Source organism: Pseudomonas sp. 1912-s (genome assembly GCF_029269205.1).
Classification (GTDB): Bacteria; Pseudomonadota; Gammaproteobacteria; order Pseudomonadales; family Pseudomonadaceae; genus Aquipseudomonas.
Genome location: NZ_JARIXR010000004.1, coordinates 54,899 through 282,951 on the forward strand (window position 1 = coordinate 54,899; position 228,053 = coordinate 282,951).

Annotated in this window: 208 protein-coding genes, 1 tRNA gene and 1 pseudogene (2 of these 210 running past the window's edge); 105 read left to right on the forward strand and 105 right to left on the reverse strand. The window is 61.7% G+C overall.

Annotated elements, in window-relative coordinates; all coding sequences use genetic code 11:
* Positions 1-973 carry the 3' portion of an MFS transporter gene (locus tag P3C29_RS06720; protein ID WP_275964149.1) on the forward strand. The gene continues 197 nt to the left of window position 1, outside the view, so only the last 973 of its 1,170 coding nucleotides appear in the window; its start codon lies off the left edge, out of view; its stop codon occupies positions 971-973.
* A gap of 67 nt (positions 974-1,040) precedes the next feature.
* Here the strand turns inward: P3C29_RS06720 and P3C29_RS06725 are convergent, their stop codons facing one another.
* Positions 1,041-2,375: an alginate export family protein gene (locus tag P3C29_RS06725; protein WP_275964150.1), complete on the reverse strand. Its 1,335-nt coding sequence runs from the start codon at positions 2,373-2,375 to the stop codon at positions 1,041-1,043.
* A 285-nt stretch (positions 2,376-2,660) separates the two neighbouring features.
* Entirely contained in the window at positions 2,661-4,940 is a 2,280-nt protein-coding gene (locus tag P3C29_RS06730) for an acylase (RefSeq protein WP_275964151.1), read from the reverse strand.
* 242 nt (positions 4,941-5,182) lie between these two features.
* Here P3C29_RS06730 and P3C29_RS06735 point away from each other — a divergent pair, with 242 nt between their 5' ends.
* The gene (locus tag P3C29_RS06735; protein ID WP_010171559.1) at positions 5,183-5,560 is read left to right on the forward strand and encodes a hypothetical protein; all 378 of its coding nucleotides are present in this window, start codon (positions 5,183-5,185) and stop codon (positions 5,558-5,560) included.
* Position 5,561: 1 nt separating this feature from the next.
* Here P3C29_RS06735 and P3C29_RS06740 read toward each other — a convergent pair whose 3' ends face one another.
* Entirely contained in the window at positions 5,562-5,756 is a 195-nt protein-coding gene (locus tag P3C29_RS06740; RefSeq protein ID WP_010171562.1) for a hypothetical protein, read from the reverse strand.
* Positions 5,757-5,929: 173 nt separating this feature from the next.
* Here P3C29_RS06740 and P3C29_RS06745 point away from each other — a divergent pair, with 173 nt between their 5' ends.
* Positions 5,930-6,067: a hypothetical protein gene (locus tag P3C29_RS06745; protein ID WP_010171564.1), complete on the forward strand. Its 138-nt coding sequence runs from the start codon at positions 5,930-5,932 to the stop codon at positions 6,065-6,067.
* 58 nt (positions 6,068-6,125) lie between these two features.
* Here P3C29_RS06745 and P3C29_RS06750 read toward each other — a convergent pair whose 3' ends face one another.
* From P3C29_RS06750 to P3C29_RS06770, 5 genes are read right to left on the reverse strand one after another with little or no spacing between them, the layout of a single operon-like run.
* Positions 6,126-6,884: an ABC transporter permease gene (locus P3C29_RS06750; RefSeq protein WP_201126194.1), complete on the reverse strand. Its 759-nt coding sequence runs from the start codon at positions 6,882-6,884 to the stop codon at positions 6,126-6,128.
* 14 nt (positions 6,885-6,898) lie between these two features.
* Positions 6,899-8,098 (reverse strand): ABC transporter substrate-binding protein, encoded by a 1,200-nt coding sequence (locus P3C29_RS06755; RefSeq protein ID WP_275964152.1) that lies wholly within the window; start codon positions 8,096-8,098, stop codon positions 6,899-6,901.
* The gene (locus P3C29_RS06760; RefSeq protein ID WP_201124407.1) at positions 8,085-8,888 is read right to left on the reverse strand and encodes an ABC transporter ATP-binding protein; all 804 of its coding nucleotides are present in this window, start codon (positions 8,886-8,888) and stop codon (positions 8,085-8,087) included. Before P3C29_RS06760 ends, P3C29_RS06755 begins: the two co-directional genes overlap by 14 nt.
* Positions 8,885-9,946, reverse strand: coding sequence for an acyl-CoA dehydrogenase family protein (locus P3C29_RS06765; RefSeq protein ID WP_275964153.1), 1,062 nt, complete (start codon positions 9,944-9,946; stop codon positions 8,885-8,887). The genes P3C29_RS06760 and P3C29_RS06765 overlap by 4 nt, the downstream gene beginning before the upstream one ends.
* A 52-nt stretch (positions 9,947-9,998) precedes the next feature.
* Complete coding sequence (locus P3C29_RS06770; protein ID WP_275964154.1) at positions 9,999-10,559, reverse strand: carboxymuconolactone decarboxylase family protein; 561 nt, start codon at positions 10,557-10,559, stop codon at positions 9,999-10,001.
* Between the two features lie 102 nt (positions 10,560-10,661).
* Between P3C29_RS06770 and P3C29_RS06775 the strand changes: the two genes are divergently transcribed.
* On the forward strand, positions 10,662-11,567 hold the full coding sequence (locus P3C29_RS06775) for an AraC family transcriptional regulator (RefSeq protein ID WP_275964155.1): 906 nt from the start codon (positions 10,662-10,664) through the stop codon (positions 11,565-11,567).
* Here P3C29_RS06775 and P3C29_RS06780 read toward each other — a convergent pair.
* Positions 11,558-12,475, reverse strand: a complete 918-nt coding sequence (locus P3C29_RS06780; RefSeq protein WP_201124409.1) for a LysR family transcriptional regulator — start codon at positions 12,473-12,475, stop codon at positions 11,558-11,560. The genes P3C29_RS06775 and P3C29_RS06780 overlap by 10 nt on opposite strands.
* A 119-nt stretch (positions 12,476-12,594) precedes the next feature.
* Here P3C29_RS06780 and P3C29_RS06785 point away from each other — a divergent pair, with 119 nt between their 5' ends.
* Positions 12,595-13,590, forward strand: a complete 996-nt coding sequence (locus P3C29_RS06785; RefSeq protein WP_201124410.1) for an aldo/keto reductase — start codon at positions 12,595-12,597, stop codon at positions 13,588-13,590.
* 6 nt (positions 13,591-13,596) lie between these two features.
* Here the strand turns inward: P3C29_RS06785 and P3C29_RS06790 are convergent, their stop codons facing one another.
* Positions 13,597-13,995: a hypothetical protein gene (locus P3C29_RS06790; RefSeq protein ID WP_275964156.1), complete on the reverse strand. Its 399-nt coding sequence runs from the start codon at positions 13,993-13,995 to the stop codon at positions 13,597-13,599.
* Positions 13,996-14,195: 200 nt separating this feature from the next.
* Between P3C29_RS06790 and P3C29_RS06795 the strand changes: the two genes are divergently transcribed.
* The 18 genes from P3C29_RS06795 (at position 14,196) to P3C29_RS06880 (ending at position 37,549) form a co-directional block, all read left to right on the forward strand.
* The gene (locus P3C29_RS06795) at positions 14,196-16,190 is read left to right on the forward strand and encodes a methyl-accepting chemotaxis protein (RefSeq protein WP_169388722.1); all 1,995 of its coding nucleotides are present in this window, start codon (positions 14,196-14,198) and stop codon (positions 16,188-16,190) included.
* Between the two features lie 90 nt (positions 16,191-16,280).
* The gene (locus tag P3C29_RS06800) at positions 16,281-16,736 is read left to right on the forward strand and encodes an SRPBCC family protein (protein WP_275964157.1); all 456 of its coding nucleotides are present in this window, start codon (positions 16,281-16,283) and stop codon (positions 16,734-16,736) included.
* 154 nt (positions 16,737-16,890) lie between these two features.
* Positions 16,891-17,337 carry a DUF411 domain-containing protein gene (locus P3C29_RS06805; RefSeq protein ID WP_010171588.1) on the forward strand — a complete coding sequence of 149 codons (447 nt, stop codon included), beginning with the start codon at positions 16,891-16,893 and terminating at the stop codon, positions 17,335-17,337.
* Between the two features lie 3 nt (positions 17,338-17,340).
* Positions 17,341-17,772, forward strand: coding sequence for a YqaA family protein (locus tag P3C29_RS06810; protein WP_275964158.1), 432 nt, complete (start codon positions 17,341-17,343; stop codon positions 17,770-17,772).
* 56 nt (positions 17,773-17,828) lie between these two features.
* Positions 17,829-18,842, forward strand: coding sequence for an alpha/beta hydrolase (locus P3C29_RS06815; RefSeq protein ID WP_275964159.1), 1,014 nt, complete (start codon positions 17,829-17,831; stop codon positions 18,840-18,842).
* 26 nt (positions 18,843-18,868) lie between these two features.
* Entirely contained in the window at positions 18,869-19,822 is a 954-nt protein-coding gene (locus P3C29_RS06820) for a D-2-hydroxyacid dehydrogenase family protein (protein ID WP_201124415.1), read from the forward strand.
* Between the two features lie 387 nt (positions 19,823-20,209).
* On the forward strand, positions 20,210-21,769 hold the full coding sequence (gene glgA, locus P3C29_RS06825; RefSeq protein WP_275964160.1) for a glycogen synthase GlgA: 1,560 nt from the start codon (positions 20,210-20,212) through the stop codon (positions 21,767-21,769).
* 17 nt (positions 21,770-21,786) lie between these two features.
* The gene (treZ, locus tag P3C29_RS06830; protein ID WP_275964161.1) at positions 21,787-23,538 is read left to right on the forward strand and encodes a malto-oligosyltrehalose trehalohydrolase; all 1,752 of its coding nucleotides are present in this window, start codon (positions 21,787-21,789) and stop codon (positions 23,536-23,538) included.
* Positions 23,535-25,619, forward strand: coding sequence for a 4-alpha-glucanotransferase (malQ, locus tag P3C29_RS06835; protein ID WP_275964162.1), 2,085 nt, complete (start codon positions 23,535-23,537; stop codon positions 25,617-25,619). The genes treZ and malQ overlap by 4 nt, the downstream gene beginning before the upstream one ends.
* Positions 25,616-28,372 carry a malto-oligosyltrehalose synthase gene (locus P3C29_RS06840; protein ID WP_275964163.1) on the forward strand — a complete coding sequence of 919 codons (2,757 nt, stop codon included), beginning with the start codon at positions 25,616-25,618 and terminating at the stop codon, positions 28,370-28,372. Before malQ ends, P3C29_RS06840 begins: the two co-directional genes overlap by 4 nt.
* Before the next feature lie 24 nt (positions 28,373-28,396).
* Positions 28,397-28,675: a DUF2934 domain-containing protein gene (locus tag P3C29_RS06845; RefSeq protein ID WP_010171604.1), complete on the forward strand. Its 279-nt coding sequence runs from the start codon at positions 28,397-28,399 to the stop codon at positions 28,673-28,675.
* 122 nt (positions 28,676-28,797) lie between these two features.
* Positions 28,798-30,957 (forward strand): glycogen debranching protein GlgX, encoded by a 2,160-nt coding sequence (gene glgX / locus P3C29_RS06850; RefSeq protein WP_201124421.1) that lies wholly within the window; start codon positions 28,798-28,800, stop codon positions 30,955-30,957.
* 1 nt (position 30,958) lies between these two features.
* Positions 30,959-31,957 carry an acyl-CoA dehydrogenase family protein gene (locus P3C29_RS06855; protein ID WP_010171608.1) on the forward strand — a complete coding sequence of 333 codons (999 nt, stop codon included), beginning with the start codon at positions 30,959-30,961 and terminating at the stop codon, positions 31,955-31,957.
* Positions 31,954-32,712 (forward strand): PIG-L family deacetylase, encoded by a 759-nt coding sequence (locus tag P3C29_RS06860; RefSeq protein WP_010171610.1) that lies wholly within the window; start codon positions 31,954-31,956, stop codon positions 32,710-32,712. Before P3C29_RS06855 ends, P3C29_RS06860 begins: the two co-directional genes overlap by 4 nt.
* Positions 32,709-33,308 carry an SAM-dependent methyltransferase gene (locus P3C29_RS06865; protein ID WP_275964164.1) on the forward strand — a complete coding sequence of 200 codons (600 nt, stop codon included), beginning with the start codon at positions 32,709-32,711 and terminating at the stop codon, positions 33,306-33,308. The genes P3C29_RS06860 and P3C29_RS06865 overlap by 4 nt, the downstream gene beginning before the upstream one ends.
* Positions 33,305-33,964: a glycosyltransferase gene (locus P3C29_RS06870; RefSeq protein ID WP_201124424.1), complete on the forward strand. Its 660-nt coding sequence runs from the start codon at positions 33,305-33,307 to the stop codon at positions 33,962-33,964. Before P3C29_RS06865 ends, P3C29_RS06870 begins: the two co-directional genes overlap by 4 nt.
* Positions 33,965-34,152: 188 nt before the next feature.
* Positions 34,153-34,914, forward strand: coding sequence for a PIG-L family deacetylase (locus tag P3C29_RS06875; protein ID WP_275964165.1), 762 nt, complete (start codon positions 34,153-34,155; stop codon positions 34,912-34,914).
* 109 nt (positions 34,915-35,023) lie between these two features.
* The gene (locus tag P3C29_RS06880) at positions 35,024-37,549 is read left to right on the forward strand and encodes an autotransporter outer membrane beta-barrel domain-containing protein (protein WP_275964166.1); all 2,526 of its coding nucleotides are present in this window, start codon (positions 35,024-35,026) and stop codon (positions 37,547-37,549) included.
* A 68-nt stretch (positions 37,550-37,617) separates the two neighbouring features.
* Here P3C29_RS06880 and glgB read toward each other — a convergent pair whose 3' ends face one another.
* The 3 genes from glgB to P3C29_RS06895 form a co-directional block, all read right to left on the reverse strand.
* Entirely contained in the window at positions 37,618-39,852 is a 2,235-nt protein-coding gene (glgB, locus tag P3C29_RS06885) for a 1,4-alpha-glucan branching protein GlgB (protein ID WP_010171620.1), read from the reverse strand.
* Positions 39,849-43,196 carry a maltose alpha-D-glucosyltransferase gene (treS, locus tag P3C29_RS06890; RefSeq protein WP_275964167.1) on the reverse strand — a complete coding sequence of 1,116 codons (3,348 nt, stop codon included), beginning with the start codon at positions 43,194-43,196 and terminating at the stop codon, positions 39,849-39,851. Before treS ends, glgB begins: the two co-directional genes overlap by 4 nt.
* 148 nt (positions 43,197-43,344) lie before the next feature.
* Entirely contained in the window at positions 43,345-45,342 is a 1,998-nt protein-coding gene (locus P3C29_RS06895) for an alpha-1,4-glucan--maltose-1-phosphate maltosyltransferase (RefSeq protein WP_275964168.1), read from the reverse strand.
* A 205-nt stretch (positions 45,343-45,547) separates the two neighbouring features.
* Between P3C29_RS06895 and P3C29_RS06900 the strand changes: the two genes are divergently transcribed.
* Positions 45,548-45,706, forward strand: coding sequence for a hypothetical protein (locus P3C29_RS06900; RefSeq protein ID WP_167664995.1), 159 nt, complete (start codon positions 45,548-45,550; stop codon positions 45,704-45,706).
* Positions 45,707-45,882: 176 nt separating this feature from the next.
* Entirely contained in the window at positions 45,883-46,440 is a 558-nt protein-coding gene (locus P3C29_RS06905; protein ID WP_201124429.1) for a hypothetical protein, read from the forward strand.
* Here the strand turns inward: P3C29_RS06905 and P3C29_RS06910 are convergent.
* Positions 46,437-46,931 (reverse strand): MgtC/SapB family protein, encoded by a 495-nt coding sequence (locus P3C29_RS06910; RefSeq protein ID WP_010171626.1) that lies wholly within the window; start codon positions 46,929-46,931, stop codon positions 46,437-46,439. The two genes, P3C29_RS06905 and P3C29_RS06910, sit on opposite strands and share 4 nt — an antisense overlap.
* A 119-nt stretch (positions 46,932-47,050) precedes the next feature.
* Here P3C29_RS06910 and P3C29_RS06915 point away from each other — a divergent pair, with 119 nt between their 5' ends.
* The 4 genes from P3C29_RS06915 (at position 47,051) to P3C29_RS06930 (ending at position 50,968) form a co-directional block, all read left to right on the forward strand.
* Positions 47,051-47,290 (forward strand): DUF3203 family protein, encoded by a 240-nt coding sequence (locus tag P3C29_RS06915; protein WP_275964169.1) that lies wholly within the window; start codon positions 47,051-47,053, stop codon positions 47,288-47,290.
* A 184-nt stretch (positions 47,291-47,474) separates the two neighbouring features.
* The gene (ccoG, locus tag P3C29_RS06920) at positions 47,475-48,890 is read left to right on the forward strand and encodes a cytochrome c oxidase accessory protein CcoG (RefSeq protein ID WP_275964170.1); all 1,416 of its coding nucleotides are present in this window, start codon (positions 47,475-47,477) and stop codon (positions 48,888-48,890) included.
* 108 nt (positions 48,891-48,998) lie between these two features.
* Entirely contained in the window at positions 48,999-50,408 is a 1,410-nt protein-coding gene (gene mapR, locus P3C29_RS06925; RefSeq protein ID WP_275964171.1) for a GntR family transcriptional regulator MpaR, read from the forward strand.
* 95 nt (positions 50,409-50,503) lie between these two features.
* On the forward strand, positions 50,504-50,968 hold the full coding sequence (locus tag P3C29_RS06930) for a hypothetical protein (protein WP_275964172.1): 465 nt from the start codon (positions 50,504-50,506) through the stop codon (positions 50,966-50,968).
* 42 nt (positions 50,969-51,010) lie between these two features.
* Here the strand turns inward: P3C29_RS06930 and P3C29_RS06935 are convergent, their stop codons facing one another.
* The 7 genes from P3C29_RS06935 to tpx all read right to left on the reverse strand — a co-directional run bounded on the left by P3C29_RS06935 (position 51,011) and on the right by tpx (position 63,911).
* Positions 51,011-51,757, reverse strand: a complete 747-nt coding sequence (locus tag P3C29_RS06935; RefSeq protein WP_169388737.1) for an SDR family oxidoreductase — start codon at positions 51,755-51,757, stop codon at positions 51,011-51,013.
* A gap of 72 nt (positions 51,758-51,829) precedes the next feature.
* Positions 51,830-53,923: an EAL domain-containing protein gene (locus tag P3C29_RS06940; protein WP_275964173.1), complete on the reverse strand. Its 2,094-nt coding sequence runs from the start codon at positions 53,921-53,923 to the stop codon at positions 51,830-51,832.
* Positions 53,924-54,195: 272 nt separating this feature from the next.
* Positions 54,196-55,674 carry an efflux transporter outer membrane subunit gene (locus P3C29_RS06945; RefSeq protein WP_201124432.1) on the reverse strand — a complete coding sequence of 493 codons (1,479 nt, stop codon included), beginning with the start codon at positions 55,672-55,674 and terminating at the stop codon, positions 54,196-54,198.
* Positions 55,671-58,778, reverse strand: a complete 3,108-nt coding sequence (locus P3C29_RS06950) for an efflux RND transporter permease subunit (RefSeq protein ID WP_275964174.1) — start codon at positions 58,776-58,778, stop codon at positions 55,671-55,673. Before P3C29_RS06950 ends, P3C29_RS06945 begins: the two co-directional genes overlap by 4 nt.
* Positions 58,775-61,876: an MdtB/MuxB family multidrug efflux RND transporter permease subunit gene (locus P3C29_RS06955; RefSeq protein WP_010171642.1), complete on the reverse strand. Its 3,102-nt coding sequence runs from the start codon at positions 61,874-61,876 to the stop codon at positions 58,775-58,777. The genes P3C29_RS06950 and P3C29_RS06955 overlap by 4 nt, the downstream gene beginning before the upstream one ends.
* Complete coding sequence (locus P3C29_RS06960) at positions 61,873-63,180, reverse strand: MdtA/MuxA family multidrug efflux RND transporter periplasmic adaptor subunit (protein WP_201124433.1); 1,308 nt, start codon at positions 63,178-63,180, stop codon at positions 61,873-61,875. Before P3C29_RS06960 ends, P3C29_RS06955 begins: the two co-directional genes overlap by 4 nt.
* Before the next feature lie 230 nt (positions 63,181-63,410).
* Positions 63,411-63,911, reverse strand: coding sequence for a thiol peroxidase (gene tpx, locus P3C29_RS06965; RefSeq protein ID WP_010171646.1), 501 nt, complete (start codon positions 63,909-63,911; stop codon positions 63,411-63,413).
* A gap of 202 nt (positions 63,912-64,113) precedes the next feature.
* Between tpx and P3C29_RS06970 the strand changes: the two genes are divergently transcribed.
* The gene (locus P3C29_RS06970; protein WP_275964175.1) at positions 64,114-68,484 is read left to right on the forward strand and encodes a DUF6543 domain-containing protein; all 4,371 of its coding nucleotides are present in this window, start codon (positions 64,114-64,116) and stop codon (positions 68,482-68,484) included.
* 59 nt (positions 68,485-68,543) lie between these two features.
* Here the strand turns inward: P3C29_RS06970 and metC are convergent, their stop codons facing one another.
* The 10 genes from metC to P3C29_RS07020 are packed head-to-tail and all read right to left on the reverse strand — an operon-like array spanning position 68,544 to position 79,029.
* Positions 68,544-71,255, reverse strand: coding sequence for a cystathionine beta-lyase (gene metC, locus P3C29_RS06975; RefSeq protein WP_275964176.1), 2,712 nt, complete (start codon positions 71,253-71,255; stop codon positions 68,544-68,546).
* A gap of 25 nt (positions 71,256-71,280) precedes the next feature.
* Complete coding sequence (locus P3C29_RS06980) at positions 71,281-71,928, reverse strand: glutathione binding-like protein (RefSeq protein WP_201124435.1); 648 nt, start codon at positions 71,926-71,928, stop codon at positions 71,281-71,283.
* Positions 71,925-72,521 (reverse strand): cysteine dioxygenase, encoded by a 597-nt coding sequence (locus P3C29_RS06985; RefSeq protein WP_010171652.1) that lies wholly within the window; start codon positions 72,519-72,521, stop codon positions 71,925-71,927. The genes P3C29_RS06980 and P3C29_RS06985 overlap by 4 nt, the downstream gene beginning before the upstream one ends.
* Positions 72,522-72,537: 16 nt before the next feature.
* Positions 72,538-73,362 (reverse strand): amino acid ABC transporter ATP-binding protein, encoded by an 825-nt coding sequence (locus P3C29_RS06990; protein WP_275964177.1) that lies wholly within the window; start codon positions 73,360-73,362, stop codon positions 72,538-72,540.
* Entirely contained in the window at positions 73,349-74,041 is a 693-nt protein-coding gene (locus P3C29_RS06995; RefSeq protein ID WP_010171655.1) for an amino acid ABC transporter permease, read from the reverse strand. Before P3C29_RS06995 ends, P3C29_RS06990 begins: the two co-directional genes overlap by 14 nt.
* The gene (locus P3C29_RS07000; protein ID WP_029615941.1) at positions 74,031-74,765 is read right to left on the reverse strand and encodes an amino acid ABC transporter permease; all 735 of its coding nucleotides are present in this window, start codon (positions 74,763-74,765) and stop codon (positions 74,031-74,033) included. The genes P3C29_RS06995 and P3C29_RS07000 overlap by 11 nt, the downstream gene beginning before the upstream one ends.
* Complete coding sequence (locus tag P3C29_RS07005) at positions 74,762-75,973, reverse strand: aminotransferase class I/II-fold pyridoxal phosphate-dependent enzyme (protein ID WP_275964178.1); 1,212 nt, start codon at positions 75,971-75,973, stop codon at positions 74,762-74,764. Before P3C29_RS07005 ends, P3C29_RS07000 begins: the two co-directional genes overlap by 4 nt.
* Positions 75,970-77,391, reverse strand: coding sequence for an FAD-binding oxidoreductase (locus P3C29_RS07010; protein WP_275964179.1), 1,422 nt, complete (start codon positions 77,389-77,391; stop codon positions 75,970-75,972). Before P3C29_RS07010 ends, P3C29_RS07005 begins: the two co-directional genes overlap by 4 nt.
* Positions 77,384-78,190, reverse strand: coding sequence for a transporter substrate-binding domain-containing protein (locus tag P3C29_RS07015; protein WP_201124437.1), 807 nt, complete (start codon positions 78,188-78,190; stop codon positions 77,384-77,386). Before P3C29_RS07015 ends, P3C29_RS07010 begins: the two co-directional genes overlap by 8 nt.
* 2 nt (positions 78,191-78,192) lie before the next feature.
* Positions 78,193-79,029, reverse strand: coding sequence for a transporter substrate-binding domain-containing protein (locus P3C29_RS07020; RefSeq protein ID WP_201124438.1), 837 nt, complete (start codon positions 79,027-79,029; stop codon positions 78,193-78,195).
* A gap of 234 nt (positions 79,030-79,263) precedes the next feature.
* Here P3C29_RS07020 and P3C29_RS07025 point away from each other — a divergent pair, with 234 nt between their 5' ends.
* Positions 79,264-80,130, forward strand: a complete 867-nt coding sequence (locus P3C29_RS07025) for a LysR substrate-binding domain-containing protein (RefSeq protein ID WP_088422378.1) — start codon at positions 79,264-79,266, stop codon at positions 80,128-80,130.
* A 3-nt stretch (positions 80,131-80,133) separates the two neighbouring features.
* Here P3C29_RS07025 and dnaQ read toward each other — a convergent pair whose 3' ends face one another.
* The 3 genes from dnaQ to P3C29_RS07040 all read right to left on the reverse strand — a co-directional run bounded on the left by dnaQ (position 80,134) and on the right by P3C29_RS07040 (position 82,258).
* Positions 80,134-80,874: a DNA polymerase III subunit epsilon gene (dnaQ, locus tag P3C29_RS07030; RefSeq protein WP_169389386.1), complete on the reverse strand. Its 741-nt coding sequence runs from the start codon at positions 80,872-80,874 to the stop codon at positions 80,134-80,136.
* 70 nt (positions 80,875-80,944) lie between these two features.
* Entirely contained in the window at positions 80,945-81,397 is a 453-nt protein-coding gene (gene rnhA / locus P3C29_RS07035) for a ribonuclease HI (protein ID WP_010171667.1), read from the reverse strand.
* Between the two features lie 102 nt (positions 81,398-81,499).
* Entirely contained in the window at positions 81,500-82,258 is a 759-nt protein-coding gene (locus P3C29_RS07040) for a methyltransferase domain-containing protein (protein WP_010171669.1), read from the reverse strand.
* A gap of 65 nt (positions 82,259-82,323) precedes the next feature.
* Between P3C29_RS07040 and gloB the strand changes: the two genes are divergently transcribed.
* The 8 genes from gloB (at position 82,324) to P3C29_RS07080 (ending at position 94,219) form a co-directional block, all read left to right on the forward strand.
* A complete protein-coding gene (gene gloB / locus P3C29_RS07045) occupies positions 82,324-83,091 on the forward strand; it encodes a hydroxyacylglutathione hydrolase (protein WP_169388750.1) in 768 nt (255 codons plus the stop codon).
* Positions 83,092-83,189: 98 nt separating this feature from the next.
* On the forward strand, positions 83,190-84,602 hold the full coding sequence (locus P3C29_RS07050; RefSeq protein ID WP_010171672.1) for a lytic transglycosylase domain-containing protein: 1,413 nt from the start codon (positions 83,190-83,192) through the stop codon (positions 84,600-84,602).
* Positions 84,603-84,770: 168 nt separating this feature from the next.
* On the forward strand, positions 84,771-86,600 hold the full coding sequence (locus tag P3C29_RS07055) for an extracellular solute-binding protein (RefSeq protein WP_275964180.1): 1,830 nt from the start codon (positions 84,771-84,773) through the stop codon (positions 86,598-86,600).
* Positions 86,597-88,435 (forward strand): extracellular solute-binding protein, encoded by a 1,839-nt coding sequence (locus P3C29_RS07060; RefSeq protein WP_275964181.1) that lies wholly within the window; start codon positions 86,597-86,599, stop codon positions 88,433-88,435. The genes P3C29_RS07055 and P3C29_RS07060 overlap by 4 nt, the downstream gene beginning before the upstream one ends.
* Before the next feature lies 1 nt (position 88,436).
* Positions 88,437-89,510: a microcin C ABC transporter permease YejB gene (locus tag P3C29_RS07065; RefSeq protein WP_275964182.1), complete on the forward strand. Its 1,074-nt coding sequence runs from the start codon at positions 88,437-88,439 to the stop codon at positions 89,508-89,510.
* Between the two features lies 1 nt (position 89,511).
* Entirely contained in the window at positions 89,512-90,531 is a 1,020-nt protein-coding gene (locus P3C29_RS07070; RefSeq protein WP_010171680.1) for an ABC transporter permease, read from the forward strand.
* A 1-nt stretch (position 90,532) separates the two neighbouring features.
* Positions 90,533-92,143, forward strand: coding sequence for an ABC transporter ATP-binding protein (locus tag P3C29_RS07075; protein ID WP_275964183.1), 1,611 nt, complete (start codon positions 90,533-90,535; stop codon positions 92,141-92,143).
* A 111-nt stretch (positions 92,144-92,254) separates the two neighbouring features.
* Entirely contained in the window at positions 92,255-94,219 is a 1,965-nt protein-coding gene (locus tag P3C29_RS07080; protein WP_275964184.1) for a DUF4329 domain-containing protein, read from the forward strand.
* An 8-nt stretch (positions 94,220-94,227) separates the two neighbouring features.
* On the opposite strand, the gene P3C29_RS07085 is transcribed toward P3C29_RS07080, so the two are convergent.
* On the reverse strand, positions 94,228-95,073 hold the full coding sequence (locus P3C29_RS07085; RefSeq protein WP_201124444.1) for an oxidoreductase: 846 nt from the start codon (positions 95,071-95,073) through the stop codon (positions 94,228-94,230).
* Between the two features lie 110 nt (positions 95,074-95,183).
* On the opposite strand from P3C29_RS07085, the gene P3C29_RS07090 reads away from it, so the two are divergent.
* The 5 genes from P3C29_RS07090 (at position 95,184) to P3C29_RS07110 (ending at position 101,153) form a co-directional block, all read left to right on the forward strand.
* On the forward strand, positions 95,184-96,095 hold the full coding sequence (locus P3C29_RS07090; protein ID WP_169388757.1) for a LysR family transcriptional regulator: 912 nt from the start codon (positions 95,184-95,186) through the stop codon (positions 96,093-96,095).
* Between the two features lie 95 nt (positions 96,096-96,190).
* Entirely contained in the window at positions 96,191-96,721 is a 531-nt protein-coding gene (locus P3C29_RS07095; protein ID WP_275964185.1) for a sigma-70 family RNA polymerase sigma factor, read from the forward strand.
* Positions 96,718-97,677 (forward strand): FecR domain-containing protein, encoded by a 960-nt coding sequence (locus P3C29_RS07100; protein ID WP_275964186.1) that lies wholly within the window; start codon positions 96,718-96,720, stop codon positions 97,675-97,677. Before P3C29_RS07095 ends, P3C29_RS07100 begins: the two co-directional genes overlap by 4 nt.
* Before the next feature lie 91 nt (positions 97,678-97,768).
* Positions 97,769-100,243, forward strand: a complete 2,475-nt coding sequence (locus P3C29_RS07105) for a TonB-dependent receptor (protein ID WP_275964187.1) — start codon at positions 97,769-97,771, stop codon at positions 100,241-100,243.
* A 76-nt stretch (positions 100,244-100,319) separates the two neighbouring features.
* On the forward strand, positions 100,320-101,153 hold the full coding sequence (locus P3C29_RS07110) for an AraC family transcriptional regulator (RefSeq protein WP_275964188.1): 834 nt from the start codon (positions 100,320-100,322) through the stop codon (positions 101,151-101,153).
* 1 nt (position 101,154) lies between these two features.
* On the opposite strand, the gene P3C29_RS07115 is transcribed toward P3C29_RS07110, so the two are convergent.
* Positions 101,155-101,742: a LysE family translocator gene (locus tag P3C29_RS07115; RefSeq protein WP_201124449.1), complete on the reverse strand. Its 588-nt coding sequence runs from the start codon at positions 101,740-101,742 to the stop codon at positions 101,155-101,157.
* Positions 101,743-101,914: 172 nt separating this feature from the next.
* Between P3C29_RS07115 and P3C29_RS07120 the strand changes: the two genes are divergently transcribed.
* The 3 genes from P3C29_RS07120 to P3C29_RS07130 all read left to right on the forward strand — a co-directional run bounded on the left by P3C29_RS07120 (position 101,915) and on the right by P3C29_RS07130 (position 104,572).
* A complete protein-coding gene (locus P3C29_RS07120; RefSeq protein WP_275964189.1) occupies positions 101,915-102,934 on the forward strand; it encodes an NAD-dependent epimerase/dehydratase family protein in 1,020 nt (339 codons plus the stop codon).
* Positions 102,935-103,077: 143 nt separating this feature from the next.
* Positions 103,078-103,920 (forward strand): alpha/beta hydrolase, encoded by an 843-nt coding sequence (locus P3C29_RS07125; protein ID WP_275964190.1) that lies wholly within the window; start codon positions 103,078-103,080, stop codon positions 103,918-103,920.
* A 46-nt stretch (positions 103,921-103,966) separates the two neighbouring features.
* Positions 103,967-104,572: a TetR/AcrR family transcriptional regulator gene (locus P3C29_RS07130; protein WP_275964191.1), complete on the forward strand. Its 606-nt coding sequence runs from the start codon at positions 103,967-103,969 to the stop codon at positions 104,570-104,572.
* A 3-nt stretch (positions 104,573-104,575) separates the two neighbouring features.
* Here the strand turns inward: P3C29_RS07130 and P3C29_RS07135 are convergent, their stop codons facing one another.
* A complete protein-coding gene (locus P3C29_RS07135; protein ID WP_010171702.1) occupies positions 104,576-105,286 on the reverse strand; it encodes a FadR/GntR family transcriptional regulator in 711 nt (236 codons plus the stop codon).
* Between the two features lie 289 nt (positions 105,287-105,575).
* Between P3C29_RS07135 and P3C29_RS07140 the strand changes: the two genes are divergently transcribed.
* Together P3C29_RS07140 and gudD are read left to right on the forward strand one after the other, a co-directional pair.
* Positions 105,576-106,925: an MFS transporter gene (locus P3C29_RS07140; protein ID WP_275964192.1), complete on the forward strand. Its 1,350-nt coding sequence runs from the start codon at positions 105,576-105,578 to the stop codon at positions 106,923-106,925.
* Positions 106,926-106,935: 10 nt separating this feature from the next.
* Positions 106,936-108,285, forward strand: a complete 1,350-nt coding sequence (gene gudD, locus P3C29_RS07145) for a glucarate dehydratase (RefSeq protein ID WP_010171706.1) — start codon at positions 106,936-106,938, stop codon at positions 108,283-108,285.
* A 2-nt stretch (positions 108,286-108,287) separates the two neighbouring features.
* Here the strand turns inward: gudD and P3C29_RS07150 are convergent, their stop codons facing one another.
* A complete protein-coding gene (locus P3C29_RS07150) occupies positions 108,288-109,175 on the reverse strand; it encodes an NAD(P)/FAD-dependent oxidoreductase (RefSeq protein WP_201124452.1) in 888 nt (295 codons plus the stop codon).
* A 144-nt stretch (positions 109,176-109,319) separates the two neighbouring features.
* Here P3C29_RS07150 and P3C29_RS07155 point away from each other — a divergent pair, with 144 nt between their 5' ends.
* Positions 109,320-109,769, forward strand: coding sequence for an Rrf2 family transcriptional regulator (locus P3C29_RS07155; protein WP_201124453.1), 450 nt, complete (start codon positions 109,320-109,322; stop codon positions 109,767-109,769).
* Positions 109,770-109,775: 6 nt separating this feature from the next.
* Here P3C29_RS07155 and P3C29_RS07160 read toward each other — a convergent pair whose 3' ends face one another.
* Positions 109,776-110,393, reverse strand: coding sequence for a TetR/AcrR family transcriptional regulator (locus P3C29_RS07160; protein ID WP_275964259.1), 618 nt, complete (start codon positions 110,391-110,393; stop codon positions 109,776-109,778).
* 142 nt (positions 110,394-110,535) lie between these two features.
* Between P3C29_RS07160 and P3C29_RS07165 the strand changes: the two genes are divergently transcribed.
* On the forward strand, positions 110,536-110,976 hold the full coding sequence (locus P3C29_RS07165) for a hotdog fold domain-containing protein (protein ID WP_010171714.1): 441 nt from the start codon (positions 110,536-110,538) through the stop codon (positions 110,974-110,976).
* Positions 110,977-111,008: 32 nt separating this feature from the next.
* Here the strand turns inward: P3C29_RS07165 and P3C29_RS07170 are convergent, their stop codons facing one another.
* Both P3C29_RS07170 and nudK read right to left on the reverse strand, forming a co-directional pair.
* Positions 111,009-112,211 carry a lipase family protein gene (locus P3C29_RS07170; RefSeq protein ID WP_275964193.1) on the reverse strand — a complete coding sequence of 401 codons (1,203 nt, stop codon included), beginning with the start codon at positions 112,209-112,211 and terminating at the stop codon, positions 111,009-111,011.
* Entirely contained in the window at positions 112,211-112,798 is a 588-nt protein-coding gene (gene nudK / locus P3C29_RS07175) for a GDP-mannose pyrophosphatase NudK (RefSeq protein ID WP_201124455.1), read from the reverse strand. The genes P3C29_RS07170 and nudK overlap by 1 nt, the downstream gene beginning before the upstream one ends.
* A gap of 321 nt (positions 112,799-113,119) precedes the next feature.
* Between nudK and P3C29_RS07180 the strand changes: the two genes are divergently transcribed.
* The gene (locus P3C29_RS07180) at positions 113,120-114,220 is read left to right on the forward strand and encodes an efflux RND transporter periplasmic adaptor subunit (RefSeq protein ID WP_275964194.1); all 1,101 of its coding nucleotides are present in this window, start codon (positions 113,120-113,122) and stop codon (positions 114,218-114,220) included.
* On the forward strand, positions 114,220-117,279 hold the full coding sequence (locus tag P3C29_RS07185; protein ID WP_275964195.1) for an efflux RND transporter permease subunit: 3,060 nt from the start codon (positions 114,220-114,222) through the stop codon (positions 117,277-117,279). Before P3C29_RS07180 ends, P3C29_RS07185 begins: the two co-directional genes overlap by 1 nt.
* On the opposite strand, the gene P3C29_RS07190 is transcribed toward P3C29_RS07185, so the two are convergent.
* Positions 117,266-118,111 (reverse strand): SDR family oxidoreductase, encoded by an 846-nt coding sequence (locus tag P3C29_RS07190; protein WP_201124457.1) that lies wholly within the window; start codon positions 118,109-118,111, stop codon positions 117,266-117,268. The genes P3C29_RS07185 and P3C29_RS07190 overlap by 14 nt on opposite strands.
* A gap of 121 nt (positions 118,112-118,232) precedes the next feature.
* Between P3C29_RS07190 and P3C29_RS07195 the strand changes: the two genes are divergently transcribed.
* The 4 genes from P3C29_RS07195 (at position 118,233) to P3C29_RS07210 (ending at position 122,392) form a co-directional block, all read left to right on the forward strand.
* Positions 118,233-119,120, forward strand: a complete 888-nt coding sequence (locus tag P3C29_RS07195; protein WP_201124458.1) for a LysR substrate-binding domain-containing protein — start codon at positions 118,233-118,235, stop codon at positions 119,118-119,120.
* Between the two features lie 98 nt (positions 119,121-119,218).
* Complete coding sequence (locus P3C29_RS07200; RefSeq protein ID WP_029615946.1) at positions 119,219-120,160, forward strand: alpha/beta hydrolase; 942 nt, start codon at positions 119,219-119,221, stop codon at positions 120,158-120,160.
* A gap of 348 nt (positions 120,161-120,508) precedes the next feature.
* Positions 120,509-121,297, forward strand: coding sequence for a DeoR/GlpR family DNA-binding transcription regulator (locus P3C29_RS07205; protein WP_010171729.1), 789 nt, complete (start codon positions 120,509-120,511; stop codon positions 121,295-121,297).
* A 39-nt stretch (positions 121,298-121,336) separates the two neighbouring features.
* A complete protein-coding gene (locus P3C29_RS07210; protein WP_201124459.1) occupies positions 121,337-122,392 on the forward strand; it encodes an NAD(P)-dependent oxidoreductase in 1,056 nt (351 codons plus the stop codon).
* Between the two features lie 29 nt (positions 122,393-122,421).
* On the opposite strand, the gene P3C29_RS07215 is transcribed toward P3C29_RS07210, so the two are convergent.
* Positions 122,422-122,646: a hypothetical protein gene (locus tag P3C29_RS07215; RefSeq protein WP_201124460.1), complete on the reverse strand. Its 225-nt coding sequence runs from the start codon at positions 122,644-122,646 to the stop codon at positions 122,422-122,424.
* A 202-nt stretch (positions 122,647-122,848) separates the two neighbouring features.
* Between P3C29_RS07215 and P3C29_RS07220 the strand changes: the two genes are divergently transcribed.
* Positions 122,849-123,409, forward strand: coding sequence for a type 1 glutamine amidotransferase domain-containing protein (locus tag P3C29_RS07220; protein ID WP_201124461.1), 561 nt, complete (start codon positions 122,849-122,851; stop codon positions 123,407-123,409).
* A gap of 55 nt (positions 123,410-123,464) precedes the next feature.
* Here the strand turns inward: P3C29_RS07220 and P3C29_RS07225 are convergent, their stop codons facing one another.
* Positions 123,465-123,686, reverse strand: a complete 222-nt coding sequence (locus P3C29_RS07225) for a PLD nuclease N-terminal domain-containing protein (RefSeq protein ID WP_201124462.1) — start codon at positions 123,684-123,686, stop codon at positions 123,465-123,467.
* 123 nt (positions 123,687-123,809) lie between these two features.
* Here P3C29_RS07225 and P3C29_RS07230 point away from each other — a divergent pair, with 123 nt between their 5' ends.
* The 3 genes from P3C29_RS07230 to P3C29_RS07240 all read left to right on the forward strand — a co-directional run bounded on the left by P3C29_RS07230 (position 123,810) and on the right by P3C29_RS07240 (position 125,194).
* The gene (locus tag P3C29_RS07230) at positions 123,810-123,989 is read left to right on the forward strand and encodes a peptidase (protein WP_275964196.1); all 180 of its coding nucleotides are present in this window, start codon (positions 123,810-123,812) and stop codon (positions 123,987-123,989) included.
* Positions 123,990-124,179: 190 nt separating this feature from the next.
* Positions 124,180-124,656 (forward strand): hemerythrin domain-containing protein, encoded by a 477-nt coding sequence (locus P3C29_RS07235; protein ID WP_010171742.1) that lies wholly within the window; start codon positions 124,180-124,182, stop codon positions 124,654-124,656.
* A 217-nt stretch (positions 124,657-124,873) separates the two neighbouring features.
* Entirely contained in the window at positions 124,874-125,194 is a 321-nt protein-coding gene (locus P3C29_RS07240; RefSeq protein WP_201124463.1) for a hypothetical protein, read from the forward strand.
* A 4-nt stretch (positions 125,195-125,198) separates the two neighbouring features.
* On the opposite strand, the gene P3C29_RS07245 is transcribed toward P3C29_RS07240, so the two are convergent.
* Both P3C29_RS07245 and P3C29_RS07250 read right to left on the reverse strand, forming a co-directional pair.
* Complete coding sequence (locus P3C29_RS07245) at positions 125,199-126,398, reverse strand: lysozyme inhibitor LprI family protein (RefSeq protein ID WP_201124464.1); 1,200 nt, start codon at positions 126,396-126,398, stop codon at positions 125,199-125,201.
* Positions 126,399-126,476: 78 nt separating this feature from the next.
* Positions 126,477-127,514, reverse strand: a complete 1,038-nt coding sequence (locus P3C29_RS07250; protein WP_201124465.1) for a PDDEXK nuclease domain-containing protein — start codon at positions 127,512-127,514, stop codon at positions 126,477-126,479.
* A 190-nt stretch (positions 127,515-127,704) separates the two neighbouring features.
* Here P3C29_RS07250 and P3C29_RS07255 point away from each other — a divergent pair, with 190 nt between their 5' ends.
* Entirely contained in the window at positions 127,705-128,358 is a 654-nt protein-coding gene (locus tag P3C29_RS07255; protein ID WP_169388776.1) for a metalloregulator ArsR/SmtB family transcription factor, read from the forward strand.
* 123 nt (positions 128,359-128,481) lie between these two features.
* Here P3C29_RS07255 and P3C29_RS07260 read toward each other — a convergent pair whose 3' ends face one another.
* The 4 genes from P3C29_RS07260 to P3C29_RS07275 all read right to left on the reverse strand — a co-directional run bounded on the left by P3C29_RS07260 (position 128,482) and on the right by P3C29_RS07275 (position 132,303).
* Complete coding sequence (locus P3C29_RS07260) at positions 128,482-128,982, reverse strand: DUF2165 family protein (protein WP_201124466.1); 501 nt, start codon at positions 128,980-128,982, stop codon at positions 128,482-128,484.
* A gap of 126 nt (positions 128,983-129,108) precedes the next feature.
* Positions 129,109-130,125 carry a hypothetical protein gene (locus tag P3C29_RS07265; protein ID WP_201124467.1) on the reverse strand — a complete coding sequence of 339 codons (1,017 nt, stop codon included), beginning with the start codon at positions 130,123-130,125 and terminating at the stop codon, positions 129,109-129,111.
* Between the two features lie 93 nt (positions 130,126-130,218).
* Positions 130,219-131,124, reverse strand: coding sequence for a LysR family transcriptional regulator (locus P3C29_RS07270; protein ID WP_201124468.1), 906 nt, complete (start codon positions 131,122-131,124; stop codon positions 130,219-130,221).
* A gap of 156 nt (positions 131,125-131,280) precedes the next feature.
* Positions 131,281-132,303 (reverse strand): NAD(P)-dependent alcohol dehydrogenase, encoded by a 1,023-nt coding sequence (locus P3C29_RS07275; protein WP_201124469.1) that lies wholly within the window; start codon positions 132,301-132,303, stop codon positions 131,281-131,283.
* Between the two features lie 149 nt (positions 132,304-132,452).
* On the opposite strand from P3C29_RS07275, the gene P3C29_RS07280 reads away from it, so the two are divergent.
* The gene (locus P3C29_RS07280) at positions 132,453-133,379 is read left to right on the forward strand and encodes a LysR family transcriptional regulator (RefSeq protein WP_201124470.1); all 927 of its coding nucleotides are present in this window, start codon (positions 132,453-132,455) and stop codon (positions 133,377-133,379) included.
* Here P3C29_RS07280 and P3C29_RS07285 read toward each other — a convergent pair whose 3' ends face one another.
* Positions 133,380-133,784, reverse strand: coding sequence for a helix-turn-helix domain-containing protein (locus P3C29_RS07285; RefSeq protein WP_010171762.1), 405 nt, complete (start codon positions 133,782-133,784; stop codon positions 133,380-133,382).
* A 90-nt stretch (positions 133,785-133,874) separates the two neighbouring features.
* Here P3C29_RS07285 and P3C29_RS07290 point away from each other — a divergent pair, with 90 nt between their 5' ends.
* Positions 133,875-134,804: an aromatic alcohol reductase gene (locus P3C29_RS07290; protein WP_201124471.1), complete on the forward strand. Its 930-nt coding sequence runs from the start codon at positions 133,875-133,877 to the stop codon at positions 134,802-134,804.
* On the opposite strand, the gene P3C29_RS07295 is transcribed toward P3C29_RS07290, so the two are convergent.
* Both P3C29_RS07295 and P3C29_RS07300 read right to left on the reverse strand, forming a co-directional pair.
* The gene (locus P3C29_RS07295) at positions 134,779-135,333 is read right to left on the reverse strand and encodes a putative natural product biosynthesis protein (RefSeq protein ID WP_201124472.1); all 555 of its coding nucleotides are present in this window, start codon (positions 135,331-135,333) and stop codon (positions 134,779-134,781) included. The two genes, P3C29_RS07290 and P3C29_RS07295, sit on opposite strands and share 26 nt — an antisense overlap.
* A 62-nt stretch (positions 135,334-135,395) precedes the next feature.
* Positions 135,396-135,779: a DUF2946 domain-containing protein gene (locus P3C29_RS07300; protein ID WP_201124473.1), complete on the reverse strand. Its 384-nt coding sequence runs from the start codon at positions 135,777-135,779 to the stop codon at positions 135,396-135,398.
* A 265-nt stretch (positions 135,780-136,044) separates the two neighbouring features.
* Between P3C29_RS07300 and P3C29_RS07305 the strand changes: the two genes are divergently transcribed.
* From P3C29_RS07305 to P3C29_RS07320, 4 genes are all read left to right on the forward strand, one after another.
* The gene (locus P3C29_RS07305) at positions 136,045-136,650 is read left to right on the forward strand and encodes an SCO family protein (protein WP_010171770.1); all 606 of its coding nucleotides are present in this window, start codon (positions 136,045-136,047) and stop codon (positions 136,648-136,650) included.
* On the forward strand, positions 136,650-137,126 hold the full coding sequence (locus tag P3C29_RS07310) for a copper chaperone PCu(A)C (RefSeq protein WP_201124474.1): 477 nt from the start codon (positions 136,650-136,652) through the stop codon (positions 137,124-137,126). The genes P3C29_RS07305 and P3C29_RS07310 overlap by 1 nt, the downstream gene beginning before the upstream one ends.
* A gap of 285 nt (positions 137,127-137,411) precedes the next feature.
* On the forward strand, positions 137,412-138,659 hold the full coding sequence (locus P3C29_RS07315; RefSeq protein ID WP_010171774.1) for an OprD family porin: 1,248 nt from the start codon (positions 137,412-137,414) through the stop codon (positions 138,657-138,659).
* 20 nt (positions 138,660-138,679) lie between these two features.
* Complete coding sequence (locus P3C29_RS07320) at positions 138,680-140,290, forward strand: argininosuccinate lyase (protein ID WP_201124475.1); 1,611 nt, start codon at positions 138,680-138,682, stop codon at positions 140,288-140,290.
* 92 nt (positions 140,291-140,382) lie between these two features.
* Here P3C29_RS07320 and P3C29_RS07325 read toward each other — a convergent pair whose 3' ends face one another.
* Positions 140,383-141,615, reverse strand: coding sequence for a cation:dicarboxylase symporter family transporter (locus P3C29_RS07325; RefSeq protein ID WP_201124476.1), 1,233 nt, complete (start codon positions 141,613-141,615; stop codon positions 140,383-140,385).
* A 117-nt stretch (positions 141,616-141,732) separates the two neighbouring features.
* Here P3C29_RS07325 and P3C29_RS07330 point away from each other — a divergent pair, with 117 nt between their 5' ends.
* Positions 141,733-142,647, forward strand: a complete 915-nt coding sequence (locus P3C29_RS07330; RefSeq protein WP_275964197.1) for a LysR family transcriptional regulator — start codon at positions 141,733-141,735, stop codon at positions 142,645-142,647.
* Between the two features lie 14 nt (positions 142,648-142,661).
* Here the strand turns inward: P3C29_RS07330 and P3C29_RS07335 are convergent, their stop codons facing one another.
* Positions 142,662-142,991, reverse strand: coding sequence for a DHCW motif cupin fold protein (locus P3C29_RS07335; protein ID WP_169388795.1), 330 nt, complete (start codon positions 142,989-142,991; stop codon positions 142,662-142,664).
* A gap of 125 nt (positions 142,992-143,116) precedes the next feature.
* Between P3C29_RS07335 and P3C29_RS07340 the strand changes: the two genes are divergently transcribed.
* Positions 143,117-143,593, forward strand: a complete 477-nt coding sequence (locus P3C29_RS07340) for an HIT family protein (protein ID WP_201124477.1) — start codon at positions 143,117-143,119, stop codon at positions 143,591-143,593.
* A 168-nt stretch (positions 143,594-143,761) separates the two neighbouring features.
* Here the strand turns inward: P3C29_RS07340 and P3C29_RS07345 are convergent, their stop codons facing one another.
* From P3C29_RS07345 to P3C29_RS07370, 6 genes are all read right to left on the reverse strand, one after another.
* A complete protein-coding gene (locus P3C29_RS07345) occupies positions 143,762-144,238 on the reverse strand; it encodes a GNAT family N-acetyltransferase (protein ID WP_201124478.1) in 477 nt (158 codons plus the stop codon).
* A 17-nt stretch (positions 144,239-144,255) separates the two neighbouring features.
* Positions 144,256-144,732 carry a GNAT family N-acetyltransferase gene (locus tag P3C29_RS07350; protein ID WP_169389391.1) on the reverse strand — a complete coding sequence of 159 codons (477 nt, stop codon included), beginning with the start codon at positions 144,730-144,732 and terminating at the stop codon, positions 144,256-144,258.
* A gap of 48 nt (positions 144,733-144,780) precedes the next feature.
* Positions 144,781-146,271 carry an aldehyde dehydrogenase gene (locus P3C29_RS07355; protein WP_201124479.1) on the reverse strand — a complete coding sequence of 497 codons (1,491 nt, stop codon included), beginning with the start codon at positions 146,269-146,271 and terminating at the stop codon, positions 144,781-144,783.
* Positions 146,272-146,310: 39 nt separating this feature from the next.
* Positions 146,311-147,690, reverse strand: a complete 1,380-nt coding sequence (locus tag P3C29_RS07360; RefSeq protein WP_201124480.1) for an APC family permease — start codon at positions 147,688-147,690, stop codon at positions 146,311-146,313.
* A gap of 121 nt (positions 147,691-147,811) precedes the next feature.
* Positions 147,812-149,194: an aspartate aminotransferase family protein gene (locus P3C29_RS07365; protein WP_275964198.1), complete on the reverse strand. Its 1,383-nt coding sequence runs from the start codon at positions 149,192-149,194 to the stop codon at positions 147,812-147,814.
* 46 nt (positions 149,195-149,240) lie between these two features.
* On the reverse strand, positions 149,241-150,080 hold the full coding sequence (locus P3C29_RS07370; protein ID WP_169388801.1) for a helix-turn-helix transcriptional regulator: 840 nt from the start codon (positions 150,078-150,080) through the stop codon (positions 149,241-149,243).
* A gap of 195 nt (positions 150,081-150,275) precedes the next feature.
* Here P3C29_RS07370 and P3C29_RS07375 point away from each other — a divergent pair, with 195 nt between their 5' ends.
* From P3C29_RS07375 to argE, 4 genes are read left to right on the forward strand one after another with little or no spacing between them, the layout of a single operon-like run.
* Positions 150,276-151,565, forward strand: coding sequence for an NAD(P)/FAD-dependent oxidoreductase (locus P3C29_RS07375; RefSeq protein ID WP_201124481.1), 1,290 nt, complete (start codon positions 150,276-150,278; stop codon positions 151,563-151,565).
* 24 nt (positions 151,566-151,589) lie between these two features.
* On the forward strand, positions 151,590-152,000 hold the full coding sequence (locus tag P3C29_RS07380) for a RidA family protein (protein WP_010171793.1): 411 nt from the start codon (positions 151,590-151,592) through the stop codon (positions 151,998-152,000).
* A 10-nt stretch (positions 152,001-152,010) separates the two neighbouring features.
* Positions 152,011-152,688: a DUF1028 domain-containing protein gene (locus P3C29_RS07385; RefSeq protein ID WP_201124483.1), complete on the forward strand. Its 678-nt coding sequence runs from the start codon at positions 152,011-152,013 to the stop codon at positions 152,686-152,688.
* Positions 152,685-153,830 carry an acetylornithine deacetylase gene (gene argE / locus P3C29_RS07390; protein ID WP_201124484.1) on the forward strand — a complete coding sequence of 382 codons (1,146 nt, stop codon included), beginning with the start codon at positions 152,685-152,687 and terminating at the stop codon, positions 153,828-153,830. The genes P3C29_RS07385 and argE overlap by 4 nt, the downstream gene beginning before the upstream one ends.
* Positions 153,831-153,960: 130 nt before the next feature.
* On the opposite strand, the gene P3C29_RS07395 is transcribed toward argE, so the two are convergent.
* Positions 153,961-154,872 carry a LysR substrate-binding domain-containing protein gene (locus P3C29_RS07395; RefSeq protein ID WP_010171799.1) on the reverse strand — a complete coding sequence of 304 codons (912 nt, stop codon included), beginning with the start codon at positions 154,870-154,872 and terminating at the stop codon, positions 153,961-153,963.
* A 251-nt stretch (positions 154,873-155,123) separates the two neighbouring features.
* Between P3C29_RS07395 and P3C29_RS07400 the strand changes: the two genes are divergently transcribed.
* Positions 155,124-156,539, forward strand: a complete 1,416-nt coding sequence (locus tag P3C29_RS07400; RefSeq protein WP_010171800.1) for a cytosine permease — start codon at positions 155,124-155,126, stop codon at positions 156,537-156,539.
* A gap of 122 nt (positions 156,540-156,661) precedes the next feature.
* Here P3C29_RS07400 and P3C29_RS07405 read toward each other — a convergent pair whose 3' ends face one another.
* Positions 156,662-157,129: a hypothetical protein gene (locus tag P3C29_RS07405; protein ID WP_201124485.1), complete on the reverse strand. Its 468-nt coding sequence runs from the start codon at positions 157,127-157,129 to the stop codon at positions 156,662-156,664.
* 439 nt (positions 157,130-157,568) lie between these two features.
* Between P3C29_RS07405 and P3C29_RS07410 the strand changes: the two genes are divergently transcribed.
* Together P3C29_RS07410 and P3C29_RS07415 are read left to right on the forward strand one after the other, a co-directional pair.
* On the forward strand, positions 157,569-158,060 hold the full coding sequence (locus P3C29_RS07410; protein WP_201124486.1) for a GNAT family N-acetyltransferase: 492 nt from the start codon (positions 157,569-157,571) through the stop codon (positions 158,058-158,060).
* A gap of 116 nt (positions 158,061-158,176) precedes the next feature.
* Positions 158,177-158,893, forward strand: a complete 717-nt coding sequence (locus tag P3C29_RS07415; protein ID WP_201124487.1) for a hypothetical protein — start codon at positions 158,177-158,179, stop codon at positions 158,891-158,893.
* A gap of 23 nt (positions 158,894-158,916) precedes the next feature.
* On the opposite strand, the gene P3C29_RS07420 is transcribed toward P3C29_RS07415, so the two are convergent.
* Positions 158,917-159,444 carry a GNAT family N-acetyltransferase gene (locus P3C29_RS07420; protein WP_201124488.1) on the reverse strand — a complete coding sequence of 176 codons (528 nt, stop codon included), beginning with the start codon at positions 159,442-159,444 and terminating at the stop codon, positions 158,917-158,919.
* 120 nt (positions 159,445-159,564) lie between these two features.
* Here P3C29_RS07420 and P3C29_RS07425 point away from each other — a divergent pair, with 120 nt between their 5' ends.
* On the forward strand, positions 159,565-160,245 hold the full coding sequence (locus P3C29_RS07425) for a class I SAM-dependent methyltransferase (protein WP_201124489.1): 681 nt from the start codon (positions 159,565-159,567) through the stop codon (positions 160,243-160,245).
* A gap of 6 nt (positions 160,246-160,251) precedes the next feature.
* Here the strand turns inward: P3C29_RS07425 and P3C29_RS07430 are convergent, their stop codons facing one another.
* The gene (locus P3C29_RS07430) at positions 160,252-161,121 is read right to left on the reverse strand and encodes a helix-turn-helix domain-containing protein (RefSeq protein WP_201126200.1); all 870 of its coding nucleotides are present in this window, start codon (positions 161,119-161,121) and stop codon (positions 160,252-160,254) included.
* 221 nt (positions 161,122-161,342) lie between these two features.
* Here P3C29_RS07430 and P3C29_RS07435 point away from each other — a divergent pair, with 221 nt between their 5' ends.
* Positions 161,343-162,101, forward strand: a complete 759-nt coding sequence (locus tag P3C29_RS07435) for an SDR family oxidoreductase (RefSeq protein ID WP_201124490.1) — start codon at positions 161,343-161,345, stop codon at positions 162,099-162,101.
* 8 nt (positions 162,102-162,109) lie between these two features.
* Here P3C29_RS07435 and P3C29_RS07440 read toward each other — a convergent pair whose 3' ends face one another.
* Positions 162,110-163,315 (reverse strand): YgcG family protein, encoded by a 1,206-nt coding sequence (locus P3C29_RS07440; protein ID WP_201124491.1) that lies wholly within the window; start codon positions 163,313-163,315, stop codon positions 162,110-162,112.
* Positions 163,316-163,438: 123 nt separating this feature from the next.
* On the opposite strand from P3C29_RS07440, the gene P3C29_RS07445 reads away from it, so the two are divergent.
* Both P3C29_RS07445 and P3C29_RS07450 read left to right on the forward strand, forming a co-directional pair.
* Positions 163,439-164,257: an alpha/beta hydrolase gene (locus tag P3C29_RS07445; protein ID WP_275964199.1), complete on the forward strand. Its 819-nt coding sequence runs from the start codon at positions 163,439-163,441 to the stop codon at positions 164,255-164,257.
* Complete coding sequence (locus tag P3C29_RS07450; RefSeq protein ID WP_275964200.1) at positions 164,244-165,419, forward strand: PAS domain-containing sensor histidine kinase; 1,176 nt, start codon at positions 164,244-164,246, stop codon at positions 165,417-165,419. Before P3C29_RS07445 ends, P3C29_RS07450 begins: the two co-directional genes overlap by 14 nt.
* On the opposite strand, the gene dapF is transcribed toward P3C29_RS07450, so the two are convergent.
* The gene (gene dapF, locus P3C29_RS07455; protein ID WP_201124492.1) at positions 165,388-166,221 is read right to left on the reverse strand and encodes a diaminopimelate epimerase; all 834 of its coding nucleotides are present in this window, start codon (positions 166,219-166,221) and stop codon (positions 165,388-165,390) included. The genes P3C29_RS07450 and dapF overlap by 32 nt on opposite strands.
* A gap of 129 nt (positions 166,222-166,350) precedes the next feature.
* Here dapF and P3C29_RS07460 point away from each other — a divergent pair, with 129 nt between their 5' ends.
* Complete coding sequence (locus tag P3C29_RS07460) at positions 166,351-167,409, forward strand: alginate lyase family protein (RefSeq protein ID WP_275964201.1); 1,059 nt, start codon at positions 166,351-166,353, stop codon at positions 167,407-167,409.
* Between the two features lie 45 nt (positions 167,410-167,454).
* Complete coding sequence (locus tag P3C29_RS07465; RefSeq protein WP_201124493.1) at positions 167,455-167,955, forward strand: AAA family ATPase; 501 nt, start codon at positions 167,455-167,457, stop codon at positions 167,953-167,955.
* On the opposite strand, the gene P3C29_RS07470 is transcribed toward P3C29_RS07465, so the two are convergent.
* Positions 167,952-169,517 (reverse strand): L,D-transpeptidase family protein, encoded by a 1,566-nt coding sequence (locus tag P3C29_RS07470; RefSeq protein ID WP_275964202.1) that lies wholly within the window; start codon positions 169,515-169,517, stop codon positions 167,952-167,954. The two genes, P3C29_RS07465 and P3C29_RS07470, sit on opposite strands and share 4 nt — an antisense overlap.
* Before the next feature lie 37 nt (positions 169,518-169,554).
* Here P3C29_RS07470 and P3C29_RS07475 point away from each other — a divergent pair, with 37 nt between their 5' ends.
* Positions 169,555-170,268 (forward strand): murein L,D-transpeptidase catalytic domain family protein, encoded by a 714-nt coding sequence (locus P3C29_RS07475; RefSeq protein ID WP_010171825.1) that lies wholly within the window; start codon positions 169,555-169,557, stop codon positions 170,266-170,268.
* Positions 170,269-170,353: 85 nt separating this feature from the next.
* Positions 170,354-171,103: a creatininase family protein gene (locus tag P3C29_RS07480; protein WP_201124495.1), complete on the forward strand. Its 750-nt coding sequence runs from the start codon at positions 170,354-170,356 to the stop codon at positions 171,101-171,103.
* 155 nt (positions 171,104-171,258) lie between these two features.
* Here P3C29_RS07480 and P3C29_RS07485 read toward each other — a convergent pair whose 3' ends face one another.
* Positions 171,259-171,600, reverse strand: a complete 342-nt coding sequence (locus P3C29_RS07485; protein WP_169388821.1) for a hypothetical protein — start codon at positions 171,598-171,600, stop codon at positions 171,259-171,261.
* Between the two features lie 29 nt (positions 171,601-171,629).
* A complete protein-coding gene (locus tag P3C29_RS07490) occupies positions 171,630-172,274 on the reverse strand; it encodes an ATPase (RefSeq protein WP_169388822.1) in 645 nt (214 codons plus the stop codon).
* A 143-nt stretch (positions 172,275-172,417) separates the two neighbouring features.
* Between P3C29_RS07490 and P3C29_RS07495 the strand changes: the two genes are divergently transcribed.
* Positions 172,418-172,681, forward strand: a complete 264-nt coding sequence (locus tag P3C29_RS07495; protein WP_010171830.1) for a hypothetical protein — start codon at positions 172,418-172,420, stop codon at positions 172,679-172,681.
* Between the two features lie 15 nt (positions 172,682-172,696).
* On the opposite strand, the gene P3C29_RS07500 is transcribed toward P3C29_RS07495, so the two are convergent.
* Together P3C29_RS07500 and yfcF are read right to left on the reverse strand one after the other, a co-directional pair.
* Complete coding sequence (locus tag P3C29_RS07500) at positions 172,697-173,428, reverse strand: GntR family transcriptional regulator (RefSeq protein WP_010171832.1); 732 nt, start codon at positions 173,426-173,428, stop codon at positions 172,697-172,699.
* 33 nt (positions 173,429-173,461) lie between these two features.
* Positions 173,462-174,094, reverse strand: coding sequence for a glutathione transferase (yfcF, locus tag P3C29_RS07505; RefSeq protein WP_169388824.1), 633 nt, complete (start codon positions 174,092-174,094; stop codon positions 173,462-173,464).
* Between the two features lie 170 nt (positions 174,095-174,264).
* Between yfcF and P3C29_RS07510 the strand changes: the two genes are divergently transcribed.
* Positions 174,265-175,695, forward strand: a complete 1,431-nt coding sequence (locus tag P3C29_RS07510; RefSeq protein ID WP_201124496.1) for a hypothetical protein — start codon at positions 174,265-174,267, stop codon at positions 175,693-175,695.
* Here the strand turns inward: P3C29_RS07510 and P3C29_RS07515 are convergent.
* Positions 175,692-176,231 (reverse strand): DUF924 family protein, encoded by a 540-nt coding sequence (locus P3C29_RS07515; protein ID WP_169389392.1) that lies wholly within the window; start codon positions 176,229-176,231, stop codon positions 175,692-175,694. The genes P3C29_RS07510 and P3C29_RS07515 overlap by 4 nt on opposite strands.
* Positions 176,232-176,343: 112 nt before the next feature.
* Between P3C29_RS07515 and P3C29_RS07520 the strand changes: the two genes are divergently transcribed.
* Entirely contained in the window at positions 176,344-177,402 is a 1,059-nt protein-coding gene (locus tag P3C29_RS07520; RefSeq protein ID WP_201124497.1) for a HoxN/HupN/NixA family nickel/cobalt transporter, read from the forward strand.
* Positions 177,403-177,628: 226 nt separating this feature from the next.
* Here P3C29_RS07520 and P3C29_RS07525 read toward each other — a convergent pair whose 3' ends face one another.
* The 6 genes from P3C29_RS07525 to P3C29_RS07550 form a co-directional block, all read right to left on the reverse strand.
* Positions 177,629-180,070 carry a TonB-dependent receptor gene (locus P3C29_RS07525; RefSeq protein WP_275964203.1) on the reverse strand — a complete coding sequence of 814 codons (2,442 nt, stop codon included), beginning with the start codon at positions 180,068-180,070 and terminating at the stop codon, positions 177,629-177,631.
* Between the two features lie 89 nt (positions 180,071-180,159).
* On the reverse strand, positions 180,160-181,107 hold the full coding sequence (locus P3C29_RS07530) for a FecR domain-containing protein (RefSeq protein ID WP_010171843.1): 948 nt from the start codon (positions 181,105-181,107) through the stop codon (positions 180,160-180,162).
* Positions 181,104-181,601: a sigma-70 family RNA polymerase sigma factor gene (locus tag P3C29_RS07535; protein ID WP_088422446.1), complete on the reverse strand. Its 498-nt coding sequence runs from the start codon at positions 181,599-181,601 to the stop codon at positions 181,104-181,106. The genes P3C29_RS07530 and P3C29_RS07535 overlap by 4 nt, the downstream gene beginning before the upstream one ends.
* 247 nt (positions 181,602-181,848) lie before the next feature.
* Positions 181,849-184,137 carry a 5-methyltetrahydropteroyltriglutamate--homocysteine S-methyltransferase gene (gene metE, locus P3C29_RS07540; protein WP_275964204.1) on the reverse strand — a complete coding sequence of 763 codons (2,289 nt, stop codon included), beginning with the start codon at positions 184,135-184,137 and terminating at the stop codon, positions 181,849-181,851.
* A 334-nt stretch (positions 184,138-184,471) separates the two neighbouring features.
* Positions 184,472-185,317 carry a LysR family transcriptional regulator gene (locus tag P3C29_RS07545; protein WP_275964205.1) on the reverse strand — a complete coding sequence of 282 codons (846 nt, stop codon included), beginning with the start codon at positions 185,315-185,317 and terminating at the stop codon, positions 184,472-184,474.
* A gap of 21 nt (positions 185,318-185,338) precedes the next feature.
* Positions 185,339-186,229, reverse strand: a complete 891-nt coding sequence (locus tag P3C29_RS07550) for a LysR substrate-binding domain-containing protein (RefSeq protein WP_275964206.1) — start codon at positions 186,227-186,229, stop codon at positions 185,339-185,341.
* A gap of 117 nt (positions 186,230-186,346) precedes the next feature.
* Between P3C29_RS07550 and P3C29_RS07555 the strand changes: the two genes are divergently transcribed.
* From P3C29_RS07555 to P3C29_RS07570, 4 genes are all read left to right on the forward strand, one after another.
* The gene (locus P3C29_RS07555) at positions 186,347-187,648 is read left to right on the forward strand and encodes an FAD-dependent oxidoreductase (RefSeq protein ID WP_275964207.1); all 1,302 of its coding nucleotides are present in this window, start codon (positions 186,347-186,349) and stop codon (positions 187,646-187,648) included.
* 29 nt (positions 187,649-187,677) lie between these two features.
* Positions 187,678-188,766, forward strand: coding sequence for a polyamine ABC transporter substrate-binding protein (locus P3C29_RS07560; protein ID WP_275964208.1), 1,089 nt, complete (start codon positions 187,678-187,680; stop codon positions 188,764-188,766).
* Positions 188,767-188,834: 68 nt separating this feature from the next.
* A complete protein-coding gene (locus tag P3C29_RS07565) occupies positions 188,835-189,227 on the forward strand; it encodes a GFA family protein (protein WP_275964209.1) in 393 nt (130 codons plus the stop codon).
* Entirely contained in the window at positions 189,220-189,684 is a 465-nt protein-coding gene (locus tag P3C29_RS07570; protein WP_010171854.1) for a GNAT family N-acetyltransferase, read from the forward strand. Before P3C29_RS07565 ends, P3C29_RS07570 begins: the two co-directional genes overlap by 8 nt.
* A 6-nt stretch (positions 189,685-189,690) precedes the next feature.
* On the opposite strand, the gene P3C29_RS07575 is transcribed toward P3C29_RS07570, so the two are convergent.
* From P3C29_RS07575 to P3C29_RS07605, 7 genes are all read right to left on the reverse strand, one after another.
* The gene (locus P3C29_RS07575; protein WP_275964210.1) at positions 189,691-190,524 is read right to left on the reverse strand and encodes a phosphodiesterase; all 834 of its coding nucleotides are present in this window, start codon (positions 190,522-190,524) and stop codon (positions 189,691-189,693) included.
* A 16-nt stretch (positions 190,525-190,540) separates the two neighbouring features.
* Positions 190,541-191,572 carry an ABC transporter ATP-binding protein gene (locus P3C29_RS07580; RefSeq protein WP_201124506.1) on the reverse strand — a complete coding sequence of 344 codons (1,032 nt, stop codon included), beginning with the start codon at positions 191,570-191,572 and terminating at the stop codon, positions 190,541-190,543.
* On the reverse strand, positions 191,569-192,363 hold the full coding sequence (locus P3C29_RS07585) for an ABC transporter permease subunit (RefSeq protein ID WP_177047623.1): 795 nt from the start codon (positions 192,361-192,363) through the stop codon (positions 191,569-191,571). Before P3C29_RS07585 ends, P3C29_RS07580 begins: the two co-directional genes overlap by 4 nt.
* Positions 192,360-193,181, reverse strand: coding sequence for an ABC transporter permease (locus tag P3C29_RS07590; protein ID WP_275964211.1), 822 nt, complete (start codon positions 193,179-193,181; stop codon positions 192,360-192,362). Before P3C29_RS07590 ends, P3C29_RS07585 begins: the two co-directional genes overlap by 4 nt.
* Positions 193,182-194,186: an ABC transporter substrate-binding protein gene (locus P3C29_RS07595; RefSeq protein WP_275964212.1), complete on the reverse strand. Its 1,005-nt coding sequence runs from the start codon at positions 194,184-194,186 to the stop codon at positions 193,182-193,184.
* Entirely contained in the window at positions 194,186-195,190 is a 1,005-nt protein-coding gene (locus P3C29_RS07600) for a LacI family DNA-binding transcriptional regulator (RefSeq protein ID WP_275964213.1), read from the reverse strand. The genes P3C29_RS07595 and P3C29_RS07600 overlap by 1 nt, the downstream gene beginning before the upstream one ends.
* Before the next feature lie 265 nt (positions 195,191-195,455).
* Positions 195,456-196,124, reverse strand: coding sequence for a DUF2268 domain-containing putative Zn-dependent protease (locus P3C29_RS07605; protein ID WP_275964214.1), 669 nt, complete (start codon positions 196,122-196,124; stop codon positions 195,456-195,458).
* Positions 196,125-196,308: 184 nt separating this feature from the next.
* Between P3C29_RS07605 and P3C29_RS07610 the strand changes: the two genes are divergently transcribed.
* Positions 196,309-197,406: a carboxynorspermidine decarboxylase gene (locus P3C29_RS07610; protein ID WP_010171870.1), complete on the forward strand. Its 1,098-nt coding sequence runs from the start codon at positions 196,309-196,311 to the stop codon at positions 197,404-197,406.
* Positions 197,407-197,435: 29 nt separating this feature from the next.
* Positions 197,436-198,680 (forward strand): saccharopine dehydrogenase family protein, encoded by a 1,245-nt coding sequence (locus P3C29_RS07615; RefSeq protein ID WP_003211412.1) that lies wholly within the window; start codon positions 197,436-197,438, stop codon positions 198,678-198,680.
* A 199-nt stretch (positions 198,681-198,879) separates the two neighbouring features.
* On the opposite strand, the gene P3C29_RS07620 is transcribed toward P3C29_RS07615, so the two are convergent.
* The 3 genes from P3C29_RS07620 to P3C29_RS07630 form a co-directional block, all read right to left on the reverse strand.
* Complete coding sequence (locus P3C29_RS07620) at positions 198,880-201,153, reverse strand: hypothetical protein (RefSeq protein WP_275964215.1); 2,274 nt, start codon at positions 201,151-201,153, stop codon at positions 198,880-198,882.
* 51 nt (positions 201,154-201,204) lie between these two features.
* Positions 201,205-201,279 (reverse strand) — tRNA-Lys (locus P3C29_RS07625).
* 247 nt (positions 201,280-201,526) lie between these two features.
* Positions 201,527-202,306: an IclR family transcriptional regulator gene (locus P3C29_RS07630; protein ID WP_275964216.1), complete on the reverse strand. Its 780-nt coding sequence runs from the start codon at positions 202,304-202,306 to the stop codon at positions 201,527-201,529.
* A 215-nt stretch (positions 202,307-202,521) separates the two neighbouring features.
* On the opposite strand from P3C29_RS07630, the gene P3C29_RS07635 reads away from it, so the two are divergent.
* From P3C29_RS07635 to P3C29_RS07650, 4 genes are read left to right on the forward strand one after another with little or no spacing between them, the layout of a single operon-like run.
* On the forward strand, positions 202,522-203,304 hold the full coding sequence (locus P3C29_RS07635) for an ABC transporter substrate-binding protein (protein WP_275964217.1): 783 nt from the start codon (positions 202,522-202,524) through the stop codon (positions 203,302-203,304).
* The gene (gene ehuD / locus P3C29_RS07640; protein ID WP_003211406.1) at positions 203,301-203,969 is read left to right on the forward strand and encodes an ectoine/hydroxyectoine ABC transporter permease subunit EhuD; all 669 of its coding nucleotides are present in this window, start codon (positions 203,301-203,303) and stop codon (positions 203,967-203,969) included. Before P3C29_RS07635 ends, ehuD begins: the two co-directional genes overlap by 4 nt.
* Positions 203,966-204,718 (forward strand): amino acid ABC transporter ATP-binding protein, encoded by a 753-nt coding sequence (locus P3C29_RS07645; RefSeq protein ID WP_275964218.1) that lies wholly within the window; start codon positions 203,966-203,968, stop codon positions 204,716-204,718. Before ehuD ends, P3C29_RS07645 begins: the two co-directional genes overlap by 4 nt.
* Positions 204,715-205,980: an FAD-binding oxidoreductase gene (locus P3C29_RS07650; protein WP_275964219.1), complete on the forward strand. Its 1,266-nt coding sequence runs from the start codon at positions 204,715-204,717 to the stop codon at positions 205,978-205,980. The genes P3C29_RS07645 and P3C29_RS07650 overlap by 4 nt, the downstream gene beginning before the upstream one ends.
* A 62-nt stretch (positions 205,981-206,042) precedes the next feature.
* On the opposite strand, the gene P3C29_RS07655 is transcribed toward P3C29_RS07650, so the two are convergent.
* Positions 206,043-206,729: a M24 family metallopeptidase gene (locus P3C29_RS07655; protein ID WP_201124514.1), complete on the reverse strand. Its 687-nt coding sequence runs from the start codon at positions 206,727-206,729 to the stop codon at positions 206,043-206,045.
* 368 nt (positions 206,730-207,097) lie between these two features.
* On the opposite strand from P3C29_RS07655, the pseudogene P3C29_RS07660 reads away from it, so the two are divergent.
* A pseudogene (locus tag P3C29_RS07660) lies at positions 207,098-207,444 on the forward strand (DUF6124 family protein).
* A gap of 40 nt (positions 207,445-207,484) precedes the next feature.
* Here the strand turns inward: P3C29_RS07660 and glsB are convergent.
* The 5 genes from glsB to P3C29_RS07685 form a co-directional block, all read right to left on the reverse strand.
* Positions 207,485-208,393, reverse strand: coding sequence for a glutaminase B (glsB, locus tag P3C29_RS07665; RefSeq protein ID WP_010171887.1), 909 nt, complete (start codon positions 208,391-208,393; stop codon positions 207,485-207,487).
* Positions 208,394-208,475: 82 nt separating this feature from the next.
* On the reverse strand, positions 208,476-208,796 hold the full coding sequence (locus P3C29_RS07670) for a hypothetical protein (RefSeq protein ID WP_275964220.1): 321 nt from the start codon (positions 208,794-208,796) through the stop codon (positions 208,476-208,478).
* Positions 208,797-208,875: 79 nt separating this feature from the next.
* Positions 208,876-210,084, reverse strand: coding sequence for a nucleoside permease (locus P3C29_RS07675; protein WP_275964221.1), 1,209 nt, complete (start codon positions 210,082-210,084; stop codon positions 208,876-208,878).
* A gap of 43 nt (positions 210,085-210,127) precedes the next feature.
* Complete coding sequence (locus tag P3C29_RS07680; RefSeq protein ID WP_275964222.1) at positions 210,128-211,180, reverse strand: sugar phosphate isomerase/epimerase; 1,053 nt, start codon at positions 211,178-211,180, stop codon at positions 210,128-210,130.
* Positions 211,181-211,194: 14 nt separating this feature from the next.
* Entirely contained in the window at positions 211,195-212,325 is a 1,131-nt protein-coding gene (locus P3C29_RS07685) for a Gfo/Idh/MocA family oxidoreductase (protein WP_275964260.1), read from the reverse strand.
* Between the two features lie 167 nt (positions 212,326-212,492).
* Here P3C29_RS07685 and P3C29_RS07690 point away from each other — a divergent pair, with 167 nt between their 5' ends.
* Complete coding sequence (locus P3C29_RS07690) at positions 212,493-213,488, forward strand: LacI family DNA-binding transcriptional regulator (RefSeq protein ID WP_275964223.1); 996 nt, start codon at positions 212,493-212,495, stop codon at positions 213,486-213,488.
* On the opposite strand, the gene P3C29_RS07695 is transcribed toward P3C29_RS07690, so the two are convergent.
* On the reverse strand, positions 213,482-213,892 hold the full coding sequence (locus P3C29_RS07695; RefSeq protein ID WP_275964224.1) for a hypothetical protein: 411 nt from the start codon (positions 213,890-213,892) through the stop codon (positions 213,482-213,484). The genes P3C29_RS07690 and P3C29_RS07695 overlap by 7 nt on opposite strands.
* Before the next feature lie 109 nt (positions 213,893-214,001).
* Between P3C29_RS07695 and P3C29_RS07700 the strand changes: the two genes are divergently transcribed.
* The 5 genes from P3C29_RS07700 to P3C29_RS07720 all read left to right on the forward strand — a co-directional run bounded on the left by P3C29_RS07700 (position 214,002) and on the right by P3C29_RS07720 (position 218,958).
* Positions 214,002-214,853 carry a helix-turn-helix transcriptional regulator gene (locus P3C29_RS07700; RefSeq protein WP_169388846.1) on the forward strand — a complete coding sequence of 284 codons (852 nt, stop codon included), beginning with the start codon at positions 214,002-214,004 and terminating at the stop codon, positions 214,851-214,853.
* A 291-nt stretch (positions 214,854-215,144) separates the two neighbouring features.
* Positions 215,145-215,873: a winged helix-turn-helix domain-containing protein gene (locus P3C29_RS07705; protein WP_010171902.1), complete on the forward strand. Its 729-nt coding sequence runs from the start codon at positions 215,145-215,147 to the stop codon at positions 215,871-215,873.
* A complete protein-coding gene (locus P3C29_RS07710; protein ID WP_275964225.1) occupies positions 215,866-216,621 on the forward strand; it encodes a hypothetical protein in 756 nt (251 codons plus the stop codon). The genes P3C29_RS07705 and P3C29_RS07710 overlap by 8 nt, the downstream gene beginning before the upstream one ends.
* Positions 216,622-216,653: 32 nt before the next feature.
* The gene (locus tag P3C29_RS07715; RefSeq protein WP_029615957.1) at positions 216,654-217,343 is read left to right on the forward strand and encodes a winged helix-turn-helix domain-containing protein; all 690 of its coding nucleotides are present in this window, start codon (positions 216,654-216,656) and stop codon (positions 217,341-217,343) included.
* A 220-nt stretch (positions 217,344-217,563) separates the two neighbouring features.
* Positions 217,564-218,958 (forward strand): undecaprenyl-phosphate glucose phosphotransferase, encoded by a 1,395-nt coding sequence (locus tag P3C29_RS07720; RefSeq protein ID WP_242487090.1) that lies wholly within the window; start codon positions 217,564-217,566, stop codon positions 218,956-218,958.
* A 282-nt stretch (positions 218,959-219,240) separates the two neighbouring features.
* Here P3C29_RS07720 and P3C29_RS07725 read toward each other — a convergent pair whose 3' ends face one another.
* The 9 genes from P3C29_RS07725 to P3C29_RS07765 all read right to left on the reverse strand — a co-directional run.
* Positions 219,241-221,331: a YjbH domain-containing protein gene (locus P3C29_RS07725; protein WP_201124523.1), complete on the reverse strand. Its 2,091-nt coding sequence runs from the start codon at positions 221,329-221,331 to the stop codon at positions 219,241-219,243.
* Positions 221,328-222,095, reverse strand: a complete 768-nt coding sequence (locus P3C29_RS07730; protein ID WP_275964226.1) for a capsule biosynthesis GfcC family protein — start codon at positions 222,093-222,095, stop codon at positions 221,328-221,330. Before P3C29_RS07730 ends, P3C29_RS07725 begins: the two co-directional genes overlap by 4 nt.
* Entirely contained in the window at positions 222,092-222,751 is a 660-nt protein-coding gene (locus tag P3C29_RS07735; RefSeq protein ID WP_032881964.1) for a YjbF family lipoprotein, read from the reverse strand. Before P3C29_RS07735 ends, P3C29_RS07730 begins: the two co-directional genes overlap by 4 nt.
* A gap of 14 nt (positions 222,752-222,765) precedes the next feature.
* Entirely contained in the window at positions 222,766-223,878 is a 1,113-nt protein-coding gene (locus P3C29_RS07740; RefSeq protein ID WP_201124525.1) for a polysaccharide export protein, read from the reverse strand.
* An 87-nt stretch (positions 223,879-223,965) separates the two neighbouring features.
* A complete protein-coding gene (locus tag P3C29_RS07745) occupies positions 223,966-224,250 on the reverse strand; it encodes a hypothetical protein (RefSeq protein WP_275964227.1) in 285 nt (94 codons plus the stop codon).
* A gap of 180 nt (positions 224,251-224,430) precedes the next feature.
* The gene (locus tag P3C29_RS07750; protein ID WP_201124526.1) at positions 224,431-225,774 is read right to left on the reverse strand and encodes a UDP-glucose/GDP-mannose dehydrogenase family protein; all 1,344 of its coding nucleotides are present in this window, start codon (positions 225,772-225,774) and stop codon (positions 224,431-224,433) included.
* 12 nt (positions 225,775-225,786) lie between these two features.
* The gene (locus P3C29_RS07755) at positions 225,787-227,214 is read right to left on the reverse strand and encodes a mannose-1-phosphate guanylyltransferase/mannose-6-phosphate isomerase (protein ID WP_275964228.1); all 1,428 of its coding nucleotides are present in this window, start codon (positions 227,212-227,214) and stop codon (positions 225,787-225,789) included.
* A 54-nt stretch (positions 227,215-227,268) separates the two neighbouring features.
* Positions 227,269-227,745: a glycosyltransferase gene (locus P3C29_RS07760; RefSeq protein WP_201124528.1), complete on the reverse strand. Its 477-nt coding sequence runs from the start codon at positions 227,743-227,745 to the stop codon at positions 227,269-227,271.
* Positions 227,746-228,053, reverse strand: the 3' portion of a protein-coding gene (locus P3C29_RS07765) for a polysaccharide biosynthesis protein (protein ID WP_275964229.1). 148 nt of this gene lie beyond the right edge of the window; the window shows 308 of its 456 coding nt (coding positions 149-456); the start codon falls outside the window, past its right edge; its stop codon occupies positions 227,746-227,748.

The window sequence follows — 228,053 nt, forward strand, 5'->3', positions numbered from 1 at the left end:
CGCAACCTTGCCGGCCTACTTCATGATGCGCTGGCTAAGCTGGCGCCGCATTGCCTGCTGCGCAGCGTTGCTGTTCATTGCCGGCAACCTGCTGACCGCCTTGCTGTTGCATGGCGCCCAGCCGTCGTATGGTTTATTGGTGGCGGTGCGTTTTGCCAGTGCCTTTGCCGAGGCGTGCCTGGTGCTGGTGTGCATGGGCACGGCAGCAACCTTGCCGAACGCCGCCCGCGCCTTCGGCCTTTGGGTGTCGGGGCAGTTGGTGCTGGCGGCGGTGAGCCTGCATTTCATGCCCGCGCTGTTTGAGTACAGCGGCGCGGCGACGTTCTTTTTCCTGATGGCACTGGTCACCGCCTGCGTATTCCCGCTGGTGTTCAGCCTGCCACAACGAAGCCCCGCCCCCGTCGCTACGGGTAAAGCGGCGATCAGTGCCAAGGCTGCGCTTGGCATGCTCGCGGTATTCCTGTTCTACCTGAGCCTGAGCGGCATCTGGACCTTTGTCGGCGAACTGGCCAACCATCAGGGCATCAAGCCCGCCGACAGTGCTGGCGCCCTGGCCACGGCAACCTTGATGGGCATCGCCGGTGCATTGTTCGCCACCTGGATCGGCCCTCGGGGCCCGCGTACGCTGCTGGTGGCGGCTGGTTTTGTGTTGATGGCAGGCAGTTTGTTAGGCCTCTTGGGCGACTTGACCCTGGTGCATTATTTTCTCGCCGCCTGCGTGTTCAAGTTCGCCTGGACCTACACCCTGCCCTTTCTCATGACGGCCATCAGTGAGCACGATCGCCAGGGTGGCCGATTGGTAGTGTTGTCCAATCTGGCGATTTGCGGTGGCCTGGCCGTTGGCCCGTCATTGGCAGCGATGTTGCTCGGCGAACAGAGCCACTTCACCCTCCTGCTCTGGACCTCAGTGGTGTTGTGCGCAGCGTCGTTCCTGGCAATTGCGCCGTTGACGGTAAAACCAACCCAACCCTGAACCAGCACCAGATAAAAAACGCGCAACGGCCCAAAAGCCGTTGCGCGTTTTTTTATCGACGCTGGGTTTAGTAGTGGTAGCTCAGGTAAACCTGCCAGGCCGAAAACGTATCGTTGCCCAAGGTTTGCTTCGCCGCTGCACCGGGCTTGACCCAGTTGTAGGAGAGCGTCGCGTACACGCTTGGCACCGGCGTCCAGTCGACATACAGGCTGCTCTCATCGGCGAAATCGCGATCAGTGACCGCCTGGCCCAGGTAGTTTTTCTGGTCCAAGGCGAACTGGTAGTACACCCCGCCAACACCCACCTGCGGCGTCAGTTGAGTGGCCAGTTTCCACATGCCCACCCGTTCATTGCTGTTGTTAAGCAGGTAGTTGCCAGTGATGTCACCGATCACCCAGGCACCACGCTCCATATAGCCCTTGCTGAGCGGTTCCCAGCTTTTGCGGGTGTTGTCAGCCAGGTTGGCATCCCCGGAGAACACACCGTAACGATAGGTCAGAGTCGGGTTTAAGGGCAGACTGCTGAATTGGTAGTCAGCGCGCGCATACCAGGCGCTGGCGTCGTATTGCACGCCTTTGCCGCTGCCCCGCTCGATGGCGTATTCCGCCTCCAGGGTCAGGCCGTTGATGCCGGGAACTTTCATTCCCAGCAATCGAGCGTCATAGAGGTTCATGCCGTCACGGGGTGCAACGGCATTGATCTTCGGGTCGACATCATCGACGTGCAGCATCATCAGCCCCGGCTTGCCGTACGCCAATGCATAGTCGAGGTTGACCCCGGTCATGCGGGTGTCCCCCAAATGGCTGTCGGTGCGCACGGTAAACAGTTGGCTGGATAACGGCCCGGCATCGTAGCGCAAGATCGCTGTGTCCTTGAATGCACGGCGCGGGTCAGCCCAATAGGCACCTTCCGAATACATCCCCAAATGCCCGTCGGCGATGATGAAGCCGTTGCCTACCACAAACCCCTGACGCCCGGCGGTAAAGGTCCAGGCGCCACTGCGAACACCGCCGTAAAGTTCTTCGAGACTGACGTTGCCATCGCCGCCACGGGTCAGGCCCGCCGCATCACCATCGCCATAGGTATGGGTACCAATCACCGAAGCGCCGCCCAGCAATTGCAGGCCACTGTCGAAGGTGTAGTTGAGGGTCGCGCCGGGCTTGAAAAAGGTTTCCACCCAGTCCGCGCGCGGGCCCTTGTTCTGGCCACTGCGGGCATCGATTTGCCCCAGGCCGAAGTTCACGCCGTCGCTGGCAATCACCGCCGTACCGACGCCCAGATTGAGTTCCCCCTTGAACCCTCCGTCTTCAAACACATAGCCAGCCCAAGCTGGCGCGCAGGCACAAATAAGGGCCAGCGGTGAAAGCCGCAAGGCCCGTTGCAAGCGGTCATGACGTTTCATTGAGTGCTCCGTGAATACCAGTAATTGTTGTTGGCAGGCAAAAACACGAACAGCCGGAAACCCGGCGCGACAGCCACCGTTCCCAAGCAGGTTTTTTTGTTGTTTTAAGGCACTCCGGCCCGTATACACGGGCTCTAACCGGAGTTCATTGAGAGTAAGAAGTCGCCCGGATGGCGTATATACAGCTATCGGGGTAGGCGGCGGGGTGCTGCGGGGAGGTCTTGGGGGCGTAGCGAACGAACGTTGATTGCTCCCACGGGCCGGGAGCAATCAACACCTAGCGTTTTACTCTTTGACAACCTGCAATTGGTACTGCGGATCAGCCTTGATCTGCTGCTCGGTAAACGGCAGCGGCCCGAGTTTTTTCTCGGAGAACGCCTGGGTCTGGTCCTTGAAGTATTTCGACGCCGGGTCGCTGGACAAGGAGAACGCCAGTACGCCAACCGCTTGCGGCCCCTTCTCGTCGAACGTGACGATTTGCAAGTAGCTGCTGCCGCTGACCACTTCGAGTTTGCCATCCGCACGGGGCACGCTTTGCATGGCGTTGTACACGCCCAGTTCCTGCGGGCCGCCATGGATCGGTGTTTGTCCCGAGACCTGGATATCACCCCAATGGCTGTCGGCGGTCAGCCCACGCTTGGCCACGTCGGCGGCGGACGCCAGCATCGCCTCGCGCAGTGCCTTGGCCACCCCTGCCCGTTCAATTGCCAGCCCACGTGGTGTGGTCAAGGGGTGTGCCGGGTCGAAGCCGACCTTCCACGCGTCGGGCGCTTGCGCCAGTTGCTCCGCCAGGTTGATGAAGTGCACCAGGCCCAGGCCGCTGTCTAGGTTGGCGCGCTGGTCCCAGTTTTTCAGGCTGTCGCACACCGACTTCACGCTGGCATCGGCACCCGCGCAGAATTTCAGCAAGTCCGGCATGACCTGGCTGGCGAGGTACACCTGGTTGTCCATGACCATGTTCTGCAAGTCGACGACCTTGATCGGCTGCTTGTCGAGTTCCTGCAAGCGTTGCAAGGCGAAACGGGCGCGTGGGCCCAGGCCGATGTTCTCCTGGCTGATCACCGGCGAGAACCCGGTCAGCGGGGCCTTGGGATTGACCATCCACGCCGAGTCGTTGGAGTGCTGCACGTAGTCGGTGCGCTCAAGTTGCGGCTGCTGATCGGCCGGGAAGATCCCGGCCTGGGCGGCACGCGGGTCCACGTCCCAGGCGCAGGCGCTGCGGGAGCCGTCGAGCATGATGAACTGCAGGCCCACGCGCGGGTCGCTGCACTGCGCGAGTTTTTGCGCGCTGACGTTGGGCACCACCGACAGGTTCATGTACAGGCTCTGGCCCTGGTCGTCCGCCGCCAGGGTGTTGACCCACGGGATGCCTTGCAGGGTGTGCACCGAGGTTTGCAGTTCCTTGAGGTTCGCGGCGCGGTTCATCGCGTACCACTGTTGCAGCACCCGATCGTTGCCCAGGTTGGCGTCCCGCAGGCTGAAGGCATATTTTTTATCCCAGTCCAGCTTGCCCGGCCATTGCACCATCGGGCCGAACTGCGAGCTGTAGACGGTGCGCGACTCTTCCCGTGTACTGCCGTCGGCGGCTTTCACCGTCACCTTGAGGTTGGTTTTATCCATGGGCACGGATTTGCCATCCAGCAAATAACGGGTCGGGTCCTTCGGGTCCAGGGTCAGGCGGTACAGGGTGAAGTGTTTGGAGGTATCAACCGTATGGGTCCAGGCCACGTGCTGGTTGAAGCCGATGTTGATCACCGGCAGGCCCGGCAAGGCGGCGCCCATCACATCCAGTTGGCCGGGAATGGTCAGGTGCATCTCGTAGAAACGCATGCCACCAACCCACGGAAAATGCGGATTGGCCAGCAACATGCCACGGCCGTTGAATGATCGGTCGCGGCCCACTGCAACGGCGTTGCTGCCACGGTCGAGGGCGAAACGCTGCTGGTTGGCAGCGGCGACCTCAAATGCCTTGGCATCCCGTTGAGCAACGGCATTCGGCGGCGCTGCGCCCACCAAGGCCTCGGCAAACTGCCCGACGCCGCCTTCCACCAGCAAGCGACGGGTCAACTTCACCAGGTCTTGCGGCGTGATGGGCCGTACCCATGCGGCCTGGCACTGCGCCGGCAAGCCTTGGGCGGTACGCTCCTTGAGGTAACGGTTGTAGCCGGCCACATAGCCTTCAATGCGCTGCTGCATTGCCGGGGTTTGTGCCTTCCAGAACGCCGCAACCGCCTCGGGCGTGTTGAGCCAGGTGAAGAACACGTCGTTGGCGAGGTTGTTGCGCCCCTCCAGGGTCGCCTGCTCGGGGCCGAAGTACCTGGCGCGCTCACCGTTGACCGTCACCACCTCATTGGCCAGCAGGCACAGGTTGTCCTGGGCATAGGCATAGCCGATGCCAAACCCCAGCCCGCGCTCGTCGCTGGCCCGGATATGGGGGACACCAAAACCGGTGCGGCGGATCTCGGCCGTGGCCTGCTGCTCCTGCACCCGCGCCGTGGCCGAAAGACTCAGCCCCAGCAACGCACCCGCCACGCACACCCTGAACAACCCGTTGGTAATAATCACGCAGACTCCACAGCCAAATTAAACACCGTGACGAGGGACAGCTTCGCCAACACCTCAGTTAAGACGTAAAAACCGGGAATAATTTAGCAGCCGCAGGCGTTTATTCAGACATGTCGGTATGTCTCCGGGATGTTACCGACAAAATTTCTACATCCCGCGCTTCATGATTTCGGCTGCTCGTACGTCTTATTAGTTAAGAGCACCATCATTTTCCTGATCAGGCTCTGATAAGGAGTTTCTGCATGTACAACTCGCAACTGCCCACGGAAGGACACTCATCCATGCATGACGGCGCTTTTGGCTCCGGCAACCAGGCGTTCGGCAAGGCGCCGGAACATGGCAACCAGCGCATTCGTCATTTGCTCAAGTGCTTTGGCCTGCGCACCAGCCTGATCCGGCTGAAGGTCATCGACGCCCTGCTGACCGCCGCCGACAACCAGCGCACCCTCGGCGTGCGCGGTGTGCACAGCCATTTGCTGGAGCTGGGCATCCCGTTGTCGTTTCTCAGCGTGCGTGAGGTGCTCAAGCGCCTGTGCACCGAAGGCGTGATCACCCTGAACGCCGACAAGAGCTACAGCCTGCACGAGCAGGCTGCCAAAGTCCTGGAAGGCCGGGCCTGACTCAGAGGTTAGGCTTGACCTTGCGGCGCATCACACCGTTGATCACCACCACGGTCACCGCCACGGCAATGGCGATGTACTGGAACGTTTTTTCGCTGATGACCCCATTGTTCTGCAGGTAGGACAGGCCAAACATCGTCCCCAGCACCACCAGGGAGATCAGAATCGAGTATTTCAAACGTTGCTTTTGGGTCATGACGGGTTCCTGAAGCTGAAAAATTGTATCCACTTTGTATCGACTGCCACACCAAGCGCATACCCTTTGGCGGGGATGGAATGGGGTCGGCGGGGTCTCATGTTACAGGCGATGAAAAACTTTGGCTTGTCCAACGCCTGATTGAACCTGTGAGTACCCTAGAGGATCTGGAAATGCTTCGTCGAATCACACTGCTGATTCCCTTGCTGATCATGCTGAGCATGAGCGGCTGCATTATTTTCCCCCACGGCGGTGGCGGGTGGCATGACCATCGCTACTACGACGGCGGACCGGGGTATTACCATCGCTGATCACGCTGCATAAACAACAAACCCGACATCCAGTCGGGTTTGTTTTGAAGGGCCAGGCCTAGCTGTTGGCGCCATGCACCCAACGCTGGTGCAACCACCGCGCAAACGCATCCAGGGCAAAGCCCAGCAAGCCGATCAGCAACACCATCGCCATCAGCTCCGAGTAAGCCAGCCGGTCACGGGTGTCGAGGATGTAATAACCCAGCCCCGCACTGACCCCGAGCATCTCGCACGGCACCAGCACGATCCACAGAATGCCGATGGCCAGGCGCACACCCGTCAGCACGTGCCCCATCACCCCGGGAATAATCACCCGACGCAAGGTCTCCCAGCGCGTGGCGCTCAGGCTTTTGCTCAGTTGCAGCCAGCGCGGATCAAGCTGACGCACACCCGCCGCCGTATTCAGCAGAATCGGCCACACCGCCGCGAACGCCAGCAGGAAGTAGATCGGCTGGTCGCCCACGCCCATCAACATCACCACGATGGGCATCCACGACAGCGGCGAGATCATCCGCAAAAACTGGAAGGCCGGCGTGGTCGCCGCTTCCAGCTTGCGCGAGCTGCCCACCAGCAAGCCCAACGGCACACCTATCAGCAACGCCAGGAACAGCCCGACAAAGATTCGCTTGAGGCTCACGGCGATGTTCAGGTACAGCTCGCTGCGCCCCAGCAATTCCCACAGGCTGGCGAAGGTCGCCGACAGCGAGAACCGCGCAGACAAACCGTCTGCACTGCCAAATACCTTCACCCCCAGCCACCAGAGCAACAACAACCCTGCCAGCCCGCTCAAGCCGAGCAACCAGCCCGGCAGTCCCAAGGTTTTGCCGTGATTCAAACGCCAATCTCCTCGTTTCGCTCGAAGCCTTCCGGCAGGCCGAAGGTTTTCATGCCGCCGACCGCAGCGATGGCGTTGCGTACGAAGCGGTCGTCCACCAGGTCTTTGGCGACGAAGGCTGGATCCAGGTCGGCGAGGAATTTCTTGTCGCCCTCGATCAGCGTGTCCTTCAAGCGGCGCACCAGTTCTTCGGTGTAGCTCGGGAACGGATACGGCTGGAAGTCGATGCGGTGCTCGTCCCAGCTGGCGTGCTGGATCGCACCGTCGGCCAGGTACGCGGCACGGTCGCTGGCCGCCGGCGCGAGGACTTTACGCAGCACCGGTTCGGCGTGCGGGGTGTAGCGGTTTTCGCCGTCCTTGGACAGTAGCTTCACTGCCTCTTCGCGGTTGTCACGGGTCCAGACCTGGGCCTTGACGATGGCATTCACCACCTTCTGCGACCATTCCGGGCGGTTGGTCAGGTCGTGCTCATGCATGAACACCACGCAGCACGCGTGGTTGCGCCACACGTCGCCGGTAAAGCGCTGCACCCGGCCCACGTTGAGGTTTTCAGCCAGGGCGTTGAACGGCTCGGCGACGATGTAGCCGTCGATGCGCTTGCTGGCCAGGGCCGGCGGCATGTCGGAAGGTGGCAACACGATCAGGTTGACTTCATTGGCGGCAATCGCGCTGCCAGCGGCACGCGCCACCGGGGTCAGGCCGTTGTCGCGGAACAACTGCTGCACCACCACGTTGTGGATCGAGTACCAGAACGGAATCGCCACCGACTTGCCGCCCAGTTGCTTCACATCGGTAATGCCCGGGGACACGGTCAAACCCGAGCCGCCCACGTGGTTCCAGGCCACGACCTTGGCCGGGACCTTGCTGCCATAACGCGCCCAGACCGTCATCGGCGACAGCAGGTGAATCACGTTGACCTGGCCCGAGATAAACGCCTCGATCACCTGCGCCCAACTGCGCAACAGCACCGGGCGCTCGGCCTTGATGCCCTCGGCTTCGAACAGGCCATTGTTGTGGGCTACCAACAACGGCGTGGCGTCGGTGATCGGCAAGTAGCCGATACGTACCGGTGCGTCCGGCTCACTGGCCGCCCGGGCCTGCAAACTGCTGAGCAGTGGCAAGGCACCGGCGGCACTGAGCACGGCCGAGAGTTTGAGAAAGTCACGGCGCGAGTGAGTGAGGTCATCCAGACACATGGCAAGGCTCCAGCAGTTCAGTGGGTTGGGGGTTAGTGCGGCTCGCCTGCCGTAGGGTTTTGAGAATCTCGATGCGCAGGATGCCGATGGCCTCTACCTGTTCTTCCCGCGGTTGCGGCAGGTCGATGCGCCATTCACCGAGGGTCCGCGCCGGGCGGTTACCCAGTAGCAGAATCCGGTCGGACAGCAGCAGCGCTTCGTCGATGTCGTGAGTGATCAGCACCGCCGCCGAGCCTTGCTCGCGGTTGACCTTGAGCAGCAGGTGCTGCATGTCGGCACGGGTCACTTCATCCAGGGCGCCGAAGGGCTCGTCCAGCAGCAACACCTGCGGCTGGCGGGCCAGGCAGCGCGCCAACGCGGTGCGCTGGGCCATGCCGCCGGACAACGCCGCCGGGAATTGCTGCCGGGCGTGTTCCAGGCCTACGGCGTTGATTGCGTGGTCGATACGCTGGCGTCGCTCTTCAGGGCTGAGGTGCGGTTGCCGGGCAAAGTCCAGGCCGAAGGCGACGTTCTTTTCCAGGCTCAGCCACGGCAGCAGGCTGGGGTCCTGGAACGCCACCGCCACCCGTGGATGCGGGCCGTTCAACGGCTCGCCCAGCAGGCTGATGCTGCCGCCCTGGGGCGTCTGCAAACCGGCGAGCACCCGCAGCAGGCTGGACTTGCCAACACCGCTGGGGCCCAGGATCGACACCACTTCACCCGGCTGCAGCTGCAGGTCGAAACCTTCCAGCACCGAATTGCCCGCGTACCCCAGGCAAATCCCCTGGGCGTGCAATACCGCCTGGCTCATAGATTGGCCTGACGGTTCAGCTCGGTGCGCAACTGCACCAGGCTCGGGGTCACGATCGGCACAAATGCCGACTCGCGCCAGCGCCGGGCAAAACCGCTGCCGTGGGCGGTCAGGTAGGCCTTGCCGCCGCTGGCTTGCAACTCAAGCTGAACAGCGCTGGCGGCAATTTCGGCGAGGGCAATGCGCAGGCGGAACAACGGCACCGGCTCGGTACCGAAACGGCCACTCAGCAGGCCTTTCTTGAGGTCGTTGACTGCCTGTTCCAGCGAGGTACGCAGCACTTCCAGTTCTTCGCGCAATACGGTGCGGCTGGAGCCCAAGTGATTGGCCACCTCAGCCAGCGAACGCCGGGCCAGGCCGATGGACATGCCACACTGCAAACCGAGAAACGCCGGGCGCACCGCCGGCAGGAACTTGCGCGCATCGTCATGCAGCAGCCAGTCGCGGCTCAGTTCCACGGCTTCAAAGCCGAGGGCGGCGGTATTGCTTGATTGCAGGCCCAACAGCTCCAGGTCACGGGAGCGTTGCAAGCCGCTCACCGAATCGGGAATCGCCAGGATAAACGGCGCGCCGCCCTGGGCATKCTCGATGGCAGCTGCCACCACAAACCCGTTCTTGCGCAGGTTGGTCACCCAGTGCAGGCGGCCATTGAGGTTCCAGCCGTCATCCGTCGGCTCGGCGCTGATTTGCAGCGTCTCGATGCCAGACAAAAACTTCATCGCGTTGGACAGCCCGGTCGCCCCGGCGAGCTTGCCGCTCAGCAGGTCCGGCAGCAGTTGCTCGCGCAGCCGCTGGTTCGGGCTTTGCAGCAGGTATTCGATAAACGAGCGTTGGCCCCAGCAGACAAACGCCGACGCCAGGGAATGGCTGGCCACGTCGGCAATGGCTTCCACTGCGCCCGTGACATCGCCGCCCAGGCCACCGAGGTCCTTGGGCACACCGATACGTAATACATTGGCCTCTGCCAGCCGTGGCAGCACTTCCTGCGGATCGCAACTGCCCACATCCAGGGCCTGCGCTTGAACATCGAGCCAACGGCTCAAGATTGGGTCAAGCATTCATGTTTCTCCTTGTTACAGCATGTTTACCATCGCGAACGCTTGCGCGCCTTCAGCTTGCCGGTTTTTCCCAACGGTATTGCGCCAGCTCCGGGTTCAGCGGGGTACGGGCAAACACGTTGGCGAAGTTGCACAGGGTCGCCAGGCTGACGCCCAGGATAACCTCCAGCGCATGACCGTCCGTGTAACCGGCCTCACGGAACGCGGCATAACCGGCGTCGCTGACATCACCGCGGGTGGCGATCACTTCGCGGGTGAACTCGGCGAGTGTCTCATAACGCTCGTTGGGCAATTCGCCGCGCTGGCGCAAGGCGTCGATCACGTCTTCCGGCAGCTTGGCCTTGTTGCGCGCTACGGCAGTGTGCCCGGCGACGCAGAAATCGCAACCGTGGGTCGTGGCGGCAATCAATTGCACTACTTCACGGTCGGCCAGGCTCAGGTCCGACTTGGCATTCAGGCCGGACACGGTGATGTAGGTTTCCAGTGCCGCCGGGGCATTGGCCAGCACCGCCAGCAGATTGGGGATGAACCCGGAACCCTTCAGGGCATTTTCCAGAAAGGGCTTGGCCGCTTCAGGGGCGGTTTCCGGGGTTAGCATCGGTACGCGGGACATGGAGTGGTCTCCTCATGGATTCGTGTACCCAGTCTGTTGGTTATAAAAAATCCGCTCAATAGTCTAAAGTAGCGATTACTTGCTCTTGAGTCTTTCCATTAGATGAATTCGTCCAGTTCACTCGTCGATTGGTTATTAGATAGCCTCGAACTCAACACCAGCCTGTTTCACGTCGGGCGTTACTGCGGCGACTGGCGTGCCAGCACCCACGGCCTGGCGAGCGCGAGCTTTCATCTGGTGGTGCAGGGGCACTGCTGGATGCACATCGATGGCGACTCCACCCCTTACCCGCTGAACAACGGCGACGCGGTATTCCTGCTGCGGGACCTGGCGTATCGCTTGTCCAGCGATGGCACCGCCGACGGCGCCCAGGAATGCCCGCGCAAGCCAATGCTGCCGCTGGACAGCCAGGCAAGCGACGGTGTGGGCCTGGTGTGCGGGTTCTTTCATTTTCAATCCGGGCTGTCGGCGATGATTGTCGACTCCCTGCCTGCCTGGATCATTCTGCGGGCGGGCGACCCTTCGCTGACGGCCGCACGCAACCTGTTCGAACTGATCCTGCAGGAATGCGAGCGCACACCCGCGCCCTCACCCGCCTTGCTGGAGCGCCTGTGCCACCTGCTGTTTCTGTATGTGCTGCGCCAACAGGTACTGGACAACACCGAACTCGGCGGCCTCGCGGCGCTGGCCCGGCAACCGGCATTCGCGCGCCTGCTGGAACAACTCATCGCCCGCCCGGCCGATCCCTGGACCCTGGAAAGCATGGCGGCCTGCACCGGCTTGTCGCGCTCGGCGTTCTTCAAGCGCTTCAATGAACTGTGCGGCCAGTCGCCGGGGCAAGTGCTGCTGATGATGCGCGTGCGCCACGCCTGCCAATTGTTCAAGCAGGACCAGACCGTGGCAGACGTATCCCTGGCCGTGGGGTATCAATCGGTGGCCGCCTTCACCCGCGCCTTCCATAAAGTCACCGGCTTTCAGCCCGGCGCCTATCGCAAGGCTCAAGGCTGACGCTGCAACCCGTTGCCCGGCCGCGCACACAACTCCACCAGCCAATCGACAAATACCCGCACCCGTTGCGACAACTGGCGGTGCGGCGGGTACAGCGCGGTCAATGGCAACTTCGGCGGTTGCAGGTCCGCCAGCACCTCCACCAGGGTGCCTGCTTCCAACTGGCGAACCGCGTGATAGTAAGGCGTCTGCACCAAGCCATAACCCGCTTCACAGGCCGCCAGGTAACCGTCGGCGCTGTTCACCGCGACTTGCTTGGGCAGGTCCACCAACCGTATGTCATTGCCCATCTGGAACTCCAGGCCATAGCGCTTGCCGCTGGTGCTGGAGAAGTACTCGACCACCAGATGGCCGGCCAAATCATCCAGTGTCGACGGCAGGCCGAACTGCTGCACGTAGCCGGGACTGGCGCAGGTCACCTGATCCATCATTGCCAGCGGCCGGGCCACCAGTGACTCGTCCAGCGCCAGGCCACCGCGCAACACGCAGTCCACGCCTTCGCGAATCAGGTCCACAGGGCGGTCGTTGAGGCCGATTTCCAGGTCGATCTGCGGGTAGCGGGTGGTGAACTCGGGCAGCGCCGGAATCACCAGGAAACGGCCGATCCCCGACGGCATATCAATGCGCAACGTGCCGCGCGGGTTACGCCGGCTGGTGGAGAATACGGCTTCGGTTTCCTCAAGGTCGGCCAACAGCCGTACACAGCGCTGGTAGTAGGCGGCACCGTCCAGGGTCGGGCTGACCTGGCGCGTGGTGCGCTGCAACAGTTGCACCCCAAGGTGGGCTTCCAGTTGCTTGATCAGGATCGTCACCGAGGCGCGCGGCAGCTGCAGGCTGTCGGCGGCCTTGGCAAAACCGCCCAGTTCGACGATCCGCACAAACACACGCATGGCGTTAAAACGGTCCACTGGCGGGTTTCCTTCGAGGATTGTTTAGAATTTCATAATAGTGATAGTGGTTTTAGCCGGTTTATCCCGCTTTTGTCGAGGGCAACAATGGAGCCCTTCCCCACACAGGAGCTGGACCCATGCACACTCGTCAACTCGGCAAAAACGGTCCCCAGGTTTCCGCCATCGGCCTCGGCTGCATGGGCATGACCGATTTCTACACCACGGGCACCGACACCGCCGAAGCCCTATCCACCCTGCATCGCGCCCTGGAACTGGGGATCAACCTGCTGGACACCGCCGACATGTACGGTCCCCACACCAACGAAGCGCTGATCGGCAAGGCCATCGCCGGCAAGCGCGACCAGGTGTTCCTTGCCAGCAAGTTCGGCATCGTGCGCGACCCGTCGAACCCCACGATACGCGGCGTGAATGGCCGCCCGGAATACATTCGGGATGCCATCGATGGCACCTTGAAACGCCTGGGCGTGGAAACCCTCGACCTGTACTACCAGCACCGCATCGACCCCGACGTGGCGATTGAAGAAACCGTGGGCGCCATGGCCGAGCTGGTCAAGCAAGGCAAGGTGCGTTACCTGGGCTTGAGCGAGGCGTCGGCCGCCACCCTGGAGCGCGCGCACAAGGTTCATCCCATCAGCGCCCTGCAAAGCGAATATTCGTTGTGGAGCCGCGACCAGGAAGACAACGGCTGCCTGGCAGCCTGCCAGCGCCTGGGCATTGCGTTTGTGCCGTACAGCCCGCTGGGCCGGGGCTTCCTCACCGGCGCGCTGAAAAGCCCGGACGATTTTGCAGCGGATGACTACCGCCGCTTCAGCCCGCGTTTTCAGGGCGAGAACTTTGCGAAGAACCTGTTGCTGGTGGAACAGGTGCAGGCACTGGCCGCCGATAAGGGCGTGACCGCCGGGCAGCTGGCGTTGGCCTGGGTATTGGCGCAAGGGGATTACCTGATCCCGATCCCCGGCACCAAGCAACGCAAGTACCTCGAAGAGAACGTCGCCGCACTGGAGGTCAAGCTGAGCCCGGCCGAGCTGGCGGCGCTGGAAGCGATCTTCCCGGCCAATGCAACCGCCGGATTGCGTTACCCGGAAGCCGTCATGCAGATGCTCGACAAATAACCCCCCTCAAGGGTGCTTGCGAAAGTCCGACAGGATGAAGGGCGTGTGGGCTCTCAGCCAGGTATCAACCTCGTCCAGCGACGCCAACTGCTCGCTGTGGGACTCCACACTGTTGCGCGTGATGCTGACGGTATAGCCGTCGGCGTCCTGTCGCAGGGTGCCCGTGCACTTGACCGGTAGGCCGTTCTCCTCGGTAAATGAGGTGGCGGTCAATGGCGCAGTGGTTAACGCCTCAGTGGCGCGTGCCTTGAGGGCCTTGCGCTTGGCGGCAAGCTCCCTGGCGACGACCACGCCGCCAATTGTGACGGCCAGGTATAAAAGCGCCAGGTAGTTGTTGGTGGTGCCTCTGCGCGTGTGGTGCTCAATGCTCAGCCAATTCACCACCTGATAGATGATTTCGTCCATGTTTTACCGGGGGATCCGTCGCAGATTCAAGCCCGCATCAAACACCCCGGCAACCCAAAATAGAAGCCTCCTACAGGTTTTATTTATTCGTACTACTTTCTTGCACCATAGTACCTAAAGCTCCTCCCTCCCAAGCCGATAGCCCTTCGAAGCTCTAACAAAGCCGCGTCGCACAATAAACGCTTCGTAAGGACGACCCCATGCCCTCATTGCGCTCTATCCAAGCCCGTTACACCCTGTTTCTGGTGCTGTTCGTCCTGTTGTTATTCGTATTGACGGTGGTGGGCATCGGACAGTTGGTGGCCCCCAAGCTGCGCCACACCGAAGAACAGGTGGCCCTCAATCGCATTGCCGAAGTGGCCGAGCAGATCCAGGGCGAGCTGAACAAGGTTCAGGCCCAGCAACGCAGCATCACCCAAACCATCCCACTGCTGGACAGCGACGCCATCGACAAGGTGCTGCCAGGCCTGGTGGACCAGTACGGCGAACTGAAAGTGTTCGGCGGCGGCATCTGGCCCCTGCCCAACCAGCGCACGCCGGGGCGTAACAAGCACAGCACCTTCTGGCACCGCGATGCCTCGGGCAAGCTGGCCGTGAATACCTTCTGGAACAGCGACGCGGCCCCCAATTATTACGACCAGAGCTGGTACAAGGGCGGGCTCGCCTCACCCCGCGGCCAGTGCGCCTGGGCGGCAGCCTACAAGGATGACGCCAGCCAGGAGCCTCGCACCAACTGCGCGATGGCGATCCAACGTGACGGCGCGGCGTACGGCGTCGCCACCATCGACGTGACCCTGGGCTTCTTCAACGACCTGGTGGCCAGCAAGGAAAAAGACCTCGGCGGGCAAATGCTGATCGTCGAAGGCGACGGCAAGATCATCAGCAACAGCACGCGCCTCAGCAGCCCGGTGGTGTTGAAAAACATCAGCGAACTGGTCGGCACCTCAGCCTTTGCCGCCCAGGTCAGCGCGGGCCTTGCCCATCGCGATCAGACCCTGCAGCGCAGTGAGTTCGACAACCAGGGCGTGGCCAGCACCTTCTTCATGCGCCCGATCGAAGGCACGCCGTGGTTCCTGGCCACGGCACTCCCGACTTCGCTGATCACCGCCCAGCGGGATGACGTGCTGGGCACCCTGGCGATGCTGCAAATCCCGATGATTCTGCTGCTGGTGCTGTTGCAGGTGTATGCCATCCGCCAATTGATTAAACGGATGACCGCGCTGAAGACCAATATCGACGCGCTGTCCAACGGCGATGCCGACCTGACACGACGCATTACCATTCGCGCCGAGGACGAACTGGGGGCGATCGGGCATTCGGTGAACCGCTTTATCGTCTACCTGCAGAACATGATCGGTGAAGTGACCCAGGCCACCGGCGCCATGTCGTCGAGCCTGGCACAGTTGCAGCAGACGTCGGCCCAGACCAACCAGATCCTGGTGCGCCATGCCTCGGAGACCGATCAGACGGTGACCGCCATCACCGAAATGAGCTCTACCGCCGACACCGTGGCCGAGAACGCCGCCGAAACCGCCGCGTTCACCCAGCGCGCCAACGAGCACGCCGACCGTTCGCGGGTGGTGGTCGGGGAAGCTTCGCGCAGCGTCAGCGCGTTGATCGGTGAGGTTTCCAGCGCCACTCACACCGTGGAAAACATGCGCCAGGACGCCGCCCGCATTACCGAAACCCTCGGTGTGATCGGCGCCATCGCTGGCCAGACCAACCTGCTGGCACTCAATGCGGCCATCGAAGCCGCCCGCGCCGGCGAACAGGGCCGGGGGTTTGCGGTGGTCGCCGACGAAGTCCGTGCCCTCGCCGCCCGTACCCAGGCCAGCACCTCGCAAATCAACGAAATGCTCGCGCGCCTGACAACCGGCGTGAGCTCTTCGGTGACCGCCATGGAAGCCACCCAGGCCAGCTGCCAGTCCGCCGCGGACGCTACCGCACGGGTCAACACAGGTCTGGACGAGATGGCCGGCTCTGTCAGCCATATCAATAACCTCAGCACCCAGATCGCCACGGCTGCCGAACAGCAAAGCGCGGTGACCGAGGAAATCAACCGCAGCATGGTGCACATCCGCCACATGGTCGAAGAACTGGTGCAAAGCGGCCACGCCACGGAACACAACACCCAGAGCCTGCTGGATGCAAATGGCCGGGTAATTGCGTTGATGGGACGCTTCAAGGTTCGTTGAAAAATAGCCTGCCGACTCCCGTGCAATGTGCGGGAGCCGGACTATTCTGACAGCTCAAAGTGCTTAGTCTCGCCACACAGGAGGTGTGTCATGCACGCAGTTGAGCACCCGATCCGCACTGAGCAGATCAGTCAGGAACGCTTTATCCAAGTCCCTATCGAAGCGGTTTACGACTACGTCACCCAACCGGATCGCTGGCATGAATGGCATCCGACATCCCTGGGTGCCGACACCGGCATCACCGGTTCATTACCCAGCGGCCACCGTTTTACCGAAACCATCGACCTGCTGGGTGTGCGGGTGCAGATGAGCTATCGCGTGCAGATTGCGCAGCGACCGCGGGAGTTCAAGACCGCATTCACGTCCCTGGCCGTCGACGGCTGTATCCACTATCTGCTGCAGACACGGGGCAGCGGCACGCTGTTCAAGCGCATCCTGACCTATGAAACCGAACTGCAACTGATCACCCTGCATGAACGTATGGTCGCGCTGTCCAACCAGGCCCTTGATCAACTCAAGCAGCGCCTGGAATCCTCGATTACCTGACAAAACCGTCATCTCCCCCTCAGATTTCAGACAGCACCAGGCCGTTATTCTGGTGCTGTCGGTTTTTCGTAAAACTTCGTAACACTCCCGGAAAACCCTTTGCTGAAAAGCAGGGAGAATGCCCGGCTGTTGCCCTTTACCTGATGAGATGACGATGAAAACCACCCTGCGACTGGCCGCGCTGTCGGCCCTGCTCATGAGCCCCCTGGCCCAGGCCGCCGAGCTGATCCCGATTGATGTGCACCGCGATGCCAACTGCGGTTGCTGCAAAAAGTGGATTGCCCACCTGGAAAGCAACGGGTTCAAGGTCAACGACCATGTGGAAGCCAACATGAGTGAGGTCAAGCAACGCCTGGGCGTGGCGCCGCGCCTGGCGTCGTGCCACACCGGGGTGATCGACGGCAAGTTCGTCGAAGGCCATGTGCCTGCCGATCAGGTGCTGGCCCTGCGCAAGCGCGACGATTTGCTGGGCATTGCGGCGCCGGGCATGCCGTTGGGCTCGCCGGGCATGGAGATGGACGGCAGCAGCGATGCCTACCAGGTGATCGGCCTGACCCGTGAAGGCAAAGACGTCGTCGTGGCTGACTACCCGGCCCGCTGATTGATGCTCGCCGGTTACCTGGGGCTGTTTTTCGCCGCCTTCGGCGCCGCCACGCTGTTGCCGATGCAGTCGGAGGCGGTGCTGGTGGGGCTGTTGCTCAGCGGGCATTACAGCCTGTGGCTGCTGCTTGGGGTTGCAACACTGGGCAACGTATTGGGCTCGCTGGTCAATTGGTTGCTGGGGCGTTCGATTGAACGCTTCAAGGAACGACGCTGGTTTCCGGTGAGCCCGAAACACCTGGAAAAGGCCCGCACCCACTATCAACGCTGGGGCCACTGGTCATTGTTGCTCAGTTGGGTGCCTATCATCGGTGATCCGCTGACGCTGGTGGCCGGGGTGATGCGCGAACCGTTCTGGCGTTTCCTGCTGCTGGTGACCCTGGCCAAAGGTGCGCGCTACGGGGTATTGGCCCTGCTGACCCTGCACTGGATTTAATCTCCCGTTAATCCCTCCGCCACAGCATCCGGGCACTGTTTCCGGAGCCTGTCCCCATGCCCAACATCCGCTCATTCTGCGTCGCCGGCCTGCTGCTCGGCAGCGCCCTTCCCGCCTTCGCCGCCACCGAGGGCCCGACCTACGGCCCCGAACTGCAAGGCTTCCAATACCCTTATCCGGTGGAGCACTTCACCTTCCAGTCCCAGGGAAAATCCCTGCAAATGGGCTACATGGACGTGCCGGCCAAGGGCAAAACCAATGGCCGCAGCATCGTGCTGATGCATGGCAAGAACTTCTGCGGCGCCACCTGGGATGCCTCGATCAAGGCCCTGAGCGACGCCGGCTACCGGGTGATCGCCCCCGACCAGGTCGGTTTCTGCACCTCCAGCAAGCCGGACAATTACCAGTACAGCTTCCAGCAATTGGCGATCAACACCCACCAACTCCTGGAAAAACTCGGCATTCAAAAGGCCACGCTTCTCGGCCATTCCACCGGTGGCATGCTTGCCACGCGCTACGCCTTGCTCTATCCGGAACAAACCGAACAGCTTGCACTGGTGAACCCTATCGGCCTGGAAGACTGGAAAGCCATTGGCGTGCCCTATCGCAGCGTTGACCAATGGTACGAGCGCGAGCTGAAACTGACCGCCGACGGCATCCGCAATTATGAGCGCGACACCTACTACGCCGGCCACTGGAAGCCCGAATACGAGCGCTGGGTGCAGATGCTCGCCGGCATGAACAAGGGCCCCGGCCACACCCAGGTGGCATGGAACTCGGCGCTGATTTACGACATGATCTTCACCCAGCCGGTGTACTACGAGTTCAAGGACCTGCAGATGCCCACCCTGCTGCTGATCGGCACCGCCGACAACACCGCCATTGGCAAAGACATCGCGCCACCGGCGGTCAAGGCGAAGATCGGCAACTACGCCGTGTTGGGCAAGCAAGTGGCCAAGCTGATCCCCCACGCCACCCTGGTGGAATTCCCGGGCCTGGGCCATGCGCCGCAAATGGAAGAGCCGGCACAGTTTCACAAGGCGCTGTTGCAAGGGCTGAATGCCCTCTAATCCAACCTTTTTCGAGGCACGCGTGAATGTCGGTACAGATCGCAGTGATTGATGATTGGCAGAATGTGGCCAGTGGCGTGGTGGACTGGTCAGTCCTGGCGTCGGTGGGCCAGGTGCACTTCCTCCACGACTACCCGGCGGACACCGCCACCTTGATCGAGCGTTTGCAGGGCTTCGAGGTGATTTGCGTGATGCGCGAACGCACCCCCTTCGATCAGGCACTGCTGCAAGGTTTGCCCCGGCTCAAGCTGCTGGTGACCGGCGGCATGCGCAATGCCGCCCTCGACATTCCCGCCGCCAAGGCCCTGGGCATCCAGGTGTGCGGCACCGACAGTTACAAGCACGCCGCCCCGGAACTGACCTGGGCGCTGATCATGGCCTCCACCCGCAACCTGCTGGCCGAAGCCAATTCCCTGCGGGCAGGCGGTTGGCAAGTGGGCCTGGGTGGCGATCTGTACGGCAAGACCCTGGGGATCCTCGGGCTGGGCAGCATCGGCCAGAAGATCGCCAAATACGGCCAGGCATTTGGCATGCGGGTGATTGCCTGGAGCGAAAACCTCACGCCGGAACGCGCCGCCGAAGCCGGCGTAACCTGGGTCAGCAAGCGCGAGCTGTTTGAACAGGCGGATGTACTGTCGATTCACCTGGTACTCAGTGACCGCAGCCGCGGGCTGGTGGACGCCGAGGCGCTGGGCTGGATGAAACCTGCTGCGCGCCTGGTGAACACGTCCCGCGGGCCGATTGTCGATGAGGCGGCCCTGATTGACGCCTTGACCCATGGCCGGCTCGCAGGCGCTGCCCTGGATGTGTACGCCCAGGAGCCGTTGCCGGACGGGCACCCGTTCCGCCAGTTGCCGAATGTCTTGGCCACGCCACACGTCGGTTATGTCAGCGAGCAGAATTACCGCCAGTTCTACGAACAGATGATTGAAGACATTCAAGCGTGGGCCAAAGGGGTGCCCGTTCGCCCGCTGTCCTGATCACTCCACGCACCAATTAAGAGCGCCCGCTTCCTGGTGGCCAGAAGTGGGCGCTTTTGTACATGAAAAAAAATTTGTCCTACAAAATTCCCCACAGACCCCGCAGGCTCCGGGATCTTGTCCTAGACTCATGACCGATGGGTCCGTTCCAAAACAAAAACCCCGCAAAAAATCGAAACTTTCGAACTCTGCCGCAGGTCAGGTTTAAGGTAAGGCGAGCGCTGACGGTTCACACCAAACGCCCGTCCATCCACTCTATTTAAGACTCCAACACAACTGGCATAAGCCTTGCCAGTCTGTGTAGCGCTTGTGCGCCTGGCCGCAGGATGCGGTCAACCTTCGCTGATTGCCATATGCCATCAGCCGACCAATACATGGGAGAGAACTATGATCAGTGCCGCTTTAGATACTCAGGGAGAGCGTTTTAGTCAGCCGGTTGGCGGGCCGACCTCTTTGGCCGACCTGCCCAACACGCTGCGGCCGGTCCCAAGTCAGAATCCCAATCGCAAGAAAGTATTGTTCGTGACATCCGAGCTGGCTGACCTGGTGAAAACCGGCGGCCTGGGTGACGTGTCCGCCGCCCTGCCCCGTGCCATGGCGCACCTGCACGATGTGCGCGTGCTGATCCCTGGTTACCCGCAGGTGCTTGACAGCGACAACCCCATTCATATCATCGGTGAGCTGGGCGGCCACGCTGCGTTGCCACCGTGCAAGATCGGGCGCATGGACCTCAAGGATGGCCTGGTCATCTACGTGCTGATCTGCCCCGAGTTGTATGAGCGCGAAGGCACGCCCTACGGCGCCAACAACGGCCGCGACTGGCCCGACAACCATATTCGCTTCGCCCGCCTGGGCCTGGCCGCTGCCGATATTGCCGCCAACCTGGCGCAGATCCACTGGTGCCCGGACCTGGTGCACGCCCATGACTGGCCTGCTGGCCTGGCGCCGGCCTATATGCACTGGCGCGGGTCACGTACCCCGACCCTGTTCACCATTCATAACCTCGCCTACCAGGGTGTGGTCAGCCTGGCCTCGTGCCCGGAACTGGGAATTCCCGAACACGCCTTGCAACAAGAAGGCATGGAGTTCTACGGCAAGCTGTCATTCCTGAAGGCCGGCATGGCGTATTCCAGCCATATCACCACGGTCAGCGCGACCTACGCCCAGGAAATCACCACCCCCGAATTCGGCTGCGGTCTGGACGGTTTCCTCGCCAGCAAGACCCAGCAAGGCCTGCTCAGCGGTATTCCGAACGGCATCGACGAGAGCTGGGAAGCCTCCACTGACCCGCACCTGACCCACCCCTTCAACATCGGTGACTGGGAAGGCAAGGCGCTGAACGCCGCCCATGTACGCAACCTGTTCGGCCTGGAAGAGTCCACCGGCCCACTGTTTGCCGTGGTGTCGCGCCTGGTCTACCAAAAAGGCCTGGACCTCACCGAAGCGGTCGCCAGCTTTATCGTCGAAAATGGTGGCCAGATCGCAATCATCGGTCGCGGCGAGCCTGAAGAAGAACAAGCCATGCGCGCCCTGGCCCTGCGCTTTCCGGGCCAGATTGGCGTGCGCATCGGCTTCAACGAGACCGATGCCCGGCGCATGTTCGCCGGCAGCGACTTCCTGCTGATGCCGTCCCGTTATGAACCCTGCGGCCTGAGCCAGATGTACGCCCAGCGCTTCGGTTCGCTACCTGTTGCCCGCAACACCGGCGGCCTGGCCGATACCATCGAGGATGGCGTTACCGGTTTCCTGTTCAACGAATCCACCGTCGAGAGCTACGAAGCGGCGTTGAGCCGTGCGTTCAAGGTCTTCGCCTTTCCCGGCCTGCTCAACGCCATGCGTTGCCGGGCCATGGCCGCACCGTTCAACTGGTGCAAGGCGGTGGAACCCTACGCCGAACTTTACGAACAACTGGTGGCGAAATCACTGGGAAGATCGGGGAAAAATTAAAAAAGAGGTCTTCATAGATGCCGTCAAGGACTCTGGAAACATGGCCCCACGGCGCGATCATGCTGGATGCGGAACACACCCGTTTCGCCTTGTGGGCACCCGACGCGTTTTATGTCAGCGTTGAATTTGAAGAAGGTAAATCGGTAGCGATGCTGCCCCAGGCCGATGGCTGGTTTGTGGTGCAGCTGCAATGTCCCGCCGGGACACGCTACCGCTACAGCATCGACGGTGAACAGGACGTTCCCGACCCGGCTTCCCGGGCACAGGCCACGGACGTTCACGGCTTCAGCGTGGTCGTCGACCCTCTGGCCTATCAGTGGCGCCACAGCCACTGGCAAGGCCGGCCCTGGCACGAAGCCGTGATCTACGAACTGCACGTGGGCGTGCTGGGGGGCTACGCCGAGGTCGAGAAACAACTGCCGCGCCTTGCGGAGCTGGGTGTCACCGCCATTGAGCTGATGCCCATCGCCCAGTTCCCCGGCGAACGCAACTGGGGCTACGACGGTGTCCTGCCCTACGCACCACAATCTTCCTACGGTTCGCCCGAACAGTTGAAACAGCTGATCGACAGCGCCCACCACCACGGCCTCGCGGTGATTCTGGATGTGGTCTACAACCACTTCGGCCCCGACGGCAATTACCTCGGCAGCTACGCCAAAGGTTTCTTCCGCGAAGACGTGCACACGCCCTGGGGCGCCGGCATTGACTTTGATCGCCGGGAAGTTCGGGATTTCTTCATCGACAACGCCCTGATGTGGCTGCTGGAGTACCGCTTTGACGGCCTGCGCCTGGACGCGGTACATGCCATCAACGACCCCGAATTCCTGGAGGAACTGGCCGAACGCGTGCGCCAGCAAGTCGACGCGGGGCGCCATGTGTGGCTGGTGCTGGAAAACGAATTCAACCAGGCCAGCCTGCTGGAGCGCGGTTTCGATGCGCAGTGGAACGACGACGGCCACAACGCCCTGCACGTGCTGCTCACCGGCGAAACCGACGCCTACTACACCGACTTCGCCGAAGACCCCACCGGCAAGCTGGCCCGCTGTCTGAGCGAAGGGTTCATCTACCAGGGCCACACCACCCGCCACGGCCACTCACGCGGTGAGCCCAGTGGCCACCTGCCGCCCAGTGCCTTTGTGCTGTTCCTGCAGAACCACGACCAGATCGGCAACCGGGCCCTGGGCGAACGCCTGCATCAACTGTGCTCGCCCCAGGCCTTGAGCGCTGCGACGACCTTGCTGCTGATGTCGCCGATGATCCCGTTGATGTTCATGGGCGACGAAGTCAACGCCGAAGAGCCGTTCCTGTTCTTCACCGACCACCACGGCGAACTGGCCGAGGCGGTACGCGAAGGCCGGCGCAACGAGTTTGCCGACTTTGCTGCGTTCAGCGACCCGGAACGCCGCGAACGAATTCCCGATCCCAATTCCCTGCAAACCTTCCGCCGCTCGGCACCCGCCCTCGCCGACTGCGGCGACTCACAGCTCTATCGCCAACTGCTCAGCCTGCGCCACCAACATATCGTGCCGCACCTGCCGGGCAGCGTGGCCCTGGGTGCGCACGTACTGGCGGTGGGCGCGGTCACGGCGCGCTGGCGCCTGGGCAATGGCAGCCTGCTGCAGATCGACCTCAACCTGAGCGCCGATTCTCTGAACTACCCAGCGGCCGAGCACCTCCTATTTGTGACGCAGGCCAGCGGGGCCCAACAACTGGCCCCCTTCAGTGCCCGCGTCAGCCTCACCCATTCCCCTGTTGGAGAGCACCCTTGAGCGACGCGCAATTGGAAATACTCGCCAGCCGAGCGGGCCTGGCCGTCGATTGGATCGACGCGAATGGCCGCCCGCAACATGTCAAACCCGACGCCCTGCGCGCCGTGCTCAAAGGCCTGGGTCACCCGGCCGACAGCGATGCCGCCATCGAAGCCAGCCTGCTGGACCTGGAACGCGTGCAGCAAGACAAGCACCTGCCACCGCTGATGACCGTCGACAGCGGTGCCGGCCTGGACCTGGCGCGCTACTTCGCCCCCGGCACGCCGTGCCAGATTCACCTCGAAGACGCCAGCGTGCTCGACCTGAAGCTGGACGATGACGCGGTGCTGCCCGGGTCGATTCCGGTCGGCTACCAGCAGGTGCATATCGCCGACCAGCATTTCACCCTGGCCGTGGCACCGACCCACTGCTACACCGTCGCTGAAGCGGTCGACACCCAAACCGCCCGGGCCTGGGGCCTGAGCGCCCAACTGTATTCCCTGCGCCGCAGCGGCGACGGTGGTTTTGGTGACACCCAGGCACTGGAGCAGTTGGCCCGTTCCGCCGCCGAACGTGGCGCCGATGCCCTGGCCATCAGCCCGATGCACGCAATGTTCAGCGCCGACACCGACCGCTTCAGCCCATATTCCCCGTCCAGCCGGCTGTTCCTCAACAGTTTGTACGCCTCCCCCGGCTGCATCCTCGGCGAACGTGCGGTGCAAACCGCCATCGAAACCAGCGGCCTGGCCGACGAACTGCAAGACCTTGAGCAGCAAAGCCTGATCGACTGGCCGGCCGCCGCCAAAGCCAAGCAGCGCCTGTTGCGCACCCTGTATGAAGACTTTCGCCAGGGCGACCACCCGCAGCACGCCGACTTCCTGAGCTTCCGCCAGGCCGGCGGCGAAGCCCTGGAAAACCACTGCCGCTTTGAAGCCGTGCAAGCCGAGCGTGCAGCCAATGGCGAGAGCCTCGACTGGCGTCACTGGCCCGAGGACTGGCACAGCCCGCAAAGCCCGGCACTGGCGCAATTCGCCGAAACCCATCGGGATGAAATCGGCTTCTATGCGTTCAACCAATGGCTGATCGCCCGCTGCCTGGAGCGTGCGCAACAAGCGGCGCGCGGCAGTGGCATGGGCGTCGGCCTGATCGCCGATCTCGCGGTGGGCGCGGACGGCGGCGGCAGCCAGGCCTGGAGTCGCCAGGATGAACTGTTGGCAGACCTCACCGTGGGTGCGCCACCCGACATTCTCAACCGTGCCGGCCAGGGCTGGGGCATCTCCGCGTTTTCCCCGGAAGGCCTCAAGCGCAACGGCTTTCGTGCGTTTATCGAAATGCTGCGGGCCAACTTTGCCCATGCCGGCGGCCTGCGTATCGACCATGTGATGGGCTTACAACGCCTATGGGTGATCCCGATGGATGCCTCGCCGCGGGACGGGGCTTATCTGTATTACCCGGTGGATGACCTGCTGCGGCTCCTGGCGCTGGAGTCGAGCCGCCACCAGGCAATCGTCCTCGGTGAAGACCTCGGCACCGTACCCGACGGCCTGCGGGAAAAACTCATCGCCCGCTCGATCCTCGGCATGCGCGTGCTGCTGTTCGAGCAAGACCATGGCGGGCAGTTCAAGCCGATTCTGGATTGGCCGGACAACGCACTGGCCACCACCAGCACCCACGACTTGCCCACCCTCAACGGCTGGTGGCACAGCCGCGATATCGACTGGAACATCCAGCTGGGGCTGATCGACGCCCCCACCGTCGAACAATGGAGCGAGCACCGCCTGCGGGAACGCCAGGCGCTGCGCCAGGCCCTGAGCCAGGACCCGCAGAACTTCACCGATGAAGTGCGCAACGAAACCGACCACGTTATCGACGCCAGCGTGCGCTACCTGGGCCACACCCGTGCGCCGTTGGTGCTGCTGCCCCTGGAAGATGCCCTGGGCGTGGAGGAGCAAGCCAACCTGCCCGGCACCACCGACACCCACCCGAATTGGCGGCGCCGCCTCGCGGGCGATGCAGCCACCCTGCTCGACGATGAAAACGCCGCCCGCCGCCTTGAGCTGCTGGCCGTGGCGCGCCTCCAGGCCCACGAGCGTGACCGATGAAGCCATTGACCCTGCGGGCTACCCAACGCCTGCAATTTCACAAGGGCTTTACCCTCGACGACGCCGTGCCGCTGGTGCCGTACTTCGCCGAACTGGGCATCAGCCACCTTTACGCCTCGCCGCTGCTGAGCGCCCGCGCCGGCTCGATGCACGGCTATGACGTGGTCGACCCGACCACCGTCAATCCCGAGCTCGGCGGCGAACCGGCGCTGCGCCGTCTGGTAGCCGCACTGCGCGAGCATGAGATGGGGCTGATCCTCGATATCGTCTCCAACCACATGGCCGTCGGCGGTGCCGATAATCCGTGGTGGCTGGACCTGCTGGAATGGGGCCGACTGAGTCCCTACAGCGAATTCTTCGACATTCAATGGCACTCGCCGGACCCGCTGCTCAAAGGCCAACTGCTGATGCCGTTTCTAGGCAGCGACTACGGCGAAGCCCTGCAATCCGGCGCCCTGCCCCTGCGCTTCGACCCACAGCACGGCAGCTTTTTTGTGGAGCATTACGAACACCGTTTTCCGATCTGCCCGCGGGAATACGGCGACCTGGTGCCCATCAAGGCCCTGGCCGACCGTTTCAGCAGCCTGGCCTACCAGCCGGACGCCTACCCTCAGGCGGTCGCGCTGAAACGGGAGCTGGCTGAGGCGGCCCGCAATCCCGAGACCCTGAAGGCTATCGAAGACAACCTCGGGCTCTACGACGCGCGCCAGCCCGACGGTTTTGCCCGCCTGCATACCCTGCTGGAACAACAAAGCTATCGCCTGGCCAGTTGGCGCACGGCGGCAGACGACATCAACTGGCGGCGCTTCTTCGACGTCAACGAGCTGGGCGGCCTGCGGGTTGAACGCAGCGCGGTGTTCGAAGCCACCCACGGCAAGATCTTCCAACTGATCAGCGAAGGCCTGATCGACGGCCTGCGCATCGACCATATCGACGGCCTCGCCGACCCACGTGGTTACTGCCGCAAACTGCGGCGCCGGGTGGATTCCCTGGCGGGTGGGCGGCACCTGCCGATCTTCGTCGAGAAGATCCTCGGCGAAGGCGAAACCCTGCGCGAAGACTGGCGCGTGGATGGCACCACCGGCTACGAATTCATGAACCAGTTGTCGTTGCTGCAACACGACCCCAAAGGCTTCGAGCCTCTGGCTGAGTTATGGACTCGCCACACCGAACGCCCCGCTTCGTTTATCGAAGAAGCCTGGCTCGCCCGTCAGCAGATCCTCAACGGCTCCCTCGCCGGCGACTTTGAAAGCGTGGCCCAGGCCTTGCTGCAAGTGGCCCGGGACGATGTGATGAGCCGCGACCTGACTTTGGGTGCGATTCGCCGCGCGTTGCAGGAACTGATCGTGCACTTCCCGGTGTACCGCACCTACATCAGCGCCCGGGGCCGCAGCGAACTGGATGACGTGTTCTTCCTGCAAGCCCTGGCCGGTGCCCGCAGCACCTTGAGCGAAGCCGACTGGCCAGTGCTCGACTACCTGGAAAAATGGCTCGGTGGCCAACCCTGGCGCGACCGCCCATTGGGCCGTGAACGCAAGATGCTCAAGCACGCCTGCGTACGCTTCCAGCAACTGACCTCGCCGGCTGCGGCCAAGGCCGTGGAAGACACCGCGTTCTATCGCTCGGGCGTGTTGCTGTCGCGCAATGACGTGGGCTTCAGCACCGAGCAGTTCAGCGCACCGCTGGACGACTTTCATGCCGTGAATCAGCAACGCCTGCGCACGTTCCCCGACAACCTGCTGGCCACCGCCACCCACGACCACAAGCGCGGCGAAGACACCCGCGCGCGCCTGGCCGTGCTCAGCGAATGCGCCGAATGGTACGCCGAACAGGTGGAGCAATGGCGCCCCCTCGCCGCCCGCCTGCGCAGCGATGGGCAGACGCCTTCGGCGGGTGACGAACTGATCCTCTATCAGGTGCTGCTGGGCAGTTGGCCCCTGGACCTGCACCGCGACGATGCCGAGGGCCTGGCGGACTATCACCGGCGTCTCTGGCAGTGGCAGCAGAAAGCCTTGCGTGAAGCCAAGTTGAACAGCAGTTGGAGCGCACCCAACGAGCTGTATGAACAAGGTGTCGAAGCGTTCCTGTCACGGCTGCTGCTGGAGGACTCCGGCAAGGCCCTGCGCGACGCCATCGGCGAAGCCGCCCAGGCCATCGCCCCGGCGGGTGCGCTCAACGGGCTGGCGCAATCCTTGCTTCGCCTCACGGTGCCGGGGGTGCCGGATCTGTATCAGGGCGATGAGTTCTGGGACTTCACCCTGGTAGACCCGGATAACCGCCGGCCCGTGGACTTTCACGCACGGCAACAGGGGCTGCACACACCGCCGGACATCGGCGAGTTGCTGTTCAACTGGCATGACGGGCGTATAAAACAGGCGGTGATCAGCCAGGTCCTGACGTTGCGCAAGGCGCATGCGCAACTGTTTCGCCAGGGCAGCTACGAGCCGCTGGAAGTGGTCGGCGAACACGCTGAACGGGTGGTCGCCTTCTACCGCGAATACCAGGGCAAACAGCTGCTGGTGGTGGTGCCACGCTGGCCGCACCGTCTGCTTGAAAACGGTGTGTACCCCCTGATCAACGCGCAGATTTGGGGCGATACCCGGGTCCGATTACCGTTCGCCGCCCCAACCCAAAATTGGAAGGGACTTTTCCGAACAGGCGCAGTCACACCAAACAAGGAGCTCATGATCAGCGCTGCCCTGGGGGATTTCCCGGTCAATGTCTTTATCAATCCTGATGGTCAAGAAAGCTGAAAATTTTCTGCGAGGAGCATTGTGATGAGTACTGAAGACAAACGCATACGCGAATTAGCGCATCAGATCTGGGAGTCTGAAGGTAAACCCCACGGCGAGGACGCGCGACACTGGGAGATGGCGCGCAAACTGGCAGAAGCCGAAGCGCTGACGCCATCCAAGACGCCAAAGGCCGCCGCCAAGGCCAAGCCTAAAGCCAAGCCGGCAGCGGCTGCCGCGGCCAAGCCGGCCGCCGCACCCAAGCCAGGCGCGGCACCGGCGCCGAAGAAGCCCGCTGCGGCGAAGAAGCCCAAGGCACCCTGAGCCAAAGCCCCTCCTGCGGCTGCGCCCGCACCGCAGGAGGCTATCCAGACACCGATATTTAACTGGCTTCGCGCCGGCACGGCCTCGTTCGGCCCGGAAAATCTACTTGCAGGAGCATCTCAATGAGCAAACCCAACAAGCCCAACTCGACGCCGGAAAACGAGCCGTCGCGGATTCGTGAAGGTTTGCCCTTCCCCCTCGGCGCGACCTGGGACGGTCTGGGGGTCAACTTTGCACTGTTCTCGGCCAACGCCATCAAAGTCGAACTGTGCATTTTCGACGACAGCGGCGAAGTCGAGCTGGAACGCATCGAACTGCCGGAATACACCGACGAGACCTTCCACGGCTACCTGCCCGACGCCCACCCAGGGCTGATTTACGGCTATCGCGTGTACGGTCCTTATGACCCGGCCAACGGTCATCGCTTCAACCACAACAAATTGCTGATCGACCCCTACGCCAAACAACTGGTGGGCGAACTCAAATGGTCCGAGGCGCTGTTCGGCTACACCATCGGGCATCCAGACGCCGACCTGAGTTTCGACGAGCGCGACAGCGCGCCCTTCGTGCCCAAGTGCAAAGTCATCGACCCGGCTCACACCTGGGGCAACGACCAGCCGGTGCGCACGCCGTGGGATCGCACGATCATTTATGAAACCCACCTGCGCGGCATCACTATGCGCCACCCTTCGGTGCCTGAAGAAGTGCGCGGTACCTGCGCCGGGCTGATGGTCGATGACGTGCTCAAGCACATTCGCCAGTTGGGCGTGTCGTCGGTAGAACTGCTGCCCGTGCACGCCTTCGTCAACGACCAGCACCTGCTGCAAAAAGGCATGACCAACTATTGGGGCTACAACAGCATTGCCTTCTTCGCGCCAGACCCGCGCTACCTGGCCAGCGGCAAGATTGCCGAGTTCAAGGAGATGGTCGCGCACCTGCATGAAGCCAAGCTGGAAGTGATTCTGGACGTGGTCTACAACCACACCGCCGAAGGCAACGAGCAGGGCCCGACCCTGTCCATGCGCGGCATCGACAACGCGTCGTACTACCGCCTGATGCCGGATGACAAGCGCTTCTACATCAACGATTCAGGTACCGGCAACACCCTCGACCTGAGTCACCCGTGCGTGCTGCAAATGGTCACCGACTCGCTGCGTTACTGGGCCACCGAGATGCACGTCGACGGTTTCCGCTTCGACCTGGCAACCATCCTCGGCCGCTACCGCGACGGTTTCGACGAACGCCACAGCTTCCTCGTGGCCTGCCGCCAGGACCCGGTGCTGCGCCAGGTGAAAATGATCGCCGAGCCCTGGGACTGCGGCCCCGGTGGCTATCAGGTTGGCGGCTTCCCGCCGGGCTGGGTGGAGTGGAACGACCGTTTCCGCGACACCGTGCGCTCGTTCTGGAAAGGCGACGACGGCCAACTGGCCGACTTCGCCGGGCGCATGACCGCCTCGGGCGAGATGTTCAACCAGCGTGGCCGGCGCCCGTACAGCTCGGTGAACTTCATCACCGCCCATGACGGTTTCACCCTGCACGACCTGGTGTCCTACAACGACAAGCACAACGAAGCCAACGACGAGAACAACCAGGACGGCAGCAACAACAACCTGTCGTGGAACCACGGTGTCGAAGGTCCCACCGACGACCCGGAAATCAACGCACTGCGCCTGCGCCAGATGCGTAATTTCTTCGCCACGCTGCTGCTGGCCCAGGGCACGCCGATGCTGGTGGCCGGTGACGAATTTGCCCGTACCCAGCACGGTAATAACAACGCCTACTGCCAGGACAGCGAGATCGGCTGGATCAACTGGGAACTGGATGAAGACGGCAAGGCCCTGCTCAAGTTCGTCAAGCGCCTGATCAAGTTGCGCCTGGCGTACCCGATCCTGCGTCGCGGGCGCTTCCTGGTAGGCGACTACAACGAAGACATCGGCGTCAAGGACGTGACCTGGCTGGCGCCAAGCGGCGATGAAATGACCACCGAACAATGGCAGGACGGCCATGGCCGCTGCCTGGGCATGTTGATGGATGGCCGCGCCCAGGAAACCGGGATTCGTCGCCCGGGGGCCGATGCCACCTTGTTGCTGGTGGTCAACGCCCACCACGACATGGTCAATTTCCGCCTGCCACCGGTACCGGATGGCGGCTTCTGGACCTGCATGCTCGACACCAACCAGCCGTCGGTGCGTGGCCAGGAGCGCTTTGATTTCGACCACGAATACGCGGTCACCGGGCGCTCGCTGTTGCTGTTTGAACTGCAGCATGAGGACGAGGTGTGAAATGGATTTGCACGATTTCCTGCAACATACCCCAGGCTACCCGGACACAGCAGCACTGGGCCGAGCGCTAAGCACGCTGGTGGAGACCGGGCTGGACCAACTGCCCCGGCCCGGCAGCGGCGATACCCTGCAACGGTTCAGTCGCCTGGCCCAGGTGGCTGGCCATGACCTGGGGCTGTGCAAACTGTTCGAGGGGCATACCGATGCCCTCGCTATCATCGCCGAACTGGGCAGCGAGCTCCCGCCCATCGGCAGTACGTGGGGCATGTGGGCCGCCGAGCCGCCCACCGCCCGGGTCCGGGTGCGGCGCGACGGCCATCGGCTGGTACTGGAAGGCCGCAAGGCCTGGTGCTCCGGTGCGGCGGTGGTCAGCCATGGTTTGCTGACAGCCTGGGATGACGAGGATCGTCAACAGTTGGTGGCGGTGCAGATGGACCAGCCCGGGGTGACCGTCACCGATGACGGCTGGCAGGCCGTGGGCATGGCGGCGACGGGCAGTGTCGAGGTGATTTTCGACCGGGCCACCGGGCTGGCGGTGGGCGGCCCCGGGGATTATCTGGCGCGGCCCGGCTTCTGGCAGGGCGGGATCGGTATCGCGGCGTGCTGGTACGGCGCCGCCCAACGCCTGGCAGAAGCCTTGCGCGAACACTGTGCCCGCAGCAAGGAGCCCCACGCGCTGGCCCATTTGGGCGCGGTCGACAGTGCCCTGCACAGCGCCGCCTGCGTGCTGCGCAACAGTGCGGTACAGATCGACCGGCAACCCAAGGCCAATGCGCAACTGCTGGCTCAGCAGGCGCGAGCGTGTATCGAAGATTCGGTCGACCAGGTGGTGCGCCATGTCGGTCGCGCGCTGGGCGCCGGCCCTTACTGCAAGGACCCGCACTTTGCCCAACTGATGGCGGACTTGCCGGTGTACATCCGGCAAAGCCACGCCGAGCGTGACCTGGGCGCCCTCGGCCAACAAATCGCTGAACAAACCACAGGGCAGTGGCAACTATGAAAACCAACCCTATCGTCGGCCAGGGCACACCGTTGCACCTGTGGCAAAGCTCCTCGCGGCTGGCCGAACTGGCCTGTGTCGAGATTGCCGAGCTAGTGCCCGAGGGCAGCCGCGCGGTGATCATTGCGCCTCATCCGGACGATGAAGTGCTGGGTTGCGGCGGCCTGCTGCAAGGCCTTGCCGCCCTGGACCGGCCCATGCTGTTGATCTCCGTCACCGACGGCAGCGCCAGCCATCCGGGCTCGCGTCGCTGGCCGGTGGAACGCCTGAGCGTGGTGCGGCCGCAGGAATCGGCCCAGGCGCTGCATCGCCTGGGCTTGCCGTTGCACAGCCTGAAGTGGCTGCGGGCCGGTTTTTCTGACAGCCAGGTCGCGGCTGGCGAAGAGGACCTTGGGCAATTCATCCAACGCTACCTCAAGCCCGGCGACGTGGTCTTCACCACCTGGCGCGAAGACGGCCATTGCGACCATGAAGCCGTGGGCCGTGCCAGTGCCAAGGCAGCCCGGGCCGTAGGCGCGACCTTGCTGGAACTGCCGGTGTGGACCTGGCACTGGGCGACCCCCGAAGACAGCCAGGTGCCCTGGCACCGCGCGCGCAAAATCCTCCTGACGCCTGAAGCCGTGGCCCGCAAACGCCATGCAATCCACGCGTTTGCCAGCCAGCTGGAAGGTGACCCGCAGATCGGCCTGCCGCCGGTGCTCGCACCCTACGTGCTGGAGCGGCTGCTGCAACCTTTTGAAGTGGTGTTTGTATGAGCGTCGCCACGCCCTACTTCGATGAGCTGTTTGCCGGCAACGACGACCCCTGGGCCTTTCGCCAACGCTGGTACGAACGCCGCAAGCGGGCACTGACCCTTGCCGCGCTGACCCGGCCGCGCTACGCCTCGATCTTTGAGCCCGGCTGCGCCAACGGTGAGCTGAGCTTCGAGCTGGCCACGCGCTGCGACCGCCTGCTGTGCTGTGACACCGCGCAGGCCGCCGTCAGCCTGGCACAGGCGCGGTTGCTCGGTTTCAGCCATGCCACGGTGCAGCAGAGCCGCTTGCCGGACCAGTGGCCCAGCGAGACGTTCGAGCTGATAGTGCTCAGCGAGCTGTGCTACTACCTCGACCCGAAGGACTTCGACGGGCTGATCGATTGCGCCCTCGCCTCGCTGACACCTGACGGACAAATCCTCGCCTGCCACTGGCGACCGCCCATCGAAGGCTGCCCGCAAACGGCGGAACAGGTGCATGCGCGCCTCGGACAACGCCTGGGCATGCCGCCTTTGATACAGCATCACGAAAGCGATTTTCTACTGGACCTGTGGAGCCGTGACGGCACCACGGTTGCAACCTTGGAGGGACTGCGATGATCGGCATCCTGATACCCGTGCACAACGAAGAAACACTACTGCCTGAATGCCTGAAAGCCGCGATGGTCGCGGCCAGTCATCCGGGCCTGCTGGGTGAAGAGGTGCAGATTCTGGCGGTGCTCGACAGCTGCAGCGATCGCAGCGCCCTCATCGCCCGCGAATACCAGGTGCACAGTCTTGAAGTGCAGGCGCGGAACGTGGGACACGTACGCGGCGTGGGCGCGCGGCACTTGCTGAACAACGGCGCGCGCTGGATTTCCTGCACCGACGCCGACAGCCGCGTGGCTCCCGATTGGCTGGTGGCGCAACTGGCCCTGGGGGTGGACGCGGTGTGTGGCACGGTCACGGTGGACGCCTGGAGTGAAGGCTTCGACCCGGCGGCGCAGATCCGCTATCACCAGGCCTATGAGGCGCGGGACGGGCATCGGCATATCCATGGCGCCAACCTCGGCGTCAGCGCCGGGGCGTACGTGCGAGCCGGCGGTTTCGACCCCCTGCCGTGCCATGAAGACGTCGAGCTGGTGCGCCAGCTGGAGCGCTGCGGCGCGTCCATTGCCTGGAGCCACTCGCCCCAGGTGATCACCAGCGCCCGCCTGGATTGCCGCGCCCAGGGCGGCTTTGGGGATTACCTCAAGAGCCTGATGCAGGCCTCCTGAAAAAATAGCGACATCCGGCTATGTAAAAGCGACGATTCGTAACTATCATCAGTACTCCTTGCACGGCAATCCAGGGTTGGAACGCCGTCGCGCCGCGAGCGTCGGTTGCCCGACGCTTGTGTATCAACAAGAGCCGTCCCGACAACGGGGTACGGCCTGCATCACCGATGAACAAGGACGTGACACCCATGAAACCTGCACCGTTAACCGACAGCCGCCGGGGCCCCGCGCAAATCTGGAACAGCGCCCCGCAACTCGCGCAAATCCCTGCTATCAACCCCGCAATCCTGGTGCCCGAAGGCAGCCGCGTAGTCGTCATCGCCCCGCATCCCGGCGACGAAGTGATCGCCTGTGGCGGCCTGCTGCAATTGCTCAGCACCCGCGAATACGCCCTGCAACTGATCTCCATCACTGACGGCAGTGCCAGCCATCCGGGCTCTACCGTGTGGCCGGCCAAGCGCCTGAGCGTGGTCCGCCCCCAGGAAAGTGTCGAGGCGCTGCGACGGCTCGGTGTGCCCCTGCACAGCCTGAAATGGATTCGCGGCGGCTTTGCCGACAACGCCCTGGCCGCGCGGGAACAGCAAATGAGCCAGTTCATTGCGCGCTACCTGCAACCCGGCGACGTGGTGTTCACCACCTGGCGCAATGACGGCAACGACGACCATGACGCCGTCGGCCGCGCCGCCGCCAAAGCCTGCGCGGTCAAGGGCGTGCACCTGCACGAGCTGCCGATCTGGGCGTGGCACTGGCCGGTCCGGGAAACTGCCGCCATCCCCTGGCAACGCGCCCGCAAGGTCAGGCTCGACACCTGGAGCGTCGCCCGCAAGCTGCATGCTGCCCACGCCTATGCCAGCCAATTGGCCGGTGACCCGGAAATCGGCCTGGAGCCGATCCTCGCGCAGGTGCTGCTGGAACGGATGCGCGAACCGTACGAGATCGTGTTCCTGTAGCTCCGGCGTACTCGTCTGTACCTGTTACTTTTCACAGTAGCGGCGCTGCCCGTGCGGCGCTAACGTGAAAGCCCACGCTTGCCCTCGCGGCATCCAGCGAGGGCAAATCATGACCGCACGGCTTGCTACCCTGATGCACCTGGGAATTGTCTCTTCAGCCTTGCTGGCGGGATGGCCGCTGGCTTCGCTCGCCGACTGCACCCTGGTGCCCACCGCCGGTGACGACACCTTCACCTGCAGCAGCGGCACCAGCGCAGGCGTTGTCGACACCGCCGGCAACAACACCCTGCTGTTTCCCGCCGCGGGCACTGGCGTGATCAATGGCGACGTGACATTCGGGCCAGGGCGTGACCTCGTGACCATGAACTCGGGCACAGTTGAGGGTGCGGTGGACATGGGCGACGGTGCGAATATCTTCCAACTGTTCGGCGGCACGGTGACCGGCAGCATCATCCAGGGCAACGGCAACGGGATTGTGCAAATCAGCCAGGGCAGCGCCGGGGCTGTCATCCAGGGACTGGGCATCAATAACTTTGCCATGAGTGGCGGGACCATTGCGTCCGTGACCCAGGGCGACGGCGACAATAAAGCGACCCTGAGCACCGGCCGAATCGACGGCGACATGGCGGCCGGAAATGGCAACAACGAGATCACCGTTGCCAATGGCAGCATTGGCGGCAAGATCCACGTCGGCAACGGCGACAACGACATCATCGTCAAGGGCGGCGATATCACCGGCGGTGTCCAGGCCGGCAATGGCAACAGTATTTTTACCTGGCAAAACGCCGGGCTGATTCACGGCCCCATCGTGACAGGCAGCGGTACCGACCGGGCATTCCTGACCAGCCTGACGGAGCCGACCATTGCCTCCACGCCCCTGCTGGATGGCGGCCTGGGCGATGACTCGTTGACGTTCGACAACACCCGGGCTGCCACACCGTCGCGTTATGCCAACTGGGAAACCGTAACCCTGAACAACACCTCGGTTTTTACCCTGGGCAGCGGCACCTTCACCCTCGGCGACGCCGGCACCCACACCGGCACCCTGAACATCAATGTCGGTACGTTGCTGGTCACCCAGGGCAGCATCAGCCCGTTTACCGCCGGCCAGCTCGTCAACGTCAACAACGCCGGCCTGATCGACCTGACCAGCAACAGCGCCAGCGCCACCGACAGCCTGACCATCAACGGCAACTACACCGGCAACCATGGACAGTTGGCCCTGCAAAGTGTCCTGGCCGGGGACAACGCGCCCAGCGACAAGCTGGTGGTGAACACAGGCGCGATGCAAGGCAGCACCACGATCAACGTGACCAACCTCGCGGGCCCGGGCGCCATGACGGTGCAGAACGGCATCCTGGTGGTCCAGGCGGCCAACGGGGCGACGGCCAGTGACCTGGCGTTCTCCCTGAGAGGCGGTGCAGTGTCTGCCGGGGCTTACGAGTACTACCTGTACAAAGGCGGCGTCACCCCCGGCACGGCGCAAAACTGGTACTTGCGTTCGGCCATCGAAGCACCGCCACTTCCTACCCCGGAAGGGCCTGTGGGTGTGATTCCACCGGCCCCGCCCGACGGCGGCATCATTCCACCAGTCCCACCCGACGTCGGTATCTTTCCACCGGTTCCGGCCGACGGAACACCAGACACGCCGGGGATTTTCCCGGGTGAAGAACCCATTCCCATCTACCGCCCGGAAGTGGCGGACTACTCCGTGCTGTTCCCCGCCGTGCAGCAAATCGTCCAGGGCATGTTGAGTACGTATCACGAGCGCATGGGTGACCAGGGCCCGCCACAACCGACCGGTGCGGCACCTGCCGGCTGGGCCAGGGTATTTGGCAGCAGCACGCGCCAGTCTTTTTCCGGTACCGTGAACCCGACCCTGGACAGTTCGCTGTCGGGCTTCCAGGTGGGCACCGACCTTTACGCCTGGACCTCGGACAATGGCCTGAACCAGCGCATCGGATTCTTTGTCGGCCACAGCCGCCTGACCGGGAATGTGAAGGGCTTTGCCGGTGGTTTCCAGAACACCGACACCGGCGACATTACCCTGCGCGCCGACAGCCTGGGTACCTACTGGACCCTGATGGGTGCCAACCGTGCTTACCTGGACCTGGTGGTAATGGGCACCCGGTTCGACGGCCACGACGAATCCAGTCGGGGCGTGAAATTGCAGACCAAGGGGCATAACGTGGCGGGCTCGGCAGAAGTCGGCATGCCGTTCGCCGTGTCCGCACATTGGGAGGTGGAACCGCAGGCCCAGGTGATCATTGACCGTACCTGGCTGGACAGCCAGAACGATGGCATTTCGGATATTTCGTTCAAGGCCGACACGAACGTCACCACACGCGTCGGCGTTCGCTTGCGGGGCGACTACAGGGTAGGCGGGATGCCGGTGCAACCTTATGTGCGGGCCAATGTGTGGCATGCCGGCACGGGCACCAACACCGTCACATTCAATCGGTCGACAGATATCAATACCGACCAGCAATCCACCACGATGGACCTGAGCGCCGGGGCGACGCTGCAGGTGTCCAGTTCAGTGACAGTGTATGGCGAGGTGGGGTACAACCGGAACCTGGACAGCCATTCGCTCAATGGGCGGGAGGGGACGATTGGCCTGAAAGTCGATTTCTAAGCTGCAACACTTTCCAAAAGTGGGAGCGGGCTTGCTCGCTCCCACATTTGGCCTTCATCGTCTGGGCATCAGCCTTCAGGCCGCAGGATCAACACACCCAACGGCGGCAGGTTCAACGACAGCGACAAGGGCTGCCCATGCTTGGGCTCATCCTCCGTAAACGCCCCGCCTCCGTTGCCGAAGTTGGAACCGGCATAGGTATCGGCGTCGCTGTTGATCACCTCGCTCCAGCGCCCGGCAAACGGCACGCCGACCTTGTAGGCCTCGCGCGGCACCGGTGTGAAGTTGGCCACCACCAGCACCGGCCGGCCGTCCTTGCTCCAGCGCAGCCAGGCGTAGACGCTGTTGATGGCGTCATCCCCGATCAGCCACTGGAAGCCCTGAGGCGCGTCGTCCTGGTCGTGCAACGCGGGCTCTTCGCGGTACAGGCGGTTGAGGTCGCCCACCAGCTTCTGCACGCCCCGGTGTTCCGGGTATTGCAGCAGGTACCAGTCCAGTTGCTGATCGTGGTTCCATTCACGCCACTGGCCAAATTCGCAGCCCATGAACAGCAGCTTCTTGCCCGGGTGCATCCACATGAAGCTCAGGTAGGCCCGCAGGTTGGCAAATTTCTGCCAGCGGTCACCGGGCATCTTGTCGATCAGCGAGTGTTTGCCGTGCACCACTTCGTCGTGGGAAATCGGCAGGATAAAGCGCTCGGACCAGGCATACACCAAACCGAAACTCAGCTCGTTGTGATGATGGGCGCGGTACACCGGGTCTTGCTGGATGTAGTGCAGCGAATCGTGCATCCAGCCCATGTTCCACTTGTAGTTGAAACCCAGGCCGCCCTGTTGGGTTGGCTGGCTCACGCCCGGCCAGGCGGTGGATTCCTCGGCGATCACCAGGGCGCCGGGGGCTTCCAGGGCCACCACGTCGTTGAGGTGACGCAGGAAGTCGATGGCTTCGAGGTTCTCCCGCCCGCCATGGCGGTTCGGCACCCATTCGCCGGCCTTGCGCGAATAGTCGCGATACAGCATCGACGCCACGGCATCCACTCGCAGGCCGTCGATATGGAAATGCTTGAGCCAGTGCAACGCCGACGCCAGCATGAAACCGTGGACTTCGGTGCGGCCGAGGTTGTAGATCAGGGTGTCCCAATCCTGGTGGAAGCCTTCCAGCGGGTTGGCGTATTCGTACAGCGCGGTGCCGTCGAATTGCGCCAGCCCGTGGGTGTCAGTGGGAAAATGCGCCGGTACCCAGTCGAGGATCACGCCAATATCAGCCTGATGGCAGGCGTTGACGAAAAACGCGAAATCATCCGGCGAGCCGAAGCGCGCCGTCGGGGCGAATTGCGACAGGGCCTGGTAACCCCAGGAGCCGCCGAACGGGTGCTCCATGATCGGCATCAGTTCGATATGGGTGAAGCCCAGTTGCTGCACATAGGGAATCAACCTCTCGGCCAGCTCGCGCCACGTGTACTGGCGGGCCACTTCGCCGACTTCATCCAGTTCGCACTGCCAGGAGCCGGGATGCAGCTCGTAGATCGACAACGGCGCGCTGGGCTTTTGCCGCTCGCCACGGGACTGCATCCAGTCGTGGTCCTGCCAGTCGACTTGCAGCGGCGAAGCGACTTTGGAGGCGGTGTCCGGCGGCATCTGCGTGGCGAGGGCCATCGGGTCGGCCTTGAGCGGCAGAATCCCGTGGGCGCCGAGGATTTCGTATTTATAGGCGGCGCCCGGTTGCAGGCGCGGGATAAAGATTTCCCAGACCCCGGACGGGTGGCGCAGGCGCATCGGATGACGGCGCCCGTCCCAGACGTTGAAGTCGCCCACCACCGACACCCGGCGGGCATTCGGCGCCCACACCGCAAAGCGCACACCCTGGACGCCGTCGACACTGGTCACTTGTGCACCGAGGCAACTGCTGAGGTCGCGGTGATTGCCTTCGGCGAACAGGTACAGGTCCATCTCGCCCAGCAACAGCTGGCTGAAGCTGTAAGGGTCTTCGGTGATCTGTTCGCCGCCGGCCCACTGGATCTTCAGCAGGTACGCCTGGCGGCTGCCGAAATGCCCGACAAATAGGCCTGGCACTTGAGTCGCGTCGAGGCTGCCGATGTGCTCGCCGCTGTCCTTGGCCAGTACCTGGACACTCAAGGCTTCAGGCAGGAAGGCGCGAATGAACTGGCCGCCCTGCTCGTCATCATGGGGCCCGAGAATTGAAAACGGGTCATGGTGCTCCGCGCGCACCAGCGCCTCGATGTCCTTGGACGCTGGCATCGCAGTCAGCTTTGGCTGCAGCGGTTCTTTGCTTGTAAAACTCATGACGTCTCCCCACCGCGTGCAGTTTTCGATATTGGTTTCAACCCGCTGAGCAGCCCGTGCAAACCTTGCAACGGCACCGGCAACCAGCTCGGGCGATTCTCTGCTTCGTAGGCCACTTCGTACGCGGCCTTCTCCAGGCTGAACAACGCCAGCGCTGCGTCCTGGCCTTTGGCATCCTGCCAGTCATGGCCCAGTGTAGTCGTGGCCGCGTGGTAGGCCTGGATAAATGCCTGTCTGGCCTCATGCAAATAGCGATCCGCGACCCGCTGCCGGGACGCATTGGCTTCAGGCGACTGGTCGACGCCCTGCACATTCACCGCCATGGCCGCCGCGTAATCAAACGAACGCAGCACCCCGCTCACGTCCTTGTACGGGCTGTGTTTGCCGCGACGTTCATGCAGCGGTCGCGCCGGTTCGCCCTCGAAGTCGATCAGGTAGGCATCGCCTTTGACCACCAGTACCTGGCCCAGGTGCAGGTCGCCATGCACGCGAATGCGCAACCCGCCCACCGTGGCTTTCGCCAGGTCCTGAACATGACTGGCAATCGCCTTTTTCTGCTCCAGTAAAGCACTGACCAATGCCTGGTCAGCAGGGTTCAACTGGGTTTGATGCTGTTTGAGCAACAGCAGCGCACGGTCGATTTGTGCACCCACGTGCCTGGCCCAGCCCTGGCTATCCTTGAGGGAAGTAACCTCGGGCTTGAAGGCCTTGTTGGTGGTCGGCGCTGCCAGCACCTGGTGCATTTCACCCAGGCGCTGGCCGAGCAAGCCGGCGAAGTCCGCCAGTTCGCCAAGGGCGTTGTAGTGCTGCTCCTGCTCGGACATGGCTTCTGCCAGTTCGTCGCGAATCGCCCGTTCCAGGTTGTTCTGGGTCCAGCCCCAGGCATCGCCCTGGTTGCTCAGGTAACCCTGGGCAATCATCAGCAGGTTGTCCTGGCCGTCGGCGTCGTGGCGTATCACCGAGCCCAGCAGCGGCGAGATATGTTCGTAGCCGGCTTCCGTCAGGTAGGCGCCCATTTCCAGCTCCGGGTGCACACCCGCACTGACTTTGCGGATCAGCTTGAGCACCAGGCTGCCGCCCACTACCACCGAACTGTTGGACTGTTCAGCGGCGAGGTAACGCACTTCCGACTCGTCGTTCAATTCCAGTTTGGCCAACTGCGCCGTGGGCTCGAAGCGAATCTCGCCGTCGGTGGAACTGAGCACGGTGTTGGCCTGCAAGCCCTGGATCACCGCGCGGATATAGGTGTCGAGGCTGAACGCGTCCGTCACCAAACCGACCTGACGCACCCGCCGCACACGGGCAAGCGCCAGTTGTTGCGGCAAGGCGCTGGTGAACTGGTCTTCACCCAGGAAGCCGAATGGCAACTGATAACGGCTGACCTGCCCGGCACTGGTGACTTCAATCTCACTGAGCAAGACCGGGTGTTGGGGGTCGCCAAAACGCACGCCGTAGGCGATGTGCACGCTATCAATCGCGGTGTCCTTGCTGGCAAACCAGCGGCGCTTGGGCAGCCACGCCGGCAAGGCATTTTGTTCCAGGGTGGTGCGGCATGGCGCTTCGAGCAGTTCTTCCAGGCGCTTTTTCAGCACCAGGGTGGTGAAGTCCGGGATGCTTTGCGCCGGCTCCACGTGCCAGCTCGGCATCTGGTTTTCTGCCGCGAGCACGAACCAGTAGAAGCCATACGGCGCCAGGGTCAGCAGGAAATTCAGCTGGCCAATGGGTGGGAATGCGTTGCCGCCGAGCATCTCTACCGGGACCATGCCGGCGAACGCCGAGAGGTCCAGCTCCGCCGCCTGGGCGCTGCGGGACACGTTGGCCACGCAGAGGATGATTTCATTCTTGCCATCGGTGCCCGTGTATTCACGGGTATAGGCCAGGATGCGGCGATTGCTCGGCGAGAGCATTTTCAGGCTGCCGCGACCAAAGGCCTTGGACTGTTTGCGCACGGCCAACATGCGTCGGGTCCAGTTCAGCAATGAGTGCGGGTCCTGGGTCTGGGTTTCGACGTTGACCGATTGGTAGCCGTATTGCGGGTCCATGATCGGCGGCAACACCAGGCTCGCCGGGTCGGCGCGGGAGAAGCCGCCGTTGCGGTCGATGGACCACTGCATTGGCGTGCGTACACCGTCGCGGTCGCCGAGGTAGATGTTGTCGCCCATGCCGATTTCATCGCCGTAGTACAGGGTCGGCGTGCCCGGCATCGACAGCAGCAGGCTGTTGAGCAGCTCGATGCGTCGGCGGTCACGTTCCATCAACGGCGCGAGGCGGCGGCGAATCCCCAGGTTGATCCGCGCGCGGCGGTCGGCGGCGTAATAGTTCCAGAGGTAGTCACGTTCTTTGTCGGTGACCATTTCCAGGGTCAGTTCATCGTGGTTGCGCAGGAAGATTGCCCACTGGCAATTGGCCGGAATTTCCGGGGTCTGGCGCAGAATGTCGGTGATCGGGAAACGGTCTTCCTGGGCCAACGCCATGTACATGCGCGGCATCAGCGGGAAGTGGAAGGCCATGTGGCATTCGTCGCCGTCATCTCCCTTCTTGTCACCGAAGTACAGTTGCGTGTCTTCCGGCCACTGGTTGGCTTCGGCCAGCAGCATGCGGTCCGGGTAGTTGGCGTCGATCTCGGCGCGGATCTGCTTGAGGACGTCGTGAGTTTCCGGGAGGTTTTCGTTGTTGGTGCCGTCGCGTTCGATCAAGTACGGGATGGCGTCCAGGCGCAGGCCGTCAATGCCCATGTCGAGCCAGTAGCGCATTACCGACAGCACGGCTTTCATCACCTGCGGGTTGTCGAAGTTGAGGTCCGGCTGGTGGGAATAAAAGCGGTGCCAGAAGTACTGGCCGGCGACCGGGTCCCAGGTCCAGTTGGACTTTTCGGTGTCGAGGAAAATGATGCGGGTGCCGTCGTATTTCTGGTCGTCATCGGACCACACGTAGAAGTCCCGCGCGGCCGAGCCGGGCTTGGCCTTGCGCGCACGCTGGAACCACGGGTGCTGGTCCGAGGTGTGGTTGATGACCAGCTCGGTGATCACCCGCAGCCCGCGTTTGTGGGCTTCGGCGATAAAGCGCTTGGCGTCGGCCATGGTCCCGTAGTCGCTGTGCACGCCACGGTATTCGGCGATGTCGTAGCCGTCGTCGCGGCGTGGCGAGGGATAAAACGGCAGCAGCCAGATGGTGTTCACGCCGAGGTCGGCGATGTAGTCGAGCTTGGCGATCAACCCTGGAAAGTCACCGATACCATCGTTGTTGGAGTCAAAATAGGATTTGACGTGAACCTGATAAATCACCGCGTCCTTGTACCAGAGCGGGTCTTTGATAAAGGTGGCAGCCTTGGGTTTCTTCGCCATTGGAAACTCCTGGAAAATTCGTGGGGTCGCTGATCGTTCCCACGCTCTGCGTGGGAATGCCTGTTGCGACGCTCCGCGTCACGCTTGGGGACGCAGAGCGTCCGGGGCTGCATTCCCACGCGGAGCGTGGGAACGATCTCAATCAGCTTCAGGAAACGGTAATGCGCCAGATACCAAACGGCTGGTGCCACGGTTCGATCCGCATCCACTGGGTCTTGCCGTACCAGGTCCAGCGGTGGCCGGTCATCAAATCCTCGCCCTGGGTCTGGGCGTCGTCCGGCAAGCCCATCTCCCACAGCGGCAACTCGAAATTGGCCTCCTGGGCGTTGAACGGGTCGAGGCTCACGGCAACCAGAATAAAGTTGCTGCCGTCCTCGCTGCGTTTGCCGAAGTACAGGATGTTGTCATTCCACGCGTTGTAGAGCTTCAGCCCGAGGTGCGTCTGCAGCGCCGGGTTTTGTCGACGGATGCGGTTGAGCTGGGCGATCTCGGCAATGATGTTGCCCGGCGCCGTGAAGTCCCGTGGGCGGATCTCGTATTTCTCCGAGTCCAGGTACTCTTCCTTGCCTGGCACCGGGGCCGCTTCGCACAGTTCAAAGCCGGAATACATGCCCCACAGGCCGGAGCCCATGGTGGCCAGCGCGGCACGGATCAAGAAGCCGGCGCGGCCGGACTCATGCAGGAAACCCGGGTTGATGTCCGGCGTATTGACGAAGAAGTTCGGCCGGAAGCACTCGCGCCACGGGGATTCGTTCAGCTCGCTCAGGTACTCGCTCAACTCGGCCTTGGTGTTGCGCCAGGTGAAGTAGGTGTAGCTCTGGGAGTAACCGACCTTGCCCAGGCGCGCCATCATCGCCGGGGTGGTGAAGGCTTCGGCGAGGAAGATCACTTCCGGGTACTTGGAACGCACATCACTGATCAGCCATTGCCAGAACGGCAGCGGCTTGGTGTGGGGGTTGTCGACACGAAAGGTCTTCACGCCCTCTTCCACCCAACCGACCACGATGTCGCGCAACTCGACCCACAGGCTGGGGATAGCGTCCGCGGCGTAGAAGTCGACGTTGACGATGTCCTGGTACTTCTTCGGCGGGTTCTCGGCGTATTTGATCGTGCCGTCGGGCCGCCAGTTGAACCAGCCCGGATGCTGCTTGAGCCACGGGTGGTCCTGAGAGCACTGGATGGCAAAATCCAGGGCGATTTCCAGGCCATGCTCAGCGGCGGCCTTGACCAGGTTACGGAAGTCTTCGCGGGTGCCCAGCTGCGAATGGATGGCCTCATGGCCGCCTTCTTCGCTGCCGATGGCGTACGGGCTGCCCGGATCATCCGGCCCGGCGGTCAGGGAATTGTTCTTGCCCTTGCGATGGCTGCGGCCGATGGGATGAATCGGCGGGAAATACAGCACGTCAAAACCCATGTCATGGATCATCGACAGCCGTGAGTGCACATCGTTAAAGGTGCCATGGCGCGCAGGATCATCGGTGATCGAGCGGGGAAAGAGCTCGTACCAGCTGGCAAACTGCGCCGCCTCGCGCTCTACATCAATCGGGTATACGGCACTGATGCTCAAATAGGCGCGGTGGTCGGCCTGGGTCATCAGGTGTGCACTGTCTTCGTGCAGGAACAGCGCGACTTGCTCGGTTTCCAGCAGGCCGGAGAGTTCGTGGTGCAGCAGCATCAGGCGGTCGCGCAATTCGTTGTCGCTGCGCTCGGCCGCTTGCAGTACCTGGCTGCGGCCTTCCTGCAATTCCAGGCTGACGGGCACACCGGCCTCGTGTTTCTTGCTCAATTCGTAGCGGAAGCTGGCAAACGTGTCGATCCAGGCCTCGATGCAATACTCATGCGGGCCCTGGGTGGTCACGGTGAACGCACCTTCCCAGCCGTTGTTGCCAACATCGGTCATCACCACGCTGTGCCAGCTTTCTTCACTGCGCGGGCGCCAGCGGATCAGCACCGCGAGCTTGTCGTGACCATCGGCAAACACCTTGCTGGCGACCTGGACGCGCTGGCCGACCACAGCCTTGACGGCAAACTCGCCGCCATCGATGACCGGGGTGGTGCTTTCAATCGCAATCCTTGGCAGCAACAGTGCCTGGGACAGCGGTAACGTGGAGGTTGAATCATCGTGCGTCAGTGTTTCAGCAGTCATCGAGCATCTCCCCTTAACGCCCAGTGGACGCTCTTGTGCCTGATCCAAATTCTGAAACGGCACCGCTCTCCCTGAGCAGGGCCGTATAGGTTCCGAGCGTACCGGCGGATGAAAAGTTCAGGTGGATATGCCGCCATCGGGCGGGGAATCAAATCCACCGCCCGATTGTCCACCGATAGAGCAAAGCACAAAGGAGGCCACACCGATGAATATCCCGATCCCGGCTGAAACCCCGGACCCGAACATTGACAAGCCCACCCTGCCACCCACCGAACCGGACCCGATTCCCGAGCAAGAACCGCCTGGCACACAGCCACCACCGGTGGAGGAACCACCGACGACGATGCCGCCAGTGATTGTCTGAAGCGAACGTGACAGTTGAGGTTTTGACGATCCAGGCTGATCGTCAAAACCGAAACTTCCTACCTGCAACAGAGATGACTCTTAGAGTCAGAGCCTATACGCCCCATAAGACTTATCTCGCGAAAACGCACGCCCTCGGGATGTAGCGTTTATTCCATCATCCTGCGAGAAAACATCATGTCGACGATCAATACCCAGCCGAGTGCCTACCACCCCTCTCCGCAAAATGCGCTGCCCCCGAGCGGGCCCCAGACCGGGCAACCCCTTAACGACCTGAAAGCGCTGCTGACCAAGGACAACATTGATCAGCTGTTGCGCAATCCTGACGCTCAAGGAAGCGTCAACACCCTGAACAGGCTCCGTGATCTATTGACCCCGGCGAACATCAGCACCCTGCTGCGTGGTCCCGATGCCCAGGCGAATGCCCAGACGCTGATGGATATCGGCGAGTTGTTGAATAAAGACGCTATCAACCCTGGACTGAGCGCCGCCACGCAAGCCATGGAAAAAGCGATCGATGAGGACACTCAAAGACGAAAAACCGAGATGCTCTTTCAAATGGCAACCGACCCCGATGACGACAGCGCGATACTGAAATCCTTGGCAGACTGGCGCCAATCGGCGGCCCAGGCACGTCAGAGCGCTCGACACTCCGGGACGATGGCTAACACCTTGACAGACCTGGGCTCGCGCCTCAGCAAGCACAACATCAATGCCGGGATGGGCTCCAGCTAATCCTTCTCCAGCAACCTGACAATCCTTGGCATCACACTGAACACCATCAGTGCCAGCACCGTACTCAACACCGCCGTCGACTCACGTCCCATCCCGGCCGCCACGCCAATGGCGGCGGTCATCCAGAGGCCGGCGGCGGTGGTCAGCCCTTTGACGTGCTGGCCCTCCTCGTCTTCCTTGCCCTTGAGGATGGTACCGGCGCCGAGAAAACCAATGCCCGCAATCACACCTTGCAACACGCGGCTCATGGCGTCGGCCTGGGAGCCGGACAAATTCGGCACCAACACAAACAGCGCTGCCCCCATGGCCACCAGCATATGGGTGCGCACCCCGGCGGCCTTGCCCTTCTGTTCACGTTCAAAACCGAGAATGCCGCCCAGAATGGCCGCAATCAGCAACCGCACGGTGATCTGTGTCAGTTGCCGGGCATCGCCAATGTCGGCAAATTCCGCTTGCAGGGTTTGCCAGACTTCATGCCACCAGGCGTCCATGGTCGTGTCCTTTCAAGGGTCGATACGGGATGGACAACGCCGACCGTCAGTCAGTTGCGCAGAACCATTCAACCACGGGCAACGCCTAACCCTCAGTACCCCCGGAAAAGGACAGCACCATGCCCGTACGTATCGAAAACCAGACCTGTTACTTCAAGATCGATGAGCACGGCGACGAACAAAGCCTCCCCGCCACCGATGTCACGGTGATTACCGACAGCGCCAAGTCCATGTCAGCCGTGGAGTTGAATGGCGATCGCGTCTACATCACCGAAGCAGAAGCCGACGCATTGACCGTCGCAGGTGCCACCGACGGCCGTAAGCATCTGAAGGCCACCGACGGTGATTCGGTGATTTGATTGACCTGGATCATCACGCCCGCAAAAGCGCTGCACCCCACGCGCCACAGGGTGCAGCACATTGTCGCAGGCGCGCATCACAGGCCCATCTGATCCGCTTTTAATCGCCATACCTGAGCCTGTTATGCAAACAGAGCGCCGGTCATAGTTCATCTGCCTGATGGAGGCTGATGAGCGAAAGACCATGAGCGATAGAATCCCCGTCCGAACCGTAGAAATGTATGAGCCTGCACATCCAAAGAAGATGAAGGCCACCTCCAACGACAACCTGATTCACACCCGCAGCTTCACGGGCCTGTTCCGAACCTTGCGCGTGGTGGGCGCGGGCTTTCTGTTCCTGGCGTTTTTCGGCACCGTGTGGCTGAACTGGGGCGGACGCCAGGCCGTTCTGTGGGACCTGGCTGAAAGCAAATTCCACATTTTTGGCGCCACGTTCTGGCCCCAGGACTTCATCCTGCTGTCGGCGCTGTTGATCATCTGTGCGTTCGGCCTGTTCGCGATCACGGTGTTCGCAGGCCGCGTGTGGTGCGGCTATACCTGCCCGCAAAGCTCGTTTACCTGGCTGTTCATGTGGTGCGAAAAAGTCACCGAAGGCGAGCGCAACCAGCGCATCAAGCTGCAAGCCGCGCCCTGGAGCTTGAACAAGCTGGCCAGGCGTTCGGCCAAGCACACTCTGTGGCTGGGCATCAGCGTGCTGACCGGGCTGACGTTTGTCGGCTACTTCACGCCGATCCGCCCCCTGGCCGAAGAACTGCTGACCTGGCAGATGAGCGGCGTGAGCCTGTTCTGGGTGCTGTTTTTTACCGGTGCCACCTACCTCAACGCCGGCTGGCTGCGCGAAGCCGTGTGCATGCACATGTGCCCGTATGCGCGGTTCCAGAGTGTGATGTTCGACAAGGACACCCTGACCATTTCCTATGACGTGGCCCGTGGCGAGCACCGCGGCCCGCGCAAACGTGATGTGCAACCGGCGGACGTCGGCCTCGGTGACTGCATCGACTGCCAACTGTGCGTGCAGGTATGCCCCACCGGCATCGACATCCGCGACGGCCTGCAAATGGAATGCATCGGCTGCGCCGCGTGCATCGACGCCTGTGATTCGATCATGGACAAAATGGGCTATGCCCGCGGCCTGGTCAGCTATACCTCGGAGCATCAGCTGCAAGGGGGCAAGACCCATCTGCTCAGGCCGCGGCTGATCGGCTACAGTGCCGTGTTGCTGGTGATGATCGGGGCGTTGGTGGTGGCCCTGGTCGTACGGCCGATGGTGTCGCTGGACGTCACCAAGGACCGTGGGATGTTCCGGGAGAACAGTGAAGGCCTGATCGAGAATATCTACAGCCTCAAGGTCATCAACAAGACCCAGCAGCGCCAGGATTACCGCATGGAGCTGGTAGACGCAGACGGCTTCCAGTTGCAGGGCAAGACCGACATCAGCCTGGCGCCCGGGGAAATCACCGATGTGCCGGTGTCGGTGGCGATGACCGCAGAGAAGCCTGCCAGCAGTTCCCAGACCATTCGTTTCAAGGTAACGGACGTGGATGAGCCATGGGTTTACAGCGCGGCGGATAGCCGGTTTGTAGCGCCGTTGAATCGTTAAAAACCGAGTTTCAGAAACACTGGAGATCAAATGTGGGAGCGGGCTTGCTCGCTCCCACCTTTTGATCTGTGTTCAATCAGCAAAATCTGTTCAAAGCACTAGGCCCCAATGAAACGCTACGAAAAATTCGCCGACGACATCGCAGAACTGATCCGCTCCGGTGTCCTCGGCCCGGGCCAGCGCGTGCCTTCGGTACGCTATGCCAGCCAGACCTATGGCGTCAGCCCGTCCACGGTGTTCCAGGCCTACTACCTGCTGGAGCGTCGCGGGCTGATCCGCGCCCGGCCACGCTCCGGGTACTTCGTCAACACCCATGCGCCCAGCCCGTTTTCCGAGCCGGTGGTGAGTGCCCACGTGCACGAGACCACCGAGGTGGACGTCAGCGAGCTGGTGTTCTCGGTGCTCGACTCCATCAAAGACCCGCAAACCGTGCCTTTCGGCTCGGCGTTCCCCAGCCCGACGCTGTTCCCGCTGCCGCGCCTGGCCCGCTCACTGGCCAGCGCCAGCCGGGAAATGGACCCACGCATGGTGGTTACCGACATGTCGCCGGGCAACCCGCAGCTGCGCCGGCAAATCGCCCTGCGTTACATGGTCGGCGGGCTGATGCTGCCAATGGAAGAACTGTTGATCACCAACGGCGCCCTTGAGGCGCTGAACCTGTGCCTGCAGGCCGTGACCGAACCGGGCGACCTGGTGGCCATCGAAGCGCCGGCGTTCTATGCCAGCCTGCAAATACTGGAACGCCTGAAACTCAAGGCGGTGGAAATTCCCGTGCACCCGCGCGACGGCATTGACCTCAAGGTGCTCGCCCAAAGCCTGGAGCGCTACCCGATCAAGGCCTGCTGGTGCATGACCAGCTTCCAGAACCCCATGGGCGCAACCATGCCCGAGGCAAAAAAACTGGAACTGGTGGAATTGCTGCGCAGCCATCAGGTGCCGCTGATCGAAGACGACGTGTACGCCGAGTTGTACTACGGCCAACAGGCTCCGAAACCGGCCAAGGCGTTCGACACCGAAGGCCTGGTGATGCACTGCGGCTCTTTCGCCAAAAGCCTGGCCCCCGGCTACCGCATTGGCTGGGTCGCCGCCGGGCGTTATGCGCAGAAGATCGAGCGGCTGAAGCTGATGACCTCGCTGTGCGCCTCGATGCCGGCCCAGGCGGCGATTGCCGATTACCTGCAACACGGCGGCTACGACCGGCACCTGCGCAAGTTGCGGTATGCGCTGGAGGAGCAGCAAAGCGCCATGCTCGCCGCCATCGCGCGCTATTTCCCGGCGCAGACACGGGTCAGCCAGCCGGCAGGCGGATATTTCCTGTGGCTGGAGTTGCCGGAGCAGACCGACTCATTGAAGTTGTTCCAGATGGCGTTGGCCCAGGGCATCAGCATCGCGCCGGGGCCGATTTTTTCGCCGACGCAGCGCTTCAGGAACTGCATTCGTTTGAATTACGGCAGCCCGTGGGATGAGTCGTGTGAAAAGGCGATGGAAACGCTGGGGAAGATTGTGCGTTCGTTTTAAAACCTTGGAACCACGCGGAGTGCTGGACCACACAGGAGTGGGACATTTCTCTCCACGAAAAACGTCCTTTCCCTGACCCACATCAAAGGTACTCGATGAATATTTCTCCCCCGGCGGGCCTGACACCGCTACCCGTCCCACCCAACTACATGACGGCAGCAGAACAGAACCAGGTACGTGAAATGACTGGCCCCATAGGTCGCCCGGCTGGCGACCATCGTTCAGCAGAAAGGATCATTGAGCAAAGCAGCGTACTTAGCCATTTCCTTGGGGGGCACGATCATCTTGCAGTGGGCGATGACCTCAAGCGGCAAGTCGGCGACTGGACCGAAGCCAATCCGGATCCAGACTCACGCGCCGATGCCGCCTACAACCTGGACAAAGTGCTGCGGTTCATTGACAACCTCGACGACCGCAAGCTGAACGCCAGCCACACTCGAAATGGAGTGGTAGACGGGTTTTCTGACTCAGGCTACAGCACCCAGGACAACTCCGAGGGCCGGCTACTCAGCGAGTTCTCGAACAAGGGCTATACGGTACTGCGTTGGGCCGGCTATTGAGCGTGTGGCAAGGGCTTGCCCCTTGCCACAACGAGCACAGACCTAGCGACCGCCCGCCAGGTCAATAAAGGTCCCGGTGGCATAGGACGCCTTGTCCGACAGCAGCCAGATAATCCCTTCCGCGACTTCTTCAGCACGCCCGCCACGGGCCATGGGAATCCCGGGCTCCAGCTTGCTGACCCGGTCCGGGTCGCCGCTCAGGGCATGGAAGTCGGTGAAGATGAAGCCGGGACGCACACCATTGACCCGAATCCCCTCACCCGCCACTTCCTTGGAAAGCCCGAGGGTGAAGGTGTCCAGCGCGCCCTTGGATGCGGCGTAGTCGACATATTCCCCCGGCGAGCCCAGACGCGCGGCGGCCGACGACACGTTGACGATGCTGCCGCCCTGCCCGCCATGCTTGGGCGACATGCGCAACAGCGCATGCTTGGCACACAGAATCGGCCCCAACACGTTGGTTCTGAGGGTTTTCAGGATGCGGAACTCGGACATCTCATCGACCCGCGACTTGTGCCCGACGGTACCGGCGTTGTTGACCAGCGCGGTCACCCGGCCCAATTCGGTATCGACCCGGTGGAACAAGCCGATCACTTCGTCTTCGATGCTGACATCGGCCCGTACCGCAATGGCCTGGGCGCCGAGGGCGCGCACTTGCTCAAGTACGCGGTGGGCAGCGTCCTCATCGGCCTGGTAGTTGATGCAGATGCGGTAGCCCTGGGCAGCGGCCAGCAACGCCGTGGCAGCGCCGATCCCACGACTGCCGCCGGTGATGACGACGACTTTATCCATGTGTAAGGTCTCCTGATTCAACGTGAGCTGATGGATCCAATACTACCTGCGCCCCGCAGGTTTTGCATGGGCTCACGTCACCGAATGCGCACGCACCACCTGTTCGGCACTCTGGATGTCGGCCATGAACCCCTCGGCCGGCAACGGATGCCCCAGCAGATACCCCTGCAACGAATCGCAGCCCAGCCGCGTGAGGAAATTCTGCTGTACGTCGGTCTCCACGCCTTCGGCCACAATGCGCAGGCCCAGGGCCTGGCCGAGGGCGACGATGGCCGAGACAATCGCCGCGTCGTCGCTGTCGTGCTCGAGGTCACGGACAAACCCCCGGTCGATTTTCAACTCATTGGCCGGCAGGCGCTTGAGGTACATCAGGCTCGAATAGCCGGTGCCAAAGTCATCGATGGACAGGTCGACGCCCATGTCCGAAAGCTTCTGCAGTACCGTCATGCTCGCATCGGCATCGCTCATGGCGGTGGTTTCGGTGATTTCCAGGGTCAGGCTGTTGGCCGGCAACCGGTGACGCTCCAGGGCATTGGCAACGCTCTTCACCAGCCCGGCATGGCAGAACTGCAACGCCGACAGATTCACTGCAATGCGCCAGTCGTGGTAGCCCTGGGCGTACCACACCTGCATCTGGCGACAGGCTTCGTTGAGCACCCATTCGCCGATGGGGATGATCAGCCCGGTCTTTTCCGCCAGTTCGATAAACTTGTCCGGCAACAACAGACCCTGTTGCGGGTGTTCCCAGCGCAGCAGCGCCTCGGCACCGACCGGGCGGCCACTGATGGCGTCGAACTTGGGCTGGTAGTACAACCGGAACTGCTCGTGCTCCACAGCGTTGCGCAAATCCTGCAGCAGTTGCAGTTGCTTGCGCGCGTTGGTGTTCATCGAGACGTCGAAAAAGCTGTAGCCGTTCTTGCCCATGCCCTTGGCGTGATACATCGCCGCGTCGGCGTTCATCAGCAGTTCCTGAGGCGTGGCGCCGTTGCCGGGGAACAGCGCAATGCCGATGCTCGCGGAAATTTTCAGCTCATGCTCGGCGACGCGGAAGGCCTGGTTGATCAGACCCACCTGGCGCTCGGCCAGGCGCAACGCATCGTCAGGCTGACCCAACTGCACCAGCAACACGAACTCGTCACCGCCGATACGGGCCAGGGTGTCCTGGCTGCGCAAGTCTTCCCGCAGACGCAGGCCCACTTGCTGCAACAACTGGTCGCCCATGTGGTGACCGAAAGCGTCGTTGACCGGTTTGAAGCCGTCCAGATCGATAAACATCAGCGCAAAGCAACCGCCCTCTTCGTTCACCCGCTGTATCGCTTGTTGAATCCGGTCAGCGAGCAAGGTGCGGTTGGGCAAGCCGGTGAGCATGTCGTGCAGGGCCAGGTGGGTCAGTTCCTGGTTGGCCTGGGTCAGCGAGTCCGCCAACACAGCGGTGCGGGCTTCCAGGCGTGCGTCCAGCAGAGACGTCAGCAGCGCAATGATCAATACCGCCAGGGTGGTCACCAACACCAGGTTGTCCAGGCCCTTGCCACTCAAGCCGTTCAGGGCCGCGCCGCAAAAACTGCCATCGGCGAAACGCGCAGCCGCCATGCCGGTGTAGTGCATGCCAACGATCGCCACGCCCATCACCATCGCCGCGCCGCCCCGGGCCAAACGCACGTAAGGCGTGTTGCGCCGCAGGTTGAAGGCAATCCACAAGGCCGCCGCCGACGCCCCCACGGCAATCAGCAACGAGGCGGTGAACAGCGTGGGGTCGTAGTCGATACCGGGCCTCATGCGCATGGCGGCCATCCCGGTGTAGTGCATGGCGCTGATGCCGGCGCCCATGATCAAGGCGCCAAACCCGAGTTGCCATGCCGGCAAACGCGGTTGACTGACCAGCCACAAGGCAAAACCACTGGAAAGGATCGCGATCAGCAATGACAGCGCCGTGATCTCGATGTCATAACCCAGGCTGATCGGCAGGCGAAAGGCGAGCATGCCGATAAAGTGCATCGACCAGATACCCACCCCCATCGCCAGCGCGCCACCGCCCATCCACAGGTAGACGGCACGCCCTTTGGCCGTGGCAATGCGGCCGGTCAGGTCCAGCGCGGTATAAGACGCAAGGATCGCGACAAACAGGGAAATCAGGACGAGGGCGGGGGAATAACTACCGGTGAGCATGGGACTTCTCGTGACCAATGGGCCGAACGGCATCCGTGCCGGGCTGAAAAGTCAGGGATTGTAGCGAGAATAATTCTTGTACACCTGAAATATTGTCGTATAGCCATCATTCAAAATTTGACGCCAATCGGCTGGCTCAAAAACAGCGCAAAACCCTGTGGAAGCGGGCTTTCTCGCGAAGGCGAGTGCCAGTCAACGATGTATCAACTGCCCCACCGCTTTCGCGAGCGAGCCCGCTCCCAAACAAGCCCGAACACCTGCCAGACCGGTGCCTATTTCTTGTCGCTCAACTGCATCTGCCCATCCCAGCCACCGCCCAATGCAGCGATCAGTTGCACACTGGCAACCAGCCGGGTTTGCAGCAGGGTCAGCACCGTGCGCTCGTTGCTCAGGGCCGTGGCTTGCACGGTGACCACATCGAGATACGCGATCAAACCGGCCTTGTATTGGTTCTGGGTCAGGCGCAGGGATTCCCGGGCGGCGTCGAGGGCCTCGTTACTGACCACCGCCTCGTCTTCCAGGACCTTGAGCTGGACCATGTAGTTTTCCACCTCGCGGAAACCGTCGAGTACGGTCTGGCGGTACTTGGCCACGGTTTCGTCATAGGACGCTTCGGCACGGTCGACTTCGGCCGAACGCTGGCCACCGTCAAACAAGGTCATGGCGAGTTTCGGCCCCACGGACCAGAAGCGGTTCGGCAGGCTGATCCAGTCGGCGTAGGTGCTGCTGGAATAACCACCGGCCAGGCTCAGGGTCAGGTCCGGGTAGTAGGCGGTCTTGGCCACGCCGATATTGGCGTTGGCGGCAATCACCGAGCGCTCGGCCTGGGCGATGTCCGGGCGGCGCTCCAAGAGTTGCGACGGCAGGCTCACCGGAATCTGCGGCAGGGCCGGAATGTCCTTGCTCACCGCCAGGTTGAAGTTGGCCGGCGGCACACCGATCAGCACGGCGATCGCGTTTTCCAGCTGTGCGCGCTGCCAGATCAAGTCGATCATGCTGGCCTGGGTGCTTTTCAGCTGGGTCTGGGCCTGGGCGATGGCGTCCTTGCCCGAGACACCGGCGCGGTATTGGTTCTGGGTCATTTGCAGGGAGCGCTGGTAGGTGTCTACCGTGGCTTGCAGCAAACGGGTCTGTTCGTCCATGACCCGCAGTTGCAGGTAATCCTGCACCAGTTCCGACTGCTGGCTCAGGCGCATTGCCGCCAGGTCCGCGGCGCTGGCTTCGGCACTGGCTTCATTGGCTTCCAGGCCCCGGCGCAATTTGCCCCAGATATCGGCTTCCCAGCTCACGCCCAATTGGGTGTTCAGGGTGTCGCGGATACCGCTGCTGGAACTGCTCAGGCTGGCGTTACTGCTGCCAGTGCCCTGGCTGGCCCGGGTTTTGGTGGCACTGAGGTCGACGGTCGGGAAGAACGCCCCACGGGCACTGCGCACCTGCGATGCAGCCTGGCGATAGCGCGCCTCGGCCTGGGCCACGGTCTGGTTGGCACTGTTGAGTTTTTCTACCAGCTCATTCAACTGCCGGTCGCCGTACAATTCCCACCAGGCGCCGCGGGCCAATGAGTCGCTGGGGGCCGCCTGACGCCAGCCTTCGGCTTCCTTGTACTGGGCCGGCTCGGTCAACTCGGGGCGTTTGTAATCCGGGCCGACAGCGCAGGCGCTGAGCATCACGCCGCACAGGGCCAGGCTCAGCAGCTTGGAGCCGCGCGTCAAGGCCAGGCGTTGCACAGCGGGAAACGTTGAATCGGTCATAGCGCAGTGTCCAGGGCAGCATCGGTACGCACTCCGCGCCAACCGTTGAAACGGTGGCGCAGGCGGTCGAGATAAAGGTAAACCACAGGCGTGGTGTAAAGGGTCAGGATCTGGCTCACCACCAGGCCGCCGATAATCGTCAGGCCCAGGGGCTGGCGCATTTCCGCGCCTTCGGCGGTGCTCAGCAGCAATGGCAAGGCACCAAGGATCGCGGCCAGGGTGGTCATCAGGATCGGCCGCAACCGCACGAGGCAGGCCGCGCGAATCGACTCCAGCGGGCTCATGCCGTCGTGGCGCTCCAGTTGCAGCGCGAGGTCGATCATCAGGATCGCGTTTTTCTTCACCACCCCGATCAACAGGAACAACCCCAGCAGCGAGATCAGGCTGAACTCGCCCCCCAGCACGTAGATCGACAGCAGCGCACCCACACCTGCCGAAGGCAAGGTCGAGAGAATGGTCAGCGGGTGGATGTAGCTCTCGTAGAGGATCCCCAGTACCAGATACACGGCCACCAGCGCGCCAAGGATCATGAACGGCTGGCCTTTTTGCGTGGCGGCAAAGGCATCGGCGGTACCGGACATCTTCGCGATCACGTCTTCCGGCAGGCCGACCTTGGCAATCGCCCGCTCGATGGCGGCCGTGCCCTGCTCTACCGTAACGCCGGGGGACATGTCGAAGGCAATGTTTTCCGACGCGAACTGCCCTTCATGGCGCACGGTGTCATCGGCCAGGCTGTTTTCGTAGTGCGCAATGGTCGACAGCGGCACCCGCGCGCCGGTGGAGGTGATGACCTGCACTTGATTGAGGGTGATCGGGTCCTGGGCGTATTTCGGGTTGACCTCCATCACCACCTGATACTGGTTGAGGCTGTCATAGATCGTGGAAATCTGCCGCTGGCTGTAGGCGTTGTTCAGCACCGCCGTGACCATGCTCATGTCGATGCCCAGGCGCTTGGCCTGGTCACGGTCGACAATCAGCGTCACCTGCGCGGCGCCGCGACCCTCGCGGGCATCGATGGCGGTCAACTCCGGCAACTCACGCAACGCGGCGACCACTTTCGGGTACCACAGGCGCAAGGCGGCCAGGTCACCGCTTTGCAGGATGTAGGAATACTGCGCAGTGGTCTGGTCGCGGCTGCCACCAAATTGCAGGTCCTGGTCGGCCATCAGGAACAGCCGCCCGCCCGGCACCAGCGGCACGTCTTTACGCAAACGCTCGATCACTCCCTGGGCAGAAATCTTGCGCTCGCTGATGGGCTTGAGCCGCACCAGCATCACCGCGTTGTTGGTGCCGTTGTTGCCGCCGATAAAGCCGGCCACGCTCAGCACCGCGGGGTCCTTCAGCACGGCCTGGCGGAAGATCTCCATCTTCGGCTGCATCACGCCGAACGACAGCCCGTCATCACCGCGCACAAAACCGATCAACTGGCCGGTGTCCTGCTGGGGCATGAAGGTTTTCGGCACTACGACATACAGGGCCACGTTGACCCCAATGGTCACCAACAGGCTGAGCAGGGTCAGGCGCCGATGGCAAAGCACCCAGTCGAGGCTGCGGGCATAACCGGCGACCATGCGCGCGTGGGCCTTCTCGCTCCAGCGCTGCAAACCGGTTTCCTGCCCCGGGACGTGGGGCTTGAGCCACCGGGCACAGAGCATCGGGGTCAAGGTCAGCGACACCACCAGCGAGACGATAATGGCCGCCGCCAGGGTGATGGAAAACTCGCGGAACAAACTGGTGACGATCCCGCCCATGAACAGGATGGAGAGGAACACGGCCACCAGCGATACGTTCATCGACAGCAAGGTAAAGCCGACTTCCTTGGCCCCCAGGTACGCTGCCTTCATCGGCGGCACACCCTCGTCGATATGCCGGGAAATGTTCTCCAGCACCACGATGGCATCGTCCACCACCAGGCCGGTGGCGAGGATCAACGCCATCAGCGACAGGTTGTTCAGGGAAAAGCCGAACAGGTACATCACGGCAAACGTGCCCACCAGGGACACCGGCACCGCCAGGGTAGGAATCAACGAAGCACGGAAGTTACCGAGGAACAGGTACACCACCAGGATCACCAGCGCCACGGCGATCAACAACGTCATCTCGGCTTCGTGCAGGGTCGCGGTGATCACGGGCGAACGGTCCATGGCCAGGTTCAGCTTGACGCTGGACGGCAGCACCGCCTGCAGCGCCGGCAACTGGGCCTTGATCTGCTTGACCGTCTCGATGATGTTGGCGTCGGACTGGCGGTTGATCACCAGCAGCACCGCCGAATCATTGTTGAAGAAGCCGCTGTTGTAGCGGTCTTCCACGCCGTCGCTGATCTTGGCCACATCCCCCAGGCGCAGGGCCGCGCCGTTCTGGTAGCGAATCAGCAGCGGCTCATAGTCCTTGGCTTTTTCCAGCTGGTCGTTGGCCTGGATCTGCCAGTTGCGCTCGCTGTCTTCCAGGGAGCCCTTGGGCCGGCGCACGTTGGCATTGGCAATGGTGTTGCGCACATCGTCCAGGGCCACGCCGTACTGGTCGAGGGCCTTGGGTTCAAGTTCGATACGCACGGCGGGCAAGGAGCTGCCGCCGATCTGCACTTCACCTACGCCCGGCACCTGGGACAGGCTCTGGGACAGGATGGTCGAGGCCAGGTCGTACAACTGGCCCTTGGGCAATACGTCCGAGGTCAGGGACAGCACCATGATCGGCGCCTGGGACGGGTTGATCTTTTTATAGGTGGGCATGCTGCGCATGCCGCTGGGCAGCAGGTTGCGCGAGGCGTTGATCGCGGCCTGCACTTCCCGGGCGGCGCCGTTGATGTCGCGGTTGGAGTCGAACGCGAGAATCACCCGGGTCGAACCCTGGCTCGACGAACTGCTCATGGTGGTGATGCCGGAAATCGCGCCGAAGGAGCGTTCCAGCGGCGTCGCCACCGTGGAGGCCATGACCTCGGGGCTGGCCCCGGGCAGGCTGGCCGAGACCACGATCACCGGGAAGTTGATCTGCGGCAACGGCGACACCGGCAGCAAGTTGAACGCCACGCCGCCCAGCAACATGATCGCCAGGCTCAGCAGCATCGTCGCTACCGGCCGGCGAATGAAAGGTCCGGACAGGTTCATGACTCAACCGGCTCCAGGCGCACAGGCTCTTTGCGCCAGCGACGCCCCAGGCGGTCGAAGTACAGGTAGATCACCGGCGTGGTGAACAGGGTCAGCACCTGGCTCACCAGCAACCCGCCGACCATCACCAGGCCCAGGGGCTGGCGCAACTCCGCACCGGAACCGGTGGCGAGCATCAACGGCACGGCACCGAACAGCGCGGCCAGGGTGGTCATGAGGATCGGCCGGAAACGCAACAGCGCCGCTTGATAGATCGCGGTTTGCGGGTCCAGGCCCTGGTTGCGCTCGGCGTCGAGGGCGAAGTCGATCATCATGATCGCGTTCTTCTTCACGATGCCGATCAGCAGGATGATGCCGATAATCGCGATCATCCCCAGGTCATTGCCACTGAGCAGCAAGGCCAGCAAGGCCCCTACCGCTGCCGACGGCAAGGTCGAGAGAATGGTGATCGGGTGGATGTAGCTCTCGTAGAGCACCCCCAGCACGATGTACATGGTCACCACCGCCGCCAGGATCAGCAGCAAGGTGCTCGACAGCGACGCCTCGAACGCCTGGGCCGCGCCCTGGAACTGGGTCTGCACGCCCACCGGCATGCCGATGTCTTTCTGGGCCTGGTTGATCAGCTCCACACCCTTGCCCAGCGCCACACCGGGGGCCAGGTTGAACGACATCATCACCGCCGGGAACTGGCCGATATGCGCGATCGCCAACTGTGCCTGGCGCTGTTCCACATGGGCCAGGCTCGACAGCCTTACCTGGCCGCCGTCGGTGGTTTTCACGTGGATCTGGTTCAGGGCGGCCGGGCCGAGGGTTTCGCCCGACTGGGCCTGCAGCACCACGCGGTACTGGCTGGCCTGGGTATAGATAGTGGAAATCTGCCGCTGGCCGAAGGCGTCATACAGCGCATCGGTGATGGTCGATACCGTCACGCCAAGGCGCGAAGCGGCGTCGCGGTCGATCACCAGGTACACCTGCAGGCCTTTGTCCTGCAGGTCGCTGGCAACGTCGGAGAGTTCCGGCAACTGGCTGAGGGCGTGCACCAGCTTGTCGCTCCACAGGGCCAGCAACTCGGCGTCCGGCGAGGACATGCTGAACTGGTATTGGGTGCGGCTCACGCGGTCTTCAATGGTCAGGTCCTGCACCGGCTGCATGAACAGGCGGATACCCACCAGTTTGTCCAGTTGCGGCTGCAGGCGCGTGATGATCTGCGCCGCGCTCAGGTCCCGTTCGCCGTGGGGCTTGAGGTTGATCAGCAGGCGGCCACTGTTGAGGGTGGCGTTATCACCGTCCACCCCGATATAGGAGGACAGGCTCTCCACCGCCGGGTCTTCGAGGATGATCTTCGCCAGCTCCTGTTGGCGCTGGCTCATGGCCGCGAAGGAGATCGACTGCGGCGCTTCGGAAATACCCTGGATCACACCGGTGTCCTGCACCGGGAAGAAACCCTTGGGCACCACCAGGTACAGCACCACGGTCAGGCCCAGGGTGGCGATGGCCACCAGCAAGGTCAGCGGCTGGTGCTTGAGCACCCACTGCAACTTGCGCCCGTAGGCTTCGATCAGCCAGTCGATCCAGGCGCCGCTGGCCTTGTAGAAGCGTCCCTGTTCTTCTTCCTTGGGTTCACGCTTGAGCAACCGCGCGCACATCATCGGCGTCAGGGTCAGGGACACCACCAGGGAAATCAGGATCGCCACCGCCAGGGTGATGGCGAACTCACGGAACAAGCGCCCGACCACATCGGCCATGAACAGCAGCGGGATCAATACGGCGATCAGCGACAGGGTCAGGGAAATCAGGGTGAAGCCGATCTGCTTGGCGCCCTTGAGCGCAGCCGCCATCGGCGTCTCGCCCTCCTCGATATAGCGGGAGATGTTCTCCAGCATCACGATGGCGTCGTCCACCACAAAGCCGGTGGCGATGGTCAGGGCCATCAGCGTCAGGTTATTGATGGAGAAGCCGGCCAGGTACATCACCCCAAAGGTGCCCACCAGGGACAGCGGCACGGCGATGGACGGAATGAGGGTCGCGCTGAAGCGGCGCAGGAACAGGAACGTCACCATCACCACCAGGGCAATGGCGATCAGCAATTCGTGTTGCACGTCCTTGACCGAGGCACGGATGGTCTGGGTACGGTCAGTCAGCACCGTCACGTCCAGGCCCGCCGGCAGGTTGTCGGTGATGCTCGGCAACAGCGCCTTGATCCGGTCCACCACTTCGATAACGTTGGCCCCCGGTTGGCGCTGGATGTTCAGCAAGACCGCCTGGTTCTCATTGGCCCAGGCTGCAAGGCGTTCGTTTTCGGCGCCGTCGACGATCTGCGCCACATCCTTGAGCCGCAACGGCGCACCGTTGTTGTAAGCCAGGATCAGCTCGGCGTATTCCTTGGGCGAGACCAACTGGTCATTGGCGTCGAGCATCGACACCCGCGTGGGGCCGTCGAAGTTACCCTTGGGCTGGTTGACGTTGGAGGCGGCGATCAGGGTACGCACGTCCGACAGGTTCAAGCCGTTGGCCGCGAGGGCCTCGGGGTTGACCTTGATCCGCACGGCCTGGCGCTGGCCGCCGGCAATGCTGACCATGCCGACGCCGCTGATCTGCGCGATTTTTTGCGCCATGCGTGTGTCGACCAGGTCATTGAGCTTGGGCAACAGCATGGTCTTGGAGGTGATGGCCAGGGTCAGCACCGGGGTATCCGCCGGGTTGACTTTGTTGTACACCGGCGGTGCCGGCAGGTCCTTGGGCAGCAGGTTGGTGGCGGCGTTGATCGCGGCCTGTACCTGTTGCTCGGCAACATCCATGTTGATGTCGAGGTTGAACCGCAGGGTCAGTACCGAGGCGCCGCCGGAGCTGGTGGACGCCATCTGGGTCAGGCCGGGCATTTGCCCGAACTGACGCTCCAGGGGCGCCGTCACCGCACTGGTCATCACGTCCGGGCTGGCGCCGGGGTACAGGGTCATCACCCGGATGGTCGGGTAGTCCACCTGGGGCAAGGCCGAGACCGGCAACAGGCGGTAGGCGATCACGCCGGCCAAAACAATGGCCAGCATGCTCAGGGTAGTGGCTACCGGGCGAAGGATGAACAGCCGCGAGAGGTTCATGCGCCGCCCTTTTGCGCCTTGCCGGCATCAGCCGGGCCTTGCTGCGTCTTGGCTGCCGGCTGGCCCTGGAGGTGTTCGGTCGGGGTGGTCGGCACTTCACTGCTGTCGTTGACCACTTCGATTTCACTGCCGTCCTTCAAGCGGTCGGTGCCTTCCAGCACCACGCGGTCGCCGGCGGCCAGGCCTTGCTTGATCACGGTGTTGTCGCCGTCGGAATCACCGATCACCAGCGGACGTACCTTGACCTTCTTGTCGCCATCCAGCACGTAGACAAAGGTGCCGGTGTTGCCGAACTGAATCGCCGCCGACGGCGCCAGCACCACGTTATGCAGGGTGTCGGCCAGCAGGTGCACGTTCACGAACTGGTTGGGGAACAGCGCCTGGTCCTTGTTATCGAACCGCGCCTTGAATTTCAGGGTGCCGGTGGTGACGTCGATCTGGTTGTCCAGGCTCTGCAACACGCCACTGGCCTTGAGGGCCACATCGCCACGGTCCCAGGCTTCCACCGGCAGCTTGTTGCCGGCGTGATAACGCGCCAGTACGGTTTCCAGGGTGTTTTCCGGCAACGTGAAGACCACGCTGATCGGTTGGGTCTGGGTGATCACTGCCAGGAAGGTGGTGTCGTTGGCCGCCACAAGGTTGCCCACGTCCACCTGACGCAGGCCGACACGCCCGGTGATCGGGGCGCGGATCTTGGTGAATTCGAGGTTGAGCTTGGCGTCATCCACCGCGCCCTGGTTGGTCTTGACCGTGCCCTGGTACTGCAGCACCAGCGCTTCGGCGGTGTCGAGGGTTTGTTTGGCGATACTGTCCTGGGCGTACAGGTCGCGATAACGCTGCACGTCGACCTGGGCGTTTTTCAGCTGGGCCTGGTTTTGCAGCAACGTGCCCTGGGCCTGGAGCAAGGCATTCTGGTAACTGCGCGGGTCGATTTCCGCCAGCAGGTCACCGGCCTTGACCATCTGCCCTTCTTCAAAGGCGATCTTGACCAGTTCTCCCCCTACCCGGCTGCGCACATTGATGGTGTTCAATGCGGTGACCGTGCCCAGTGCCTTGTAGTACACCGGGAACTCACCCAGCACCGCAGGCGCCACGCGCACCGGCACCGGGCCGGTAGAACCACCAAAGCCCGGACGCATCATGCCCGACTTGCCGGCATGCCCGGCGGGCTTCTTCTCGGCGCTGTCTTTGTGGCTGCCAGGCCAGAATTTCCAGCACAGGCCGGCAATGACCAGCAGCACGAGGAGGCCGAACAGCCAGCGGCGGGAGTGACGAGGGGTGGATTGCATGGAGTGATCAACCATTGGGCGCGAGAGCTTCTTCTTTGGGAGGCTGAAAGATAAGCACTGGGGCGCGTTAAGAAAAGCGCCTTTACCGGCTATTTACCTTGGATTACAACTTTTAACTTATTTGCTTAGTCCATTCGCTATCTGACTAAGCCTCTGAAGCACAAATAAAAACGGCCTGGACTAGGCCAGGCCGTAATACTGCATCACGCGTGTTACTGCAAAACGACAGTAATGCGTAGTAACAGTTACTTCAAAACAGCCAGGGCTGCTTCGTAGTTCGGCTCTTGGCCGATTTCGCTGACCAGCTCGCTGTGCAGCACGTTGTCATTTTCGTCCAGCACGACGACGGCACGGGCGGTCAGGCCGCGCAGCGGGCCTGCGGCGATCGCAACGCCGTAGTCAACGGCAAAGCCGGCATCGCGGAAGTCCGACAGGTTCTTCACGTTTTCCAGGCCTTCGGCGCCGCAGAAGCGTGCCTGGGCAAATGGCAGGTCCGTGGAAATGCACAGCACCACGGTGTTGTCCACGCTGTTGGCCTGAGCATTGAACTTGCGAACCGAAGTCGCGCAAGTCGGGGTATCGATGCTTGGGAAGATGTTCAGCACTTTGCGCTTGCCGGCAAAGGTAGCCAGGGTCGCGTCCGACAGATCGCCAGCAGTCAGGGTAAAGGCTGGCGCTTTGGCGCCGACTTGTGGCAAGTCGCCGTCGACCTGGATAGGGTTGCCTTTATGGGTAACTTGAGCCATGAACGGAATCCTTCTAGTGGTGGTAGTGAAACGAATTTCAGGTGCCGAAGTTAAACACAAAGTTCGATTGGCACCTATGGCCGGACGCAAATTGTCATGAGCAGACCTCGGAACCGTGGCGTATCAGTGAACGACACAAAGACTGCCGCCGTGAGAAAAACCATCAGCGGCCGCTGTCTCCCAAGCCGCCCAAGGACTCCTCATGAGAATTGCTGACTTTCGCCCCGCAGCCAATATCGCCCGACAATACTCATTCTCTGCACAGCCTCAGCCAGCCCCTTCGGACCATAGCACCTCAAGCGGGTCGAACCCTGCGGTCCGATCACGCCGCGACGTCAATGTCGTCAGCCTGGAAGGCTCGAATAGCGCCAAGGTACTGGTAGAAAAAAGCGACAGCAACATGGCCATCAGTTACGCCTTGGCACTGGCAGACGAGGAGGCATCATCCGGCACTGCCGAACGCGGCAATTGGAACCCCCTCACCGTTTCCAATATTGCGCCCTACTCTACTTTCGGCATGGCCTGGTCGAATTTCGCGCAGGTGCTGAAAGCAGAACCCTTTGCTACGTTTGCCCGCGATAACAATATCGACCCATCAAGCATCCGATGGTATCCCGACTATGGCGGGTCTCTCGATTGTCGAATCAACGGAAAAGTCGTCACCTTTCATGATGATATTCCTGGCTGGGCGCGAGCCAGCGCAGACCTGAAGGCTGCCGCAAATCTTCTTGGGGGCACGTTTACCTACACCGGCGAATATAGCGCCCCCGCCCACCTGATCGGTTCCTTTTATGGCTCATCCCCCTCTCGAGGCAACCGGCTTTCTGTGATCGGCACGCTGTTGAATACCCCATACTTCCCGTCTCTACCCGATTCGAAAGCCCCTTTTATAGAACTCCGACAACAAACCATACAGGCCGTTGCCAGCCTGCACGCCAGCGGGCAACTCTCAACCGCACGGCCTGCTGAAACACTAGTAACACAGGTTATTGAGGCAGACGAGGAAGTGGCGCGACTGGCTGCAATCGCGCTGTTGGCACAGAGAAACGAAATACGACCTGACGGCGTAAGCCTAACGTCAGGCTATGTTTTCACCCCCCCTGAGCGCTCCACTATCGGGCAAACGATCAAAGCCTTTAACAACGCATTTCAAGCAGAGGCGTTCCTAGACTTTGCGCGAACAAAGAACCTCGACACTTCAAACGTGTGCATTGATCCGCGCACGGGCGACCTGATGGTCATTGACCGGCCAAACCGAGTCTTTCGGAAAATCGCTACGCTCAACGATCAATCCGGATGGGCGGAGGTATCGGCTGAGATCAGGACACTGGCCAAGCAACTGGGGGAGGGAACGAATGAGCTCGTGCCCTATAATCTTGATGGCTCCATCTCCATCGCTAAAGCCCTGATTTTTTATGGTGAACCTCCCGCCGGCGGCACACTGAAAGAGACGCTCAACCACAGCACCGCGCTCTATCACAGGGGCTTCACCGCCTTGAACTCGGCTCCCCCTCCTATGGACGAGCGCGCGCGCGCGGTGCAACAAAAACAGCTCACCGCCATACAGCAGCTCGAAAATCCATCTGCGATGCAACCTGATACGTCGGCGCCCGCGGCCAACGCTCACCCGTTGACACAAATTGCACGCACCCAGTTTGCCGCGGAACCCAACCTGCGCACGGTGGTAGCAAATTTCCTCGGTGACGCTGTCCGCAACGGTTCCAACAATCTGGACTTTGACATCAATCAGGTAAGTGTTGCCACGCCGGATCCGGACAACCCCGGTCAGTTCAAGCAGGTACCGCTGATCATGCTTGGCCTCGGCCGAATCCTCGATGACGCCCCTCAAAGCCTGGCGGGCAGCAAGCTGCTGGATAGACGACCTGACCGACTAGCGCGTACAGGAACCCCACAAGACGTTCCCCTTGAGGTCAATATGGGCGCGATTGAGCAAGCCCTGTCAGAGCTGCCACTGATACTGAACGACCTGTACAAAAACGCCGCAAGCGAATACTGGAAAAAGCCGGCCTTCACCGGCCCGGCAAATACCAAGCCGGTTTATGCCGGCAGCCACGCCGACCTGGTCAGCAGTCTTCTGCGCAACAACCTGCGCATGGCCGGGTTGAAGCAACCCGGCCTGGACGAAGAACAACGCCAGACTGTGGACATGGTCATCAACCCCGCTCCCTCATCGACATCCCCATGGCCGACGAATGGGGGAGTTTCCACCTTTACGTTTCCGGCTGCCGAGGGCAATGACGCCACACCGAACATTCTCATTACGCGCCCCCTGCCTGAACCCGCTCGCAGCATTGTTTTACTGGTTGAACCCAGCGGAAAAATCACCCCTTATGACTCCATGGCAGCCCTGTCCGAGGCGGGGTATGGCGCCCCGGCGCAAGTCGTAACCAGTCAGGTGTTTGATAACCAAGCCAACATCCTCATTGCTCGGCACTTAGGCGACACTCTGACATCCAGCACTTCATTTGTTGACCCTGGTAAAGCCACCTCTTCAAAAACCCAGTTGCCCGAGTGGCTGAACAAGGCCAGTGACGCCGAACGGTTTCTCATGAGCGAGCTGAGCCTGGAACTGGCGAGTTTCACTCAACGTAACAAAGGGCAGACCTACAACAGTGATATTCCGGACATTCACACGTATATCCAGAACCGGTTCGACGCGCTGCCGGCAGACCAAAAGCTCACTGCATATCCCGCCAAGGACCTGGAAATGGCGTACGTAAGGCCGGCTACAACATTCACGCTCAATCCAGAGAGTGTCCAGTACGAACGCTCCCGCATGAGCCTGACCGACATGCTCCTGAATAACCTGTCAGGACTGCCCAGAGGGGGGGTCATCGAGGTCTATCACAAACAGGGAAATACGCGAGTACCCGAACTTGAAGGTGACGGGCTCCTTCATGCCCTTTTTTCAACGATAGACGCGGGCAAGAACTATCCGGAGTTACTTAAGCGTGAATTGCTGTACGAGCCCATAAAGAAAACCGAACGCCTGTCATTATTTACTCAGCAAGTACCGACGGAACTGAAACTCAGCGCCCTGGAGCTGGCCATAAAGGGAGAAGCCGGGTTCGACACGACGGGGTTTCGCTACATCCAGGAGATACTCAAACCGGGACCGGGTACCCGAACTGTCGACGGCGAGGAAATTACCATCCGGCCGTTGGCTTTCGAGCGCAAGGCCGACAACAAGACGGATGTGGTGGAAGGTGCCTATCTGATCGAACCCAAAGACGTGAACGCCGGCCCGCATATTCTCTATCGTCCGCTTATCAGCGATGCCCCGTTATTGCAGTTCCCTACTCGCCAGGCCCTTCTGGAGGCGATCCAGAAACCTGGCAAGTTGCAAAACGACACCCTGGCCTGGATGCCGGACGAAACCACCCGCCAAATCTACAGTGATAACGGTTTCACCCACCCCAACGTGGTCCTGTTCGGCCTGAAGATCCCGTTGCTCTCGGATATCGCAGGAACACCGACAAACGGATTGACCACGGACGAGCCTGAAGCGGCCAAGACACTGCAGCAGAAACTGGAGACAGGGCAGTTGCTCGATCATTTGTATGAGGCCAATGCCCAGAACCTGGCAAGCCTGGCTGACCGGGAATCGACATCCAACGCTGAGAGCCGTTGGGCAACCCTGAAAGAAGGAGGCTTGCTGCTGCTCAATGCGGTTTTGCCATTCATTCCCGGCGCTGGCGCCGGTTACGTCAGCTTAGCCTTGCTGCTTGAAGGTGTTCGCGAAGAGCTTGATGTGCTGAGCAGTACTGATAACCCTGATAAAGCAGTAGCTGCGGCGGATCTGTTGCTAAACCTTGCGATGCTGTTGATGCATTTCAAAACTCGGTCCGCGCGTGCGCAAACGGGTGCAAGTCCGAGGATCGAAACGGATACGGCATTGCAGATAGAGCCATACAAGGCCCGCTTTCGATTGGGAGGACCACTGGAAAAGCTCACGCCGCTCGACGGGGAAATCTATACCAACGTTGACGTATACAACGGCAAAAAACGCCTCAACATCATTGGCCATGCGGAAAAGCCCGAGGCCGGACAGCCAGCAAGGATTGTCGGTGAAAATGACAGAGCCCTCTCGGCTCAGGACATACTCGAAGAACTTGCTCGGCGACGAATAAACATCAAGGATTATCCGGAGGTTCGCCTGTTGGTCTGCTACTCAGGCCTGGGCGGGGAAAACTCCCTTGCGACAGAGCTGCACGCCTTGACCAATATTCCCGTCAAGGCGTTTGAGGGGCCAGTAGATGTGGGGTATAGATCTGGTGTTGCAGGGTTGGAGCCTGAGGATATTTACAAAGAAGCCTTGGAAAAATTCCGAAAAAAATATCCGCGATTCAGCGACGCGGACATACGAGAACTGGCCGATATTGACCTCGAAAACAAGCTCAGAGGCTACCAACTTTTTAACTATGTAGAAAAACGAAGTGGGATGGATGTCCCGGTAAACTGGGGGACGCGTGCAAATCCGCTCTGGGAAATCGTGACCGTTGACTACGTGAAGACGCGCGTCGGGCCGCCCAAAGTCAAAGCCAATCCATGATCATCTGCCACATTCAGACAACCGACAGGAGCTGCCTTGAGCAGCTCCTGCTTCCCCCTTCATCGCACCGCTGCAAACCCCCGTTGCAAATCCTCGATCAACGCCTCCACATCCTCCAGCCCCACATGCAGACGCACCACCGGGTTCAATCCACGGTCGGCGACGCTCTGGCGGTCCTGGGTGTCGGCCAGGGTCACCAGGCTCTCAAAACCGCCCCAGGACGCACCCAGGCCAAACAGCTGCAAGCCGTCGATAAACCGTTCGACGTAACCGGCATCCGCGCGGGTGAGTTCAAACGACAGCAAACCGTTACTGCCGCTGAAGTCGCGCTTCCACAGCGCATGGCCAGGGTGCTCGGGCAAGGCCGGATGAAACACCCGCTTGACCTGCGGCTGCGCCTGCAACCATTGGGCAATCTTCAGCGCCTGGCGCTCGTGCACGTCCAGCCGGGAAGCCAGGGTGCGCGCGCCACGCAGGATCAGGTAGGCATCGTCGGCACTCACCGCATTGCCAAAGGTGTCGCTCATTTTCGCCAGGGCCGGCCATGCTGCTTCGCTGGTGCAGACACTGCCCATCATCACGTCACTGTGGCCGCCGAGGTATTTGGTCAGGGCCATGATCGAGATGTCGGCGCCCAAGGCCAGCGGGCGGTACAGGTAAGCCGAGCCCCAAGTATTGTCCACCGCCAGCAGAATCCCGCGCGGCTTGCACAGTGCGGCTATCGCGGGCAGGTCACACAGTTCATACAGCAGCGAACCCGGCACTTCCGCATAGACCATTTTGGTGTTGGCCTGTAACTGCGCTTCCAGACCGCTGCCGTCCGGGGTGAAGTAGCTGACTTCGATGCCGAATGGCTGCAGGAACTCACGAGCCAGCTTGCGCACCGGGGAATACACCGCGTCGGTGATCAGTACATGATCGCCGGGTCGCAGGTAGGCCAGGAACGTCTGCGCCGCAGCGGCGAGGCCGGTGCCATACAGCCGCGTGCGATAGCCGCCTTCGAGTTCGGTGACCAAATCTTCCAGGGCGAACGCGGTGGGGTTGCCACGCGCGCCGTAACTCAGGACACGCTCGCTGTCGCGCCGGGAACGCGCGTCACGCATCTGGGCGAGGTTGTCGAACAGCACGGTGCTCAAACGGGTGATGGGGACGTTCACCGCCCGGCCTCCATTGCCGCCTTCGGTACGTGCCGCATGAATCAGCCGGGTGCGCACGCGCGATACGGGCGCCAACGGTTTGAGGCTGGCGATTTCCGCCTCGCTCATCTGCGCCAACAAGCCGATTTCCCAGGCCAGGTATTGGCGGGCGGCATCCTTGTTGCCGCTGTGGCGGTCGTGGGTGAAGAACAGGAAGTCGATGCACTGATTATCCGCGGGCGTCTGCGCATCCTCGATCACCGGCAAACCGGCTGCGACCCAGGCGGCATAGCCGCCGTCGAGCACGCGCACCTCTTCGCGCAACTCCAGCGCAGCAAACGCGGCCAGCGCCGGGTCATCCGCCAGCAGCACCAACGGTCGCGCACCGGCGCCCAACAACGAGCGAATCGACCAGCGCGAACCGGCAATCCGGCCCTTGCGATGGGTCATGCTCGGGCGCAGGTCCACCAGGTCCACGGCATCGTCTTTCAGGGCATCGGCCAGCGCCTGCACCGAGATCAATGGCAACGCCTTGAACGGCACAGCCTGCCTGACCGGTAACGCCAGGCCACTCTGGACACCGTCCTTGAGCACATACGCCTCATGCCCCAACTGCCGCAGCCAACTGGCGACAATCGGCGCACGCACGCCGTCGCTGTCTACCAGCACCACCCGCGCCTGACGCACGCCGATGTACAGGTCGGTGGACTGGATCAACTGCCCGCCTGGGGTATGTTGCGCCCCCGGCAAACTGCCGGCGGCAAACTCTTCGGCGGTGCGCACATCACACAGGAACAGGCTGCGGGACAGATCTTGCGCCCACTGGCGAACCTGATCCGCCCCAACAGTGACCACCCCTGCCCGCGCGGCCAATTGCCGGGCAGCCTCGCGCTGCTGCACCAGATCAGTGGAGACCTGATCGGCATACCGCCGGGTGCTGCCATGCTCCAGCTTGAAATCCGCCAGGTACCACCCCTGAGTGCCGTTCTCCAGCGCATAGACCGGGTTCTTCACGCCGAGGTTGATCAGCGTCTGGGCGCCGATAATGCTGCGGGTACGACCGGCGCAGTTGACCACGATCGGTGTGGTCTCATCCGGCACCAGGTCGTGCACGCGGTAGCCCAGTTCACCGTTGGGGCAGCAGATGGAACCGGGAATGGTCATCTTGCGGTACTCATCGAACGGCCTGCCGTCCAGCACCACCAGCGACTCGCCCTTGGCCTGCCAGTCCGCCAGTTGCTGCGCGGTGACGTGGGGCGTGTGGCTGGCCTCTTCCACCAACTCGCCAAAGGCTTTTGACGGCACATGCACCCCGGCAAACAGTTGCAGGCCCGCTGCCTGCCAACCGTCCGCGCCGCCTTGCAGCACATGCACATTGCTGTAACCCAACGCCTGCAAGCGCTGCGCTGTCCGGGCAGCCACCTCGCCGCCGTCCTGGTCGTAAATCACCAGGCGCACCTGAGGATTCGGCGCCAGGCGCTGCACCTCCAGCTCCAGGCGGCTATAGGGCAGGTTCACCCCGTGGAACAGGTGGGCCTCGCCGTATTGGCCGTGCTCGCGTACGTCGAACAGGGCGATTTCCTGGCCGTCGAACAGCCATTGTTGCAATTGCCCGGGTGTGATGGTCTGGCTCATGAAAGTCCCGCAAAAAAGAGATGAATTACTGCAAGGCCAACGAGCGCTCGCCAGCGGCCACTTCACGCCCCTTGGCGTAGGCCCGCTGGACCGCCGGGCGCGCCTTGATCCGCAAGCGCCAGGCCTGGATGTTCGGGTAGTCCGCCAGGTCCTGGCCTTGGCGCAGGGGCTGGATCCACGGGAAGATCGCCATGTCGGCCACCGAGTACTCGCCCGCCACGTACGGCACCTCGGCCAAGCGTTGCTCCAGCACCCGATACAGGCGCGCGGCTTCGGCGTTCAGCAGGTCCAGGGCGAAGGGAATCGGTTCCGGCGCCTTCTCCTTGAACAGCTGCAACTGGCTCAGGTACGGGGTGATATGCCCCACCTGCCAGAACAGCCACTCCTGGACTTTCTGGCGCTCGGCGGTGCCGGCGGGCGGCAGGAAACGCCCGGCCTGGTCGGCCAGGTAATTCAGGATCGCCCCGGACTCGAACAGGCTCAGTGGTGCTTCAAGGCTGTGGTCGACAATCGCCGGAATCCGCCCGTTCGCGCTGATGCGCCGGAAGCTTTCCTGCTTCTGCGCGCCTTCACGGATGTTCACCGGAATCAGACGGTATTCCGCCTCCAGCTCTTCCAACAGGATGCCGACTTTCAGGCCATTGCCGGTGGGCCAGTAATACAGGTCGATCATGCGTAGGCCTTGATCGACGGGGCCATCTGCGAGGCGTTGTAGTTGAGAATCCGGCCGTCGGCTTCAACGCCATAACGGCCATTGAGAGACTCCAGCGGCAAGCCATACAGGTGGAAGTGCAAGGTCGGCTGCTCACCCTCGACGCGAATCCCGTGCAGGTCTTCACCAAGGAACGAGATGGAAGTACCCGGCTGCACGATGACTTCTTTCTCAAGGGTCAGGGTGGTGAAGCCTGCGTCACGCCCTTCATCGTTGCGGCCATAGACGTAGTTGATCTCCTGGCCTTCAACGGCACTGATGATCGCCCAGGTTTCATGGTTGTGGGGGATGGTGCTTTTGCCCGGCAGCAGCGAGTTCAGGTACAGGGTCGGTGTGTCGCCATCGTCGTTCAGGCGATAACGGAAGGCAGTACTGCCCTGCCCCGGCACCGGTGCGGGGAATTCGCTGAAGTTGAACAGGTCCCGGCGCTCGGCCAGGGTTTCCAGCAGCCCGACGATTTCCACCAGGGCCGCGCGGTCTACGCCACGCTGGTTGATGACGCGGATCTGCTGCAGGAAGTCTTCAATAACGGCGGCACGGTTTGCGGTACTCATGACGAGGTTCCTCTTATTAGACAGACAGGGTGTAGCGGCTCAGGTTGGTCAACAGGTACGGATCGTTGGCGATCGGCGGACGGCGGCCCGGATCGCCCAAGGCATGGCGCAGGAATTCCTGGGTGCGCTCACTGGTGGGGCGCTGGAAGATTTGCTCGGCGCTGCCGTGCTCGACGATCACGCCGTTTTCAGTGAAGTAGACGATGTCGCTGATCTCTTCGGCGAAGCGCATCTCGTGGGTCACCAGCACGCAGGTCATGCCCTCTTCGGTCAGCTCGCGAATCACCGTCAGCACTTCGCCGACGGTTTCCGGGTCCAGGGCCGAGGTCACTTCATCGAACAGAATCAGTTCCGGGCGCATCGCCAACGCGCGGGCAATCGCCACCCGCTGCTGCTGCCCGCCGGAAAGTTGGCCGGGATAGGCATCGGCCTTGTGCTCCATGCGCACCTTGGCCAACAGCGCCCGCGCGTCTTTCTCGGCGTCGGCGCGGTTGCGGCCGAGCACCTTGCGCGGGGCGATCACCAGGTTTTCCAGCACCGACAAATGCGGGAACAGGTTGTATTGCTGGAACACAAAACCGACGCGCTTGCGCAGCTCGATGCGCTGGGCTTCCTGGGCCAGGGTATCGACCCGGGTTTCGCCGACGCGGATGGTGCCGCGCTGGGGCTGCAACAGGCCGGTGATGCAACGCAGGATGGTCGACTTGCCCGAGCCCGACGGGCCGATGATCGACACCGCCTGACCGCGATGCACATCAAGATCGATGCCCTTGAGCACCCGGTTGTCACCGAACGACAGCTGCAAGTCCCGCAGGCTGACCAGGGGTTCAATAGAAGGCATAACGGCGCTCCAGGCGTTGGGTCAAACGGGAAATCGGGTAGCAATAGGCGAAGAACAACACCAGCAAGCTGAGGTAGATCACCACGGTAAAGCCGGTCATGTTCACGGTGTTGCTGGCGATCTGCGCGGTGTCGATCACGTCGTGCACGCCCACCAGCGAAGCCAGGGCGGTGCCCATGGTGACCACCGCGTAGAGGTTCATCCACGGCGGCAACATGCGCTTGAAGCACTGGGGCAGGATGATCGAGCGGAAGATCTGGCCACGGGTGAACGCCAGTGAACGCGCGGCTTCCCACTGGGTGCTGGGGATCGAGCCGATGGCACCGCGAAAAATCTCCGCCACGTTGGCGCTGGCCGGCAACGCGAGGCCAATGGTCACCTTGACCCAGTCGGGGAACGACACGTAGCTGCTGCCGATATGGATCTCGAACGGGAACACGTAGGTAGTGAAATAGATCAGCACCAGCCACGGCGCGTTGCGGAAAACCTGCACCCAGACCCGCGCCGGCAACCGCAGCAGGCGCAAGGGCGACATGGCCAGCGCGCCCACCATCAGGCCCAGCAGCGAGCCGAGGCCGATCGCCACCAGGCTGATCAGGATGTTCTGGCCGAAACCGCTGACCAGCGCCGGCGACCATTGCAGCAACGCCGACAGCACCGGGAATGAATCAATGGCCATAACCGGGCATCCTCAGGCGCGCTTCCAGCCAGCGCCCCACACAATTGACGGTAAAGCTCAGCAAGCCGAAAAAGCTCAGGATCAAAATCATCAGCTCCAGCACGTTGTCGCTCTGGGTCCAGATCATGATCGAGGCGTAAGTGATATCGCCCACGGCAATGGCCGAGGCCACGGCGGTCATTTTCACCAGGTCGATCAGGTTGTTGATCAGCGACGGCAACGCAAAGCGCAAGGCCAACGGCAACTGCACATTCCACAGCAATTGGCGGCTGCTGAAAGCCAGGGAACTGGCGGCTTCCAGCGTCACCGCAGGCACCGCCTCGATGCCGGCGCGCAGGGCTTCGGCGTGGAACGCGCCTTTATGCAGGGAGATCACGATCACCACCCAGGCAAACGGCGTCAGCGGGTTGGCTGCGCCGACCGCCTGGGTCAGCAGCATGTTCAACACCAGGAACGCGCAGTACAGCTGCACCAGGGTCGGGGTGTTGCGGGTGACTTCGATAAACACCCGCGCCGGCTTGGCCAGCCATGGGTTGCCCGAGGTCAGCAGCGCCGCCAGGCTGATCCCGGCCAGCAGGCTGCCGACGATGGTGAACAGGCACAACAACACGGTGGTCAACGCGCCCTGCGCCAGGGTGCCGCGCTGATAGGCATCCAGCAGGAAGTTGTAGTTCAGGCCAATGCCGGCGGCCCAGTGCACAAACATCTCCAGCCAATGACTCATTCGACGCCCCGCAACTTGCCGCAGGCGACCGCGATACGGCGGCCGGCCTCGGCCACGCTGTCGGTGGCCGTGGCGATGGACAGGCGAAACCACGGCGACAGGCCATAAGCACTGCCCGCCACACCGGCGACGCCCTCCTCCAACAAATACGCGACGACATCGCCGTCATCCTTCAACGGCTGACCGTCCGGGCGGTAGCGGCCGAGCAGACCGGCGCAGCGCACAAACACGAAGAACCCGCCTTGAGGCTCAAGCACTTCCAGGCCGTCGACGGTGCCGAGGGCCATCATCAGCAGGTCCCGGCGCAGTTGATAGGCCGCCACCTGCTCGGCCAAAAAGCCCAGCCCGCCGGTGAAGGCGGCCAACGCGGCGGCCTGCCCGACGGAAGACGCACCGGAGGTGGATTGGGATTGCACCACCGCCATGGCGTTGGTCAGGGTTTGCGGCCCGGCGCCGAAGCCGATGCGCCAGCCTGTCATGGCGTAGGTCTTGGACACGCCGCCCACCAACAGGCAGCGGTCCTGCAAATCCGGCGCGACGTTCAGCAGGCTCTGGGCCGGGCGACCGTCGAAGCGGATGTGTTCGTAGAGTTCATCCAGCAGCACCAGCACCTGGGGATGGCGACGCAACACCTCGGCCAGCGCTTGCAGTTCAGCTTCGCTGTAGACCGCACCGCTCGGGTTGCCCGGGCCGTTCAGGATCAGCCAGCGGGTGCGCTCGTTGATGTGCTGCTCGAGTTGCGCCGGCAGCAACTTGCAGCCCTGCTCCAGCCCGCACTCGATAAACACCGGTTCGCCACCGTTGAAGCGCACGCTGTCGGGGAACGATGGCCAATACGGCGTGGGTACCAGCACTTGATCGCCCTCGTCGAGGGTGGCGGCGAAGGCATTGAAGATGATCTGTTTCGCGCCGTTGGCGATCACGATGCTGGGCAGCGAATAGTCGAGGTGGTTTTCTTCGGCCAGCTTGCGCTGCACCGCCACGCGCAAGGCTTTTACCCCGGGTGTCGGCGTGTATTTGGTGGCGCCCGCGGCGATGGCGGCGTAGGCGGCTTGCTTGATGTGCTCCGGGGTATCGAAATCCGGCTCGCCGGTGGTCAGGTCAAGAATGTCGCGGCCGGCGTCACGCAGTTCCGTGGCGCGGGACTTGGCTGCCGCGTTGGCCGACAGCGACACCCGCTGCACGCGCCTGGACAGGCGAACGGTCATGGCTGCACCTCCAGGACTTTGCCCGGGTTGAGCAGGTTTTTCGGGTCGAGGGCGCGTTTGATGCGGCGCATCAGGTCCAGCTCCACCGAGCTTTTGTAGCGGCCCAGCATGCCGACCTTGCGCTGGCCAATCCCGTGCTCGGCGCTGATGGAGCCGCCGTGGGCGTGGGCGCTGTCGTGCACCAGCAGGCTCAGTTCGGCGTAGTTGCGCATGTGCTCGTCCACCGTCGAGTCCAGCGGATGGGCAACGTTGTAATGCAGGTTGCCGTCCCCCAGGTGCCCGAACGTGAAGTTGCGCACTCCAGGAAAATGCGCCTGCAACAGCGCATCGGTATGGGCGACGAAGGCGACGATTTGCGAGATGGGCACCGAGATGTCGTGCTTCATATTGCGCCCGGCGCGCTTCTGCGCCTCGCTCATGTTTTCGCGCAGCAGCCACAGGGCTTCGCTTTGCGCCAGGCTTTCGGCGATCAGTGCGTCGGCCAGTAATGACTGTTCGAAGGCTTCACCGAGGACGGTTTCGAAGGCTTCACGGGCGTGGGCTTCACCGTGGTTATCCGACAGCTCCAACAAGGCGAACCAGGGCTGGCTGGCTTTCAGGAACGGTTGCGGGCCTTCGGGAAACTGCTCGCGCAGCAGCGCCAGGCAATCGGCGCTGAGCAGTTCGAACGCAGTGAGATTCGCACCGAAACCGGCGCGGGCGTGGGACAGGAATGCAACCGCCTGGGCCAATTCATCAAAGGCCAGCAGCGCAGTAGCCTGGGCCTTGGGCAACGGGAACAGCTTCAGGGTCGCGGCGGTGATAATCCCGAGGGTGCCTTCGCTGCCGACGTACAAATCCCGCAGGTCATAGCCGGTGTTGTCCTTGCGCAAACCGCGCAGGCCGTTCCAGATTTCGCCTTCGGCGGTCACCACTTCCAGGCCCAGGGTCAGCTCGCGGGTATTGCCATAACGCAGCACGGCAGTACCGCCGGCATTGGTGCCAAGGTTGCCGCCAAGGGTGCAGCTGCCTTCGGCGCCGAGGCTCAGCGGAAACAGCCGGCCGGCTTCACGGGCTACGTCCTGGACGTTTTGCAGGATGCAGCCGGCTTCGACGGTCAGGGTGTCGTTATCAGTGTCGATCACGCGGACCCGGTTCATGCGGTCGAGCAACAGCAATACCGCGCGGCCACTGGCGTCCGGCGTGGCGCCTGCCATCAGGCCGGTGTTGCCGCCCTGGACGACAATGGGCGCCTCCAGGGCCACACACGCACGCACCACAGCGGCGACTTCTTCGGTATTGGCCGGGTGCACCACCGCGATTACCTGGCCGGTGTAGCGGCCCTGTTTGTCGGTGAGGTACTGGGCAGCCTCGTCACTGCGCTGCACATGGGCGGTGCCTAGCAGTTGTTGCAGGGTGGCGAATAGCGGTTCACTCATGGCTGTACTGCTCATGCAAATCACGCAGCGCTTGGGACGGCGCCATGCCGGTGCGTTCGCCCAGCGCGATCAACCAGCCGCTGCGGTGCCAGTCGCGCACGATGGCGTCGAGCCGAGCCTGGGTATCGTGTTCGCCCTTGCGGATCCAGATCACCGATTTGGAAGGGATCAGATCTCCCGGCAACGGGATCTCATAGCCGGACCATTCGGCATCGTCCAGCAACGCGTGCATGGTCGGGCTGACGTGCACCGCCGCCACGCAGCCATTGCCACGCAACGACAACAGGGATTCAGACTGGCTGCGGAACGCCTTGATCTGCGCGCCGTAGGTTTCCTGCAGCGGCTTGATGAAGTTGCTGCCCTGGGACACGCACACCGGCTTGTCCTTGAGGTCGGCCCACTGGGTGATGCCGGCGCCTTTGCGGATCAACGCCGCGCCGCCGACTTCTTCATAGGGCGTGGGCACGTAGTCGAGAATCTCGGCGCGCTCGTCGGTGTATTGCATGTTGGCAATCAGCACATCGACCTTGCCTTGCTGCAGGAACTGCACGCGGTTGGGGGCCAGTACCGAAACGGTCTTGGTCTCCACACCCAGCGCCTGGCCGAGGCCCTTGGCCAACTCCACGTTGTAGCCCAGGTGTTCGCCGGTCTTGGGGTCGATGGTGCCAAACGGCGGGCCGCTGAGAATCACGCCGACGCTGATGGCGTGGCGTTGCTGGATCTTGTCGAGGGTGGCGTCGGCGTGGGCCAGGCTTGCGCACAGGGCCAGGCCGAGAACGGTCAGGGATTTCAATCGCATGCTCAGGCGCCCTTGAACTGTTTCTGCAACTCCACCAGCGCCGGGGAAGCCGGGGTGATGTGGTTACGGGTCTGGGCGTCGATCAGCCAGCCGCTGCGGTGCAGTTCCTTGACGATCGGGTCGAGTCTGGCCTGGGTGTCGCTCTCGCCACGGCGAGTCCAGATCACCGACGGTGCAGGATTCAACTCGGGGCTGAGGGTGCGGTAATCCTTCCATTCGGCGCTGTCGTTGATCAGCGGATTGACCAGCGTGGAGTCATGCACGGCGGCGACGCAGTTGTTGCCACGCAGGGCCAGCAGGGATTCGGAGGAGCTTTTGAAGGCCTTGATCTGCGCGCCAAGCTCGGTGAGCGGCTTCACGTAGCTGCTGCCCTGGGAGGTGCACACCGGCTGATCCTTGAGGTCTGCCCAGCGGGTGATCTTGCTGTCCTTGAGCACCGCTGCGGTGCCGCCGATCTTGTAGAACGGGGTCGGCACGAAACCGAGGATGTCGCCACGCTCGGCGGTCCATTCCATATTCGCGATCAGCAGGTCGACCTTGCCCTGTTGCAGGAACTGCACGCGGTTGGCCGGCAATACCGGCACCAGTTGCACTTCGGCGCCCAACTGACGGCCCAGCTCGTTGGCCAGGTCGACGTTAAGGCCCTTGGGCTTCTGGGTAGCCGGGTCGATGCCGCCAAACGGCCCGCCGGAGAGCAGCACGCCGACCACCAGCACATGGCGCTGCTGGATCTTGTCCAGGGTCGCATCGGCCTGAGCCACCACGCTGCCGCCCAGGGCAATCAATGCGCCCAGGACCACAGGCAACCTTCGTTTTACCGCCGCGCGCACAAAACCCATGGAACTCCCCTCATTAGCGATCGGCGTACCCCGACCTGATGTGGGGGCATGCTAGGGAGAGTGCCGGGGTAACGGAAATTCAAATATCTAATATCGTTATAACTTCCCGTATATGGACGCGCTGCTTTTTGGCCATATACTCGAAATCATTAGCTCTCGTAAAAATTCTACGCGACAAAACATAAATATCTGTAATGTTTATCTTCGCACCCTTGATATAAAAAACGCCCTGGAATGGCCATGTCGACCCTCGATCTCGAACTGCTCCGCACCTTTATTGCCGTGGTCGACCACCACAGCTTTGCCGAAGCCGGCACTCATCTGGCACGCACGCAATCCTCCGTCACCCAGCATATGCAGCGCCTCGAACAGCAAGTGGGGGTCAGCCTGTTTGAGAAACGCGGCCGGCAAAAACAGCTGACGGAACCCGGCTTGCAGTTATTGCGGCATGCGCGGCAGATGCTGTCGCTGAATGACGACGCGCTTAATTCCCTGCGGGAAAGCAGCCTCAGCGGCGTGCTGCGCATCGGCTCGCCCCATGACATCGCCGACACCATCTTGCCGCCGATCCTCAGCCACATCGCCCGTTCGGCTCCGCGCCTGCGCCTGGAGATCGATGTAGGCCGCAGCCCGTTCCTGATGGATGACTTGCACCGGGGCAAGGTCGACATGGTGATTTCCACCCGCGCCGACGCCAACCTGGAAGGCTTTGCGTTGCGTACTTCGCCGGTGTGGTGGATCTGTTCGGCGCAATACATTCATTCGCCGAGCGAACCGCTGCCGCTGATTCTGGTGGATGAGCCGAGTATCTATCGACGCTATGCCCTGGAGGCGCTGGAACGGGCGAATATCCCGTGGCGCCAGGCGTATCTGGCGTCGAACCTGATCGGGATCAAGGCCGCCACCCGCGCAGGGTTGGGCGTGACCCCACGGAGCATGGAAATGCTCGGGCCGGACATGCGGGTATTGGGGGAGAACGATGGGCTGCCGAGGATGCCAGAGGTGACGTACTACCTGTGGATCCGCCCGAACACGGCGAACCCGATTGCGCGCAAGGCGTATGACTTGATCAGGGCCAGCCAGGGGCTGGCACTGGGGTGACGGTTATTGCTGGGTCAATTGGGTCCACAGCGCCGGGGCGCCGGCAGATTTGGCGATCGCCTCCAGACGCGCTGCGTGCTCGGCCATGTCCTGCTCGCTGGCGCGAATGATCGTGGTGGGCTGGCGATCCGCTGGCAGGCGGCGGATTTCCGAAGGGCGATTGCCCGAGCCTTCTGCCGAACCGTTGCCATCCGACGCGTTGCCGGCCAGGGACAGGCTGGTCTGGCCGCCGGTCATGGTCAGGTAAACGTCGGCGAGAATCTCGGAGTCGAGCAACGCGCCGTGGAGTTCACGACCGGAGTTGTCGACGCCATAGCGTTTGCACAATGCATCGAGGCTGTTGCGCTGGCCCGGGTGACGCTCACGCGCCATCATCAGGGTATCGAGGATCGAGCAGTGCTGGGTAATGTCAGCCCGATCGGTCTGGCCCATCAGCGCAAATTCGTTGTTGATGAAGCCAACGTCGAACGCCGCGTTATGGATGATCAGCTGCGCGCCGTTGATGAACTCGAAGAACTCATCGGCCACTTCGGCAAACCGCGGCTTGCCCACCAGGAATTCGTTGGTGATGCCGTGGACGCCGATGGCGCCTTCATCACTTTCCCGATCCGGTTGCAGGTAGACGTGGAAGTGCCGGCCAGTGAGGCGGCGGCCCATCAGTTCGACGCAGCCGATTTCAATGATCCGGTGGCCGTCGGTCACCGGCATGCCGGTGGTTTCGGTATCGAGTACAACAGATCGGATGGCCATCAGGGTTCAGCTCTCAACGGTTTGGTACATTTCAAGGGGCGGGATCTTAACACGTCAGCCGTCATCAGCTCTGCTTGTAGCCGCGCACGTCATCCACGCCACGGTTGGCCAACTGGTCGGCCCGCTCGTTACCCGGGTGGCCGATGTGCCCGCGCACCCACTTCCAGGTGATGTTGTGGCGGTTGCATTGCTCATCGAGCAACTGCCACAGGTCGGCGTTTTTCACCGGTTCCTTGGCGGCGGTCTTCCAGCCGCGCTTCTTCCAGTTGACCATCCACTCGTTGATGCCCTTCATCACGTACTGGGAGTCGGTCACCAGCAACACGTCACAACGGCGTTTGAGCTCTTCAAGGCCGCGAATCGCGCCCATCAGCTCCATGCGGTTGTTGGTGGTGTTGGCTTCGCCGCCCCACAGTTCCTTCTCCACGCCCTTGCACACCAGCAAGGCGCCCCATCCGCCGGGACCGGGGTTGCCCTTGCAGGCGCCATCGGTGAAGAGTTCTACGCTATCGGTCATTTCACTATCCATCAAAGCGGGATCCATCAAAGCGGGTTGCCGATAATCGACCGACAAAGGCCCGAGGTCGAGAGGCTCGACCTGAAATCAAAAAAGGTAGGTTTACTGCTCGCTCTGCTTGCGATTGACCTTGGCCATCGGCATCGGCACCAGCTTGCCCATCGGTTCGCGGCGTACCTGGCGCACCGGGCGCAGGCCAACGACGATCTTGCGCGCCACCAACAGGTAGAAACCACCACCGGACAATTGCCAGGCACCGGCCCTGCGCTCCCAGCCGGCCAGCCGGCCCTGCCACTTGGCAGACGCAAGCGGCGGACGATAGCACCCGAAGCGGCGTTTCTCCAGCGCAAAGCCCAGCAGGTTCAACCAGTCGCCCACCCGCGACGGCGAGATACAGCGCGCCTGGCGCAGCCCGTCGTGGGCGAACACGTGGCGCAACCCCCAACTGCTCCAGGGGTTGATACCGATGATCAGCAAATGGCCACCTGGGCGCACGCTGCTGGCCGCTTCACGCAGCAAACCGTGGGGCGACAGGCAGAAATCCAGCCCATGCTGCAACACCACCACATCGGCGGCATGCTCGCTCAACGGCCAGGCCTGCTCCTCGCACACGATTTCAACACCCGGCAACGGCGCCCCCAGGCGCACATTGCGTTGCACCTGAGGCGCCGACGGCGGGGTTTGTGCCGACGGACCGTAATGCACCAGGTAACCGCCAAAGAACCGGCCCAGCTCGTCTTCGAGCATGCGCCGCTCTTCATCCAGCAAAAATTGCCCGATAGGCCCGGACAGCCATTCACGGGCGGCACCGATCAGTGCCAGCCACTCGGGATCGGCCTGGGCGAACGCTTTATCAGTCATTGCATTCTCCAACTCGCCAAGAAGTTCTAAGATGCACCAATGTGTTCAGCTTGGCGAATCAAAGAATGATACAGATCAGTGCCCTGCCCGCCTTCACCGATAACTACATCTGGTTGTTACAGGATCAGCCGAACAAGCGCTGCGCCGTGGTCGACCCCGGTGATGCCGCGCCCGTGCTGGCCTGGCTCCAGCAGCACCCCGACTGGACCCTCAGCGACATCCTGGTGACTCACCATCACCATGATCATGTCGGCGGCGTCGAGCAACTTAAACGTGTTTCGGGCGCCACGGTCTACGGCCCGGCCAATGAAAAGATCCCGGCGCGGGACGTCGCACTCCAGGATAACGACCGGATCAACGTGCTGGGCTGGGACTTCCAGGTGTTTGCCGTACCCGGCCACACCCTCGGCCATATCGCCTTTTATCACCAGGGCGTGCTGTTCTGTGGTGACACCCTGTTCGCAGCCGGTTGTGGCCGCCTGTTCGAAGGCACCCCGCAACAAATGCACACCTCCCTTGAGCGCCTGGCGGCATTGCCGGCGAACACGCTGGTGTACTGCACCCACGAATACACACAAAGCAACCTGAAATTCGCCCAGGCCGTGGAACCGCATAACGCGGATATCGCCGAACGGGTGGAGAACGTCCGGCAACTGCGGGCCAACGGCGAGATGACGCTGCCCTCGAACCTGGCTCTGGAAAAACTCACTAACCCTTTTTTGCGGACCTCTGAAACATCCGTTAAAGAAAAAGCAGACGAACGGAATGGCCGGGATAACCGGGCCGGGAGCGAGGTGTTTGCTAGCTTGAGGTCTTGGAAAGATACGTTCTAAGCGCGCGGAATTTAGTACGTAATTTCTGAATGGTTGACCGCAACCCACGCGCTTTCTAGAATCGCCCGACATTTTTGCCCGGAACTTACTTCCAGCCAATGTCGTCATCTATTCGTAAAACCAACCATTCAGACGCATTGACCCGCCTGGCTCAAGCCGTGGCGGTGGCTGTGTCCGCTACTCTGGCGGGCTGCCAATCGACTAATTTTGCCGCACAATCCACCGTGCAACCCAAGCCAAACCTTACCGCCAAGATCAAGCAAAAACCCCTTTGGCTATCAGAGAAGCCAAGCCCGGAAGTGCCCCAGGATGTCTGGGAGCGCATGCGCCGGGGCTTTCAATTGCAGGACGGGTTAGGCGTCAACCCGCGCATTGAACAGCAAAGATTGTGGTTTGCCAGCAACCCTTCCTTTCTTGAGAACGCCGGCGAACGCGGCAGCCTCTACATTCATTACATCGTCGAGCGCCTTGAAGAGCGCAACATGCCCCTGGAACTGGCGCTGCTGCCAGTGATTGAAAGCGCCTACAACCCGATGGCCTATTCCCGCAGCGATGCGGTCGGCCTGTGGCAGTTCGTTCCCGCCACCGGGCGCTACTTCAACCTGCGCCAGACCCGCGCCTACGACGGCCGCCGCGACATCACCGCCTCCACCACCGCCGCCCTGGACTACCTGACACGTCTGCATGACATGTTCAACGGCGACTGGCTGCTGGCCCTGGCGGCTTACAACGCAGGTGAAGGCACGGTCAGCCGGGCCATCGAGCGTAACGAGAAGCTCGGCTTGCCGACAGACTACTGGAACCTGCCACTGCCCCAGGAAACCAAGGACTACGTGCCCAAGTTCCTGGCGCTGTCCCAGGTGGTGCTGGCCCCCGAGGCGTACGGTGTCAACCTGAACCCGATTGCCAACACACCGTACTTTGAAGTGGTAGAAATCAAAACGAGCATGGACCTGTCACGGGTCGCCGCGCTGGCCGAGATTGACGAAGACGAACTGTTCCAGCTCAACCCCGCCCTGAAGCAGCGCACCACCCTGGACGGCCCGCAGCATTTGCTGGTGCCCACCTCCAAGGCGCAGTTGCTGGCCAGCAGCCTTTCGGCGATGAAGCCGGAAGAATTGCTGAGCATGCGCCCGAAAAAGCCGGTGTTCGACGACGTTGAGCACAAGGCCATTGCCGGTCGCACCCGCAACTACAAGGTCCGCAGCGGCGACAACCTGACGCTGATTGCCAAGGCCAACAAGGTCGACGTGCATGATTTGCAGCGCTGGAACAAGCTCAATGGCCAGGCGCTGAAGGTCGGCCAGACCCTGGTGATGCAGGACACCCGCAAGCTGGTGGCCAAGGCCGACAGCAAGAAGCCGGTGCAATACAAGGTCAAGAAAGGCGACTCGCTGTACATCGTCGCCAAGCGCTTCAACGTCGAGATGCAACATCTCAAGCGCTGGAACCCGCGCACTGGCCAGGCGCTGAAGCCCGGGCAGATGCTGGTGGTTTCCGGGCCACGCTAAGCAGCAAATACAGGGGGGAACGGGCGACCGTTCCCCCTTTTTCGTTCACCCTCCTTATCACCCCCCAAGCCTGTAGTCTTCCTCCCACGGCACCAGCCTTTTTCCAATCGGAACAAGCTGTTACTGTACGGTTCATAAAGCCCAAGCCGCCTGGATCGGATCTCTGACTTGAAGCGTCCCCTCCTTCTACTAATAAGTCTGGCCTTGAGCTTTTCCGCGAACGCGACCATTACCGAGAGCCACGGTTATGCGCAGTTCGGCATGCTCAAGTACCCGACCAAATTCACCCACTTCGACTGGGTAAACCCTGCAGCGCCAAAAGGCGGCACACTGCGGGTGATGGCGTTTGGCACGTTCGACACCCTCAACCCTTACACCTTCAAGGGCTCCAGCCCGGTCTCCACCGCCAACTTCCTGCAATACGGCGTCAACGAGCTCAATGAGCCGCTGATGGTCGGCACCGGCCAGTACGCCCCGTCCGGCGATGAACCGACGTCCAGCTACGGCCTGATTGCCCAGTCGGTGGAATACAGCGAAGACCGCAGTTGGGTAGTGTTCAACCTGCGCCCTGAAGCACGCTTCCACGATGGCAAGCCGATTACCGCCTACGACGTGGCGTTTTCCTATCGCACGCTGCTGACCGAAGGCCACCCGCAGTACCGCACCAACCTGCAGGAAGTCGCCCGGGTCGACATTCTCAATCGGCATCGCATTCGTTTTGTGTTCAAGCGTGCCGGCAACCCATTGCTGATCCTGCGCCTTGGGGAGCTTCCGGTATTGCCCCAGCATTACTGGAAAAACCGTGACTTCAAGGCCACCACCTTCGAGCCGCCGCTGGGCAGCGGGCCTTATCGCATCACAAAGGTCTCGCCTGGACGCCAACTGGTGTTCGAACGGGTCAAGGATTACTGGGGCAAGGACCTGGCGGTCAACCGTGGTTTCTATAACTACGACAAGGTCGAGGTGGAGTTTTACCGTGACAGCGACGTGGCCTTCGAAGCGTTCAAGGCCGGCGAGTTCGATATCTATATCGAGCACCAGGCGAAGAACTGGGCCAACGGCTACAACTTCCCGGCGGTCAACCGTGGCGATGTGATCAAGGCGCAGATCGCCCACCAGATTCCGACCCAGAGCCAGGGCCTGTTCATGAACAGCCGGCGCCCGACCTTCAGCCAGGCCAAGGTGCGCGAAGCCCTGGGCTTGATGTTTGATTTCGAGTGGACCAACCGCACCCTGTTCAGCGGCGCCTATAAACGCACCCTCAGCTACTACCCCAACAGCGAATTCTCCGCCACCGGCGTGCCCACCGGTCATGAGTGGCTGATGTTGTCGCCCTATCGCGATCAACTGCCGGCCAACCTGTTTACCCAACCCTTCAGCCTGCCCCAGACCGACGGTCGCGGCATCCCCCGGGACACCCTGCGCCGCGCCCTCGCGTTGCTGGGCGAAGCCGGCTGGAAGCTGTCCGGGCAACGCCTGCTCAACAGTGACGGCCAGCCGCTGCGCCTGGAGATCCTGCTGGTGAATCCGAACCTGGAGCGCATCCTGCAACCCTATGTCGAGAATTTGACCAGCATCGGCGTCGATGCCCGCTTGCGTACGGTAGACCGCGCACAGTACAAACAGCGCCTCGATCAATTCGACTTCGACATGATTCTGATGACCCTCAACCAGACCCTCAGCCCCGGCCTTGAGCAGTGGCAGTATTTCCACTCCAGCCAGGCGGCGGTCAAGGGCAGCAAAAATTACGCAGGCATCGCCAACCCGGTGGTCGACCATCTGCTGGACCAACTGCTGGCGGCGCAAACCCGCGAAGAACAATTGGCCGCCGGCCGGGCGCTCGACCGCGTCCTGCTGTGGCAGCACTACAGTATTCCCAACTGGTACCTCAACTATCATCGCCTGGCGTACCGCAACCGGTTCGCCTTCGTCACCACGCCGCCCTACAGCCTGGGCCTGAGCGCATGGTGGCTGAAAGCTTCGGAGAAAGCCCAATGATACCTTTGCGTACTGCGATCCTTGGCAGCCTGTTGTTGTGCGGCGCCGCCAATGCGGCCCCGCAACATGCCCTGACCCTCTACAACGAACCACCCAAGTACCCCGCCGATTTCAAGCATGTCGACTACGTCAACCCGCAGGCCCCCAAGGGCGGCACCTTCCGCGAGTCCAGCATGGGCGGCTTCGACAGCCTCAACCCGTTCATCAGCAAGGGCGTGCCGGCCGACAACGTCGGCCTCATCTACGACACCCTCGCCCAGCAAAGCCTGGACGAACCCATCACCGAATACGGCCTGGTAGCCGGCAAGATCGAAAAGGCCCCGGACAACAGCTGGGTGCGCTTCTACATTCGCCCCGAAGCGCGCTTTCACGACGGCCACCCGATTCGCGCCGAAGACGTGGTGTTCAGCTTCCAGACGCTGATGAAAGACGGCTCGCCGATCTACAAAACCTACTACGCCGACGTCGATGAGGTGGTCGCCGAAGACCCGCTGCGCGTGCTGTTCAAGTTCAAGCGCACCAATAATCGCGAACTGCCGCTGATCCTCGGGCAACTCACGGTATTGCCCAAGCATTACTGGGAGACCCGGGACTTTTCCAAGGGCAACCTGGAGATTCCATTGGGTAGCGGCCCGTACAAGGTGGCCGAGGTCAAGGCCGGGCGTTCGATCCGCTACGAGCGGGTCAAGGATTACTGGGCCAAGGACCTGCCGATCAACAAGGGCTTCTACAACTTCGATTACCGCGTCACCGACTACTACCGCGACAACACCGTGGCCCTTGAAGCGCTGAAGGCCGGGCAGTTCGATTACTGGCTGGAGATCAGCGCGAAAAACTGGGCCAACGCCTACAACACCCCCGCCGTTGCCCAGGGCCGCCTGATCAAGGAAGAAATCCCCAACGGCAACCCCACCGGGATGCAGGGCTTCGTGTTCAACATCCGTAAGCCGATGTTCCAGGACGTTCGGGTACGCAAGGCCATCAGCCTGCTGCTGGACTTCGAATGGAGCAACAAGCAGCTGTTTAACGGCGCCTACACTCGCAGCCGCAGCTATTTCGAAAACTCCGAGATGGCCGCGACCGGCCTGCCCGGCCCGGCCGAGCTGGCGATTCTTGAGCCGCTGCGGGACAAGATCCCGCCCCAGGTGTTTACCGATGCCTTCGAGCCGTCGAAGACCGACGCCAGCGGCATGATCCGCACCCAGCAACGCGAGGCTTATCAGTTGCTGCAAGAGGCCGGCTGGAAGATCGTCGATGACAAGATGGTCGACACCACGGGGAAACCGGTGACCATCGAGTTCCTGCTGGCCCAGACCGAGTTCGAACGCATCCTGCTGCCGTTCAAGCGCAACCTGGCCGACCTGGGGATTGACCTGGTGATTCGCCGGGTGGATGTCTCCCAGTACATCAACCGCATCCGCTCGCGGGATTTCGACATGGTGGTGGGCGGCTTCCCGCAGTCCTCCTCGCCGGGTAACGAGCAGCGTGAGTACTGGAAGTCGTCCAGCGCCGACAAACCCGGCAGCCGCAACTACATCGGCCTGAAAGACCCGGCCATCGACCAACTGGTGGAAGAACTCATCGACTCCGACTCGCGCAAGAGCCTGGTGGCCCACGCCAAGGCCCTGGACCGTGTGCTGCAATTCGGCTACTACGTGATCCCCAACTGGCACATCAAGACCTTCCGCGTGGCCTATTGGGACCACCTCGGCCACCCGAAAGTCTCACCGCGCTATGACGTCGGCACCGCCACCTGGTGGAGCAAACCCGACGCCAAACCTGCGGTAACCGTGGACACCAACCAGACCGCCGATCCGGCGAGCGGGGGCGACTGAGATGCTGGCCTATATTGTTCGCCGACTGCTGCTGATCATCCCGACCCTGTTCGGCATTTTGCTGATCAACTTTGTGATCATCCAGGCCGCCCCCGGTGGCCCGGTGGAGCAGATGATCGCCAAGCTGGAAGGCTTTGAAGGCGCCACCAGCCGTATCGCCGGTGGCGGTGCCGAAGTCTCGGTGGCCGGCTCCAGCTACCGCGGCGCCCAGGGCCTGGACCCGGCGCTGGTGAAGGAAATCGAGAAGATGTACGGCTTCGACAAGTCGGCGCCGGAACGCTTGTGGATCATGGTCAAGAACTACGCCCGGCTGGATTTTGGCGACAGCTTCTTCCGTGACGCCAAGGTCATCGACCTGATCAACGAAAAGATGCCGGTGTCCATCTCCCTGGGGCTGTGGAGCACGCTGATCATGTACCTGGTGTCGATCCCGCTGGGCATCGCCAAGGCCACGCGACACGGCAGCCATTTCGACGTGTGGACCAGCTCGGCGATCATCGTCGGCTACGCGATCCCGGCGTTCCTGTTTGCGATCCTGCTGATCGTGGTATTCGCCGGCGGCAGTTACTTCGACTGGTTTCCGTTACGCGGGCTCACCTCCAACAACTTTGACGAGCTGAGCTGGGGCGGCAAGGTCCTCGATTACTTCTGGCACCTTGCGCTGCCGGTGACGGCGCTGGTGATCGGCAACTTCGCCACCATGACGCTGCTCACCAAAAACAGCTTCCTCGACGAGATCAACAAGCAATACGTGGTCACCGCCAAGGCCAAGGGCCTGACCAATCACCGCGTGCTGTACGGCCATGTGTTTCGCAACGCGATGCTGCTGGTGATTGCCGGCTTCCCGTCGGCCTTCATCGGCATCTTCTTTACCGGATCCTTGCTGGTGGAAGTGATCTTCTCCCTCGACGGCCTGGGCCTGATGAGCTTTGAAGCGGCGATCAACCGCGATTATCCGGTGGTGTTCGGCACGCTGTTCATCTTCACCCTGCTGGGGCTGGTGGTGAAGTTGATCGGCGACCTCACCTACACCCTGGTCGATCCGCGCATCGACTTCGCCAGCCGGGAGCATTGAGATGAATCTATCCCCCCTCAATCGTCGCCGGTTCGAGCGCTTCAAGGCCAACAAACGTGGCTGGTGGTCGCTGTGGCTGTTCCTGATCCTGTTCGGCCTGAGCCTGGGCGCCGAGTTGATCGCCAACGACAAGCCACTGGCGGTGCATTACGACGGCGACTGGTATTTCCCGGCCCTCAAGCGCTACCCCGAGACCACCTTCGGCGGCGAATTCCCGCTGGAAGCCAACTACAAAAGCCCCTATATCCAGGAGCTGCTCAAAGCCAAGGATGCCTGGACGTTGTGGGCACCGATCCCGTTCAGCTACCAGAGCATCAACTACGACCTGAAGGTTCCGGCCCCGGCCCCGCCGTCGCGGGACAACCTGCTGGGCACCGATGACCAGGGCCGCGATGTGCTGGCGCGGGTGATCTACGGCTTCAGGATTTCCGTGCTGTTTGCGCTGACGCTCACCGTGCTCAGTTCGATCATCGGCGTGATCGCCGGCGCGTTGCAGGGTTTCTATGGCGGCTGGGTCGACCTGGCCGGCCAGCGGTTCCTGGAAATCTGGTCCGGCTTGCCGGTGCTGTACCTGTTGATCATCCTCGCCAGTTTCGTGCAGCCCAATTTCTGGTGGCTGCTGGGGATCATGCTGCTGTTTTCCTGGATGAGCCTGGTAGACGTGGTGCGCGCCGAGTTCCTGCGCGGGCGTAACCTGGAATACGTGCGGGCGGCCCGGGCGCTGGGGATGCAGAACGGCGCGATCATGTTTCGCCATATCCTGCCCAACGCCATGGTTTCCACCATGACTTTCATGCCGTTCATCCTGACCGGTGCCATCGGCACCCTCACCGCCCTGGACTTCCTGGGCTTCGGCCTGCCCGCCGGCTCGCCGTCCCTGGGCGAACTGGTGGCCCAGGGTAAATCCAACCTGCAAGCGCCGTGGCTGGGCATGAGTGCCTTTGCCGTGCTGGCGATCATGTTGAGTTTGCTGGTGTTTATCGGCGAGTCCGCTCGCGATGCCTTCGACCCGAGGAAATGAGATGAATCAGGACAATCTGATCGAAGTCCGCGACCTCTCTGTCGAGTTCGTCGTAGGCAACAGCCACCAGCGGGTGGTGAACAACGTCAGCTTCGATATCAAGCGCGGGGAAACCCTGGCACTGGTGGGCGAAAGCGGCTCGGGCAAGTCGGTGACGGCGCACTCGATCCTGCGCCTGCTGCCCTACCCGCTGGCACGCCACCCTTCGGGCACGATCCAGTACGCCAACCACGATTTGCTGACGCTCAAAGAAAAGACCCTGCGGCATATTCGCGGCAACCGCATTGCGATGATTTTCCAGGAGCCGATGACCTCGTTGAACCCGCTGCATTCCATCGAGAAGCAGATCAACGAAGTGCTCGGCCTGCACAAGGGGCTGACCGGCAAGGTCGCCACCCGCCGCACCCTGGAGTTGCTCGAACTGGTGGGCATCCCCGAACCCCACAAGCGCCTCAAGGCCCTGCCCCATGAGCTGTCCGGCGGCCAACGCCAGCGGGTGATGATTGCGATGGCCCTGGCGAATGAGCCGGAGTTGCTGATTGCGGACGAGCCGACCACGGCACTCGACGTCACGGTGCAGTTAAAGATCCTGGAGTTGCTCAAGGAACTGCAGGCGCGCCTGGGCATGGCCTTGCTGTTGATCAGCCACGACCTGAACCTGGTAAGGCGCATTGCCCACCGGGTATGTGTGATGCAAAAAGGCTGCATCGTCGAACAGGCCGAGTGCGAAACCCTGTTCCAGTCGCCCAAACATCCATACACCCAGGAACTGCTGGCGGCAGAACCCAGCGGTGGCCCTGCCACCAATGAAATCGGCCCGCCGTTGCTGGAAGTCGAGGACCTGAAAGTCTGGTTCCCGATCAAGAAAGGTTTCTTGCGCAGCACCGTCGACTACGTCAAGGCGGTGGACGGCATCAACTTCAGCCTGCCCCAGGGCCAGACGTTGGGCATCGTCGGTGAAAGCGGCTCGGGCAAATCCACTCTGGGCCTGGCGATTTTGCGGCTGATCGCGAGCAAAGGCGGCATTCGGTTCGAAGGCCATCAGATGGACAAACTGAGCCAGCAGCAGGTGCGCCCGCTGCGCCGGGAAATGCAGGTGGTGTTCCAGGATCCGTTCGGCAGCCTGAGCCCGCGCATGTGCGTGAGCGAGATCGTCGGCGAAGGCCTGCGCATCCACAAGATGGGCACTGCGGCCGAACAGGAAGCAGCGATCATCGCCGCGCTCAAGGAAGTCGGCCTGGACCCGGAAAGCCGGCATCGCTACCCCCATGAATTCTCTGGAGGTCAACGCCAGCGCATCGCCATCGCCCGGGCCCTGGTGCTCAAGCCCCGCCTGATCTTGCTGGATGAACCCACCTCGGCCCTCGACCGCACCGTACAACGCCAGGTGGTGGAGCTGCTGCGCAACCTGCAAACCAAGTACAACCTGACCTACCTGTTCATCAGCCACGACCTGGCGGTGGTCAAGGCCTTGAGTCACCAGTTGATGGTGGTCAAGCACGGGCAGGCGGTAGAGCAAGGGGATGCACCTGCGATCTTCGCCAACCCCCGGCATGCCTACACGCGGCAATTGCTGGAGGCGGCGTTTCTGGTGCCCGCCACCCCGCAGTAACCTCTTCGCACGTGCCCCGGGTGCTCTGGGGCGCGGCTACATAAGTACCGACTGCGTGGGGTTCACGCTGTTGATACTGCTCGACTTCATCTATCACACAGTGAAGTCACCATGCCCCCACCAGAACCCGTTTCACCTCCGACGTTTCGCCCAACCTACACGCCGGAATTCATCAGCGACGAGGACGTCGTCGCCTACGCCCATGCACTGATTGGCGAGCAGCGAGATCGAGAGTATGGCGGTTATATCTTCAAACGCGGCGAGCGGTTTATTGCCACAACGCCCTTGAGCGGTTCGACTTTCAGTTTCACACCTGCCGACGTTTATCCCAGGACCGCAGCCGGACACCCAACATGGCCCCGCCACTTGGACTTGGTGGGCATTTATCATTCCCACCCCAACGTCCTCACCGATCCGCTGGAAATCAACTCCTTTTCCACCGGCGACATTTATGCGGCTATCAAGCTCTACGAGCAGACACAGACACCGGGAGCAGCCTGTTATCTGTCGAATCCGGACGGTTCGCTACTCAAATTTACCCCCGCGGACTCCGACCTGACCCAGGCCCTGCTGCTGCGCGTCACCCCCAAGAAACCCAACGGCAAGATCAGCCCCCTGAGCGAGGAGCTGGCTGCCGGGACGGCCAGCCGGTTGAGCTTCGTTCAACAGGTGGCCGGCGCCGGACGCCTGCAAGTCATCCGTGCCAGCCAACTGTGGCGTTTTGTGGGCGACGTATCGCCCAAATGGCAACCGCTGCACGACGGCAACGACTTGATCAATGCCGAGCGCCTGGGCCCGTCTTTCCTCAAGCCGGTAGAAGCACTGAACTGGTTACTGCAACACCTGCCCCACTCAACCACCCATACACTCAGCGCGGGCCTGTTGCTGACCCACACCCATGAGAAACATGTGGTGCCCACCTACCCACTGGCAATCAATGACCCGGGCTTTGCCATCGAGAGCCTGTTGCCGGGCAATGATGTGGGAGTGGTGGAGTTGCCAACGGACTACACCATCAGCGGCGTCTACTTCGCACCGTTGCGCAACCGCTCCGACAGCAGCGTCCTGGCTCTGAACGGCAAGGGTCTGTTTGTCTCGCCCGAATTGATATTCGCCCTGTTGTCAAAACTGCTCCAGCACCCCGACCTGTCCGCCTACTTCTACACCCAGGAAGCGACACTTTTTCAATACACCTCCCTAGGCACCCCGGAAGAAAAACACCTTCTCGACGTCCTCATCCCGTTCGGCGGCAGCCGCTGCCAGGTGCATCGCGCCCTGGCCAATGGCACCCTGAGCCCCGAAGCGTTCATTCGGCAAGTGGCAGCGGCGGGCGAATTACGCGTACTGCACCCTCATGGCTCATGGACCCGCCACGGCCGGATCCCGGCCGACTGGGCACCTGCAACCCCCACCCTGATCAATGATCGCGCCCTCACGCCAGTCATGCGGCAACGCTTTATCGACGCCGACGACGCTGTGCACGCCATGACCCAAGAGCTTGAAGCCTACGATCTGGCCATCATCGGAATTGTTCTAGAGAACCCCCTACAGGACACCTACGTCACAAGCATCGGACTGTACGGGAGCACGCTTGACTACCGCTACATCGGGCCCTTTTCCCCGCAGGCCTCTCGACGCCCGGCCCTGCCCCAAGGCTATGTGCCGCGAGGGATTTACTTCCGTCCCCGGCACTCAGATCTCACTCCAACGCCGGAGCCCTATCCGAACGCCGGCACTTTTTTCCACCCGCAGGCCTTTGAGTTTTTCTTCCAGCTCAGGGCCTATGGCCTGGGTATAAGCGAGGCCTACTGGGCGAGCACCGAGGGCGGCTTGATCAAGTACACCTCACGCAACTCCATTGAAGAGTTTGTATTTGGCGGCATGATGGTCCCCGCATCGCCTGACAGTGCCAGTCAGATACAGAACGACCTGAATGCAGGGGACCTTTCCCTGGAAATTTTCATTTCCACCTGGGCGCAAGCCGGAGAGCTCACCGTACTGCGCACCGATTCGTATTGGCCGCAGCGCGGCGTGTATGTTCCCACCGCGCCCGGTTGGTTCGAAACTCAGGACTGATTCAGCCCTCAAAAGTCCGTAGAGGCCGACAGCCCCCGCCAGGTACTCAGCTCCTGCTGGACATAGGCCAGCTTGGCCTCGGTCACCCGCAAGGTATCAGTGCCCAATGCCAGGCGCAGCGGTGGCTGTTCAGCCTCCACCAGCTTGAGCATGGCCACCGCCAGCTTGTCCGGGTCGCCGGGCTGCTGCTGGTTGTAGGCCTTGGCCAGTTTGCGCACCTCGCCCGAGGTGGCGGCGTAGTCCTCGATGCTCGCCGGCGACTCCACCAGGGAGTTGCTGTCGAGAAAGTCCGTGCGGAAATACCCCGGCTCAACCACGGTGACCTTAATGCCCAGCGGCGCGAGTTCGCCATGCAATGCTTCGCTCAAGCCTTCGACGGCAAACTTGGTGGAGCAATAAACCCCATAGCCCGGCGCCGACTGGAAGCCGCCCACCGACGAAATATTGATCACATGCCCGCTGCGCGCCTTGCGCATAAAGGGCAACACGCCGCGTGTGACGTTAAGCAGGCCGAACACGTTGGTTTCATACAGCCGACGAATCTCATCGGCAGACGCTTCCTCCACCGCGCCCAACAAGCCGAAACCGGCGTTATTGACCAGCACATCGATACGCCCGAAGTGTTCGACAGCGGCGCGGGCCACGTCAGCGGCCTGGGATTCGTGGGTTACATCCAGTTGCACCGCCAGCAGGCCGGGTTGCTCGCCAAATCGCTCAATCACCGCTTGAGCATTACGGGCGGTCGCCACTACCGCGTCGCCATGGGCCAGCGCTGCCGCGACGATTTTTGCACCGATGCCCCGGGAAGCCCCGGTCACCAGCCAAACACGCTTGAAGGAATGTGCCGTTGTCATGATCCGTACCTGATGGAGTGAAAGTGAAGCCAAGGTACGCCGCCGCATTAGCCTGAAAAACCCTCTCGTGCTACAAGCACTATGAAACTGAACTTCATAATGGAAATCCGATGAACCTTGATCCGTTCAATGGCTTGACCGAATTTCTCGCCGTCGCCGAATTGAAGAACTTCACCCAGGCCGCCGCACGCCTTGGGGTAACACCCACGGCCGTCAGCCATGCGGTCAAAACCCTGGAGAAACGCACGGGCGTGGTGTTGTTTCAGCGCACCACGCGGCGGGTGGCGCTGACCGAGGCCGGGATGACGCTTTACAGCCGCTTGCGCCCCGCCGCCGGGGAAATCGACGAAGCCCTGGCGGCCCTCAGCGGCTACCGCGACCGGCCCATGGGCACCCTGCGCCTGACGGTGCCGCGCCTGTCGGGCAAGCTGTTGATCGAGCCGTTGATCCCACGCTTTCGTGAGGCGTTTCCGGATGTGGTGCTGGATATTTCCCTGGACGACGCCACCGTGGACCTGGTGACCGAGGGCTTCGATGCCGGGATTCGACTGGGGGAATCCATCGACAAGGACATGGTTGCCGTGCGCCTCACACCGGATCTGAACTGGTCGGTGGTGGGCGCTCCCGACTACTTCGCCAAGGCCGGTAAACCGGCGACGCCCGAGGAGCTGACGGCCCATCAAACCATCGGCTATCGCTTCCTGACCGCCGGTACTGCGCACCGCTGGGAATTCGAGCGGGCGGGCCGGGAGTTCACCGTCGGCGTTCAAGGCGGGCTGATCGTCAATGATCGCAACCTGATGATCGCCGCCGCCCGCGCCGGCCAGGGCCTGGCTTATGTGAGTGACTTTGAGGTGATGGACGACCTGGCCGCAGGCACGCTGGTGCAAGTGCTGCAATCCTTTGTGCCACCCAGCAGCGGGCTGTACCTGTATTTTCCCGCCCGAACCCAGAGCCAGCCGAAACTGCGGGCCTTTATCGACCTGGCGACCGCCTGGGTCGCCGAGCAGCGCATCGGCTAAGCCCGTGCAAAAGCAAACCAATATCATTTGCGCCGTGCCCGGCCCTTTGGTTTAATCGCGACCAATTCTTATTTACCCCAAGGCTTTTGCGCCAGATGGATACTGTGTCGACCTCGCCCTCCTCGTTCAGCGACCTCTATGGCAATCACCATTCCTGGCTGCTGGGGCTGCTGCGCAGGCGCCTGAGCAATCGCTGGGATGCGGCGGACCTGGCCCACGACACCTTTATCCGGGTGCTCAAGCGCCCGCCCGCCGAGGCCGATGAGACCCGGGAGCGCTCCTACCTGGCCACCATCGCCCGGGGCCTGTGCATCGATCACTGGCGCCGTCGCCAACTGGAACACGCGTGGCTGCAAAGCCTCGCGGATCGGCCGGTGGCGTTGCAGCCGTCGCCGGAGCAACGGGCAATCATTGTCGAAACCTTGTACGAAGTGGACGCCATGCTCGCGCGCCTGCCCCACAAGGTCCGTGAAGCGTTCCTGCTCGCGCAGTTACAGGGCCTGCCCTACAAGCAGATCGGCATTCAGCTCGGAGTGGGCGAACGCATGGTGAAAAAGTACATGGCCCAGGCACTGCTGCATTGCGCAGTGCTGGAAGCGGAACTGGACGGGATGCTGGTGGAATGAACGGCCCCGGTAAACTCAGCCACGCCAGCCTGGAACAGGCGGCCCAGTGGTACGTGCGCCTGCAGGATCAGCCAGACGCGACCCAGCACTGGCAGGCATGGCTTGGACAAAGTCCCGAGCACCAGGCCGCCTGGGGTTATGTAGAGCGGGTCAGCCAACGCTTTGCGCCGCTGGCCGAGCAAGCCCATGGCGCCGGCCGCGCCCTGCGCAGTTCCCGGCGGCAAACCCTCAAGACGCTTCTGGTGCTGTGCGCCGGCTCGACACTGGCCTGGGGCGCCTGGCGCAACACCACCCTGCCCCGGCGGGTGGGCGGCTGGCGTGCCGATTACGCCACCGCCGACGGCGAAACCCGCGAGGCCGTGCTGGAGGACGGCAGCCGCCTGTGGCTGAACGCGTTGAGCGCCCTGGATGTGCGTTTCGACAGCGTGCAGCGCTTGTTGCACCTGCGCTTCGGTGAAGTACTGATCGAGACCGCCAGCGACCCAGGCCGTCCGTTCCTGGTGGAGACCGAACAGGGCCGCCTGCGGGCGCTGGGCACCCGGTTCAGCGTGTTGCAGGACGGCGACAACACGCTGCTCAATGTGTTTGAAGGCCGGGTCGAAGTGCGCACCGCCGCGAGCCATCAGGTGCAAATCACCGAGGCCGGGCAGCAAGTGTCCTTCACCCGTGACGGGTTCACTGGCCGCTTACCGGCATCCGCCACCCGCGAAGCCTGGAGCCGTGGCGTGTTGTTGGCGGACAACCTCCCGCTTGGCCAACTGATCGCCGAACTCAACCGCTATCGCCCGGGCCACCTGGGGTGCGATCCGGCCGTGGCCCACTTGCCCGTGATGGGCGCGTTCCCGCTCAAGGACAGCGATCACGCCCTGCGCCTGCTACAGGCCGCCCTACCGATTCGGGTCGACACGCTCCTGCCGTGGTGGGCCACGGTCAGGCCCAAAAACCCGACCGCATAAAAAACTTTCAGCCGTCAGTTCCCTTTTCCACAACTCGTTCGGTTAACCCAGCAGATGCTTTCAATCAGCCGATCGATTTGATCCAAAGGGAATGTTCATGTCGCAACCCGTTCGCTTTGCCTTGCGCCCCCTGGCGCTGGCCGTTACCACCACCTTTGTGTGCCTGGGCGCGCTCAACGTGCAGGCCGCCGAGGCTCCATCCACCCAGGAAGCCGCACGCAACTACAGCATTGCGGCGGGCTCTTTGGTCAACGTGCTGAACAGCTTTGCCGAGCAATCCGGGATATTCATCGTCGGCCACAACAGCCTGGCAGCCGGCAAGACCAGCCCGGGCCTGAATGGCAGCTACACCCCGGCCAGCGGTTTGCAGCGCCTGTTACAGGGCAGCGGCCTGCAAGCCCTGTCCCAGGGCAACAACGGATACGTGCTGGAATCGATTCCGGCCAACACCGGCGCCCTGGAGCTGGGCGCCACCACCATCTCCGGCGAAGGCCTGGGCGCCACCACCGAAGACACCCACTCCTACACCACCGGCGCCATGGCCTCGGCCACCGGCCTGGCCCTGTCGATGCGCGAGACGCCGCAATCGGTGACGGTCATCACCCGCCAGCAAATGGACGACCAGGGCTCCACCAGCATCGCCGACACCCTGCGTCGCGCGCCCGGTGTGAGCGTGCAGAACTACGACAGCGAACGCTGGGAATTTTCCAGCCGTGGCCTGCCGATCACCAACTTCCAGTACGACGGCGTCAACTCCACCTACGACGGCGTGTATGACTATGGCACCACCAGCACCGACATGGCGGTGTATGACCGCCTGGAAATCATCAAGGGGTCGGCGGGCCTGATGTCCGGCTCCGGCGACCCTTCGGCCACGGTCAACCTGATTCGCAAAAAGCCCACCCGGGAATTCAAGGCTTCGGTCACCCAAACGTTCGGCTCGTGGGACAACTACCGCACCGAAGGCGATATTTCCGGGCCGCTGACCGATTCCGGCAACGTGCGCGGGCGCTTTGTCGGGGTGTACCAGGATCGCCAGTCGTACCAGGATCACTACCAGAACACCAAGGACATCGCCTACGGCATCCTCGAAGCCGACTTGACGCCCGACACCCTGCTGACCTTCGGCATCGACCAGCAAGACACCCGCTCCCGTGGCGCCAGCTGGACTGGCTTCCCGATGTATTTCAGCAACGGTTCGCGCACCGATTTCTCGCGTTCCTTCAACCCGGCCGCCGACTGGAGCCGCCGCGACTTCCAGAACCAGACCCTGTTTGCCTCGGTGCAACACAAGCTGGCGAACGACTGGTCGCTGAAAGTCAGCCTGGACCGCAAGCGCAGCCAGCACGACACCCTGCTCGCCTCCGCCAGCGGCGGCAACCCGGACCAGGCCACCGGCGACGGTATGTTCATGTTCATGGGCAAGTACAAGGGTGACCAGCTGCAAAACACCCTGGACATCAACCTCAACGGCCCCTTCAGCCTGTTCGGTCGGGAGCACGAGTTGATCATGGGCTTCATGGCCAGCCGGGCCAAACAGGACGTGCCGGTATACGGCTCAGTCTACCCGCCGGTGGGCGGCAGCATTTATGACTGGCGCGGCGAATACCCGAAACCCGACATCCCCCGCAGCGGCCAGAACGACATCGTGCAGCGCCAGACCGGCGCGTACCTGGCCACACGCTTGAAACCCACCGACGACCTGTCTGTGATTCTCGGCACCCGTGTGAGCAATTTCAGCGGCACCGACAACACCGACTTCTATGACCCGACCAAGGCCGACAACCGCCTCACCTACCGCCAGACCGGCATCGTCACGCCCTATGCCGGCATCGTCTACGACCTCAATGACATCTGGTCGGTCTACACCAGCTACACCAAGATCTACAAGCCGCAAAACAGCAAGGACGCCGACCGCAAGTTGCTTGATCCGATTGAAGGCGACACCTATGAAGCCGGGCTCAAGGCGGCGTTTTTCGACGGCCGCCTGAACGCCAGCTTTGCCGCGTTCCGCATCGAACAGGACAACGTTGCGCAGTACGTCTCCGGGTTTGAAACCGACTCGGTGTATCGCCCGATTGCCGGCGCCACCACCAAGGGCTTTGAAGTCGAACTGGCCGGTGAAGTGCTGGACGGCTGGAACGTCTCGGCGGGCTATACCTATCAGCACACCCGTGACGCCAACGGTGACTATGTCTACGGTTCTGTGCTGCAAACCACCACGCCCCAGCAAGTGGTGCGGCTGTTCAATACCTATCGCCTGCCCGGCGCACTGGAGAACCTCACCGTGGGCGGCGGCGTGAACTGGCAGAGCGAGTTCTTCGGCAACGTGTTCCAGCCGGATCCCAATGACTCCGTGAATTTCGGCCACAACTCACGCATTACCCAGGACAGCTACTTCCTGGTGGACCTCATGGCGCGCTACCGCTTCAACGAGCACCTGAGCACCACGTTGAACGTGAAAAACCTGTTCGACAAAAAGTACTACACCGGCCTTGGCAACTTCGGCACCGGTTTTTACGGCGAGCCGCGCAGCCTGCAATTGGCGACCCGCTGGGATTTCTGACCTGACGGCCATGGCGGCTGCGCCCATGGCTGTGTAATGATCTGCGCTCGATCTTGCTCGGGATGGAGCTGCAGACATGTCGCTGAACGCCATTGACCCACTGTCACGGGCACCACGCTTCTGGCGCGATGAGGCCCTGCCTTTTATCGAGGCCCGGACCATCTCCGATGGGCGCAAGGTCTGCTACACCCGGCATTCCCATGAACACTTTTCCATCGGCGCAATCACCGCTGGCAGAAGCCTGTACATCAATGGCCAGTCCACCTTCCAGATCAGCGCCGGCACCGTGGTGCTGATGAACCCTGGCGATGTCCACGCCTGCAACCCCCTCTACGATCAGCCCTGGTCGTATCACATGCTGTACATCGACACGGCCTGGCTGACGGACCTGCAGCACCAGCTCGGTTTCAGCAGCGACGAAGGCTTTCGCGCCTTTACCGCCACTCATACCCGTGACGTCGTGCTATATGACGGCTTGATCGAACTGTATGAAGTCCTGGTCGACGAGCAGGCCGAACACCTGCACAAGCAGAGCGCCGTGGTGAGTTTTTTTACCGAGGTCCAGCAACGCCTCAACCCGTCGACAACGCCGGTGCGTGAGGTGAATCACAAACTGGAACGGGCTGCCGAGTACATTCGCGAACACTGCACCGAGGCCCTGAAGCTGGAAGACATTTGCCAGGCCGCCGAACTGTCGCCGTCGTACCTGATCCGCGCGTTCAAGCAGTATTACGGCATGACGCCCCACGCGTTCCTGGTCAATCGGCGCATTCAGTTTGCCCGCATCCAGTTGCGCAATGGCGAGCTGATCGCCGACGTGGCACTGGCCGCCGGGTTTGCGGACCAGGCGCATTTCCAGCGCACGTTCAAACAGCACCTGGCGGCGACACCGGGGCAATACCGCGGCTGACTCAGGCCAGTAGCAGATACCCCACGCTGGCCACCAGCAAGGCGGCCATCGAGCGATTGAACAGGCGCATGCCCTGGGGGTTGCTCAGGTAGCGTCGCAGGAAGGTCCCGGCGTAAGCCCAGCACGCCACCGACAGGTAGCAAATCACCAGATAGATCGTCGCAAACAGCCAGACCTGTTGCGCATCGCCATCGGCCACGAACAAGCCCATCCCCGCCACACACGCCAGCCAGGCCTTGGGATTGAGCCACTGCATGATCGCCCCATAAAGCATCGACGGTGCCGTGGCTGTGCCGTCGGCCTCCAGGCGCCCATTGTCGACCGCCAGTTTCCAGGCCATGTACAACAGGAACGCCACCCCGCCCCATTGAATCACTTGGGTCAGCAGCGGCCAGCGCACCAGCACCTCATGCAACCCAAGGCCGATCAGCACCAGCAACAAGGTGAACCCCAGCGCCGCCCCGGCCACATGCTTTTGGCTGGCGGCGAACCCGAAGCGTGCGCCTGAACTGATGGCTACCACATTCACCGGTCCCGGCGTGATGGACGTGGCCAGGGCGAAGGCGGCCATGGAAATGATCAAGCTCATTGCGGTTCCTTTTTCTTGTGATGGGTGACGACGGCACTACGGTAAAGCGCGATCCGGCTGGGGTATTGAAGAAAATAACCCTGCCCGCACCATTTTGTATACAGCTGTAGACTTAATCCCTTTTCAGTCCTAGAGTGGGTCCGACACCCCTTCCCACACGCTGGAGAAACACATGGCAGAAACCGTCCTGGTCACCGGTGGCACCGGCTACATCGCCGGCTGGTGCATCGCGGGCCTGTTGCAACAGGGTTATCACGTACGCGCCAGCGTGCGCAGCCTGTCCAGGGAACCGGCGTTGCGCGCGGCCTTGAGCCGCCTTGCCGTGGACCCCACTCACCTGAGCTGCTTCGCCGCCGACCTGACCCGTGACGACGGCTGGGACGACGCCCTGCGCGGTTGCGACTACGTGCTGCACGTGGCCTCTCCCCTGGGCCTGGACGCGCGGCAAACCATTGACGAGATGATCACCCCGGCCCGCGACGGCACCCTGCGTATCCTGCGGGCCGCCACACGGGCTGGCGTGCGTCGGGTGGTGATGACCAGCGCCGCCACGGTTGCCACCCCGCCGCTGCAAGGCCCCGACAGCCTGAGCGACGAGTCCGTATGGTTTGACCCCGCCGAAACCAACGTCACCCCTTACCGGCAAGCCAAGCGCCAAGCCGAACGGGCTGCCTGGGACTTCATCGCCGAGCAGTCCGGCAGCACCACACTGACCACGATTTTGCCGGGCGCGGTGTTCGGGCCGATCATGGGCGCCGACAACCTCGGCTCAGTCCAGGTCATTGCCCGCCTGCTGCAGGGTCGGGCCAAGGGCAACCCGCGCCTGGGGTTCGAGGTGGTGGACGTTCGCGACCTGGCCGAACTGCACATCCGCGCCATGACCCTGCCGGAGGCGGCTTCACAGCGGTTTCTGGCAGTGGGTGAATTCCTGTGGATGGCGCAGCTATCCAGCTTGCTGCGCACCGAATTGGGCGCGGCGGCGAGCAAGGTACCCACCCGCGATATTCCGGATTGGCTGTTGCGCGTGCTGGCACGCTTTGACCCGCTGCTGCGCGGCCTCACCCCGAACCTGGGGCGGGCCCATCGCCATAGCGCCGAAAAAGCCCGGCACCTGTTCGGCTGGCAAACCCGCCCCGCCCGTACAACCGTGATCGACTGCGCCCGCAGCCTGATCCACTACAAGGCGCTATAGACGTTTTTATTCCATTGATATAACTGCATTTTTTTCTTTGAGCGCAGCATTTTCGATAGACAAAAATGCGTTTGGGCCGGGGCTGGCCGGTGCTAGAGTCCAGCGCTTACCCACCTGATGGATCACTGCAAAAAGGAATCGCCATGTCACGTCGCTTATTGGCAGCTGCCTGCCTGTTGCTGTCTTTCTCTGCGGCCCAGGCCGCCGAACGCTGGGAAACCCTGCCACCCACGCCGGCACCGATTGCCGGCGCCAAGACCGGCTATGCAGCGGTCAACGGCATCAAGGTCTACTACACCAAAACCGGCCACGGCTCGCCGGTGATCCTGCTGCATGGCGGCTTGTCCAATTCCGACTACTGGGGCAACCAGGTGAAAGCGCTGGCGGCCAAGCACACGGTGATCAGCCTCGACAGCCGTGGCCACGGGCGCAGTTCGCGGGACGAGAAGCCCTACGGTTACGACCTGATGGCCGACGATGTGGTCGCCGTGCTCGATACCCTGAAAATCCCCCGCGCCGATATCGTCGGCTGGAGCGATGGCGCGATCATCGGCATCGACCTCGCGCTGCGTCATCCCGACCGTATCAACAAGGTATTTGCCTTTGCCGCCAACACCCAGACCGCCGGGGTCAAGGATGGCGTTGAGAAGAACCCGACCTTCGCCGCCTTCATCGAACGGGCCGGCAAGGAGTACGGCAAGCTGTCGCCGACGCCGAAAGAGTACGACGCGTTTGTCGAGCAGATCAGCCACATGTGGGCCAGCCAACCGAACTGGACCGACGCGCAACTGGCGTCCATCAAGACGCCGATCCTGATTGTCGACGGTGACCATGATGAGGCGATCAAGCGTGAGCACACCGAATACATGGCCGCGACGATTCCGGGCGCAGGCCTGCTGATTCTGCCGAACACCAGCCACTTTGCGTTCCTGCAAGACCCGACGTTGTTCAATGCGGCACTGCTGGACTTCCTCGACAGCAAATAGACGCTGTACCCTGTGGGGGTTCGCCCCCACACCTCCCAGGATCCCGATGCCGACGCCCACCCCCGAGACGCCCCGACGCCGCAACGCAGCCGCTACCCGCGAAGCCATTTTATTGTCGGCGCGCAAGGCGTTTGCCGAATCCGGATACGACGGTGCCGGCGTGCGGGAAATCGCGGCCGGCGCGGGCGTGACCGCGATGCTGGTCAACCGTTATTTCGGCGCCAAGGAACAGCTGTTTGCCGAAGTGATCGCCGACACCATGGCCAGCCCGATCATCCTCACCGAGCATAACCTGGCCTCGGAAAACCTCGGCCGCACCCTCGCCAGCGCCCTGGTGAGCATCACTGAAAGCGGCAGTACGCCGCTGGAAGGCTTCCTGATCATGCTGCACTCGGCGTCGAGCAAGCGGGCAGCGGTGATCGGTCGGGAACAAGTAGAAAAAGGCCATCAAGCAACCATGGCCGCCGCACTCAAGGGCCAGCACCACGAAGAGCGCGCCGCCCTGGTGATGGCGCTGGTCTCGGGCTTTCAGGTGATGCGCCAGATGCTCGGGCTGTCGGCACTGGCCAATGCAGATCCGGAGGTTCTGATCAATCTGCTGACGCCGTTGTTCCAGCAATTGGTGGATGGCGAACCGGGCGAACAAGCCTGACCTTCACTCCCCGGTCATGCGCTCCAGGCTGTTGCTCAGGTGCAGCAGCATGGCGGCTCTTGCGGCGTCCGGGTCCTGGCGGCGGATGGCTTTCAGGATCGCTTCGTGCTCAAGGTTCGCCATACGCCCCAACGCCATCAAGTCCACATCCCCGCGCTCTTCGGCATTGATCCGGGTGCGCGGGATCACCGAGTTGCCCAGGTGATAAATCACGTCGGTGAAATAGGTATTGCCGGTGGCCTGGGCGATCAGTCGATGGAACCGCACATCCGGCTCAACGGCACTGTCGTTGTTCGCCAGTGAATCCTGGTAATCATCCAGCGCCTGGCGCATCTGCTGCAGTTGTTCGTCGGTACGGCGCAAGGCTGCCAGGGCGGCCGCCTGGGTTTCCAGGCCCATGCGCAACTCAAGAATGCCGCGCACGCTGGCGGCGGTGTCGTGGGTCAAGTGCAGGCCCTGGCGTTCGTCGCGCTCCAGCACAAAGGTGCCGACACCGTGACGGGTTTCCACCAGCCCGGCCGCCTGCAATTTGGAGAGCGCTTCACGTACCACCGTGCGACTGACGCCGTACTCGCCGACGATGGCGGACTCGGACGGCAGCTTCTCACCCGGTGCCATCTGCCCCAAAAGAATCTGCTGGGTCAGCGCGGTGACGATGTCGTGGGCAAGGCCCGGGGAGCGCTTGCGATGAGGTGCCGAGGTTGGTGTTTGCATCAGGAATTCCGTTCAGGGGCGCCTGGCAATACTAGCATTTTTATACGCAGCTACTTGTATGACAACAAACAAATACCTGTAGGAGCGAGCTGGCTCGCGAAAAAACCCACCACACCGTTATCCTTCAATATAACCGAGTAATCGTTGACGTTTATTGCGTGCAAGCTTGCACCTACAAAGTGTTGCCATCTCTGAAATTGCAGTTGTATGATGTCTATCAAGTTGTCAGACAACTCCGGCAACCCGAGCCTATCCCCCGCACAACAATAATCAGTGGGAGTTTTACCTCGTGACCCCTTCAAGCCCTGCGACAGCTGCGCCTGCCACCGACCCGGTCCTGGCCCGCGCGATCAAGAAAGTGAAGAGCCATGTGCTCCCGCTCTTCGTGATCATGTTCATCGTCAACTACATCGACCGCGTCAACATCGGCTTTGTGCGTGCCCATATGGAGCACGACCTGGGCATTGGTGCAGCCGCCTACGGCTTCGGCGCCGGGTTGTTTTTCATCGGCTACGCGCTGTTCGAAGTCCCCTCCAACATGCTCCTGCAAAAAGTCGGCGCGCGTATCTGGCTGACCCGCATCATGTTCACCTGGGGCGTCACCGCCACGCTGATGGCGTTTATCCAGAACGAAACCCACTTCTACATCCTGCGCTTCCTGCTGGGCGTGGCCGAAGCCGGCTTCTTCCCCGGGGTGATTTACTACTTCACCCGCTGGTTGCCCGGCGTCGAACGCGGCAAGGCGATTGCGATTTTCCTCAGTGGCTCGGCCCTCGCCTCGCTGATCTCCGGCCCCTTGTCTGGCGTGCTGCTGCAAATCACCGGCCTGGGCCTGCACGGCTGGCAATGGATGTACATCATCGAAGGCATGGCCTCGGTGCTGCTGTGCTTTTTCGTGTGGTTCTGGCTCGACTCCAAGCCCCATGACGCCAAGTGGCTGAGCCTTGAAGAGAAGGATGCGCTAGTGGGCGAAATCGACCGCGAACAACGTGAGCGTGACGCCGCCACCACGGTCAAGCCAACCCTGGGCAAACTGCTCAAGGACCGCCAGATCATGCTGTTCTGCGCCCTGTACTTCTGCATCCAGCTGACGATCTACGCCGCCACGTTCTGGCTGCCGAGCATCATCAAGAAGATGGGCGACCTGAGCGACATCCAGGTGGGTTTCTACAACTCGATCCCGTGGCTGATTTCGATCATCGCGATGTACGCCTTCGCCGCGCTGGCGGGCAAGTTCAAGTTCCAGCAGGCGTGGGTCGCTGCAGCACTGTTGATCGCTGCGATCGGCATGTTCCTCTCCACCACCGGCGGGCCGATCTTTGCGTTTATCGCGATCTGCTTCGCGGCGATCGGCTTCAAGTCGGCGTCTTCACTGTTCTGGCCGATTCCCCAGGGTTACCTCGATGCGCGAATCGCTGCAGCGGTGATCGCGCTGATCAACTCCATCGGCAACCTCGGCGGGTTTGTCGCGCCTACCACCTTTGGTTTCCTGGAACAGACCACCGGTTCGATCCAGGGCGGTTTGTATGGCCTGGCGGGCACATCGATCCTCGCGGCGATCCTGGTGTTTTTCGCCAAAACCCTGCCCCGCCCGACCACCAGCAGCGTGCTGCAACCCGCCCCCGTCTTGAGCAAATAAGGAATACCCCATGAACACAGAACACCAGCACCACGCCAACGGCGCCCCGGTCGTCACCGGCCTGCAGGTTATCCCGGTGGCCGGCCACGACAGCATGCTGCTCAACCTCAGCGGCGCCCACGGGCCGTTTTTTACGCGCAATATCGTGATCCTCACCGACAGCGCCGGGCGTACCGGCGTCGGTGAGGTGCCCGGCGGCGAACGCATTCGCGAGACCCTTGAAGACGCCCGCAGCCTGGTGATCGGCAAGCCCATCGGCCAGTACCAGAGCATTCTCAATGCCATGCGCCAGACCTTCGCCGCGCGGGATTCGGCGGGCCGGGGTTTGCAGACGTTTGACCTGCGCATCACTATCCATGCCGTCACCGCGATGGAGGCTGCACTGCTGGATTTGCTCGGCCAATTCCTAGAAGTTCCGGTCGCCGCACTCTTGGGTGAAGGCCAGCAGCGCGACGCGGTGAAGATGCTTGGTTATCTGTTCTACATCGGTGATCGCCAGCAGACCGACCTGGCCTATCGCAGTGAAGCGCACGCCGAGGATTGGTTCCGCCTGCGGCATGAACAGGCCATGACGCCCGAAGCCATCGTGCGCCTGGCAGAGGCAGCCAAGGCGCAATACGGTTTCAATGACTTCAAGCTCAAGGGCGGCGTGTTGCGCGGCGCCGAGGAAATCGAGGCGGTCACTGCGCTGGCCGAACGCTTCCCCGACGCACGCATCACCCTGGACCCCAACGGCGCCTGGTCACTGAAAGAAGCCATCGCCCTGTGCCGCGACCAACATCACGTACTGGCCTACGCCGAAGACCCGTGCGGCGCGGAAAACGGCTACTCCGGGCGCGAAGTCATGGCCGAATTCCGCCGTGCCACCGGGCTGCCCACCGCCACGAACATGATCGCCACCGACTGGCGGGAAATGGGTCACGCCATCCAGTTGCAGTCGGTGGATATTCCCCTCGCCGACCCGCACTTCTGGACCATGCAAGGCTCGGTGCGGGTGGCGCAGATGTGCCACGAATGGGGCCTGACCTGGGGCTCACACTCCAACAATCACTTCGACATTTCCCTGGCGATGTTCACCCAGGTGGCCGCCGCCGCGCCGGGAGAGATCACCGCCATCGACACCCACTGGATCTGGCAGGACGGCCAGCGCCTGACCAAGGCGCCGCTGAAGATTGTCGACGGGCATATCAAGGTCCCGGCCAAACCGGGCCTTGGCGTCGACATCGACATGGACGCCGTGGCCCACGCCCATGAACTGTACAAAGGCATGGGCCTGGGTGCGCGCAATGACAGCGTGGCGATGCAATTCATGATTCCGGGCTGGACGTTCGATAACAAGCGGCCCTGCCTGGTGCGCTGACCTCAGCTGAAGATCATCGAGAAGTGCGCACCCACCCCGGCGCGCACGCCCTCGCCCACCGCCAGCGCCACCGAACCGCCGGCCAGGTTGGCGTCACCACAGGCAAACACGCCGGGCACTGTGGTCTGGCGCGTGTCGTTGGTGAGGAGATAAGGCCCGGTCGGTCCTTCGACAAACTCACACCCCAACTGCTCGGCCAACGGGCTGGCCAGGCGCGTGCGGGACATCGTGAAGATGCCGTCCAGCGCGATCACCCGACCGTCTGCCAATTCCACGTCCGCCCGCTCACCGACAATCCGCCGCACCGCCTGGCTTTCGACGCGAACCCCGCGCCGATCCAACTGCGCCAGCTGCTCGGCATCCGGCACAAATACGCCATTGGTGAACAGCGTGGTGGTGCCCCAGTCCGGCAGCAGCATGGCGTGATGCATCGCCAGCGGTGAAGTCGCCAGCACGCCGATGCGGCCTTGGTCCAGCTCATAGCCGTGGCAATACGGGCAGTGGAATACGGACTTGCCCCAGCGCTCGTGCAGGCCTTCGACCTCGGGCAACTCATCCACCACTCCGGAGGCGAGAATCAGCCGCAGAGCGTTAAAGCTGCCATTGCACCGGGTTTGCACCACAAAACCCTGCGGGCCCTGAGTCGCCTCGACCGCCGCGTCCTGCACCCAGGTGACGGTTGGGTACTCCATCAACTGCCCTCGCCCTTCAGCCGCGATCATCTCCGGCGGCTGGCCATCCTGGCTGAGGAAGCCATGGGAGGTGGCCGCAAAGCGGTTGCGCCGCTGCCCGGCATCGATCACCAGCACCTTGCGCCGGGCCCGCGCCAGTTGCAGGCCGGCCGACATTCCGGCGTAGCTGCCGCCCACGATAATCACATCGTAAACCATGAAGATGACCTCTCTGGTGGCCCGTGCATCGGTTGCCGGGCAGTCACGACACACCATAAGTTACATAAAAATACCTCGTCAAGAGTCTCGCAACTCCAATCGTTACGAACGATACTTTCGCGCAGGAATTCCTGAGGCTTGCAGATGAGAAACGACACCCGGCTTTCGCGCATGCTCCACGTGCTGATCCACATGGGCCGCCACGAGGAACGCGCCACCTCGGACACCATCGCGCAGATGCTCGGCACCAACGCGGTGGTGGTGCGCCGTACCCTCGGCCTGCTCAAGGAAAAGGGTTATGTGCGCTCGGAAAAAGGCCATCAGGGCGGCTGGACGCTCGGCAAGCCCTTGAGTGAAATCACCCTGCTGGACATCCACAACGCCCTCGGCACGTCGTCGATCTTTGCCGTCGGCCTGTCCACCGATCACCCGCAGTGCCTGGTGGAACAGGCCGTCAACGCAGCACTGAACCAGGCCTTTGATGACGCCCAGGCGTTGCTGCTGCAGCGCCTGGGCGAGGTGACGCTGGCGCAGTTGGCGGAGGATTTTGATGAGCGCTATCAGGTGGCGATGACGCCGGTGCCGTGTGCGTGAGTCTGGCTAAACCCCGCCCACCGAACGCCACGCGGCCTCGGCCAGGGCCTCGCGGTACACCCGCGGGCTGCTGGTCGCCCGCCCGGCCAGCCAGGCACGGCAGTAGCTGTCGGCCTGCCCGATGATCAGCGACGGCCAAAGCTCTGCGGGCAATTGTTTGAGCTGATCACCCCGCCCGGGCAGCGCCATCCACTCCTTGAGCACTGCATTGCGCGACTGGTTGCGGCTTTCCAGTTCGGCGGCGAACGGCCCCTTGGTCACGGCGAAACGCGCGTGGTACTGGAAACGCGCCCACTGCGGTTCGTTGTCCACCCAATCCACATAGCTGTGGACCAGCGCGTACACGCCCTCCTTCGCCGTCCTGGCCGACTCCAGGTAGCGCGCACGCAATTCGGCCTGGTCATCCAGTGCAGTGAAGAACAGCGCGGCAACCAACCCTTCCTTGTTGCCGAAGTGATGGTAGATCGCGCCAACGCTGGTGTCGCACCCGGCGCGAATCATCTCGATGGTGGTGGCTTCAAGGCCCTGCTCGTTGAACAGGTCGAGGGCAGTCTTGAAGATATCGCGCTTCAATTCGGCCCTTCGACCTGGGAAGCAGCGCTGGAGCAGATCCGGGGTTTGCATGCTGAACACGAACTCATTCATTGAGAGGGACACGTCGGCGCAGCTTGACAGATTTCCCATGGGCAGAATACTGTTCCGTCACAGAATATTATTCTGTAACGGAACAACATTCCGTAAATTCAGACCTTCAGTGAGGCACCTCATGAGTCAGTACCTGAGTATGTTCAACAGCGTCGGCCCCGAAGCATTCAGCAAACTGGCGTGCCAGATGGCGCCCTACTTCAGCACCATCAATCCGTTGATCACCCAGCTGCGCCCGGGGTTGGCGGCGGTGGAGGTGCCGTTCAGCAAGGCCGTCACCAACCATCTGGGGACGGTGCATGCGATCGCCATGTGCAACGCCGCGGAACTGGCGGCCGGGACAATGACGGATGTGTCCGTGCCAACCGGCGCGCGCTGGATTCCCAAGGGGATGACGGTGGAATACCTGGCCAAGGCCAAAAGCAGCGTCACCGCGACCGCCAATGGCGAGGGGATTGATTGGCTGACGGCGGGTGACAAAGTGGTGCCGGTGGACATGCTCGATGCGGAAGGAAAGTTGGTGTTTACCGCACGGATCACCATGGACGTGAAGCTGGCCTGAAGGCCGTCGCAGGAGCCGAGCGGCTCCTGCTGCTACAACCCGCAGTTGCCGGGGATCACTTCACCGGCAAACGCCCGGCGCACAAACGGCGTCGAATCCGCCAGCGAGCCATTCACCGTGGCCGAGTGATCAAGCTCGGGATAGAAATGCCATTCGATCCGGTCGCCTGCCTTGCAGGCGTCCCTGACCAAGGCCTTTTGCCCCGGCACAAACACATCCCGGTCCTTGCCACCCGTGCCGACAAACACCGGAATGTCCGTCTTCAGGGTTGGATACGCCGACTCGCGATAGACCCTGTCGAGGGCTGCTTTGGGCGAGCGCTTGAAGCTGTCGTTGAAGGTAAGTTTATCCGACACCACCCGCTGCTCGATGGCATGCAAGCAATCGCTCTGACTGATCTCAAACGCTGGCATTGCGCGCTCGTTCAAGTAGTCGGCAGGGACAAACGACGGATCAAACAAGGTGGCCGTACTCAGCCGCAACAGGTTGTAGGCAAAGGTCGGCACCACCGAGCTGCGGGCTTTTTCCAGCTCGGCACTGTCGCCGGTTTTATGGGTGGCCGCGTAAGGCGTACCGGTGGCTACCACGCCGACGATGTTCAACTCAGGCGCGTAGTCTTTCGCGTAGACCGCCGTGGCAAACGCGGCACGCCCGCCCTGGGACTGGCCGAACACCACGACTTTTTTGGAGAGCCCAAAACCACCGGCCATCACCGCACGGATGCTGTCGAGCACGCCATAGGCCAGCGGGCTGGTCAGCCCATACGGATGCAATCCAGGCGTCCCCAGCCCTTGGTAATCCGTGGCGACGATGGCGTAACCCTGCCCCAGCCAATAATTGAGATAACGCGTGTCCCGCGGGCTGCGACCGGCGAACGACGGCGCGCAAACATCAGCGCTGCCCACCGTGCCGTGGGCCCACGCCATCAGCGGCCAGCCACCCGGTGGCGGCGTGCCCTTTGGCAGGAACAGCGCACCGGAGACGACCAGGTGTTTGCGGGTGTCGAGACCATCGGTGGAGGTGTACAGGATCCGCAGGTTCTGCCCGGCATCGGCCAGGCTTTGCCGAGCCGTCAACGGTTCACTGCGCAGCATCTGCCCGGGGGATGCAGGCACCTTGTCGGCCCAGGTATAGAACGCAGGAACACCGCCGTCGCCGACGGGCGCCGGCGCCGCACTCACGCCGCTGCATCCCGCCAGCAACACTGCCAACGCCAGGGAAAACCGACGCGCCATCACCAGCCCTCTTTCAACATCCGCAACTCAAGATACTGCAGCAGCATGATGGTCTTGCCGTCGACGATCTCGCCGCTTTGCACCATGGACAGAGCGGCCTCGAACCCCAGCTCCAGCACCTCGATGTCCTCACCCTCGTCTTCCAGCCCGCCGCCATCGCTGACCCGGTCGGCCGGCGAATATTCGCCGATGAAAAAGTGGATGCGCTCGGTCACCGAGCCCGGGCTCATGAAGGCCGAGTAGATTTTTTCCACATGGCCCACACGGTAGCCCGTCTCTTCTTCCGCTTCGAGACGAATGCGTTCCTCGGGGCTGGCGTTGTCCAGCAGGCCGGCGGCGGATTCGATCAGGTAGCCGTGGTAGCCATTGACGAAAGTCGGCATGCGGAACTGGCGAATCAGCAACACCGTGCGCCGCTCGCGGTTGTACAGCAGGATGGTCGCACCATTGCCCCGGTCATAGATCTCGCGGGTCTGGGACTGCCAACTGCCGTCGCGGCGGCGCAGGTCGAAAGTGTACTTTTTCAGCACGTACCAGTTATCCGAGAGCAACTCTTCGGTGTGGATGCGAACGGGGCTGTTGTCCATGAGCGGTCCTTTTATCGTGGGACAGGGAGCATGTGGTTCAAGCGTCGTTATCGTCAAGTCGAGCCTGTGAGGCCCATGCGTATCCAGGCGACTACCTAGCCGAATGGCCAGTCGTCGCTTTTTTCCGCCAGGGTCAGAATGCCCCACCCTGGGAATGCGCGCAGTACTACGCAGGGCCAACCTGGCATTCAAGGTGAAAGCGTTTTTCGGGCGTGAACTCCACTCGCACAGGAAGTTGCCGTTATGCCGAAACACCGCACATCCTCGACGTTTTTCAGTCTTGTCTTTTCAATTGCCAGCCTCGCGACGATAGGGCTTGCCGTGCACTGGCTATCCCCGGACGTGTCGGACGCCGCGCCGCCTCCCGGCCCTGCCGCCGTCCCGGTCCGCGCGGCAAGCGTGGAGCAGCGCGACGTACCGGTGATCGTCCAGGCCATCGGGAATGTGCGTTCACTGCGCAGTGTCGATATCCGGCCTCAAGTCGACGGCCTGCTGCTGGACGTACCCGTCAGCGAAGGCCAGTTCGTCCGCCAGGGCGAGCTGCTGGCACAGATCGACGATCGAGCGATTCTCGCCGCCCTGCAACAAGCCCGGGCGGAACGGGATATGGCCCAGGCACAATTGACCTCTGCCAATGGCGACCTCGCGCGCTATCGCGCCCTGGCCAGCGGCCAGGCCATTTCGAAGCAAATCCTTGACCAGCAAACCGCACTGGTGGCCCAGTTACGCGCCGGCCTGCACAGCCGCGACGCGATCGTCACCGCCAACGAGGTGCAGCTATCGTATACGCGGATTCAGTCGCCGACCGACGGACACGTCGGCATTCGCAATATTCACCCCGGCAGCTATGTACGGGCAGGAGATGCCCAGCCCTTGTTCTCCGTCGTGCAACTGGACCCCATCGGTATAGAAAGCGCCTTGCCCCAGGCCATGCTGGGGCAATTGCAGGCACTGCTGGGTGATGCCAGCCAAACCGCAGCGAGCTTGCGTGCCTATGCAAGCGACAGCGGCACCCTGTTGAGCGAGGGGCAGTTATCACTGATCGACAACCGGGTATCCAATGCCACCGGGACGGTGCGTATCAAGGGCACTTTTGCCAACCCACAAGGGGCGCTCTGGCCGGATCAGTCAGTCGTCATCAACTTGCAAACCGACACGTTGAGCAACGCCCTGGTGGTGCCACAACGCGCACTGCGCCAGGGCCAGGAAACCACCTTTGTCTGGAGAATCACCGAGGACAAGGCGGCGCCCCAGCCCGTGCAGGTGACGTACGCCGATGCTTCTATCGCCGTGGTCACAGGCCTGCAACCCGGCGACCTGATCGTTGAGGATGGTTATTCGCGACTGCGTCCCGGCGCCACGGTGCAGATACTCAACGCGGCCGAAACTGCCGGTTTGTCTGATGGCGGAGCCGCTTTCTGATGGCGGCGCGCAAGGTCTACACCTGGTGCATCGACCACCCCACCGGCACCCTTTTGTTAAGTGTTGCCCTGTTGCTACTGGGGTTGATCGCCTACCCGCGCCTCTCCATCGCGCCCCTTCCGGAAGCCGAATTCCCGACAATCCAGGTGACCGCACGCCTGCCCGGCGCCAGTGCCAAGACCATCGCCTCGTCAGTCGCAACGCCTCTGGAAGTGGCGTTCAGTTCAGTGCCCGGCATTACCGAGATGACGTCCACCAGTGCGCTCGGCCAGATGACGCTGACCCTGCAATTTACCCTGGAAAAGGATATCGACACCGCTGCCCAGGAAGTCCAGGCGGCGATCAACGCCGCTTCGGCACGCCTGCCCAGTGAGATGCCCAGCTTGCCTGTGTGGCGCAAGGTCAACCCGGCGGATGGACCGGTGCTGATCATCAGCGTGGTGTCCGACAGCCGTTCGTTGATCGACGTCAGCGACCTTGCCGAAAGCGTGCTGGCGCGCCAACTCAGCCAGATCGGCGGAGTCGGCCAAGTCATCGTGGTCGGCCAGCGCCGCCCGGCGATCCGCATCCAGGCGCGCCCCGAGACGCTGGCGGCAGCCAACGTCAGCCTGCAGGACATCCGCGAAGCCGTGCGGCAATCCAGCGTCAACCTGCCCAAGGGCGCGTTGTTCGGTGACACACGTGTGTCGACGCTGGAAGTCAATGACCAGTTGTTTTCGGCCCCCGAATATGGCGACGTTATCGTCAGCTATCGCAACGGCTCGGCCGTGCGCGTGCGTGACGTCGCCGACGTCACACTGGGCGCTGAAAATGACTATGCCCGTGCCTGGCCCAACGGACAGTCCGGGGTGGTGCTGGTGGTTCTTCGCCAACCCGGCGCCAACATCGTCGCGACGGCTGACAGCATCCGGCAAGCACTGCCCCGGCTACGCGCATCACTGCCGGCCGATGTGACGGTCGACGTGCTGAACGACCGTACGCGCACCATCCGTTCATCCTTGCAGGAAGTGCAACTGACCCTGGGTATCGCAATTGTCCTGGTGATTGGGGTGATGGCGTTGTTCCTGCGCCAATGGTCGGCAACCCTGATCGTCACCGCCGTACTCGGTATCTCGCTGGTGGCCACGTGTGCGGTCATGTATGTGGCCGGTTTCAGCCTGAACAACCTGACCCTGGTGGCCATCGTCATCGCGGTCGGATTCGTCGTCGACGACGCCATCGTGGTCATCGAAAACGTCCACCGACACCTGGAGCGCGGTGAAGACAGACGCACCGCCGCGCTCAAGGGCATCAGCGAAATCGGCTTCACGGTGTGCTCCATCAGCCTGTCGCTGATTGCCGCATTTATTCCGTTGCTGTTCATGGGTGGGGTGATCGGCCGACTGTTTCGCGAGTTCGCGCTCACCGCCACCGCCGCCATTGTGATTTCCGTGGTGCTCTGCCTGACGCTGGCCCCCACGTTGGCATCACTGTTCATGAATGCGCCCGCACACCGGCCGCCAGACAAGGGGTTTCTCGCGTGGCTGAGTAACGGTTACGCACGCGCACTGACCTGGGCGCTGGGGCATCAGCGCAGCATGCTCGGGGTGTTTTTTGCGAGTGTTGTGCTCAGCGTTGCCAGCTTCGTGATGATTCCCAAGGGTTTCTTCCCCCTGCAAGACACGGCATTCATACAGGGCGTGACCCAGGCCTCGGCGGATATTTCCTATGAGGACATGCTGGACAAACATCAGCAACTGGCCGCTATCGTCAGCCAGGACCCGGACGTCACCGACTTCAACCATGCCGTCGGCGGCAGCATCACCGACTCCATCAGTAATGGCCGGATGTGGCTGGTCCTCAACGACCCCGGGCAACGCGATGCAACCATCAGCCAGGTCATCGACCGTTTGCGTCCGCAACTGGCACAGGTGCCCGGTATCCAGGTATATCTTCGCGCCGTGCAAGATATCAACCTGAGCGCCGGCCAGCCACGAGCGCAATACCAGTATGTGTTGCGCGCCGAAGACAGCGGCGAACTCGCCACCTGGACCACCCGGTTGACTGATCGACTGAGAACGCTCCCGTTGTTCAGCGACGTGTCCCATGACCTGCAACTGGACGCAAACGTCACCCGTATTACCCTGGACCGCGACGAGGCCGCACGTTATGGCTTCACTCCCCGCGACCTGGACAACGCGCTGTATGACGCGTTTGGCCAGCGGCAGATCAGCGAGTACCAGACCGAGGTCAACCAGTACCAGGTCATCCTGGAACTCGCCCCTTCGGCGCGAGGCACTGCCGACAGCCTGAACTACCTGCAATTGCGCTCGCCTCTCACCGGAGAGGCCGTGCCCCTGCTGGCATTTGCCCGGATCGAGCCGCCGGTCAGCGGGCCGCTGCTGATCAATCACAATGGTATGCAGCCTGCTGCCAACCTGTCGTTCAACCTGGCACCCGGTGTCGCGCTGGGCCAGGCCGTCGAGGCGCTGCAACAAGTGGAACGGGAGATCGAAATGCCCGCCTCAATCAGTGCAACGTTTCAAGGTTCGGCGCAGGCATTCCAGGCGTCCCTGGCCAGCCAGCCCTACCTGATTCTGGCGGCACTGGTGGCGGTCTACATTATTTTGGGAGTGCTGTATGAAAGCCTGGTGCATCCACTGACGATCCTCTCCACGCTGCCAGCAGCAGGCGTCGGCGCCATCCTGCTGCTATGGGCCTGGCAACTGGACTTCTCGATCATGGCGCTGATCGGGCTGATCCTGCTGATCGGTATCGTCAAGAAAAACGGCATCCTGATGGTGGATTTCGCGTTGCAAGCCCAGCGGAAACAAGGCCTGAGTGCACATGACGCGATCTATCAGGCCTGTATTGCGCGCTTTCGACCCATCATGATGACCACGCTGGCGGCCTTGCTCGGCGCCGTCCCCCTGATGCTCGCGTTCGGTACCGGCGCCGAGTTGCGTGAGCCGCTCGGTGTGGCGATTGTGGGCGGCTTACTGCTGAGCCAGGCCCTGACATTGTTGACCACGCCGGTGGTGTTCCTGGCGCTTGAACGACTGCGCGTCAGCCCTGCTTGATGGCATGCCAGCGGGCAGCGACCTGCTCGGCACTGGCGGCGTTGATCCGCGCCAGGTCGAGCGGATACTCGACACCCGGGTTTTCAACGAAACGCGTGGCGGTGAACTGACCGTTACTGGCCCGCAGGATGTAGCCGCTGTCCTGGCACTGCGCCGAGGCCAGGAAGAGTACGCCGGGAGTTACCCATTCCGGCTTGAGGTTGTCCGGCTCGCCGGTTACGCCCCACATGCGGGTCTTGGCCACGGGTGAGATGGCATTCACCCGAATCCCCGCCTCGGCCCCTTCCCCGCTCAACGCATTCATTATGCCCAGTTGGGCCATCTTGCCGGCGCTGTAGGCCACCAGGCCCGGCTGGGCATAGTGCGTGTACATCGCACGGTCGGAGGTGGTCAGCACGATGCGCGGTGCGGCGGATCGCTTCAGGTAGGGCCAGGCATGCTTGCCCAGCCAGATCGGCGCATAGACGTTGATGTCCATCGCTCGCCGGATAAACGCTGCGTCGGCGGCCTCAATGGATTGATAGCCCACCCAGCCGGCATTGTGGATCAGGATATCGAGCTGCCCGAAATGGGTGATGGCGCATTCGATCAGTGCTCGGCAACCCGCTTCACCCGACAGATCGGTTGCGTGACCGACCACCTGCAAACCCTCGCTCTGAAGCGCCAGCGCGGCCGCCTGAACCACCCGGGGGTCAGCGCCCTCGCCGAGCGCGTCGGTGCCGATGTCGCTGATCACCACCCGCGCACCGAGGCGCGCCAACTCGCGCGCATAACTGAAGCCCAAGCCCCGGGCGGCACCGGTCACGATTACGGTTTTAGCTGTAAAGTCCATCGTTGCGTTCTCCTGATAGGCACTCCACCCTAACAACCCGCGACCGCCCTGTTTAATACTGAAAAACAGCGATGTTGATACCCACGACGTATCAGCCCCTCTCTCTGAAGGAACAGACCCGATGATCGAAACCCGCCTGCTGCGCCAGTTCATTGCTGTCGCCGAGGAGCTGCACTTTCACAAGGCTGCGCTGCGCCTGCACATGGCACAGCCCGCGCTGAGCCAGGCAATCAATCGGCTGGAAGAGAAGTTGGGGTTTGCCCTGCTGGAGCGTGACCGCCGCGGGGTACAGTTGCTGCCGGCGGGCACGGCGTTTCTTGAAACGGCGTACGCGGTCCTCGGGCAACTGCAGCACGGTGTCGAAAATGCCCGGCAAGTCTCACAAGGCACCGCCGGCACACTTACCATCACGTCGGTGTCGATTGCCGGTTACCCGTGGCTGCTCGAAACCCTGCGGCAATTTCGGCTCGCGTTCCCCAAGGTACAGTTGGTGATCAAGGAAATGCCCTCCGCCAGCCAGGCCAAGGCACTCTCGGCTGGCGAGGCCGATCTGGCCGTTTTGCGCTATCTCCCGGGCCAGGCGGATCACATCGAGTCCCGGCTGCTGCTGGATGAACCGATCCTGATGGCACTTCCCGTAGACCATCCCAATGCCGACGACGCCGCTATCGAGTTGAAGCATTTCGCCGGCGCCGACTTTGTGTTCACGCCACAGGTATTGGGCAGTGGCTACCACCATCAATTGATCGGGCTGTGCGAGGCCGCGGGGTTCTCTCCACGGGTGGTCCAGGAAGCCGATCAATTGCACACGCTGATCGGCCTGGTCGCGTGCGGGTTTGGCGTAGCGCTGGTGCCGGAGTCGATTGCGCGCTCGATGAACAGCGACAAGGTGGTGTTTCGCCCCCTCACCGCGGCGTCTTCCAGTATCGGCCTCTACCTCAATAGGAACACCGACAATCCGTCACCGTTGCCCGGGCACTTCGTCTCATTGCTGGAAGGCACGCTGTAATACTTTGCAAGCAATGCCCGGTGACGACTGTCTAAATATTTCCTGCACGGCCAGGGCATCTGTTAAAACCCGTGCTTTGCCCCTGTTCTGGAACCTTCATGCTTTCACGTTTTATGTCCCGTCTCGGCCTGCGCTGGTTTCCCCTGCTGTGCATGGCTGCGGTGATCATCGGCCTGCCAGTGGGTTGCGCCGTGCTGCAGCACAAGGAGCGCGAGCTGCTGTTTCGTGTGGAACCGGGCACTGCCAGCTGGTACAGCGGGTTGCCCCGGGATGTGCAGGAATTTGACCTGAAACCCGCAAGTTTCAAGTCCGGGCAAAACATTCATGGCTGGTGGTGGCCGGCCGCGCAGAAGGACGCGCCGGCGATCCTCTATTTGCACGGCGTACGCTGGAACCTCACCGGTCAGCTGTTTCGCATTGAGCAACTGCGGGCCCTGGGTTTCTCGGTACTGGCTATCGACTATCGCGGCTTCGGCCAGAGCCAGGGCGACCTGCCTTCCGAAACCAGTGTCTACGAAGACGCGCGCATTGCCTGGGAGCGTTTCCAGGTGCTGCAACCCGACCCTGCCAAGCGCCTGATCTACGGTCACTCCCTGGGCGGCGCGGTGGCCATCGACCTGGCGGCAGAACTGGGCAAGCAGGCCGCGCAGAATAATAGGCCGCCGCCGGTGCGTGGGTTGGTGATCGAATCCACGTTTACCTCATTGGCGGATGTGGCCACGGCCGTCGCCAACACCTCGCTGCCGGTACGTTGGCTGCTGTCGCAGAAGTTCGACTCCATCGACAAGATCGCCGATATCCACATGCCGCTGCTGGTGGTCCATGGGCTCGCCGATGCCTTTGTGCCACCGCGCTTCAGCCAGCAATTGTTTGATGCCGCACAAGAACCCAAACACCTGTTGCTGGTGCCCGGCGCTACTCACAATGACAGCATGCGCCTGGGCGGCAGCAGCTATCGCCAGGCCCTCAACAACCTGATGCAAACGAAGCGGCCGACACAGGTCGCCGGCCCCTCCACCGTGCGCCCCAACGACTCTTAAATGTGCATTTCGGCACCGGTTTCGCCGGTGCCTGTCAAGACGAAAAGCCTGCCCATACTGGCCATAAACAGCGGCTGATCAAATATTAACCGCGGGTTAAATCGCCATACCCGCCGGGCTCAAGGGAAGTTATCCACAGAGATACCCACGGTTTTCGTGGACAACTCTTTTTACTTTTTTACGATTTTTTTGCTCAGTAACGTCCTGTCGGAACGGTCCTCGGGAGCAAAATCTCCTGCGTCACCTCGGGTTCACCGACTGCTCCGGTGCCGCCCACATGCGGCCACCCATTGCGTTTAGTTCTTCGCCTGATTAATCTCGCATAAACACGCAATAACGAGCATAAACATGCACAATACCCATGCCGCCATCGACCTGCCCTCCTTGCGCAAACAGAAAATCCTGTTGCTGCTGGAGCGCGATGGCAAAGTCACCGCCTCGGACCTGGTGGAGCATTTCGCCGTTTCCCAGGACACCATCCGCCGCGACCTCGGCGAACTTGCCTCCGCCGGCTTGCTGCAACGCGTGCATGGCGGCGCGCTGCCAAGGCCCAAGGACACCGGCAAGGATTTCTTCACCCGTTTTGGCGAAACCACCGCGACGAAACGCCACCTGGCGCAGCTCGCCGCCGATCGCGTGGAAGACGGCCAGATCGTGCTGTTCGACTCGGGCACCACCACCCTGCAAATCGCCCAGTCCTTGCCGCACGCCATCAAGCTGACCGCCGTCACCCACTCACCGATGATTGCCATCGCGTTGTCCGAGCACCCCAATGTGACGGTGATCCTTGCCGGCGGGCAGCTCAACCCGGTGACCATGGCCGCCAGCGGGCACGAGGCGTTGCGGCTGATCCAGGGCATCAAGGCAGACTTGTTGTTTACGGGCGTGTGCGCACTGCATCCACAGGTCGGCATCAGCTCGTTGCACTTCGAAGAAGTTGCGGTGAAACAGGCTATGCTCGACAGCGCTTCCCACGTGGTGGCTGTCACCCTGGCCGACAAGCTGGGGGCCGTAGAGCCATTCGTGGTGGCGCCGTGCAGCCGCATTCACACGCTGATTACCGAGTGGCACGTGCCGCCGGGCAGTGTCGAGGCTTATGAATGCCTGGGCCTGGAAGTGATGCAAGTGGACGCCTGACACAGGCTTGGCCCGATAGCTTTGCAGAGGAATAGACCCATGGCGTTTCCCGTCCTGATTCTGGATGCACCCAGCCCGCCCTTACTGCATGACGAAATCGAGCGATGCCTGGCATACGGGCTGGAAATCACCCTAAACCTGCACTACTTCGCCGACCAGGACAGTGTCCAGACGCACTACGCCGGGCGCGTTCAGTTCGTGGATATCAATTGCCACGACACGCCTTCACTGATCGGTGCCGTGGTAGAGGCCGGCGGCTACAGCGTACTCAAGACCCGTTTGAACATTCCCCTGGGCGCTGCGCTGATCAACGCCGCCGCGTCGCCGGATCTGGGCAGCCCGTTACAGGCGATCGCCCAGGCGGGTGTCGGGCTTAACCATATTGACTTGAAGGCCGCCGCCGAGCGTGGCGTGACCGTGCTCAATACCCCAGGGGCCAACGCGACGGCCGTGGCTGAATATGCACTGGCACAAACGCTGTTCCTGTCTCGTGACCTGAATCTCTACAACGCCAAGACCCATCAAGGCCAGTGGTCAAAAGGCCTGCTCGCACCCGCGCCGCAAATTGCCGAGCTGACCCTGGGGCTGGTGGGCACCGGCAGAATCGCCCAGTCGCTTGCCCACAAGGCACTAGCCCTGGGCATGAACGTGATCGCCACCGGCTCCGAGCGATTCACCCAACAGGCCGCTGCGAACCTGGGCCTGCAATGGCGCGCCTCGCTCGACGCGTTGCTGGAGGAGGCCGACGTGGTGTCCATTCACACGCCACTCACGGCACAGACCAAAGGCTTGTTCGGCACTGCCGCATTCACACGGATGAAACCCGGGTCGATCCTGATCAATACCGCCCGTGGCGGGATCGTCGACGAGGGCCAGTTGGCGACGTTCATGCAGCGCTTTCCCGGCCATATCAAGGGGGTCGCCATCGATACCTTCGCCCGGGAAAAGGACCAGTTCGAATCGCCTTTGACTGGCGTTGCCAACGCGATCCTGACGCCGCATATCGCCGGCAACACACGCACCGCAATCAGCGAGGCATCAAGGCAAATCGTTGACCACATTCATGCCTTTCGCCAGGCAATGCTTGCAGGTTAAGTGCATCGGCCCATGACTGCCTCCGTCCCTCACTGACCCAGCTTGCGCTCGACTTCAGCAGCCTTCTCTTTGATCTGGTCGGTTTGCCGTTGTGTGTCCTTGATCGACGTCGGCGTGATCACCTTGTCGACGGTTTCCGTCTTGGGGTTGGGGCGCTGCAGGGAGCTGTCCTGTTCATCAACCTGGCGACCTTTCTGCGCCTGTTCGGAGCTGATGGCATCGGGAGTTTTGTCGGCGTTTTTTGCGGTGCCCATGGGGTGTTCCTCCTGTTGAAAACATAACGCTCCAGCACGGAGCCGTTATGCAGCAGAGCCCTTGGGTTTTCGATAGTTCAAGGAAATTGTCCCGGGTGGGGCCCCGGGAAATAAGCGCAAATTAATTTAAACCTTTTGCTCAGGCATCCGCTCAACAGTCCGGTAGCAGCATTCGCACACCCTACTCAGGAGACACTCGACCATGAGTTCGCAACTGCACGGCAAGAAGATTCTGATCATCACCTCCAACACCGGCATCGAGCGCGACGAGCTGCTCAAGCCGCTGGAAGCCCTGCGTGGTTTCGGCGCTACGGTAACCCACGGTTCGAGCAAGGGTGGCAGAACGCAGACCTTCCTTCAGGACACCGAGAAAGACCGGACCGTGGAGTCCGATGCCAAGCTCTCAGAGCTGAGCGGCAGTGACTTCGATGCACTGGTCATCCCCGGCGGCACCGTCAACGCCGACACCCTGCGCCAGGACGCCGACGCCTTGCGGCTGATCAACGACTTCGTCAAGGCCGGGAAAACCGTCGCCGCCATCTGCCACGGCCCGTGGGCCCTGATCGATGCCGGGGTGATCGGCGGCAAAACCCTCACCTCCTACAAAAGCGTGCGCACCGACCTGGTCAACGCCGGTGCAGAAAACTGGGTGGATACTGAGGTGAAAGAATGCCCCGCCAACGGCTGGACACTCATCACTTCACGTACACCGGATGACCTGCCAGCGTTCAACCAGGCGATTGCCAACGCACTGGCGGCTTAACGCCAGCCCATGCAAACAGGCGCCCTCGGGCGCCTGTTTTTTTTCCAATTCTGTATCAGCCTTTGCCATGCCCGGTGACATGAGTTGCACGGTTGACGCCCTTAGGTCCAAACAGCGCCCAGAGGATCAGCCCCAACAGCGGCATGAAGATCAGCACCACCAGCCATAACCCCTTGGTTTCCCAGCCACTGCCACTGCGCAGCACGCTGTTGATCGCCCACAGTTCCAGCAGTACCAGAATCACTGCCAAGCCAATCCAGACATATTCGATTTGCATGATTCATCCTCCTGAGGTCGTATGGGTTAGGTCAATCAACACGCCTGAGGGTTCATTAAAATTGCAGCGGATGGCTCTCGCCCAACGGTTGCGGCAGGTCCATCCGATGACCTGACGCGCCACGTGAAAATCCACGAACTGGGAGCCGCCACGGCAGAGACGCACCTGGATATTTTCAAGTGCTTGTCGGCCGAGAAAAAAGTGATTGCCGCCCACGAGTCGCTGGTCTACCGAATTACCCATGAGGTTGAGCAGATTGTGCTCGCAGAAGACATCCAGCAATGGAAAGTCAGCGGAGGATAGGCATTGTTTAATGCATGCAAGCCACCCTCCGTCCGTGCAAGCTGCACGATCCAAGCTCGCTTTGACTATCAATAACTAATTGTTTTATAAACAAATAAATATTCAGTTCAACTTGGTACAACTCATGCTGTAGAGCTCTGGACAGGCGGGCATTTCGACCCGCCCTTCCGCTATCCGTGAGGTGTCACCCATGAACGCCATTGATCTTCTCAAGGCCGACCACGAACGCGTCAAAGCCATCTTGAGCCAACTGAGTGAGTCGACCGAGCGCGGCGTCAAGAAGCGTACGGAGTTGCTGGCCAAACTGGAGATGGAAATCAGCCTTCATACCCGGCTTGAGGAAGAAATCCTCTACCCGGCTTTCCGCAAGGCTGGGGGCAAGGACCAGGAAATCATGTACCACGAAGCCAAGGAGGAACATCGCACTGTCGACTCTCTGGTATTGCCGGACTTGAAACAGACTTCCCCGTCCACCACCGAGTTTTCCGGGCGCGTCAAAGTGGTCAAGGAACTGTTGGAGCACCACATTGAGGAAGAAGAAAGCGAGATGTTCCCGCAGGCGAAAAAGCTGCTGGGCAAGGCGCTGCTGGAGGAGCTTGGTGCAGAGATGGAAGCGATGAAAGCCGCGCACAAGAAGGCCCTCGGCGCCAAGCCACTGGCCGCGTGATGCCCATTCGTCGCTTGCAGGCAAACTTTTTCAAACTTTGACTTGGCTGGCGGATTCCCAATCAGGCAACACCATTGATTCGCTCGTCACTGAAGGGTTTGAAAATGGCGGGGCCCAAAGCCACGCCCCTGCTTCCAGGAAGCCTTGATTGAGGCGTTGCCGAAGCCTGGAGATGCTCCGGGCTTCGGTCCTTACCGCCAACAAGAGGGATTGAGTCATGAAGACCTGTATTTCCCAAAGGATTGTACTTGCCGCCAGCCTGACGCTCCTACTGTATGCCCCCGCCTATGCAGCCTTCGGCGACAACACCGCCCCCGAGGCACCCGCCTTGAGCGGCAACAGCGCCCCTGGCTCGGCGCTCCCGCCGGGCACCTACCCCAGCAGCCCGTCCGGAGCCGACAGCAGCGGCAGCAAGGACGCTGAAACCAAAGCGCCTGCGCCGTCAAAAAGCGTGAAGAGCACGCGCCACAAGAGCCCCTCGACCCAGCATCCCGCCAGCAAGACCGGCAAGAAAGCCGCTTCTGAATCGGGCAGTTGAGCCCTTAGAGCTCGCTTGGGCCGCCGATAAAGTCCAGTCGCAGATTCAACCACTGCCGAACGATTTCCCGAGCTGCTTGCCGGGCATCATCAGCAGAAAAGCCGCGCTCGCGCTGCAACCAGTCGCTCGTCGCTTGCCGCGCTGGCTCAACGGCCGCCAGCGTCTGCCGGCGTTGCTGGGCGGGCCATTGCTTATCAACACCCCAGTCGCGCAGGGTAAGTTCAGGGTCCTGGGTCCGCCCGGCGGTGCCCGGTTGGAGAAACAGCCGAGGCGACGCGGTAGCCTTGAGCGAAAGAGCGCTCCAGTCGGCATAGCTGGCAAAGCGGATGGTGCCTTCGTTCTGCGATGCCGTGGACAACGGCTCGGTCAAACTATCGTCCAGCCGCTTCCACGCCGGCTGCGCAAACAGGTCGCCCTGCGGCGCGCAAATCGGTGCGAAGCTGTCCCGGGTGGAGCCGTACAGCGATCCGAACGACTCATACGCGACCTCGCCCTGACGGCTGAAAACAAAGCAGTGCACATAGGGACGCTGGTCAGCGAACAGCTCATACCGTTCGCGCTCGATCATCATGCGCAGCAACGTCAACATCACCCGGTCACGGCTGACGGCGGGATCGTTTTGCAGGTCCTGCCAGATCGACCAGGGAAAATTGTCTTCCTTGAGCGCTACGAGGACCTGCTTGCGATTCTCCTCGGCCTCGCTCGCCGTGACACCACTGTCGGGTTCAAAACGCTGCAGGTAGACCAGCCAGGCGGCCGCCAGGTCATTCATCGGAAAGCGCCTGAGCCCCTCTGCCGCCTGAGCCGGATGGTAAGGAATGCTGGCAATGATTGCGTCAACAGCGGCCGTGTCCTTGTGGGTGATCGAACCCACCTCGACCACTCGCTGGCTCAGTTTCGATTGCAGGCAACCGACCAGTGTCTCCGGCTCACGGGCACACTCGTTGCGAGTCTGCAGCCAGGTGCGCTGGCCACGGCGCAATTCGTCGCGCTGATCGGGGGCCAGTTTGGCCATTGCCTGGCCGTAGTAAATGCCAAGAAAACTGTCGAGTTCGCTCAACTCGGGGCTGGCGCAAATGGCCTTTTCCACCGGTGTGGAGGCTTTTTTACACTCGAAAGACGCGCCACTGGCGGGCATGCCTGCGCCCATCAGCACGCCAGCGAGCAACAACGTTGGGTAGACGGTATTCATACGGCGGGCCATGACTTTCCTTGGATGAGTTCCTTTCAAGGCGCCCATTGTGCCGAGGCAATTGCCAATGTCCAGCCTGGCGGCGCCGCGTTACGAAGCGCCTGCCAGCTCACGCTCAATCTGTTCGATGCTGGGCAAGCTGGTTTGCAACTCTGCCGGCAGCGATTCCACCAGTTGATACTCGGCAACCCCAATCGGACGGGAGCTGTCACGCAAGGCGTATTCGGCCACCACTTCATTCCTGCTCTTGCACAGCAGCAGGCCGATGGTAGGACTGTCCTGCGGGTGCTTGAGCTGGGCGTCCACCGCCGCGAGGTAAAAACCCAACTGCCCCAGGTGGTCGGGCTTGAACTTGCCGGCCTTGAGTTCGATCACCACATAGCACCTCAGCTTGAGGTGATAAAACAGCAGGTCGACGAAAAACTCCTCGCCGCCCACATCCAGCAAGACTTGCCGCCCTACGAAGGCAAAACCTGCGCCCAGCTCCAACAAAAAATCGGTGACATGTTTGACCAGCGCGTTTTCGATTTCGCGCTCCTGCGCATCGAGCGTCAGCCCGAGAAAGTCAAAACGGTACGGATCCTTGAGCGATTCGCGCGCCAGGTCGGACTGGGCCTTGGGCAGCAGCCCCTCGAAGTTGCTGACGGCATTTCCACTGCGCTCCAGCAGGCGACCTTCGATTTGCATTACGAGAACGTTGCGCGACCAGTTGTGCTCGATGGCCTGGGCGGCATACCAACGTCGAGTTTCGGGCCCCGGCAGCTTATCCAGCAACGCCAGTTGGTGATACCACGGCAATTGTGCAAGCACCCCTTGCACAAATTCGGGATCCGGCCACGCTTGCGCAAATGCACGCATATATTTCAGATTGCGCGGCGAAAAACCCTTCATCTCCGGAAAGGCTGAACGCAGGTCCTGCGCCAGTCGCCCAATCACCTTGCTCCCCCAGCCCTGCCGCGCTTGCCGGGTCAAAATATCCTGGCCGATCTGCCAGTAGAGCAGCACCAGCTCGCGGTTTACCGCCAACGTGGCGCGTTGCTGGGCCGAGTGGATTCGACCCTTGAGGTCAGTCAGCCAGTCGCTGTACCCCTCGGGTGGTGTGGTCAGGCTTTCGCAGGTCTCACTCATTCCTTTTCCCTCGTGGGTTTGGCAGGCGGCCGATGGTAGCGAGGGAAAAATGCAGAGTGGGCCAGCAGAATGCTTTCGATACAAATCTGCTGGAACCCTCCATGAGCGTGGCTTAATGCAGATCAAGAGGTGCCCCGGCGTGGCTCCTGTGGTCAAATGGACCGGTCACTTCCATGGTTATTCCCGATCTATGAACGCCACACCCACCGACGACAGCCAGGCATCCACCGGGGACCGCATCCTGTTCCTGCTCAAGACCCGTGGCCCACTGAAAACCACGGACCTGGCTGCGCTGTTGGACATCACCTCCGAAGCCGCCCGCCAGCAAATCCAGAAGCTACAGGTCGCGGAGTTGATCGTCGGCGTATCGGCCCCCATCTCGGGTGCCGGTCGGCCATCGCTGAAGTGGACACTGACCGAAACCGCCCAGAGCAAATTCCCCGATTCCCACAGCGTGCTGACGTTGCACCTGATCGACTCCATCGAAGGAATTTTTGGCAGCGAAGGCGTGGAAAAAGTCATCGCCAGCATGGAGGCGGCGGCCAAACACGAATACATCCAGGCCTGCTCCGCCGCGTCGAACCTGCAGGAGAAAGTCGAGATCCTGGTGCAGATTCGCGAGCGCGCCGGGTACATGGCACAGATGGAGCCGCTGGACGATGGCTGGCTATTGGTGGAAAACCACTGCCCCATCTGCGTGGCTGCGCGCAAGTGCCAGGGCTTCTGCCGCTCGGAGCTGCAGATTTTCCAGGCGGCGCTGGGGGACGAGAATGTGGTGGAGCGGTGCGAGCATTTGATTTCCGGGGACCGGCGCTGCGCCTACAGCATCCAGCCCCGCAAGTAAAAAAGAGGCTGCGGTGGGCTGCGCAGCAACCGTAATTCCATCACCGCAGTGTCCCGGATACACCAACGGGTCAGGCTTCACGAAAGCTGCGCAGTCCATCGCAGCCTCGGCCTCAAGCCAAGGTCAGGCCCCTTGCAGATTGAACAAGGCAAATGCCAACAGCGCCCAGACCAGCAGCACCAAATGCGTCAGCTGCAAGCCCTCCTGGCGAATCCAATAGCCGAACCACAAGCCGCCCAGCAGCATCGTGAAAACGAACGCCGAGAAGCCGCTGAGGGCGAGATTGAGCCATGGCCGGGCCGCCGCCAGGCCGTCGCCGAGGACCAATTGGTAGCTGCCGGCCCACGCCGCCACTGCCGCGACAACTTGCAGGGCCAGCACTATCAGCAGTGCCCACTGATGGAGGCGTGGCGAGCGCACCGCACGCCTCAACAAGGGCGTATCGATAGCCGGAGCTTGGTGCAGCGGCGCCATGGCCATGGTCGCGCCCACGGCACCCACCGAGCTGCGAAAAGCCTGCCCGTTGTTAAGCACCGCGACGGTCAGCCAGACACTCAAGCCCAGGGCCTGCGTCCCCAGGAACAGACCGGTGGAACCACCCGGCAGCAATGCGTCCACGCTCATCCAAACCTCCATATTCACTGAAAGGGCAAATCGGGTTTCAGCCATATACACAAGAACTTGCTTGGATAATACGGTGAGCGCTTTAACTTACACAAGACATTACTTTTTGCAGGTGCCGCCAACGGCCTAAACCCGCACGCCGAGCATGCCGCTGGTAATGATGATTGTGATCACGCCGCCCACCCCAATAACCCACCAGGTCGCCAGCAAACTGCGCGACTCGATGACATTGTGGTTACGCAACACACCACGCAAACCGCAACCCAAGTGCGCAATCAGCAAGAACACCGCCAGGGAGTAATGCGGCAGCAGCCGAATGCTCCACGGATCCGCCAGCAACCCTACCGGCTCGGCCACGGCCCAGGCGTAATCGGTGTCGGTGCCGAAATAACGCGCCAGGGTAAACACCGAGTTGATATGGGACGCGATAAACAGCGACAAATACGCACCTGACGCAGTCTGCAAGGCATCCAGCAGATCGGCGCGGGTGACGGTTTTCGGGCGAATCAACACCAGCCCGCTGAGAATCTGGAAGAAAAACGTGACGATGATCACCGGCTCCAACACGCCATTGCGATACACCACTCGCAGCGCCTCCATCACCGACTTATGCACATCGGTACCCAGTACACCCAGCAGGTGGTTGAACAGGTGCGGCGCGAGAAACACCAACAGGATCGCCACCGAGGTGATGCCGTGGGCGACACGCAGCTTGATATAGGTCTTGTCGGAGGTCACCAGGCTGATGCTCGGGCCCGTTGACGACACCATCGCAAAAAAGCCCGTCAGTGCCAGCCACAGGCTGCTCCATACCGCGATGTCGTGGCCGTAGATTTTCATCAGGTACAGCACGACGCCCATCAGCGTGTACGCGGGAGGCGCCGCCACCGCAAGGCACGACAAGCGCCGCGCCAGCACCAGACGCGTGCTCATCACCGGCTGGACACCGGTCACATACACACAGGCAAACGCAAGCAGCGGCACGGCATAGGCACTCAGGATCAACGCCAGGACGACCGGGGTGCCGGCGCCTGCCACATGCGCCTGGTTACTCCACGCCAGCGCCCACGGATAGTACAGCGCCGCAGCGAAGGGCAGCACCCATAGCCACTCCAGCCAGGGTTTGATAGCTTTGCTTAACATATTGATTTCCCGGTGATAAATATCACCGGATAGTGCCCAGCCATCGCCACCCGCGACAATTAGGCACCCAGGCAAAAGCCTTTTACCCAATGGTCATGCCTGGAAGGCTTGCACCATGTAGTCGACGAACAGCTTGACCCGCAGCGGTATCTTGTCGCGCTGCCGATAGCAGATGTAATGCCCCCTGCCCCGCGCCTTCGCCGCATAACCCGGCAGCAAAACGATCAAACGCTGTTGCGCGATCCAGTGCTGCGCCTGATAGCCGGCCAGCTGTGCCACACCACCACCGGCTACGGCCGCGAGCGCCACTAGCTCCGGGTCATTGAACAACTGGTTGTAAGGCAACGGGAGGCGCATGAACTGCCCATTGACTTCAAACTCCCACACATGCGGCTTGCCCGATTGCGCCAGGCGAAAGGCGATGGTTTTGTGCGCCGCCAGGTCTTCAAGGGTCTGCGGGTAACCGGCTCGCTGCAGATACTCGGGCGCGGCACAGGTGACGAAACTCATCGGCGCCAGCTGTTTGGCAATGACATCGGCGTCCTCAAGCCGACCGTTGCGGATCGCGACATCCACCCGGCCCTCGGAGAAATCCACGTGGCGATCGTTCAGGTCAAATTCGAGGGTGATGTCCGGGTGTGCGTTACAGAACCCAGGCAGCAACGGCGCAATGCACTTGCGCCCAAAGCCCACGGTAGAGCTCACGCGCACTACGCCGGACGGCGACTGGGTAGCGTGTTTCAGCGCTTCGGTCGTGCGCAACAGATGCTCGACACTGGGCAGGCACTCTTCAAAAAACCGTCGCCCTTCCTGCGTGACCGCCACGCTGTGGGTCGTGCGTTCCAGCAGCTTGATTGCCAGTTGGGTTTCCAGGCGCGTAATGCTGCGACTCACCGAAGGCACTGAAATGCCCAGGTCGCGTGCTGCCTCGCTGAAGCTTTCGCTGGCCGCGACTTTCATGAAGGCGATGACGCCGGCGAAGTTTTTTCCGATGGACATCGGTGGGGTTTCCTTGAAGGGCGCACGCCAAAAGCCTCGACAGTACCCAACCGGAAACCCAAGCGCCCTAGCCAATCCGACGGTTTTTCAGTAGGCCAACCTGCGGCTTTACAGCCCTTTTGATCTGGCACAAAATTCCGCCTTATCTGATGTAGATCACCGGCCGACCTCGATCACGATCTTGCCGAAGGCACCGTGCCCGAGATGAGCGAAGGCTTCGGGCACTTGATCGAAACCGTAGGTGTGATCGATTACCGGCTCGATGCCGTGGCGGTCGATCATGGCAATCAGGTCTTCCAACGCCCGGCGCGGCCCCACGGAGATGCCGATGATGGACGCCCGCTTGGCCAGCAACGCCATGACCGGGGCAGTCAATTGATCACTCTCCAACAAGCCGATCACCGAGATGCGACCGCCGTTGGCTACCGCGTGCAGGGAACGCGTGAGGTTGTCACCGCCGGCCATTTCCAGGATATGTTCGGCGCCACGCCCATCGGTCAGCGCCTGCACCGCCGTGTGCCATTCCGGTACCCGGCTGCGGTTGATGCCATGGGTGGCACCCAGCTCGATGGCGCGCGCAATCTTTTCATCGCTGCTACTGGTGATGATAACGCAGGCACCATTGGCCGCTGCCAGTTGCACCGCAAACAGCGAGACGCCACCGGTGCCCTGCACCACCACGGTATGTCCGGCGTGCAGGTGGCCCAGTTCGAACAGCGCCATCCACGCCGTCAAGGCGGCCACTGGCAAGGTGCTGGCCTGCCCGGCGGTGAGGCTGAGGGGCGCATGCACACACCATTCGGCAGGCGTTGCCACGTACTCGGCGAGCATGCCGGGGAGCGGGCCTCCCTGAGGCGGCGCTTCACTCCAGGACAGCGGAGCGCCATCGACCCACCCGGCAAAAAACGTCGACAGCAGCTTGTCGCCCACCTTGAAACGCGTAACGCCCTCGCCCACGGCGACCACCGTCCCCGCCATGTCGGAGGCAGGCGTGAACGGAAAAGTGAGTTCCGCCCCCATGCTGTTATCCACCACTTCACCGTCGCGATAATTGAGCGAGACGGCCTCGACGCGCACCAGCACTTCCCCCGCCTTCGCGGTGGGGCGTGGCACGTCGGCAAGGCGCAGTGTGTGCAGTCCCAGTGCAGGTATTTCCCAGCGTTTCATGGTGTCGATCATCTTGGTATTCCTCGTGAATGGGCAATGCCACAAGGATATGGGCCTGGCCTCACGGGATTAAGGGGGCGCCGGCTCCACTGTCTACGGAGCTTTTGTTCCGCAATCGGGATAAGGTAGCCAGGCCTCGCCTCAGCCAAACCGGAGCCTCGATGGACAGCCTCAACACCCTGAATGTTTTTGTGCAGGTCGCCGAAACCCGCAGCTTTGTCGCCGCCGGGCGCGTACTGGGGGTGACGGCCTCGGCGGTCGGCAAGAGCGTGGTGCGCCTGGAGGAACGCCTGGGTGTGCGCCTGTTTAACCGCAGCACCCGCAGCGTCACACTGACTGCCGAGGGCGAGCTGTTCCTGGAGCGCAGCCGGCGCATCCTGATGGAGATCGACGAGGCCGAAGCCGAGCTTTCGCAAACCGTGTCGGCGCCCCGTGGCCGGCTCAAAGTCAGCCTGCCGCTGGTGGGCCACCCGTTTCTGCCGGTGCTCGCGCAGTTCAAGAAGACCTACCCCGAGGTCGAGCTGGACCTGAGTTTTACCGATCGCCGCGTGGACGTGGTAGAGGAAGGTTACGACGCCGTACTGCGCAGCGGCGAAGCACCCGACTCGCGCCTTACCTCGCGCCTGCTGGGCGGCTATCGGATGCTGCTGGTGGCGTCACCGGCTTACCTGGCCGAACGCGGTACGCCGCAACAGCCGGAAGACCTGGCCCACCATGCATGCATCAAATTCCGCTATCCCAACACCGGCAAGATGCAACGCTGGCCCCTGGGCCAGGACGGTGCTGAGCCCGATTTCCCGCTGCCCGCCGCGATGGTCTGCAACAACCTGGAAGCGCGCATCTGCTTTGCGTTGCAGGGCATCGGCATCGCTTACCTGGCGGATTTTGCCATCCGTGAATGGCTCGACAGCGGGCAGTTGGTGCCGGTACTCAAGGACTGTTCGGAAGCGGAGAACTTCCGGATCATGTGGCCCTCGGGCCGGCATCCAACGCCAAAGCTGCGGGTGTTTATCGACTTCCTGCATGCCCACCTGTTTCCCGAGGATGGAGCTGGCAGCACCCGTGCAGACTGCCGGCCCAAGCCCTGATCAGGGTGCTTGCTCAACGTCAAACTGCTCCCGGGAACGCCTGAACTCACCGGCGTTTTCCACCACCCAGGTCCACAGCGGAATCATGTGCACCAGCAGTTGTTTGCCCAGCTCCGACAGCTGGTATTCGACCTTGGGCGGCACCTCCTGAAAGTCATGGCGCAACACCAGGCCGTCGCGTTCCAGTTGGCGCAAGGTGCGCGTGAGCATGCGCTGGGTGACGCCCTCCATGCGCCGGCCAATCTCGGCGTGACGCAGTCGCCCGTTCACCCCCAACAGGTGCACGATGCCCAGTGACCAGCGGTTTCCCGCATGGGTCAACACCTGGCGCTTGAGTCCGTCTTCATCGGCGCTAAGGGCGTCGCAGGCGGCTTGTGAACGCCTGATGATCTCGTCGTTATCCACCTTCTACTCCCGGTATCACTGGTGTGCCTTCTTATGCGCGGTCGGCAATTCTGCAAGCATGGCACGACTTTCACCTGAACCGAGAACCCTATGACTGCTTCGATTCTTGTACTGGGCGCCGGCGAACTGGGCCTGGCGGTATTGCGCCAATTGTCACGCCTGGCCGCCCCGAAAAACGTGCCGGTCACCGTGTTGCTGCGCCCCGCCACACTGAACGCCACCGACCCCGCCAAACAAAAGGAAATCACTGAGCTGCGCGCCCTGGGCATCGAGCTGCTGGCCGGTGATTTGGCCAACGACTCCGAGGCTGAACTGGCAACGGTGTTCGCCGACTATCACACCGTGATCAGTTGCATCGGTTTTGCCGCCGGCGCCGGTACCCAGCGCAAACTGACCCGCGCCGCCATCGCGGGCGGTGTGAAGCGCTACGTGCCGTGGCAGTTCGGTGTGGATTACGACGTGATCGGCCGCGGCTCGGCCCAGGACCTGTGGGATGAACAGCTCGACGTGCGCGACTTGCTGCGCGCCCAGCAAGGCACGCACTGGGTAATCGTCTCCACCGGGATGTTCACCAGCTTCCTGTTTGAACCGTCCTTCGGCGTCGTCGACCTGGCGCAAAATACCGTGCACGCACTGGGGGACTGGGACACCGCCGTCACCGTCACCACCCCGGAAGACATAGGGCTGCTGACCGCGCGCATCCTGTTCAGCGAACCGCCGATCGCCAATCAGGTGGTGTACACCGCCGGCGACACCCTGACCTATGGCGAGCTGGCCGATACGGTGGATGCGCAACTGGGTCGCACGCTGAAACGCGAACGCTGGTCGGTGCCCTACCTGGAGGCCGAACTGGCCGCCGTGCCCGGGGACAACCTGATGAAATACCGGGTGGCCTTCGCCCAAGGCGACGGCGTGTCCTGGGACCCCGCCATCACCTTCAACGCGCAACGGCAAATCGCCGTGACCAGCGTTGCCCAGTGGATCGGGCAGAACCTCAAGGCACCGGCAACCACCCGCTGAACCGCCCCTGCCCATCCAGCGCGCACCAGGCGAAATCCCCGGGCGGCGGCGGCAACGTTGGCAGTTGCCCGCCACAGCCCGGCTTCCAGTCCACCACCGGCAGGGGCGAACCTTGCCAGGCCACGACCACGCCCCGGGCCTGGCTGGAGTCATCACTGACCCAGCGGGCCGCTGCCGCCGTCATGAACGCTTCGATGGGTTCTTCATCGATCTGCGTGCGATACACCGAACCGAGCAACCAACGGCACACACTCACGTGATAGGTCCAGTTCAGCGACGGACGGTTGCGGTACGCCCAGGTCATGAAACTGCGAAACAGGTTCAGGCCCTCTGGCGGGTCGAGCTTGAGCAAGCCGGGGCAGATGTCGAACAAGGTGTGCCAGTACGGCAGCAACCGTGCGTCCAGGTGGACGAAACAGCGGGCATTACTCGGGTATTCGACAGACGGCAACAATACTTCGCCGCGTGTCGGACGGCGCGACGCCTTGCTGACCAGGCGGGCAGCGCCGGAAGGCAGGATAGAGCTCATGGAACGCACTCACACTCGTGACGATAGAACGCCTCCTGGTAACAGGAAGCCCGGGGCACACGTCAGAATGCAGGGGAAGCGCGAGGGTTGGCCGAGGGCCAGGAGTAACGCGGAGGGGCCTTGTTGCGCCGCTCATGGGCCGGGCGCGGCTTTTGCCCAAGGCCCAACAGCCAGGCCAGGCCAAACAGGAAGACGATGCCCAGGGTCACGGCGGAGCACACCGGGCACGCGAAGAAGTTCGACCAGCTGCTGGCCGTCGGGTTGCCAAGGCCTGAGTCCGAGGCCGGCGCCTTGGTGCCCAGGCTTGAACAGAATTGCCCACCCAGGCCGTTGAGCTCCAGGCCCATCATCTGCCCATGGCCCAAACCACAGACGAACACATTGAACAGGACGCAAAAATACAAGGTCCAGGCAATGAGTGAACGGTCCGGGCGGGTCAGTTTCATGGCGGCGACTTTACCACTCCCCCTGTAGGAGCTGTCGAGCTTTAGCGAGGCTGCGATGCAGGCGCCGCGACCTTGCAGGGGCACCGAAGCGATACCTTCGCAGCCTCGCTAAAGCTCGACAGCGCCCACATTTGGCCTTGCCCTGCCACACCTGTGACAGAACGTCGCAGATTACGCCCGCAGGCAGGGGTTGTTAGAATGCCACGCTCTCCTCGCCTGATTTAACGCTTCGTGGTACCCAGGCGCTTCACAGGATGCACAGTTGATGAGTACGTTATTCACCCGCCGCAAGGTCCTCACCGGCATGGGATTGCTGGGCCTGGGCCTGCTGGCCGGCTGTGACAACAGCCCGAAACTGAACTTCAAGTACGGCAAGGATCTGAGCGACAAGATCATGGGCCGTACCTTCAAGCTCAAGAACACCGACGGTGAAACCGTCACCTTGAGTTCCTTCCGCGGCTTGATGCCGGTGGTGTTCTTCGGCTTCACCCAGTGCCCGGCCGTGTGCCCGACCACCCTGGCACGCATGGCCCAGGCGAAAAAACTGATGGGCCGCGACGGCAAGATCATGCAGGTGGTGTTTATCACCCTCGATCCCGAGCGCGACACCCCCGAGATTCTCGACGCCTACGTCAAGGCCTTCGACCCGAGCTTCAAGGCGCTGTACGGCACCCCGGAAGAAATCGCCGTGGCCGCCAAGGAATTCGGGATCTTTTATGAAAAGATCCCCGCCGGCGACAGCTACACCCTCTCCCACACCGCCACCAGCTTTGTGTTCGACACCCGGGGCACCCTGCGCCTGGGCCTGTCCGCTTCGCTTAACGCCAAAGAGTGCGCAGAAGACCTGCTCACCGTCATGGAGGTCTGCTAATGACTGCCGTTCAACACTTCAAGCGCATCGCCCTCGGTCTCTCCCTGCTGGGCCTCGCGGCACACGCCAGTGCACAGGCAGTGGTCACCGACGCCTGGGTACGCGCCTCGGTACCGGGCCAGCCGTCCAGCGGCGCCTTCATGACCGTGACGGCCGACACCGACAGCAAACTGCTCAGTGTGGCGTCGCCGGTCGCCAAGACCGTGCAGATTCATGAGATGACCATGAAGGACGACGTGATGCGCATGGGCCCGGTGGATTCGGTGCCATTGCCGGCCGGCAAGGCCGTGAAGCTCGACCCGGACGGTTATCACGTGATGCTGATCGACCTCACAGCCCAGATCAAGGAAGGCGACCAGGTACCGCTGACCGTCACCGTGGAAAATGCCAAGGGTGAAAAGCAGCTGATTGAAGTCAAGGCCGAAGCCCGTGCGTTGAATGCGATGGAAACGATGGATCACAGCAAGATGCATTGATCGCCGTTACTTGTGGTGAGGGGGCTTGTCCCCCGTTGGGCTGCGTAGCGGCCCCAAAAAAAGCGGGAGCGCTGCGCACTCCAACGGGGGACAAGCCCCCTCGCTACAGGACAAGCCCCCCTCACCACAGCGAAACACCCTCATATTTAAAACCTCTCGCCTCAACACTTTCTATATATTTTCAATCTGCAAAACAACTCGTTAGCCTGCGCAAGCCGGACGCGTCTCCCTGTCGCCGTCCGGCCAAATAATTCTAAAAACAAGCAGCAGACAACGGGAATAACAATGAACAAATCCCCCATTACCCTGGGACTGACTTCGGCCACCCTCGGTTTGACCCTTGCCTTCCCTACCTTTGCCGAAGCTGACTTTTTCAAAGACAGCAAGGCCGACCTCGAATTTCGCAACTTCTACTTCAACAGCGATTACCGCCAGCCCAACGCGAGCCAGTCCAAACGCGATGAGTGGGCCCAAGGGCTGATCCTCAATTACCAGTCGGGTTATACCGAAGGCCTGGTGGGCTTTGGCCTCGATGCCATCGGCCTGCAGGGCCTGAAACTGGACTCCAGCCCCGACCGTCAAAACACCGGCCTGCTCCCCGTGGGCGAGGACGGCGCGCCGGACAGCTACAGCCGAATGGGCGCCACGGCCAAGGCGCGCATCTCCAAAAGCGTGCTGAAATTCGGCACGTTGATCCCCAAGCTGCCGACTGTGCTGCCCAACGACGGCAGGCTGCTGCCCCAGACGTTTCGCGGCACCCAACTGACCAGCCAGGACATCGCCGGCCTGACCTTCGACGCCGGGCGCCTGACCAGCAACACCCTGCGCAACGACAGCGGCCATGCCGACATCGAAGTCGATGGCAAAGGCATCAAGGGCGCCGTGCCCAGCGATAAATTCGACTTCGCCAGTGCCAGCTACGCCTGGACCAAAACCCTCGTCACCGGCTACCACTACGCCAACCTCGAGAACAACTACAAGCAGCACATCTTCAACCTGGTCCACACCCTGCCGTTGGGCGACGCCCAGTCGTTCAAGACCGACCTGCGATACGCCGACTCCAGCAAGGAAGGCAACAGCAACATCGACAACCAGGCCTTCGGCGCCAAGTTCACCTACAGCATCCATGGCCACTCGTTCGGCGCCGCCTACCAGCGCATGAAAGGCACCACCGGCTTCCCCCACCTGGACGGCACCGACTCCTACCTCGTGAACTACGTGATGATCTCGCCGGACTTCGCCAACCCCGAGGAAAAGTCCTGGCAGGCCCGCTACGACTATGACTTCGCCGCCCTCGGCATCCCCGGCCTGACCTTCATGACCCGCTACCTCAAAGGCGACAACTTCGTGCGGACTCGCACCCTGGAAGGCACCGAGTGGGAGCGCAATACCGATATCGGCTACGTGTTCCAGAGCGGTGCCCTGAAGAACCTTGAAGTGAAATGGCGCAATGGCACGTATCGCAGCAATGGCAGCGGCAGCGATATCGACCAGAACCGCTTTATCGTCAGCTACACCCTGCCCTTGCTGTGATTTTTCCCGGAGCGTTGCACATGAATACCAAAAAAAGCCTGATCCACCTGGCCGTCGCCCTTGCCCTGTTCAGCAGTTACGGCGCCTACGCCGCCGACACCGGTGCGCTGCCCTGCAAGACCACCGAAGAGTGCGCGGCCCAGGCGGCCAAAGTCGGCGCCACGCCGGGCTCTTCGCAAACGGCCCACAAGGCCAAGGGTGACCCGACCCAAACCCAGTTCGCCTGGCTGAACCGCATCAACAAAGCCTCGATCGTGATGCTCACCGAAGAAGGCATCGTGAAACCGGACATGGGCCACAAGATCGCCGGCGGTGTACGTTTTGCCATCGACCAGGCCGACCAGCCTGACGGCAAACGCCCGGAAGACGTGCTGCAACTGGAAAAAATCATGACCGACAAAATCGGTCCGGAAGCCTCCCTGATCCACTCCGGCCGCAGCCGCCAGGACATGCTCGCCACCTACCGCCTGGCCAAACTGCGCTCACAGGTATTGGCCTACAGCGACGCACTGAACGCCACCCGCCAACGCATCCTGAACATCGCCGACAAGAACATCGACACCCTGGTGCCCGCCTACACCAACGGCGTGCAGGCGATGCCCATCAGCTATGCGCATTACCTGCTGGCGTTCGAAGCCGCGTTTGACCGTGACGGCCAGCGCATCCGGGAACTCTACACCCGCCTCAACCAGAGCCCGATGGGCACCGCGGTGCTGGCGAACTCCGCCTACCCGCTGAACCGCGAACGCCTGGCCGAGTTGCTGGGCTTTGACGGCGTGCGGGAAAACTCCCTGGACTCGAGCCAGGTGTCGACCTATGACATCCCGATCGAAGCGGCCAACCTGGCGGCGTCTTCGGCGATCCGCATCGGCGCGATGATTGGCGATATCCATACCCAATACCATCAGATCCGCCCATGGCTGCTGCTGGACGAAGAGTCCACTTACACCAGCAGTGCAATGCCGCAAAAACGCAACCCGGGCTTGTTGATGCGCACCCGCGAATCGGCCTCGGATGTGGTGGGCCTGGCGCAAACCGTGACCTTGCGCGCGCATAACGTCACCACCGGCATGACCGACTACAAGTTCGCGTTTGATTCACTGGGCCTGTTCCAGTCCACCGACGAGATGTTCAAAAGCATGGATGCCGTGCTGGACGCGCTGCAAATCAACCCGCAGCGTGCGCTGGATGAACTGGAGTCGGAGTGGACCACCTCGATGGAGCTGGCCGACACCCTGGAGCGTCAGTTCAAGGTGCCGTTCCGCATTGGCCACAGCTTCGCTTCGTTGATCGTCACCGAGGCGCGCAGCAACGGCACCACGCCGAAGACCTTCCCGTATGCGGACGCGCAGAAGCTGTACACCCAGGCAGCGGACAAATACAAATGGACACCGAATGCCTTGCCGCTGGATGAGGCGGGTTTCCGTGCGGCGCTGTCGCCGACGACGATGGTCAAGACCCGTAAAGGCACGGGTGGGCCGCAGCCGGAAGAGGTCAAGCGGATGTTGGTGGAAGCGCGCAAGAACCTCGACGCAGACCAGAGCTGGTTGAAGGAACGACGTGAGAAATTGAAAGGTGCGGAAGGCAATCTGGACAAGGCCTTCGACAAGTTGCTGAACGCCAAGGGCTGAAATGCAATCTGAATGTGGGAGCGGGCTTGTGTGGGAGCGAGCAAGCCCGCTCCCACATTTGACCGAGTATGGGGCTGGACATTGTGTTTGGCTCAGTGACTCAGCTCCCGCTTCAATACCTCACGATCAATCGCCACCTGCCACCCGCAAATCGCCAGGCACGCCACACAATTGCCCAGCACATTGGTCAACGACCGACACTTCATCAGCCGCTCCACCCCCAACAACAATCCCACCCCTTCCAGCGGCACCAGTTGCAGGATGTTCAACGTCGCAATCAGGGTAAACAGCGCCGAGCCCGCGACGCTGGTGGACCCAAGCGAGGTGAACAGGCAGATCACCAGCACCGCCAGCAACTCGGGCACGGCAATCTCCACACCAGCCAGATGCGCCAGGAACATGATGGCGGTGGTCAGGTAAATGTTGGTGCCCGCCAAATTGAAGGTATAACCGGTGGTCAGCACCAGGCGCACTAATTGGCGATCACAGCCCAACGCCTCAAGTTTGCTCACACAACCAGGAAGTGCAGCCACTGACGAGCCGGTAAACGTCACCAACAACAACTCTTCTTTCAAGTAAACAATGAGCCGAGTCAATTTAACGCCGAGCAGGCGTGTAATCGTGGCGAACACTAAAATAACGAAAACGGCGCACGCCAGATAAATAACCACAATGAACTTCAAGAGCGGCAACACCGAACTTAAACCGTACTTTCCCACCACAAATGCCATCGCACCGAACGCCGCCAACGGTGCGAATTTCAAGATAACCCGCAGCAGCCAGAACAACCCGGCGACGGCTGCTTCCAGCCAGCCCAGGCAGCGGTTGCCGACTTGGCCGCCCCGCCCCAGCATCAGCCCGCACAGCACCGCCACCAGCATCACCTGCAGCACCAGGCTTTGGGTGAACACCTTGTAGAGACTGGACGAAATCGAGGTCATCGACAGCTCGTGCAGCAGTGTTTCCGGCGCGACGGGCGGTGTCAGGTGATCAAAATCCAGGTTGGCCACCGCCCCATGATCGAGGTTGAACAGCCACCCCGTCGCCATCCCCAGCAGCAGCGCGGCCAGGGACATCAGCTGAAAATACAGGACAATTCGGCCCACGACGTGCCGGTGGTGGGGTTCGCGCTTGATCCCGGCGACACCGGTCGATACCAGCACAAACAACAGAAACGGCATCAATAACCCGACCACTTTTATAAAGGTGTCACTGAGCAGTTTCATCTCAACCGCGACACCCGGATAAAACAGCCCTAACACCATGCCAAGTGCAATGGCAATCAAAATAGGCAGGGTGGCGTTATTGAAAAATCGGCTCGACATCAATGCTCCATGGTCTTTTTATTTATTGTTATTGTCGGATCAGGCCACTTTCGGCATATTGGTCGCCAAGGCGCATCAGGCCACAAATAATAAAGTCTTGTCACGGGATATACCACCATGGAACTTCGCCATTTACGTTATTTCATCATGGTGGCCGAAGAGCGACATTTCACCCGCGCCGCCGCCCGCCTGAACATGCAGCAACCGCCCCTCAGCCAACAGATTCGCGCTCTGGAGCAAGAGCTGGGGTTCGACCTGTTCAAGCGTCACCCCAAGGGTGTCGACCTGACCGCCGGCGGCCTGGTGTTTCTCGATGAAGCGCGGATCATCCTCGCCCGTGTCGAGCAAGGCTCGCTCAAGGCTGCCCGCGCCGCCCAGGGCATCGAAGGCACCCTGGTCATCGCCTTCACCAGCTCCGCCGCCGCCCACCCGCTGATCCCACGAATCATCCGCGCCTACCGCGAGCAATACCCCGGCGTGGAACTCTCGATCAACGAAGGCAGCGCCCGGGAAGTCACCGAAGACACCATCGAAAAACGCATCGACATCGGCATCCTGCGCGCCCCGGTGGGCGACCACCAGAGCCTGACGTTCCACCGCCTGCTCAACGAAGAAATGCTGCTGACCCTGCCCGTCGGGCACCCGTTGCTCAAGGGTGCCGAGCCCAAGATCACCATGGCCGACCTCGAAAACGAACGCTTCATCCTGGTCCGCCGCCCCGGCGCACCGGGGATGTACGCCAACCTGATCAAGGCCTGCCAGAACGCCGGCTTCGAGCCGAAGATTGCCTTTGAAGTGGAACGCATGCTGACCAACGTCAGCCTGGTGGCCGCCGGTGAGGGCATCTCGGTGGTGCCGGCGTCGATGCGTGATGTGCACCGCGAGAGCGTGGTGTACTGCCGGATCAGCGATGCGCGACCAAGGTTGCTGGCGCCGATCACCCTGGTCAGGCGCACGTTCAATCCGTCAGCGCCGTTGCAGAACTTCATTGGGTTGGCGCGGGAGTTGGCGGGGGTTTACCGCAAGGGGTGAGGGCCGATAAAACGTCAATCCACCACAAACAACTTCGCCCCGATGGCTGTGGATGAGCGATGTCCCTCCATGTCGTTGCCCACCTGGTAACTCATCCCGGCCGTCAGCGTGAACTGCCGGCCGTCCTCCAGCTCGGTGTGCAACTCGCCCTCCAGGCACAGCAGGATATGCCCGCGCCAACACCAGTGATCGGCGAGGTAACCGGCGCTGTATTCGACCATGCGCACGCGGGTTGAACCGAACTGGCAGGTGCGCCAATACGCGCTGCCGGTTTCGCCGGGATGCAGCACCGGTTCGAGGGTCGACCAGTCGGTGGTGCCAAAGGGAATTGCGGTCAGGTTCATGAGGGTCTCGGCGGTGAATGCAGATGGTCAGAACCTACTGAACAGGTGCGCACAGCGATAGAGACAGATCCACTGCATTTGCGGGATACAGTATCCTGCACCCTCCTCCGCATGGACGCCCGTCGATGAAGATCGATCCATCCTTTGTTGTGCATGAGACCGAGCATTGGCTGCTCAATCATCACCTGTCATCCGCACTGCCGGGCTACCTGATGCTGGGTGCCAAGGTGCCGGCCCACTCACTGGCGGACATGCCCGAGGCGGCGCTCGCAGAGCTGGGTGGGTTATTGGCCAAAACCCAGCGAATCATGGAGGCGCAACTGCAGCCCAAGTGGCTTTATATCAGCCGGTTCGGGCATATGCCGGGCTTCCCGCTGCACTTTCATTTCATTCCGGTTTACGAGTGGGTGGAAGCGTTGTTCTGGGGGGATGAGCGCTATCGGGTGTTGCAGAGTTTCGGGGTGCCGCAGGAGGCTACCGACGGAGCCGAACTGACATTTTTTATCTGGCGAGAGTTTGGTGAGAGCCCTACTCCACCGGCGGTACAAGGTCCCGCTGTAGACGAGGTGATCAAGCGTTTGCGTGGGGCATTCAAGACATGACCTGTGGCGAGGGGGCTTGTCCCCCGTTGGGCTGCGCAGCAGCCCCAAAACAGTCACTGAGTTCTGCCTGCAAGACCGCAGTCGCCTTATTGGGGCCGCTTCGCAGCCCAACGGGGGACAAGCCCCCTCACCACAGCAAGCCCCATCGCCACAGTTTTTTTTGGGGTGTCAGTGCGAACGGTACAGGTGTTTGCGCATCGGAATACACGCCAGTTGCAACCCCGATGGCGAATGGTAAATCGCCTGTTCGCTGCCCACATAGCCGTGTCGCCGGTAAAAATCCGCCGCGTTCAACGTCGCGTCCAGGATCACCTCCTCGATCCCCAATTCCCGCGCCAGCGCCTCCAGATACGCCACCATCTGCTTGCCAATCCCGCGTCCGGTAAACCCGGGCAGCACGAACAGCGCACCGATTTCGTTGTTCGCCAGGTCCAGCATGCCGGTAGCCACCGGCTCACCGTTGATACATCCCAGGTAAAAATGCTTGTCCATCAGCGTGTCATAACCATCCTCGGCGCAGCCCCGGGTCCACAGCATCATCTGTTCCGCCGTATAGGCGCCGATGCATTGGCTGCGTATGGCCAACAAGCGAATATCAAACGCGGTCTGTGCATCGTCCTGCGTGGCGCGTCTTATCTCGAGCATCTGTCCCTCCATGGACATCAGGCATTCTCGTCACCCGGTCGGGTAAACGAATAGCGGTCAATATCGGTCCTCAACTGCCAGCCCTGGCCTTGCCAATAACGGGCGGCGCTGTCATTGGTCTTGAACACATCCAGGTGGCATTTGCGAATGCCGAGCTGCGCAAGGCTGTTGAGGCAGCGCTCAACCAGCGCATTCGCAATACCCTGGCGCCGATACTCCGGCAACACCAGCAGGTGCTGCAAATAGCCCCGACGGCCATCGTGCCCGCACATCACGCACGCCACCAGCCGACCCTCTACCTCGGCCACGAAACTCATGCCGGGGTTGCGCTCCAGGTAACGCTCGGTGGCCTCGCGGGAGTCCGCATCGCGCAGGGAGATGCCGGGGGTGTTTTGCATCAGTTCGAGCACGGCGTCGTAGTCGGCAGCGCTCATTACGCGAAGAGTGGACATGCTGTTGAAAGCCCTCTGAGTTCGGGTGAAGTTTGCCTGCATGGACGCCGGCCGAACACCCATAAATACACGACCGGATGACAACTTGAGTCAACGCAGCTGAAACCAGGTGGTTTTCAGCTGCGTGTACTTGTCAAAGGCATGCAGTGATAGGTCACGACCGAACCCGGATTGCTTGCCGCCACCGAAGGGTACCGCGACATCCAGGGCGTCAATGGTGTTCACCGAAACAGTCCCGGCATTCAGCGCACGGGCCACGCGGTGTGCACGGTTGAGGTCATCACTCCATACCGACGCCGCCAGGCCGTAGAGGCTGTCATTGGCGTGTTGTATCGCCTGTTCTTCCGTGTCAAAGGCGCTGACGGCAAGCACCGGGCCGAACACTTCATCACGGGAGAGCGCCATGTCGCGGGTCACGCCGGCAAAAATGGTCGGCTGGATGAAGTTGGTGGAACCATTGATGCTCAACTGTTCGCCACCGCACACCAGCCTGGCGCCCTCGCCCTGGGCCTGGACGATGGCGTTCATGATGCGGGTGGTTTGCTCACCGTCGACGATTGCACCGGCAGCACTGCCCGGGTCCAGCGGATCACCCGGCATCCAGGCCCGTGATTTGGCAATCAGGCGCTCAACGAACTCGTCATGGATGGAGCGTTGCACGTAGAGGCGGGAGTTAGCCGAGCACACCTCGCCCTGGTTGAAAAAGATGCCGAAGGCGGCCTTCTCCGCCGCAAGGTCCAGGTCCTGGCAGTCGTCGAACACCAGGTTCGGGCTCTTGCCGCCACACTCCAGCCACACCTGCTTCAAGTTGGACTGGGCGGAGTACTGCATAAAATATTTGCCGACCTGAGTGGAGCCGGTGAAGACCAGGCAATCCACATCAGGGTGCAGCCCCAGGGCCTTGCCGGCACTTTCGCCGAGGCCGGGCACCACGTTCAACACGCCTTCCGGAATGCCCGCTTCCAGGGCAAGCTGGGCCAGGCGCAACGCAGAAAATGGTGACTGCTCAGCGGGCTTCAGGACCACGCTGTTACCGGCCGCCAATGCCGGCGCGAGCTTCCAGGCGGCCATGTCGAGCGGGAAGTTCCACGGCACCACCGCTGCAATCACGCCCAAGGCTTCGCGGGTGATGGTTGCCAGCGCGTTGTGAGCGGTGGGTGCCACTTGATCGTAGAGCTTGTCGAGGGCTTCGCCGTACCAGGCAAACACATTGGCGGCGCCGGGTACGTCAACGTTGTAGGCGTCCATCACCGGCTTGCCCATGTTCAGCGAATCGAGCAGCGCCAGTTCCTCACGGTGGGTCATCAGTAACTCGGAGAGTCTGACCAGGATTTTCTTGCGTTCCACCGGCGGCATCCGTCGCCAGGGGCCGGTGTCGAACGCTTGCCGAGCGCTGCGCACGGCCAGGTCAACCTCGGCGTCACCGCAGGCCGACACACGCGCCAGCAACTGCTGGGTGGCGGGATTGATTGCATCGAAGGTGGCCCCGGTGGCCGCGCTCACTGAGCGGCCACCGATTAAGGCGGTGTTGATGAACGTCTGGCGGGCAACACGCTGTTGCCAGTAGTTAAGGTCGAACACGTTGTACTCCCGATAAATGGCTTTGGATAAACGGGCGGGTCACTCGGCGATCTGCAGTTCCGGCATCTTCACCCGCAGCCCTCGCGTGATGCCCAGCAAACAAATGAGGCCCAGCCCCATCCAGCACAGGCCGATGGTGAACGACAGGCTGGAAAGGCTGCTCCACAGCCAGATCGTGCTGAGGAACCCAAGCGCCGGCACAACCGCGTACAGCAAGTAGTTCCTGGTGCCACGCAACTTCTGGTCGACCAGGTAATGCTTGATCACCGCCAGGTTCACCGCCGAGAACGCGAACAGCGCACCGAAGCTGATCATGTTGGCGACGGTGTCCAGCGTGATCACCAGGGCAATCAGCGAGAACAGGCTGACCAGCACGATCGCCGTGGCCGGCACGCGCTTTTTGGTCACCAGCTTGCCGAGCACGCGGGGCAGTGCGCCGTCACGCCCCATGGCGAACAACACCCGCGACACACTGGCCTGGGAGACCATCGCCGAGGCAAAGCAACCGGCGACATAGGTCGCGGTAAAGGCCGTCACCAGCAGTTCGCCGCCCACCCGGCGCATGACGTCCACCGACGCCGCATCCGGGTCGACGAAGCTGTTCCATTCCGGGAACACCATTTGCGCGAAATACGAGACCAGCAGGAACAGCAGGCCGCCGAACAACGAGACCACCATGATCGCCAGAGGAATGGTGCGTCGCGGGTTGGGGGTTTCCTCGGCCATGGTCGACACGGCGTCGAAACCGAGAAAGGACAGGCACAACACCGCAGCACCCGCCATGATCAACGGTGCACTGAAGCCTTCGTGGTGGAATGGCGCCAGCAGCGACACCGGTCCGGACTGCTCGTTGAGGGTCTGCACCGACAACGCCACGAACACCACGATGAACACCAACTGGGCCACGATCAGTATCCAGTTGACCCGGGTGATGGACTCGATGCCCACCAGGTTAAGCGTGGTCACCAGCGCAATCGAGCCGAGCACCCACACGGCGGTCGGTACCGCGGGAAAGTACTCGGACATGTAGATGCCGATCAGCAGATAACTGAGCAGCGGCAAAAAGATGTAGTCCAGCAACAGGGTCCACCCGGCGATAAAACCGAAGTAAGCGCCAAACGCCTTGCGGGTATAAGAATAGACCGAGCCCGAATAGGGATGCGCCTGGACCATGCGCCCATAGCTGTAGGCCGTCAGCAGCATGGCGGCGAGGGTCAGCATGTAAGCGGTCGGCAAGTGGCCCTTGGTCATTTGGGTCACCAGGCCGTAGGTGGTAAACACCGCCAGCGGCACCATGTACGCCAGGCCGAAAAGCACCAGCCCCACAAGGCCCAGCGGCTGACGAAAGCGCCGGGATGAAGCGCCTTTGGGTGAGGTTTGATGAGCGGGTGTATCGGTCACGTTTGTTATTGTATTCATGGGTGACTCCTGGAAATGGGGATGCAGGGCGTCGCGGCATTCGATGACCTCGATGCCGTTCAAGCGTTGCCTGATGGAGGGTGCGCACCACCCCTTACAGGGGAGTGGCGCGCAGGTCACTTCACAGTTTTCCCGCGATCCGTGCGGTGCGATCTACCGCAATGCGGGTCTTTTCAACCAGCTCGTCCAACTCCGCGCGCGTGGCCACCAGCGCAGGTGCCATGATCATGCGGCCCAGTGTGGAGCGAATGATCACGCCCTCTTCGAAACCGAAGGTGCGGCACTGCCAGGCCAGGTCGTTTTCATGCTCGAAGCGTTTGCGCGTGGCCTTGTCTTCGGCGAACTGCAAGGCCGCGAGCAGGCCCGTGCCCTGGATCTCGCCGATCATCGGGTGGTTGCCGAACACTTCCTGCAGGATTTTCTGCAGGTACGGCCCGGTGTCGTCCTTCACCTGGCGCACGATGCCTTCGTCCCGCAGCGCCTTGAGGTTGGCCAGCGCCACCGCCGCCGCCACCGGGTGCCCGGAATAGGTCAGCCCGTGGGCGAACACACCGCCGCGCTCCACCAGCGCATCGGCCACGCGCTTGCTCAGCACCAGGCCGCCCATTGGCAGGTAGCCGGAGGTCAGGCCCTTGGCGATCGACAGGGTATCGGGCTCAAAACCGAAGTGTTGGTGGGCGAACCACTCGCCGGTACGGCCAAACCCGCCAATCACCTCATCGGCACACAGCAGCACATCGTATTGACGGCAAATGCGCTGGATCTCGGGCCAGTAGCTTTCCGGCGGAAAGATCATGCCGCCCGCTCCCTGGAACGGCTCGGCGATAAACCCGGCGACGTTTTCCGCGCCCAGTTCGAGGATTTTTTCTTCCAGCTGCAGGGCGCAGCGGCGGCCGAACTCGGCAGGCGTCAGCTCGCCGCCATGGGCATACCAATAAGGTTCGTCAATGTGCGCGACGTCCGGAATCAGGCCGCCCATCTCGTGCATGAACTTCATGCCGCCCAGCGCCGACGCGGCCAGGGTGGAGCCGTGATAGCCGTTCCAGCGACCGATCATGATTTTCTTCTGCGGCTGGCCGACCACCTGCCAGTAGCGGCGCACGGTGCGGATCAGCACTTCGTTGGCCTCGGAGCCGGAGTTGGTGTAGATCACGTGGCTGTAGTGCGCCGGCAACAGGCTGAAGAGCAGCTCCGACAGCTCGATCACCGCCGGGTGGGTGGTGTGAAAGAACATGTTGTAGTACGCCAGCTGATCCATTTGCGCGGCGGCGGCAGCGGTCAAGTCCCGGCGCCCATAACCCAGCTGGGTGCACCACAGGCCCGACATGCCGTCCAGGTAACGCTTGCCTTCGCTGTCCCACAGGTACAAGCCCTCACCGCGCACCATCACACGCGGGCCTTCGGCATTCAGCGCCTTTTGGTCGACAAATGCATGGATGTGGTGGGCCGCATCAGACGTCTGGTAATCCTCGGTCAGGCGGTTCAGTTGGGCGGGTACATTCATGGTATCTCTCTCTTATTAGTGGTGACGCAAAGGGGAGCAACGCCGCTCAGCGGTTCTTGCTCATATAGCTTTCCAGAGGGTCTTTGCTCAGGACGCCCTGGGCTTCGGCCAACGAGTCGATAAACAAGGCAAACAGTTCCGATTGCGCGCCGATATCGAGCTTGGTGTAGATGTGTTTGCGGTGGGACTTGATGGTGTCTTCCGAGACGTCGAGGCGCTCGGCCAACGAGCGAGTGGAATGCCCACGCAGGATCAGTTGGGCGATCCGGCATTCCCGTTCGGTCAAGATCGACGAGCCAAAGTTGTTCAGCGCCGAGTGAATGCGCTGTTCCAGCAGGTTTTCGAAGCGCGCACCGTGGGCATCCAGGCCAACGAAATGCTTGCCCAGCACCGCCAGCACCCACGGGGCTATGCGCTTGAATTGCCGGGTGACCGCGGCATCGAGCTTTTGCGTAAAGGCCAGTGACACCGCCAGGCTCGACCCGTTGCTCGACTGCAGGATGTAGTTCAGCTCATCCTCCAGATGGGAGTGCCGGTAAAACGACTGGAAATATTCACTGAGCTCGAAGTGATCGGGGGCGACGTCGGCCAGGTCGTAACACCCGGAGCTGACGCCTTCCACGCAGGCCCCGTAAAACGGGTCGAGCAAATAAAACCCCGACAGGTACTGGCGCACGTTGCCTTGTGGCAGCCACGGCCCTTCCAGCTCGAACAGCGCGCTGGGCATGCCGCCACGCGGGTAGAAATACAGCGTGGTGGCCTGGATCGGCTGGAGATAACCGAGGGCCTCGAACAAGGTCGCGGCGAACCCCGGTTGCCCGATGCTATCGGTCACCCGCGCCATCTGTTCGAACCATTGCGCAGAAGAAAGCCGGTCGTTTTCCACTTCAAAGACTCACTGAAAGAACTGCAAGGATGGTCACACACTCCTCCCCTCCTCGAAATCACCCGATAGGGTGAGCCTGCATTCGATATTTATGCTCACTTCCCAGCTTAATAATATTTTATTAAAAACCGCCCTCCCCCTAGCCTTGAAGCCATGCCCAAGCTGAATCCAACTGCATTACGCAAGGACAGACACATGACTCAAGCAATAACAAAAACAGACACGCTGGTGGTGGGAGCCGGTCAGGCTGGCGTCGCCATGAGCGAGCACCTGAGCAAGCAAGGCGTGCCGCACCTGGTGCTGGAGCGCAGCCGTATCGCCGAGCGCTGGCGCACCGGCCGCTGGGATTCGCTGGTTGCCAACGGCCCCGCCTGGCACGACCGTTTTCCGGGCCTGGCCTTCGATAACGTCGCCCCCGATGGCTTTGCGCCAAAAGAGCGGGTGGCGGATTACTTCGAAGCCTATGCACGCAAGTTCAATGCGCCGATTCGCACCGGCGTGGACGTGACGTCCGTGGTGCGCAATGTCGGCCGCCCAGGCTTTACCATCCACACCAGCGAAGGCGTGATCGAAGCCAACCGTGTGGTGGCGGCGACCGGGCCGTTCCAGAAGCCGGTGATTCCGGCGATTGCGCCTAAAGACACTGCGCTGCACCAGATCCACTCCGCTGACTACCGCAACCCCGCCCAACTGCCGGCCGGCGCCGTGCTGGTGGTGGGTGCGGGTTCCTCCGGGGTACAGATTGCCGATGAACTGCAACGCTCCGGCCGCCAGGTGTACCTCTCGGTCGGCGCCCACGACCGCCCACCGCGTGCCTATCGCAACCGCGATTTCTGCTGGTGGCTGGGGGTGCTGGGCGAGTGGGACCAGGCGGCGATGAAACCCGGTCGTGAGCACGTGACCATTGCGGTAAGCGGCGCCCACGGCGGCAAGACCATCGACTTCCGTGAGCTGGCCCAGCAAGGCATGACCCTGGTTGGCCTGACCCAATCCTTCAACGGCAGCGTTGCGAGCTTCCAGCCCAACCTGGTGGACAACCTGGCGCGCGGCGATGAGAACTACCTGGCCCTGCTGGATGCGGCGGATGCCTATATCGAACGCAACGGACTGGACCTGCCGGTAGAGCCTGAAGCGCGCCGCGTGTTTCCCGATGCCGAGTGCATCAAGCACCCGATCCTTGAACTGGACCTGGCCAAGGCCGGTATCACTTCAATCATCTGGGCCACCGGTTTTGCCGTGGACTACAGCTGGCTGAAAGTCGATGCGTTTGACGCCGCCGGCAAGCCGCAGCACCAGCGCGGCGTGGCCAGCGAGTCGGGCATCTACTTCCTCGGTTTGCCATGGCAGTCGCGCCGGGGCTCGTCGTTTATCTGGGGCGTTTGGCATGACGCCAAGTACGTGGCCGACCATATCGCCATCCAGCGCCAATACCTTGAGTACCGCGAACCCGCGCCGGTTGTTCACACCTCACCTGTCAGCGCCTGATCACTTATTTCTGGAGTTTTTTTGATGCCTACTCACACTCGTATCCGCATGTTCAACACCAAGGAAACCTACCCTAACCAGAGCCTGGACAACGACCTGTGCCAGGCCGTACGCGCCGGCAATACGGTGTATGTGCGTGGCCAGGTGGGCACCGATTTCGACGGTAACCTGGTGGGCCTCGGCGACCCACGCGCCCAGGCCGAGCAGGCCATGCGCAACGTCAAGCAACTGCTGGAAGAAGCCGGCAGCGACCTGAGCCACATCGTCAAGACCACCACCTACCTGATCGACCCGCGCTACCGCGAGCCGGTGTACCAGGAAGTCGGCAAGTGGCTCAAGGGCGTGTTCCCGATCTCCACCGGGCTGGTGGTGTCGGCCCTGGGCCAGCCACAATGGCTGATGGAAATCGATGTGATCGCCGTTATCCCCGAATAAGGAGCTGCACATGACCTTTTCAATCGTCGCCCGTTGCGCGGACACCGGCCAGATGGGCATTGCCATCAGCTCATCGAGCATCGCCGTGGGCGCCCGTTGCCCATGGCTGCGGCCCGGCGTGGGTGCGGTCTCGACCCAGAACATCACCCTGCCGGCCCTGGGCCCGGACGTGCTCGACTTGCTGGAGCAAGGCCTTGCCCCCGCCGACGCTGTCGATAAAGCCCTGACCCGCAACGGCTACAGCCAATACCGGCAACTGACGGCGATTGATCACCTGGGCCGCACCGTGCATTTCAGCGGCAGCGAAACCCTCGGCACCCATAACGCGGTGTCGGGCGAACAGTGCGTGGCCGCCGGCAATATGCTCGCCGACCGCGCGGTGATCGAGGCGATGGTCAAGGCTTTCGAGCAAGGCGAAGGCCAATTGGCAGACCGACTGCTGGCGGCGATGCACGCGGCCATCGCCGCCGGCGGTGAAGCCGGGCCGGTGCACTCGGCAGCGTTGGTGGTGGTGGGCGAGCTGACCTGGCCGATCATCAACCTGCGGGTGGACTGGGCCGATGAGCAGCCGATCGCCGAGCTGCAAAAGCTCTGGGACGCCTATCGCCCGCAAGTGCAGGACTACATCGACCGCGCCCTCGCCCCCGACCGTTCCCCGGGCTACGGCGTGGCCGGAGACGACCGATGAGCACCAGCCGCGAACTGCTGCAGACGCTGGTGGGGTTCGATACCACCAGCCGCGAATCCAACCTGATGTTGATCGAGTTTGTGCGCGACTACCTGGCGGGCTTCGATGTCGCCAGCGAGTTGGTCTACAACGAAGAACGCAGCAAGGCCAATCTGTTCGCCACCCTCGGCCCGGCGAATGTGCCCGGGATTGTGCTGTCGGGGCACACCGATGTGGTGCCGGTGGATGGCCAGCCGTGGACGTTGCCGCCGTTTGAGTTGACCGAGCGCGACGGCAAGCTGTTTGGCCGGGGCACGGCGGACATGAAGGGGTACATCGCCTGTGTGCTGGCGCTGGTGCCGGCACTGGTCGAGGCCAACTTGCGGATGCCGGTGCATATCGCCCTGTCTTACGATGAGGAAGTCGGTTGCCTTGGGGTGCGTTCGTTGCTCAAGGTGCTGGAGCAATGGCCGGTGAAACCGCTGCTGTGCATTATCGGCGAGCCCACCGAGCTGAAACCGGTGCTCGGTCACAAGGGCAAGCTGGCGATGCGCTGTGATGTGCATGGCGAGGCCTGCCACTCGGCGTATGCGCCTTCCGGGGTGAATGCGATCGAGTATGCGGCCGAGCTGATTGGTGAGCTGGGCCGGATTGGCCAGCGCCTCAAGGCCCACCAGGACGAGCGCTTCGACCCGCCGTTCAGCACCGTGCAAACCGGGGTGATTTCCGGCGGCAAGGCGTTGAATATCGTGCCGGCGGATTGCCGCTTCGACTTTGAAGTGCGCGCCCTGCCCTCGATGGACCCGGGCGAAGTGGCTGAGGAGCTGCAAGCCTATGCGATGCAGCAGGTGTTGCCACGGATGCAGGCGGTGAGCCGGCAGAGTTCGATTCGCTTCAGCGAGTTGTCGGCGTATCCGGGGCTGGCCACCGATCAGCGCAGCCAGGCGGCAGAGCTGATTGCGGCGTTTTCCGGCTCGCGGGCATTTGGCACCGTGGCGTTTGGGACTGAGGGTGGGTTGTTTGATGCGGCGGGCATTCCGACCGTGGTGTACGGGCCTGGGAGCATGGACCAGGGGCATAAGCCGGATGAGTTTGTGAGCGTGGAGCAACTGAAGGGCTGCGACGATATGCTGCAGCGGATGTTGCTCTCGATCCGTACCTGATTCCCCAAACAACTCAAATCAACTGTGGGAGCCGGGCTTGCCCGCGATGGCGGTGTATCAGCCAGCAGATTTGCAAACTGATCCACCGCCATCGCGGGCAAGCCCGGCTCCCACATTTTTGGTTTTGTGTCTAACCCAGTAACCGCGCCAGCTCTTCGCGGCAGTAGTCCACAAACAGCTGCACCGGCTTGGTCAGCGGCGCCCGCCGTAGCCACACCGCCGACAGCCCCGACCCCGTCACCGTCTCCGCCAACGGCACACACACCACCTTCTGCCCGTCATAGGTGTATTCGGTAAACGGCTTGGTCACCAGAATCGAAAACCCGAACCCCCTGCCCACCATGCCGCGCACCATCTCGATCGACGGCGAGCTGAACACAATATTCGGCGTCAACCCGCGCTCTTCAAAGATGCTCACAAAGTACGTCCGGCTCGGCAGCACATCCAGCAAAATCATCGGCTCCAGCACCAGGTCCGCCAACGACACCTTGGCCTGCTGCGCAAAGCGGTGATCCGCCGGCAACAACGCATACGGCTGCTGCGGCGGCATCAACGGCGTGGTCTCGATGGTGCCACCCAAGTCATGCTCGAACAGCATCGCCACATCGATACTGCCGGCGGTCAGGGCCTGTACCAGCTCCTGCTGCTCGCCGTCGCGAATACGGATTTCCACCCCTGGCCACAGCGCCTTGAAGCCGGCAATCAAACGCGGCAAATACAGCGGCGCCACGGTTTCAAAGCAGCCGATGTCGATCTGCCCGGCCACTACGTCGTTGTCGGCCAGGGCGTTCTGCTCAAATTCATGGGCCACCCGCAGCAGCTCCAGGGCCTTGCGATAAAACCGTGCACCACTGGGGGTCAGCGACACCCCTTGCGCGTGATGGCGGATAAACAGCTGCACGCCAAAGCTGTCTTCCAGTTGCTTGATGGCCGTCGACACCGACGGTTGCGCGATATAGAGCTTGCGCGAGGCCTCTGCCACGCTGCCGCACTCGGCGGTGGTTACAAAATATCTGAGCTGACGCAGGTTATAGGCCGCCATCGGGACCTCCATAAACGTGGGATTTCGCCCCAAACAAGTGCGTGAAAATCGGCTTTTTCACACTGATTCAAGTACATGCAACATACCGGAGCAAAAAATCACGCGAGATACTTTTTTTAAGGTCTATAGCAACAAACTTACTAATTTACCTCCCCGTGGCCATTGCACATGATCACTCCAACAACAAAAGCGACGCACACGCGCCGCCCAGCGAAGTACGTCAACGTACTCACCTTGCCTTGGAGCTCGTCATGGTTACCACTGCAACATCCTCCGCCCCGCTTATCGAAAAACACACGATTGGATACGTGCCCCCGGAAGATCGCCACGGAAAGGTAAGAGACCTGTTCACCCTGTGGTTCGGCGGCAACATCGCGCCGCTGCCAATCGTCACTGGCGCCCTGGCGGTGCAACTGTTCGGCCTGAACCTGGTGTGGGGCATCATCGCGATCCTCGTCGGCCACCTCGTCGGCGGCGTGCTGATGGCGCTGCACTCGGCCCAGGGCCCGCAAATGGGCATCCCGCAAATGATCCAGAGCCGCGCCCAGTTCGGCTCCCTCGGTGCGCTGCTGGTGGTGGTGATCGCCGGCGTGATGTACATCGGCTTCTTCGCCTCCAACATCGTGCTGGCGGGCAAATCCCTGCACGGCGTGGTGGACGTCATCCCGGTGCCGGTGGGCATCGTCATCGGCGCCATTGGTTCGGGCATCATCGGCATCATCGGCTACCGCTTCATCCACGTGCTCAACCGCATCGGCACCTGGGTGCTGGGCGCGGGCATCGTGCTGGGTTTCGGCTACATCTTCACCCACGTGCAAACGGCCGACTTCCTGACGCGCGGTAACTTCAACATCTCCGGCTGGCTGGCCACCGTGTCGCTGGCGGCGCTGTGGCAAATCGCGTTTGCGCCGTACGTCTCGGACTATTCCCGTTACCTGCCGGCGGACGTGCCGGTGGCGTCGACGTTCTGGACTACTTACCTGGGCACCGTGCTGGGTTCCAGCCTGTCGTTCATCTTTGGTGCCGTGGCGGTACTGGCTACGCCGGTGGGCATGGACACCATGGACGCGGTCAAACTCGCGACCGGCTCCATTGGCCCGCTGATGCTGTTGCTGTTCCTGCTCAGCGTGATCAGCCACAACGCACTCAACCTGTACGGCGCGGTGCTGTCGCTGATCACCCTGGTGCAGACCTTTGCCTACCGCTGGATCCCGACGGCCAAGGCTCGTGCGGTGATATCGGTGCTGGTATTGGCGGCGTGCTCGATTGCAGCGGTGTTTGCCTCGAAAGACTTCATCGGGCACTTCGTGGACATGGTGCTGGTGCTGCTGGTGGTGCTGGTGCCGTGGACGGCGATCAACCTGATCGACTTCTATGCGATCCATAAGGGCAAGTACGACATCGGTTCGATCTTTCGGGTGGATGGCGGGATCTACGGACGCTACAACCCACAGGCGCTGTTGGCGTATGCGGTGGGGATTGTGGTGCAGATTCCGTTTATGAATACGCCGCTGTATGTGGGGCCGATTTCGGCACACATCAACGGGGCGGATTTGTCCTGGCTGGTGGGGTTGGTGGTGACGTCGCCGCTGTATTTCTGGTTAGCGAGTCGGGACAGTGCGTATAAGCGTCGGTTGGAGGGAGGGAAGTTGGTGGGTGGGGTTTGAGTGACCCACCCATCGCGTTGATATAGCGTCTATTCCACCCCTGTCCTGCGGGTTCAAAAACCCGCAGGACAGGGGTGTTTTTATGTGTGCGCCAGCGTGCGGAGCGAGGCTCGCGATCGCCGCTACTTTGATTTGATTGCCTTGATAGCTTCCAGGTAGGCGTTGTTACCGATACCGACTTGAGCCCAGACTGGCCTGGTTTCTTCACCTTGCCGGTCGTACTGTTCGTCAGCGTCCCACAAGGTGATGATTTGATTGGGGAACAGGTATTGGTAGGTGTTGTAGATGTGAGTACCCGATGCATCATGGTCGGCAATAAACGAAAACAGCTCTGGCGCTGGTAGCGAGTAAACATCCAGCCCTTTGTAGCTGACGGTGATTTCCGGGCTGGAGGAAATGCCAATAAATTCGACATTACCGTCTGTGCCACATTCGGTCTGGATACAGGAATGATGGAAATAATCGAGGGACTCTCGGGCGCTCTCAAGAGGGAAACCCATGGCTCGCATGGCTTCCCTGGCTTCTGCGCGGGTCACTCCAAGTTTCAAAGGGCCGATGGAATCCAACGGGATGATTTCGAAGGTGAGCACTACGATATTTCCTTATAAAGGGCTGGGCATTTTTCACTGTCGATGGGAACCCGAAGGTATCAAAAATTGGTTACCGGCGGCGGCAGCGTTGTGAGAAAAAGTGCGTTAGCGGGTTTTCTGGTTTTTGTATCCGCACGAAAGCAGGCCTGCCGTAGCAGTTGTCGAGCCCAGGCGAGGCTACGTGGGGCGCGCCACCGCTATCGAGCCGGACGCCGGACCGAGTTGGGCTGACGCAGCCTCGCCGGGGCTCGACAGTTGCTACGAAGTGGGTGAGTAGCGGGTATTGGTGTTGTTAATGCGGCCGCCATCGCGGCCTCGCTAAGGCTCGACGGCTCCCACAGGGGATCGGGGTGTTTGTGGGGTTTGTGTTCGGCGGTGCTGTCGGGGCGTTCTTTCTTTATCATGGGGGCTGTCGTTCCATTTTCCCTCAGGAAACCCAATGCCCACCCTCGCCTTCCGTAACGCCACCCCCGCAGACGCCAACCGTTGCTACGAGATCGAAATCTCGGCCTACGAAGGCGACGAAGCCGCCACCCTGGAAAAGATCGCCACGCGCATTGCCCTGTACCCGCAAGGTTTTCTGATTCTGGAAGCGGACGGCGTTGTGGTCGGTTTCATCAACTGCGGATGCGCCGATGAAGTGGTGATGTCGGATGAGGCCTTAAAGGAGTTGGTGGGGCATTCTGCCGACGCGCCGAATGTGGTGATCATGTCGGTGGTGGTGGACCCCGCCCGGCAAGGCAAGGGCTACTCCACGCGCTTGATGACGGAGTTCGTGCAACGCATGCAGGCGATGAGCAAGAAGACCATTCACCTGATGTGCAAGGACCGGCATGTGGACTTGTATAAACGCATGGGCTATCGCTATGTGCAGCCGTCGGCGTCTGACCATGGCGGGATGGCGTGGCATGAGATGGTGATGGATATCTAGCCATCACACTCAACCCTGTGGCTAGCTGACGCCTGCAACACTCAGGCGCTATGCTGTGCGCCTTTTTACGCGCCCCCCCGGCGGCGCGCCACCGGACGGACTCAACGGAGACACCCGTGCAACGCCTGATCCTGCCCCTCGCCTGCCTCGCCCTGAGTGCCTGTTCCAAACCCGCGACCACCGTCAGCCACGGCGGTGTCACGACCGATAAGCTGCCCGACATCAATCCGGCCGTGATCCGGGACATCGAGCAGTTACAGATGCCGGCACCGACCAAGGCGTTGAGCTACCTGGAACTGGCCGGCACCTCTACCTATCTCAAAACCTCGAAACCGGAACGTATCGAGTTGTTTATAGCACCCGACCCGGCGACCGGGCAGTTGGCGATCAACTACACGGAGAACGGTCACAACGGGCGCCAAATCAGCTGGCGCGGCCTGCTGACCCTCGCCAGCAGCCAGTGGAACAACCGCTCACAAACCACAACCCAGGTCGGCAGCCTGAGTTTTGAAGGCGACTGGAAGCAGATGAATGTTGGCAGTCAAGTGAGTTACACCCTTCAGCAAACCCTCAGCGACAACTACCTCGGGCCCTTGGTCAACGCAACATGGAAGACGGTTTGCACCATCGACAGCGAGGTCTCGGCCAGTCAGTTAAACCCCGGTTTGAGTGGCAACGCCAAGGCGTTGAGCTGCCGCGAGCCCCGGGAAAACCTGCCGCCGTTCCCGATGCAGCATTACTATTATCTGGTTGATTATGGTTTTTTCTACCAGGCCAACATCGACCAGAGCGACGACATTGGCAAGCAGATGAAAATCATGCAGGTGAGGTAATCCCGCGACCTGTTTGACGGCAGCTAAACCTCAAGCCTTTTGCCAAACAGCCGATTTTCATGGCTCTCATTCTGGAACGTGTAAATCGGCGCACCCAGCAGTTCATAACCACGGCGCGGATAAAACCCCAGGGCCCGCTCGTTGCCAATCCACACCGTCGCCCATAACAACGACGCACCGCCCTCCCCGGCACGCTGTTCCGCCGCTTGCAGCAAGCGGTAACCCAGGCCCAGGCCGGTAAACCGTTCCTGGATGTACAGCCGCTGCAGCTCGGCTGCGTTCGGTGTCGAGATCAGCGCATGGCCCGTATCCAGCGCCACCTGGGCAAACCCCACCAGATGCGCGTTGGATTCAGCGACGATAATCGCCGTGCCCGGCTGGGCAATCAGCGCGGCGATCGCCTGGGGCGAAAACGCTTGCAGCGCCTCGGCGGCGATTGAATCGCGAATGCCTTCGGTGGCGTAGGTGTCGAGAAACACCTGCATGCCCAGCACGCCAAGGCATAACGCGTCTTCAGGCCGCGCAGCGCGGATAAGCATGTCGGGGAGCATTCGATAGGCGCTCTTTAATTCAGGAAGGGCAACGTTTTAACACAACTGCACATCTCTGCAATTGCCAGCCGGAATTCGCCCCAGTAGGGTTATCGCTTCCCCCCGCCAACAGGAGCCACCATGACCTGGTTTTCAGACCCCGACGCTGTTGCCCGCTACGCCGAAGGCCCGGTGAGGCTGGTGCCGGGTTTCGAGTCGCTGCAACGCATGACCACCCTGCTGCTGCGCGAAAGCGTCCCGGCCACCGGCGATGTCTTGGTGCTGGGTGCGGGTGGCGGGCTGGAGTTGAAGGCGTTTGCCGACAGCCAGCCCCAGTGGCAGTTTGTGGGCGTGGACCCGTCTGCCGAGATGCTGAAACTGGCCGAAGCCACCTTGGGCCCGTTGATGACGCGGGTGCAGTTGCATGAGGGTTATATTCATACCGCACCCGAAGGTCCGTTTGATGCTGCTACCTGCCTGCTGACCCTGCATTTCATCCCGGCCGAAGAGCGCCTGCAAACCTTGAAAGCACTGTGGCGACGCTTGTTGCCGGGGGCACCGCTGATTGCAGCGCATCACAGCTTCCCGCAGTCCTCGCCAGAGGAAAAAGCCCGCTGGCTGAAGCGGTATGCGGCCTATGCGGTGGATTCCGGCGTACCGGCCGAAGATGCCCAGCGGGCGATTACCGCGATCAGCAGCCATTTGCCGGTGCTGTCGCCCGAGGACGATGAGGCACTGCTGCGGGCGGCAGGTTTTGAAGGTGTCGAGCTGTTCTATGCGGGTTTCAGCTTCAAGGGTTGGATTGCCTACAAACCCGCCTAGCCCGACTTACTTGCGGCGATATTCGCGAGGCGTGACGCCGGTATGGCGCCTGAATACCTGGGAAAAGTGGCTCGGGCTGCCGTAGCCCACTTCAAGTGCGATATCCACGATGCTCAAGGTAGACTCCAGAAGGAGCAGGCGCGCCGCGTTCATCCGCATCTGGATGAAATACTGCGACGGCGACAGCCCGGTGGCCCGGCGAAACAGGCGGCTGAAATGGAAGTCACTCATGCCCGCCGCCATGGCCAGTGACGACAAGCTGAAATCACGATCCAGCCCCGCACGCATGTGCTCAATGGTGCCGTGCAACTTGTAGGCAGGCAACGCATTCGCCTGTTTGAGGTCACCACTGTCATCCCGGTAGTGCCTCACCAGATGCACCGCCAGCGCCTGGCCAATACTCTGCAGATACAGTGAGCTGGCTTCCCGATGCTTGATCACCTCCTGATAAAGGCATCGCATCAATTGTGAGACCTGCGCATCCCGCGCGCCGGACACGTCGCGCAACCGGACTGCGCCCGCCTGCCCCACTAACACCTCGCGCGCCGCCAGCCCGAGCAACCGCTGGCTCAAGTACACGTGCACCACTTCGAACACCGCATCCTGCTCGGTACGCCAACGCATCTCATAGGGCTCGGGAGACATCGTGAGGAAGAAGTCATCAGCCGTCACCACATTCGCCGTCCACGCCTGCCCGACAGCCCGCTCTTCCACCCGCGCACCACCCGATATCACCAGCACCAGCAAAGGCTCGGCGACGGCCGGAATGATCAGGTCCTGAGTGGTGCTGTGGTGCCGGTAGAGTTGAATCTGCACGTCGGCATCCAGACGCGGACGTACCGCCTGATGGGCCGCCCCCGGAAGGTATTCGGGCATCTTGTGCGCAGGGATGCGGGCCTGTTGATCCGGGCGTTTCACGGGCTTGTGCGGTTGCATGACAGGTCACCAGACCGGTGGAAAATGCCCCATCATAGTGGATAAAAAAGCAATATCGCGACAGTCAGGCAAGACGGCGCCAGATTCAACCCCCGGGATAGGCGAAAGTAAGGACGTCTACAGCGCCACCCTGTCGCTGGACACCTGAACTGGAGAGCTTTATGACTTCCGATAACCGCAATGAATTTGAAGGCCAAGTGGTGTTAGTGACCGGTGCCGCCAGCGGAATAGGCCGCGCTGTCGCCCTGTTAATGCATGAAAAAGGCGCGAAAGTCGTGGCCGAAGACAAGAACGCGACAGTGGAACAACTGGCCAGACCCGGCCTGGTGCCCCTGGTGGCAGACATCACCCGGGACGGTGCAGCCGAAACAGCCGTCGCCACGGCAATCAAGCATTTTGGGCGCCTGGATATCCTGGTCAACAACGCAGGCATCATCATCAACAAGCGGGTGATCGACATGACCCGGGAAGACTGGGAAGCCATCCAGTCCGTCAATGTAACCGCAGCGTTTCTGCATTCGCGCGAAGCGATAAAGGTGATGATCCCCAACCGCGGCGGCGCCATTGTGAACATCGCCTCTTACGCGGCCTACCAAGCCTTCCCGACCATCGCCGCTTATACGGCGTCCAAGGGTGCACTGGCGCAGTTGACCCGCACATTGGCGCTGGAGGTCATTGACCATGGGATACGCGTCAACGCCGTCGGTTCCGGGGATGTAGTCACCAACATCCTCAACAACGTGGTTGAGGACGGCCCATCGTTCCTCGCACAACACGGCACAAAAACGCCGATCAAGCGCGCCGCACAACCCGAGGAAATCGCCGAAGTGGTGGCGTTCCTGGCATCAGGCCGCGCGTCATACATGGTAGGCGCAGTGGTTATGGCAGATGGCGGAATGAGTGTTCGCGCTGGCGCCTAGGCAAGCCGTCACCAACTCCCCGACGCCCCACCCCCACCGCTGGAACCGCCACCACCCGATGAACTGCTGCTGGAGCTGGAGCTTGAACTGGAGGAACTCGAACTCCCGCCCGAACCCGAACCCGACCCGTCGCTAATGCCATGGGCAAAGATGAACAGCGCGGCGAACGACGCAAAGGGGAACGCCAGCAGCCATCCCGTGGCACCCTTGTCGATCAATGTGCCGGCCACCCCATACACCACCAGCACTGCCACCAGCCGCGCGATAAAGCCAACCTGGCTCTCTTGCCACATGCCCTTCATCACCAGGAACAGGCCGAAGTACAGGCCCAGAATCACCAGCCCGCCCATGGGATAGGCCAGCCAGTGGATCAGGGAAAGGTCGCGCACAAAGTGGTCGGTCAGCAGCACGCCGGCGATATAGCCCAGCAGCGCCAGCACCGTATAAAACGCCGCCCGCGCCTGCCACAGCGCGCCGAACGTGGCGCCGCCGATCAACATGCACAAGGGCAGCAACAGCAGGTACACCGGCCAGTCTTTGCCGCCCGCCACCGCGACCAGCGCCACGGTGACAATCACCACCGCCATCAGCGCCCGGCGCCAAGGGAGTTTTTCAGCGCCCATCAGCACGCCGACCACCCCGCCAAACATAAACGCCAGGAGCACCGCATAAGCCTCAGGCGGGAAACCGGCCTTGGCCACGTCGGGCAAGTTGCCGCCGTCCACCAGCACCGTCAGGTCATCCACGGCTTGCTGGACGCCACCCGCATAATCGCCCTGGCGAAAGGCCGGGGTGATGTGTTCTTCGATGATGCGGTGGGCCAGCAGGTCGGTGACCACGCCTTCCAGGCCGTAACCGACTTCGATGCGCACCTTGCGGTCGTCCTTCGCCACCAGCAGCAGGATGCCGTCGTTGATGTCCTTGCGCCCCAGTTTCCAGGCGCGGAACAGTTGGTTGGCGAAGTCCTCGATGCTTGCCTCGCCGGTGCTCGGCAACAGCATCACCGCCACCTGGGCGCCCTTGCGTTGCTCAAGGCCGGCAAGCTGCCCGGTCATGCGGGATTGGCTGGCGGCGTCGAGGGTGTTGGTCAGGTCGATCACCCGCTGGTCCAGGGGGACCGTGACCAGCCCAGGGGGCGCGGTATCGGCCAACACCTGCGTGCCGGAAAAAATCACCAGCAAGCCCAGCACACACTGCCGTAGGAACACCATCATGTTTTGTTACCTGAAGTTTCATCCTGAATGGGCCGACTTTACCCTATCGACGCGATAAACAGGTGACCCGACGCCATCGACTATCTAGACTCTCGTCACCGCCCGCATCAACACGAGAAACCCATGGAGCTTCAGCAACGCAACAACGTCAGGGTACTTGGCGACGGTCCATCGACGCTGGTGTTCTCCCATGGCTTCGGCTGTGATCAAACCATGTGGAGTTATCTGTTTCATCACTTCACCGGGCGCTTTCGCGTCGTGCTGTACGACCTGGTGGGTGCGGGGCAGTCCGACCTGGGCGCGTACGACGCGGAAAAATACGGCTCGCTGGCCGGCTACGCCCGCGACCTGGGCGAAATCATTGAGGAATACGCCATTGGCCCGGTCATTCTGGTGGGGCACTCCGTCAGCGCCATGATCGGTGCGCTGGCCGACCGTCAGTCCCCCGGGAAAGTCGCCGCGCATGTGATGATCGGCCCGTCGCCCTGCTATATCGACTCGGGTGCCTATACGGGCGGGTTCACCCTCGACGACATCCATTCGTTGCTCGATACCCTCGACAGCAATTACCTCGGCTGGTCCAGCACCATGGCGCCGGTGATCATGGGCGCCCCCGGGCAACCGGCCCTCGGTGAAGAACTGACCAACAGCTTCTGCCGCACCGAGCCTGAAATCGCCAAGCGCTTCGCCCGAGTGACCTTCCTGTCGGACAACCGCCAGGACATCGCCGGCCTGATGACCCCCACACTGATTTTGCAGTCCACCGACGACTTGATCGCACCGGTCTGTGTGGGCGAGTACCTGCACGCCGCAATGCCTGCCAGCACCTACTGCCTGGTGGACAACGTGGGCCACTGCCCGCACATGAGTGCACCCGGCGCCTGTTCGGCGGCCATGGACAGTTTCCTGTTGCCATGGGTGGGCGCCGATGCCAGCCGATGACCTGTCACTGCCGGACGCCCAGCGCCTGTTCGACGGCGCGCCCTGCGCACTGGTGGTCACCCGGGAAGACGGCACGATCGAGCAGGCCAACCAGTGCTTCAGCGACTGGACCGGCTTCAGTGCCGGCGAATTGAAGGGCCGGCGGTTTCAGGACTTGCTGACGATGGGCGGGCGAATCTTCCATCAGACCCACCTCGCCCCGCTGATGAAAATGCAAGGCTCCATCGCCGAAGTAAAACTCGACCTGCTGCACCGCGACCGGCACACCGTCACGGTGCTGCTCAACGGCGTGCGGCATGAACAGGCGGGCACGGTCTACAACGAGTTGGCCCTGTTCGGTACCACCGACCGCGATAAGTATGAGCGTGAACTGCTCAACGCCCGCAAGCTGGCTGAAGCCTTGCTGCTGGAAAAGACCGCCGCCGAAATGGCGCTGCAGCAGGCTCAGGCCGAACTGAACAACGCCTATGAAATTGCCCAGCGCCGGGCATTGTTTGCCGAGCAAATGGTGGCGATCGTCAGCCATGACCTGAAAAACCCACTCACCGCGATCAAAATGGCCTCGGAAATCCTCGCCCGCGGCGAACGCAGCCCCAAGGAGCGCCAACTGCTGGGGCATATCGGCCTGTCCAGCGACCGGGCACAGCGAATGATCGCCGACCTGCTGGACTTCACCCTGGCCAGAGTCGGCCAGGGCATCGGCATTAGCCCGGTGGTCATCGACCTGCACACGGTCACCCGGGACAGCCTCGATGAGTTGCGGGTGGCCTTCCCCCAGGCAACCCTGAACCATCAGGCCACCGGCAGCGCCAATGCCTTCCTGGATGCCGACCGCGTCCAGCAAATCATCGGCAACCTGGTGGCGAACAGCGTGGCCTACGGCGACCTGCAACACCCGATAACGGTCACCTCGCACCAGGACGAGCAAGAAAGCAGGTTGTCGGTGCATAACCAGGGCGCGGTCATTCCTAAAGCGTTGATTGCCGTACTGTTCGAACCCATGACCCGTGGCGCCGACCAGGACAGTGAGGTGCGCAGCGTAGGCCTGGGGCTGTTCATCGTGCGGGAAATCGCCCAGGCCCATGGGGGTGATGTTTCAGTGAGTTCCAGCCTGGGCCAGGGCACAACCTTCAGCGTGCACTTTCCATTGCGCACCCCATAACCGCATCCTCGACAATGCCGTGGAGAATGGTTTGCACGGCGCCCGTCAATACCACCCCGCCGTGCCCGGCCCAGTGCACCGTCAACGTACCGCCGTCGCATTGCACGTCGACGGTGTGATCCAGCAGCCCGCGACGGATCCCGTTGACCACTGCGCCACAACAGCAAGAGCCCGAGCCCTGCGGAATGCCGCCGCCACGTTCCCAGATGCGCAGGCGAATATGGCCACGGTCCAGCACCTGCACGAAGTGCACATTGGTTTTTTCGGGAAACAGCGGATGGGTTTCGAGCACCGGCCCGATGGCTGCAATGTCGATGACCGCCAGATCGTCGACAAAGAACGTGCAGTGCGGGTTGCCCATGCTGCACGCCGCCGGGTCGCCCTCAAGCGGCAAGTGTTCGGTGTTCGTTGCTTGCGCCAGCGGAATGGCTTCCCAGCCCAATGACGGCGGCCCCATGTCCACCGACACCCGCTGGCCCGATTCGCGCACGCAGGTCAGCAGGCCCCGGTTGGTACGCAGCAGCACGGAAGTGGTGCCGGCTTCGCGCATCAGCATGTCTGCCACCCCACGGGTGGCGCTGCCGCAGGTGTCGAGCGGCGTGCCATTGGGGTTCCAGAACAGGATGCGGGCGGCGGCGTCAGCACAATCGAGCACCACGGCCAGTTGATTGAAGCCGATGCCGCGATGGCGATCCCCCAGGCGGCGGGCGACGTCAGACGTTATCGGGTCATGCTGGCCGCGCCGGTCGATCACGATGAAGTCATCACCGTGGGCGTGCATCTTTACGAACTGCAAGGTCATGGGCGTCCTGTTCCAGAGCTGTCTCTGCGCCCAAGCATACGGACGTAATGGGTATTTCATCAAATACCCGGCAAGCTCATGTTAACGTCGCGCGATTGCGCCATGGCCACTCAATCCCAGAGAGAAAGCATGCTACAACGCCCCCTGACAACCGTGGTTCTGGCCGCGCTGCTCGCCTCGTTCGCCCACGCTGCGGTGGCCGCGCCCCCCGTGCTGAGCGCGTGCCAACCCGCCAGCTCGAACCCGACCTCCAAATCGCTGCTCGCCGCCGCCCAGCGCCACCTCGGCGACCAGCCCGACGCCCTGCCCCATCTGCACACCGAGGGCACGCTGCCCAACCAGGGCATCCGCGAGCAAAGCATTGCCGCCGAGAAGGACTGGCCGGTGATGCGCCAGGCGGCCCTGGCCTGGCGCCTGAGCCGTGATACGCGCTACCTCAAGCAAGTCGACGACTACCTCAGCGCCTGGGCCAGCACCTATCAGCCGGATTTCAACCCGATCGACGAGACCAACCTCGACATGCTGATGGGTGCCTACGCGCTCACCGCCAGCGACCTTCGCCCCCAGACCCGCGACGCCACCCGCGCGCTGCTGACCAGCCTGGGCAACGGCTACATCGAGCGCATCAAGCAATTCCATGGCGAAAAGAAAGCCACCAACACCAATAACTGGCAAAGCCACCGCGTGAAGCTGGTCACCGTGGCCGCCGCCGCATTGGGCGACCGCGAGATGCTGGAAGAGGCCTTTCGGCTGTTCCAACAACAGATCACCGACAACGTGCTGCCCGACGGCTCGGTCACCGACTTCCAGGACCGTGATGCCCTGCACTACGTGGTCTACGACCTGGAGCCGCTGGTGCAGGCGGCGTTGGCGGCCAAGCCCTACGGCATTGGCGGCAACTGGCTGGACTATACCGCCGCCCACGGTGGCTCCCTGAGTGAAGCACTGGACTGGCTTGCCCCGTATGCCAAGGGCCAGCGCAGCCACGAAGAGTTCGTGCACACCCACGTGCAGTTCGACAAAGACCGCGCCCGCGTCGGCGAGCCGGGCTACAGCGGCGAATGGAACCCGAAAAGCAGCAATACGCTGTACTGGCTGGCGGCGCAGTTGGACGCGCGGTATTTGCCGGTGGCTGAACAGCTCGCGCCCAAACCCTCGGACTGGATCAGCGCCTGTTATTTGAAGTGAGCCGTCCGTTAGACTGAGCCGACTCACCCATTCGAAGGATCGACAATGCTTATCGTATTCAGCGGCCTGCCCGGCACCGGGAAGACCACAATTGCCAAGGCCCTTGCTGTCCAGACCGGTGCTGTTTACCTGCGCATCGACACCATCGAGCAGGCCATCCGGGACGCAGGGGTCCTGGTACAGGGCGTGGGCAGCAGCGGTTATCAGGTGGCCAATGCGCTGGCGTTGAGCAATCTGGCTCTGGGCCAAAGGGTGGTGGTTGATTGCGTGAATCCGGTGGCTGAAAGCCGTCAGGCGTGGCGCGAAACCGCTCTGCGCGCGGGTATGCCGCTGGTGAATATCCAGGTGGTTTGCTCAGACCCACGTGAACACCAACGCCGGGTGGAAACACGCACCGGCGATATTCCCGGGCTCACGCCGCCCACCTGGCAATCCGTATTGGCCCATGAATATGAGCCGTGGCAAGCATCGCCGTTTACCGTCGACACCGCGCACGTGTCGCCCAGCGAGGCGCTGACAATGATCAGCGCGCAGCTCAGGGTTTAGAGCGCACTTTCCATCGCCTTCATCAACACCGGGTCCCGCCCGTAGATATCCGGCGCGTACAGCAATGCGCCCTTGCCATCGACCTGCACCGTCCAATACCCCAACAACACCGGTACCGGCGTCGCGAGCCGGAACTCGTGGGTGGTTTCTGTCGCCAGCAGTTCTTCGGTGCGGATCTTCTCTGCCGGGCTCACCAGCAAGTCCCGCAGTTGCAGCGGCTGTTCAACCCGCACACACCCGGAGCTGAAAGCCCGTGGCCCCTTGGAGAACAGCGGCTGGCTCGGGGTGTCGTGCAGGTACACCGAATACGGGTTGGGAAAGCGCAGCACGATCCGGCCCAGCGGGTTGCGCGGGCCGGCGCCCTGGCGCAGCAGGATGTTGCCGGGGTGCGACCAGTCGACCTGTTCCGGCGCCAGCGGGTTGCCCTGGCTGTCGAGCACCTGCAGGTTCTGTTGACGCAGGTATTCGGGGTTCAGGCGGATGGCCGGCAGCTTGTCCTCGCGCATGATGGTGGGCGGAATGGTCCAGGTGGGGTTCAGGGTCAGCCGGGTGATGCGCGACTTCAGCAGCGGCGTCTGGCGGTCGGCGCGGCCGACTTGCAGGCGGGTTTGCCACACCGGTACGCCGCCCTGGTAGAAGCTCAATTGCGCCGCTGCCACGTTGACGAGTACGCCTTCGGGCTCAAAGTCCCGGGACAGCCAGCGAAACCGTTCAAGGTTGATGCGCAACTGTTCGCGGCGAATCGCCGGGCTGATGTTCAGCTCGGTGACGGTACCGGGCCCGATCACGCCATCGGCTTGCAAGGAGTGGCTCAACTGGAAGGTCTTGACCGCGTTCACCAGTTCACCCCGGTACTGCGTACCGGACGAGGTGATGCTCAGGTAGCCGCCATTGACCATTCGCCGCGCCAGTTGCGGCACCCGCGCATCGTCCATGCCCGGACGCAACAGCGGGCCGCTGGCGACCGCGTCCCAATGGGGCAACGGTTGCTGGCGCAGTGCGGCGTAGGCACTGCGCAGGCTGAGGTATAACGGCGCGCTGGGGCGGGCCTGATCGAAGGCTTGGGGAATGTTCTGCAGGCCGGCCTCGGCCATCGCCAGCACCTGGGTGTCGGGGTCCTGGGCCGGTGGTTGCGAATGCCAGAGGGGTTCGAAGCGCGACTGCTGCAGGCGGCCGAAATGCAGGTCCTGCAGGGCTTGCAGGTATTGCTGGCTGCTGCCGATGTCGCTGCACAGCACGTTCCCCGTGGCCTCCAGCGAAGGCAGTCTATAGTGAGTCGGATCCAAGCCGTCATCGGCCAGCATCAGCAGTTGGGCTTGCAACGCGGTGCGGCGCTCACCCTCCGACCAGAGCACCACGTCCCCCTGCTGCTGATAAAAAGCCTGCAAGCGCGCCAGTGAAGGGGCGTCGACTTGCCCGGCCAGGCCGGGGCAAACCGTCGACAATTGCGAGAGCGCCAGCTGCACCGGGGCCGGCGACACCACCAACAGGTCTTCGGCTGTCGCGACCAGCGGTGCAACGAGCAGGCAAATGCTCAAGTAACATGCGTGTTTTTTGAACAATCGCTTAGCTCCCATCCACGGCGGAGATGCTCTATACATGCTGACCTTTTGCTGCCGACTCGGCCTGATCATCTCGACCTTTGCCTCGCTGAGCACCGTTGCGCTCGCAGACACGGGTAAACCTCATACTCTGTATAGCAGCCTCGCCCACGCGGCTCCAGAACTCAACCCCGCTGTGCTTAAAAGTGCCCTCACGGCCATGCAGTGCGCTGTAGGAAACGGCCTTGAACAGTCCGATCGACTGGCCGTCATCGACTATTCCCAACCATCGACCGCCCGTCGCCTGTGGATCTTCGACCTGCGCAAGAAGACGTTAGTGCTGCGGGACCTGGTGGCCCACGGGCAAAAATCCGGGGAAAACTTTGCCACGCAGTTCTCCAACCGCGAGGGCAGCTACCAGTCCAGCATTGGCTTGTTCCGCACCCAGGAGAGCTACGAAGGCGCCCATGGCTACTCATTGCGCATGGACGGCCTGGAGCCGGGGTTCAATGACCGTGCGCGGGACCGCGCCATCGTGATTCATGCCGCCGAGTACGTCAGCCCCTTGTGGAGCAAGCGCGAAGGCCGCATCGGCCGCAGCCAGGGTTGCCCGGCCGTGCGCCCGCAAGTGGCGCGCCAGGTGGTGGATAAGCTCAAGGACGGCCAGTTCATGTTTTCCTGGTACCCCGACCAGCGCTGGCTGAAGTCCTCGGCCTACCTCAACTGCAAGCCACGCCAGATGGCGAGTGCCGGCACCGTCAAAGGCGGTTGATGGTCTCGCCGTTGCCGTGCACCATGCGGCTCACGCCACCAGGAACTTCACCGTGTTCCTGGGCTTGATGAGAGAGAGACCCTAGATGCTTTTACATCAATCCACCTGGATCGAGATTGGTCAGTTTCTGGAACGCAGCCGCAGCATCGTGATTCCCATCGGTTCCAACGAGCAACACGGCCCCACCGGCCTGCTGGGCACCGACTGGATGTGCCCGGAAATCATCGCCCATGAAGCGCAAAAAAACGCCGACATCCTGATCGGACCGACCTTCAATATCGGCATGGCGCAACACCACCTGGGCTTTCCCGGCACCATTTCCCTGCGCCCTTCCACCTTTATCGCGGCGATTGGTGACTGGGTGCGCTCGCTGGCGGGCCACGGTTTCGAAAAGATCCTGTTCCTCAATGGCCACGGCGGCAATATCGCGTCGATCGAAGCGGCGTTCTCCGAGCTGTACGCTGAAGCGAGCTTCACCGGGCGCCCGTCGGGTTATGCGCTGAAGCTGTGCAACTGGTGGGACCTGGAAGGCGTGAACGAACTGGCGCATCAGCAATTTCCGGTCGGCCACGGCAGCCATGCCACGCCGTCGGAGATCGCGGTGACCCAATGGGCCTACCCGCACGCGATCAAGTCGGCTGACTACTCGCCGCAAATCGCCAACACGGGCCCGATCCGCGAAGCCCGCGACTTCCGCGCCCGCTTCCCGGATGGCCGCATGGGTTCGGACCCGGCACTGGCTACCCCGCAAAAAGGCGGTGAGTTGGTGGCGTTGGCGGCAAAAGGCCTGGTGAAGGCGGTCGATGCGTTCAGCAGCGAGCCAAAGCCGAGCTGATTCATTCGCTCAAGGCAATGAAGATCAAATGTGGGAGCTGTCGAGCCCCAGCGAGGCTGCGATGGGATCACCTCGGTGTCACTGTAAGACCGCAGCGATGCCATCGCAGCCTCGCTAAAGCTCGACAGCTCCCACACTGGATCCGCGCCAGTCGATTACAGGCAATCCCGCGCCGCATGTTCGAAACGCGACGGCTTGAACGGCGACGCCACCGGCTTGCGCTCGTACAGGAACACCTTGCCGCCGTCCTGCGCCTTGTAGACCTCCAGAATGTTGTCTGCGGCGATCTTGCTGCTCACCACGATCCGGGCGTGCCGCGAGTTCTGCGTCACGGTGGCGGTCATCTCGTATTTCTCGAACTTGGGCACCACGCACTGCACATAGGCCTCGGGTTCCTTGGCAGTTTGCAGGGTGAGGGTTGGAGCGTTGGGGGCGGACGCACAGCCCGTCATCAAAACAGAAGCAAAAGCCATCGCAGGCACTAACAACACGCGCATAAAAAATCCTGAAAAATAGAAGAAGTGGGCTAACCGGCGGCGACCAACGCCTTGAGCGAGGCATCGAACTGTTTCAATGCATTCAACTGAACGTCGCGCTGCTGCCCAATCTGTGCAGCGATCTGGGGCGCCGTTTTGTCATGTACCCATACAGAAGGCAAGTGCATTTGCATCGAACCCTCGGCTTTGGCGATGTATTGCAGGTCAATGTCATAGAATTTGGCCACAAACCGCGCCTCCACCACGTCATTGCGCTGGGTCAACAACTGGTTGTAGGTGTCGAGCAGCACCACCACATCCGGATGCGCCTGCAAGAGTTCATCAAGGGTGTCGTAACGGGTGACCGAGGCAAAGGTGTGCCGCAGGGACGTCATCAGCCAGTCAATCGCCAGGTCCGGGTCGGAGCTGTCGACAAACGCCTGGCGAATTTCCTCGTCCAATTGGCCCTTGGCACCATTGACCGCCATGTCGTGGTAGCGCGCCAGGTACTGCAGGTTATCGAGGGTGTTGTCGCTGTAGAGCACGCCGACCGATTGCGAGTGTTGCAAACTCAGCGGGCTGGCGGCGATGGGCGATAAATGACTGGCTTGCAGGCCCCCGGCCACCGCCGACGCAGCTGCGCCAATCCCGCTCATCAGCAGCGCCACCAGGGCCAATCCAGTAAAAGTCCTCATCGCAGGGTCCTTGCACATCATTTCCGATGAAGGCAATTGTCCTCCTTTTCCAGAAAAACAGAACTCGCAATACTTGATGGTGACTATTATCTGGAGCAATAGTGTCGTGCAGGCCGCCCCACACAAAATGATAAGGAATGCCTATGAACCCCCATCAGAAAACCTTCGACCGCATCCGTGAAGCCGTGCTGCCGGAATTTCGCGACCGGGTTGCCGAGTACCTGGTCGATTATGAGGACGTGCTGCTGCACAACGCCGCAGAACCGGAAGTGGTCTACGCCATCGCCCAGCAACTGCGCGGGTACTTGCGCGGTTTGAACACCACCCGGGTGCTGGGCATGGCCGACTGGGAGGACCTTGACCGCCGGGTGGTACAGACATGGCTGGTGTTGCTGGAAGCCGAATAGCCGCGCGCAACGGGCTCAGCGGATATCCACGCGGTAACGGAAGTGTTCGGCATGGCCACGGCCGCGTCGCAACTCCAGGGGTTGGCCGGCGTAATCCCGGGCCAGCCGCTCGATCACCATCACCGGGCTGCCCACCGGCACCTGCAGCCAGCGCGCCCACACCTCATCGATGGACTCGGCGGTAAGGGCTTCCTCGGCAGACGCCACGACCTGCCCGCAGACCTCTTCGTAGGTCGGGTACAACAACAAGCCCTGACGGGTCAGGTCGACGTCCAACAGCGCCTGGAAGCGCGCACGCGGCAGCCAGATTTCCTCGGCCAGTACCGGCCCGGTGTCCAGCACGTGCACCCGCACGATGCAAATCACCGGCGCATCCGGCTCCAGCCCCAACACCTCGCTTACCGACAACGGCGCCTTCACCGGCTTGACCGACAGGATCCGGCTCTGTGGCAGCTGGCATTCTCCGCCCGGGCCCTGGAAGCGGAAACACCGGAACAACGACGATTGAAACTTCGGGCGGCGCACAAACGTACCCCGGCCTTGTTGGCGTTCCAGGATGCCTTCACCGACCAGCGCCTCGATGGCTTTACGCACGGTGCCGGTGGACAGCTGGTATTGGGTGGACAGCACCGCCTCAGGGGGAATCGCCGCCCCGGCTCGCCAGTGGTTATTGGCAATCTGCTCAATCAGATGATCCCGAAAGCGTTGGTACAGCGGCAGGCGGGAGTCACTCGACAGTATATTCATGGACCAGGATTCACTTTGTAATTGAGAAGGTGACTACAGCGACGGTCGTGCCTGCTTGACCCATTCCTGGACCGAAGGCCGTTGCCATTGGCGCCGGGCGTACGCCACCAGGTTGGCGGGCACGCTGTCACCGTTGAGGATCAGCCGGTTGAGCATCACGGCCAGGTCCACGTCGGCAATCGACCACTCGCCGAACAGGTAGTCGCGCCCGTCAGCCAGCAGCGCCTGTGCCGCGCTGATCAGCTTTTGCGCTGCCGATTGCGCTGCCGCCGACAGCGGCTCGCCCTTGAGCCCGTAAAACACCACCAGGGTCGAACGCTCCTGGCGGATCGGCATCAGGTCACTGCGCAACCACGCCTGAACCTGGCGCGCCCTCGCCCGCTGGCGAGGTTCTGCCGGGTACACCGGGACCTGTGGGAACACTTCTTCCAGGTACTCGGTAATCGCCGAGGACTCGGACAACGCAAACTCACCCTGCACCAGGGTCGGTACACGCCCGGTCAACGACAACTGGGCGAACGCCTCGGACTGGTTCTCGCCCGTGTCGAGGTTCAGGGTGACCAGCTCGAACTCCAGGCCTTTTTCCCGCAGGGTCACGAACGCCGACATCGCGTAGGGGCTGGTGAAGTGGGCGTCAACGTACAGGCGTAGCGAGCGATTGTTCACGACGGGATCTCCTTGGCTGGAACGCCACACTACGAGATCCCGGGACGCAAATGAAATGCAGGGTTTTTATGGGGGCATTCCTGTCTGGAATACCAGCGATAATGGCAATACTATGGCGTCTAGCCACCCTGCCCTTTACACCCAAAAACAGATCAAGGAACGATCAATAGATGAAACAAGCGGTAGTCGTCATCCACGGCATCGGCGAGCAGCGCCCGATGGACACCCTGCGCAGCTTCGTGGAAGCGATGATCCCGGCGGACACCCCCGAGGCCACGCCGTTCTACTGGAGCAAACCCGACCGTTTTTCGCGCAACTTCGATTTGCGCGTGTTGAAGTCGGCGGGCCGCAACACCACGGATTTCTACGAGTACTACTGGGCCCACAAGATGCAGGGCACCAAGGTCGGCCACCTGCTGAGTTGGCTCTGGGACATTTTCAAGCGCCCGCGCCGGGATATTCCCACCGCCATCGTGCCGATCTGGCGCGCCACCCGCTGGACCGTGCTGGCCCTGCTCGTGCTGCTGGTCAGCGGCACCCTGGCGACGCTGTATGGCCGGTTCCCCCACAGTGACAATCCCTTTGCCCTGATCCCGGTGCTGCTGGCGGTGATCGGCCTGGGCTTGAAGTACTCGGCGCTGTCGTACCTCGGCGACGCCGCCCGCTACCTGAGCCCCAACCCGCAGAACGTGGCGGTGCGCGAACAGATCCGCGCCGATGGCGTCGACCTGCTGCGGGCCCTGCACGACAAGGGCGACTACGACCGCATCATCGTCGTCGGCCACAGCCTGGGCAGCGTGATTGCCTACGACATCGTCGGCTACCTGTGGCACGAACATCACGACCAGTTGCATCCCACCAGCCCGGAACTCGCCGACCGCTACGCCAACCACGAGCGCCTGCAACCGGTGGTCCAGGACACGCTGCCCAAGGCCGGAAACGCCCTCGACGGTCGCCTGCAAAGCCTGCTGCGGTTTCGCGAGCAACAGGCCGAAGCCTTTATCGAACAACGCAACCTCGGCAACCCGTGGCGCATCACCGACCTCGTCACCGTCGGCAGCCCCATGGCCCACGCCAGCCTGCTGCTGGGCCGCAGCGTGAGCGACTTCCAGCGCCGCATCGAACGCCGCGAAGCGCCCGCCTGCCCGCCCACACTCGACGAAAAGGGCTATGGCTACAGCGGCCGGCTTTCCCTCACGGTGGGCCAGCGCCCCTTTTCACCGCTGTACCTGCACCACGCCGCCGCGTTCGCCGTGACCCGCTGGACCAACCTCTATTTCCCAGCGCCAATGGGCCTGTTTGGCGACATCGTCGGCGGCCCGGTCAGCCCGGTGATGGGCGCCGGCGTGCTGGACCTGCCGGTCACCGTGGGCAAGTGGAAAGGCTGGCTGGCCAAGTCCTGGCTCAGCCACACCCACTACTGGAGCGAACGCGGCGGCAAGCAGGGCTACCTCGGTAAACTGGCCACCGATGAGGCGGCAATCACCCTCGGCGAACGCCCGTCGGCGACGCAAGCGCTGCGTTGGGCGATCGATCTCAAAGGTGTTCGGCGTTTTCGCCAGGCGGGCGCCAGGGACATCGTGGCCGAATCAGAGGCCTAGCCCGAAAAGCCACCGCTCTCCAGAAACGCCCGCTCCTCTTCTGTCGTGACCCTGGCCAGCACCTCATTACGATGGGGAAAGCGCCCGAACCGCTCGATGATGCGGGCATGCTCTTTTGCCCAGTGATAGGTATTGGCATCGAGTTCCTTGTTCAGCGCCACCGACAATTGCTGATCCTCGGGGTCTTCAGAATGCTCGAACGGCAAATAACAAAACGCCCGCAACGGGGTTTCAATCAACGTGTCCATCCCCGCCTCGACCATTTGCCGCGCATACAGGCGCGCCAGCGGGTCGGTGGCGAACATATGCGCCGTGCCACGAAAGGTATTGCGCGGGAACTGGTCCAGCAGCAACAGCAACGCCAACGCGCCTTCAGGTGATTGCATCCAGCCCTCCAGCTCACGCCGGGCCGCCTGTAAATGCAACGTGTAAAAAGCCTCCCGAAAGCGCTGGTCAAACGCCTCATCCTTGGCAAACCACAGCTTGGGCCCCGCTTGCTTCCAGAACTCAATAACCGCCCGCGATCCATTTTCCATCGTCGTCACAACCCTCTCCTCACTCACGCCCCAAATTTCATCATCACTCTAAACAAAACCTTTAAAGTTTCGGAATGTGTCTGAATGTTTCTACTGCACAAAGGTATTGTTGATGATCCTACGCCTCGCCCAGATTTTCAGTGACTCCAACACCCAGGTTCGCACCAAGCTGTTTGGCATCTACGGGGTATTGATCGGCATTAACGTGGCCGCCTGGGTTTGGGCGCTGGTGGCGTTCCATGATCATCCGGTGCTGCTCGGCACGGCGCTGCTGGCCTACGGTTTCGGGCTGCGGCATGCGGTGGATGCTGACCATATTGCTGCCATCGACAACGTCACCCGCAAGCTGATGCAGGAAAACAAACGCCCGGTGGCGGTCGGGTTCTTTTTCTCCCTGGGGCACTCTTCGGTGGTGGTGCTGGCGTCCATTGGCGTCGCGTTTGCGGCGTCGGCGATGCAGGACCGGTTTGAAGGCTTCAAGGCCATCGGCGGAGTGATCGGCACGTCGGTCTCGGCCTCGTTCCTGTTGGTGATCGCCTTGATGAACCTGGTGATCCTGCACGCGATCTACAAGGCCTGGCGTCATGTGCGCCAGGGCGGCGCGTACGTGGAGGATGACTTTGACCTGTTGCTGGCAGACCGTGGCTTTATGGCGCGGCTGTTCCGCCCGGTGTTTCGCCTGATCAGCCGCAGCTGGCACCTGTACCCGCTGGGTTTCCTGTTCGGCCTGGGTTTCGACACCGCCACCGAGATCGGCCTGCTGGGGATTTCTGCAACACAGGCATCACAGGGTCTTTCGCCGTGGGCGATCATGGTGTTCCCGCTGCTGTTCAGTGCCGGCATGTCCCTGGTGGACACCCTCGACGGTCACCTGATGCTGGGGGCGTATGGGTGGGCGTATATGAAGCCGATCCGCAAGATCTACTACAACATGACCATCACCCTGGTGTCGGTGGTGGTCGCGGTGGTGATCGGCAGTATTGAAGCGCTGGGGTTGATTGGTGACCAGCTGGATTTGAAGGGGGCGTTCTGGGGCTTTATCGGCGCGCTGAACGACAGCTTCGGGATGCTGGGCTACATGATCATCGGGATCTTTGTGGCCAGTTGGGCGATCTCGGTAATGCTATATCGCCTCAAGGGGTTTGACCGGATTGAAGTGAAGGCGGGTTGACCTTCTGGCTGTGCAGCCCGCTCAAGCTGGAGGTGTGGCGCAGGGACTTTTGTGGCAAAGGGGGCTTGTTGTGGTTAGCGGGGCTTGTTGTGGCGAGGGGGCTTGTCCCCCGTTGGAGTGCGCAGCGCTCCCAGCTTTTTTGGGGCCGCTGCGCAGCCCAACGGGGGACAAGCCCCCTCACCACAACAAGCTCCCTCGCCACAAGATATTCATAGGTTTGGGCGGCTTAGAAATCCACCGTCGCCGATAACTTCACGGTCCGCGGCTCGCCCTGGGTCAGGTAGTTATTGGCCGTCGACGCCGACGACCAATACGCCTTGTTCGCCACGTTCTCCACGTTGGCGCGCAAGGTGATGTACTTGTCGTCGGCCTTGAAGCCATACCGCGCGCCCAGGTCGACGCGGGTCCAGGCCGGAATGCTCAGGCTGTTGGCGGCGTTGACGTATTCGCCCCCGGTGCGCAGCATCCGTGCGCTGACCGCCGCGCCCTGGAGGCCCGGCACGTCCCAATCCGCGCCGACGTTGTACTGGAAGCGCGGCACGCCGGCGGCGCGGTTGCCGTCGGTGGCGCCGTTGGAGGTGCTCTTCTGTTCGGTGTCCATCCAGGTGGCGCCGGCCAGCAGGCGCAGGCCGTCGATGGGCTCACCGAACACGTTGAGTTCTACGCCTTTGTTGATCTGCTCACCGTCGACAGTAAAGGTGTCGAGCCGCTGCCCCGGGAAGCGGGTGGTGGCATTGTTCGGCTGTTCGATGCGATACACGCCCAGGGTGGCGCCGTAGTTTTCCCAGTCCAGCTTGACCCCGGCTTCCGTCTGCTTGCTGCGCTTGGGCGGGAATACCTCGCCGGGGTTGGTGACGTTCGTGAGCGGTGCCGTCGGGCCCTGGGCCAGGCCTTCAATGCGGTTGGCGTAGAACGACACGTGCTCCCACGGCTTGATCACCAGGCCATAGACCGGCGTGGTGATGGACTCCGAATACGGCGTGCCCCGCACACCGGAGGCGGTGTTCCAGCTGTCCACCTCGATCGTCTGGCGCCGCACCCCCAGGGTCAACAGTACCCGATCATCAATAAAGCCCAGGGTGTCGGACACCGCCGCACTCTTGATCCGGTTCTTGCCCACAACCCGCGGGTCGTGAATATCACTGCCGAAATAGGTGTTGGTCGGCCGCGGTGTTTGCGTCGGGTTGTACAGGTTGCCGGGTTGACGGTTCGCCACCAGGATCGCCTCATAAGCCGAGCGTTGCTCGCCCCAGATCCCCGACAGCCCGAGGTTCATCTGATGGGTCACCGGCCCGGTAGCGAAGTGGCCGTTCAAGCCGGCCATTGCGCTTTTGTTGTCTTCGTCGTGGGGCGAATACAGGAAGCCCACCTTGGCGCTGCCATCGTTGCCGACATACAACGATGAATACTGGCCGTTCTCCCGGGTGTGCTTGGCGCCGCCTGCGGCGTAGGCCGTCCAGTTATCGTTCAAATCATATTCGGCATTCACCATGCCGTAGGTGTCTTCCAGCTCCGACCAGCTCCAGTTCTGGGCGTAGTTGTCGTTGGCCGACGGCGCATGGGGCACCTGGGTACCGGTCGGGTACACCACCGCACGACCGTTATTGATGCGCTCTTTCTGGTAGCCAAAGTCGGTGGAAACCCGCAGGCGCTCGCCGCGGTAATCCAGCGCGACGGCAATCAACTGCGAGCTTTTGTTTTCGTCATCCACGCCGGTGTCGCCACCGTGCCTGGCCAGGTTGACCCGGGCGCCGAAGCGGTTGTCTTCGCCAAAGCGCTGGCCGAGGTCCAGGTGGCCGCCGGTCTGGCTGTCGCTGGTGTAATCAAGCGTCACGCTGCGGGTGGGCGTAGCTTCGGCGCGCTTGGGCACCAGGTTGACGCTGCCGCCGATCCCGCTGCCCGAGGGCGACACGCCGTTGACGAACGCGTTCGGTCCCTTGAACAGCTCCACCCGCTCCAGGGCTTCGGTGGTGATGATCTGCCGGGGCAACACGCCGTACAGGCCGTTGAAGGCGATGTCATCGGTGCTCAGCGGCAGGCCGCGAATGGTGAACACCTGGGAGAAGTTACCGAACCCGGCCGACTGGCGCACCGAGGCGTCGTTGAGCAGCACGTCGCCGACTGTTCGCGCCTGCTGATCGGCGATGGTTTTCGAGGTGTAGCTGACCACACTGAAGGGCACGTCGCTGATGGACCGGTTGCCCAGCACGCCCAGGCGTGCCGAACGTGCCACCTGGCCGCCGCCGTACGTGTCCGCCTGCGCCCCGCTCGCCTCGCCGCTGATGGTGGTGGCGCCCAGCTCCAACGCGCCACCGCTGGCCTGAGGCACCACGGTATAGCCATTGGCGCCGGTGCCCTGCAGGGTATAACCGCTGCCCTGCAGCAACTGGGCAAAGCCCGATTGCGCGCTGTAGCTGCCCTGCAACCCCGGGCTCTGTTGATCGTTGAGCAGCGTGGAATCGAACGACAACGGCACCCCGGACAGTGCTGCAAACTGCGCCAGCACATTCCCCAGCGGCCCCGGCGCGAGGTGATAGCTGCGCGCCGCACTGCTTTGCGCCGCGTCTTCTGCCTGCGCGCTTTGCAGCGGCGCGATGGCCGCCAGGGCGACTGCCAGGCTCAGTGCTTTCAGGGGGCGGGGGCAGTTCGGGAGCGATCTGGCGGTCATGGGCATTCCTGTCGGCGCGGCGCAAAGTTGAGGGTTCTCCCCTACACCGAACGACAACGAAAAAGGTATCAGCGAACGTTGAAAAAAGTTCAGCGCGGCTCGACCGTCACCCAATACCCGGTGACGCTGCTGACCTTAACCGGCAAGGTTTCCTGCAACAGGTGCAGGCTGGCGTCGGTATCGCGCAGGGAAAACGCCCCCGACACGGTGAGGTTGGCCACCGAGTCATGGCAGCGCAGCACGCCGGCGCGATAGCGCCCCAGCTCATCCAGCAAGTCCGCCAGGCGCATGTGCTGGGCCAGGAGCATGCCGTTTTCCCAGGTCAGGGCGCTGACGTCCAACGGCTCCACAGCAGCCACACCGTCTGCGCTGAAGGCGCCCTGCTCGCCCGCCTTGACGATCACGCCCTGGCTGGCATGCTCCGGCAGCAACTCCACAGCACCTTCGGTCACCGCCACTCGGCTGCGCTGCTCACCCACCCGCACACTGAACCGCGTGCCCAAGGCCCGGGCGGTGCCGTGGCGGGTCTGGACGATAAACGGGCGGTGAGCTGCGTCCTTGGCGGTGGTGATCAACACTTCACCCTTGAGCAACTCGATGCGCCGTACCTGCTCGGAGAACGCGATATTCAACGAGCTGCCGGTGTTGATCAGCAAACGCGTGCCATCGGGCAAAGTAAGGTTCTTTTGTTCGCCGATCGCCGTGTGCTGGTCGGCGGTCCATTGCTGCCAGGGCAACTGCCGATACGCCAGCCAGGTCGCCGGGCCTGCCGCCAGCAACAGCCCGAGCGCCTGGCGTCGGCCGAGGGGCTTCTTGCGCCCGATGCGCTTGAGGGTATCGCCGGCAATCGCCGCCGGCACCGTGTTGAAATCCCCCAGAATCGCCTGCGCCCGTTGCCAGGCCTGCGCGTGCTGGGCGCTGCGGCCCTGCCATTGGGCGATGGCGCGGCGGTCTTCGTCGGTGGCGCTGCCGGACTGCAACTGCACCATCCAGTCGGCGGCTTCACCGAGGATCAGCGGATCGATCGACTGGCTCATGCCACGCTCAGGCAGGCCAGGAAGGCGTCGCGCATGTAGCGTTTGACCGAGATCAGCGACACGCCCAACGCATCGGCGATCTGCTGATAGGTCAGGCCGTCGATCTGCGACATCAGGAACGCCTGGCGGGTCTTTTCCGGCAGGTCCCGCAGCATCGCCTCAATGCGGTACAGCGCTTCGAGGATCAACCAGCGGGTTTCCGGCGACGGTACATGCTGCTCGGGCAGGTGTGCGATGGTTTCCAGGTAGGCGCGCTCGACTTCCTGGCGGCGCCAACTGTCGATCATCAAGCCCTTGGCGATGTGGGTGAGCAACGCCCGTGGTTCGGCGCCCAGGTTGCTGCTGGCCTGGCGGGTCAGCAGGCGCATAAAGGTGTCGTGGGCCAGGTCGGCGGCATCGCTGGCGTTGCCCAGCTTGCGGTCCAGCCAGCGGTGCAACCATCCATGGTGTTCGCAGTACAGGTCCTGGATATGCAGATTGAGGGGAGACGACATGCCGATCACCGGGGCGCGCCGGAGCGGGGAGGCTCAAGCGTAATTAAGAATTGATCGCATTCTAATCTGCATCGGCGGTGCTGGCAATTTCACGGTTTTTTGAGCGCTGGAGATTCCTGTGGGAGCTGGCTTGCCTGCGATGGCGGTGTATCAGTCGCCAACGATGCAAGCGGGTCCGCCGCTATCGCAGGCAAGCCAGCTCCCACATTTCTGGTCTTCACCCGGCGTGTTATACCGGGTGCCTGGATCAGGCCAGTTCAGCCCGCAGTTGACGCGCCGCCGTCACCATGTGAATCAACGCCGCTTCCGTCTCCGGCCAGCCGCGGGTTTTCAAGCCGCAATCCGGGTTGACCCACAGGCGTTCAGCCGGAATACGCTTGGCCGCCTTGCGCAGCAGGTTGGCCATTTCCGAGGCGTCCGGCACCCGGGGCGAGTGGATGTCGTACACGCCCGGGCCAATGTCATTCGGGTAAGCGAAGGCTTCGAACGCGTCCAGCAGCTCCATGTCCGAGCGCGAGGTTTCGATGGTGATCACGTCGGCGTCCATGGCGGCGATGGACTCGATCACATCGTTGAACTCGCTGTAGCACATGTGGGTGTGGATCTGGGTTTCGTCACGCACACCGCAGGCGCACAGGCGGAACACTTCGGTGGCCCAGTCGAGGTAGTGCTGCCACTGCGCCCGACGCAACGGCAAGCCTTCGCGGAAGGCGGCTTCGTCGATCTGCACGATCCTGATGCCGGCCGCTTCCAGGTCCAGCACTTCGTCACGAATCGCCAGCGCCAGTTGGCGGGCCTGCTCTTCGCGGCTCACGTCTTCGCGGGGGAACGACCACATCAGCATGGTCACCGGGCCGGTCAGCATGCCCTTCATCACTTTGTTGGTCAGGCCCTGGGCATAGCGGATCCACGCCACGGTCATGGCGTTCGGGCGACTCAGGTCACCGAAAATCACCGCCGGTTTCACGCAACGCGAACCGTAGCTCTGCACCCAGCCGAAGCGGGTAAAGGCATAACCCTCCAACTGCTCGGCGAAGTATTCGACCATGTCGTTACGCTCGGCTTCTCCGTGCACCAGCACGTCCAGGCCGAGGTTTTCCTGCACTTCTACCGCGTGACGAATCTCGCTGTGCATGGCTTCGACGTATTCGGCTTCGCTCAACTTGCCGGCCTTGTACGACTGGCGCGCCAGGCGGATCGAGGCGGTCTGCGGGAACGAGCCGATGGTGGTGGTCGGGAACAGCGGCAGGTTCAGGCCGGCACGTTGTTTCTCGATACGCTGGGTAAACGGCGAGTGACGCTGGCTGTCTTTGGCGGTGATCGCCGCCACACGCACTTGCACAGCCGGCTTGTGGATGCGCGGGGAAGCGGCACGGGCCGCTTGTACGGCGCGGCTTTCGGCCAGGGCGGCCACCACGCTTGGCGCTTCAGGCTGATTCACGGCCTGGGCCAGTACGGCGACTTCTTCACACTTTTGCACCGCAAACGCCAGCCAGCTTTTCAGCTCGGCATCCAGTTTGTCTTCACGGCCCAGGTCCACCGGGCTGTGCAGCAAGGAGCAGGACGGCGCCACCCACAGGCGATCACCCAATCGCTGATGAGCGTGCTGCAAGGTGGCCAGGGCTTTTTCCAGGTCGCAGCGCCACACGTTACGGCCATTGACCACGCCCAGGGACAGCACCTTATAAGCCGGCAGGCGATCCAGGATGACCGGGTACTGATCCGGAGCGCGCACCAGGTCTATGTGCAGACCGTCCACCGGCAGGTTGGCGGCCAGGCCGAGGTTCTCTTCCAGGCCGCCAAAGTAGGTGGCCACCAGCTTCTTCAGCGGGTCGCGCTGGATCAGGTTGTAGGCGCGCTCAAACGCATTTTTCCAGTCCTGTGGCAGGTCCAGGACCAGGATCGGCTCGTCGATCTGCACCCACTCCACCCCCAGGTCCGCCAGGCGCTGGAAGATCTGGCCGTACAGCGGCAGCAGGCGGTCCAGCAGGTCGAGCTTGTCGAAATCGCCGCCCTTGGCCTTGCCCAGCCACAGGTACGTCAGCGGGCCGATGACCACCGGTTTGACGGTGTGACCCAGGTCGCGGGCTTCCTTGACCTCTTCGAACAGTTGATCCCAACCCAGCTGGAACTGCTGGTCGGCGCTGAACTCAGGGACCAGGTAGTGGTAGTTGGTGTCGAACCACTTGGTCATCTCCTGGGCGTGGGCACCGCCGCAGCGGTTGTCGCTGACGCCACGGGCCATGCCGAACAACGTGTGCAGGGTGGCTTTGCCGTCGACCGGGCGGAAGCGTTCAGGGATCACACCGAACATCAATGAGTGCGTCAGCACCTGGTCGTACCAGGCGAAGTCACCGACAGGCAGCAGCTCGATGCCGGCTGTCTTTTGCAGGTCCCAGTGCGCCTTGCGCAGCTCGCGGCCTACGGCGCGCAGCCCGGCTTCGTCGAGTTCACCCTTCCAAAACGCTTCCTGCGCTTTTTTCAGTTCACGATCGCGACCAATGCGCGGGAATCCAAGGGAATGGGCAACGGCCATGACGTAAAGCTCCAATGTGTGAGTATGGGAGCCATTGTCGAGACGAGGTGATAGTGAGACAAACTCATTTTATTCCAGATGATCACAAGTTCCACTCATGATGACCGGATGAGTCTTCGGTTTTGCTTATCACTGAAATAGCCGGCAGCGTCTGTTTTGACGCCTGCCCGCTCAGCATACTTTTGCTTCCCGAACTCCTCAGGAAGCCCTCACATGGAACAGCATCCGCCGCTGACCACCCTCCTCGTTCACTTCGTCGCCCTGGGCGTGGCCATCCTCGGCATCGGCAGCCTGGCCGTGTTGATGGCCTGGGCCGGGCGTCTGATTTTCTAGGTCAGTCGGCCGCAATATCGGCGCTCAAGGCGCGGATCAGCGCCTGCGCCTGAGCGTCCCGCTGCGCGGTATACAGCACCACTTCGCGACTGGGCAGCGGCGGCAGGTCGAAACGCTGTTCCACGTCGACGCAGCCACTGGGCGCCATCCGCCCCACCATCGCACCGATGCCAATGCCCGCCACCACCGCAGCACCGATCGCCAGGATGCCGCTGCCCACAAACGCCTCTTCCCAGGCACGGTTCTGCTCGGCCAAGGCCGCCATCACCATGCTGCGCATGCCGCAGGGTTCCGGCTGGATCGCCAGGGGCAACGCCCCGCCCTGGCGCAATTCGAAATCCCGTGAAGCCATCCAGCCAAAGCGTTCGACGCCCACCACTTCACCGTCCTGGCGACGGTTGTCGTGGCGCAAGATCATCGCCACATCCAGCTTGCCTTGCTCGTAGCTCATCAGCATGTCCCGCGAGGTGCCGAGGCTGAACGCGACGATGACGTCCGGGTCGGTGGTGGCCAACCGTCGCAGCCACAGGCTGAGGTCGGCGCCGACAATGTGATGGCTGACGCCCACGCGCAAGGTGCGTTTCTGCGGGCCAAAACAGTTCATTGCATCCTGGTAGTTGTCGAGCAAACGCCGGGCGCTGGCGAGGAACATCTGGCCATGGGCCGACAGCGTGACCCGCCGCGGCGTGCGCTCCAGCAGCTTGCGGCCGAGGTTGTCTTCGAGGCGTTTGATCTTCAGGCTGATAGCGGCCTGGGTGCCGCCAATGGCATCGGCGGCGCGGGTGAAACTCTGGAGTTCGGCGACCAGGACGAACGCCTGGATGGCGTCGATATCGGGCATTTTCATGGATAGGCTGACGCTGGAAAGTTAAGCGGTGACGTTAGCATGCCGCGCCTGCTGCCCAAACCACTGCATGATCAGCCCGCAGCCCGGGTGCGAGGCGGCCGATGGCTGCAAGCACAACGCATACACCCCGCCAGTCGTCAGTGGCTCTCCAAACGGCACCACCAGCACACCGCGCTCGATCGACTCCGCCGCCAGCGTCAGGTCGGTCATCGCCACCCCAAGCCCGCGCGCGGCGGCGTCCAGTGCCAGCTCGTCGAGGTTGAACGGGATGTGCCGATAATCATCCAGCGACCGCGCACCGTTGGCGGCCAGCCAGGTCATCCAGTCCTGTTTGTCGGCCGAGCGATGCAGCAGCGCAAAGTTCGCCAGCTCTTCCATGGAAACCAATGGTCCCAACCCCGGCGCGCAGACAGGCACCAGCGACTCGTGGAACAAGGTCAGGCGCGCAGGGTCGTTGTCGGGTTTGGGCAGGTAAAGAATATAGGCGTCGCTGTCACTGGCCGGCTCAACCACCTCCGTGGCGACGGTCTCAATCGCCAGGGAAATATCGGGATGGTTGCGATAGAAGTCGCTGAGCTTGGGCAGCAGCCAGCGCACCGCCAGCGACACATGCAGGCGGATGCGAAACGGGCGTTTGTGCGGCGAAAGCCGGTCCTCCAGACCCTTCAGTTGCGCCAGGATGCTCCGCGCGCTGGCCAGCACCTGTTCACCCTCGGCGGTCAGGCGCAGGCTGCGGCTGGTCCGGGTGAACATCGGCACGCCGAAGTGGCTTTCCAGTTGCTGGATCTTGCGGCTCACCGCGCTTTGGGTCAGGCACAGCTTCTGTGCCGCCATGGTGAAGCTGGCGCAGTCGCTGACTTCCACCAACGCCTGCAAGCCTTGCAACGAGGGCACATGACGGATGTTATCCATGCGTTTTCCGAATGGCTGGATGATTTTATAACGTTGGTTGTATCACCACGGGCCCTATAGATTCCAGCTGTCGCCCGAACTTAGTCATGCGAACCACGCATACAGCCGAGGATCATCATGGAAAACACCTGTGGCTGGATTGCCCAGACTGAAAGCCTCCCCGCCCGGGACCGACTGACCGGCGTGCAGAAAGCCGACTGGCTGGTGATCGGCGCCGGGATCACCGGTTTATGTGCAGCCCATCACCTGGCGGAGATGCACCCCGAGGCCCGCATCGTGATTGTCGACCGCCAGCGTGCAGCCCAAGGCGCCTCGGCGCGTAATTCGGGTTTTGTGGTGGCCCATGAGCACCCTGCTGAAAGTGAACTGATGGGCAACGCAGGCTTCACGGATTTCGAAGTCGACACCTCGATCTCCCGCGCCGCCAGCGACGAGGTGCGCCAGCGCATCGCCCGCCATGCCATCGACTGCGATTTCCGGGACAGCGGCTACTTCTTCGCCGTGCATGATCCCGACAAGCTCAATCATGTGGAGGCCAAGCTGGCGACCTTGCGGGCAGTCGGCGCTTCAGCGCACTTCCTGGAAGGTGAGGCGCTCGCGCAAACACTTGGCACCGAGCATTACCAGGCCGCCATCTGGTGCGGCAACGGCAACGCCCTGCTGCAACCGGCGAAGTACGTGAAGGGTTTGCTGGAAGCCCTGCCCGACAACGTCACGCTTTTTGAGAACACCGACATCACCAGCCTTGAGCGCATGGCCAACGGCGGCATTCGTGCCAACGGCCTGGAAGCCTGCATTGAAGCCGGCCAGGTGCTGGTGTGCCTCAACGCCTTTATTCCACGGGTGGGCCTTGAGGCCAGCGCGACGTTCCCGATGGAACTCAGCGCCAGCCTCACCCGCCCTCTGAGCGACGAGGAATACCGCCGTATCGGCGCGGTGGAACCGTGGGGCGTGCTGTCCACCCGGCCACTGGGCGCTACCGTGCGCCTGACGCCGGACCGCCGGGTGATGATCCGCAACACGGCGGAATACCGCACCCGCGACCTGTCCAACGGCGAGCTGCTGCACCGGCGCCAACACCATGTGAAGGGCTTGCAACGGCGCTTCCCGTGGCTCACCGAACAAGACATCCACTACACCTGGACCGGCCACCTGAGCGCATCCCGCAGCGGGCAACCATATTTCGCGAAGGTCGAAAACAACCTGTACGCCGTCGCCGGCTGCAACGGTTCGGGCGTCGCCCGCGGCACGCTGTGGGGGCGGCTGCTCGCCGAATGGGCGTCGGGCCAGGCTTCCTCGCTGCTGCAATCCGTGATGCACCGGGCGCAACCCGGCTGGCTGCCTCCCCGCCCGCTGTTCGACATCGGTGCCCTGCTGCGTATGGGCGTGGAAACGGTGCGAGCGCGGACCGAAATCTAGAACAAAAAACCTCAACAAAGGTGATTCACATGCACATCAACAGTCTGTCCCTGGCAGTCATCCTCAGCGCGCTCCCGGCAGCCAGTTACGCCGCCGAAGAGGTGAACATTTCCAACTGGAACGGCTACATCGCCGACGACACCTTGACCCGTTTCACCCAGGCGACCGGGATCAAGGCGACCTACGACATTCACGACAGCAACGAGGTGCTGGAGTCCAAGCTGATGACCGGCAACACCGGTTATGACGTGGTCAGCCCGTCCAACCATTTCCTGTCGCGGCTGATCAAGGCCGGGGCCATCCAGAAACTCGACCGAAGCCAGTTGCCCAACTGGAAAAACCTCGACCCGCTGCTGATGAAGAAGCTGGAGACCAACGACCCCGGCAACCAGTACGGCTTCCCCTATATGTGGGGCACGGCGGGGATTGGCTACAACGTCGAGAAGATCAAGGCGATCTTCGGCAACACCGACGTCACCCATTCCTGGAGCCTGTTTTTGGATGAAAACAACATCAAAAAACTCAGCGCCTGCGGCGTGGCAATCATCGACAACCCCACGCAGATCCTGCCGATCACCCTCAACTACCTGGGCTTGCCGCACCACAGCCACGAACCGGCCGACTACAAAAAGGCCGAGCAGGCACTGTTGAAGATCCGACCCTACATCCAGTACTTCCACGCCTCCAAGTACATCAGCGACCTGGCGAACGGCAATATCTGCGCGGTGATCGGTTTCAACGGTGACGTGGTGCAAGCCGCCGCCAGCGCCAAGGAGGCGAAAAACGGTATCAACATCGCCTACTCGATCCCGGATGAAGGCTCGACCCTGTGGCTGGACATGGTGGTGATGCCCAAGGGCGCGCCCCACGAGAAGAACGGCTACGCCTACATGAACTACCTGCTGGAACCGAAGGTGATTGCCAACATCAGCAACAGCATTCACTACGCCAACCCCAACAGCGCGGCGGATGAGTTTGTGACCCCGGAGGTAAAACAAGACCTGGCGATCTACCCGCCGAAGAGCGTGATGGACAAGCTGTTTATCGTCGAGGACCTGCCGCCGGCGATCGCGCGGTTGGCGACGCGGTTGTGGACGAAGTTGAAGACCAATACGTGAGACCGGACTTGCTCCAGGCTCATGGGAGAGCGTTATAGTCACTCCATTGAGCTTGGGATTGAATCAACATGGAAGGACTTCACCAAGGTAGCTGCCTGTGTGGCGCAGTCAGCTACAGAGTATCCACACCGCTGAAAGCCGTGACTCATTGCCACTGCAAAAAGTGCCAGAAGGTTCATGGCGCCGCGTTTGCGACGTACGCGAGCGCCCCGAAATCGTCGGTGCACATCACGTCTTCGCTGCAAACGCTCAAGGCTTACGAATCTTCCGAGGGTGTGTTTCGTGAATTTTGTTCACACTGCGGCTCGTCGCTGTTCTGGTCTGATGCCAACGGCGCTTACCCCGACTGGATTTCGATAGCGATCGCCACACTCGATACACCCTTCCTTCCTGGCAAGCAGAAGCACTCCTGCGTTGAATCCAAGGCGGGGTGGTTTGAGCTGGAAAATAGCAATGGGTGAACCAACGAATGGGTTGTCGATACGCGCAATCTCGGTATTGCCCGAACAAATCCAGGCACTGGAAACAGAGGCGATAGCTGAAGGTTTCAGGTTTCTAACGCGCCTGATTGCAGAATGGCATAGCGGCACCAACCGTTTCGCTCGACCCGGCGAATGTCTGTTGGGCGTATTCAGCAACAGGCAGTTGATCGCCATTGGCGGGCTGTCCCATGACCCTTACGCCGGGCCGGACGTCGGCAGACTACGCCGGGTGTACGTCGCCCGGGCTTCCAGGGGGCGCAATGTGGGCAAGGCCCTGGTCAGTCGGCTTCTGGAACACGCTGCGCAGCGGTTCAGTGTTGTGCGCTTGTCTACCGACACCCGAGAAGGCGCCGCCTTTTACCTGCGCTGCGGGTTTGAGCCGGTAATGGATGAGCACGCAACTCATGCCAAACCATTAAGTGCCCAGAAGCATTAACAGACTTCAGTCAATCAACCCATCAGCGTCATAAAACGGATACGGCCCCGGGTAGTCCCCGAATACGCCGTTGTGGCTGACCAGCCCTTGCTGTTCATCCCAACGGTGCAAGAGATAACCCGCCGGTTCCAGGTTGAAATGGGCCGGTGCGGCCTCCTGCAAATCCAGCACGATCTGATGGGACGTGCCCGGGCATACACAGCTCACACTGCCGCCGAAACGTCGCTGCATCGGCCGGTGCAAATGCCCGCACAGCAGGCGCTCCACCTGTGGGTGACGGGCGATGACCGTTTCCAGCGCGACGGCGTTCCGGAACGGCTCGCGGTCCATATGGCCGATGCCGCTGATAAACGGCGGGTGGTGCAAGATCATCAGGGTCGGCACGTTCGGGCGCAGCGCCAGTTGCTCATCAAGCCACTGCAATTGGCTGTCCAGTAACTGGCCGCCATGGGCATCGGGAATCGTCGAGTCCAGGCCAATCAAGCGCACCGGGTAGTCATCCACCACCCAGTCCAGCGGGCCCTCCGCGCCATGCGGCAAGTAAGCGTGATCGCGGAACGCATCAAGCAAATGCTGGCGGTGGTCGTGATTACCCGGCACCAGGTAGCAAGGCATCTGCAAACGGGCCAGTTCGGGGTGCAGCACGGCGTATTCATCGGCGCGACCGAAGTCCACCAGGTCGCCGCTGACCACCACGATATCGGGCCGTGGGTAGCTGGCATTCAAATGGTCCACCGCACGGCGCAATGCACCGAGGGTGTCGACCACGCCGTAGGTCAGGCGCTGGCCGGCTTTAAGGTGCAGATCGCTGATCTGCGCAACAAGAAACGGACGATTCAAAATAGGCTCTCTGAATTCAGGCATGCAGGGTGAACAGCTTGTGTGGGGCGATAGACAGGGCAATCGGCGCGCCGACGGCATGAAGCAGGTTGTCGTTGCTGTCCACCAGCAGCGGTTGCGGGGCGCCGACGTCCACCAGCAGGCGGCTTTGCGCGCCCTGGAAAAACTGCGCCAGCAGGTGCCCGTGCAGGTGCCCTTCGCGCTCCATCACCCGCAGGTGTTCGGGGCGGCAGTACACGGTGGCCGGCAGATGGGGTTCGTGCCACGGCAGTTCACCGCCGCACACGGTCAAGCCATGGGCCGTGCGATCCAGCACCGAAAAGGCATTCAGGTTGCCCACAAAGCCTGCGACAAACGCGTTGGCCGGTTGCTGGTAGATCTCCCGGGGGCTGGCCAGTTGCGCGATACGCCCCTGCTCCATCACCAGGATGCGATCCCCCAGGGCCATGGCTTCGCCCTGGTCGTGGGTGACGAACACCGAGGTGATGCCCAGGCCGCGCAACAGCTGGTCCAGTTCGCTGCGCAGGCGCTCACGCAACTGTGCGTCGAGGGCGGCCAACGGCTCATCCAGCAACAGCACTTTGGGCCGTGGCGCCAACGCGCGGGCCAGTGCCACACGCTGGCGCTGGCCGCCGGACAGTTCATGGATGCTGCGCTTGCCGTGATTCTGCAGGCCCACCAACTCCAGCAGYTCGTCACAGCGCTTGTTGCGCTGCGCCGGCGCGATGCCGCGAATCTTCAAGCCGTAGACGATGTTGCCGGCCACATCCAGGTTGGGAAACAACGCGTAGTTCTGGAACACCATGCCCACGTCACGCCGTTCGATGGGCAGGCGGGTGACGTCGTGGTCACCGAAAAACACCTGGCCCACATCGGGACGCTCAAGGCCGGCGATCAGGCGCAAGGTGGTGGTTTTGCCGCAACCGGACGGGCCGAGAATGGCCAGGGTTTCGCCGCCTTCGATGGTCAGGTCAAGGTTCTGCACGGCAACGGTGCCGTCGGCGAATGCCTTGCGGCATCCCTTCAGGCGAAGGGTGATAGCGGTCATCGACGCTCTCCACGGGACAGTCGAGCGCTGATGGCCTGCAACGCAATCAGCAGCGGCACGATCATCAGCAAAAAGATAAGGGTGTAGGCACTGGCGATTTCCAGGCGCGCCGAGGCGTAGCTGTCAGCGAGGCCGACCGGCAGGGTCTTGGTCATCGGCGTGTGCAGCATCCAGGTCAGGTTGAACTCACCCAGGGACAGGGTGACGACCATCAACACCCCGGCGAGAATCCCCGCCCGGCAGTTGGGCACCACCACGCTGAAAAAGCGCTTGATCGGCCCCGCACCCAGACTGGCCGCCGCCTCTTCCAGCACCGGCAGTTGCTGGCGTTGCATCACCGCCATCACCGGGCGCACCAGGAACGGCAAGGTGAACAACACATGCCCCACCAGGATGAACAGCCAACTGCTGCGAAACCCGCCGAACTGGCCGTAGGTCAGCAACAACGCCAGCGCACTGGCCAGGCCAGGCATCGCCACCGGCAGCACCATCAATTCCTCGAAGGCGCGGCTGAAGCGGTTGTTCATGCGCACCAGGGCGTATGCCGCCGGCACGCCGATCACGCAGACGCACACCGCACAGGCCAGGGCCAGTTGCAGCGAGAGCCAGACCGTCGGTGAGTAGGCCTGCCACACCTGGATCAACCAGTCGAAGGTCAGGCCGCTGGACAGGCCGACGAAGAAATTGCGCGTCAGCCCCGCCAGCAATGACATCAACACCGGCACCAACATGAAGGCGCAGACCAGCAAGGTAAACAGCAGTTGGATGACAAACAGCGATGAGCGCTTCACAGGACCGTCCCCGCGTTTTTCACCAGGCGCCGCGTCAGCAACAACACGGCCCAGGTCACCGCGCCGAGCACCACCGAGAGCGCCGCCGCCACCGCAAAATTGGCGTAGTTGGTGAACACGTTGTAGATGGCGACCGGCGTCACGTTCAGCCGCGTGCCCAGGGTGAACGCCGTGCCGAAAGCGCCCATGGACGTGGCAAAACAGATTGCCCCGCAGGAGGCCAACGCCGGCGCCAGCCCCGGCACAATCACATCGCACACCACCCGCCAATGCCCGGCTCCCAGTGAATGGGCCGCTTCCTCCAGGCTGCGGTCGAGGCTTTCACATGCCGCCATCACCGTAAGGATGACCCGTGGAATCGAGAAGTACAGGTAGCCGACAAACAGCCCCGCCAGCGAATAGGCAAAGATCCAGCGCTCACCGGCCAGCTGAAGCCCGAGCGAGGCGAACAAGCCTTGGCGGCCCGCCAGCAGGATCACCAGGAAGCCCACCACCACACCGGGAAACGCCAGGGGAAATGTCAGCAACGCCACCAGCGCCGAACGCGCGAAGAAGTGCTGGCGCGCGAGAAACACGCCCGTGATGCCGCCCACCAGCAGCGCCGCCAACGTCACCAGCACCGCAAGCACGCAGGTTTGCGCCAGGCTGCCCAGGTATTGCGCGCTGCCCAGCACTTGCCAGTAACCGCTGCCGTGGCTGTCGCGGCTTTCGCCACCCAGCACGATCAAGTGCGCCAGCGGCAACAGCCAGAAGGCGAGCAGCACCGCAAACGCCGGGGCCAGCGCCCAGGCGGGGTTTGGCCGCAAGAGTGCCTTCACTTACTTGACCTCACTCAGGTAACGCGCGGCGAAAGCTTCCTGCACGGCGGCCATTTTCTGGTAGTCCACCACACCGGCGCGGGCGTAGTCGCTGTCTGGCAGGAACTGCGCGGCAACGTCCGCCGGCATCTTCACCGGCCGCACCGGACGCAGGTAGGCCTTGGCCCAGAGTGCCTGGCCTTCATCGGAGAGCACGAAATCCAGGACCTTTTCACCGTTGGCGCGGTGCGGTGCGTTCGCCACCAGGCTCATCACATAAGGCACGCTGATGCTGCCTTCCCTGGGAATCACGAAGGCGACGTTGGCGTTGTCTTTGTAGCGGGCGCGGTAGGCGTTGAAGTCGTAGTCCAGCAGGATCGGCAACTCACCGGAAAGCACCCGCGCATAGGCGGTTTGCTTGGGCACGATGGGGGCGTTTTTCGAGAGCTTCTGGAAGTAGTCGATGGCCGGGGCGAAGTTGTCGAGGTCGCCGCCCATGGCGCGGTTGATCGCCACCGCCGAGACGTAGCCGACGAAGGCGCTGGATGGGTCGAGGTAGCCGACCATGCCTTTGTATTCGGGCTTGAGCAGGTCAGCCCAGCTTTGCGGCACTGGCAGGCCTCCCAAGGCGTCGACGTTGACCATGATGCCCAGGGTGCCGGAGTGAATCGCGAACCATTGGCCGTCCGGGTCTTTCAGGCCGGCGGGAATCTGTTCCCAACCTTTGGGCTTATAGCCCTCCACCACCGCCGCCTTTTGCGCTTGCAGGCCGAACGTCACGCCGTAGTAGACGACATCCGCCACCGGCGCGGCTTTCTCGGCCACCAGCTGCGCCAGGGACTGGCCGGAGTTCTTGTTGTCCAGCGGTACCTGCACGCCGGTGCTCGTGGCAATGGCCTTGAGTTGCGTGCCCCAGTCTGCCCAGTCTGGCGGGCAGTTGTAGCAAATCGCGGTATCGGCGGCCTGGGCCAGGCTGGCCGCGCCGCACAGCAGCAATGCCGCCAGGGTTTTACTGAGCATGCTCATCAAGCGTCTCCTTTATGGGGTTGGGTGCTTTCGCCCGGCCGGATATGGCACGGCAGGCAATGGGAAACCGGGGCGTTGCCGGCGATTTGCGCCAGCAGTTGGTCAATCACGGTGCTGGCCAGCAGCGCGATGGGCTGCACCACGCTGCACAGCGTCGGGTGCATCTGGGTGCCCAGGGCAATGCCGTCAAAGCCCATCACCGAAAGTTGTTCTGGTACGTTCCAGGCATGGCGGCGCAGTTCGGCGATCAGGCTGATGGCGAGAAAATCGTTGGAACACACCAGCGCGGTGGGCGCCTGCGAGCCTTGCAGGAAGGGTTCGATGGCGGCGAATTCGGCTTGGGTGTGGGCCGGCATTTCGATCACCGGTTGGCTGTCGAGGCCGTACTCGCCCATGGCATCGCAATACCCGGCGTAACGCAGGCGCGCCCGGTCGGACTGCAACGCGGGGCCGGCGACCATGGCGATGCGGCGATGGCCCGCTTCCAGCAGATAACGGGTGGCCAGCGCCATGCCGGCGCGGTTGTCCACCGAGACGGCGCTGTAGTTGGGGTTGTCGGGTTGGTGGTAGGCCAGCACGAACGGGGTTTCTTCCGTGGCCAGGCTGTGGAGCACGCTGTTGCTTTCGGCGTCGGTAACGGTCAGCACCAGGCCATCGACGCGCTGACGCAGCAGTTCTTCCACCACGCTGCTTTCGCGCTCGGCGCTGTAGTCGGTGGTCGCCAGCAGCAGGTTATAGCCCCGCAGGCGTGCGGCGCGCTCCATGGCCTGGAACTGCTCGGCGAACACCGGGTTCAGCAGGTTGGGCACCACCACGCCAATCAGCTGGGTGGTTTGCAGGCGCAGTTGGCGGCCCAGCAGGTTGGGCCTGAAACCCAGCTCGCGGGCGGCGGCGAATACCTGCTCGCGGGTGACCGGGCGCACTTGTTCCGGGGAAGCAAAGGTGCGCGCGGCGGTGGCGCGGGATACGCCAGCGAGCCGGGCTACGTCTTTCAAATCAGTCATTGTCACTCGCTTGAGATCGATCTCATTGGCGAGGACAGTAACGGGGGAATGTGGCAGTCAGGCGATGGGGAGATGACGGTTTGATGTCAGCGTGGATGCGTTTTGTCATCCGCTGAAAGTCTTATGTGGGAGCTGTCGAGCTTTAGCGAGGCTGCGATAGCGGGGTGTCAGGCAGCGTGTTTATCGGCTGTGCCGCCGCCTTCGCGGCCTCGCTGAAGCTCGACGGCTCCCACAGGGGATGGGGGTTGCTTGGTGGTTTTGTGTTTCAAGGCTGGGTCACTAGCCCTTCCCTGGTAGCGTTGGCGAGTATGTCTTTTGCGGGCACGTTGACCCATGTGGCGGCGTCCACCTCGCCTTGCTTCGCCAGCCAGTCACCCACCATCTGATAACCCAGCGTGTACCCCAACCACCTGGGCCTTGCCCCGGTGCCGAAGAACCATTCGCTGTGGTCGTAATACGTGGCCTCCAGAAGCTGGAGCTCTACCGGCGAACTCAGCAGCTCCTCGGGTGTAAGCGCCCTCTCCCACAGCTCCGGCTCACTGCCCAGCACCCGCCGCACAAACTGTCCGGCCAGCCCTTCGCTGATCATCGCCTCACCCAGCGTCCACCCATATCCCGGCCCCGCCATGCGCAGGCAATGATGCACCTCATGCACCACATGCCGACGCAGCGAGCCACTGCGCAAACTGGCCAGGAAATTCGGATTGTCGGGGTCAAGCGTCATGCTGAACATCGTGCTGCGATAAGCGCGGCCGACCAGGCCCAGCTCCGGGAGGGTTTCCCCAGGCAATCGCTGGATCAGGACATCCAGGCGCGGCGGCGGCATCAGCTCGGCAATTGCCCCGTAGGCGGCCTCAAATTCACGGATCAGCTCAGGGCGAAACTCCGCCAGGCTCCCCGAAGCTTCCAGCCAATGCAGTGTCCATGCGTCCATTCTCACCTCTCGTCGCCAAAGCCGGGATCCGTTTGCAATGCGGCTCATCATACCCACAGGCTGTCATATTCACAGGCCAGCTTATAACCGGGCCAGCAAATTCCGCTGACTAACCTTTCGATCTGTCCCAAGTGCGGGCACAATGCGTGTCCTTTTTTGGCAGGCACCGCCGCAGGCTCTGAAAATGATCAAAACGCCGTACTACCTCATCGACAAACAGAAGCTTCTGGTCAACATGCAGAAGATCGCCTACGTGCGCGAACAGTCCGGCGCCAAGGCTCTTCTGGCCCTTAAATGCTTCGCCACCTGGTCCGTGTTCGACCTGATGCAGGAATACATGGACGGCACCACTTCGTCGTCGTTGTACGAGCTCAAGCTGGGTCGCCAGAAGTTCGAAGGTGAAGCCCACGCCTACAGCGTGGCCTGGGCCGACGATGAAATCGAAGAGATGCTGGATAACTGCGACAAGATCATCTTCAACTCCATCAGCCAGCTGCAGCGCTTTGCCGAACGCAGCGAAGGCAAGACCCGCGGCCTGCGTGTCAACCCGCAGGTGAGCAGCTCCGACTACCTGCTGGCCGACCCGGCGCGCCCGTTCAGCCGTCTGGGCGAGTGGGACCCGGTGAAGATCGAAGGCGTGATCGAGCAGATCACAGGCTTCATGTTCCACAACAACTGCGAGAACGGTGACTTCAACCTGTTCGACCAGATGCTCAACACCATCGAAGAACGCTTCGGCGCGCTGCTGCACAAGGTCAACTGGGTCAGCCTCGGCGGCGGCATCCACTTCACCGGTGAAGGCTACGCCATCGACGCCTTCTGCCAGCGCCTCAAGGCGTTCTCGCAGAAGTACGACGTGCAGGTGTACCTGGAACCCGGCGAAGCGGCGATCACCAACAGCGCCTCCCTGGAAGTGACCGTGCTCGACACCCTCTACAACGGCAAAAACCTCGCCGTGGTAGACAGCTCCATCGAAGCCCACCTGCTGGACCTGCTGATCTACCGCCTCAACGCCAAGCTGGCACCGAGCGACGGTGAACACACCTACATGGTGTGCGGCAAGTCGTGCCTGGCCGGGGACATCTTCGGTGAATACCAATTTGATCAGCCGCTGGCCATCGGCGATCGACTGTCGTTCATCGACACGGCAGGCTACACCATGGTCAAGAAAAACTGGTTCAACGGCCTGAAAATGCCGTCCATCGTAGTGAAACAACTCGACGGTACAGTCGAAGTGGTTCGTGAATTTGGTTACGACGACTACCTGTCCAGCCTTTCGTAAAGCGGACAGATAAAGGAGAGATAAAGCAATTGAAAAAGAACGTTCTTATCATTGGTGCAGGAGGTGTCGCCAAGGTGGTGGCCCACAAGTGCGCGCAGCACAACGACGAACTCGGTCGTATTGCTATCGCGTCGCGCAACATCTCCAAATGCCAGGCCATCATCGACAGCGTCAAGGCCAAGGGTAGCCTCAAGGTACCCGCCGATATCCAGGCCTTCGCGCTGAACGCTCTGGACGTGGAAGCGACCAAGGCACTGATCCGCGAGACTGAATCGCAGATCGTCATCAACGTAGGTTCTGCGTTCCTCAACATGTCGGTACTGCGTGCCTGCATCGACACGGGCGTGGCTTACCTCGACACCGCCATCCACGAAGAGCCGGGCAAGGTCTGCGAGACCCCGCCGTGGTACGGCAACTACGAATGGAACCACCTGGAAGAGTGCAAACAGAAGAACATCACGGCCATTCTTGGCGTGGGCTTCGACCCGGGTGTCGTCAACGCTTATGCAGCGCTGGCGCAGCAAAAGCATTTTGACCGCATTGATTCGATCGACATTCTCGACGTCAATGCCGGCTCCCATGGCAAATATTTCGCCACCAATTTCGACCCGGAAATCAACTTCCGCGAATTCACCGGACAGGTGTGGAGCTGGCAGAACAGCCAGTGGACCAGCAACACCATGTTCGAAGTCAAACGCACCGACGACCTGCCTGTGGTCGGTTCGCAGAACCTGTACCTGACCGGCCACGATGAAGTGCACTCGCTGTCGAAAAACCTCGACGTGCCCAACGTGCGTTTCTGGATGAGCTTCGGCGAACACTACATCAACGTGTTCACCGTGCTGAAAAACCTCGGCCTGCTCTCCGAAAAACCGGTCACTACCGCCGAAGGCCTGGAAGTCGTGCCGCTGAAACTGGTCAAGGCCGTGCTGCCTGACCCGTCGTCGCTGGCACCGGGCTACACCGGCAAGACCTGCATCGGCGACCTGGTCAAGGGCACCAAGGATGGCCAGCCGCGCGAGCTGTTCATCTACAACGTGGCCTGCCACGAAGAAGCCTTTGCCGAAACCGACAGCCAGGGCATCTCCTACACCGCCGGCGTACCACCCGTGGCCGCAGCGCTGCTGGTTGCCCGTGGCGAGTGGGATGTGAAGCACATGGCCAACGTCGAGGAACTGCCGGCTGAGCCGTTCCTGAAAGCGCTGGACGTGATGGGCTTGCCGACTCGCATCAAAGACGAGAACGGTGACCGTGCCTGGGATGCGATTGCCTGAGGGTGATAGCTGACTGAACAAAAAAATGCGCCCGAAGGGGCGCATTTTTTGTTGGGGCTCACATAAATCTCAAAGAACAATGAAGATCAAAATGTGGGAGCGGGCTTGCTCGCGAAAGCGGTGGCGCAGTCACACATGTACCGGCTGACCCAGCGCTTTCGCGAGCAAGCCCGCTCCCACACTTGAATCTTTAGCGTCACTACTGCTCAACAGCTCGGATTGAAGTAACTTCCTGCGGGGGTAGTAACCAATGCCGCGTCGTTGTCCATCCCAGAAAAACTCTCGCACCATCCTCAGTTGGAGCGCGCTGAGGCAATACTTCGCCAGCACAAGCCTTGCGCAAGCCGCTCATCAGCGGCAGGAATCTTTCTCGAAAAGCCACTGGCTGAATGGCGAAATAAGCCTCAATAGACGCCAAGGCTTCTCTGCGATCATCTTCATCGAGCATCGCCAGGTAGAACACCATCTGGCGCCAGGCATAGGCGGTATTTTTGAGCATTATCAACCGAGCATGATAATGCTCGATCTTCATCTGATGCCGTCTACATATCCACTCAAAACACGCCTGCACCATGCTGCCTAATTTAGACCGTAGCAAAACCTTCAACCCAAGCGATTCAAACAATACCGCAAGGTTCTGCGTGGTTAAAATCTGCTGCTGCTCAAGAATGGTGCCATTGGTTGCCGGATGCCAAGTGCCTAACTCAGCTTCCGCACGCCTCGCGCACAAGGCCGCGAACGCATCGCTCGCCACTCGCGCTTGTCGCCGCCCTCGAGTGACGAGGCCGGCCAGCTCGTCGGTATCAATGGCGTAGTAACGTATATAAAGTGAACCTGCTATCACCGGCCCCGTTCGCCTGGCAGCGTCAGCGAACTTACTGGAAAACTGCCCCATGAAGATATCTGCAGCGACCTCTTCCACGAAGGGAAGATCTAGTTCCGCAGTGTCCGCCAGTGCTCCATACTCCTTGAGAAGCTTGTTAGGAAGGATAGCGTAAGGGAAGGCATGAAGCGTTAATGCCGCTGACTCAACGAGGGATTGTCTGGCGACACTGGCTGCACCAATGCCTGACTGACGGTCGCGCTCAATTGCAGCAATCCAGGGCAACTCACTCAGGCCAACCTGACGCTCAAGATTCAACAGTAATAATGAACGCCGCCGACGGAACGCCCGGTAGGTCGAGGCGTAGACCATCCTCAACGCTTCGTCCCGCAACCCCGAGCTACTAAGCTGAGCGGTCATCGCGGGCAGCACCCGTGCGACTGTGTCACCCGAAGTGATCAGCCCATGCTTGATCAGTTCGCTAATCGTCCCGCTGCGACAGCGTTGAATACGGCGCAGGATCGCCGTTGGTATCGCGACACCCTCGGCCTGTGCACATTCCGATGCCTCCGCAGCAGTGAGCGGCGCGGCCAAATCGACAAAATCCGAAATGCCACTTTGCGCTGGATACCTGGACAGACGCTTTGCCACGACACGCGCAATTAGATGATGCTCTGGCCCCGCCACCTGGCGAAGCTGGTTCGCGCGGAACGCTAAGTGAGAGGCAGAGTCCGGAGTGCCATGTTTGCGCACGAAGTCATCGACAATTCGTCGTATACGACCTACCTGACGCCCTGTGAGCGATTCAGCATTGCGGGAGCATTGCTCCAGTAAAGAAAACAGTTCCGCCAAGCGGTCAGGGGAGCACCTGTCGATGCCAAGTTTTTTATAATTTTCCTCCAGTTCGGCCGCCTGCTCGTGCCACTGAGGTGGGTAATGACGGCAAGGCCAGCCAGCCTGATAAGTCAGGAGGAAATGTGCGATGGCCGAATCATAAAGGGGTAACCGTCTTGTGATCGCCTGTTTCTGCACAGCGATCTGAGTCTGAGCAGGCAAGGTTATAAGAGACTGCTTCACCTCACCCGCGTCAACGACATGTACCTGCGTGGCGGAGATCGGAAGCTGCGTAGAGATCGACGGAAAGAAACGCAATCGGTCAAAAAAAGGAACAATGGCCTCTATGAGGGCACGCGCCTCGTCAGTACGCCGCTGGCCTGACAACCAAGCCACGGTCAGTAACGCTGCCTCTTCCGGCACATCAACTCGATAGTCACAACTGGCCAGGAGCTGCTGCAGCGCATCAAGACCGTCATCTGTGAGATGCCAGGCATTGATATCCAACCGCTCAAACCCTCGACGAATCCCCGGGAGGGAGGCGGCCAGTTCACGCTCATAGTCGGTCAATTCGCCACCTGCCAACAGATTACCGGTAGCGAACCCCCCTGTAGTTACTTCCAGCGTAACCCAGGCGGGAACCTCAGCAATCGGGGTACGAGAGCCATACTCTGCAGTGCTTTGCAGAATGTGCGCAATAACCTGTTTCCAGCGCGAGATGCGTCTGCGGGCATTAAAACGGGCGAGAGGGCTACAAGTTTGATCGTGCGCAAGCAGTGCCCTGGACAACTGGAAGACTGCATAACCTGCATCCATGCTAGTCACTCCGTGTGATCTGGAAGTATGTCCAGACTGCTGTGTAATGGATGGGTCCGGAGGCTGGATTCGAACCAGCGCCCACCCGGTTAAGAGCCGAGTGTTCTACCGCTGAACTACTCCGGAACAGTGGGCGCATTGTCGAGCAATGCCTTGAGAATGTGAAGGACCCCTACCCTTATTAAGATTTAACTGACAGAGATGTTTGCTTTCCTACAGGCACCCATAAATTTCAAAGAATACTGAAGATCAAAATGTGGGAGCGGGCTTGCTCGCGAAAGCGGTGGCGCAGTCACACATGTACCGGCTGACCCAGCGCTTTCGCGAGCAAGCCCGCTCCCACATTGGATTTGCTGTGTTCTTGAGAATGGGGCTATTCAAGATTGCGCGCAGAATTGCTCAACGCCCTCGAACACTGCAACAACGCCGGCGCCAACTGCTTCTCCGCATCCGCCCGGCTCCACCGACTGGTGGGCGCCACCACGTGCACCGCCGCCACCGGCCGACCGTTCGCCCCCAGCACCGGCGCGCCGATGGTCATGTCGCCCAGGAACAGTTCCTGGCCATTCACCGCGTAGCCCTGTTCGCGCACTTGCTGCAACGACGCCATGATCCTGTCGACGTCCGTCAACGTCTGGCTGGTGTGCGCCACCCGCTGGCTGTGCTCGATCAACGCCAGTGCCTCCTCCTGCGGCAACGCACTCAAATACGCCCGGCCCGACGCCGTGCAGTACATCGGCACCCGCGAGCCAATCGGCATGTGCACCGGCACAAAGCCTGAGCTGACGAAGCGCGCGATGTACGTCATGTCGTAACCCGCAGGCTCCGTCAGGCACGAGGTTTCTCCCGTCAGGCGGGTCAGCTCCGAGAGGAACGGGTTGGCCACTTCAATCAACGAATGCGCATCCAGATAACTGAAGCCCAACTCCAGCACCCGGGGTGTGAGTTGGTAATGGCGGGTGCGCGAGTGTTTCCGAAGGTAACCCAGGCTCTCCAGGGTAAACACCATGCGCTGGGCCGAGCTTTTGGTCATGCCGGCGGCCTCGGCCACCTCTGCAAGGCTCATGCTGCGGCGCTGGGCGCTGAACGCCTTGAGCACCGACAGGCCTTTTTCCAGGGATTGGTTGTGCAAGCTGTTGCGTTCTTCAGACATGGCGGACTCGCGGTCAGGTCGATCAAGCGTGGCGATATTTCTACACCAAACTGCGAAATTCGACCACTTAAAATCGCATACCGATACGAACGGTTCATTTTGTCGATTTTCTGCACCACTAAACGATTTTATTGAATCGAAATGGCACAGAGCTTGCGGTTTCCTCTCCAGCCGCTTGCGGTACTGACGATCCGTTTTCCTTCTGGAGTAACCCGATGAACAGTCTTTCGCCCTTGTTTCGCCGCCTCGCCTTCGGTCTTTGCGCCACCCTTTGCGTGGCCACCGTGCACGCCGCCGGTGCGCCCTCGTACAAAGTCGGTGCAACCGCCAGTGGCTCGCCATTTACTTTCCTCGACATCAAGAGCAACAGCATCCAGGGCGTGATGGTCGACGTGGCCAATGCCGTGGGCAAGGCCGGTGGTTTCACCAGCGAAATCGAGCAGACCAACTTTGCCGCGCTGATTCCTTCGCTGACCTCCGGCAAGCTCGACTTCATCGCCGCCGGCATGCTCAAGACCCCGGAGCGCGCCCAGGTGGTGGACTTCAGCGCGCCGGTGTACGCCTACGGTGAAGGCCTGATCATCAGCGCCGATGACAACGCCGCCTACCCCGACCTCAGTTCCCTGAAGGACCAGGTGGTGGGCGTACAAGCTGGCACGATCTTCTACGACATGCTCAACAAGCTGGGCATCTTCAAGGAAATCCGCACCTACGACTCCATCGGTGAAATGGTCCGGGACCTGAGCCTGGGCCGCATCAAGGCCGCCGTGGGTGACCAGCCGGTGGTGGCGTACCAGATCCGCCAGAAACTGTTCAAAGGCGTGAAACTCGCCGCCGACTACAAGCCGGTCAACGTCGGCGAGGTGTGCCTGGTGGTGCGCAAGGGCGACAGCGAAACCCTCGCACGCCTGAACCAGGCCATCGCCAGCATCAAGGCTGACGGTACCCTGGAGGCGATCCTGAAGAAGTGGGGGCTTGATGCCCAGGTGCAGCCATGAACCCGGCTGAATTCCTGCAGAACGCCCGGGACTTCCTGCCGATCCTGCTTCAGGGCGCCTGGGTGACGATCCAGATTACCGTGCTGTCGTTCCTGCTCAGCAGCGCCATCGGCCTGGTGCTGGCGCTGCTCAAACTGTCGCCGATCAAGGCGCTGTCGTGGGCGGCGAGCACGGTGATCAACGTGATTCGCGGCCTGCCGATCATCGTGCAGCTGTTCTACATCTACTTCGTGCTGCCGGACATGGGCGTGCACCTCAGCGCGTTCCAGGCGGGTGTGATCGGCATGGGCATCGCCTATTCGGCGTACCAGGCGGAGAACTTTCGTACCGGCATCATCGCGGTCGAACAAGGCCAGCGTGAAGCCGCCGAAGCCCTGGGCATGCGCTCGGTGCTGATGATGCGCCGGGTGATCCTGCCCCAGGCCTTTCGCATCGCCCTGCCGCCCTACGGCAACACCCTGGTGATGATGCTCAAGGACTCCTCGCTGGTGTCGACCATCACCGTGGCCGAGATGACGCGCCAGGGCCAGCTTATCGCCTCGTCGACCTTCCAGAACATGACCGTCTACACCCTGGTCGCCCTGCTCTACCTGCTGATGAGCCTGCCGTTGGTGTATGGCCTGCGCCGCATGGAACAGCACCTGGGCCGGAGGAAAAAAGCATGATCGAGATTCGCCAACTGCAAAAACACTACGGCACCCATCGCGTGCTGCACGGCGTCGACCTGGACGTGGCCAAGGGCGAAGTGGTGTGCCTGATCGGCCCGTCCGGCTCGGGCAAATCCACCTTGCTGCGCTGCATCAACGCCCTGGAAGCCTACGACGGCGGCACCATCAACGTGTTCGGCGAAACCGTGCAACGTGGCAGCAAGACCGTGCATGCATTGCGTAGCCGCATGGGCATGGTGTTCCAGCGCTTCAACCTGTTCCCCCATCGCACCGTGCTGGAAAACGTGATGGAGGGCCCGGTGTACGTCAAACGCGAACCGCTGCAACAGGCCCGGGAAGAAGCCCTGGCGCTGCTGGATAAAGTCGGCCTGTCGGCCAAGGCCGATGCCTACCCGGAACAACTCTCGGGCGGCCAGCAGCAACGCGTCGCCATCGCCCGCGCCCTCGCGATGAAGCCCGATGCGATGCTGTTCGACGAACCAACCTCGGCCCTCGACCCGGAACTGGTGGGCGATGTGCTGGAAGTGATGCGCACCCTCGCCGATGAAGGCATGACCATGATTGTGGTGACCCACGAAATGGGCTTTGCCCGCGAAGTGGCCGACCGCGTGTGCTTCCTGCACGGCGGCTACATCGTGGAAAGCGGACCCGCCGAGCAAGTGCTGGGCAACCCGCAACAGCCGCGCCCCCAGGACTTCCTGCGCCGCGTGCTGCACCCGACGGCCAACACCCGGAGCCTGTCATGAAGTCACTCTGGGCAGCGACAGCCCCCGCCGCACCGCCGACACCCGCGCTGGCTGAATCCATCAAGGTCGACGTGGCCATCGTCGGTGCCGGCTACACCGGTTTGTCCACGGCCCTGCACCTGGCGGAACGCGGCGTGAGCGTGTGCGTGCTGGAAGCCAACGAGCCCGGCTGGGGCGCGTCCGGGCGCAATGGCGGGCAGGTCAACCCGACGCTCAAATACGACCCGGATCAACTGGTGCAGAGGTACGGCGCCGAGCGTGCCGAGCCGCTGATCGATACCGTGTCCAACTCGGCCGACCTGGTGTTCAACCTGATCGAGCGCCACGCCATCGACTGTGCGCCCACTCGCAAGGGCTGGATGCAGGTGTCCTATTCCGAAAAAGGCGTGGCAGGCCTGCATGCCCGGGCCGAACAATGGGAGCGTCGAGGGGTGCCGGTGCAGCGCCTGGATGCCGGCGCCGTGTCCGCTCGCATGGGCAGCCAGGCGTTTGCCGGCGGCTGGCTGGATGGCCGCGCTGGCGCCATCCAACCGCTGGCCTATGCGCGCGGCCTGGTGCGTGCAGCGCAGGCGGCGGGCGTGCGCATTCACGGACAAAGCGCAGTGACCGCGATTCAACCGGCGGGCGCCGGCTGGAAGCTGCAGACCGCCAGCGGCGCACAGGTGTCGGCCGGCCAGGTGGTATTGGCCACCAACGGCTACAGCGGCGACCTGTGGCCCGGCATGGCTCAGAGCGTGCTGGCGGCCAACAGCTTTATCGTTGCTACCCGGCCCTTGAGCGGGCCTGCGGCCGAGAGCATTTTGCCGGGGCAGGAAACCGTCTCAACCGCCCAACGCCTGCTACTGTACTTTCGCAAGGACGCCCACGGTCGCCTGCTGATGGGCGGGCGCGGGTTGTTCGAAGACCCCACCGGGCCAGCGGATTTTGCGCACCTGGAACGCTCGCTGGCGTTGTTGTTTCCGCAGTTGGGCAAGCTGGAATTCGAGTACCGCTGGGCGGGCCGGATCGCGATCACCCGGGACTTTATGCCTCACGTTCACGAACCCGCACCCGGCTTGACCCTGGCATTGGGCTGTAACGGACGCGGGATAGCCCTGTGCACCAGCCTCGGCCAGCAACTGGCCGGACGCCTGTGTGACAGCCGCTCCGACTTCGCGTACCCGGTAACGCTTTTGCAGCGGTTGCCACTGCATGGCTTGCAACGCTTCTACATCGGCGCTGGTGTTGCGTGGTACAGCCTGCTGGACCGCCTATCCCTGTAGGAGCGAGCCTGCTCGCGAAAAACCCGAAGGCGCCGCGTTTCCTCAGGAGACCGGCGCCTTCGTCAAAGCTCGCAAACCTCTCCCTCATCACTGAAGAAATAGATATTTTCATGCTTGTAGCCCCAGCGACCGCCCCGCTCGCGAACATGCGGCTCGAAGGTAAAGCACGTCACCTCCTCCAGGCGCCGATGATTGCCCGCCTCGATGTAGAGCCTTTGGTCACGCTGCTCACAGATGCTGTGGCCGACGTTGCCGGCGAAATCGAGGTTCTCGAAACCCTCGGATGCGATCAGTTCATTGGCGAACGCATGCAGGTCGTTGAACGTGGTCCCGGGGCGGGCGAAGGTGCGCATCATCGCGTGCAACCGGTGCTCCACTTCATAGCCCTTGCTGAACTCCGCACCCGTTGGCACCGCCCTGCACACGCCCTCCTCCACATAGAAAGAGCGCGCGCAATCGCCCCACACATTGCCGGAGCGTGGACTCAAATCCACCGTAATCAGATTGTGCAAACCGACCGCTTCGTCACTGGGACGATAGTCGCGGCCCGACACCGAAAGTGCACTGCGTGAACCCAGTAATACGAAGGCGGGGCAGTCGTAATACCAGGTCTTCGGATAGCCGGAATCCGCAAGCATCTGCGCTGCCATTTCGGCGATGGACGCTTCGGTTGAATGTGGGGTGATTCGCGTAACGAGCTGCTGCAATACCGACTTGGCGGCGGCCTGGACGACACGATTGGGCAACATGGACCGTCTCTGACTGATGGGTGATTGCGTCGATAGTATCAGCACCCTCCTCAATGACAGGGAGGCCTGCGCGGATTTTTCCGACAACTGTTTCAGGTTGTCGGTCGGACTCGGGCTGACTAACCTCCCGCAGTCGCTGCCCATTCAGCGGCCGGATTTGACCGTCCGACCCATCAACGACCGCAACGCCCAACACCTATTCCAGGCGTTTTTTTTGTGCCTGAGTTATCGTGTCGCGGCGGCTGTACGCGGGATACCTTCGGGTATGCCGGGTTCGTTGATAACCGGTCGGTCAATCCGCGTACAGCTGCCACCCTCCTCGTTTGACCGCGAACGGTGGTAGCTCCACTTATCGACGGAGCTTCACCATGATTAAAGACAGTCCACCCCCCCAAATCATGCCGACCGGCTTCAAGAAGCCGCTTACCGCGCCATTCATCACTATCTGAAACCTGACGCCCAACCCCAACCGCCTGAACCCGCCGAGCTACCGTTCGATGGATTGTTTACCGTGCGTAAGGACCTGGACACAGAAACCTTGCTGGCCAATGCCTCGCAAGACCTGGCGTCGATCAATGTCATCGCCGCTCACCTGGCCTTCGAAGTCGACGGGACTCAACGCAATGTGGCGCTGGGCATTTGCAGGATGCTGGAAGGTGTGCAGATGCTGGTCGACAAAGCGCTGGATCGATGCGCGGAAACCAGCCCACGCTAATGATCGTTCCCACGCTCTGCGTGGGAGCGATCAAGTCTCTTCAAAACACCGACCACCCAATCCGCTCACTCAACAACTCCAGCGCCTTCATCCCCGCCAGTGAATTCCCCGCCGCATTCAACTCCGGCGACCACACGCACACCGTAAACTGCCCCGGCACCACCGCGAGAATTCCGCCGCCTACCCCGCTCTTGCCCGGCAACCCGACGCGATACGCAAAATTCCCCGCCTCGTCATACAGCCCGCTGGTGGCCATGATCGAGTTCACCTGCTTGGTTTGCCGCGCGGTCAGAATCTGCTCACCGCTGTGGGTACACACGCCTTCATTCGCCAGGAAGCAAAACGCCTTGGCCAGGTCCAGGCAGCTCATCTGCAACGCGCAGTAGTTGAAGTAGCTGTGCAGCACCGCGTCCACATCGTTGTGGAAGTTGCCGAACGACTTCATCAGGTACGCCATGGCCGCATTGCGCGCACCGTGCTGGGCTTCGGATTCGGCCACGACACTGTTGACCAGGATCTGCGGGTTGCCCGACAGCCGTCGCACGAAGTCGCGCATGGACAGGATCGGCACGGCAAAGCGCGATTGGTTGATGTCGCAGATCACCAGCGCACCGGCGTTGATAAACGGGTTGCGTGGCCGCCCACGCTCAAACTCCAGCTGCACCATGGAGTTGAACGGCTGCCCCGAGGGTTCGTGGCCCAGGCGCTCCCAGATGCTTTCGCCGCCATGGTCGATGGCCTGCACCAGGCTGAATACCTTGGAGATGCTCTGTACGGAGAACAAGGTGTGGGCATCGCCCGCGCAGTAGAACGAGCCGTCATTACCGTACACGGCAATGCCCAGTTGCTGGGCCGGCACATCGGCGAGTGCGGGGATGTAGTCGGCGACTTTGCCGAGGCCGATCAGTGGACGGACTTCGTCGAGGATCGACTCCAACAGGGCCTGCATGTTTTGTTCGGGCATGGTTTGGAAAATAGTGATTGGCGGGCGCGGAGGATACCTGAAACATCAGGCCCAGGCAGGCCTTGGGTTAATAGGCCTCGCCTTCGTCGCCCCGAATATTGGCAGAGAAGGCGCGGGCTATTTCCCTGGCTTTTGCAAGGGCCTCATCGCTGTAGACAAACGCTATGGAGCCACGGCGGTAATCGAAGTAGTACTGCTGCTGCGTCACCGGAGAGGTCCAGAACGCGGTTTCATTGCCGCTGACGGTGATGGTTTCACCAGTCTTTGGATTGACTCCGACTGTCTCGCTTTCGAGGTTCATCGAGGGGTCATTCGCGCAAAACGAATGCCATTCTTCAGGCGCGATTGTGCTGCTTTCGACTCTCTCGATGTGGATCTCATAAGCCATTGGTATCTACTCCGGAACAGGGGACTGGGGCAACGACGTTACCAGAAAGCTGGCTTGGCCGATGCCCATGCTGTACCTGTCACGCCCGCTCCCGCCCCTTGAACGCCACCGAAAAACAAAAAAAGATCAGCAACGCAAACCCCGCCGGGAACAGCCAGATGCTGCGCCAGTCATGGCTGCCACCCGCCGCTGCATAGTGGTCGGTCACCTGCCCTGCTACCCAGAACCCGATCAACATTCCCACGCCGTAGGTCGCCAGGGTAATCAACCCCTGGGCCGAACTCCTGAAGCGCTCCGGGGCCTTGGCGTCGGTGTAAATCTGCCCCGAGACAAAGAAGAAGTCATAGCAGATGCCATGCAGCGCGATCCCGGTAAACAGCATGAAGGCCAGTTCGCCGTTGTTGCCGTAGGCGAACAGCGCATAGCGAAGCGCCCAGGCCAGCATGCCCACCAGCAGCGCGACCTTGATGCCGAAGCGCTGGATGAACAGCGGCAATAGCAGCATGAACAGCACCTCGGACACTTGCCCGATGGCCATTTTTGCCGTGGGGTTGGTCACGCCGATTTCCGCGAGGAACGGGTTGGCGTTCTGGTAGTAGAACGCCAGGGGAATACAGATCAGGATCGAGGCGATGAAGAACACCAGGTAGCTGCGATCCTTGAGCAAACCCAGCGCATCCAGCCCCAGCAGTTGCTTGACACCACCACTGCCCGCCTCGGCTTTCAACGGAGCGGTAGGCGGCAAGGTGAAGCTGTAGAAACCCAGCACCAGTGACGCGATGGCAGACATCAGGAAGGTGTTGCGCAACGCGCCGGTGGTGATCGACTGCTGGGAATCCCAGGCGAACACAAAGCTGATCACCAACCCCGCGACGATCCAGCCCAAGGTGCCCCACACACGGATGCGCGAAAATTCCTGGGCCGGGTCGCTCATTTGCCGGAACGCCACCGAGTTCACCAGTGCCAGCGTCGGCATGTAGATGACCATGTACGCCAGCACGTAGGGATAAAAGCCGACAAAGTCCGGCGCGCGGTACAGCTGGTACAGCAGCACTGCGCCGATCAGGTGCAGCACCGCCAGGATGCGCTCGGCGTTGAAGTAGCGGTCGGCGATCAGGCCGATGATAAACGGCGCGATGATCGCCCCCCAGGACTGGGTGGAAAACGCCATGCCGATTTGCCCGCCACTGGCCCCCAGGTTGCTGGCGAGGAAGGTGCCCAGGGTGACGAACCAGCCGCCCCAGATAAAGAACTGCAGGAACATCATGACGCTCAGTCGCGCTTTCATTGTGGTCACCGGTTTATTGTTATTTTGGTAAGCGAAGCGGTGTTCAGGCGTCGGGCAGGCCCAGCAGCCGTCGGTTGGAGTGTTCGTCGGACGTCACGCCGGCAAAGTCATCGAACGCCTTGGTGGTCTTGCGGATCATGTGCTGCTGGATGAACGCCGCCCCTTCTGCCGCGCCTTGTTGCGCGTCCTTCAGGCAGCACTCCCACTCCAGCACGGCCCAGCCGTTGAAGTCGTATTGGGTGAGCTTGCTGAAGATTGACTTGAAGTCGATCTGGCCATCGCCCAACGAGCGGAAACGCCCGGGGCGGTCGACCCAGCCTTGATAGCCGCCATACACGCCGGAGCGTGCATCGGGGCGGAACTCGGCGTCCTTGACGTGGAACATGCGGATGCGTGCATGGTAGCGGTCGATGAAGCCCAGGTAGTCCATTTGCTGCAACAGCAGGTGGCTGGGGTCGTAGAGGATGTTGGCCCGGGGATGGTGGTCGACGGCTTCGAGGAAGCGCTCGAAGGAGGCGCCGTCGTGCAGGTCTTCACCGGGGTGGATTTCGTAGCACAGGTCGACACCGGCCGCTTCGAAGCAATCGAGGATCGGCAGCCAGCGCTTGGCCAACTCGGCGAAGCCTTGCTCCACCAGGCCGCCGGGGCGTTGTGGCCACGGGTAGATGTAGGGCCAGAGCAGCGCGCCGGAGAAGGTCGCGTGTGCGCTTAAGCCAAGGCGTTGGCTGGCGCGGGCGGCGAGTTTCAGTTGCTCGATGGCCCACTCGGTGCGTGCCTGGGGTTGGCCTCGCAGGTGGGCCGGGGCGAAGTCGTCGAAGAGCGTGTCGAAGGCCGGGTGCACGGCCACCAACTGGCCTTGCAGGTGGGTCGACAGTTCGCTGATTTCGACGCCGGCATGGGCGCAGGTCGCCTTGAGTTCATCGCAGTAGGCCTGGCTTTCTGCGGCGCGGGCCAGGTCGATGTAGCGTGTGCCAAGGGTGGGCAACTGGATTGCCTTGTAGCCCTGGGAGGCCGCCCATTCGGCGATGTTGGCCAGGGTGTCGAAAGGCGCTTCGTCCGAGATGAACTGGGCGAGAAAAATGCCGGGGCCGCGCATGTGTGTGATCTCCTTCATAAGTGGCTGGCCAGGGTCGTCCACTTCGCGTCGCCGCGATGGTTGGCGATCACGGCTTCGATAAAGGCCATGCCGCGTACGCCGACTTCAATGCCGGGCACGCCGACGGCTTCAGTGCCTTGGCGAATGGCTGTGGCGAAGTCGCAGTAGAGGTTGGCCATGGCTTCCAGATAACCCTCGGGATGCCCGGCGGGCAGGCGCATGCGCTGCAAGGCCGCGTCGCACAGCCAGGGCTGGCCGAGGCCGGAACGCAGGATGCGCAGGGGTTGATCGAGGGAGCGATGGATCAGGCTGGCGGGTTCTTCCTGGCGCCATTCTAGGCCGCCCTTGTCGCCATAGAGGCGGATCTTCAGCGGGTTCTCTTCACCGGCACACACTTGGCTTGCGATCAGCACGCCGCTGGCACCGGAGGCCATCTTGAACAGCATGGCGGCATCGTCATCGAGTTGGCGGCCGGGTACGTGGGTGCCCAGGCTGGCGCAGAGCTGTTCGATCGGTTGGTCGGCGACGAACTCCGCGAGGGAAAAGGCGTGGGTGCCGATGTCGCCGATGCAGCCGCCCAGCCCCGACAGCTCGGGCCGGCTCCGCCAGTCAGCCTGCTTATTGCCCTCCCCGGCCGCGTCCTGGCTGAGCCAGCCCTGGGGGTACTCGACGATGACTTTGCGCAGGGTGCCGATGACACCGCTGCGCACCATCTCACGTGCTTGCCACACCATCGGATAGCCCAGGTAGGTATGTGCCAGCCCATAACGTCCGGGACTGGTGTTGACGACGTTTGCCAACGCCTGCACCTCGGCGAGATTCAACGCGGCAGGCTTCTCGCTGAACACGTGAAAGCCAGCCTGCAACGCCAGGGTCGCGATGGGAGCATGCAGATGATTGGGGGTGACGATCACCAGCAGTTGCATGCGCTGATCGGCCGGCAATGCCTGTTCCGCCGTCAGCATCTGCTGCCAGTCGCTGTAGCAACGGGACGCGGACAAGCCCAGGGCGCTGCCAGTGTTCCGGTTGTTCTCGGGCTCGCGGCTGAAGGCCCCGCACACCAGTTCATAACCGCCATCCAGCCCCGCCGCCTGGCGGTGGGCCTGGCCGATGAAGGCGCCCGCGCCGCCGCCAACAAAGCCCATTCTTATTTTTTGCACTGCAGCCGTCATCGCAAGTCTTCTCTTTTTGGGCTATTACGGATCATGATGTAACCGGTTACATCGTGCCGGAAATTTAGGCCCAGTTGCTCGCGGTGTCAAACCCCGACTGCGGTAAACTTGGCGGCTGCTGCTCTGATAACGAGGTTGTCTTGTCCAATATTCGCGAAGTCGCCCGCTTGGCCGGGGTTTCGGTGGCCACCGTGTCCAGGACCCTGGCCAGCCCTGAACGCGTGCTCCCCGAGACCCGCGACAAGGTCAACGCCGCCGTGGAACAGACCGGCTACCGGCCGAACCGCATGGCGGTGCAATTTCGTTCGCGGCGCACCGGTAACCTGGTGATCCTGGTACCGGCGATTGCCAACACGTTTTTCGCCCGGGTCATCAGCGGTGCACAACAGGCGGCGCAGGCGTCGGGTTACCGGTTGCTGTTGTGCGACACCCGGGGCCACGCTGAAATCGAAAAGCAGTTCGCCGAACTGGTCCACGCCCATCAGGCCGATGGGGTGATTCAATTGCGGGCCTCTGACCCGTTCAGCGACTGCAGCGACTCACCGCCACTGGTGAACGCCTGCGAGGTGATCCAGGACGGTCGCCATCCCACCATCAGCCTCGACAACCGTGGTGCAGCCCGGGCCATGACCCAACACTTGATCGACCTCGGCCACCGCCGCATCGGGTTGATCAAAGGCCCGAAAAGCAGCCCGCTGACCCGTGACCGCGTGGCCGGTTATGAAGATGCCTTGCTCGCGGCCGGCATCCCCCGCGACCCGGCGCTTATCTGCCACGGCGACTTCACCCTGCACGCCGGTTTCGAAGGCGCAGGCAGCATGCTTGCCTTGCCCGAGCGCCCCACCGCGCTGTTCTGCGAGAACGACGAAATGGCCATCGGCGCCTTGAAGCGCATCAAGCAACAGGGCCTGCGCGTGCCCCAGGATATTTCCCTGGTGGGCTTTGATGACATCCCCTTCGCCGCCTATTGCGACCCGCCGCTGACCACCATCGCCCAGCCAGCCGAAACCTTCGGGCGCAAGGCGGTCGAGATGCTCATCGCCCTGATCGAGAAAACCCCGCTGCCGGAACGCCAGGTGGTGTTGCCGTTCGAACTCACCTTGCGTGGCAGTACGGCAGCGCCCAACACTCAATAGTGCGCCACGTCCGACACCTGGGTGTCCAGCACGTCCCGCGCCAAAGCCCAGGCTTGATCCCGGGATTCCACCACCAGCAGCGGGTAGCCCCACGCTTTGCCAAACATCACCGCAAACGGCTTGAGCGCCAGGCGCTTGGCCGCGCTGGGCTCCACCTGAATCATGCCTTTGACGAACGCGCGCAAGGCCACCTTATTCTTCTTCATCCAGATCGAGGCTTGTTTGCGCTCTTCGTGGGAGTGCTCGTGAGCGCTTTCATCCACGGCTTTTTCGTGAAGCAAAACGAAGGGCTCCTGGCGCCGCAGCAAGGCCTCGAACGCGACAAAGGTGTCTTGCGGGGGCGTGTCGCTCGGGGCGTCGAAGACGATTTTCACCACGGGGAACATTGCACTGTCGAGTTGCATGGGAAGCTCCTTTAACGAGAATGTTTCTCATAATAGCCATGCCATCACTGGACGCCATTGCACAGAATAGCCAGAATGTTTCGCATTCCAGCCAAGACGTACCTCTGCCATGTATACCCACCGCCTCGAAACCCGTGACCCGCTGCGCCCGGCCATGGCCGATGCGATTCCCCGAGCCGTGGTAGCGGTGAGCGCCTCAAGCACTTCCGCCAGCTGGGAGCACACGCCGCACCAGCACCGCAAGGGTCAGTTGATGTACACGTTGCGCGGGGTGATTCATTGCGTCATCGAAGAAGGTATATGGATCGTGCCGCCCCAGTGCGCGCTGTGGATTCCGGGTGGCCTCTCCCATGCGGCACGCGGTTCGGGGCCTGCGGATGTCTACTGCCTGCTGGTAGACCCCGACGCCGCCAGCGCCCTGCCCCGGCAATGCTGCACGCTGGCCGTGTCGCCGTTGTTACACGAGTTGATCAGCAAGGCTGTAAGCTTTCCGCCGCTGTATGACACCGAGGGCGCGCAAGGACGGTTGGTGGCCACGCTGCTGGATGAGCTGGCACTGGCCCCGGTCGAGGCGCTGCACCTGCCCATGCCCCAGGACCCAAGGTTGAGACGCCTGGCCGACAGTTTGTTGGCCAACCCCGGCGACAAGGCCACCCTCGGCGAATGGGCGGTACGCATCGGCATGAGCGAACGCAGCATGACGCGCCTGTTGCTGGAGGAGATCGGCCTGAGTTTCGGGCGCTGGCGCCGGCAGCTGCATGTGATCCTGTCACTGCAGCGCCTGGCCAAAGGCGAAAGTGTGCAGAGGGTAGCGCTGGACCTGGGCTATGAGAACGCCAGCGGCTTTATCACCATGTTCCGCAAGGCCATCGGCAAACCTCCGGCGCGCTACCTGGCAGACCGCGCGGGCACATCCGAGCACACAACGCCCGCTATCGCCTTGCTGGATTATTATAAATAGTCAGGTATAAGCATTTTTAGAGCTTAAGGACTAGAACGGTTAAATCATTCCAGCCAAAAAAATCAAGCCAGCCTAAAATACTTATCGCACACTAAAAAATTTGCACTAGCATATGAGTACTCCCGTCCAGAAATCCGCTTTCAACACCCGCCAGCAAACCGCCTTACCCCCCGTAAATAAAGTGCCGAATGTTAAAATTTGTCACGTTTTGGCGTATTCAATTCGATTAACATCTAAACGCCTGCAGCGATTGAATTGACGGCCTCGCATGCCGGAAAAGGGAGCAACGTGATGCATTTTTCCAACGTCCTCGCTATTGCACGGACCCCATCGAAATCCGAGGACTTCAGCGAGCTTATAGTTCGTACTGTACCGAAAAATCTAAAAGTCGATACACGCTCCTACGGCCAACTAATTGGTCCCTATGAAAGCCATGGACATTACCGTGCCATCATCATAGAGATTGACACCCCCTCTGCCAGCACCCAAACGCTGGACATCATAAAGAAAACCAGATCCGAGAACCCCGGCAGCACCATTTTTCTGGTTGTCACCTTCGCCACCACACTAAGCAAAACCAAATATTATCTCGCAGGCGCCGACTACTGCATAAAGGTCGTCGAGAGCTCGCCCGAAAAAAAACTTGCGCTCTTCGCCGCGTTTCTCAGCGAGACATACTGGCTAAGTAATACTGATTTGCTACTCGACCAGGACCGCATGTGCATCTACGGCGGCGGCAAAAAGCTGGAAGTCTCCTTCGTCGAAATGAAAGTACTGGAAGCCCTCATTCATAATCGATTGCTCAGCCACGATGAAATTGCAGTTGTCATGGGACTTAACGCCCGATTTTATGATTCGCGGGCGCTCGAAAAATCGATCAGCCGTTTACGCGGCAAAATAAAATCGCACTATGGAAGCAATATAATTCAAAGCATTCGGGGTTACGGCTACAAACTTAGCAGAGGTCTTGCTTCGGTGAATCATGTCCAACCCGTCAAGGAGCGGCCAAACCGTGAATAGCGGAAATCTATTGCTTGCAGCGTCCGCCGACTTCAAGTTTTCGCGCCAGGCGATACTTGAACGAAGTTGCACCTTATGGGGCAGTGAAATTCGGGTTCATGCCGAGCACGCTCTCGACACCTTGCCCGATGATGTGCGCCCCTTTTATTCCGAGCAACTTAAGTACGCCTACAGTGAAGCCCTGCAACACACAAAACCCAACTCATTTGCCCGAGAAGGAAAACGTTTGTGTGTGGACAAAAGCCCGGGGCTCCACAAGTTTTTCCGGGTAGAGCAATCCTTATTGATGAATGAAGACCTGCTCAAGGAAATCATCAACACGTCGGCCATACTGGAAAAACACAAACAACAACTTATTGTCAGCGTTGAAAATACACTGGATACTCTCCCCGGCCCGGTGGAGCGTAGAAACATGATCCGCCAACTGTATAGCCTGAAAGACCGCAGCACTATAAAGCTTGCCTATAACAATTACACATTACATACAAAAAACACCGACCTGCTGATCGACTTGAGTCTTTATGACTATATAAAAATGCCCTTTCCAGACTCGGCCCTCAGGCTCAGTCTGAACACGCGCTCAGGCCTGTTCGACCGGCTTTACGACCAGATGCTGGGGCTGATGAGCACCACCCGGGTCTCGTTCATCGCCGACAACGTCGAGTATGCCGACAGCGCACTTCTCGCCAGACGCTTGCCTTTTGACTATTTTCAGGGCCCCTACTTCTCCCCTGCTGATAGTTTATGAACCCCCGTACTTTCCTGGAATCGGTGAATGCCATGAGTTCTCTCAAGAAACACACATTTACATCCACGTACCCGTCAATTGCGCTGCATGATTTCACGCCCAATGTGGCATTTTTACATTACGACGTCGACAGCGGCCCGCTGGTCGAAACCGCTGAGAAAACAGCGGAGTCCTCGGCCAGTTCCTACGCCGTTACCAGTGAGCAGAATTTCAATCTATGGCTCAGCAATTATGTGGCCGCCAAAAGACTCTATGAGGCCAATAACCGACTAACCCGACAACTTTACGATGCTTCAAAAAACCCGAAAATTGCCGTACTCAAATCAGAACCCGGCGGCCCCGATCTTAATAACACCCCCGCGGAAGTTGTTAATTCAACCCCCGCCTTGCGCACCCCGGATGTGTGGTTATTGACCCAACAAGACCGGGCACTGGTCAAAGGCGGACTGCGCATTTCCTTGACGACTATTGAATCGGCACTGATCAAGAAGATGTTGCACCATGAAGAACGCGTGGTGAGCAAAGAAGAACTTATCCGGAACATCGGGCGTGAACCCGACCTCTATCGCGGGCTTGAAATGTGCCTCAGCCGACTGCAGGACAAGTTCAAGCGCGTCAATGATGGCGAGCGCCTGTTCCGAGCGGTACGCAACCGCGGCTACTGCCTCACACAAAAAATAAAAAGCCCTTTGAGCAGTCGCAGCAGCGTCGCCGAACAATAATTATTTCATAAAAATTACAATTCACCCTGCCTATTAAAATCCTTTTCTATCTGCCATTTTATAACAACATGCCCGCGTTATAAGTCGTCAGCCATTGCTCCCTGCCATTTATTACTATCAATACGCACGCCTACGCGTGCGCCTGCCATTTGATAGTCATTAAAACCACGCCTCGCTTTAACCTGCCAGCACGTGAGTGGATACCACAGGGAGCAGAAGTATGCTTAACAACAGAAGAATGCATCGTAACCTTACACCCAAAGGTCTCACCTTCTGGGGGCAGTGGGCTATTGCCTTGAGTGTGGTCGTTGTACTTTTGTTTTCACTGGTACTGTTCAAGACCGGACAACTGGAGTCCCACTACCGGATATTGGCAGCCATTACAATACTGGCCTCTATCCCGGCCTACATGTTATGTGATGTCTATAGCAAAAAGGACGACTTTTTTGTTGGGCTGGGACGTTTATTCACCGGTTGGTTATTGACCCTGGGCATATTGTTGGCGGTGGGCGTCGCATGTAATGCCAGCTCGCTGTTTCCTTTCGAGATACTGCTACTCTGGGCCGCCGTCAGCTATCCAATACTAGCACTTTGCTACATTCCGATTCACAGTCTATCCAGGTACTACCATCGGCAACTTCACGAGCGCCAGAAATCCCTGATTATTGGTACGGGAAAACTTGCCACCGATTTGGCCAACACTCTTGCCCGGCAAAAACGCTCGCCCTTAGTCGGGCTCGTAGGTCCAGACACCGTCCTGCCTCAGACCAGTACTCAACCGCAGATTCTCGGCGATTTGCCCGACCTTCCCGCACTGATCAGACAACACGGTATTCGCCGGCTGTACATCACTCATTCGCTCCAGGAAGCCACGCATATCGAGGCGCTGTACCTCAACCTGCTGGAGATCAGCGTGGACGTGATCTGGGTGCCCGACCTCAACAACATGCTGCTGCTCAACCACAGCGTGGCCGAGGTGGATGGGTTGCCGGCAATCTTCCTCAATGAGAGCCCGCTGACCAGTCGCCCGACCGCGGCACTGAGCAAGTCGCTGCTGGACAAGAGCCTGGCGCTGTTGGCGATTGTGCTGCTCAGCCCGTTGCTGCTGCTGTTCGCCCTGCTGATCAAACTCACCTCCCCCGGCCCGGTGATTTTCAAGCAGGACCGTCACGGCTGGAATGGCGAGGTGATCAAGGTCTGGAAGTTCCGCTCGATGCGTGTACATGACGACCACGAGGTGCGCCAGGCAAGCCGCAACGACTCGCGCATTACCGGCGTGGGGCGCTTTATCCGGCGCACCTCCATCGACGAGCTGCCGCAGCTATTCAACGTGCTGCAGGGGCATATGGCACTGGTGGGCCCGCGCCCCCATGCCGTTGCCCACAATGACTACTACTCGGGCAAGATTCGCGCCTACATGGCGCGGCATCGCATCAAGCCCGGCATCACCGGCCTGGCGCAAGTCAACGGCTGCCGTGGCGAAACCGAGACCCTGGAGAAGATGCAAAAACGCGTCGATATCGACCTGAGCTATATCAACAACTGGTCGCTGTGGCTCGACATCAAGATCCTCTTCAAGACCCCGTTTACCCTGCTGTCCAAAGACATCTATTGACCCTCCCTTCCCCGTGTCGCTGCAACGGCGACGCGGGGCACCAGACGCCCTCAGGGGCGTCGTCTTCGCTCCCCGCCACTCTCCCCCATTAGCCGCAAAGATAACGCCCACAGCGACGCCTGGGCGTCCAGGCCCGCGCCATTCGTAGAGGGTTCACAGAGGGGAAGTCAGGGAAGTGTTGCTCGCCGACATTGCACCTGGCGTTGTGTTGCCAAGGCTTTCTCACTGCCTGGCGCATTCAGCACCAGGCAGTGAGCAACCTTGTCGGCAAATGCCGCACCGTCACTCCGTGATCTTCTCGAAGTTGTTGTAGAACAGCTCGCTGTCACGCCCATCGGTCATCGTCTGCAGCGAGTAGGCACGGTTCAGGCGCGCGCCGCCGTCGCGGGTCAGGGGGGCCCAGACGACGTTGGCCCGACGCATCGTCGAGGTGCTCATCAACTCGTCGAACGGGACGGAAATGTAGATCCCCTTGTCGAAGCTGCCCTCGCCGTACTCTTCCTTCGAGGCGGTGGTGAGTGTCACCCAGCCACCAAATTTCACGCCGTTCTTGAACTGCCGGGAGATGTCGACGGTGGTGCCCCAGTCCCGCGCCAGATAACGCCCCACGCTGACTGCCGCCAGGGTGTCATAGGGCAGCTCTGTATAGCTGGTGACATGGCCGGTGATGGTCTGGTAATCACGCAGGCCGAAGCCCTGATTGAAATCGCGCTGGCGCACGACGTTCAGGTCTGCACCCACCGACCAGTGCTTGCCCGCCGGCCGAAACAACACTTCGCCGCCCACGCCGGCGTACATGGACTCCAGGTAACCACCGTAGACCATGCCATACAGGTCCCGGTCCAGCCGCGCCGCATGGTTGAACTGGAAGTTTGGCATCGTCACATCCGACGTCGTCATGTACTGGCGCAGGTCGGTGCGCACCCGCGGCAACCCGCTGGGCGCGTCGTAGGTGAACTTGTCGTAGTTGTTCAGCAGGTTGGCGCTGAGCAAACCGCTCCACCAGGTGTTGCGGGTAAACCGGTACTCCGCGTCGGCATCGGCGGTGAACTGATACAGCAAGCCGTTGGGGCCGCCGATGTTCTGTTTGTAACCCAGGCCCAGGCCGTAGCTGAACGGCTCCTGCTTGCCGGTGTAAAGCGTGGTTTCCCGATGAGCAATCGCCGGATTGACCTCGGTGGCACGGTGCAGATCCGTCAACGGCTGCTCGTTGTTCACCACCGCGCGGAAGGTGTCGCGGGGTACGCTGGTTTCTTCGATGGGCATGTCATAACGCTTGTTCACCAGGGTGAACCAATCGATGTCCTGATTGGCGCTGTTGTCGAGAATACGGCTGGCGCGCCCGACGGCCTTGGCTGAGTAGAAGTAGCGCTGCTGCTCGCCATACACCATCAATTCCGAGCCGCGCTGGGCAATGCGCTCCACCTTGTAGCCGGCATTCTGCTGCAGCCGGTCGGCGACACTAGCCCAGTTGACCTGGTCGGGCGGCGTAGTCGGCATGCGTGCGGGCAACGGTTCGGCGGGCGGGTCATAGGTCTTGACCGGCGCCTTGCGGCTGACAAAGTTGGTGTGCAGGGTGATGCCGAACATCGCGGTGTTTCCGCGCTCCCAGGCCGCACTCAGGTCAACGCTGTCGGCCAGCTTGTAGACCACACCGATATTGACCGGCGAGTCCTGCTTGATCGGGTTGTCCAACGGTTCGTGCTTGTAGTCGTTGCCCTCGTATTCGAGCTTCAGGCTCAGGGGCTCCCACGGCGTTTGATAGGCGATCCCGCCAAACAACGAAGGACGGCCCCTGAAGTAGGCGTTGGAGTTCACGTCCCCTGCCCTGGCGACGACTGCGGTGCTCTTGGGCCGGTCGTTGAACTTGCTGCCGAACACCGACAGCGGGTTGCTGAAGTCCCCGCGATTGCCCAGGTAGCCCCAGGCAATGCCGAGGCTGAAATCCAGGTTGGCATAACGCTTGTTGGCGACGAAGTATTCGCTGGAAAACAATCCGGTACCGCCGATGTCCCGGGCGCCGAAGGCCACTTGCGGCGCCCAGTGGCTTTCTTCCCAGAGCCGTGCCTTGAAGTCGATGGCTTTGTCTTTGAAGCTCTGGCTTCCGCTCAACGCCTCGGCACCGTACTTGCGGTTGCTGATGGCGGTGTAGCGAAACGAGCCCTCCAGCCAGTCGAACGGCTGCAAGGAAAAGCTGTAGCGCGAGTAAGGATCGGTCCGGTTGGCGTTGGCGCTCAGCTCGCCCGCCGGGGCCATGCGTGCGGTGGGAGTCTGTAGCAGGCCCACGCCGCCAAAATCATTTTGGGTGTAACGGGGCTCACCGTGAACCAGCCCACAGGGCAAGAGCAATACAGCTGCAAAACGTAAATTCAAGGGTTCACCTCAGCCAACGGTTGAGTGGCGAAAAACTCGGCCAGTTGTTGGTTGAGATCAGGGGTCGGCGTCTCAAGATCATCACTGCGCAGCGGCACCAGGATCCGGCTGCCGGGAGCGGCCACGACACCCTCCTCCCGATTCCAGGCCGCCACGCCCACACGTCGTACCTGGCCGTCGGGCTGGATCAGCCACAGGTCATCGCGCTCGGCGTCGTCGAGGACGGTGCAGTCGCGGACGTAATCCCGGATTTCCCTCATCGCCTGGTACGGCACATTGCAGGGTTGCGCGACCGCGCCCAGTACCTCAACGGTGGAGTGTCTTGCGGGGTAAAAAAGCTCGTCGCCCTCATCGAGCAACGCGTTGCGGGCGAACCCCGCCTCCACGGCGATCGGGTCCAGCACGGCCACCTGGCGGCCGGTGACGGGCAACTGCTCGACCTGCCGGTACAGGCGCGCACTCAAGTCCGCCCGCGTGTGCTTGTTATCCAGCAAGGCCCCTCGTTGCAGCAGTTTCAGGTCGAACAGGACGCCCGCCTTCAAACGGGCCTGCTTGCCTGCCTGCGACCGGTGCAGCCACGCGGCGCCCAACCAGTAGCTTTCGGCATTGGGCTGGGCCTCGCGAATCACGTCCAACAAGCGCGCACCGGGCTTGATGTCGAATGGGCCGGGGCTGCGCACATCACCGCTGACGGTGACGGCCGCCTGGCCAACGCCTGGGCCGATCAACAGCAGCCCAAGGCATAAAAGGTTCGAACACTTCACCGGACGGCCCCCCGATCAGGGCGCAACTGCACGATTTTCAACACCAGCCGGGGCGTCAGATGCTGCTCGCTGCGCCAGATGAAACCATCCTGCGGATCGACCCAGTAACGGTTGGTGGCGCGGAAATTCAAGGTGGGCACCTCCACCTGTTCGTCGATGCGCAGCAAGGCGTAATCCTTGTCCAGAATGCGGAGGGTCTCGATACCGTGGGGGCTGAAACGGCTGTTGACCGCAAGACCGATTCGGTTGCCGTCGTAGAGGTCGATCCAGCGGGTGCTGGCATAGCCATCGGGCAGATGCTGGAGGCCGCGCTTGAACGGCGACTCGCCACTGAAGCGGGTGCCATCCAGGGAAACCCCCAGCCCGACGGTGCGCACCACCAGGCCGTTGCGCATCATCAGCACTTGCTTGCCGGAGGCGACCCAGAACTCCAGGTCGCCCCGACGACGGGGCATGGCCATCACCCCTTCGCTGACGGCGGTGGTGACCAGGATCTGCGGATACGGCACCGCGTCGACCTGGGCGCGGGTCACGTTGATGGAGGCCGGACCGGTGACGGACGTTTCGAGGGTGTACCACGACGCTCTCATCAACGGGTTACACCCGCACAACAAGAGCGCCATCGACAGACAGGCGCAGCTAGGCAAAATTTTCACCACGGGATAGCGCCTTATCTGCTGTTGACTTCACTGAGGTCATTGGCCGATCTGGCACCCAGCCCAATGGCAGTGGCGGTAGGCAGCAGCTGGCTGATCAAGCGGTTCCAGCGCGTCACGCCGGCCGGCCCGACGTACACGATGTCTTGGGGCTGCAAGTCAAAGCGCGTGGCGAGCACCAGCGCCGAAGGTGACTGGGCATCGAGCTGGAACACCTTGGCCGGTTCGGCCTCCAGGTTGTCTACGCCACGAATCACGTACACCGCATTGCCATTGGAAGTGGTCTGGTTCAAGCCCCCGGCCGTGCCCAGGGCATCGGTCAGGTTGATCGACTTGCCCTTGAAACTCAGTGCCCGGGGCTGATTGACTTCACCCATGAGGTACACGCGTTTCTGGTCGTTATAGGGCAAGTACAACCGGTCGCCGCCCTTGAGGTAGATGCCCTGCAGTTGCGAGCCCTGGCGATTGAGGCTGTCCAGGTCGAGCCTGTACTCGCGGCCGTCGCGGGTCAGGGTCAGGCCCGACAGGTCGGCATTCGTCGGGTCGACACCCGCGGCGCCAATGGCCTCCACAGCGCTCAGTGGCGTGGTGGTGATCGGCTGCTGGCCGGCTTTCACCACCGCACCGGTCACCACCACCGTCTGGCTGGCAAACCGCAGCACGCTGACGTCAACCTGAGGGCTTTCAATAAATTGCGCCAGGCGTCCGGAGATATAGGCGCGCAGCTCTTCGATGGTTTTACCGGCCACCGGGACGTTACCGATATACGGATAAAACAGCGTGCCGTCCGGGCGAACCAGGCGCCCGTTGGCATCAATCTGCTGTTGCGGCCCCGACGGTGCCGTCAACTCGGGATGATCCCAGACCGTAATAAACAACAGGTCATTGGCGCCTACGCGATAGCCACCCGGAACATAAGACAATAATTCCGAGGGCACCGATTCACGCACTTGCGTGGCGGCATCCATGGCGATCAATTTGGGGGTGATCGGAATCAACTCCACCCGGGTACTTTCGAGAGAACCCTCACTGGACATTTGACCGGTGTCCATGTGTTGACCAGGCGAAAACATGCAGCCGTGCAAGCTGATACTTGCCAGCAAAAGAACAGGTAACCTACGAATCATAATGGCACTACGCTAGTCGAGGGCGAGTCTAAAAAAGATCACCCAGAAAGTTCTGAGTGATCTTGAACAACACACATTGCGGGTTAATTAGTTGGTACCGGTGGTACCACCTGTGCCGGTTGTGCCGCCGGTGCCGGAAGTACCGCCATTGGAACTGCCGCCCGAGTTGGAAGCAGCCGCCGCAGCGCCGACAACAGCCGTGCCGACCCCCACGGTTTCACCAAGCGTCACGCCGCCCACGACCGGGGTGCTCAACGACAGGGACTCGCCTGCGCCGGCCGTATCGCTCACCGCTGCGCCGGCGACTTCACCCGCCGCCAGTGCCGCAGTACTTGTGAAAGCCAGCAAGCCGGCCAACAGTAATTGCTTCATATCAGACTCCTTCTCGATATTTACCCCTTATACAACTTTGCAATAAGGGAGTAGTGATGGAACGGAGATAAAACAGGCCATGAAAACTGCATATAGATCCTGCCGGATCATGCAATTAGCCTCTCAGGAATCATCTCACTTGTGGATACGGCAAACCACCAATGTTAATAATCGTCAGGTTCAAATGATTGGCCGCACTGATAATCCGCGACCGATACCGTAATACTCGAAACCATTGGCTTTCATGCGGTGCGGATCAAATATATTCCGGCCGTCAAAGATCACCGGCGTACTCAGTTTTTCTTTTATAAAGTCCAGGTCCGGGGCTTTGAACTCGCGCCACTCGGTCACGATCACCAACGCATCGGCACCCTGCAACGCGGCTTCCTTGGTGCCCATCAGCAGCAAGTCTTCGTTCATGCCGTAGATGCGCTGGGTTTCCGCCATGGCTTCCGGGTCGAACGCCTGAATCCTGGCCCCTACGCTGCGCAACTGTTCGATCAATACGCGGCTGGAGGCTTCGCGCATGTCATCGGTATTGGGCTTGAAGGCCAGGCCCCAGATCGCAAAGGTCTTGCCTTCCAGTTGCCCACCGAAGTGATGGTGGATATGCCCGAACAGGTGCTGCTTCTGGCGCTTGTTGACTTCCTCGACAGCCGACAACAGGGTTGCCTGGTAGCCGATCGACGACGCGGTGCGCTCCAGGGCTTGCACGTCTTTCGGGAAGCACGAGCCGCCATAGCCGCAGCCGGGGTAGATAAAGTCGTAGCCGATCCGCGGGTCGGAACCAATGCCTTTACGCACGGCTTCAATGTCGGCGCCCAGGCGTTCGGCAAAGTTGGCCATTTCGTTCATGAACGAAATCTTGGTGGCCAACAGGCAGTTGGCTGCGTACTTGGTCAGCTCCGCACTGCGGATGTCCATCGTGATGATTTTTTCGTGGTTGCGGTTGAAGGGCTCATACAGCTCCCGCATGCGGTCCACGGCGTAGCTGCTGTCACTGCCGATGATGATTCGGTCGGGACGTGTACAGTCCGCGACCGCCGAACCTTCCTTGAGGAACTCGGGGTTCGAGATGACGTGAAACTCCACCTCAAGGGAACGGGACTTCAGCACCTCGGACACTTTCGCCCGGACTTTGTCCGCCGTGCCCACCGGCACTGTGGACTTGTTCACGATGATCTTCGGCTCGGTCATGTTGTGGGCGATGGTCGCCGCCACGGAGAGCACGTACTTGATGTCGGCGCTGCCGTCGTCATCCGGCGGCGTGCCCACGGCGATGAACTGCACCTCGCCATGACGCACGCCCTGGGCGGCGTCGGTGGTGAAATGCAGGCGGCCGGCATCATGGTTCTTCTGGACGAGCGCGCTTAACCCAGGCTCGTAGATCGGGATAATGCCGCTCTTGAGGTTCTCGACTTTCGTGGCGTCGATGTCGACACAACAGACTTCATGCCCCGCGTCAGCCAATACCGCCGCCTGCACCAGACCCACATAGCCGATTCCAAATACAGTTACATTCATTTCAATACTCCTTTAAACAAGCTCGAGGCGGCCATAGCGGTCTTCAAAGCGGATGATGTCGTCTTCGCCGAGGTAGGAACCTGATTGCACTTCAATCAGCTCCAGCGGGATGCGTCCCGGGTTTTCGAGGGAGTGCACAACGCCGATCGGGATGTAGGTGGACTGGTTCTCGGTGAGCAGCACCTGCTTGTCGGCGATCTGCACATTGGCGGTGCCGGAGACCACGATCCAGTGCTCGGCCCGATGGTGGTGAAGCTGCACAGACAGCTTGTGCCCCGGCTTCACCGTGATGCGCTTCACCTGGTAGCGGTAGCCCTGGTCCACCGAGTCATATTTGCCCCACGGCCGATAGACTTCGCGGTGGCTCGCGCTTTCGATCCGGTGCTTTTCAGTCAGCTCAGTGACGATCTTCTTGACGTCCTGGGCATGGTCCTTGGTGGTCACGAGGACCGCGTCGGCGGTCTCGACCACCACCACATCGCTGATCCCTGCCACCGTGACCAGCCGGTGGCTGGCGTGCACATAACTGTGGGTGACGTCTTGCAGCAACACGTCACCCTGGGTGCAGTTCTGATGGGCATCCTTGGCGCCCGCTTCCCACACCGAATCCCAGGCGCCCAGGTCACTCCATGGCGAGTTGAGGATGACCACCGAGGCAATATCGGTTTTCTCCATCACCGCGTAATCAATCGACACGTTGGGCGCGTTCACGAAATCCACCTGGTTGAGCCGGGTGAAATCCTGGTCATGCGCCGCGTTGGAGAGGGACAGTTCGGCGGCCACCATGATGTCCGGGCTCAGGCGCTCCAGCTCAGCCTTCATGACAGAGGCGCGGAACATGAACATGCCGCTGTTCCAGAAGTAGTTACCCTGGGCCAGGTAGCCTTGTGCGGTCCCAAGGTCAGGCTTTTCGACAAAGGCCTCGACGTGCGCCGCGCCGTCGACCGCAGCCGCTTGAGTACGGATATAGCCGTAGCCGGTCTCCGGCTTGGTGGGCACCACGCCGAAGGTGACGATCTTGCCCTTGTTGACTTCCGCCGTGGCCGACGTCAACGCTGCGTTGAAGGCGTCGGTATCGCCGATGACATGGTCTGCCGCCAGCACCAGCAGGATCGGATCGTCCCCGTCCGCCAGCGCCGAAAGCGTCGCGGCCGCAATCGCCGGGGCGGTATTTCGGGCGGTGGGTTCCAGGAGGATTTTCTGCGGAATCACGTCCAGCGATCGGCTTTGTTCGGCCACGATGAACCGGTGTTCTTCGTTACACACAATGATCGGAGGGCGGACGTTCTCGCCCTCTATGCACAGGTTCTTGATTCGCTCCAACGTGGCCTGAAACAAACTCAAGTCACCGTGCAGGGCAATAAACTGCTTTGGCTTAAGTGCTCTTGAAAGCGGCCACAGGCGCGTGCCTGAGCCGCCAGACAATATAACTGGGATCATAGCGATTACTCGATGATTAAAGGCAATAAGAGCGTATTGACAAACAGCCGAAACTTAAGAGGTGAACGACTTTACATAACTGATCAAACGATCTCTTTCGGTAAAGTCCAATGAACTTTCTGCGCTGCTGTAGTTAAGGGCCGAATCAATCGCCGAAAAGAAAGCGTCTTTATCGTGGGCGATAAACACAGACGGCAGGTCTGAGAAGTTCTCGGCGGTGTCGAACTGGTGATTATTGATATGTTCACCGCGCCGGCTATCGCGCGGGACGATAACGATGGGTTTGCCCAGCTCAAGGGAACGAATGATATTGCCCATGCCCGCATGGGAAACAATCACTTTCGAGGCGTTGAAGTTCTTGGAAAAGAGCGGCTCGGCAATGGTCTTGTACGCCGTAATGCGGCCCAGGTCGTTTTCGTTGTTGCCCACCTGCGCCACAATCGGGACCTGGGGGTTTGCATGGCTCCATTCATTCAAGTAGCCGAGCATTCTTTCAAACGGTGCTTGAGTGCCAACGCTGCAAAAAATCATTTATACAATCCTCCCTTTATATTGGGCCCGGCTGTTTTGCGAAAGCGTGGGCCACTGGGTCAGCAACTCATCGACAAAGTAAACAGCGATACGGCCAGACAAAGAGAGTTTCTTGGGGTTGGCGATGCTGTCGATCCACAGGGTCTTTTTGCCCATGAGTTTTCCGGCGATCAACCCCAGCAGACCGGGAGCGGCACCAGTGGAGATAACGTATTTGGCTTTACTGCGGTAGACGATCGCGAAGATCTGGCAAAACCCCTTGATGATCTTCATGGGCTCACTGCGGTTAAAGTCCGGGACTTGCGCAA

What these genes read in the sequence shown, in the direction of transcription:
- P3C29_RS06725 (WP_275964150.1), bottom strand. Translation starts at nt 2,375, where the DNA reads ATGAAACGTCATGACCGCTTGCAACGGGCCTTGCGGCTTTCACCGCTG.
- P3C29_RS06735 (WP_010171559.1), top strand. Translation starts at nt 5,183, where the DNA reads ATGTACAACTCGCAACTGCCCACGGAAGGACACTCATCCATGCATGAC.
- P3C29_RS06740 (WP_010171562.1), bottom strand. Translation starts at nt 5,756, where the DNA reads ATGACCCAAAAGCAACGTTTGAAATACTCGATTCTGATCTCCCTGGTG.
- P3C29_RS06745 (WP_010171564.1), top strand. Translation starts at nt 5,930, where the DNA reads ATGCTTCGTCGAATCACACTGCTGATTCCCTTGCTGATCATGCTGAGC.
- P3C29_RS06755 (WP_275964152.1), bottom strand. Translation starts at nt 8,098, where the DNA reads ATGTGTCTGGATGACCTCACTCACTCGCGCCGTGACTTTCTCAAACTC.
- P3C29_RS06760 (WP_201124407.1), bottom strand. Translation starts at nt 8,888, where the DNA reads ATGAGCCAGGCGGTATTGCACGCCCAGGGGATTTGCCTGGGGTACGCG.
- P3C29_RS06770 (WP_275964154.1), bottom strand. Translation starts at nt 10,559, where the DNA reads ATGTCCCGCGTACCGATGCTAACCCCGGAAACCGCCCCTGAAGCGGCC.
- P3C29_RS06775 (WP_275964155.1), top strand. Translation starts at nt 10,662, where the DNA reads ATGAATTCGTCCAGTTCACTCGTCGATTGGTTATTAGATAGCCTCGAA.
- P3C29_RS06785 (WP_201124410.1), top strand. Translation starts at nt 12,595, where the DNA reads ATGCACACTCGTCAACTCGGCAAAAACGGTCCCCAGGTTTCCGCCATC.
- P3C29_RS06790 (WP_275964156.1), bottom strand. Translation starts at nt 13,995, where the DNA reads ATGGACGAAATCATCTATCAGGTGGTGAATTGGCTGAGCATTGAGCAC.
- P3C29_RS06795 (WP_169388722.1), top strand. Translation starts at nt 14,196, where the DNA reads ATGCCCTCATTGCGCTCTATCCAAGCCCGTTACACCCTGTTTCTGGTG.
- P3C29_RS06800 (WP_275964157.1), top strand. Translation starts at nt 16,281, where the DNA reads ATGCACGCAGTTGAGCACCCGATCCGCACTGAGCAGATCAGTCAGGAA.
- P3C29_RS06805 (WP_010171588.1), top strand. Translation starts at nt 16,891, where the DNA reads ATGAAAACCACCCTGCGACTGGCCGCGCTGTCGGCCCTGCTCATGAGC.
- P3C29_RS06810 (WP_275964158.1), top strand. Translation starts at nt 17,341, where the DNA reads ATGCTCGCCGGTTACCTGGGGCTGTTTTTCGCCGCCTTCGGCGCCGCC.
- P3C29_RS06815 (WP_275964159.1), top strand. Translation starts at nt 17,829, where the DNA reads ATGCCCAACATCCGCTCATTCTGCGTCGCCGGCCTGCTGCTCGGCAGC.
- P3C29_RS06820 (WP_201124415.1), top strand. Translation starts at nt 18,869, where the DNA reads ATGTCGGTACAGATCGCAGTGATTGATGATTGGCAGAATGTGGCCAGT.
- glgA (WP_275964160.1), top strand. Translation starts at nt 20,210, where the DNA reads ATGATCAGTGCCGCTTTAGATACTCAGGGAGAGCGTTTTAGTCAGCCG.
- treZ (WP_275964161.1), top strand. Translation starts at nt 21,787, where the DNA reads ATGCCGTCAAGGACTCTGGAAACATGGCCCCACGGCGCGATCATGCTG.
- P3C29_RS06840 (WP_275964163.1), top strand. Translation starts at nt 25,616, where the DNA reads ATGAAGCCATTGACCCTGCGGGCTACCCAACGCCTGCAATTTCACAAG.
- P3C29_RS06845 (WP_010171604.1), top strand. Translation starts at nt 28,397, where the DNA reads ATGAGTACTGAAGACAAACGCATACGCGAATTAGCGCATCAGATCTGG.
- glgX (WP_201124421.1), top strand. Translation starts at nt 28,798, where the DNA reads ATGAGCAAACCCAACAAGCCCAACTCGACGCCGGAAAACGAGCCGTCG.
- P3C29_RS06855 (WP_010171608.1), top strand. Translation starts at nt 30,959, where the DNA reads ATGGATTTGCACGATTTCCTGCAACATACCCCAGGCTACCCGGACACA.
- P3C29_RS06860 (WP_010171610.1), top strand. Translation starts at nt 31,954, where the DNA reads ATGAAAACCAACCCTATCGTCGGCCAGGGCACACCGTTGCACCTGTGG.
- P3C29_RS06865 (WP_275964164.1), top strand. Translation starts at nt 32,709, where the DNA reads ATGAGCGTCGCCACGCCCTACTTCGATGAGCTGTTTGCCGGCAACGAC.
- P3C29_RS06870 (WP_201124424.1), top strand. Translation starts at nt 33,305, where the DNA reads ATGATCGGCATCCTGATACCCGTGCACAACGAAGAAACACTACTGCCT.
- P3C29_RS06875 (WP_275964165.1), top strand. Translation starts at nt 34,153, where the DNA reads ATGAAACCTGCACCGTTAACCGACAGCCGCCGGGGCCCCGCGCAAATC.
- P3C29_RS06880 (WP_275964166.1), top strand. Translation starts at nt 35,024, where the DNA reads ATGACCGCACGGCTTGCTACCCTGATGCACCTGGGAATTGTCTCTTCA.
- glgB (WP_010171620.1), bottom strand. Translation starts at nt 39,852, where the DNA reads ATGAGTTTTACAAGCAAAGAACCGCTGCAGCCAAAGCTGACTGCGATG.
- treS (WP_275964167.1), bottom strand. Translation starts at nt 43,196, where the DNA reads ATGGCGAAGAAACCCAAGGCTGCCACCTTTATCAAAGACCCGCTCTGG.
- P3C29_RS06895 (WP_275964168.1), bottom strand. Translation starts at nt 45,342, where the DNA reads ATGACTGCTGAAACACTGACGCACGATGATTCAACCTCCACGTTACCG.
- P3C29_RS06900 (WP_167664995.1), top strand. Translation starts at nt 45,548, where the DNA reads ATGAATATCCCGATCCCGGCTGAAACCCCGGACCCGAACATTGACAAG.
- P3C29_RS06905 (WP_201124429.1), top strand. Translation starts at nt 45,883, where the DNA reads ATGTCGACGATCAATACCCAGCCGAGTGCCTACCACCCCTCTCCGCAA.
- P3C29_RS06910 (WP_010171626.1), bottom strand. Translation starts at nt 46,931, where the DNA reads ATGGACGCCTGGTGGCATGAAGTCTGGCAAACCCTGCAAGCGGAATTT.
- P3C29_RS06915 (WP_275964169.1), top strand. Translation starts at nt 47,051, where the DNA reads ATGCCCGTACGTATCGAAAACCAGACCTGTTACTTCAAGATCGATGAG.
- ccoG (WP_275964170.1), top strand. Translation starts at nt 47,475, where the DNA reads ATGAGCGATAGAATCCCCGTCCGAACCGTAGAAATGTATGAGCCTGCA.
- mapR (WP_275964171.1), top strand. Translation starts at nt 48,999, where the DNA reads ATGAAACGCTACGAAAAATTCGCCGACGACATCGCAGAACTGATCCGC.
- P3C29_RS06930 (WP_275964172.1), top strand. Translation starts at nt 50,504, where the DNA reads ATGAATATTTCTCCCCCGGCGGGCCTGACACCGCTACCCGTCCCACCC.
- P3C29_RS06935 (WP_169388737.1), bottom strand. Translation starts at nt 51,757, where the DNA reads ATGGATAAAGTCGTCGTCATCACCGGCGGCAGTCGTGGGATCGGCGCT.
- P3C29_RS06940 (WP_275964173.1), bottom strand. Translation starts at nt 53,923, where the DNA reads ATGCTCACCGGTAGTTATTCCCCCGCCCTCGTCCTGATTTCCCTGTTT.
- P3C29_RS06945 (WP_201124432.1), bottom strand. Translation starts at nt 55,674, where the DNA reads ATGACCGATTCAACGTTTCCCGCTGTGCAACGCCTGGCCTTGACGCGC.
- P3C29_RS06950 (WP_275964174.1), bottom strand. Translation starts at nt 58,778, where the DNA reads ATGAACCTGTCCGGACCTTTCATTCGCCGGCCGGTAGCGACGATGCTG.
- P3C29_RS06955 (WP_010171642.1), bottom strand. Translation starts at nt 61,876, where the DNA reads ATGAACCTCTCGCGGCTGTTCATCCTTCGCCCGGTAGCCACTACCCTG.
- P3C29_RS06960 (WP_201124433.1), bottom strand. Translation starts at nt 63,180, where the DNA reads ATGGTTGATCACTCCATGCAATCCACCCCTCGTCACTCCCGCCGCTGG.
- tpx (WP_010171646.1), bottom strand. Translation starts at nt 63,911, where the DNA reads ATGGCTCAAGTTACCCATAAAGGCAACCCTATCCAGGTCGACGGCGAC.
- P3C29_RS06970 (WP_275964175.1), top strand. Translation starts at nt 64,114, where the DNA reads ATGAGAATTGCTGACTTTCGCCCCGCAGCCAATATCGCCCGACAATAC.
- metC (WP_275964176.1), bottom strand. Translation starts at nt 71,255, where the DNA reads ATGAGCCAGACCATCACACCCGGGCAATTGCAACAATGGCTGTTCGAC.
- P3C29_RS06980 (WP_201124435.1), bottom strand. Translation starts at nt 71,928, where the DNA reads ATGATCGACCTGTATTACTGGCCCACCGGCAATGGCCTGAAAGTCGGC.
- P3C29_RS06985 (WP_010171652.1), bottom strand. Translation starts at nt 72,521, where the DNA reads ATGAGTACCGCAAACCGTGCCGCCGTTATTGAAGACTTCCTGCAGCAG.
- P3C29_RS06990 (WP_275964177.1), bottom strand. Translation starts at nt 73,362, where the DNA reads ATGCCTTCTATTGAACCCCTGGTCAGCCTGCGGGACTTGCAGCTGTCG.
- P3C29_RS06995 (WP_010171655.1), bottom strand. Translation starts at nt 74,041, where the DNA reads ATGGCCATTGATTCATTCCCGGTGCTGTCGGCGTTGCTGCAATGGTCG.
- P3C29_RS07000 (WP_029615941.1), bottom strand. Translation starts at nt 74,765, where the DNA reads ATGAGTCATTGGCTGGAGATGTTTGTGCACTGGGCCGCCGGCATTGGC.
- P3C29_RS07005 (WP_275964178.1), bottom strand. Translation starts at nt 75,973, where the DNA reads ATGACCGTTCGCCTGTCCAGGCGCGTGCAGCGGGTGTCGCTGTCGGCC.
- P3C29_RS07010 (WP_275964179.1), bottom strand. Translation starts at nt 77,391, where the DNA reads ATGAGTGAACCGCTATTCGCCACCCTGCAACAACTGCTAGGCACCGCC.
- P3C29_RS07015 (WP_201124437.1), bottom strand. Translation starts at nt 78,190, where the DNA reads ATGCGATTGAAATCCCTGACCGTTCTCGGCCTGGCCCTGTGCGCAAGC.
- P3C29_RS07020 (WP_201124438.1), bottom strand. Translation starts at nt 79,029, where the DNA reads ATGGGTTTTGTGCGCGCGGCGGTAAAACGAAGGTTGCCTGTGGTCCTG.
- P3C29_RS07025 (WP_088422378.1), top strand. Translation starts at nt 79,264, where the DNA reads ATGGCCATGTCGACCCTCGATCTCGAACTGCTCCGCACCTTTATTGCC.
- rnhA (WP_010171667.1), bottom strand. Translation starts at nt 81,397, where the DNA reads ATGACCGATAGCGTAGAACTCTTCACCGATGGCGCCTGCAAGGGCAAC.
- P3C29_RS07040 (WP_010171669.1), bottom strand. Translation starts at nt 82,258, where the DNA reads ATGACTGATAAAGCGTTCGCCCAGGCCGATCCCGAGTGGCTGGCACTG.
- gloB (WP_169388750.1), top strand. Translation starts at nt 82,324, where the DNA reads ATGATACAGATCAGTGCCCTGCCCGCCTTCACCGATAACTACATCTGG.
- P3C29_RS07050 (WP_010171672.1), top strand. Translation starts at nt 83,190, where the DNA reads ATGTCGTCATCTATTCGTAAAACCAACCATTCAGACGCATTGACCCGC.
- P3C29_RS07060 (WP_275964181.1), top strand. Translation starts at nt 86,597, where the DNA reads ATGATACCTTTGCGTACTGCGATCCTTGGCAGCCTGTTGTTGTGCGGC.
- P3C29_RS07065 (WP_275964182.1), top strand. Translation starts at nt 88,437, where the DNA reads ATGCTGGCCTATATTGTTCGCCGACTGCTGCTGATCATCCCGACCCTG.
- P3C29_RS07070 (WP_010171680.1), top strand. Translation starts at nt 89,512, where the DNA reads ATGAATCTATCCCCCCTCAATCGTCGCCGGTTCGAGCGCTTCAAGGCC.
- P3C29_RS07075 (WP_275964183.1), top strand. Translation starts at nt 90,533, where the DNA reads ATGAATCAGGACAATCTGATCGAAGTCCGCGACCTCTCTGTCGAGTTC.
- P3C29_RS07080 (WP_275964184.1), top strand. Translation starts at nt 92,255, where the DNA reads ATGCCCCCACCAGAACCCGTTTCACCTCCGACGTTTCGCCCAACCTAC.
- P3C29_RS07085 (WP_201124444.1), bottom strand. Translation starts at nt 95,073, where the DNA reads ATGACAACGGCACATTCCTTCAAGCGTGTTTGGCTGGTGACCGGGGCT.
- P3C29_RS07090 (WP_169388757.1), top strand. Translation starts at nt 95,184, where the DNA reads ATGAACCTTGATCCGTTCAATGGCTTGACCGAATTTCTCGCCGTCGCC.
- P3C29_RS07095 (WP_275964185.1), top strand. Translation starts at nt 96,191, where the DNA reads ATGGATACTGTGTCGACCTCGCCCTCCTCGTTCAGCGACCTCTATGGC.
- P3C29_RS07100 (WP_275964186.1), top strand. Translation starts at nt 96,718, where the DNA reads ATGAACGGCCCCGGTAAACTCAGCCACGCCAGCCTGGAACAGGCGGCC.
- P3C29_RS07105 (WP_275964187.1), top strand. Translation starts at nt 97,769, where the DNA reads ATGTTCATGTCGCAACCCGTTCGCTTTGCCTTGCGCCCCCTGGCGCTG.
- P3C29_RS07110 (WP_275964188.1), top strand. Translation starts at nt 100,320, where the DNA reads ATGTCGCTGAACGCCATTGACCCACTGTCACGGGCACCACGCTTCTGG.
- P3C29_RS07115 (WP_201124449.1), bottom strand. Translation starts at nt 101,742, where the DNA reads ATGAGCTTGATCATTTCCATGGCCGCCTTCGCCCTGGCCACGTCCATC.
- P3C29_RS07120 (WP_275964189.1), top strand. Translation starts at nt 101,915, where the DNA reads ATGGCAGAAACCGTCCTGGTCACCGGTGGCACCGGCTACATCGCCGGC.
- P3C29_RS07125 (WP_275964190.1), top strand. Translation starts at nt 103,078, where the DNA reads ATGTCACGTCGCTTATTGGCAGCTGCCTGCCTGTTGCTGTCTTTCTCT.
- P3C29_RS07130 (WP_275964191.1), top strand. Translation starts at nt 103,967, where the DNA reads ATGCCGACGCCCACCCCCGAGACGCCCCGACGCCGCAACGCAGCCGCT.
- P3C29_RS07135 (WP_010171702.1), bottom strand. Translation starts at nt 105,286, where the DNA reads ATGCAAACACCAACCTCGGCACCTCATCGCAAGCGCTCCCCGGGCCTT.
- gudD (WP_010171706.1), top strand. Translation starts at nt 106,936, where the DNA reads ATGAACACAGAACACCAGCACCACGCCAACGGCGCCCCGGTCGTCACC.
- P3C29_RS07150 (WP_201124452.1), bottom strand. Translation starts at nt 109,175, where the DNA reads ATGGTTTACGATGTGATTATCGTGGGCGGCAGCTACGCCGGAATGTCG.
- P3C29_RS07155 (WP_201124453.1), top strand. Translation starts at nt 109,320, where the DNA reads ATGAGAAACGACACCCGGCTTTCGCGCATGCTCCACGTGCTGATCCAC.
- P3C29_RS07160 (WP_275964259.1), bottom strand. Translation starts at nt 110,393, where the DNA reads ATGCAAACCCCGGATCTGCTCCAGCGCTGCTTCCCAGGTCGAAGGGCC.
- P3C29_RS07165 (WP_010171714.1), top strand. Translation starts at nt 110,536, where the DNA reads ATGAGTCAGTACCTGAGTATGTTCAACAGCGTCGGCCCCGAAGCATTC.
- P3C29_RS07170 (WP_275964193.1), bottom strand. Translation starts at nt 112,211, where the DNA reads ATGGCGCGTCGGTTTTCCCTGGCGTTGGCAGTGTTGCTGGCGGGATGC.
- nudK (WP_201124455.1), bottom strand. Translation starts at nt 112,798, where the DNA reads ATGGACAACAGCCCCGTTCGCATCCACACCGAAGAGTTGCTCTCGGAT.
- P3C29_RS07185 (WP_275964195.1), top strand. Translation starts at nt 114,220, where the DNA reads ATGGCGGCGCGCAAGGTCTACACCTGGTGCATCGACCACCCCACCGGC.
- P3C29_RS07190 (WP_201124457.1), bottom strand. Translation starts at nt 118,111, where the DNA reads ATGGACTTTACAGCTAAAACCGTAATCGTGACCGGTGCCGCCCGGGGC.
- P3C29_RS07195 (WP_201124458.1), top strand. Translation starts at nt 118,233, where the DNA reads ATGATCGAAACCCGCCTGCTGCGCCAGTTCATTGCTGTCGCCGAGGAG.
- P3C29_RS07200 (WP_029615946.1), top strand. Translation starts at nt 119,219, where the DNA reads ATGCTTTCACGTTTTATGTCCCGTCTCGGCCTGCGCTGGTTTCCCCTG.
- P3C29_RS07205 (WP_010171729.1), top strand. Translation starts at nt 120,509, where the DNA reads ATGCACAATACCCATGCCGCCATCGACCTGCCCTCCTTGCGCAAACAG.
- P3C29_RS07210 (WP_201124459.1), top strand. Translation starts at nt 121,337, where the DNA reads ATGGCGTTTCCCGTCCTGATTCTGGATGCACCCAGCCCGCCCTTACTG.
- P3C29_RS07215 (WP_201124460.1), bottom strand. Translation starts at nt 122,646, where the DNA reads ATGGGCACCGCAAAAAACGCCGACAAAACTCCCGATGCCATCAGCTCC.
- P3C29_RS07220 (WP_201124461.1), top strand. Translation starts at nt 122,849, where the DNA reads ATGAGTTCGCAACTGCACGGCAAGAAGATTCTGATCATCACCTCCAAC.
- P3C29_RS07225 (WP_201124462.1), bottom strand. Translation starts at nt 123,686, where the DNA reads ATGCAAATCGAATATGTCTGGATTGGCTTGGCAGTGATTCTGGTACTG.
- P3C29_RS07235 (WP_010171742.1), top strand. Translation starts at nt 124,180, where the DNA reads ATGAACGCCATTGATCTTCTCAAGGCCGACCACGAACGCGTCAAAGCC.
- P3C29_RS07240 (WP_201124463.1), top strand. Translation starts at nt 124,874, where the DNA reads ATGAAGACCTGTATTTCCCAAAGGATTGTACTTGCCGCCAGCCTGACG.
- P3C29_RS07245 (WP_201124464.1), bottom strand. Translation starts at nt 126,398, where the DNA reads ATGGCCCGCCGTATGAATACCGTCTACCCAACGTTGTTGCTCGCTGGC.
- P3C29_RS07250 (WP_201124465.1), bottom strand. Translation starts at nt 127,514, where the DNA reads ATGAGTGAGACCTGCGAAAGCCTGACCACACCACCCGAGGGGTACAGC.
- P3C29_RS07255 (WP_169388776.1), top strand. Translation starts at nt 127,705, where the DNA reads ATGAACGCCACACCCACCGACGACAGCCAGGCATCCACCGGGGACCGC.
- P3C29_RS07260 (WP_201124466.1), bottom strand. Translation starts at nt 128,982, where the DNA reads ATGAGCGTGGACGCATTGCTGCCGGGTGGTTCCACCGGTCTGTTCCTG.
- P3C29_RS07265 (WP_201124467.1), bottom strand. Translation starts at nt 130,125, where the DNA reads ATGTTAAGCAAAGCTATCAAACCCTGGCTGGAGTGGCTATGGGTGCTG.
- P3C29_RS07270 (WP_201124468.1), bottom strand. Translation starts at nt 131,124, where the DNA reads ATGTCCATCGGAAAAAACTTCGCCGGCGTCATCGCCTTCATGAAAGTC.
- P3C29_RS07275 (WP_201124469.1), bottom strand. Translation starts at nt 132,303, where the DNA reads ATGATCGACACCATGAAACGCTGGGAAATACCTGCACTGGGACTGCAC.
- P3C29_RS07280 (WP_201124470.1), top strand. Translation starts at nt 132,453, where the DNA reads ATGGACAGCCTCAACACCCTGAATGTTTTTGTGCAGGTCGCCGAAACC.
- P3C29_RS07290 (WP_201124471.1), top strand. Translation starts at nt 133,875, where the DNA reads ATGACTGCTTCGATTCTTGTACTGGGCGCCGGCGAACTGGGCCTGGCG.
- P3C29_RS07295 (WP_201124472.1), bottom strand. Translation starts at nt 135,333, where the DNA reads ATGAGCTCTATCCTGCCTTCCGGCGCTGCCCGCCTGGTCAGCAAGGCG.
- P3C29_RS07300 (WP_201124473.1), bottom strand. Translation starts at nt 135,779, where the DNA reads ATGAAACTGACCCGCCCGGACCGTTCACTCATTGCCTGGACCTTGTAT.
- P3C29_RS07305 (WP_010171770.1), top strand. Translation starts at nt 136,045, where the DNA reads ATGAGTACGTTATTCACCCGCCGCAAGGTCCTCACCGGCATGGGATTG.
- P3C29_RS07310 (WP_201124474.1), top strand. Translation starts at nt 136,650, where the DNA reads ATGACTGCCGTTCAACACTTCAAGCGCATCGCCCTCGGTCTCTCCCTG.
- P3C29_RS07315 (WP_010171774.1), top strand. Translation starts at nt 137,412, where the DNA reads ATGAACAAATCCCCCATTACCCTGGGACTGACTTCGGCCACCCTCGGT.
- P3C29_RS07320 (WP_201124475.1), top strand. Translation starts at nt 138,680, where the DNA reads ATGAATACCAAAAAAAGCCTGATCCACCTGGCCGTCGCCCTTGCCCTG.
- P3C29_RS07325 (WP_201124476.1), bottom strand. Translation starts at nt 141,615, where the DNA reads ATGTCGAGCCGATTTTTCAATAACGCCACCCTGCCTATTTTGATTGCC.
- P3C29_RS07330 (WP_275964197.1), top strand. Translation starts at nt 141,733, where the DNA reads ATGGAACTTCGCCATTTACGTTATTTCATCATGGTGGCCGAAGAGCGA.
- P3C29_RS07335 (WP_169388795.1), bottom strand. Translation starts at nt 142,991, where the DNA reads ATGAACCTGACCGCAATTCCCTTTGGCACCACCGACTGGTCGACCCTC.
- P3C29_RS07340 (WP_201124477.1), top strand. Translation starts at nt 143,117, where the DNA reads ATGAAGATCGATCCATCCTTTGTTGTGCATGAGACCGAGCATTGGCTG.
- P3C29_RS07345 (WP_201124478.1), bottom strand. Translation starts at nt 144,238, where the DNA reads ATGCTCGAGATAAGACGCGCCACGCAGGACGATGCACAGACCGCGTTT.
- P3C29_RS07350 (WP_169389391.1), bottom strand. Translation starts at nt 144,732, where the DNA reads ATGCAGGCAAACTTCACCCGAACTCAGAGGGCTTTCAACAGCATGTCC.
- P3C29_RS07360 (WP_201124480.1), bottom strand. Translation starts at nt 147,690, where the DNA reads ATGAATACAATAACAAACGTGACCGATACACCCGCTCATCAAACCTCA.
- P3C29_RS07365 (WP_275964198.1), bottom strand. Translation starts at nt 149,194, where the DNA reads ATGAATGTACCCGCCCAACTGAACCGCCTGACCGAGGATTACCAGACG.
- P3C29_RS07375 (WP_201124481.1), top strand. Translation starts at nt 150,276, where the DNA reads ATGACTCAAGCAATAACAAAAACAGACACGCTGGTGGTGGGAGCCGGT.
- P3C29_RS07380 (WP_010171793.1), top strand. Translation starts at nt 151,590, where the DNA reads ATGCCTACTCACACTCGTATCCGCATGTTCAACACCAAGGAAACCTAC.
- P3C29_RS07385 (WP_201124483.1), top strand. Translation starts at nt 152,011, where the DNA reads ATGACCTTTTCAATCGTCGCCCGTTGCGCGGACACCGGCCAGATGGGC.
- argE (WP_201124484.1), top strand. Translation starts at nt 152,685, where the DNA reads ATGAGCACCAGCCGCGAACTGCTGCAGACGCTGGTGGGGTTCGATACC.
- P3C29_RS07395 (WP_010171799.1), bottom strand. Translation starts at nt 154,872, where the DNA reads ATGGCGGCCTATAACCTGCGTCAGCTCAGATATTTTGTAACCACCGCC.
- P3C29_RS07400 (WP_010171800.1), top strand. Translation starts at nt 155,124, where the DNA reads ATGGTTACCACTGCAACATCCTCCGCCCCGCTTATCGAAAAACACACG.
- P3C29_RS07410 (WP_201124486.1), top strand. Translation starts at nt 157,569, where the DNA reads ATGCCCACCCTCGCCTTCCGTAACGCCACCCCCGCAGACGCCAACCGT.
- P3C29_RS07420 (WP_201124488.1), bottom strand. Translation starts at nt 159,444, where the DNA reads ATGCTCCCCGACATGCTTATCCGCGCTGCGCGGCCTGAAGACGCGTTA.
- P3C29_RS07425 (WP_201124489.1), top strand. Translation starts at nt 159,565, where the DNA reads ATGACCTGGTTTTCAGACCCCGACGCTGTTGCCCGCTACGCCGAAGGC.
- P3C29_RS07430 (WP_201126200.1), bottom strand. Translation starts at nt 161,121, where the DNA reads ATGCCCGAATACCTTCCGGGGGCGGCCCATCAGGCGGTACGTCCGCGT.
- P3C29_RS07435 (WP_201124490.1), top strand. Translation starts at nt 161,343, where the DNA reads ATGACTTCCGATAACCGCAATGAATTTGAAGGCCAAGTGGTGTTAGTG.
- P3C29_RS07440 (WP_201124491.1), bottom strand. Translation starts at nt 163,315, where the DNA reads ATGATGGTGTTCCTACGGCAGTGTGTGCTGGGCTTGCTGGTGATTTTT.
- P3C29_RS07445 (WP_275964199.1), top strand. Translation starts at nt 163,439, where the DNA reads ATGGAGCTTCAGCAACGCAACAACGTCAGGGTACTTGGCGACGGTCCA.
- P3C29_RS07450 (WP_275964200.1), top strand. Translation starts at nt 164,244, where the DNA reads ATGCCAGCCGATGACCTGTCACTGCCGGACGCCCAGCGCCTGTTCGAC.
- dapF (WP_201124492.1), bottom strand. Translation starts at nt 166,221, where the DNA reads ATGACCTTGCAGTTCGTAAAGATGCACGCCCACGGTGATGACTTCATC.
- P3C29_RS07460 (WP_275964201.1), top strand. Translation starts at nt 166,351, where the DNA reads ATGCTACAACGCCCCCTGACAACCGTGGTTCTGGCCGCGCTGCTCGCC.
- P3C29_RS07465 (WP_201124493.1), top strand. Translation starts at nt 167,455, where the DNA reads ATGCTTATCGTATTCAGCGGCCTGCCCGGCACCGGGAAGACCACAATT.
- P3C29_RS07475 (WP_010171825.1), top strand. Translation starts at nt 169,555, where the DNA reads ATGCTGACCTTTTGCTGCCGACTCGGCCTGATCATCTCGACCTTTGCC.
- P3C29_RS07480 (WP_201124495.1), top strand. Translation starts at nt 170,354, where the DNA reads ATGCTTTTACATCAATCCACCTGGATCGAGATTGGTCAGTTTCTGGAA.
- P3C29_RS07485 (WP_169388821.1), bottom strand. Translation starts at nt 171,600, where the DNA reads ATGCGCGTGTTGTTAGTGCCTGCGATGGCTTTTGCTTCTGTTTTGATG.
- P3C29_RS07490 (WP_169388822.1), bottom strand. Translation starts at nt 172,274, where the DNA reads ATGAGGACTTTTACTGGATTGGCCCTGGTGGCGCTGCTGATGAGCGGG.
- P3C29_RS07495 (WP_010171830.1), top strand. Translation starts at nt 172,418, where the DNA reads ATGAACCCCCATCAGAAAACCTTCGACCGCATCCGTGAAGCCGTGCTG.
- P3C29_RS07500 (WP_010171832.1), bottom strand. Translation starts at nt 173,428, where the DNA reads ATGAATATACTGTCGAGTGACTCCCGCCTGCCGCTGTACCAACGCTTT.
- P3C29_RS07510 (WP_201124496.1), top strand. Translation starts at nt 174,265, where the DNA reads ATGAAACAAGCGGTAGTCGTCATCCACGGCATCGGCGAGCAGCGCCCG.
- P3C29_RS07515 (WP_169389392.1), bottom strand. Translation starts at nt 176,231, where the DNA reads ATGGAAAATGGATCGCGGGCGGTTATTGAGTTCTGGAAGCAAGCGGGG.
- P3C29_RS07520 (WP_201124497.1), top strand. Translation starts at nt 176,344, where the DNA reads ATGATCCTACGCCTCGCCCAGATTTTCAGTGACTCCAACACCCAGGTT.
- P3C29_RS07525 (WP_275964203.1), bottom strand. Translation starts at nt 180,070, where the DNA reads ATGACCGCCAGATCGCTCCCGAACTGCCCCCGCCCCCTGAAAGCACTG.
- P3C29_RS07530 (WP_010171843.1), bottom strand. Translation starts at nt 181,107, where the DNA reads ATGAGCCAGTCGATCGATCCGCTGATCCTCGGTGAAGCCGCCGACTGG.
- P3C29_RS07535 (WP_088422446.1), bottom strand. Translation starts at nt 181,601, where the DNA reads ATGTCGTCTCCCCTCAATCTGCATATCCAGGACCTGTACTGCGAACAC.
- metE (WP_275964204.1), bottom strand. Translation starts at nt 184,137, where the DNA reads ATGGCCGTTGCCCATTCCCTTGGATTCCCGCGCATTGGTCGCGATCGT.
- P3C29_RS07545 (WP_275964205.1), bottom strand. Translation starts at nt 185,317, where the DNA reads ATGAAAATGCCCGATATCGACGCCATCCAGGCGTTCGTCCTGGTCGCC.
- P3C29_RS07550 (WP_275964206.1), bottom strand. Translation starts at nt 186,229, where the DNA reads ATGGATAACATCCGTCATGTGCCCTCGTTGCAAGGCTTGCAGGCGTTG.
- P3C29_RS07555 (WP_275964207.1), top strand. Translation starts at nt 186,347, where the DNA reads ATGGAAAACACCTGTGGCTGGATTGCCCAGACTGAAAGCCTCCCCGCC.
- P3C29_RS07560 (WP_275964208.1), top strand. Translation starts at nt 187,678, where the DNA reads ATGCACATCAACAGTCTGTCCCTGGCAGTCATCCTCAGCGCGCTCCCG.
- P3C29_RS07565 (WP_275964209.1), top strand. Translation starts at nt 188,835, where the DNA reads ATGGAAGGACTTCACCAAGGTAGCTGCCTGTGTGGCGCAGTCAGCTAC.
- P3C29_RS07570 (WP_010171854.1), top strand. Translation starts at nt 189,220, where the DNA reads ATGGGTGAACCAACGAATGGGTTGTCGATACGCGCAATCTCGGTATTG.
- P3C29_RS07595 (WP_275964212.1), bottom strand. Translation starts at nt 194,186, where the DNA reads ATGAGCATGCTCAGTAAAACCCTGGCGGCATTGCTGCTGTGCGGCGCG.
- P3C29_RS07600 (WP_275964213.1), bottom strand. Translation starts at nt 195,190, where the DNA reads ATGACTGATTTGAAAGACGTAGCCCGGCTCGCTGGCGTATCCCGCGCC.
- P3C29_RS07605 (WP_275964214.1), bottom strand. Translation starts at nt 196,124, where the DNA reads ATGGACGCATGGACACTGCATTGGCTGGAAGCTTCGGGGAGCCTGGCG.
- P3C29_RS07610 (WP_010171870.1), top strand. Translation starts at nt 196,309, where the DNA reads ATGATCAAAACGCCGTACTACCTCATCGACAAACAGAAGCTTCTGGTC.
- P3C29_RS07620 (WP_275964215.1), bottom strand. Translation starts at nt 201,153, where the DNA reads ATGGATGCAGGTTATGCAGTCTTCCAGTTGTCCAGGGCACTGCTTGCG.
- P3C29_RS07630 (WP_275964216.1), bottom strand. Translation starts at nt 202,306, where the DNA reads ATGTCTGAAGAACGCAACAGCTTGCACAACCAATCCCTGGAAAAAGGC.
- P3C29_RS07635 (WP_275964217.1), top strand. Translation starts at nt 202,522, where the DNA reads ATGAACAGTCTTTCGCCCTTGTTTCGCCGCCTCGCCTTCGGTCTTTGC.
- ehuD (WP_003211406.1), top strand. Translation starts at nt 203,301, where the DNA reads ATGAACCCGGCTGAATTCCTGCAGAACGCCCGGGACTTCCTGCCGATC.
- P3C29_RS07645 (WP_275964218.1), top strand. Translation starts at nt 203,966, where the DNA reads ATGATCGAGATTCGCCAACTGCAAAAACACTACGGCACCCATCGCGTG.
- P3C29_RS07650 (WP_275964219.1), top strand. Translation starts at nt 204,715, where the DNA reads ATGAAGTCACTCTGGGCAGCGACAGCCCCCGCCGCACCGCCGACACCC.
- P3C29_RS07655 (WP_201124514.1), bottom strand. Translation starts at nt 206,729, where the DNA reads ATGTTGCCCAATCGTGTCGTCCAGGCCGCCGCCAAGTCGGTATTGCAG.
- glsB (WP_010171887.1), bottom strand. Translation starts at nt 208,393, where the DNA reads ATGCAGGCCCTGTTGGAGTCGATCCTCGACGAAGTCCGTCCACTGATC.
- P3C29_RS07670 (WP_275964220.1), bottom strand. Translation starts at nt 208,796, where the DNA reads ATGGCTTATGAGATCCACATCGAGAGAGTCGAAAGCAGCACAATCGCG.
- P3C29_RS07675 (WP_275964221.1), bottom strand. Translation starts at nt 210,084, where the DNA reads ATGAAAGCGCGACTGAGCGTCATGATGTTCCTGCAGTTCTTTATCTGG.
- P3C29_RS07680 (WP_275964222.1), bottom strand. Translation starts at nt 211,180, where the DNA reads ATGCGCGGCCCCGGCATTTTTCTCGCCCAGTTCATCTCGGACGAAGCG.
- P3C29_RS07685 (WP_275964260.1), bottom strand. Translation starts at nt 212,325, where the DNA reads ATGGGCTTTGTTGGCGGCGGCGCGGGCGCCTTCATCGGCCAGGCCCAC.
- P3C29_RS07695 (WP_275964224.1), bottom strand. Translation starts at nt 213,892, where the DNA reads ATGCAACTCGACAGTGCAATGTTCCCCGTGGTGAAAATCGTCTTCGAC.
- P3C29_RS07700 (WP_169388846.1), top strand. Translation starts at nt 214,002, where the DNA reads ATGTATACCCACCGCCTCGAAACCCGTGACCCGCTGCGCCCGGCCATG.
- P3C29_RS07705 (WP_010171902.1), top strand. Translation starts at nt 215,145, where the DNA reads ATGCATTTTTCCAACGTCCTCGCTATTGCACGGACCCCATCGAAATCC.
- P3C29_RS07715 (WP_029615957.1), top strand. Translation starts at nt 216,654, where the DNA reads ATGAGTTCTCTCAAGAAACACACATTTACATCCACGTACCCGTCAATT.
- P3C29_RS07720 (WP_242487090.1), top strand. Translation starts at nt 217,564, where the DNA reads ATGCTTAACAACAGAAGAATGCATCGTAACCTTACACCCAAAGGTCTC.
- P3C29_RS07740 (WP_201124525.1), bottom strand. Translation starts at nt 223,878, where the DNA reads ATGATTCGTAGGTTACCTGTTCTTTTGCTGGCAAGTATCAGCTTGCAC.
- P3C29_RS07745 (WP_275964227.1), bottom strand. Translation starts at nt 224,250, where the DNA reads ATGAAGCAATTACTGTTGGCCGGCTTGCTGGCTTTCACAAGTACTGCG.
- P3C29_RS07750 (WP_201124526.1), bottom strand. Translation starts at nt 225,774, where the DNA reads ATGAATGTAACTGTATTTGGAATCGGCTATGTGGGTCTGGTGCAGGCG.
- P3C29_RS07755 (WP_275964228.1), bottom strand. Translation starts at nt 227,214, where the DNA reads ATGATCCCAGTTATATTGTCTGGCGGCTCAGGCACGCGCCTGTGGCCG.
- P3C29_RS07760 (WP_201124528.1), bottom strand. Translation starts at nt 227,745, where the DNA reads ATGATTTTTTGCAGCGTTGGCACTCAAGCACCGTTTGAAAGAATGCTC.